Source organism: Pseudomonas sp. PKS, from assembly GCF_051913525.1.
GTDB classification, from domain to species: domain Bacteria; phylum Pseudomonadota; class Gammaproteobacteria; order Pseudomonadales; family Pseudomonadaceae; genus Aquipseudomonas; species Aquipseudomonas guariconensis_D.
The window spans coordinates 1-225,863 of the sequence record NZ_JBEGDO010000001.1 but is presented as its reverse complement, the minus strand read 5'-3'; the positions used below and the strand labels follow the sequence as shown (position 1 = coordinate 225,863).

211 protein-coding genes, 4 pseudogenes and 3 riboswitches (1 of these 218 running past the window's edge) are annotated in these 225,863 nt (G+C 63.1%); of the genes and pseudogenes, 111 read left to right on the top strand and 104 right to left on the bottom strand.

Annotated elements, in window-relative coordinates:
- From ABOA88_RS01075 to ABOA88_RS01060, 4 genes are all read left to right on the top strand, one after another.
- Positions 1–858, top strand: partial view of a helix-turn-helix transcriptional regulator gene (locus ABOA88_RS01075; protein ID WP_197852897.1) — the 3' portion only. Its footprint begins 126 nt before the window's first position; only the last 858 of its 984 coding nucleotides appear in the window; its start codon lies beyond the left edge, outside the window; it ends in the stop codon at positions 856–858.
- 96 nt (positions 859–954) lie between these two features.
- Positions 955–1,824, top strand: a complete 870-nt coding sequence (locus ABOA88_RS01070; RefSeq protein WP_367850782.1) for a transporter — start codon at positions 955–957, stop codon at positions 1,822–1,824.
- 10 nt (positions 1,825–1,834) lie between these two features.
- Positions 1,835–3,004, top strand: a complete 1,170-nt coding sequence (locus ABOA88_RS01065) for an MFS transporter (protein WP_196168317.1) — start codon at positions 1,835–1,837, stop codon at positions 3,002–3,004.
- Complete coding sequence (locus tag ABOA88_RS01060) at positions 3,001–4,110, top strand: class II histone deacetylase (protein WP_196168316.1); 1,110 nt, start codon at positions 3,001–3,003, stop codon at positions 4,108–4,110. The genes ABOA88_RS01065 and ABOA88_RS01060 overlap by 4 nt, the downstream gene beginning before the upstream one ends.
- Before the next feature lie 40 nt (positions 4,111–4,150).
- On the opposite strand, the gene feaR is transcribed toward ABOA88_RS01060, so the two are convergent.
- The 5 genes from feaR to ABOA88_RS01035 all read right to left on the bottom strand — a co-directional run bounded on the left by feaR (position 4,151) and on the right by ABOA88_RS01035 (position 9,772).
- Positions 4,151–5,116, bottom strand: a complete 966-nt coding sequence (feaR, locus tag ABOA88_RS01055; protein ID WP_196168315.1) for a transcriptional regulator FeaR — start codon at positions 5,114–5,116, stop codon at positions 4,151–4,153.
- 116 nt (positions 5,117–5,232) lie between these two features.
- On the bottom strand, positions 5,233–5,817 hold the full coding sequence (locus tag ABOA88_RS01050) for a DUF3156 family protein (protein ID WP_197852900.1): 585 nt from the start codon (positions 5,815–5,817) through the stop codon (positions 5,233–5,235).
- Positions 5,798–7,297 carry an APC family permease gene (locus ABOA88_RS01045; RefSeq protein WP_196168314.1) on the bottom strand — a complete coding sequence of 500 codons (1,500 nt, stop codon included), beginning with the start codon at positions 7,295–7,297 and terminating at the stop codon, positions 5,798–5,800. Before ABOA88_RS01045 ends, ABOA88_RS01050 begins: the two co-directional genes overlap by 20 nt.
- Positions 7,298–7,538: 241 nt before the next feature.
- Positions 7,539–8,465, bottom strand: a complete 927-nt coding sequence (locus ABOA88_RS01040) for a p-hydroxyphenylacetate 3-hydroxylase reductase component (RefSeq protein WP_196168313.1) — start codon at positions 8,463–8,465, stop codon at positions 7,539–7,541.
- Positions 8,466–8,602: 137 nt separating this feature from the next.
- Positions 8,603–9,772: a p-hydroxyphenylacetate 3-hydroxylase oxygenase component gene (locus ABOA88_RS01035; RefSeq protein ID WP_196168312.1), complete on the bottom strand. Its 1,170-nt coding sequence runs from the start codon at positions 9,770–9,772 to the stop codon at positions 8,603–8,605.
- 312 nt (positions 9,773–10,084) lie between these two features.
- Between ABOA88_RS01035 and ABOA88_RS01030 the strand changes: the two genes are divergently transcribed.
- From ABOA88_RS01030 to ABOA88_RS01005, 6 genes are all read left to right on the top strand, one after another.
- Complete coding sequence (locus tag ABOA88_RS01030) at positions 10,085–11,572, top strand: aldehyde dehydrogenase family protein (RefSeq protein ID WP_367850781.1); 1,488 nt, start codon at positions 10,085–10,087, stop codon at positions 11,570–11,572.
- 11 nt (positions 11,573–11,583) lie between these two features.
- On the top strand, positions 11,584–12,261 hold the full coding sequence (locus ABOA88_RS01025) for a helix-turn-helix transcriptional regulator (protein ID WP_196168310.1): 678 nt from the start codon (positions 11,584–11,586) through the stop codon (positions 12,259–12,261).
- Between the two features lie 75 nt (positions 12,262–12,336).
- On the top strand, positions 12,337–13,155 hold the full coding sequence (locus ABOA88_RS01020; protein ID WP_196168309.1) for a molybdenum cofactor biosynthesis F family protein: 819 nt from the start codon (positions 12,337–12,339) through the stop codon (positions 13,153–13,155).
- A complete protein-coding gene (locus tag ABOA88_RS01015; protein ID WP_367850780.1) occupies positions 13,152–13,943 on the top strand; it encodes an SDR family NAD(P)-dependent oxidoreductase in 792 nt (263 codons plus the stop codon). The genes ABOA88_RS01020 and ABOA88_RS01015 overlap by 4 nt, the downstream gene beginning before the upstream one ends.
- Entirely contained in the window at positions 13,940–14,707 is a 768-nt protein-coding gene (locus ABOA88_RS01010; RefSeq protein ID WP_196161853.1) for an SDR family oxidoreductase, read from the top strand. Before ABOA88_RS01015 ends, ABOA88_RS01010 begins: the two co-directional genes overlap by 4 nt.
- 136 nt (positions 14,708–14,843) lie before the next feature.
- Complete coding sequence (locus tag ABOA88_RS01005) at positions 14,844–16,166, top strand: hypothetical protein (protein ID WP_367850779.1); 1,323 nt, start codon at positions 14,844–14,846, stop codon at positions 16,164–16,166.
- Positions 16,167–16,256: 90 nt separating this feature from the next.
- On the opposite strand, the gene ABOA88_RS01000 is transcribed toward ABOA88_RS01005, so the two are convergent.
- Positions 16,257–17,138 carry a Dyp-type peroxidase gene (locus ABOA88_RS01000; protein ID WP_367850778.1) on the bottom strand — a complete coding sequence of 294 codons (882 nt, stop codon included), beginning with the start codon at positions 17,136–17,138 and terminating at the stop codon, positions 16,257–16,259.
- Between the two features lie 152 nt (positions 17,139–17,290).
- On the opposite strand from ABOA88_RS01000, the gene ABOA88_RS00995 reads away from it, so the two are divergent.
- The 14 genes from ABOA88_RS00995 (at position 17,291) to ABOA88_RS00930 (ending at position 33,552) form a co-directional block, all read left to right on the top strand.
- A complete protein-coding gene (locus ABOA88_RS00995) occupies positions 17,291–18,199 on the top strand; it encodes a bile acid:sodium symporter family protein (protein WP_196168306.1) in 909 nt (302 codons plus the stop codon).
- Between the two features lie 181 nt (positions 18,200–18,380).
- Complete coding sequence (locus ABOA88_RS00990) at positions 18,381–19,445, top strand: enoyl-CoA hydratase/isomerase family protein (protein WP_367850777.1); 1,065 nt, start codon at positions 18,381–18,383, stop codon at positions 19,443–19,445.
- Positions 19,446–19,461: 16 nt separating this feature from the next.
- Positions 19,462–20,613, top strand: coding sequence for an acyl-CoA dehydrogenase family protein (locus ABOA88_RS00985; RefSeq protein WP_367850776.1), 1,152 nt, complete (start codon positions 19,462–19,464; stop codon positions 20,611–20,613).
- Between the two features lie 676 nt (positions 20,614–21,289).
- Complete coding sequence (locus ABOA88_RS00980; protein WP_367850775.1) at positions 21,290–22,351, top strand: 3-deoxy-7-phosphoheptulonate synthase; 1,062 nt, start codon at positions 21,290–21,292, stop codon at positions 22,349–22,351.
- 79 nt (positions 22,352–22,430) lie between these two features.
- Complete coding sequence (locus ABOA88_RS00975) at positions 22,431–22,712, top strand: peptidylprolyl isomerase (protein WP_043214523.1); 282 nt, start codon at positions 22,431–22,433, stop codon at positions 22,710–22,712.
- A 16-nt stretch (positions 22,713–22,728) separates the two neighbouring features.
- A complete protein-coding gene (locus tag ABOA88_RS00970) occupies positions 22,729–24,651 on the top strand; it encodes an extracellular solute-binding protein (RefSeq protein ID WP_367850774.1) in 1,923 nt (640 codons plus the stop codon).
- Complete coding sequence (locus ABOA88_RS00965; protein ID WP_196168301.1) at positions 24,648–25,706, top strand: microcin C ABC transporter permease YejB; 1,059 nt, start codon at positions 24,648–24,650, stop codon at positions 25,704–25,706. The genes ABOA88_RS00970 and ABOA88_RS00965 overlap by 4 nt, the downstream gene beginning before the upstream one ends.
- Entirely contained in the window at positions 25,706–26,722 is a 1,017-nt protein-coding gene (locus ABOA88_RS00960; RefSeq protein ID WP_367850773.1) for an ABC transporter permease, read from the top strand. Before ABOA88_RS00965 ends, ABOA88_RS00960 begins: the two co-directional genes overlap by 1 nt.
- A 73-nt stretch (positions 26,723–26,795) precedes the next feature.
- Complete coding sequence (locus tag ABOA88_RS00955; protein WP_367850772.1) at positions 26,796–28,190, top strand: sigma-54 interaction domain-containing protein; 1,395 nt, start codon at positions 26,796–26,798, stop codon at positions 28,188–28,190.
- A gap of 276 nt (positions 28,191–28,466) precedes the next feature.
- The gene (locus tag ABOA88_RS00950; protein WP_367850771.1) at positions 28,467–29,858 is read left to right on the top strand and encodes a GntP family permease; all 1,392 of its coding nucleotides are present in this window, start codon (positions 28,467–28,469) and stop codon (positions 29,856–29,858) included.
- 10 nt (positions 29,859–29,868) lie between these two features.
- The gene (gene hbdH / locus ABOA88_RS00945; protein ID WP_070573451.1) at positions 29,869–30,639 is read left to right on the top strand and encodes a 3-hydroxybutyrate dehydrogenase; all 771 of its coding nucleotides are present in this window, start codon (positions 29,869–29,871) and stop codon (positions 30,637–30,639) included.
- Between the two features lie 56 nt (positions 30,640–30,695).
- Complete coding sequence (gene eco / locus ABOA88_RS00940; RefSeq protein ID WP_196168296.1) at positions 30,696–31,175, top strand: serine protease inhibitor ecotin; 480 nt, start codon at positions 30,696–30,698, stop codon at positions 31,173–31,175.
- A gap of 108 nt (positions 31,176–31,283) precedes the next feature.
- Positions 31,284–33,242: an acetoacetate--CoA ligase gene (locus tag ABOA88_RS00935; RefSeq protein ID WP_367850770.1), complete on the top strand. Its 1,959-nt coding sequence runs from the start codon at positions 31,284–31,286 to the stop codon at positions 33,240–33,242.
- 34 nt (positions 33,243–33,276) lie between these two features.
- Entirely contained in the window at positions 33,277–33,552 is a 276-nt protein-coding gene (locus ABOA88_RS00930; RefSeq protein WP_043211902.1) for a peptidylprolyl isomerase, read from the top strand.
- A 2-nt stretch (positions 33,553–33,554) separates the two neighbouring features.
- Here ABOA88_RS00930 and ABOA88_RS00925 read toward each other — a convergent pair whose 3' ends face one another.
- On the bottom strand, positions 33,555–34,178 hold the full coding sequence (locus ABOA88_RS00925) for a LysE family translocator (protein ID WP_196168295.1): 624 nt from the start codon (positions 34,176–34,178) through the stop codon (positions 33,555–33,557).
- A gap of 135 nt (positions 34,179–34,313) precedes the next feature.
- Between ABOA88_RS00925 and ABOA88_RS00920 the strand changes: the two genes are divergently transcribed.
- Together ABOA88_RS00920 and ABOA88_RS00915 are read left to right on the top strand one after the other, a co-directional pair.
- Positions 34,314–35,144, top strand: a complete 831-nt coding sequence (locus ABOA88_RS00920) for an AraC family transcriptional regulator (RefSeq protein ID WP_196168294.1) — start codon at positions 34,314–34,316, stop codon at positions 35,142–35,144.
- A gap of 109 nt (positions 35,145–35,253) precedes the next feature.
- Positions 35,254–35,865 (top strand): LysE family translocator, encoded by a 612-nt coding sequence (locus ABOA88_RS00915; protein WP_196168293.1) that lies wholly within the window; start codon positions 35,254–35,256, stop codon positions 35,863–35,865.
- On the opposite strand, the gene ABOA88_RS00910 is transcribed toward ABOA88_RS00915, so the two are convergent.
- Positions 35,843–36,538 carry a metallophosphoesterase gene (locus tag ABOA88_RS00910; RefSeq protein WP_196168292.1) on the bottom strand — a complete coding sequence of 232 codons (696 nt, stop codon included), beginning with the start codon at positions 36,536–36,538 and terminating at the stop codon, positions 35,843–35,845. The two genes, ABOA88_RS00915 and ABOA88_RS00910, sit on opposite strands and share 23 nt — an antisense overlap.
- 78 nt (positions 36,539–36,616) lie before the next feature.
- Between ABOA88_RS00910 and ABOA88_RS00905 the strand changes: the two genes are divergently transcribed.
- Complete coding sequence (locus ABOA88_RS00905) at positions 36,617–37,129, top strand: DUF3016 domain-containing protein (RefSeq protein WP_367850769.1); 513 nt, start codon at positions 36,617–36,619, stop codon at positions 37,127–37,129.
- 81 nt (positions 37,130–37,210) lie between these two features.
- Positions 37,211–37,954, top strand: coding sequence for a carbon-nitrogen hydrolase family protein (locus ABOA88_RS00900; protein WP_367850768.1), 744 nt, complete (start codon positions 37,211–37,213; stop codon positions 37,952–37,954).
- 71 nt (positions 37,955–38,025) lie between these two features.
- Here the strand turns inward: ABOA88_RS00900 and ABOA88_RS00895 are convergent, their stop codons facing one another.
- Positions 38,026–38,526, bottom strand: coding sequence for a methylated-DNA--[protein]-cysteine S-methyltransferase (locus tag ABOA88_RS00895; RefSeq protein WP_367850767.1), 501 nt, complete (start codon positions 38,524–38,526; stop codon positions 38,026–38,028).
- 287 nt (positions 38,527–38,813) lie between these two features.
- On the opposite strand from ABOA88_RS00895, the gene ABOA88_RS00890 reads away from it, so the two are divergent.
- Positions 38,814–39,119, top strand: coding sequence for a hypothetical protein (locus ABOA88_RS00890; RefSeq protein WP_367850766.1), 306 nt, complete (start codon positions 38,814–38,816; stop codon positions 39,117–39,119).
- A gap of 63 nt (positions 39,120–39,182) precedes the next feature.
- On the opposite strand, the gene ABOA88_RS00885 is transcribed toward ABOA88_RS00890, so the two are convergent.
- The 5 genes from ABOA88_RS00885 to ABOA88_RS00865 all read right to left on the bottom strand — a co-directional run bounded on the left by ABOA88_RS00885 (position 39,183) and on the right by ABOA88_RS00865 (position 41,719).
- Positions 39,183–39,509: a hypothetical protein gene (locus tag ABOA88_RS00885; protein WP_196168287.1), complete on the bottom strand. Its 327-nt coding sequence runs from the start codon at positions 39,507–39,509 to the stop codon at positions 39,183–39,185.
- Positions 39,510–39,636: 127 nt separating this feature from the next.
- Positions 39,637–39,852, bottom strand: a complete 216-nt coding sequence (locus tag ABOA88_RS00880) for a hypothetical protein (RefSeq protein ID WP_196168286.1) — start codon at positions 39,850–39,852, stop codon at positions 39,637–39,639.
- Between the two features lie 139 nt (positions 39,853–39,991).
- Positions 39,992–40,288, bottom strand: a complete 297-nt coding sequence (locus ABOA88_RS00875; RefSeq protein WP_367850912.1) for a hypothetical protein — start codon at positions 40,286–40,288, stop codon at positions 39,992–39,994.
- 8 nt (positions 40,289–40,296) lie between these two features.
- On the bottom strand, positions 40,297–40,830 hold the full coding sequence (locus tag ABOA88_RS00870) for a hypothetical protein (protein ID WP_367850765.1): 534 nt from the start codon (positions 40,828–40,830) through the stop codon (positions 40,297–40,299).
- A gap of 631 nt (positions 40,831–41,461) precedes the next feature.
- On the bottom strand, positions 41,462–41,719 hold the full coding sequence (locus ABOA88_RS00865) for a hypothetical protein (protein ID WP_196168283.1): 258 nt from the start codon (positions 41,717–41,719) through the stop codon (positions 41,462–41,464).
- A 1,356-nt stretch (positions 41,720–43,075) separates the two neighbouring features.
- Between ABOA88_RS00865 and ABOA88_RS00860 the strand changes: the two genes are divergently transcribed.
- The 6 genes and pseudogenes from ABOA88_RS00860 (at position 43,076) to ABOA88_RS00835 (ending at position 48,825) form a co-directional block, all read left to right on the top strand.
- A complete protein-coding gene (locus ABOA88_RS00860) occupies positions 43,076–43,846 on the top strand; it encodes an EAL domain-containing protein (protein WP_196168282.1) in 771 nt (256 codons plus the stop codon).
- A 210-nt stretch (positions 43,847–44,056) separates the two neighbouring features.
- Positions 44,057–44,827, top strand: a pseudogene (locus tag ABOA88_RS00855) (PAS domain-containing protein); the annotation flags it as partial.
- Between the two features lie 207 nt (positions 44,828–45,034).
- A pseudogene (locus ABOA88_RS00850) lies at positions 45,035–45,376 on the top strand (methyl-accepting chemotaxis protein); the annotation flags it as partial.
- A gap of 270 nt (positions 45,377–45,646) precedes the next feature.
- Positions 45,647–45,860: pseudogene (locus tag ABOA88_RS00845) on the top strand (site-specific integrase); the annotation flags it as partial.
- 20 nt (positions 45,861–45,880) lie between these two features.
- Positions 45,881–47,467 carry an ABC-F family ATPase gene (locus tag ABOA88_RS00840; RefSeq protein WP_196168280.1) on the top strand — a complete coding sequence of 529 codons (1,587 nt, stop codon included), beginning with the start codon at positions 45,881–45,883 and terminating at the stop codon, positions 47,465–47,467.
- A gap of 179 nt (positions 47,468–47,646) precedes the next feature.
- Complete coding sequence (locus tag ABOA88_RS00835; RefSeq protein WP_367850763.1) at positions 47,647–48,825, top strand: MFS transporter; 1,179 nt, start codon at positions 47,647–47,649, stop codon at positions 48,823–48,825.
- Here ABOA88_RS00835 and ABOA88_RS00830 read toward each other — a convergent pair.
- Together ABOA88_RS00830 and ABOA88_RS00825 are read right to left on the bottom strand one after the other, a co-directional pair.
- The gene (locus ABOA88_RS00830) at positions 48,775–49,833 is read right to left on the bottom strand and encodes an alpha/beta hydrolase family protein (protein WP_196168278.1); all 1,059 of its coding nucleotides are present in this window, start codon (positions 49,831–49,833) and stop codon (positions 48,775–48,777) included. The genes ABOA88_RS00835 and ABOA88_RS00830 overlap by 51 nt on opposite strands.
- Before the next feature lie 128 nt (positions 49,834–49,961).
- Positions 49,962–50,573, bottom strand: a complete 612-nt coding sequence (locus tag ABOA88_RS00825) for an FMN-dependent NADH-azoreductase (RefSeq protein WP_367850762.1) — start codon at positions 50,571–50,573, stop codon at positions 49,962–49,964.
- A 134-nt stretch (positions 50,574–50,707) separates the two neighbouring features.
- Here ABOA88_RS00825 and ABOA88_RS00820 point away from each other — a divergent pair, with 134 nt between their 5' ends.
- Together ABOA88_RS00820 and ABOA88_RS00815 are read left to right on the top strand one after the other, a co-directional pair.
- The gene (locus tag ABOA88_RS00820; RefSeq protein WP_196168276.1) at positions 50,708–51,610 is read left to right on the top strand and encodes a LysR substrate-binding domain-containing protein; all 903 of its coding nucleotides are present in this window, start codon (positions 50,708–50,710) and stop codon (positions 51,608–51,610) included.
- Positions 51,603–51,965, top strand: coding sequence for an MmcQ/YjbR family DNA-binding protein (locus tag ABOA88_RS00815; RefSeq protein ID WP_196168275.1), 363 nt, complete (start codon positions 51,603–51,605; stop codon positions 51,963–51,965). Before ABOA88_RS00820 ends, ABOA88_RS00815 begins: the two co-directional genes overlap by 8 nt.
- A gap of 34 nt (positions 51,966–51,999) precedes the next feature.
- Here ABOA88_RS00815 and ABOA88_RS00810 read toward each other — a convergent pair whose 3' ends face one another.
- Complete coding sequence (locus ABOA88_RS00810) at positions 52,000–52,452, bottom strand: DUF1294 domain-containing protein (RefSeq protein WP_367850761.1); 453 nt, start codon at positions 52,450–52,452, stop codon at positions 52,000–52,002.
- Position 52,453: 1 nt separating this feature from the next.
- Entirely contained in the window at positions 52,454–53,284 is an 831-nt protein-coding gene (locus tag ABOA88_RS00805; protein ID WP_367850760.1) for an undecaprenyl-diphosphate phosphatase, read from the bottom strand.
- A gap of 299 nt (positions 53,285–53,583) precedes the next feature.
- On the opposite strand from ABOA88_RS00805, the gene ABOA88_RS00800 reads away from it, so the two are divergent.
- The 10 genes from ABOA88_RS00800 to ABOA88_RS00755 all read left to right on the top strand — a co-directional run bounded on the left by ABOA88_RS00800 (position 53,584) and on the right by ABOA88_RS00755 (position 64,518).
- On the top strand, positions 53,584–55,218 hold the full coding sequence (locus tag ABOA88_RS00800; RefSeq protein WP_367850759.1) for a methyl-accepting chemotaxis protein: 1,635 nt from the start codon (positions 53,584–53,586) through the stop codon (positions 55,216–55,218).
- A gap of 159 nt (positions 55,219–55,377) precedes the next feature.
- Positions 55,378–55,944, top strand: a complete 567-nt coding sequence (gene pnuC, locus ABOA88_RS00795; RefSeq protein WP_196168271.1) for a nicotinamide riboside transporter PnuC — start codon at positions 55,378–55,380, stop codon at positions 55,942–55,944.
- Positions 55,941–56,492, top strand: a complete 552-nt coding sequence (locus ABOA88_RS00790) for an AAA family ATPase (RefSeq protein ID WP_196168270.1) — start codon at positions 55,941–55,943, stop codon at positions 56,490–56,492. Before pnuC ends, ABOA88_RS00790 begins: the two co-directional genes overlap by 4 nt.
- A gap of 298 nt (positions 56,493–56,790) precedes the next feature.
- Positions 56,791–57,228 (top strand): hypothetical protein, encoded by a 438-nt coding sequence (locus ABOA88_RS00785; protein WP_196168269.1) that lies wholly within the window; start codon positions 56,791–56,793, stop codon positions 57,226–57,228.
- A 1-nt stretch (position 57,229) separates the two neighbouring features.
- On the top strand, positions 57,230–57,802 hold the full coding sequence (locus ABOA88_RS00780) for an adhesin (protein WP_367850758.1): 573 nt from the start codon (positions 57,230–57,232) through the stop codon (positions 57,800–57,802).
- 48 nt (positions 57,803–57,850) lie between these two features.
- A complete protein-coding gene (locus tag ABOA88_RS00775; protein ID WP_196168267.1) occupies positions 57,851–59,338 on the top strand; it encodes a heme utilization protein in 1,488 nt (495 codons plus the stop codon).
- A 65-nt stretch (positions 59,339–59,403) separates the two neighbouring features.
- A complete protein-coding gene (locus ABOA88_RS00770) occupies positions 59,404–60,084 on the top strand; it encodes a C39 family peptidase (RefSeq protein WP_196168266.1) in 681 nt (226 codons plus the stop codon).
- A 33-nt stretch (positions 60,085–60,117) separates the two neighbouring features.
- Entirely contained in the window at positions 60,118–60,864 is a 747-nt protein-coding gene (locus ABOA88_RS00765) for a hypothetical protein (protein ID WP_367850757.1), read from the top strand.
- A 46-nt stretch (positions 60,865–60,910) separates the two neighbouring features.
- Positions 60,911–62,191, top strand: coding sequence for a hypothetical protein (locus tag ABOA88_RS00760; RefSeq protein ID WP_196168264.1), 1,281 nt, complete (start codon positions 60,911–60,913; stop codon positions 62,189–62,191).
- A gap of 170 nt (positions 62,192–62,361) precedes the next feature.
- Positions 62,362–64,518, top strand: coding sequence for an LTA synthase family protein (locus ABOA88_RS00755; RefSeq protein ID WP_367850756.1), 2,157 nt, complete (start codon positions 62,362–62,364; stop codon positions 64,516–64,518).
- 80 nt (positions 64,519–64,598) lie between these two features.
- Here the strand turns inward: ABOA88_RS00755 and pgm are convergent, their stop codons facing one another.
- The 7 genes from pgm to ABOA88_RS00720 form a co-directional block, all read right to left on the bottom strand.
- Entirely contained in the window at positions 64,599–66,236 is a 1,638-nt protein-coding gene (pgm, locus tag ABOA88_RS00750; protein ID WP_367850755.1) for a phosphoglucomutase (alpha-D-glucose-1,6-bisphosphate-dependent), read from the bottom strand.
- A gap of 88 nt (positions 66,237–66,324) precedes the next feature.
- On the bottom strand, positions 66,325–68,586 hold the full coding sequence (locus ABOA88_RS00745; RefSeq protein ID WP_367850754.1) for an ATP-dependent DNA helicase: 2,262 nt from the start codon (positions 68,584–68,586) through the stop codon (positions 66,325–66,327).
- Complete coding sequence (locus ABOA88_RS00740) at positions 68,583–70,235, bottom strand: VRR-NUC domain-containing protein (protein ID WP_367850753.1); 1,653 nt, start codon at positions 70,233–70,235, stop codon at positions 68,583–68,585. Before ABOA88_RS00740 ends, ABOA88_RS00745 begins: the two co-directional genes overlap by 4 nt.
- A gap of 116 nt (positions 70,236–70,351) precedes the next feature.
- Complete coding sequence (locus ABOA88_RS00735; RefSeq protein WP_196168259.1) at positions 70,352–70,918, bottom strand: GNAT family N-acetyltransferase; 567 nt, start codon at positions 70,916–70,918, stop codon at positions 70,352–70,354.
- 225 nt (positions 70,919–71,143) lie between these two features.
- Positions 71,144–72,130 (bottom strand): GntR family transcriptional regulator, encoded by a 987-nt coding sequence (locus tag ABOA88_RS00730; RefSeq protein ID WP_367850752.1) that lies wholly within the window; start codon positions 72,128–72,130, stop codon positions 71,144–71,146.
- Complete coding sequence (locus tag ABOA88_RS00725; protein ID WP_367850751.1) at positions 72,130–73,527, bottom strand: hypothetical protein; 1,398 nt, start codon at positions 73,525–73,527, stop codon at positions 72,130–72,132. The genes ABOA88_RS00730 and ABOA88_RS00725 overlap by 1 nt, the downstream gene beginning before the upstream one ends.
- A gap of 457 nt (positions 73,528–73,984) precedes the next feature.
- The gene (locus tag ABOA88_RS00720) at positions 73,985–75,001 is read right to left on the bottom strand and encodes a zinc-dependent alcohol dehydrogenase family protein (RefSeq protein ID WP_196168256.1); all 1,017 of its coding nucleotides are present in this window, start codon (positions 74,999–75,001) and stop codon (positions 73,985–73,987) included.
- Between the two features lie 208 nt (positions 75,002–75,209).
- Here ABOA88_RS00720 and ABOA88_RS00715 point away from each other — a divergent pair, with 208 nt between their 5' ends.
- Positions 75,210–76,124: a LysR family transcriptional regulator gene (locus tag ABOA88_RS00715; RefSeq protein ID WP_043211831.1), complete on the top strand. Its 915-nt coding sequence runs from the start codon at positions 75,210–75,212 to the stop codon at positions 76,122–76,124.
- Here ABOA88_RS00715 and ABOA88_RS00710 read toward each other — a convergent pair.
- Positions 76,121–76,635: pseudogene (locus ABOA88_RS00710) on the bottom strand (2-isopropylmalate synthase); the annotation flags it as partial. The gene ABOA88_RS00715 and the pseudogene ABOA88_RS00710 sit on opposite strands and share 4 nt — an antisense overlap.
- 81 nt (positions 76,636–76,716) lie before the next feature.
- On the opposite strand from ABOA88_RS00710, the gene ABOA88_RS00705 reads away from it, so the two are divergent.
- Both ABOA88_RS00705 and ABOA88_RS00700 read left to right on the top strand, forming a co-directional pair.
- Entirely contained in the window at positions 76,717–77,313 is a 597-nt protein-coding gene (locus tag ABOA88_RS00705) for an NAD(P)H-dependent oxidoreductase (protein ID WP_196168255.1), read from the top strand.
- A gap of 23 nt (positions 77,314–77,336) precedes the next feature.
- Positions 77,337–77,936 carry a TetR/AcrR family transcriptional regulator gene (locus tag ABOA88_RS00700; protein WP_043211827.1) on the top strand — a complete coding sequence of 200 codons (600 nt, stop codon included), beginning with the start codon at positions 77,337–77,339 and terminating at the stop codon, positions 77,934–77,936.
- 23 nt (positions 77,937–77,959) lie between these two features.
- Here ABOA88_RS00700 and ABOA88_RS00695 read toward each other — a convergent pair whose 3' ends face one another.
- From ABOA88_RS00695 to ABOA88_RS00685, 3 genes are all read right to left on the bottom strand, one after another.
- The gene (locus tag ABOA88_RS00695; protein WP_437437075.1) at positions 77,960–79,942 is read right to left on the bottom strand and encodes a heavy metal translocating P-type ATPase; all 1,983 of its coding nucleotides are present in this window, start codon (positions 79,940–79,942) and stop codon (positions 77,960–77,962) included.
- Positions 79,939–80,703 carry a COG4705 family protein gene (locus ABOA88_RS00690; protein ID WP_367850749.1) on the bottom strand — a complete coding sequence of 255 codons (765 nt, stop codon included), beginning with the start codon at positions 80,701–80,703 and terminating at the stop codon, positions 79,939–79,941. The genes ABOA88_RS00695 and ABOA88_RS00690 overlap by 4 nt, the downstream gene beginning before the upstream one ends.
- A 328-nt stretch (positions 80,704–81,031) precedes the next feature.
- Positions 81,032–81,484, bottom strand: coding sequence for a PACE efflux transporter (locus ABOA88_RS00685; RefSeq protein WP_367850748.1), 453 nt, complete (start codon positions 81,482–81,484; stop codon positions 81,032–81,034).
- A gap of 112 nt (positions 81,485–81,596) precedes the next feature.
- On the opposite strand from ABOA88_RS00685, the gene ABOA88_RS00680 reads away from it, so the two are divergent.
- A complete protein-coding gene (locus tag ABOA88_RS00680; RefSeq protein ID WP_367850747.1) occupies positions 81,597–82,490 on the top strand; it encodes a LysR substrate-binding domain-containing protein in 894 nt (297 codons plus the stop codon).
- Positions 82,491–82,539: 49 nt separating this feature from the next.
- On the opposite strand, the gene ABOA88_RS00675 is transcribed toward ABOA88_RS00680, so the two are convergent.
- From ABOA88_RS00675 to ABOA88_RS00635, 9 genes are all read right to left on the bottom strand, one after another.
- Positions 82,540–82,830 carry a hypothetical protein gene (locus tag ABOA88_RS00675; RefSeq protein ID WP_070574542.1) on the bottom strand — a complete coding sequence of 97 codons (291 nt, stop codon included), beginning with the start codon at positions 82,828–82,830 and terminating at the stop codon, positions 82,540–82,542.
- A gap of 131 nt (positions 82,831–82,961) precedes the next feature.
- The gene (locus ABOA88_RS00670) at positions 82,962–83,747 is read right to left on the bottom strand and encodes an HvfC family RiPP maturation protein (RefSeq protein ID WP_196168239.1); all 786 of its coding nucleotides are present in this window, start codon (positions 83,745–83,747) and stop codon (positions 82,962–82,964) included.
- Positions 83,740–84,585, bottom strand: coding sequence for an HvfB family MNIO-type RiPP peptide maturase (locus tag ABOA88_RS00665; RefSeq protein WP_367850746.1), 846 nt, complete (start codon positions 84,583–84,585; stop codon positions 83,740–83,742). The genes ABOA88_RS00670 and ABOA88_RS00665 overlap by 8 nt, the downstream gene beginning before the upstream one ends.
- Before the next feature lie 64 nt (positions 84,586–84,649).
- Positions 84,650–85,177 (bottom strand): HvfA family oxazolone/thioamide-modified RiPP metallophore, encoded by a 528-nt coding sequence (locus ABOA88_RS00660; protein ID WP_367850745.1) that lies wholly within the window; start codon positions 85,175–85,177, stop codon positions 84,650–84,652.
- Positions 85,178–85,391: 214 nt separating this feature from the next.
- A complete protein-coding gene (locus ABOA88_RS00655) occupies positions 85,392–86,315 on the bottom strand; it encodes a LysR family transcriptional regulator (RefSeq protein ID WP_196168236.1) in 924 nt (307 codons plus the stop codon).
- A gap of 115 nt (positions 86,316–86,430) precedes the next feature.
- On the bottom strand, positions 86,431–87,141 hold the full coding sequence (locus tag ABOA88_RS00650) for an SDR family NAD(P)-dependent oxidoreductase (protein WP_367850744.1): 711 nt from the start codon (positions 87,139–87,141) through the stop codon (positions 86,431–86,433).
- Positions 87,142–87,194: 53 nt separating this feature from the next.
- A complete protein-coding gene (locus ABOA88_RS00645) occupies positions 87,195–87,401 on the bottom strand; it encodes a tautomerase family protein (RefSeq protein WP_070574555.1) in 207 nt (68 codons plus the stop codon).
- A gap of 199 nt (positions 87,402–87,600) precedes the next feature.
- On the bottom strand, positions 87,601–90,450 hold the full coding sequence (locus tag ABOA88_RS00640) for an HD domain-containing phosphohydrolase (RefSeq protein ID WP_367850743.1): 2,850 nt from the start codon (positions 90,448–90,450) through the stop codon (positions 87,601–87,603).
- Positions 90,451–90,724: 274 nt separating this feature from the next.
- Entirely contained in the window at positions 90,725–91,663 is a 939-nt protein-coding gene (locus ABOA88_RS00635) for a Dyp-type peroxidase (RefSeq protein WP_196168482.1), read from the bottom strand.
- A 358-nt stretch (positions 91,664–92,021) separates the two neighbouring features.
- Between ABOA88_RS00635 and ABOA88_RS00630 the strand changes: the two genes are divergently transcribed.
- The gene (locus ABOA88_RS00630; RefSeq protein ID WP_196168233.1) at positions 92,022–92,819 is read left to right on the top strand and encodes a formate/nitrite transporter family protein; all 798 of its coding nucleotides are present in this window, start codon (positions 92,022–92,024) and stop codon (positions 92,817–92,819) included.
- A gap of 108 nt (positions 92,820–92,927) precedes the next feature.
- On the opposite strand, the gene cydB is transcribed toward ABOA88_RS00630, so the two are convergent.
- From cydB to moaB, 4 genes are all read right to left on the bottom strand, one after another.
- Positions 92,928–93,944 carry a cytochrome d ubiquinol oxidase subunit II gene (gene cydB / locus ABOA88_RS00625; protein ID WP_367850742.1) on the bottom strand — a complete coding sequence of 339 codons (1,017 nt, stop codon included), beginning with the start codon at positions 93,942–93,944 and terminating at the stop codon, positions 92,928–92,930.
- Positions 93,945–93,959: 15 nt separating this feature from the next.
- On the bottom strand, positions 93,960–95,351 hold the full coding sequence (locus tag ABOA88_RS00620; protein ID WP_196168231.1) for a cytochrome ubiquinol oxidase subunit I: 1,392 nt from the start codon (positions 95,349–95,351) through the stop codon (positions 93,960–93,962).
- A 64-nt stretch (positions 95,352–95,415) separates the two neighbouring features.
- A complete protein-coding gene (locus ABOA88_RS00615) occupies positions 95,416–97,740 on the bottom strand; it encodes an FdhF/YdeP family oxidoreductase (RefSeq protein WP_196168230.1) in 2,325 nt (774 codons plus the stop codon).
- A 427-nt stretch (positions 97,741–98,167) separates the two neighbouring features.
- A complete protein-coding gene (gene moaB / locus ABOA88_RS00610; RefSeq protein ID WP_196168229.1) occupies positions 98,168–98,707 on the bottom strand; it encodes a molybdenum cofactor biosynthesis protein B in 540 nt (179 codons plus the stop codon).
- A gap of 297 nt (positions 98,708–99,004) precedes the next feature.
- Between moaB and ABOA88_RS00605 the strand changes: the two genes are divergently transcribed.
- The 3 genes from ABOA88_RS00605 to ABOA88_RS00595 all read left to right on the top strand — a co-directional run bounded on the left by ABOA88_RS00605 (position 99,005) and on the right by ABOA88_RS00595 (position 100,736).
- Positions 99,005–99,919 carry a LysR family transcriptional regulator gene (locus ABOA88_RS00605; protein WP_196168228.1) on the top strand — a complete coding sequence of 305 codons (915 nt, stop codon included), beginning with the start codon at positions 99,005–99,007 and terminating at the stop codon, positions 99,917–99,919.
- A 65-nt stretch (positions 99,920–99,984) separates the two neighbouring features.
- Positions 99,985–100,488 (top strand): cyclic pyranopterin monophosphate synthase MoaC, encoded by a 504-nt coding sequence (moaC, locus tag ABOA88_RS00600; protein ID WP_367850741.1) that lies wholly within the window; start codon positions 99,985–99,987, stop codon positions 100,486–100,488.
- A complete protein-coding gene (locus ABOA88_RS00595) occupies positions 100,485–100,736 on the top strand; it encodes a MoaD/ThiS family protein (RefSeq protein ID WP_367850740.1) in 252 nt (83 codons plus the stop codon). Before moaC ends, ABOA88_RS00595 begins: the two co-directional genes overlap by 4 nt.
- 41 nt (positions 100,737–100,777) lie before the next feature.
- Here the strand turns inward: ABOA88_RS00595 and ABOA88_RS00590 are convergent, their stop codons facing one another.
- The 3 genes from ABOA88_RS00590 to ABOA88_RS00580 all read right to left on the bottom strand — a co-directional run bounded on the left by ABOA88_RS00590 (position 100,778) and on the right by ABOA88_RS00580 (position 103,201).
- Complete coding sequence (locus tag ABOA88_RS00590) at positions 100,778–102,004, bottom strand: NADH:flavin oxidoreductase/NADH oxidase family protein (protein WP_367850739.1); 1,227 nt, start codon at positions 102,002–102,004, stop codon at positions 100,778–100,780.
- A gap of 84 nt (positions 102,005–102,088) precedes the next feature.
- Entirely contained in the window at positions 102,089–102,523 is a 435-nt protein-coding gene (locus ABOA88_RS00585) for a MerR family transcriptional regulator (RefSeq protein WP_367850738.1), read from the bottom strand.
- Between the two features lie 204 nt (positions 102,524–102,727).
- The gene (locus tag ABOA88_RS00580) at positions 102,728–103,201 is read right to left on the bottom strand and encodes a cysteine hydrolase family protein (RefSeq protein ID WP_196168223.1); all 474 of its coding nucleotides are present in this window, start codon (positions 103,199–103,201) and stop codon (positions 102,728–102,730) included.
- Between the two features lie 343 nt (positions 103,202–103,544).
- Between ABOA88_RS00580 and mrdA the strand changes: the two genes are divergently transcribed.
- On the top strand, positions 103,545–105,437 hold the full coding sequence (mrdA, locus tag ABOA88_RS00575) for a penicillin-binding protein 2 (protein ID WP_367850737.1): 1,893 nt from the start codon (positions 103,545–103,547) through the stop codon (positions 105,435–105,437).
- Positions 105,438–105,441: 4 nt separating this feature from the next.
- On the opposite strand, the gene ABOA88_RS00570 is transcribed toward mrdA, so the two are convergent.
- A complete protein-coding gene (locus ABOA88_RS00570; RefSeq protein ID WP_196168221.1) occupies positions 105,442–106,767 on the bottom strand; it encodes a sigma-54 dependent transcriptional regulator in 1,326 nt (441 codons plus the stop codon).
- Positions 106,768–107,101: 334 nt separating this feature from the next.
- Here ABOA88_RS00570 and ABOA88_RS00565 point away from each other — a divergent pair, with 334 nt between their 5' ends.
- Entirely contained in the window at positions 107,102–107,368 is a 267-nt protein-coding gene (locus ABOA88_RS00565; protein ID WP_043212394.1) for a hypothetical protein, read from the top strand.
- 114 nt (positions 107,369–107,482) lie between these two features.
- Here the strand turns inward: ABOA88_RS00565 and ABOA88_RS00560 are convergent, their stop codons facing one another.
- The 4 genes from ABOA88_RS00560 to cobW form a co-directional block, all read right to left on the bottom strand.
- Complete coding sequence (locus tag ABOA88_RS00560; RefSeq protein WP_328326199.1) at positions 107,483–108,049, bottom strand: vWA domain-containing protein; 567 nt, start codon at positions 108,047–108,049, stop codon at positions 107,483–107,485.
- Between the two features lie 101 nt (positions 108,050–108,150).
- A complete protein-coding gene (locus ABOA88_RS00555) occupies positions 108,151–109,167 on the bottom strand; it encodes an ATP-binding protein (RefSeq protein ID WP_367850736.1) in 1,017 nt (338 codons plus the stop codon).
- 1 nt (position 109,168) lies between these two features.
- The gene (gene cobN / locus ABOA88_RS00550) at positions 109,169–112,930 is read right to left on the bottom strand and encodes a cobaltochelatase subunit CobN (RefSeq protein ID WP_196168220.1); all 3,762 of its coding nucleotides are present in this window, start codon (positions 112,928–112,930) and stop codon (positions 109,169–109,171) included.
- 3 nt (positions 112,931–112,933) lie between these two features.
- Positions 112,934–114,001, bottom strand: a complete 1,068-nt coding sequence (gene cobW, locus ABOA88_RS00545) for a cobalamin biosynthesis protein CobW (protein ID WP_367850735.1) — start codon at positions 113,999–114,001, stop codon at positions 112,934–112,936.
- A 100-nt stretch (positions 114,002–114,101) separates the two neighbouring features.
- A riboswitch (cobalamin riboswitch) is annotated at positions 114,102–114,299 on the bottom strand.
- Positions 114,300–114,506: 207 nt separating this feature from the next.
- Positions 114,507–114,704: riboswitch (cobalamin riboswitch) on the top strand.
- Positions 114,705–114,797: 93 nt separating this feature from the next.
- Here cobW and ABOA88_RS00540 point away from each other — a divergent pair.
- From ABOA88_RS00540 to ABOA88_RS00510, 7 genes are all read left to right on the top strand, one after another.
- A complete protein-coding gene (locus ABOA88_RS00540; protein ID WP_196168218.1) occupies positions 114,798–114,983 on the top strand; it encodes a CbtB domain-containing protein in 186 nt (61 codons plus the stop codon).
- A gap of 10 nt (positions 114,984–114,993) precedes the next feature.
- Complete coding sequence (locus tag ABOA88_RS00535; RefSeq protein ID WP_196168217.1) at positions 114,994–115,677, top strand: CbtA family protein; 684 nt, start codon at positions 114,994–114,996, stop codon at positions 115,675–115,677.
- Positions 115,677–116,087, top strand: a complete 411-nt coding sequence (locus ABOA88_RS00530; RefSeq protein WP_196168216.1) for a cobalamin biosynthesis protein — start codon at positions 115,677–115,679, stop codon at positions 116,085–116,087. The genes ABOA88_RS00535 and ABOA88_RS00530 overlap by 1 nt, the downstream gene beginning before the upstream one ends.
- 36 nt (positions 116,088–116,123) lie before the next feature.
- Positions 116,124–116,876, top strand: a complete 753-nt coding sequence (cobM, locus tag ABOA88_RS00525) for a precorrin-4 C(11)-methyltransferase (protein ID WP_196168215.1) — start codon at positions 116,124–116,126, stop codon at positions 116,874–116,876.
- Positions 116,877–116,912: 36 nt separating this feature from the next.
- Complete coding sequence (locus ABOA88_RS00520) at positions 116,913–117,155, top strand: DUF1272 domain-containing protein (RefSeq protein WP_367850734.1); 243 nt, start codon at positions 116,913–116,915, stop codon at positions 117,153–117,155.
- Between the two features lie 224 nt (positions 117,156–117,379).
- The gene (locus tag ABOA88_RS00515) at positions 117,380–117,994 is read left to right on the top strand and encodes a response regulator (RefSeq protein WP_367850733.1); all 615 of its coding nucleotides are present in this window, start codon (positions 117,380–117,382) and stop codon (positions 117,992–117,994) included.
- Positions 117,995–118,007: 13 nt separating this feature from the next.
- On the top strand, positions 118,008–121,295 hold the full coding sequence (locus ABOA88_RS00510) for a transporter substrate-binding domain-containing protein (protein ID WP_196168212.1): 3,288 nt from the start codon (positions 118,008–118,010) through the stop codon (positions 121,293–121,295).
- A gap of 26 nt (positions 121,296–121,321) precedes the next feature.
- On the opposite strand, the gene ABOA88_RS00505 is transcribed toward ABOA88_RS00510, so the two are convergent.
- Positions 121,322–122,341, bottom strand: a complete 1,020-nt coding sequence (locus tag ABOA88_RS00505) for a LacI family DNA-binding transcriptional regulator (protein WP_196168211.1) — start codon at positions 122,339–122,341, stop codon at positions 121,322–121,324.
- Positions 122,342–122,550: 209 nt separating this feature from the next.
- Here ABOA88_RS00505 and ABOA88_RS00500 point away from each other — a divergent pair, with 209 nt between their 5' ends.
- The 3 genes from ABOA88_RS00500 to ABOA88_RS00490 all read left to right on the top strand — a co-directional run bounded on the left by ABOA88_RS00500 (position 122,551) and on the right by ABOA88_RS00490 (position 124,939).
- Positions 122,551–123,090: a gluconokinase gene (locus tag ABOA88_RS00500; RefSeq protein ID WP_367850732.1), complete on the top strand. Its 540-nt coding sequence runs from the start codon at positions 122,551–122,553 to the stop codon at positions 123,088–123,090.
- A gap of 99 nt (positions 123,091–123,189) precedes the next feature.
- Entirely contained in the window at positions 123,190–124,542 is a 1,353-nt protein-coding gene (locus tag ABOA88_RS00495; RefSeq protein WP_196161949.1) for a GntP family permease, read from the top strand.
- Between the two features lie 88 nt (positions 124,543–124,630).
- Positions 124,631–124,939 (top strand): hypothetical protein, encoded by a 309-nt coding sequence (locus tag ABOA88_RS00490; protein ID WP_367850731.1) that lies wholly within the window; start codon positions 124,631–124,633, stop codon positions 124,937–124,939.
- Positions 124,940–125,053: 114 nt separating this feature from the next.
- Here the strand turns inward: ABOA88_RS00490 and ABOA88_RS00485 are convergent, their stop codons facing one another.
- The 4 genes from ABOA88_RS00485 to ABOA88_RS00470 all read right to left on the bottom strand — a co-directional run bounded on the left by ABOA88_RS00485 (position 125,054) and on the right by ABOA88_RS00470 (position 130,385).
- Positions 125,054–126,478: a sigma-54-dependent transcriptional regulator gene (locus ABOA88_RS00485; protein ID WP_367850730.1), complete on the bottom strand. Its 1,425-nt coding sequence runs from the start codon at positions 126,476–126,478 to the stop codon at positions 125,054–125,056.
- On the bottom strand, positions 126,447–127,940 hold the full coding sequence (locus tag ABOA88_RS00480; RefSeq protein ID WP_367850729.1) for a sensor histidine kinase: 1,494 nt from the start codon (positions 127,938–127,940) through the stop codon (positions 126,447–126,449). Before ABOA88_RS00480 ends, ABOA88_RS00485 begins: the two co-directional genes overlap by 32 nt.
- Positions 127,941–128,233: 293 nt before the next feature.
- A complete protein-coding gene (locus ABOA88_RS00475; protein WP_196168206.1) occupies positions 128,234–129,688 on the bottom strand; it encodes an ATP-binding protein in 1,455 nt (484 codons plus the stop codon).
- 100 nt (positions 129,689–129,788) lie between these two features.
- Positions 129,789–130,385, bottom strand: coding sequence for a lytic transglycosylase domain-containing protein (locus tag ABOA88_RS00470; protein WP_196168205.1), 597 nt, complete (start codon positions 130,383–130,385; stop codon positions 129,789–129,791).
- A 182-nt stretch (positions 130,386–130,567) separates the two neighbouring features.
- Between ABOA88_RS00470 and gspG the strand changes: the two genes are divergently transcribed.
- Positions 130,568–130,993 carry a type II secretion system major pseudopilin GspG gene (gspG, locus tag ABOA88_RS00465; RefSeq protein WP_043212360.1) on the top strand — a complete coding sequence of 142 codons (426 nt, stop codon included), beginning with the start codon at positions 130,568–130,570 and terminating at the stop codon, positions 130,991–130,993.
- An 11-nt stretch (positions 130,994–131,004) separates the two neighbouring features.
- The gene (locus ABOA88_RS00460; RefSeq protein ID WP_367850728.1) at positions 131,005–132,195 is read left to right on the top strand and encodes a type II secretion system F family protein; all 1,191 of its coding nucleotides are present in this window, start codon (positions 131,005–131,007) and stop codon (positions 132,193–132,195) included.
- A 25-nt stretch (positions 132,196–132,220) separates the two neighbouring features.
- Here the strand turns inward: ABOA88_RS00460 and ABOA88_RS00455 are convergent, their stop codons facing one another.
- The gene (locus ABOA88_RS00455) at positions 132,221–133,135 is read right to left on the bottom strand and encodes a site-specific integrase (protein ID WP_196168203.1); all 915 of its coding nucleotides are present in this window, start codon (positions 133,133–133,135) and stop codon (positions 132,221–132,223) included.
- Between the two features lie 256 nt (positions 133,136–133,391).
- On the opposite strand from ABOA88_RS00455, the gene ABOA88_RS00450 reads away from it, so the two are divergent.
- Both ABOA88_RS00450 and ABOA88_RS00445 read left to right on the top strand, forming a co-directional pair.
- Positions 133,392–134,039, top strand: a complete 648-nt coding sequence (locus ABOA88_RS00450) for a DUF1345 domain-containing protein (RefSeq protein ID WP_196168202.1) — start codon at positions 133,392–133,394, stop codon at positions 134,037–134,039.
- Between the two features lie 264 nt (positions 134,040–134,303).
- Positions 134,304–134,564 (top strand): DUF1652 domain-containing protein, encoded by a 261-nt coding sequence (locus ABOA88_RS00445; RefSeq protein ID WP_196168201.1) that lies wholly within the window; start codon positions 134,304–134,306, stop codon positions 134,562–134,564.
- Here the strand turns inward: ABOA88_RS00445 and ABOA88_RS00440 are convergent, their stop codons facing one another.
- The 10 genes from ABOA88_RS00440 to ABOA88_RS00395 form a co-directional block, all read right to left on the bottom strand.
- The gene (locus ABOA88_RS00440; RefSeq protein ID WP_367850727.1) at positions 134,565–136,646 is read right to left on the bottom strand and encodes a putative bifunctional diguanylate cyclase/phosphodiesterase; all 2,082 of its coding nucleotides are present in this window, start codon (positions 136,644–136,646) and stop codon (positions 134,565–134,567) included. It lies immediately after the preceding gene.
- 147 nt (positions 136,647–136,793) lie between these two features.
- The gene (locus tag ABOA88_RS00435) at positions 136,794–141,140 is read right to left on the bottom strand and encodes a SpvB/TcaC N-terminal domain-containing protein (RefSeq protein ID WP_367850726.1); all 4,347 of its coding nucleotides are present in this window, start codon (positions 141,138–141,140) and stop codon (positions 136,794–136,796) included.
- 256 nt (positions 141,141–141,396) lie between these two features.
- Entirely contained in the window at positions 141,397–142,890 is a 1,494-nt protein-coding gene (locus tag ABOA88_RS00430; RefSeq protein WP_196168198.1) for an efflux transporter outer membrane subunit, read from the bottom strand.
- Complete coding sequence (locus ABOA88_RS00425; RefSeq protein WP_367850725.1) at positions 142,887–145,994, bottom strand: efflux RND transporter permease subunit; 3,108 nt, start codon at positions 145,992–145,994, stop codon at positions 142,887–142,889. The genes ABOA88_RS00430 and ABOA88_RS00425 overlap by 4 nt, the downstream gene beginning before the upstream one ends.
- Positions 145,995–146,055: 61 nt before the next feature.
- Positions 146,056–149,151: an MdtB/MuxB family multidrug efflux RND transporter permease subunit gene (locus ABOA88_RS00420; protein ID WP_367850724.1), complete on the bottom strand. Its 3,096-nt coding sequence runs from the start codon at positions 149,149–149,151 to the stop codon at positions 146,056–146,058.
- Positions 149,148–150,440 carry an MdtA/MuxA family multidrug efflux RND transporter periplasmic adaptor subunit gene (locus tag ABOA88_RS00415; protein ID WP_196168195.1) on the bottom strand — a complete coding sequence of 431 codons (1,293 nt, stop codon included), beginning with the start codon at positions 150,438–150,440 and terminating at the stop codon, positions 149,148–149,150. The genes ABOA88_RS00420 and ABOA88_RS00415 overlap by 4 nt, the downstream gene beginning before the upstream one ends.
- A 199-nt stretch (positions 150,441–150,639) precedes the next feature.
- On the bottom strand, positions 150,640–151,140 hold the full coding sequence (gene tpx / locus ABOA88_RS00410) for a thiol peroxidase (RefSeq protein WP_043214248.1): 501 nt from the start codon (positions 151,138–151,140) through the stop codon (positions 150,640–150,642).
- A gap of 172 nt (positions 151,141–151,312) precedes the next feature.
- Entirely contained in the window at positions 151,313–152,605 is a 1,293-nt protein-coding gene (locus tag ABOA88_RS00405) for a serine/threonine transporter (protein ID WP_367850723.1), read from the bottom strand.
- 340 nt (positions 152,606–152,945) lie between these two features.
- Positions 152,946–154,145, bottom strand: coding sequence for an amino acid aminotransferase (locus ABOA88_RS00400; protein WP_070571370.1), 1,200 nt, complete (start codon positions 154,143–154,145; stop codon positions 152,946–152,948).
- Between the two features lie 240 nt (positions 154,146–154,385).
- Positions 154,386–155,411: an Ldh family oxidoreductase gene (locus ABOA88_RS00395; RefSeq protein ID WP_043214238.1), complete on the bottom strand. Its 1,026-nt coding sequence runs from the start codon at positions 155,409–155,411 to the stop codon at positions 154,386–154,388.
- Positions 155,412–155,569: 158 nt separating this feature from the next.
- On the opposite strand from ABOA88_RS00395, the gene ABOA88_RS00390 reads away from it, so the two are divergent.
- The 7 genes from ABOA88_RS00390 (at position 155,570) to ABOA88_RS00360 (ending at position 162,161) form a co-directional block, all read left to right on the top strand.
- Complete coding sequence (locus ABOA88_RS00390; RefSeq protein ID WP_043214236.1) at positions 155,570–156,442, top strand: MurR/RpiR family transcriptional regulator; 873 nt, start codon at positions 155,570–155,572, stop codon at positions 156,440–156,442.
- A gap of 26 nt (positions 156,443–156,468) precedes the next feature.
- Entirely contained in the window at positions 156,469–157,221 is a 753-nt protein-coding gene (locus tag ABOA88_RS00385) for a transporter substrate-binding domain-containing protein (RefSeq protein ID WP_196168192.1), read from the top strand.
- Positions 157,222–157,349: 128 nt separating this feature from the next.
- Positions 157,350–158,069, top strand: a complete 720-nt coding sequence (locus tag ABOA88_RS00380; RefSeq protein ID WP_043214234.1) for an ABC transporter permease — start codon at positions 157,350–157,352, stop codon at positions 158,067–158,069.
- Positions 158,066–158,776 carry an ABC transporter permease gene (locus tag ABOA88_RS00375; protein WP_070571366.1) on the top strand — a complete coding sequence of 237 codons (711 nt, stop codon included), beginning with the start codon at positions 158,066–158,068 and terminating at the stop codon, positions 158,774–158,776. The genes ABOA88_RS00380 and ABOA88_RS00375 overlap by 4 nt, the downstream gene beginning before the upstream one ends.
- A gap of 16 nt (positions 158,777–158,792) precedes the next feature.
- Positions 158,793–160,037 (top strand): NAD(P)/FAD-dependent oxidoreductase, encoded by a 1,245-nt coding sequence (locus tag ABOA88_RS00370; protein WP_196168191.1) that lies wholly within the window; start codon positions 158,793–158,795, stop codon positions 160,035–160,037.
- 24 nt (positions 160,038–160,061) lie between these two features.
- The gene (locus ABOA88_RS00365) at positions 160,062–160,847 is read left to right on the top strand and encodes an amino acid ABC transporter ATP-binding protein (protein WP_196168190.1); all 786 of its coding nucleotides are present in this window, start codon (positions 160,062–160,064) and stop codon (positions 160,845–160,847) included.
- Positions 160,848–161,351: 504 nt separating this feature from the next.
- On the top strand, positions 161,352–162,161 hold the full coding sequence (locus tag ABOA88_RS00360) for a gamma-glutamyl-gamma-aminobutyrate hydrolase family protein (RefSeq protein ID WP_070571363.1): 810 nt from the start codon (positions 161,352–161,354) through the stop codon (positions 162,159–162,161).
- Positions 162,162–162,297: 136 nt separating this feature from the next.
- Here the strand turns inward: ABOA88_RS00360 and ABOA88_RS00355 are convergent, their stop codons facing one another.
- On the bottom strand, positions 162,298–163,068 hold the full coding sequence (locus ABOA88_RS00355; protein ID WP_196168189.1) for an AraC family transcriptional regulator: 771 nt from the start codon (positions 163,066–163,068) through the stop codon (positions 162,298–162,300).
- Positions 163,069–163,174: 106 nt separating this feature from the next.
- Here ABOA88_RS00355 and ABOA88_RS00350 point away from each other — a divergent pair, with 106 nt between their 5' ends.
- Both ABOA88_RS00350 and ABOA88_RS00345 read left to right on the top strand, forming a co-directional pair.
- The gene (locus ABOA88_RS00350) at positions 163,175–163,990 is read left to right on the top strand and encodes a sulfite exporter TauE/SafE family protein (RefSeq protein ID WP_367850722.1); all 816 of its coding nucleotides are present in this window, start codon (positions 163,175–163,177) and stop codon (positions 163,988–163,990) included.
- Positions 163,991–164,064: 74 nt separating this feature from the next.
- Entirely contained in the window at positions 164,065–164,394 is a 330-nt protein-coding gene (locus ABOA88_RS00345) for a hypothetical protein (RefSeq protein WP_043214223.1), read from the top strand.
- Between the two features lie 100 nt (positions 164,395–164,494).
- Here the strand turns inward: ABOA88_RS00345 and ABOA88_RS00340 are convergent, their stop codons facing one another.
- Complete coding sequence (locus ABOA88_RS00340) at positions 164,495–165,655, bottom strand: MFS transporter (protein WP_367850721.1); 1,161 nt, start codon at positions 165,653–165,655, stop codon at positions 164,495–164,497.
- A gap of 389 nt (positions 165,656–166,044) precedes the next feature.
- Between ABOA88_RS00340 and ABOA88_RS00335 the strand changes: the two genes are divergently transcribed.
- A complete protein-coding gene (locus ABOA88_RS00335; RefSeq protein WP_367850720.1) occupies positions 166,045–167,262 on the top strand; it encodes an amidohydrolase family protein in 1,218 nt (405 codons plus the stop codon).
- 99 nt (positions 167,263–167,361) lie between these two features.
- Here the strand turns inward: ABOA88_RS00335 and ABOA88_RS00330 are convergent, their stop codons facing one another.
- Positions 167,362–168,249 carry a LysR substrate-binding domain-containing protein gene (locus ABOA88_RS00330; RefSeq protein WP_196168185.1) on the bottom strand — a complete coding sequence of 296 codons (888 nt, stop codon included), beginning with the start codon at positions 168,247–168,249 and terminating at the stop codon, positions 167,362–167,364.
- Positions 168,250–168,365: 116 nt separating this feature from the next.
- On the opposite strand from ABOA88_RS00330, the gene ABOA88_RS00325 reads away from it, so the two are divergent.
- Both ABOA88_RS00325 and ABOA88_RS00320 read left to right on the top strand, forming a co-directional pair.
- Complete coding sequence (locus ABOA88_RS00325) at positions 168,366–169,040, top strand: class I SAM-dependent methyltransferase (protein ID WP_367850719.1); 675 nt, start codon at positions 168,366–168,368, stop codon at positions 169,038–169,040.
- Positions 169,041–169,262: 222 nt separating this feature from the next.
- A complete protein-coding gene (locus tag ABOA88_RS00320) occupies positions 169,263–170,147 on the top strand; it encodes a DMT family transporter (protein ID WP_196168183.1) in 885 nt (294 codons plus the stop codon).
- Here the strand turns inward: ABOA88_RS00320 and ABOA88_RS00315 are convergent, their stop codons facing one another.
- A complete protein-coding gene (locus ABOA88_RS00315; RefSeq protein ID WP_367850718.1) occupies positions 170,148–171,059 on the bottom strand; it encodes a hypothetical protein in 912 nt (303 codons plus the stop codon). It lies immediately after the preceding gene.
- A gap of 207 nt (positions 171,060–171,266) precedes the next feature.
- Between ABOA88_RS00315 and ABOA88_RS00310 the strand changes: the two genes are divergently transcribed.
- The 6 genes from ABOA88_RS00310 (at position 171,267) to ABOA88_RS00285 (ending at position 176,503) form a co-directional block, all read left to right on the top strand.
- Positions 171,267–172,247, top strand: coding sequence for an aliphatic sulfonate ABC transporter substrate-binding protein (locus ABOA88_RS00310; protein WP_196168181.1), 981 nt, complete (start codon positions 171,267–171,269; stop codon positions 172,245–172,247).
- A 16-nt stretch (positions 172,248–172,263) separates the two neighbouring features.
- On the top strand, positions 172,264–173,628 hold the full coding sequence (locus ABOA88_RS00305; RefSeq protein WP_367850717.1) for an LLM class flavin-dependent oxidoreductase: 1,365 nt from the start codon (positions 172,264–172,266) through the stop codon (positions 173,626–173,628).
- A 134-nt stretch (positions 173,629–173,762) separates the two neighbouring features.
- Entirely contained in the window at positions 173,763–174,599 is an 837-nt protein-coding gene (locus tag ABOA88_RS00300) for a bifunctional allantoicase/(S)-ureidoglycine aminohydrolase (RefSeq protein ID WP_043211653.1), read from the top strand.
- Positions 174,600–174,699: 100 nt separating this feature from the next.
- Positions 174,700–175,299, top strand: coding sequence for an START domain-containing protein (locus ABOA88_RS00295; protein WP_419183373.1), 600 nt, complete (start codon positions 174,700–174,702; stop codon positions 175,297–175,299).
- A 213-nt stretch (positions 175,300–175,512) separates the two neighbouring features.
- A complete protein-coding gene (locus ABOA88_RS00290; RefSeq protein WP_367850716.1) occupies positions 175,513–175,800 on the top strand; it encodes a hypothetical protein in 288 nt (95 codons plus the stop codon).
- Positions 175,801–175,888: 88 nt separating this feature from the next.
- Positions 175,889–176,503: a Yip1 family protein gene (locus ABOA88_RS00285; RefSeq protein ID WP_367850715.1), complete on the top strand. Its 615-nt coding sequence runs from the start codon at positions 175,889–175,891 to the stop codon at positions 176,501–176,503.
- 17 nt (positions 176,504–176,520) lie between these two features.
- Here ABOA88_RS00285 and ABOA88_RS00280 read toward each other — a convergent pair whose 3' ends face one another.
- Positions 176,521–176,784, bottom strand: a complete 264-nt coding sequence (locus ABOA88_RS00280; protein WP_367850714.1) for a DUF1652 domain-containing protein — start codon at positions 176,782–176,784, stop codon at positions 176,521–176,523.
- A gap of 332 nt (positions 176,785–177,116) precedes the next feature.
- On the opposite strand from ABOA88_RS00280, the gene ABOA88_RS00275 reads away from it, so the two are divergent.
- Positions 177,117–177,344 (top strand): DUF6555 family protein, encoded by a 228-nt coding sequence (locus ABOA88_RS00275; RefSeq protein WP_367850713.1) that lies wholly within the window; start codon positions 177,117–177,119, stop codon positions 177,342–177,344.
- A 27-nt stretch (positions 177,345–177,371) separates the two neighbouring features.
- Here ABOA88_RS00275 and ABOA88_RS00270 read toward each other — a convergent pair whose 3' ends face one another.
- Positions 177,372–178,256 (bottom strand): pirin family protein, encoded by an 885-nt coding sequence (locus ABOA88_RS00270; protein WP_367850712.1) that lies wholly within the window; start codon positions 178,254–178,256, stop codon positions 177,372–177,374.
- Positions 178,257–178,427: 171 nt separating this feature from the next.
- Complete coding sequence (locus ABOA88_RS00265) at positions 178,428–179,315, bottom strand: EamA family transporter (RefSeq protein ID WP_196168173.1); 888 nt, start codon at positions 179,313–179,315, stop codon at positions 178,428–178,430.
- Positions 179,316–179,573: 258 nt separating this feature from the next.
- Between ABOA88_RS00265 and ABOA88_RS00260 the strand changes: the two genes are divergently transcribed.
- Positions 179,574–180,971, top strand: a complete 1,398-nt coding sequence (locus ABOA88_RS00260) for a purine-cytosine permease family protein (RefSeq protein ID WP_196168172.1) — start codon at positions 179,574–179,576, stop codon at positions 180,969–180,971.
- Positions 180,972–181,066: 95 nt separating this feature from the next.
- On the opposite strand, the gene ABOA88_RS00255 is transcribed toward ABOA88_RS00260, so the two are convergent.
- Entirely contained in the window at positions 181,067–181,885 is an 819-nt protein-coding gene (locus ABOA88_RS00255) for a class II aldolase/adducin family protein (protein ID WP_367850711.1), read from the bottom strand.
- A 36-nt stretch (positions 181,886–181,921) separates the two neighbouring features.
- Positions 181,922–182,965: an ABC transporter substrate-binding protein gene (locus tag ABOA88_RS00250; protein WP_367850710.1), complete on the bottom strand. Its 1,044-nt coding sequence runs from the start codon at positions 182,963–182,965 to the stop codon at positions 181,922–181,924.
- A 189-nt stretch (positions 182,966–183,154) separates the two neighbouring features.
- Here ABOA88_RS00250 and ABOA88_RS00245 point away from each other — a divergent pair, with 189 nt between their 5' ends.
- The 4 genes from ABOA88_RS00245 (at position 183,155) to ABOA88_RS00230 (ending at position 188,415) form a co-directional block, all read left to right on the top strand.
- A complete protein-coding gene (locus ABOA88_RS00245; protein ID WP_196168169.1) occupies positions 183,155–185,107 on the top strand; it encodes an oxidoreductase in 1,953 nt (650 codons plus the stop codon).
- A 40-nt stretch (positions 185,108–185,147) separates the two neighbouring features.
- The gene (locus tag ABOA88_RS00240; RefSeq protein WP_196168168.1) at positions 185,148–185,753 is read left to right on the top strand and encodes a helix-turn-helix domain-containing protein; all 606 of its coding nucleotides are present in this window, start codon (positions 185,148–185,150) and stop codon (positions 185,751–185,753) included.
- 132 nt (positions 185,754–185,885) lie between these two features.
- Complete coding sequence (locus tag ABOA88_RS00235; protein WP_367850709.1) at positions 185,886–187,193, top strand: substrate-binding domain-containing protein; 1,308 nt, start codon at positions 185,886–185,888, stop codon at positions 187,191–187,193.
- Between the two features lie 166 nt (positions 187,194–187,359).
- The gene (locus ABOA88_RS00230) at positions 187,360–188,415 is read left to right on the top strand and encodes a TerC family protein (protein WP_196168166.1); all 1,056 of its coding nucleotides are present in this window, start codon (positions 187,360–187,362) and stop codon (positions 188,413–188,415) included.
- A gap of 45 nt (positions 188,416–188,460) precedes the next feature.
- Here the strand turns inward: ABOA88_RS00230 and ABOA88_RS00225 are convergent, their stop codons facing one another.
- Entirely contained in the window at positions 188,461–189,690 is a 1,230-nt protein-coding gene (locus ABOA88_RS00225) for an acyl-CoA dehydrogenase (protein ID WP_043211633.1), read from the bottom strand.
- 139 nt (positions 189,691–189,829) lie between these two features.
- On the opposite strand from ABOA88_RS00225, the gene ABOA88_RS00220 reads away from it, so the two are divergent.
- Positions 189,830–190,756: a LysR family transcriptional regulator gene (locus tag ABOA88_RS00220; RefSeq protein ID WP_367850708.1), complete on the top strand. Its 927-nt coding sequence runs from the start codon at positions 189,830–189,832 to the stop codon at positions 190,754–190,756.
- A gap of 185 nt (positions 190,757–190,941) precedes the next feature.
- Positions 190,942–192,096, top strand: coding sequence for a cysteine desulfurase family protein (locus ABOA88_RS00215; RefSeq protein WP_196168164.1), 1,155 nt, complete (start codon positions 190,942–190,944; stop codon positions 192,094–192,096).
- 225 nt (positions 192,097–192,321) lie between these two features.
- Here ABOA88_RS00215 and nfsB read toward each other — a convergent pair whose 3' ends face one another.
- On the bottom strand, positions 192,322–192,975 hold the full coding sequence (gene nfsB / locus ABOA88_RS00210) for an oxygen-insensitive NAD(P)H nitroreductase (protein ID WP_367850707.1): 654 nt from the start codon (positions 192,973–192,975) through the stop codon (positions 192,322–192,324).
- A gap of 102 nt (positions 192,976–193,077) precedes the next feature.
- On the opposite strand from nfsB, the gene ABOA88_RS00205 reads away from it, so the two are divergent.
- Positions 193,078–193,974 (top strand): LysR family transcriptional regulator, encoded by an 897-nt coding sequence (locus ABOA88_RS00205; protein ID WP_196168162.1) that lies wholly within the window; start codon positions 193,078–193,080, stop codon positions 193,972–193,974.
- A gap of 164 nt (positions 193,975–194,138) precedes the next feature.
- Here the strand turns inward: ABOA88_RS00205 and ABOA88_RS00200 are convergent, their stop codons facing one another.
- Positions 194,139–195,338: a sugar transporter gene (locus tag ABOA88_RS00200; protein WP_070571403.1), complete on the bottom strand. Its 1,200-nt coding sequence runs from the start codon at positions 195,336–195,338 to the stop codon at positions 194,139–194,141.
- A 148-nt stretch (positions 195,339–195,486) separates the two neighbouring features.
- Positions 195,487–196,032: an RNA 2',3'-cyclic phosphodiesterase gene (thpR, locus tag ABOA88_RS00195; RefSeq protein ID WP_367850706.1), complete on the bottom strand. Its 546-nt coding sequence runs from the start codon at positions 196,030–196,032 to the stop codon at positions 195,487–195,489.
- A gap of 170 nt (positions 196,033–196,202) precedes the next feature.
- Between thpR and lpxO the strand changes: the two genes are divergently transcribed.
- The 5 genes from lpxO (at position 196,203) to ABOA88_RS00170 (ending at position 201,994) form a co-directional block, all read left to right on the top strand.
- Positions 196,203–197,102 (top strand): lipid A hydroxylase LpxO, encoded by a 900-nt coding sequence (lpxO, locus tag ABOA88_RS00190; RefSeq protein WP_196168160.1) that lies wholly within the window; start codon positions 196,203–196,205, stop codon positions 197,100–197,102.
- 107 nt (positions 197,103–197,209) lie between these two features.
- Positions 197,210–197,554 carry a carboxymuconolactone decarboxylase family protein gene (locus ABOA88_RS00185; protein WP_070571340.1) on the top strand — a complete coding sequence of 115 codons (345 nt, stop codon included), beginning with the start codon at positions 197,210–197,212 and terminating at the stop codon, positions 197,552–197,554.
- Between the two features lie 76 nt (positions 197,555–197,630).
- Entirely contained in the window at positions 197,631–198,200 is a 570-nt protein-coding gene (locus ABOA88_RS00180) for a GNAT family N-acetyltransferase (RefSeq protein ID WP_196168159.1), read from the top strand.
- A 45-nt stretch (positions 198,201–198,245) separates the two neighbouring features.
- Positions 198,246–198,450: riboswitch (cobalamin riboswitch) on the top strand.
- A gap of 115 nt (positions 198,451–198,565) precedes the next feature.
- Positions 198,566–200,692, top strand: coding sequence for a TonB-dependent receptor (locus ABOA88_RS00175; RefSeq protein ID WP_367850705.1), 2,127 nt, complete (start codon positions 198,566–198,568; stop codon positions 200,690–200,692).
- 81 nt (positions 200,693–200,773) lie between these two features.
- Positions 200,774–201,994: a glycosyltransferase gene (locus ABOA88_RS00170; protein WP_196168157.1), complete on the top strand. Its 1,221-nt coding sequence runs from the start codon at positions 200,774–200,776 to the stop codon at positions 201,992–201,994.
- A gap of 44 nt (positions 201,995–202,038) precedes the next feature.
- Here ABOA88_RS00170 and cobF read toward each other — a convergent pair whose 3' ends face one another.
- Complete coding sequence (cobF, locus tag ABOA88_RS00165; RefSeq protein ID WP_196168156.1) at positions 202,039–202,788, bottom strand: precorrin-6A synthase (deacetylating); 750 nt, start codon at positions 202,786–202,788, stop codon at positions 202,039–202,041.
- A gap of 61 nt (positions 202,789–202,849) precedes the next feature.
- The gene (locus ABOA88_RS00160; protein ID WP_196168155.1) at positions 202,850–204,139 is read right to left on the bottom strand and encodes an OprD family porin; all 1,290 of its coding nucleotides are present in this window, start codon (positions 204,137–204,139) and stop codon (positions 202,850–202,852) included.
- 360 nt (positions 204,140–204,499) lie between these two features.
- On the opposite strand from ABOA88_RS00160, the gene ABOA88_RS00155 reads away from it, so the two are divergent.
- The 3 genes from ABOA88_RS00155 (at position 204,500) to ABOA88_RS00145 (ending at position 205,957) form a co-directional block, all read left to right on the top strand.
- Positions 204,500–204,862 carry a histone-like nucleoid-structuring protein, MvaT/MvaU family gene (locus tag ABOA88_RS00155; RefSeq protein WP_196168154.1) on the top strand — a complete coding sequence of 121 codons (363 nt, stop codon included), beginning with the start codon at positions 204,500–204,502 and terminating at the stop codon, positions 204,860–204,862.
- Positions 204,863–205,086: 224 nt separating this feature from the next.
- Positions 205,087–205,608, top strand: a complete 522-nt coding sequence (gene gloA, locus ABOA88_RS00150) for a lactoylglutathione lyase (RefSeq protein WP_196168153.1) — start codon at positions 205,087–205,089, stop codon at positions 205,606–205,608.
- Between the two features lie 100 nt (positions 205,609–205,708).
- Entirely contained in the window at positions 205,709–205,957 is a 249-nt protein-coding gene (locus ABOA88_RS00145) for a hypothetical protein (protein ID WP_196168152.1), read from the top strand.
- A 108-nt stretch (positions 205,958–206,065) separates the two neighbouring features.
- On the opposite strand, the gene ABOA88_RS00140 is transcribed toward ABOA88_RS00145, so the two are convergent.
- Positions 206,066–206,887: a shikimate 5-dehydrogenase gene (locus ABOA88_RS00140; protein ID WP_367850704.1), complete on the bottom strand. Its 822-nt coding sequence runs from the start codon at positions 206,885–206,887 to the stop codon at positions 206,066–206,068.
- 150 nt (positions 206,888–207,037) lie between these two features.
- Here ABOA88_RS00140 and ABOA88_RS00135 point away from each other — a divergent pair, with 150 nt between their 5' ends.
- Positions 207,038–207,220, top strand: a complete 183-nt coding sequence (locus tag ABOA88_RS00135; RefSeq protein ID WP_196168150.1) for a hypothetical protein — start codon at positions 207,038–207,040, stop codon at positions 207,218–207,220.
- A gap of 139 nt (positions 207,221–207,359) precedes the next feature.
- Here the strand turns inward: ABOA88_RS00135 and ABOA88_RS00130 are convergent, their stop codons facing one another.
- A complete protein-coding gene (locus ABOA88_RS00130) occupies positions 207,360–207,719 on the bottom strand; it encodes a DUF6713 family protein (protein WP_196168149.1) in 360 nt (119 codons plus the stop codon).
- Between the two features lie 228 nt (positions 207,720–207,947).
- Here ABOA88_RS00130 and ABOA88_RS00125 point away from each other — a divergent pair, with 228 nt between their 5' ends.
- From ABOA88_RS00125 to ABOA88_RS00110, 4 genes are all read left to right on the top strand, one after another.
- Positions 207,948–208,613, top strand: coding sequence for an SOS response-associated peptidase (locus ABOA88_RS00125; RefSeq protein ID WP_367850703.1), 666 nt, complete (start codon positions 207,948–207,950; stop codon positions 208,611–208,613).
- 159 nt (positions 208,614–208,772) lie between these two features.
- Complete coding sequence (locus ABOA88_RS00120; RefSeq protein ID WP_367850702.1) at positions 208,773–209,351, top strand: AAA family ATPase; 579 nt, start codon at positions 208,773–208,775, stop codon at positions 209,349–209,351.
- A 320-nt stretch (positions 209,352–209,671) separates the two neighbouring features.
- Positions 209,672–210,004, top strand: a complete 333-nt coding sequence (locus tag ABOA88_RS00115; RefSeq protein WP_196168146.1) for a hypothetical protein — start codon at positions 209,672–209,674, stop codon at positions 210,002–210,004.
- A gap of 42 nt (positions 210,005–210,046) precedes the next feature.
- Complete coding sequence (locus ABOA88_RS00110) at positions 210,047–210,712, top strand: SOS response-associated peptidase (protein ID WP_367850701.1); 666 nt, start codon at positions 210,047–210,049, stop codon at positions 210,710–210,712.
- Here the strand turns inward: ABOA88_RS00110 and ABOA88_RS00105 are convergent.
- The 21 genes from ABOA88_RS00105 to ABOA88_RS00005 all read right to left on the bottom strand — a co-directional run bounded on the left by ABOA88_RS00105 (position 210,706) and on the right by ABOA88_RS00005 (position 225,768).
- On the bottom strand, positions 210,706–210,915 hold the full coding sequence (locus ABOA88_RS00105; RefSeq protein ID WP_196168717.1) for a hypothetical protein: 210 nt from the start codon (positions 210,913–210,915) through the stop codon (positions 210,706–210,708). The genes ABOA88_RS00110 and ABOA88_RS00105 overlap by 7 nt on opposite strands.
- On the bottom strand, positions 210,887–211,426 hold the full coding sequence (locus ABOA88_RS00100; protein WP_367850700.1) for a DUF2514 domain-containing protein: 540 nt from the start codon (positions 211,424–211,426) through the stop codon (positions 210,887–210,889). The genes ABOA88_RS00105 and ABOA88_RS00100 overlap by 29 nt, the downstream gene beginning before the upstream one ends.
- The gene (locus ABOA88_RS00095) at positions 211,423–211,911 is read right to left on the bottom strand and encodes a glycoside hydrolase family 24 protein (RefSeq protein ID WP_367850699.1); all 489 of its coding nucleotides are present in this window, start codon (positions 211,909–211,911) and stop codon (positions 211,423–211,425) included. The genes ABOA88_RS00100 and ABOA88_RS00095 overlap by 4 nt, the downstream gene beginning before the upstream one ends.
- A 56-nt stretch (positions 211,912–211,967) precedes the next feature.
- Positions 211,968–212,174: a hypothetical protein gene (locus tag ABOA88_RS00090; RefSeq protein ID WP_367850698.1), complete on the bottom strand. Its 207-nt coding sequence runs from the start codon at positions 212,172–212,174 to the stop codon at positions 211,968–211,970.
- Positions 212,175–212,814: 640 nt separating this feature from the next.
- The gene (locus ABOA88_RS00085; protein WP_367850697.1) at positions 212,815–213,195 is read right to left on the bottom strand and encodes a phage tail assembly chaperone; all 381 of its coding nucleotides are present in this window, start codon (positions 213,193–213,195) and stop codon (positions 212,815–212,817) included.
- Positions 213,192–214,649, bottom strand: a complete 1,458-nt coding sequence (locus ABOA88_RS00080) for a phage tail protein (protein WP_367850696.1) — start codon at positions 214,647–214,649, stop codon at positions 213,192–213,194. Before ABOA88_RS00080 ends, ABOA88_RS00085 begins: the two co-directional genes overlap by 4 nt.
- Positions 214,650–214,659: 10 nt before the next feature.
- On the bottom strand, positions 214,660–215,259 hold the full coding sequence (locus tag ABOA88_RS00075; RefSeq protein WP_367850695.1) for a YmfQ family protein: 600 nt from the start codon (positions 215,257–215,259) through the stop codon (positions 214,660–214,662).
- Positions 215,247–216,287 carry a baseplate J/gp47 family protein gene (locus ABOA88_RS00070; RefSeq protein WP_367850694.1) on the bottom strand — a complete coding sequence of 347 codons (1,041 nt, stop codon included), beginning with the start codon at positions 216,285–216,287 and terminating at the stop codon, positions 215,247–215,249. The genes ABOA88_RS00075 and ABOA88_RS00070 overlap by 13 nt, the downstream gene beginning before the upstream one ends.
- Positions 216,277–216,672, bottom strand: coding sequence for a phage GP46 family protein (locus tag ABOA88_RS00065; protein WP_367850693.1), 396 nt, complete (start codon positions 216,670–216,672; stop codon positions 216,277–216,279). Before ABOA88_RS00065 ends, ABOA88_RS00070 begins: the two co-directional genes overlap by 11 nt.
- Entirely contained in the window at positions 216,669–217,181 is a 513-nt protein-coding gene (locus ABOA88_RS00060; protein ID WP_367850692.1) for a phage baseplate assembly protein V, read from the bottom strand. The genes ABOA88_RS00065 and ABOA88_RS00060 overlap by 4 nt, the downstream gene beginning before the upstream one ends.
- Complete coding sequence (locus tag ABOA88_RS00055) at positions 217,178–218,287, bottom strand: phage baseplate assembly protein (protein WP_367850691.1); 1,110 nt, start codon at positions 218,285–218,287, stop codon at positions 217,178–217,180. Before ABOA88_RS00055 ends, ABOA88_RS00060 begins: the two co-directional genes overlap by 4 nt.
- A 3-nt stretch (positions 218,288–218,290) precedes the next feature.
- Positions 218,291–219,589, bottom strand: a complete 1,299-nt coding sequence (locus ABOA88_RS00050; RefSeq protein ID WP_367850690.1) for a DNA circularization protein — start codon at positions 219,587–219,589, stop codon at positions 218,291–218,293.
- Positions 219,586–221,475 carry a phage tail tape measure protein gene (locus ABOA88_RS00045; RefSeq protein WP_367850689.1) on the bottom strand — a complete coding sequence of 630 codons (1,890 nt, stop codon included), beginning with the start codon at positions 221,473–221,475 and terminating at the stop codon, positions 219,586–219,588. Before ABOA88_RS00045 ends, ABOA88_RS00050 begins: the two co-directional genes overlap by 4 nt.
- 130 nt (positions 221,476–221,605) lie before the next feature.
- The gene (locus ABOA88_RS00040) at positions 221,606–221,902 is read right to left on the bottom strand and encodes a phage tail assembly protein (protein ID WP_196168729.1); all 297 of its coding nucleotides are present in this window, start codon (positions 221,900–221,902) and stop codon (positions 221,606–221,608) included.
- Positions 221,899–222,246, bottom strand: coding sequence for a phage tail tube protein (locus ABOA88_RS00035; RefSeq protein ID WP_196168730.1), 348 nt, complete (start codon positions 222,244–222,246; stop codon positions 221,899–221,901). Before ABOA88_RS00035 ends, ABOA88_RS00040 begins: the two co-directional genes overlap by 4 nt.
- A gap of 60 nt (positions 222,247–222,306) precedes the next feature.
- Positions 222,307–223,803, bottom strand: a complete 1,497-nt coding sequence (locus ABOA88_RS00030) for a phage tail sheath subtilisin-like domain-containing protein (protein WP_367850688.1) — start codon at positions 223,801–223,803, stop codon at positions 222,307–222,309.
- Positions 223,803–223,985: a DUF2635 domain-containing protein gene (locus ABOA88_RS00025; RefSeq protein ID WP_196168732.1), complete on the bottom strand. Its 183-nt coding sequence runs from the start codon at positions 223,983–223,985 to the stop codon at positions 223,803–223,805. Before ABOA88_RS00025 ends, ABOA88_RS00030 begins: the two co-directional genes overlap by 1 nt.
- Positions 223,982–224,572 carry a phage tail terminator protein gene (locus ABOA88_RS00020; protein WP_367850687.1) on the bottom strand — a complete coding sequence of 197 codons (591 nt, stop codon included), beginning with the start codon at positions 224,570–224,572 and terminating at the stop codon, positions 223,982–223,984. The genes ABOA88_RS00025 and ABOA88_RS00020 overlap by 4 nt, the downstream gene beginning before the upstream one ends.
- A 30-nt stretch (positions 224,573–224,602) precedes the next feature.
- Complete coding sequence (locus ABOA88_RS00015) at positions 224,603–225,106, bottom strand: hypothetical protein (protein ID WP_172959797.1); 504 nt, start codon at positions 225,104–225,106, stop codon at positions 224,603–224,605.
- The gene (locus ABOA88_RS00010; protein WP_367850686.1) at positions 225,099–225,467 is read right to left on the bottom strand and encodes a head-tail adaptor protein; all 369 of its coding nucleotides are present in this window, start codon (positions 225,465–225,467) and stop codon (positions 225,099–225,101) included. The genes ABOA88_RS00015 and ABOA88_RS00010 overlap by 8 nt, the downstream gene beginning before the upstream one ends.
- On the bottom strand, positions 225,448–225,768 hold the full coding sequence (locus tag ABOA88_RS00005; RefSeq protein WP_367850685.1) for a head-tail connector protein: 321 nt from the start codon (positions 225,766–225,768) through the stop codon (positions 225,448–225,450). The genes ABOA88_RS00010 and ABOA88_RS00005 overlap by 20 nt, the downstream gene beginning before the upstream one ends.
- Positions 225,769–225,863: the final 95 nt, after the last annotated feature.

Sequence of the window (225,863 nt, the reverse complement as noted above, 5' to 3'; positions counted from 1 at the left end):
CGGGTCCGGGCGTTGATCCCGTTCGACCAGGCCTGGTGGGGGCGTGCCGCGCTGATCGACGGGCTGCCCGATGAGCACAGCAGTCATGTCTTCGGCCTGCCGCCTGAATACCTGCAAGACTGGCAGTCGATCCGCGATCAGGACCCTACGGTCGGCCTGGTCCATGCCTGCCCCGGACGCGCGGTCATCGTCGACAGCCAAGCCAGGGAAACGCCTTGCGGCCTGCGCTGGCTGGGCGTCAAGCACGGGTTCGGCGAGTTCTTGTGCATCATCCATATCGACCCGCAGACCCAGCTCAGCGTGCACCTGACACTCTATCGGGCGATCGGCGCCACCCGCTTTACCGCTCATGAGTGTTTTCTGCTGGACCACCTGATGCCGCACCTGGTGGCCGCTGAGGGCGCCAACCAGATTCGTGCCCTGGTCGCATTGCGCGAAGCACTCGACGGCGCCAACACCCTGGCCTTGGCCGTGTGCGACCGCCAAGGCACGCTGCACTACGCCGAGCGCGGCTTCGTCGAACGCCTGCTGCTGGAGTGGCCGGATTGGACCGGCCCGCACCTGCCTGAGCAAGTCAGCCCAGACAGCTACCGTGGCCGCCAGTTGCAACTGGACTCCACCGCCGTGGGCGATCTGTTCCTGCTGACGGCCCGCCCACGTTCGGCCTTGAGCCTGCTCAGCGCCCGCGAAGCCGATGTGGCCGAGCGCTTCGGCGCGGGCGATACCTACAAAGAAATCGCTCGCCAGCTCGGCGTCGCCCCCAACACCGTGCGCCACCACATCCGCAGCATCTACACCAAGCTGGGCGTCAACAGCAAAGCCGGTATCACCCAGCGGCTGCACCACCCACCCAGCTGACCTTGCCCTGACCCACCTCGCCCCGCCGTGTCCCATGGCGGGTTTGGGGATGCTTTGCCTGCCGTTCACCTATCACAACAACAAAGGAACAGCCCCATGCACCACCGCCGTACCTGCGCGTTACTCCTCCCCCTGGCCCTGGCCTGGCCAGATGCCCAGGCCGCCGACCTCAACGCCCGTGACTTCGTCACGGCTCCGGTGGGGACCAGCCTGGGGGTAGCCTACCTGCCACTGACCCGCTCCGGGGACTATCACGGGGCAGGCGACGACAATGGCAAGGCGGACCTCTCGGTCAACGCCTTCGCCTACCGCCAGCTGTGGTTCAGCGACATCTGCGGCACCCTCTGCACGCCCCAGTTCATCGTGCCCTACGTGGACACCGAAGCGCGCCTGCCCGGTGCCAACGAGCATCGCCGCGAGCGTGGCGTGGGCGACCCGCAGGTCGGCGGCACGCTGTTTTTCATCAACGACCCGCAGAGCCGCACCTACAGCGGGCTGCTGGGCTTGCTCAGCGTGCCGGTGGGCGAGTACCACAGCCAGAACCCGGACGTGTCGCCCGGCGCCAACCGTTGGGCACTGCACCTGAACTACAACTACACCCAAGGTGTGGGTGAGCGCTGGCTGCTCGAAGCCAACCTTGAAGCCCAGCTGTACGGCAAGAACGACGATTATTACGGCGCCGATCTGCAGCAAAAGCCGCTGTACCGCCTGCAGGCGTTCGCCTCCTACGATCTGACCCCCACCACCTACGGCGCCTTGCGCCTGATCCATGCCGATGGCGGCGAACTGGAGCTCGACGGTCGGCGTCTGGACGATACCCACCAACGCTACACCCAGGCCGGATTCGAACTCGGCCACTGGCTCGACTCACGCAACCAAGTGCTGCTGGGCCTGACCCGCAACGTATCGACCGACAACGCCTACGCGCAGGACAACCTGCTGCTGCGTTTCGTCCACGTCTTCTGAGGAAAGCGCCATGACCCTGTTTCCTGCAATCGGCCTGGCGCCCCTGCGCCTGCTGGCCATCGTGCTGTTCGCCGCCGTGGTGCCCTGCGTGCTGATGACCGCACCGGCCGTCGCGACCCAATACGCCCTGCAACTGGGCCTGGGCCCGGCGCGAATAGGCCAGTTGTTTTCCGTTGAACTGGCCGCCATGAGCCTGGCCACCCTACCCGCCTACTACTGGCAATCACGTTGGGACTGGCGCCAGGTAGCCCGGGGCGCAGCCTTGCTGTTCATCGGCGCCAACCTGGCGAGCGCCTTCAGCGACCAGTACGTCACACTGATGGCCTTGCGCGCCCTGAGTGCCCTGGCCGGCGGCAGCCTGATGGTGGTGTGCATCGCCAGCGCGGCGCAGAGCCCGCAGGCAGACCGCGTCTATGGCCTGTGGGTCAGCGGGCAATTGATCCTCGGTGCGGTCGGGCTGTGGGTGCTGCCACCGCTGTTCGCCAATTATGGGCTCAAGGCCCTTTACCTCGGTCTGGCCATGCTGATGGTGCTGTGCCTGCCGCTGGCCGGCGCGTTCAGTGCCGGCAAGGCCAGCAACGGCCGGCATGCGGTGAGCCCACCGACCGGCCAAGGCTGGCTGCCCGGCTTGTGCGGTCTGTTCGCGGTCCTGGTGTTCTATGCCGGGCTCAGTGCGGTATGGACATTCATCGGCAGCGTCGCCGCCGACTCGGCCATCGAACCTGCCGACAGTGGTCGGATCCTGTCGATCGCCACCCTGCTAGGTATCGCCGGCTCCCTGTGCGCCACCCTGATTGGGCCACGCTGGCCTCGCAACCGGCTCCTGGGCCTGGGCCTCGGGCTGATGACCGCTGCCATCTGCCTGCTGCTGGACGCCCCGAGCCTGTTGCGCTTCGCCGGCGCCGCCCTGCTGTTCAAGTTCTGCTGGACCTTCGTGCTGCCCTTCATCCTGGCCTGCCTGGCCGACTTGGACCGCCATGGCCGGCTGATGAACAGCGCCAACTTGGTCATTGGCGGTGGCCTTGCCCTGGGCCCGGCCATCGCAGGCCCTGTGCTGGAGACGGGTCTGGGCATGCGCAGCGTCCTGATCGGCAGCGCCTGCTGCCTGTTGCTGGCCTTTACCGCGCTGATGATCACCCGCCGTTGCCGTTTTCTCGTCACCACTGGAGTACACCCATGACCCGTCGTACCGCCTTCTTCTTCGATGAGCTGTGTTTCTGGCACAGCGCCGGCATGCATGCCTTGACCCTACCGGTTGGCGGCTGGGTGCAGCCCCCTGCCGCGGCCGGCTTTGCCGAATCGCCGGAAACCAAGCGCCGCCTGAAAAACCTGCTGGATGTCTCCGGCCTGAGCCAGGCCCTGCGGCAACACAGTGCGCCGTCGGCCGACGAAGCAGACCTGCTGCGGGTGCATTCGCCGGACTACCTGCAACGCTTCAAGGCACTGAGCGATGCCGGGGGTGGCGAGCTGGGGCCACAGGCACCAGTCGGTCCCGGCAGCTATGAAATCGCCAAGCGTTCGGCAGGCCTTGCCATTGCCGCGGTGGACGCCGTGCTGCGCGGTGAAGCCGACAATGCCTACTCGCTGTCACGCCCGCCTGGGCACCACTGCCTGGCCGATCAGGCCATGGGCTTTTGTTTCCTGGCCAACATCCCCATCGCCATCGAAGCGGCCAAGGCACGTCATGGCTTGAACAAGGTGGCGGTGATCGACTGGGACGTGCATCACGGCAACGGCACCCAGTCGATCTACGAATCACGCAGTGATGTGCTGACCATTTCGCTGCATCAGGAGCACTGCTATCCGCCAGGCTACAGTGGCGCCGAAGACCGCGGCCAGGGCGCGGGCGAAGGCTTCAACCTGAACATCCCGCTACCGGCCGGCAGTGGCCACGACGCCTACCTGCACGCGATGCGACAGATCGTGCTGCCGGCGCTGGAGCGTTTCGCCCCCGAGCTGATCGTGGTCGCCTGCGGTTACGACGCCAACGCGGTGGACCCGCTCGCACGCATGCTGCTGCACAGCGATTCGTTCCGTGCGATGACCGCGCTGCTGCGTGAGGCCGCCGAGCAGCATTGCGCCGGGCGCCTGGTGCTGGTGCATGAAGGGGGCTACTCGGAAGCCTATGTGCCGTTCTGCGGATTGGCGGCGATCGAGGAACTGGTAGGCGTGCGCACGGCGGTGCAAGACCCCATGCTGCCGTTCATCCAGGCGCAGCAACCGGGGGCGGCCCATGGAAGATTCCTGGCCGAGTATGTGCAGAACTTGGCTACACGGTTGCTATGAAAGCTCAGGGGCTGCGTTGCAGCCCCTTTTTTTTGTAGGTCTAGCGCCCGGCAAACAGGGCCATGGCCCGGTAGTCCTTGGGCGACTGCTCGAACTGTTTCTTGAACGAACGGCTGAAATGCGCCGAGTCGGTGAACCCCCACTTGTAGGCGATCGAGGTGATCGATTCGCCCCTGAGGAACGGGTTGGACAAGTCATCGGCACTGCGCCGCAGGCGTGAGCGCTGGATGTAACGACAGACGCTGTCGCCCTCTTCTTCGAACAATCGGTACAGGTGACGCACCGAGATGCTCAGCCGACTGGCAAGGCTCGCCGGCGTCAGCCCAGGCTCGCCAAGGGACTCATCAATGACCTTTTGCACGTAGCTGCGCAGGTTCGCGCCGTTCAGGCCGGCCAGGTTGCAGGCGCTGTCCTCGCTGCGTTCGAAGCCCGGCTCGAGCAGGGCAATGAATGCCGCTTGCAAGGCATCACCCTGAGTGCTGGGGACGGCTCCCTCATCGCCTTCGCGGCACAGCTGGTCCATCAACAGGTGCAGCATGCGCCCACAGGCGTTGGTCGAGGAAATCTTGCCGAACAATGTGTCCTGGCCTTGCAGGTGGCGACGCACCTGTTCCCGGGACAACGACAGGGACGTGTGCTCGATCAACCCGAACGGTGTGATTTCACAGGGGCCGACCGAATCCATCAGCAGCAGCTCGCCTGGCGCGAGTTGTATGCTGACGCCATCCTGGGTCACTTGGGAGTACCCGGTGCGCTGGCTGACCAGAAAGCAGTGTTGGTCGTCATCGCAGTCGGCGTTATCGCCCAGGCGGCGGATATTGCCGGCGTTGGTGCGCAGGTTGGCCAAGGGTAGACCTGCGCGGGAACAGGTCGAGATCTCGCCGATGAACAGCGAGCGATTGAACGCAAGCTCCGTTTCGAAACGGCCACAGACTTGTTGCATGGCCGAGGTCCAGCGGTCCAGACCGTCGCTGTTGAGTCCAGGGGTGGGTTGAGCATTGGGCATGGAGGCCTCCACACGCGAAGCATTTGTAGTTATGCGCCAATTGTTAACATGTTATCAATGAGCGCACAACTGTCATCGTTCACGTGTAGAGGAAAGCCGGGCGACCGGGCGGGCCTTCAGCTGTCGCGCAAAGCCTGCTCCAGTGCGTCGAAGGCTCGCCAGAGATGGCTGCGCTGATCAGTGCCAAGGGGGATGTAGCGCCGGAACGCTGGCATGCGGTTGACCACTTCACTGCCACCCATATGCTCCAGGGTGACGTGCCACTGGCCGCTGTGGCACTCCAGCGCCAGGCGCTTGAAGTCCAGCGGCATCAGCGCCGAGCGCAGTGTGGCGTCAGTGCTGAGGCGGTACTCGAAGTCCTCAAAGCGCGCCCGATCCCCGTCACGCAGCCGACACACCAGGCCCGCGCGCCGCACCAGGCCGCTGTGCCGCACCTCCAGACGCAACGCACCCGTCTGCCTAGTTGGCACCCGCAGGCTGAACTGGCACATCACCAGGTGCATCAGCAGGTGGCTTTCTGTGCGCTCGCTCACCTCCAGCACCGGACCATCCTTGCGGTAGGTAAAGCGGGCAAGACCACGCTCCAGGCACGTGAAATCGCCCAGGCCTAGGTTGCGCTGCAGATGCCCAAGGGTCACCCCAGGTCGGTAGCCGGCCGGCGTACGCGGGCCGGTGAGACGCTCAAGCCAGCTCGCTGACATGCTGCACCTGCTGGGAGTGGGCGTGGCCGGGCTCGGCGTTGAACTCTTTCTCCAGCACCTCCTCGACCCGTGCCGGCTTGAATGGGTTGACCTTCTGCACGCACAGCGTCCAGAACAGCGCGTAGGCCGCGGTGCCGCCCAGCATCACCGCGAAGGGTACGTACACATCGGCCGGGTCCATGCCTGGCGGGGTGATGAACCACATGCCCAGCACGATGCCGATGCTCGAGACGATCTGCGGCAGCGGGAACAGTGGCGAGCGATAGGCCCGCGGCAGGTCGGGCCTGCGGATACGCAGGATCACCACCGACAGGGTCACCAGCAGGTAGGCCGTGCTCCAGGCGCAAACAGCGGCCAGCACCAGGTGCAGGATGTTGTCGGTATTGCCGCCCAGGTACCAGGCGTGCAGGCACGGGATGAGCGCTACCACCAGGATGCACACCAATGGTGTCTTGAAGCGCGGGTGCAGGTAGGTGAAGACCTTGGGCAGCGCACCATCGACCGCCATGCCGTAGAGGATGCGCGGCACCCCGGCCATCAGGGTGTTGATGGTGGCAGCACCAGCGAACAGGAAGCCGATACCCAGCCAGATCGGCCCGATATCGCCCATCACCTGCTCAGCGAAGCGCGGAATCGCCATGGGCGTATCCAGCAGGTGCAGCCCGGTGGCGGCGTCGAGCACCACGTTCTCCACCTGGCGCTTCATGGCCGCGCCATAGATGAACATGCAGCTGGCCACACCGAACAGGCCCAGGGCCATGGCCTTTGGCATCACCCAGGCCGAACGGCGCAACTCTGGTGCCAGGGGCGTGACGAACTCGCAGCCCACGAACATGAACATCGCCATGCCCACCAGCGAGAGCACCGTGACCAGGTCGGTTCCGACCATCGACACACCGAACGGCCCGTCCAGCTCCACCGCCGGCGCGGCCAGCAGGCCGAGCACGCCAAACACCATCAGGGTGGTCCACATGCCGAAGGTCAGCACCACCTCGGCACGGCCGAAGGCACTGACGCCGAACGCGTTCAGCACGCCGAACACCAGCACGAAGCCGACGCCCAGCAGCCAGGAGCCACCCGCCGATTCGGCCAGGGTGTTCAGGTGCTCGAAGTTCACCAAGGCCATCACCCCCGAGAGGATGGTCTCGGCGGTACCGGCGAAGACATGCACGATCAGGTAAGCCGAGAGGGTGCCGGTGATGGCGAAGAAACGCCCCAGGCCGCAGTTGATGTAGTCATAGACGGAGCCGGTGGTCGGCAGGATCGCCGCCGCCTCGGCAAAGGTGGTGGACTGCGCCAGCATCATCAGCGCGGCGATCACCATGGCCACGGCGAAGGCGCTGCCGCCAATGCCGAAGCCCATGGTCGCGGTGAGGATGACCGGACTGGCCATGATCAGGCCGACGGTACTGGCCAGCGCGGTGGGGAAACCGACGCTGCCACGGTTCAGGTGCTCAGTGAGCTTATTGTTGATTGTCATGGGAAGTGCCCTGGCTAGACGAGGGAGAAAATGCCCGCAAGCCAGGCGTATCGCAAGTGCTCGCGATCGCCCAGCCTGCCCTGGCACTGTGCGCCAGTGGCCGGCGCCGGTCTTGACGCTGGCTGCCGTGGGGCTTGTTGCTGGCTGCCAGACGCCCAGGCTTCGCGCTCCAACGCCCTTGCCACGCATAGGTGCGGCACAGATGAACGCGCGAAGACCGTTCATCCGCAGGGTCGGGCAGTCAGCCCTGTATCACTGCCTTGAGCACCGTCTTGAAGGTCTCCAGCTGTTGATCGCTGAATTGCCCGAACACCCGGTCTTGCTGGGCTTGGGCGAGGCTCCATAGCCCTTCGGTCTCGTCACGGCCCTTGTCGGTGAGGCACACCCGACCGTTGTCATCGCTGACCAATCCCTTGCGCGAGAGGTTGGCGACGGCCTCGACGATTTCCCGCTCAGGCATCGCCACCTCGCGCAACAATTCAGGCAGTGCCAGGCCTGCGTCGTGCTCCAGCACCATGAGCATGCGTGCTTCGCTGGTGCGCAGGCCTGTGGCCAGTTGCTGCGGCTGATAGCTGGCCTGGTAGGCGCGTAGCGCCTGGGTCATCAGGTAGTACAGGTTGTGCTGCAAGCGCCCTTGGAAATGACTGCTGGGCGGCTGCCCCTCGCTGCGGCGAGTCATGCGGGTATGGGGCAATACCATGGAGTAGGCACCCTGGTGATACAGCAACGGCGAGCGCCCCAGGTCGTCGAAGGCCAGCACCTTGCCGATCAGAATCCAGTGATCGCCCCCGTCAAGCTGCTGGTACTTCTGGCAACGCAGGCGCGCCGCACAATCCGGCAACAAGGGCGCACCGCCCTCGCCCTCCTCATGCTCGATACCGGCAAAACGGTCTTCGCTGGGGCGGGCGAAGGTGTTGGACAGGTCGATCTGATCGGCGGCCAGCACGTTCACGGCAAAGTGCTCGGCGGCCTCGAACACGGCATGGCTGCTGGAGCGTTTGTCCAGGCTCCAAAGGATCAACGGCGGGTCGAGGGATACCGAATTGAAGCTGTTGGCGGTGACGCCAACCTTGCGACCGCTGGCATCGGCAGCGGTGATCACGGTAACGCCAGTGGCGAAGTTGCCCAACGCGCGACGAAAGGCGCGGGCATCGAAGGAAGTGGACATGCAAGGCTCCTGTTCTTGTTTTGAGATTGGCGTCGGCCCATGCACGGATAAACCCGCTTCCACAGGGGCCTGTGGTGAGTCGTGGGAGCGGGTTTACCCGCGAATGGTCACATCCGTCACTGCGTGGGCATGGCCCCTCAGGTCATCGCCGGATCCGGCTCCAGGCCCATCAACTCGCGCCCGAGAATCTGCGCGCACACGTCGTAGTCGGTGTAGGCGTGGGCGCCGGTCAGGTGCGCATCGCGGAACAGCCGCTGCATCTCGTTGCTTTCAAACCAGGCGCCGCCACCGGCGGCTTCCATCAGGCGATCCACCGCCTGGATGCACATCTTGGTGGCGTAGCCCTGATTGGTGCGCCAGAACGCCAGTTGCGTGCGCGTCGGGTACTGGTGGCGGGCGCTGAATTCAGCGATCTCCTCCCAGCTCTTTTCCAGCAAGGCGCGCGCCGCCGCCACTTGATGGGTGGACTCGGCCAGGCGCATCAGCGCCGGCGTCGCCGCACCGACCGCGGCCCCGGTGTAGGCACGCACGCGGTTGCGGGTCTTGTCGCGGAACACCTCGAGCATGCGCTCTGCGATCCCCAGGCTGACCGTGGAGAAGCCGCTGGCGAAGTACGGACGATAAGGGTTGAAGTAGATCTGGCTGTCCGGGTAAAGGCCAAAGCCTGCGGACTTGCCTTCCATCATGTCCTTGGCTTTCTGGATCCGGTATTCGGGCACGAAGGCGCGCTCGACAACCAAGGTACGACTGCCACTGGCGCGCATGCCCACGGCATACCAGTCGTCGCGGATCTGGTAGTCGCTGCGCGGCAGTACCGCGAAGCAATAGTCCTGCCCGCCTTCGTCGTTGGCGCGGCGAAAGCCCATGATCGCCCATTCGGCATGGTCGCAGCCGCTGCTCCAGCCCATCTCGCCACTGAACAGCACGCCGCCGTCGACCTCCTCGGTGCGGCCGAACGGCGCGATGCTGCTGCTGGCGGTCGCATCCGGGTCCGTGCCCCAGATTTCCTCCTGTAACCGGGCCGGGAACATTGCCAGTTGATGGCTGTGGGTGCACAGCAGGCTCATCGCCCAGGCGGTACTGGCGCAAGCGCCGGCCAAGGTGGCGATGCATTCGGCGAATGCCGGCAAGCTGATCTCCAGGCCACCGTAAGGCTTGGGCAAAAAGGCCCTGTGCAAGCCGATGCCCTTGAGCAGCGCGATGTTTTCAGCGGGCACGGTGCGCTCACGCTCGGCCTGGGCAGCATTGGCGGCGATGGCGGGCAGCAGCGGCTTGAGGTCTTCCAGCAGGGAATTTGGCTTTTTCATGGTCTGGCTCATTGTTATTGGACCTTGGCGAGCGGTGGCGTCTCGCTGATGAATGCCGGGCCAGTATGGGAGCCATCCGGCGGCGCTGGAAATGCACCTTCCGCAGCTCGAATTGTACTTTTCATGGGCTCGCTCAGGCTGGCAGCCTGGGTCATGGGCATTGGCACAGGCAGACAAGAACCACGGCAGGGCCAGCTTTAAGCTCGGCCTGACGCATGTATCCCAGGGGCTCGCGCCTCCTCGCCCTGACGGCCGCCTCCACAGGCATGCAAGGGGCGTGCCACCCCCATCGACCCTACCCGGAGCCCGCCCATGAGCGACATCTCTTTGCTGCCCTCGGTCACTGCCTTCCTCGCGCGTGACCATGGCCTGTATATCCATGGTGAAACCGTCGCCAGCCAATCCGCGACGCGGATCGCCGTGGTCAACCCAGCCAATGGCGAAACCCTCGCCCAGGTGGCCGACGCCAGCCAGGCCGATGTCGAGCGCGCCGTGGCGTCGTCGCGCGAGGGCTTCCAGGCCTGGTCACGAACCAGCCCCGCAGCGCGTGCCTCGGTCCTGTTGCGCCTGGCCGATCTGCTGGAAGCCAACCGCGAGGAACTGGCGCAGCTGGAGACCTTGCAGTCCGGCAAACTGATCGGCATCGCGCGTGCCTTCGAGGTGGAGCAGGCCGCGCACTTCTTGCGCTATTACGCCGGCTGGGCAACCAAGATCACCGGCCAGACCATCACCCCGTCCCTGCCCTCCTTCGCAGGTGAACGTTACAGTGCGTACACCCTGCGCGAGCCGATCGGTGTGGTGGTGGGCATCGTGCCGTGGAACTTCGCCACCATGATCGCCATCTGGAAACTGGCCTCCGCCCTGACCACCGGTTGCAGCATCATCCTCAAGCCCAGCGAGTTCACGCCCTTGACCCTCCTGCGGATCGCCGAGCTCGCCAGCGAAGCCGGGTTGCCCGCGGGCGCCCTGAACGTGCTGACCGGCGCAGGCACAGTGGGCAAGGCATTGGTGGAGCACCCTGGTACTGACAAGGTGTCGTTCACAGGTTCCGTGCCCACCGGCATTGCCGTGGGCCAGACGGCCATGGGCGCCAAGCTGACCCGGGCGACCCTGGAGCTGGGCGGCAAGAACGCCGTGGCGTTCCTGCCCGATGTACCGCTCGACAAGGCGGTGGAAGGGGTGATCGAGGCCGGCTTCCTGCATTCGGGGCAGATCTGCGCCGCTGGCGAGCGCTTCTATGTGCACCGCACGCGCATCGAGCCCTTGCTTGAAGCCCTGTCCGAGCGCCTGGGCCAATTGAAAATCGGCTCGCCACTGGACGAGAGCACCCAGTTCGGTCCCGTGGCCAACAAGCCGCATCAGCGCAAGTTGGGTGAGCTGTTCGCCACCGCCCGCGCCGAAGGCAGCCAGATCATTCATGGCGGCCGGATCGGCGACGGTCCGGGCTGCTTCGTCGACCCCACGGTGATCCTTGCCCGTTCCCCCAATGACACCCTGCTCAACCAGGAAACCTTCGGCCCAGTGGCAACCTTCCTGCCCTACGACACCGAGGACGAACTCCTGCACCTGATGAACGCCACGCCCTACGGACTCAGTGCCAGCCTGTGGACCAACGACCTGGCCAAGGCCATGCGCCTGATCCCCGAGATCCAGGCCGGCACCCTGTGGGTGAACATGCACACCCTGCTCGACCCTGCCGTGCCGTTCGGCGGCATCAAGGCCTCGGGCATTGGCCGGGAGTTCGGTTCGGCATTCATCGACGACTTCACCGAACTCAAATCGGTGATGATCCGCTACTGAGGGCTGCCACCATGAACGCATCGGCTGTGGTATCCGACGATGCACTGGGCCGCTATTGCCTGCAGGCGTTCAGCCAGCAGGTGCCGGCGTCCCTGGCTGCGTTCTACCGCATCGACAGCCAGCAGCAGGCCTGCGACTTTCTACTGCAGGACATGCAACTGCCGATGCACCGGCGCTACCTGGAACACTACCGTGAGTACGACCCCCTGCAACCTGGGCGCTGCCTGGCGCTGGGGCGTCCGGTGGTGTCCTTGCGCCAAGGGCTTGCGCATTTGCCGCCGGCCCAGGGCCAGGCCTACCGGGGTTTTCTTCAGCGCCATCAGGTCGTGGACGTGGTGGAGATCATTGCCCAGGTCGGCGGTCGCCCCCTAGCCGGGGTGTCGTTGCTGCGCGGCGCAAACCTGGGCGAGTTCCGTGGCGAGGAACTCGACCGCCTGCTCCCGCTGCACGGCCTGATGCAAATGGCCGTGGCCAACCAACCGTCGACGACGGCCAAGCCGATCGCCACCCAGGCACTGACGCCCCGCGAATGGCAGATCGCCGAACTGCTGCGCGACGGCGCCAGCAACAAGGACATCGCCCGCGCCCTGGCCATCGGCCTGCCGACGATCAAGACGCACCTGATCAACCTGTTCCGCAAGCTGGGCGTGAGCAACCGCACCGAGCTGGTCAGCACCTTGTACCTGTGACTCAACCATCCGGTTGATACCGCGCCCCGGCGCATCCCGGCACCCTGTGGGCTCCACTTTCACAGGAGTACCGACATGCCGAACCCAACCGACTGGATCACCGTGGGCGCCCTTGCCGAAGGCTTCGCCCCCGAGGCGTTCATCCTGCCGCAGCTGGCGGACCTGGCCGGGCGTACCTTGACCCTGCATTTCGCCAATGGCTGGATCATCGAGCACCGTTTCGACGCCCAAGCCCTGCACTGGCACGCCGCCGACGGACACAGCGCCGGCAGTGCGCCGTACCGGGCGACCTCGGTGCGTCCTGGCATCTACCTGGTCGACTTCATCAAGCACGAAGCCGGCAAGGCCTGGTCGATTTCCCTGGTGCTGGACACCCTCAGCCAGTCCTTCACCGCCGTGCTCGGTCGCCTGCCCGAGGCCTCCCAGGTCGAGCGGGGGTTGTATGCCCGCGCCCTGGCCGGCGAGCCATTGACCGATGTGCAGGCGCACTTCCATCACGGCAGCCTGGACCACCCCTGGCAGGATGGCGCCTGCCCTCATGCACCGACCCAGGAGCTGGTGGGCTTGCGCAATCGCTACCGCTACAGCCCCACGGAAGAGTACGAGCACATCTACCTCAACGACCGCTACTACAGCTGGCAGTGCCTCAAGGGGGTCGAACAAGGCTTGTGCGACACCGACCGCGCGCACTATTACAAGATCGCCGAACAGCTGTACCTGTTCGTCTGGCGCGAAAAGATCGTGCCGACCCTGGGCCTGGTGATGATCGACCTGCAACAGCACCGCAGCGACGGCAAGATCTTTGGCTACCAAGGCGCTGACTTCGACGCCTTGTCGAACTTCCCGGTGTCCTCCCATTGCAGCGTCCTCAACCGCACGGAGTACGGCCTGTGAGCGGCAGTGTGCTCATCACCGGTGCCGGCAGCGGCATCGGTGAGGCCTGCGCCCGGCTGCTGGCGGCCCAAGGCTGGCGCACTGTGCTGGTAGGCCGTCGCCAGGCTGCGCTGGAGCGTGTGGCTGAGGACACCGGCGGGCTGGTGCTGGCTGCCGATGTCGCCAACAGTGCCACCTGGCCGGGCCTTATCGAACAGATCCGGGCCCATTGCGGTGGCCTCGACGGCGTGATCGCTAGCGCCGGCGGCCACGGCCTGGGCACCGCCTGCCAGACCTCCGATGAAGACTGGCAGGCCGCCCTGCGCAGCAACCTGGACAGCGCCTTCCACACCGCACGAGCCTGCGTGCCGCTGCTGCGCGAGCGCCGTGGCAGCCTGGTATTGCTCGGCTCCATCGCGGCCCTGGCGGCAGGGCCGGCCGTGTGCGGCTACACCACCGCCAAGCATGCCTTGATCGGCCTGACGCGCTCCCTGGCCCGCGACTACGGGCCAGAGGGTGTGCGGGTGAACTGTGTGTGCCCAGGCTGGGTGCGCACGCCCATGGCCGACCAGGAGATGCAGGTGCTGATGGACCATCACGCTGAGGACCTGGACGCCGCCTATCGCCGGGTGACCGCCGACGTACCGCTGCGCCGCCCGGCCAGCGCCGAGGAAATCGCAGCGGTGTGCAGGTTCCTGCTCAGCAACGAGGCCAGCATCATTACCGGCGCGGTGATCGCCGCTGACGGTGGCTCGACCATCGTCGATGTGCCGACCCTGGCCTATGCCCAGCTGGGAGGTCAGCCATGACGGCCCACCATGACTTCAGTGGGCAGCGCGTGCTGGTGACCGGCGGTGCCCAAGGTATTGGCCGGGCCATCGTCGAGGCCTTCGCGCGCTGTGGTGCCCAGGTCCTGATCCTCGACCAGACCCCGGCCGACGCGCTGGTCGACAGCCTGCGCGCCCGGGGCTGCGAGGTGGGGGCCGTGGCCATCGACCTGGCCGATGCGCAGGCGATCCAGACCCTGCTGGCCGGGCTGGATCGCCTGGACGTACTGGTGCACAACGCGGCGTTCTTCCCGCTCACCGCCTTCGCCGACATCGACCCTGCACTGCTGCAACGCACATTGGCAGTCAACCTGGAGGCGCTGTTCTGGCTGACCCAGGGTGCGTTGCCGCTGTTTCGCCGCCAGGGTCGGGGCTGCGTGCTGGCGACCTCATCGGTCACCGGCCCGCGGGTGGCGTACCCGGGGCTGTGCCACTACGCGGCATCGAAAGCCGGGGTCAACGGCTTCATTCGCAATGCTGCGCTCGAGCTTGCGCCCTTGGGTGTGCGGGTCAATGGGGTCGAGCCGGGCATGATTCGCACCCCGGCCATGGACAACCTCGGCGACCCCGCCCACAACCAGCGAATCGCCCGGGGCGTGCCCTTGGGCCGGCTAGGCGAGCCGGGTGATATCGCAGCAGCGATGGTGTTTCTGGCCAGCGATGCGGCCAGCTACATCACCGGCCAGACCTTGGTCGTGGACGGCGGTGCGACGCTGCCCGAAACCCAGGCGACCCTGGCGCCCTGAACTGGCTGCCAGGTGCAAGCGCCCTGGCAGCCATGGTCAAGACCCGCGCCGTGCATCCACGCACTAATACCGCGTTGTCGGCTCACACCGACCGCTTTGCCTCCACAACACCAAAAAAAAGAAACGAGGAACGCCAATGCTTGTCACTGCACATCGCTCCGCCCTCGCCGGGGCGCTGGTTCTAGCCCTGCTGGGCGCCAGCCAGACGGCTGTCGCCTACGAGCTGTACGCCGACGAAGACTCTCATCTGAACGCCGACCTGCTGGCGGTGTGGGGCATGTTCAACAGCCGCAAGAACTACGACGGCACGCCCGGAGGCTCCACCTGGCGTGAAGGGTTCATCAAGTATGGAGTCAGTGGTGACCAGGGCCTGGCCGGCAACGGCAGCCTGTACGGCGCGCTGAACTGGGTCAGCTCCGGGGCCTGGGGCGATGGGGATGCGGGCGGCAACCAGGACGGTTCCGAACGCACCACCAAGATCGAAGATGCCTACCTGGGCTGGCGCTCAGGCGACATGTTCCCGCTGTTGGGTAAAGATGGCGTGGATATTTCCGGCGGACGACAGGTGATCCACCTGGGCAGTGGCTTTCTGATCAACGATGACGGCCCCAACCTGGGCAAAGGACCGGCCGACGGTGCGCTCAATCGCGGCGGCGGTTTCTACCTCGGCGCCCGCCATGCCTTCGACCGCACCGCCATGTTGCGCCTGGGCGGCCAGGACGGCCTGCATGGCAGCGTGCTGTGGCTCAAGTCGGACAACCGCGCCCAAGCCGAGACCGAACTTGCCGCCGGCATCCTGGACTACACCCATGCCCTGGGCACCCTGGGCCTGACCTGGATACACGGCATCGACGTCACCGACCAATGGGCCAGCGAATCCCAGAAAGCCCGTGAGGGCATGGACGTCTACAGCGTGCGAGGTGAAGGCGATGCCGGGGTAAAGAATGCCAGCTTCGCCTTCGAGTACGCCTGGCAGGATAAACGCGGTGGACCGGAACAGGCCTGGTACCTGGAAGCCGGCTATACCTTCGCCGACATCACCTGGGCGCCAAAGCTGACCTACCGCTACACCCGCTACTCCGACAACTGGGACCCGCTGTTCACTGGGTTCTCCAGCGGTTACGGCACCTGGGTGATGGGCGAGGTGGCCGGCAACTATGCCGGGCCGTTCAACAGCAACACCGGCGTGCATCACGTCGGCCTCAAGGCCACGCCCCGTGAGGACATCACCGTCGGCGCGCTGTTCTTCGACTTCGATACCGTGCGCACCCGCGACACCCTGAACCTGGATGCCCAGGAGCTGGACCTTTACCTGGAATGGGCGGTCAACGACCACCTGACCATCAGCCCGCTGCTAGGGCTGTACAAGCCACGCAAGGATGAAAGCAACGGCGGCAACCAGGTGGGCGGCAACGGTACCAACGTGTACAGCCAACTGACGATCGCAGTGCCGTTCTGAACCTTCGGGGGTGAACCCACCCCCGCCGGTGCAGTGCAGTTACTGAAGGCATCGCAGAACCTGCGAAAGGGCCGCCCGGCGGCCCCAGCATCAGGCCTGCAGCAACAGGCTCAGATCCAGCCCCGACTCGCCCATCGGCGGGCACCAGTAGTAGCCACCGGTCAGCGGACGGCTGAAGCGGTACAGGCCATCGATGATGCCATCCTCCAGTCCGCTCATGCGTCGCAGTTGCACTTCGAAAGCATCCAGCGAATGGCCCAGGGCCACGAAGGCAAGGCCGGCACCACGCTCGTCCGCCCAGGCCACCGAGCGACGCACGACAAAGGCTTCGGGGGCGAAGCTTTCTTGGGCGGTGCGCTTGACGTGGGCCGATGCGGGGGCGTCGTCCAGCTCTTCGTTGTCGCTTAGGCGACGGCCAATGATGTTGTCCTGCTCTTGCTGGGGCAGCGACTTGAAGTAGTTCAGGTCGTGCTTCCACAGCTGGAACGCAGCAAAGCTGGAGCCGGCAAGACCCGGCTGCTCGCTGGCGACGATGGCAGCCTCGACGGCGTCGTCATCCACCGGGTTCTCGGTGCCGTCTTCATAGCCGCTCAGGTCATGGCCACCTCGGTGCAGGAAGCCGTCGACGCTATCGACCAGGCATAGCGCCGGGGCCAACATCTGCTCCAACGCCTGGGCCTGCAGGAACAGCTCGCCACGCTCCGCGCCACGCAACCACAGCCACAGGGCGTGCTGGGTGCTGGGGTTCTCGACCACGGCATCCAACTGCGGGAAGGCGCGCAGGCCCTGCACGTCGCGGCCCAGCGCCTTGACCAAGGGGGTACCCACACCAAGGATCAGGCTCTGGCCATCGACTTGCGGCAGCAAGGCGTCCAGCACGGCGGGCAGCGCCTCGACCGAGTGCAGGGAGAAGAACAGGTGACGGGCGTGGGCCGGCACGGGTTTGGCGAGCAGACCTTGCTGGAACGGCATAGGGGGCTAATCCTCGGTAAAAACGGGCATGCTAGAGGGGCAGCAGGCAAGCTTCAAGCGGCAAATCGCCTCGGTGATCGACGTTTGGCCTGCAATCGGGCTGTCGCCAACTTGCGGCTAGACTCCTTTGAACTTGCCAAAGGAATGCCACCATGACCGCCTCGCCACTGCTCACCGCTGTCCTGCCCATCGCCCTGGGGATCATCATGCTGGGCCTGGGGTTATCGTTGACCCTGGCCGATTTCACCCGGGTGGTGAAATACCCAAGACCGGTGATCATCGGCCTGGCCTGCCAGATCGTGCTGCTGCCACTGGTGTGTTTTCTGATCGCCAATGGTTTTGGCCTCGAGTCGGCCCTGGCGGTAGGCCTGATGCTGCTGGCCGCCTCCCCGGGCGGGACCACGGCCAACCTGTTCAGCCACCTGGCCCATGGCGATGTGGCGCTTAACATCACCCTCACGGCGGTCAATTCGCTGATCGCCATCCTGACCATGCCGCTGCTGGTGAACCTGTCGCTGGCCTGGTTCATGGCCTCGGACCAGGCCATTCCCCTGCAATTTGCCAAAGTCATGCAGGTGTTCGCCATCGTCCTGCTGCCGGTCGCCCTGGGCATGCTGATCCGCCGCGCCGCGCCCGCATTCGCCGCCCGCATGGAAAAACCCATGAAACTGCTGGCAGCGCTGTTTCTGGCCTTCACCATCGCGCTGGCCTTGGCCAAGGACTGGCAGACCGTCGTTCAGTACGCACCGGTGGTCGGCGGCGCGGCGCTGCTGTTCAACCTGCTGAGCCTCGGCGTGGGCTACTGGGTCCCGCGTCTGCTGAACATTCCCCGACGTCAGGCGATCGCGATCGGAATGGAAATCGGCATCCATAACGGTACCCTGGCCATCGCGCTGGCCTTGAGCCCGTCGCTGCTCAACAACCCGACCATGGCCGTGCCTGCAGCGCTCTATAGCCTGATCATGTTCTTCACCGCCGCCCTGTTCGGCTGGTGGGTCAGCCGCGCACGGCCGCAAACCGAGGCCGCAGGCAGCACCTCGGAGCAGGCAACCGGCGACTGAGACTGCCTTGCTCGCTGGGGAGAAACGGCTTTGGAAGCTGCACCTCAGGTAAAAATGCAGAAACCCACTGCAGATTTACCAATTGTGCATGGCATATTCGCATGACAGGATCCTGCGATCCTCCAGCACAACTTCCAGACTTCACTTGGAAAATCAATAACAAAGCAGGGAGACCGCGATCATGACCGCGCACGCTCATTCCGAGGCCCATGTTCTGGCCGAAATCCGCAATCACATCGGCCACCTGACGCTCAACCGCCCTGCCGGCCTCAACGCCCTCACCCTCGACATGGTGCGCAGCCTGCAGCATCACCTGGACCAATGGGCGGCCGATCCCCAGGTCCATGCCGTGGTGCTGCGCGGCGAAGGGCCCAAAGGTTTCTGCGCCGGCGGCGACATTCGCTCGCTGCACGACAGCTACAAGGCCGGCAGCAGCCTGTATCAAGACTTCTTCGTCGAGGAATATGCCCTCGACCTGTGCATCCACCACTACCGCAAACCGGTGCTGGTTCTGATGGACGGCTTCACCCTCGGCGGAGGCATGGGCCTGGCCCAGGGCGCCGACATGCGCGTCGTCACCGAACGCAGCCGCCTGGGCATGCCGGAAGTGGCCATCGGTTACTTCCCCGATGTCGGCGGCAGTTACTTCCTTTCGCGCGTTCCCGGCGAGCTGGGCACCTACCTGGGCGTAAGCGGCGTACAGATCCAGGCCGCCGACGCGCTGTACTGTGGCCTGGCCGACTGGTTCCTGGAGAGCGACAAGATCGCCGCCCTGGATGCTGGCCTGGACAAACTGACATTCGGCGACCATCCCCTCAAGGACCTCCAGGGCCTGCTGGCCAAGCTCGGTACCCAGACACTCGACGATGCCCCGCTGGCCCATCTGCGCCCGGTAATCGACCATTTCTTCGCCCTGCCCGACGTGCCCAGCCTGCTTGAGCAACTGCGCACCGTGAGCATCGGCGACAGCCACCAATGGGCCTTGGCCACCGCCGATCAGCTGGCAAGCCGCTCGCCCCTGGCCATGGCCGTTACATTGGAGATGCTGCGTCGCGGCCGCCACCTGAGCCTGGAGGACTGCTTTGCAATGGAGCTGCACCTGGACCGTCAGTGGTTCGAGTACGGCGACATCATCGAGGGCGTGCGCGCCCTGATCATCGACAAGGACAAGCAGCCACGCTGGAACCCGCCGACCCTTGCCGGGCTCGATCCCAAGCGGGTCAACCAATTCTTCGAAGGCCTGTGAGCCGGGGAGTACACAGATGCAAGACCTGGAACTGAGCGAAGAGCAGATCATGATCCGCGACATGGCCCGGGATTTTGCCCGTGGCGAAATCGCGCCTAATGCCCAGGCCTGGGAAAAGGCCGCCTGGATCGATGATGCCGTGGTACGCAAGATGGGCGAGCTGGGCCTGCTCGGGATGGTGGTGCCGGAAGACTTCGGCGGTAGCTATACCGACTACGTGGCCTATGCCCTGGCCGTGGAAGAGATCGCCGCTGGTGACGGCGCCACCGGCGCGATGATGAGCATTCACAACTCGGTTGGCTGTGGCCCGCTGCTGGCCTATGGCACGCCCGAACAGCAGCAGGCCTGGCTGCCGCGCCTGGCCAGCGGCGAGGTGATCGGTTGCTTCTGCCTCACCGAACCCCAGGCCGGTTCCGAAGCCCACAACCTGCGCACCCGCGCGGAACTGGTCGACGGCCATTGGGTCATCAACGGCGCCAAGCAGTTCGTCAGCAATGCCCGCCGCGCAGGGCTGGCCATCGTCTTTGCCGTGACCGACCCTGAAGCCGGCAAGAAAGGCCTGTCGGCCTTCCTGGTGCCGACCGACAACCCGGGTTTCAAGGTCGACCGCAGCGAGCACAAGATGGGGATCCGCGCCTCCGACACCTGCGCGGTGACCCTCGACAATTGCCGTATCCCCGCCGCCAACATCCTGGGCGAACGGGGCAAGGGCCTGGCCATCGCCCTGTCCAACCTCGAAGGCGGACGCATCGGCATCGCAGCGCAGGCCCTGGGTATCGCCCGGGCGGCATTCGAAGCGGCCCTGGTCTATTCGCGCGACCGCATACAGTTCGGCAAGCCGATCAACGAACACCAGAGTATCGCCAACCTGCTGGCGGACATGCAGGTGCAGATCAACGCCACGCGCCTGTTGATCCTGCATGCCGCACGCCTGCGCAGTGCCGGCAAGCCGTGCCTGTCCGAAGCCTCCCAGGCCAAGCTGTTCGCCTCGGAAATGGCCGAGCGCGTGTGCTCGATGGCCATCCAGGTGCATGGCGGCTACGGCTATCTGGAGGACTATCCGGTTGAGCGTTACTACCGTGATGCGCGGATCACGCAGATCTACGAGGGGTCGAGCGAGATCCAGCGGATGCTGATCGCGCGGGAGCTCAAGCACTATCCCCTTTGACTCTTGGGCCCATTCGCGGACAAACCCCTCCCACTCGTTCTGCGGCGCTCTCGACGACCGCCGCTTTAGCTGTGGGCGCGGGTTTCCCCGCGAGCAGAGTCCTGCAAGGCTCAGGTCTCGCTCGCCCGTGATTGCAGAAGTGATCGAAGCCATAGCATTTAGTCATTGAACATCGCGTTTAAGGTGCAGTAAGCTCGGGCTCATTCACTGGAGAGCAACATGACCCACAGCATCCGCAACCACGCCAACCACACCGGTCGCACCGCGCGCCCTGTGCTGGCCGTTGCTGGCTGCCAGGCCGTTGCCAGCTTTTATTTTGGGTATTGGTTTAGCCACTAGGCGCCGCTGATACCCACACGGCGCCCACCTTCGAGGGGCCGCCGAACACGAGAATACTCAAACCCCCGGTCGGCCCCCCGACCGGGGGTTTTGCTTTTCAGGCTTCTAGAAAACACCGATTCACATTGAGGAAACAGACATGAACACCATCGCTTATTACTACGCCGACACCTACGCCTGGCGATTTAGCCAATCCCGTTCGGGCCAGCCTGCCGCCTCCGTTCGGTCGTCCACTGGTGGCAATGCTGCACGCAGTCATAAACCGAATATCTGTCGAACACCTCGATAGGGCCGACCACGCGGGCCTGAACCCGCCGTCCGCCCAGGGAAAAACGCCATGCAATCGTCGAACCTCGCCCTGCCCCTGACCCAACCCCAGGCTGCCAACACCGCCGTCAGCCAACGTCTGCCCAGCCCGCACCTGCTCAAGCAACAGATGCCGCTCAGCACTGCCCTCGCCCAGCAAGTCCAGCAACATCGCCAAGCCGTGCGCGCCATCCTCGAAGGCCTCGACCCGCGCCTGCTGGTGATCGTCGGCCCATGCTCGATCCATGATCCACGTTCGGCCCTGGAATATGCCGACCGCCTGGCTGCCCTGAGCCGCGAAGTCGATGACAAGCTGCTGCTGGTGATGCGCGCCTACGTCGAAAAACCTCGTACCACGGTCGGCTGGAAAGGCCTGGCCTACGATCCGCACTTGGACGGCAGCGATGACATGCACGGCGGCATCGCGCTGTCCCGTGGGCTGATGCTGAACATGATCGAGCGCGGCCTGCCGATCGCCACCGAGTTGCTGCAACCGATGGCCGCCGGCTACTTCGACGACCTGCTGAGCTGGGCCGCCATCGGCGCACGTACCACCGAATCGCAGATCCACCGCGAAATGGTCAGTGGCCTGGCGCTGCCCGTGGGCTTCAAGAATGGCACCGACGGGGGCGTCGGCATCGCCTGCGACGCCATGCGCAGCGCCGCCCACCCGCACCGCCACTTCGGCATGGATGCTCAGGGCTACCCGGCAATCATCGAAACCTTGGGCAACCCCGACACCCACCTGGTGCTGCGCGGCGGCCACCAGGGCCCGAACTACGATGCCACGAGCATTGCCCAGGCACGCCAGAGCCTGTCCAAGGCCGGCCTGACCGGGCGTGTCCTGGTCGATTGCAGCCACGCCAACAGCAGCAAGGACCCGGCCCGCCAGCCTGCGGTATTCGAGGATGTGCTGGAGCAGCGCCTGCAGGGTGACCGGGCGATCATCGGCATGATGCTCGAAGGCCACCTGTTCGATGGCTGTCAGGCCCTGGGCAAGGGCCCGCTCAAGTACGGCGTGTCGATCACCGACGGCTGCCTGGGTTGGGACGCCACTGAGGCGCTGCTGCGCCGGGCGGCCGAGCGTTTGTGACAGGAACACCAAGCCTGGCGAGACATTTGCCAAACAAGTGCGCTAGGCTTGTTTTTTTCACCCAAGGAGTAGTCCCCCCATGGCCCGTGCCACCGCCCGCCACATCCTGGTCAGCAGCCTCGAGAAGTGCAACGAACTCAAAGCACAGATTGAAGCTGGTGCCGACTTCGCCGAAGTCGCCAAGGCCAACTCCACCTGCCCATCCAGCCGCCAAGGTGGCGACCTGGGTTCCTTCGGCCCAGGCCAGATGGTCAAGGAATTCGACACCGTCGTCTTCAGCGCCCCGGTCAACACCGTTCAAGGCCCGGTCAAGACCCAGTTCGGCTACCACCTGCTTGAAGTGACCAGCCGTCAGGACTGAGCCTGCGGTCCCGGTGATGTCCTCTGTGGGTGCGGGTTTACCCGCGAGCGCTGTCCCGTCGGCAACCGGGTTGCCACCACGGACGCCCTCGCGGGCAAGCCTGCTCCCACAGTGCGTATGGGGCTTGCTCTTGCTGTGCCTGACCCTCACCGCCCACGCCGCCCCCACCCACGCACTCACTGCCTACGGTGAGGCCCCGCGTTATCCCGAATCCTTCCGCCACTTCGACTACGTCAACCCCGATGCCCCCAAGGGTGGCAGCCTGAGGCGTTCAGCCCTGGAGATCGGGCAGTTCGACCATGTCCTGCCGTACATCGACAAAGGCATCGGCGTCAGCGAAGTCGATGGCTGGCTGTATGCGCCCCTGGCGGAGCGATCATTCGATGAGCCCTACACCGTCTATGGTTTGATTGCCCGGCGGATGGAGCGTGGTCCAGAGGACGCCTGGCTGCGCGTTGAGATCGACCCGCGTGCCACGTTCGCCGATGGCAAGCCGGTGCGCGCCGAGGACGTGCGCTTTACCTTCGACCTACTGATGAAAAAAGGCAGCCTGCGCTATCGCACCCAGTTCGCCGAGGTCACCCAGGTCACGATCGAGGGCCCGCGGCAGGTGCGTTTCGACTTCAAACAACCCCATGGCCGCACCCTGCCCCTGGACCTCGCCACCCTGCCCGTGCTGCCCGAGCACGACTGGCAACACCGCGATTTCACCAACGGCGCCGGCTTCGACAGACCCGTCGGCAGCGGGCCCTACCGCATCGGCCGGATCGACAACGGCCGCAGCATCACGTTCGAGCGCGACCCCACCTGGTGGGCCGCCAACCTGCCGGCCAGTCGAGGCCGCTACAATTTCCAAAGCATCCGCATCGAGTACTTCGGCGACACCGAGGTCGCCCGCCAGGTCTTGCGCGGCGGCGGGTTCGACTACAACCGCGAGTTCTCCGCCACGGCCTTCACCCTGGGCTACAAGGGCGACGCGCTGGACGATGGGCGCCTGCAACGCGCCCACCTCGGCCCGTCCAAGCCTCAGACGGCCCAGGGCTTCGTGTTCAACCTGAAGCAGCCGATGTTCCAGGATCGGCGCGTGCGCCAGGCACTGGCCATGCTCTGGGACTTCGAATGGAGCAACCGGCAGATGATGCGCAACCTGTACATCCGTCAGCAAAGCGTGTTCTCCAATACCCCGCTGGCCGCCCGCGCCTTGCCCGACGCCCAGGAACTGAGACTGCTCGAACCCTTGCGCGGCCAAATTCCCGATGAAGTCTTCAGCCAGGTCTACATGGCGCCGGTCACCGACGGCTCGGGCATCATCCGCCCCCAGCAGTTACAGGCCCTGGCCCTGCTCGAATCCGCCGGCTGGCGTCCCGAAGGCGATCGGTTGGTGAACGCCAAGGGCGAACCGCTGAGCTTCACCTTCCTCAATGGCCAGTCGGGGCTCGAACGCCTGCTGCTGCCCTGGAAGCGCAACCTGGCGCAGATCGGCATCACCCTGAACATCCGCAATGTCGACTCCGCCCAGTACGTCAACCGCCTGATGGCCCGCGACTACGACATGATCGTCACCGGCTATCCGGTCACCCTTTCCCCCGGCAGCGAGTTGTACAACTACTTCGGCTCGGCCTCGGCCGAGGACCCTGGTTCGAGCAATTTCATGGTGCTGCGCGATCAGGCCGTGGACACCCTGCTCAATGGCCTGGTGCGCGCCGACACCCAGCCCGACATGCTGCGCCACGCCCATGCCCTGGACCGAGTACTGCAATGGAACTACTACTGGATTCCCAACTACTACCCTCCGGGCAGTTCGACCGTCTGGTGGAATCGCTTCGGCCTGCCCAAGATCCAGGCAGCCTATGACGAAGGCCTGGACACCTGGTGGGAGATCAGCCCGACGCCGCTGACCAACGCACAGATGGCCGAGCGCCAGAAGGCCAGCCCATGACGGCCTATGTCCTGCGTCGCCTGTTGCTGATCATCCCGACTTTGCTGGCGATCCTGCTGGTCAACTTCGCGATCGTCCAGGCTGCCCCTGGCGGGCCGGTGGAACAGGCCGTGGCGCGCCTGCAAGGGATTGGCGGCGGCGCGCCGGGGGCGCGGGTCGAGACTGTGCATGGCGAGTCCCGCGCAAGCCGTGGCCTGGACCCGAAACTCATCGAAGAGATCAAGCGCCAGTACGGCTTCGACAAGTCGGCCCCCGAGCGCCTGTGGCTGATGCTGGGCCAATACGCCCGGTTGGACTTCGGCCAAAGCTTCTTCCGCGGCGCCAAGGTCACTGACCTGATTCTCGACAAACTGCCAGTGACGATCTCGCTAGGCCTGTGGGCCACCTTGATCACTTACCTGGTGTCGATACCGCTGGGTATCCGCAAGGCCGTGCGCCACGGTAGCCGCTTCGATGCCTGGAGCAGCGCGTTGATCGTCATCGGCTATGCCCTGCCCTCGTTCCTGTTCGCCTTGCTGTTGATCGTGCTGTTCGCCGGGGGCACCTCGCTGAACTGGTTCCCGGTGCGCGGGCTGGTCTCGGAGAACTTCGACCAGCTCAGCCTGCTGGGCAAGGTCGCCGACTATTTCTGGCACCTGGTGCTGCCGGTCGGGGCGTTGGTGATCGGCGGCTTCGCCACCCTCACCTTGCTGACCAAGAATGCCTTTCTCGACGAGATCTCCCGCCAGTACGTGATCACCGCCCGGGCCAAGGGCCTGAGCGAGCGCCGGGTGCTGTACGGGCATGTGCTGCGCAACGCCATGCTGCTGGTGCTGGCCGGGCTGCCCCAGGCGTTGATCACGGTGTTCTTCGCCGGCTCCTTGCTGATCGAGGTGATCTTCTCCCTCGATGGTCTAGGGCGGCTGAGCTATGAGGCTGCGGTCTCGCGGGATTATCCGGTGGTGTTCGGGACCCTGTTCATCTTCACCCTGGCAGGCTTGTTGATTCGCTTGATCGGCGACCTGAGCTATACCGTGCTCGACCCGCGTATCGACTTCGATGCGAGGGGCCGCTGATGTTTTCGCCCGTCGCGCTTCGCCGTTGGCACTGTTTCCGGCGCAATCGCCTGGGTTGGTGCTCGCTATGGCTGTTCGCCGCAATTCTGGTGCTGAGCCTCGGCGCGGAACTGGTGGCCAACGACAAACCGCTGCTGCTCGTCTACAAAGGTGAGCTGTACACACCGGCGCTCAAGCGTTACACCGAGCAGCAGTTCGGCGGCCAGTTGCCCTTCCAGCCCGATTACCGCAGCGCTTACGTACGCCAGTTGATCGCAGGCCAGGGCGGCTGGATGCTGTTCGCGCCGATCCCTTTCAGTGCCGACACGCCCAACTACGATCTGCAGGTACCCACCCCCAGCCCGCCCAGTACCAGCAACTGGCTCGGCACCGACGATCAGGGGCGCGATGTGCTCGCCAGGGTGCTGTACGGCACACGGGTATCGCTGTTGTTCGCCTTCGCCTTGACCGTGCTCAGCGTGCTGATCGGCATTGCCGCAGGGGCCGTGCAGGGGTACTACGGCGGCTGGGTGGACCTTTTGGGCCAGCGTTTGCTGGAGGTCTGGTCGGGTTTGCCGGTGCTGTACCTGTTGATCATCCTCAGTGGCTTTGTCGAGCCGGACTTCTGGTGGCTCCTGGGGATCATGGCGCTGTTTTCCTGGCTGACCTTGGTGGATGTGGTACGCGCCGAATTCCTGCGCGGGCGCAACCTGGAGTACGTCAAGGCCGCGCGTGCCCTGGGCCTGTCGGACAGGCAAGTGATGCTCAGGCATATCCTGCCCAACGCGATGACGGCCACGCTCACCTACGTGCCGTTCATGCTCACCGGGGCTATCACCACCCTCACCGCCCTGGATTTTCTTGGCTTCGGCATGCCGGCGGGCAGCGCTTCGCTAGGGGAACTGGTGACCCAGGGCAAGCAGCATTTGGAGGCGCCGTGGCTAGGCTTTACCGCGTTCTTCGCCCTGGCGTTGATCCTGTCGTTGCTGGTGTTCATTGGCGATGCGCTGCGCGAGGCGTTCGATCCACGGGCCTAGCGGTCGATCGGCCTTCGCCAGGCAGGCTGACAGCCGTCATAATCCCCGCCACTGCATTTCAAAGGCCCAGCCCATGCACGAAAGCGACAGTCTCAAGGACTATCCCCAGGTCCGGCAACTGGCGATCCGCTCGCTGTTCGAGATCATCGAACAGTCCAGCGAAGGGACGGTGATCGTCGATCGCCAGGCACGGATCGTCTGGATGAACGAGCGCTACGCCCGGCGTTTCGGCCTGGCCGATGCGGCCAGCGCCATCGGCCAGCCCTGCGAGGCGGTGATCCCGGGTAGCCTGATGCGCGATGTGGTGAGCAATGGTCGGCCGATCCTGCTGGACATGCTCGACACACCCAACGAGCCGCTGGTGGTGATGCGCCTGCCCATCCATGACGATCGCGACGAGCTGATCGGCGCCATCGGCTTTGCCCTGTTCGATGAACTGCGCAGCCTCTCCCCGCTGCTCAAGCGCTACGCGAGCATGCAGCAGGAACTGGCCTCGACCCGCTCGCAACTGCGCGCCCGCCAGGCCAAGTACAGCTTCGCCCAGTTCGTCGGCACCAGCGCCGCGAGCCTGGAGGCCAAGCGCAGGGCACGCCGTGGTGCCGGCAGCGAGTCCCCGGTATTGCTACTGGGCGAGACCGGCACCGGCAAGGAGCTTTTGGCCCACGCCATTCATGCTGCCTCGGCCCGGGCGCACAAAGCGTTCGTCAGCATCAACAGCGCGGCCATTCCCGAAACGTTGCTCGAGGCCGAATTCTTCGGCACCGCTCCCGGCGCCTTCACCGGCGCCGACCGCAAGGGGCGCAGCGGCAAGCTGCAACTGGCCGAGGGCGGCACGCTGTTTCTCGACGAGATCGGCGACATGCCGCTGGCCCTGCAAAGCAAGCTGCTGCGGGTGCTGCAGGAGAAGGAGTACGAGCCGGTCGGCTCAAACCAGATGCTGCGCAGCGACGTGCGCATCATCGCCGCCACCTCCATCGATCTGCAGGCGGCCATGGCCAGCGGCGCATTTCGCGCCGACTTGTATTACCGGCTCAACGTGCTGCCCATCGAAGTGCCGCCCCTGCGCGAACGCCTGGACGATCTGCCAGCGCTGTGCGAGGCAATCCTGGCCGAGCTTGGCAGTCAGTACGAGCTCGAACCCGACGCCCAGGCGTTGCTGGCACGCCACGCCTGGCCCGGCAATATCCGTGAACTGCGCAATGTGCTGGAGCGTGCGACGCTGCTGGCGGATCAACCGCGCCTGGGGGTGGCCGATGTGCGCTCGGCGCTGGGGCCGTTGAGCCCTGTCGCACCGGTGGGTGCAGCACCTCAGGGGTATCGGGAGGCGTGCGAGGCATTCGAGCGCAAATTGATCGCCTATGCCCTGGCCAGTTGCGCCGGGAATGTGCCGCAGGCCGCGAAGGCGCTGGGGTTGGGGCGGTCGACGCTGTACAAGAAGATGATTGCCCTGGGGGTTCAGTCTCAATAAAGAGACTTGGATCTCCGTACAGAGATACTGTTTTAGGAGCGCTTTGCGGCCCATCGTAGGCTTCGCCAGCGCCTATAGAGATAGGCGCAGCGCCACCTTTTGTGGGAGTTGGCAAAGCCTGCAATGGGCTGCGCAGCAGCCCCAACCGTCTCAATAGCGAGACACCTGCAGGCGACAATTCTATAAAGTCTATACAAATCAATACGTTACAAAACTGGCACGAATCCCGCTATCTCCTTGTTCAACCATAAAAACAACGACCTGGAGACACCCTCGATGACTGTGCTCATCGCCCTCGCTGCCCTGGCCCTATTGATGTTGGCCGCCTATCGCGGCTACAGCGTCATCCTCTTCGCCCCCATCGCCGCCCTCGGCGCCGTCCTGCTCACCGACCCTGCCGCCGTGGCACCGACCTTCACGGGCGTGTTCATGGAGAAGATGGTCGGCTTCATCAAGTTGTACTTCCCGGTGTTCCTGCTCGGCGCCGTATTCGGCAAGCTGATCGAGCTCTCCGGCTTCTCGCGCTCGATCGTCGCAGCCGCCATTCGCTTGCTGGGCACTCGCCAGGCCATGTTGGTGATCGTTCTGGTGTGCGCGCTGCTCACCTACGGCGGCGTGTCGTTGTTCGTCGTGGTGTTCGCGGTGTACCCGTTCGCGGCCGAAATGTTCCGCCAGAGCGACATCCCCAAACGCCTGATTCCGGCAACCATCGCCTTGGGCGCGTTCTCCTTCACCATGGACGCCCTGCCCGGCACCCCGCAGATCCAGAACATCATTCCCAGCACGTTCTTCAACACCACGGCCTGGGCCGCGCCCTGGCTGGGACTGATCGGCACGCTGTTCGTGTTCAGCGTCGGGATGCTTTACCTGCGCCGCCAGCGCAACAAGGCCCAGCGCGCCGGCGAAGGCTACGGCAATGACCTGCGCAACGAACCGGAGACCGCCGACGACCTGGCCCTGCCCAACCCCTGGCTGGCGCTGTCGCCGTTGGTGCTGGTGGGAGTGATGAACCTCGTATTCACCCACTGGATTCCTCACTGGTATGGCGCCACGCATACCTTGCAACTGCCGGGCATGAGCGCACCGGTGCAAAGCGATGTGGCCAAGCTCACCGCGATCTGGGCAGTGCAGGCGGCCTTGCTGGTGGGCATCCTGATGGTGCTGGTGTGCGCCTTCGGCGCCATCCGCCAGCGCTTGGCCGAGGGCACCAAGAGCGCGGTCAGCGGTGCGCTGCTGGCGGCCATGAACACCGCCTCGGAGTATGGCTTCGGCGCGGTGATCGCCTCGCTACCGGGTTTTCTGGTGCTGGCCGATGCCCTGCGTGCCATCCCCAATCCGCTGGTCAATGAGGCCGTGACCGTCACCTTGCTCGCCGGTATCACCGGCTCCGCCTCCGGTGGCATGAGCATCGCCCTGGCGGCCATGAGCGAAAGTTTCATCGCCGCAGCCCACGCCGCGAACATCCCGCTGGAGGTACTGCACCGTGTGGCCGCCATGGCCAGTGGCGGCATGGATACCCTGCCGCACAACGGCGCGGTGATCACCTTGCTGGCGGTCACCGGGCTGACCCACCGCGAGGCCTACAAGGACATTTTCGGTATTACCCTGATCAAGACCCTGGCGGTTTTCGTGGTCATCGCCACCTTCTACGCCACCGGCATCGTCTAAGGAGAACTGCATGACGCTCAAAGGCAAGACAGCACTGGTCACCGGCTCCACCAGCGGCATTGGCCTGGGTATCGCCCAGGTGCTGGCCGGCGCTGGGGCGAACATCCTGCTCAATGGCTTCGGCGACCCGGCCCCGGCACTCGCCGAAATCGCCCGCCACGGGGTCAAGGTGATCCACCACCCTGCGGACCTGTCCGACGTGGCCCAGATCGAGGCGCTGTTCGCCCTGGCCGAGCGCGAGTTCGGTGGCGTGGACATCCTGGTCAACAACGCGGGCATCCAGCACGTGGCGCCGGTGGAGCAGTTCCCCGTGCAGACCTGGGACAAGATCATCGCGCTGAACCTTTCGGCTGTCTTCCACGGCACCCGCCTGGCCTTGCCGGGCATGCGTGCGCGGGGCTGGGGGCGGATCGTCAACATCGCCTCGGTGCACGGCCTGGTGGGGTCCATCGGCAAGGCCGCCTATGTGGCTGCCAAGCACGGTGTGGTTGGCCTGACCAAAGTCGTGGGCCTGGAAACGGCCACCAGTAACGTGACCTGCAACGCCATCTGCCCCGGCTGGGTACTGACCCCACTGGTGCAGAAGCAGATCGACGACCGCGCCGCAGCCGGTGTTGACCCTCAGCAAGCGCAACACGATCTTTTGGCCGAAAAGCAGCCTTCCGTGGCATTTGTAACACCCCAGCATTTGGGAGAGCTGGTATTGTTCCTGTGCAGCGAGGCCGGTAGCCAGGTCCGTGGCGCCGCCTGGAACGTCGATGGCGGTTGGCTGGCCCAGTGAGGGGCAGCCGGGATCTGGCGCGGTCTTGCATTCGTTTTCAATTGCAAGGAGGCCCTATGCGCCCATTCCCACTGACCGCGATTCTTTCCCTGACCCTGGCCGCCGCCGCGCCTGTGATGGCTGCCGGACTCAAGGACGTCGCACCCTACCCTGAGGCGGAAAAAGGCTTCACCCGGCAGGTCATCCACCTGCCGGCCCAGGCCGACGAGTCGGCCTATCAACTGGAAATCCTCGCCGGCAAGACCCTCACCGTCGACTGCAACCGCCAGCGCCTGGCCGGCAGCCTTGAGGAACACAACCTCGAAGGCTGGGGCTACAGCTACTACCGGCTGGAAAAGGTCGGCGGCCCCGCCAGCACCCTGATGGCCTGCCCGGACGGCAAGAAGACCGAGGCCTTCGTGCCGGTGGTCGGTGAAGGTTTCATGCTGCGTTACAACAGCAAGCTGCCGGTCGTGCTGTACGTGCCCAAGGACATCGAAGTGCGTTATCGCGTCTGGTCGGCATCGCCGGACGTACAAAAGGCTAAAGTGGAGTAAAAGCCACCTGGGCTGCGCATCAGCACTTTAGCTAGCGCAGCCCCTGTAGGAGCAGGTTCGCCCGCTCCTACAGGGTTCTGGATTCCATCGAAAGTGGGAGGTTTCGGCATGAACGATGTGCTCTGGCGCCCCTCCACAGCGCAGATCCAGGCCAGCCGGATGGACGCCTTCCGCCGCCAGGTAAACCTGCGCTACAACCTTCAGATCAATGACTACGCCGCGCTGCACCGCTGGAGCATCGAACAACGCCCAGCCTTCTGGCAGACCCTTGCCGACTATTTCCATGTCCAGTGGCACACCCCACCCGCCCAGGCCCTCAGCGAAGGTCCACAGATGCCTGATGGGCACTGGTTCCCCGGTGGCACCTTGAACTACGCCGAGCACCTGCTGATGCGGCGCGACGACCGCCCCGCCGTGGTCGCCGTGCGCGAGGACGGCCAACGCCAAGTGCTGACCCACGCGCAATTGGCGGCCCATGTGGCCGGCATGCAGAAAGCCCTGCAGGCCCTGGGCATCCAGGCCGGCGACCGGGTCGCTTCGGTGATGCCCAACACCTGGGAAACCCTGGTCGCCATGCTCGCCTGCACCAGCCTCGGCGCCATCTGGTCCAGTTCGTCACCTGAGTTCGGCCTGCACGGCATCATCGACCGCTTCGGTCAGATCGCCCCCAAGCTGCTGATCGCCTGCGCCGGCTACCAGTACGCCGGCAAGACCATCGACCAGGTCGAAAAGATCAACCAGGTCACCGCCCAACTGCCCCAGCTCGAACACCTGCTGGTGGTGCCCTACACCCGCTCGCACACCCGTTGCGAAGAGTTCGTTGCCCCGCGCGTGAGCCTGTGGAGCGACTTCTACCAACCCGGTGGTGAACCGCGCTTTACCGCCCTGCCGTTCGACCACCCGCTGTACATCCTCTATTCCAGCGGTACCACCGGTGTGCCCAAGTGCATCGTCCACCGCGCCGGCGGCGTATTGCTGCAACACTTGAAGGAACACGGCCTGCACAACGACCTCAAGGCCGACGACGTATTGTTCTACTACACCACTTGCGGGTGGATGATGTGGAACTGGCTGGCCAGCGGCCTGGCGGTCGGCGCCACCCTGGTGCTGTACGATGGCTCGCCCTTCCACCCAGGCCCACAGCGTCTGCTCGACCTGATCGACGCCGAACATATCCACGCCTTCGGCACCAGCGCCAAATACCTGGCCGCTCTGGAGCAAGAAGGCATCGAGCCAGCCAAAAGCCATCGCCTGAGCAGCCTGCGCCTGATCATGTCCACCGGCTCACCGCTCTCGCCCCACAGCTACGACTACGTCTACCGCAAGATCAAACCCGACCTGTGCCTGGCCTCGATGTCCGGCGGCACTGACATCGTCTCGTGTTTCGTGCTCGGCAACCCCGTGCTGCCGGTACGCCGTGGCGAGATACAGTGCAAGGGCCTGGGCATGGCTGTGGAGGTGAGGAACCAGCACGGCCAGCCCGTGATCGGCAAGAAAGGTGAGCTGGTCTGCACCCGTAACTTCCCGTCCATGCCAGTGGGCTTCTGGGGTGACAACGACGGCAGCCGTTACCACGATGCCTATTTCAGTCAGTACCCCGGCGTCTGGGCCCAGGGCGATTACGCCGAAGAGAATGCCGAGGGCGGCATGATCATCCATGGCCGTTCGGACGCGGTGCTCAACCCCGGCGGTGTGCGCATCGGCACGGCGGAAATCTACCGCCAGGTGGAAAAAGTCGAGGAAGTGGTCGAAAGCGTCGCCATTGGCCAGGACTGGCACAACGACGTGCGCGTAGTCCTGTTCGTGCGCCTGCGCGAGGGGCTGCAACTGGACGATGCCCTACGCCAGCACATTCGCCAGGTGATCCGCCAGTACACCACGCCTCGCCATGTCCCAGCCGTGATCGTCCAGGTCACCGACATCCCGCGCACCATCAGCGGCAAGCTGGTGGAGCTGGCGATCCGCAACGTCGTCCACGGCCTGCCGGTGAAGAACACCGACGCCCTGGCCAACCCCGAGGCCCTGGCGCAATTCCGAGACCGCGCAGAGCTGCGCGATCAGGCATAATGGCGCCCTTTTTTGCCCGAAGCACAGGTGTCCCATGAAAGCCCAAGCCCGCCACATCCTGGTCAAGACCGCTGCCGAAGCCGAACAGCTCAAGCAACGGATCGCCAAGGGCGAAGCCTTCGACGTGCTGGCCAAGAAATTCTCCACCTGCCCCTCGGGCAAACGCGGCGGTGACCTGGGCGAAGTCCGCCCAGGCCAACTGGTAGGTGCCATCGACCAGGTGATCTTCAAGAAAGCCCTGCGTGTGGTGCATGGGCCGATCAAGACCAAGTTTGGATACCACCTGGTGCAGACGTTCTATCGCGACTGACCTCAGCGCCGCGCAGCCAAAAGCCCCAACCCCGCACATCCCAACAACGATGCACTGACCCGGTTGAACACCCGGCGCGGCCCTGGCTGGCTGAACCAACGCTGCATGTACGCCCCCAGGCCCGCATAGATCGCGATGGCCGCCCATTCCAGCAGCAGGAACATCACGCCCAACCAGAGAAACTGCTCGGCGACTGGCATGGCGCTGCCCACCGAGACGAACTGCGGCAGGAATGCGGTGAAGATCAGGATGGCTTTCGGGTTGCCCGCTGCCACCCAGAACTCCTGACGGGCCAGGCGCCAGGTACCGCGAGGATGGTCACTCGCCACGACCGCCTCAGCCACCGGCGCCCGCCACAGCTGCCAGGCGATGTAGAACAGGTACGCTGCGCCCAGCACCTTGATGATCAGGAACAGGTATTCGCTGGTGTGCAACACCACCGCCAGGCCCATGGCAGCCAGGGCGATCATGCCGCTGAAGGCAAGCAACCGGCCGATGCCGGCCATGCAGGCGGTGCGCAGGCCATAGCGGCTGGCGTTGTGCAGCGACAAGAGGTTGTTGGGGCCCGGCGCCATGTTCAGGGCGAAGCAGGCGGGGATGAACAGCAGCAAACTCGACAGGTCCATTTTTCTTCTCCTTCAGGACCTCGGCAGCCTCGCGCCGGGCGTGCATTGCGTCAAGTACAGTGACGCAGTGAATGGCCGGAACAGTGGCCCGCAGTTTAGACTGCGCGCTCCGGCACTCGGCGAAGCAGGCCCTGCATGACCCTCTCGAACAGCGAAATCTGGCGCGACCCGGCCCTGCCTTTCGTGGAAAGCCGGCGCGCCTGCCATAGCCGGGCCTGCTACAAGGCCCATAGCCATCCAACGTTCTCCATCGGTGCGGTAGATGCCGGCCTCAGCTGGTTCACCGGCGCGGGTGACGGTCAGACGCGCCTGACGCCCGGCACCTTGGTGCTGGTCCCGGCGCAGCGGGTGCATGCCTGCAATCCCGAGCCGGGCCAGGCCTGGAGCTATCAGATGGTGCATGTGGATGCGCAGTGGCTGGGCCGCCTGCGACTGGAGTCAGGCGTTGGCGCTGCCGAGCCCGGAGCGCCTGCGCGTATCACGCATTCGGCCGAGGTGTATCGGCAGTTCTGCCAGCTCAATGCATTGTTGTTTTCCGACGCGGCCCCCTCGCAGAAGGAAGCCGCGTTGGTGGCCTTCATCGGTGACCACGACTTTGCTGCGCATGCGACGCTGGAGGCTGCCCCGCCCCCTGCCTTGAGCGCCCCCGCCCTGCGCGAGCTGATTGCCATGCTGCAGACGTGCGAGCTGGCCGACATCAGCCTGGAGCATCTGGCCAGGTACGTCGGGTTGGGTCGTTACCAACTGATCCGGGCGTTCCGGGCCGCCACGGGCCTCACACCACACGCTTACCTGCTCAATGAGCGGGTCAACCGTGCGCGAGGGTTGCTTGGCCAAGGCCAGGACCTTGCGCAGGTGGCTTATCGCCTGGGCTTTGCCGACCAGAGCCATTTCCAGCGGGTGTTCAAGGCGCACGCGGGTATGACCCCTGGACAATATCGACACGGTGCCGGGGCGCGCGGGTAAACCCGCCCACCCGCTCCGCGCTCTGGAGCACACGCCGCGCAATTATCTTCAATACCGCCCAAGGCTTGAGACGACAGACTGCGGCTTTCCTTGCCACAGAAGCCTACCCATGGAGCAATTTCTCGTCGTCGCCGCTGCCCATTTCCTGGCCCTGCTCTCCCCGGGTCCCGATTTCTTCCTCGTCGCTCGCGCCTCGGCCACCGCCGGCTGGCGTACCGCGAGCGGTGCTTGCCTGGGGATCGCCCTGGCCAATGGCGTGTTCATCGCCACAGCCTTTACCGGCGTCTCCGTTCTGCAGGAGGACAGCGCGCTGTTCATCGCCTTGCAACTGGCCGGATGTGCCTACTTGCTTTACATCGGCGGGCTGTTCCTGCGCCATGCCGGACGCAGCAACCTGCAATCGGCCGAGGTCGGTGTTGGCCATGGTTGGGTACAAAACCTGGGAATGGGCTTCACCTCGGGCATCCTCAACCCGAAGAACGCCCTGTTCTATGCAAGCCTGGCAAGCATGCTCGCCGCCAGCAGCGCGGGCTGGAAGCTCGCCTATGGTATGTGGATGTTCACGATCGTGCTGGGCTGGGACCTGCTGGTGGCGGTGGCCATCGGCAATCGCCGGGTGCTGCGGCGCTTCGCCCAAGTCTTGCCGTGGCTGGAGCGTGCCTCGGGTGTGCTGTTGATTCTGCTGGCCAGCGCGGTGCTCATGCGCCTGGCCTGGGGTTGATCACGCTCAGCGTCCTGAGGTCCACCACACTGAAAAAGCCGCTGGCCCAGCCGCCGGTGTCCAGGTGCCAGACGTTGCCCAACTGCTTGACCCGCAGCACTGGGGTATGGCCGACCAGCAAGGCGCGTAACCCACCGACCGGCTCGGTATCGCCTTCACGCAGGCGTCGCCGTGACCATTGGCAGACTTCCCGGACTTCGGGATCGTCCATGGCCTCGAGAAAGGCCTTGAGCGTCGACCATTCGGGAAATGGACTATCGGCATGCAAAAGGCCGATCAGCCCAAGCGACGTTGGCACCTCGATCGCCAATGGCATCTGCGCGAAGCCTTCGACATAGCGATGTTGTTCGGCACGAGAAAGGTCGAGAAACCAGCCCCCCCCTGCAGAGCGGTACATCTCCAGATCGACCCTGCCGCCGCGCAGGTGGGCGATGGCGAGCGCCTCGTGGTTGCCCTGCACCGCGTGGAACCAGGGTTGCGCCAGCCAGTCCAGCGCCTGCTCGCTGGCCGGCCCCCGGTCCACCAGATCGCCCACGCTGAACAGTCGGTCCACCTCAGGATCGAAACCCACCTCGTCCAGGCATCGCTGCAACCGGTCGAAATGGCCATGGATGTCGCCCACGGCCAGATCGCGGCCACGGGTATTGGCAGTCACCCGCCGAAAACGGCTCATTGCATCCACCCTCTGCTGCTGTGCCAGCGGCAGGCGTAAAATGGAGGGGCGATCCGTCCGTGCCCGTGGAGGTGCATCATGCGTACCACCCTCCCCTGTGTCTTGATGCTGCTGGCCTCCATCAGCATGGCACAAGGCGCACCAACCGCGCAGGTCGACGTGCATTTCAATCATCCCGAGCAGTTTCGCGATGCGAGCCTCGATAGCCACGGCTACGAACGGGGCGCAGATGCGTATGTCATGAAGGCCCTTACCGAGCATCTGCACAAGCTCGGCCAGCGCTATCTGCAACCTGGGCAGCAACTGCGCATCGATGTGCGCGACATCGACCTGGCCGGGCGCTTCGAGCCTTGGCACAGCAGTGCCTATGATGTGCGCTTCATGCGCGAGATCACCTGGCCTAGCATCGACCTGAGCTACACCCTCGTCCAGCCCGGGCAACCGGAACAGCACGCCCAGGAGCGCGTCAGCGACAAGATGTACCTCAGCCGCCCCGGCCGCCAGGCCAGTAGCAGCGATCGCCTGTATGCGGAAAAAGCCATGCTCACCGACTGGTTCCGTCAGCGCTTCGCCCCGCACCCGGCCTCCTGAAGCCCTTCAGCCCAGGGTGGCCTGGGCGGGTTGACCGATAGTATTCTCACCCCTCCCGCTCTTTCCATGGATGGACTCGCCATGAAACTGTGTGCTGTACAACTGGCCTCCGGCAAGGGCGACCTGCCGGGCAACCTGGAACGCCACCGCTACTGCGTCGAACAGGCCGTTGCACGAGGTGCGGAGCTGGTGGTATTCCCCGAGCTGTCCTTGAGCGGCTATGAACCCACCCTGGCCCAACAATTGGCGCAACCATCGGACACCTCCCTGCTCGATCCGCTGCAAGCGCTCTGTGACCGCCATGGCATCGCGGTGGCCGTCGGTCTACCGTTGCTGGCCCCCACCGGGATTTGCATTGGCATGCCCATCCTGCGCCCTGGCGCCCCGCCCCACTTCTATGCCAAACAGCGCCTGCACGATGATGAGCTGCCGTTCTTCATCGCAGGCGAGCATCCCTTGGTGTTCAGTGTGGGTAACCAGCGCATCGCCCCGGCCATCTGCTACGAATCGATGTTCATCGAGCATGCCGAACAGGCTCGTTCGGCAGGGGCAGATATCTATATGGCCAGCGTGGCCAAGACAACCAAGGGCATCGACGAAGGTTTCCGGCATTACCCGGACGTTGCCCGGCGGCTGGGCATGCCGGTGTTGCTCGCCAACTGCGTGGGGCCAGCCGACACCTTCGTCGGCGCCGGCCATTCCGCGGCCTGGGACCCTCAAGGGAATCTGCTGGCAGCATTGGATGAGCATGCCCAGGGGCTGGTGCTGCTGGATACCACGTCAATGACTGCTCAAGCCATACCGTTGGACGCGCTGGCGACATGAAGTACCTGGTGGTCGGCACGGCGGCGGCGGTGCTTGGTTGGCGGATCGTGCTCTGGGTGAGTTGAACGGGCTCAAAGCTCCAGCGCGAGGCTCTCTCGTCCTTCCAGGGCCAACAGGTACTGTTTGGCCTGCAGCCCGCCGGCAAAGCCGGTCAGGCTACCGGATGCGCCGATCACCCGGTGGCACGGGGCGATGATCGAAATCGGGTTGCGCCCATTGGCCGCCCCCACCGCCCGCACTGCGCTGGGGTTGCCGATCTGCCGGGCAATATCGCTGTAACTGCGGGTCTGCCCGAAGGGGATGGTCAGCAGCGCGGTCCAGACCTGGCGCTGGAAGTCCGTGCCGACAAAATCAAGCGGCAGCTCAAAACCCTGGCGGCTGCCGGCAAAGTACTCGCCCAACTGGCGAGCCGTCTCCCGCAGCGTCGGATGCCCATCGTCCCGGTGCAGCACGCCCAGGCGCACACGGTTTTCCCGCTCCTGCTCCCACAACACCGCAGCCAGGCGATCGCCTCGGGCGACCAGCGTGAGGGTCCCAAGGGGAGACTGCATGAAGGTAAAGGCGCAGGACATCGGAGCTGCTCGCTTGAAAAAACCGGTGCAAGGCACTCTACCTTTCGAGGCTATCCGGTGCATCCGCTTTCTTGCCCTGGGAAGTTTCCGCTGGGCTAATTACGCAGGTATCTGCAATGACATCAGGTAATTACAAGCACTGATAACCGCCGCCTGAAAACTGGCATATACCAAAGCAATAGCTATTCTGGGTTAAACATCATGTTTGCTCTTGCTGGGTCATCGAAAGAAGGCGCCCTGGCCCAAGGCAAACCACAACCATCCGTATGCCGACGAACGTGGCCGCCATGGCTGAGTTTCTGCGTCAATGCTGGTTCCTGCTGCTAAGCCTCTACCAGACCATTCAAAGCCACGGCCTGACCGGTTGCGGGGTCGCGTTCATCCTGGCGTTTCTGATGAGCAAGATCGGTAGCAGGCTTACGGGGCGCGCCGAGCGCGTCACCAGGTCCCTACCAAGCGGCGAACATAATCCGGCCATTGAAGGGACACTCAGTGGCTGGGTCGGTCGCGTAGTGGGGACACTGCTACAAATAGCGGCGGGCGTGCTGTTTCTGGTTACCGTGATTGCCACGGTGAATGTGCTGTTGTACTGAAATTCGTGGCAGGACGTCACCGTCTGCCCTAAGACGGTGACGGTCCTATTGCTTCTGGAACACTCAACGCCCCCCGCAGACCGCTACGACTGCCGGCTTGGCGCCGCGCCCTCCGGACTGCAATGCCGGCTCGCTTGCCACCCTCCTGGCGCGCCCGACACCCCAGGCCAGTGCCCGGGTCATCGATTCGCCTGGACGCGAATCAAACGCCTCCTCATGCAAGGCCATGCCGGACGGCGCGTAGAGGCCGATGAACATCTGCGTCGCACCGGTTCGTGACAATCGAACCTGCACGTCAATACACGAGCCGCTGTCGAGCGTTTCGTCATGCGTTCGATGATGAAGCGTGGGGTCTGCCCAAGCCCAGAACACGTCACCGCGAATTCTCATGCCGCCTCCTACGACTTTAGTCTTATGTGTTGGTAGTGGCACCATAGCGGATGGTTGCCATCACGCAACCGCGTTCGACAGGCAAAGAGGGAGAATCGGACAACCGGCGCAGCACCTGCCGTGAAGGTCAGGAGGAGTCCGGGGATTTCTCGCTGCCCGGTTCGAGCAACGATTCGGCGAACGCCATCCAATCCTCGAACGCTTTGCGGTGCGCCTGGCACATCCCTTTCCATTCGGTGCCTCCCACACGACCGTAGGCGATCTGGTTCATGGTCGAGGAGGTCAACGAATCGAGTTCTCTCAAGAGGTGGTAGGCACGATAGCGCTTTTCTCTTTCAGGCATGGCTTTGTCTTCCAGCGTTGCACGACAGGGCAATACGAAGCCTTATTTAATGGATTTGGGGGCTTCCTGGGTCTGGACCTCCAACGGCTCGAAAAGGTTCGCGCCGTATGGTGAACCCCAGTATCGCACTGGTCACGGCTCACGTCCGGGTGCGAATCACGCCACTGATGGCCCAGCCGGCGAACACGAAGAAGGCATCGAGGTAGAACAGTCCTTCATAGTTGGGCAGCAATGCTCCGTCAGTAGCTGCAGCCGTGGGCGCAGCGACGGCATATATGCCGTTGGGGACCACTGCCAGGAGCACCAGGGCTGCATAAGTGGCGAGCCGAAGTACCTTCATTCGCTCGGTGGAAGCCTCGGCCATTTTCAATCCGAAATAGGCCATAACACCCGCCACGGGCAGAACCCAGATATGCGTTGGCAGGCTGAAGAACACTTCGGCCATCAAGCTTTTCGTTTCCACGGATACAACACCTTGTCGTTGAACGGCCGGATTATCCCTGGCCTGCCTGGGTCGTGGCTAGCCAGGGAGGCCTTGGCATCTCCCACTGCGCCATATCTATCTAAATCACCGAATCGGCTTTCGACGACCTCGACGCGCAAAGCCTTGCACAGCACTTCCCACAGCCGGACCACAAGGCATTTGGCCAGACCTATGAAATGGCCAAGCATCTGGTAATTGATCGACTTGAGCGTCGGAGGATTTTTCACCAAAGGTGCATTGAAGCCGTGAGGGCTCGCCAAGCCTGTGTCATGACGCCGCCCCTTCGGGGACCACATGTTTGGTTTTTCCCCGAACCTGGGTAATGAGAAACTCAGGCTCAGAACAGCAACAACCCTTACGGCCTGCTCTTGAAATAGACGTAGAGGGCCATCAGGTCGATGATCAGTACGATCGAGACCATCAAAACAGTGAAATAGATCTCCTCCCGAAGCATCGCGCAGCCCCCACGGCAAGGTGTGTTCGAGAAGGAGCAATTCGCATTCCAAGTCCGCCATACGGTCGCTTGAAAAATCATGGTCCGCTCAGGCTATGGCTTGGGATGCTCACTGGACACCGCATTGTTAGCGTCTACATCCTTCATCTCCTGCTCTACCGAGGCATCATCGTCCGCCGCCAGCGGCACCGAATCGCGGCTACTCGGTACGGCGCCGCCCTGCTTTTCGTCGACGTTCGCCGGGCCGTCATCCTGCGTAGCCCCAACACCTTGACCAGCCCCAGGGTCGCCAGGGGGAGGATTCCAATCTTCAGGCCGGTTATCGGACCATGCTTCGCCCACCCCTTGCTTGGGCTCAGGCTTGGCCTTCTCCGGACCAGAGCCATGGCCTCCTCCCGAGCCGGTAGCGTTATCGGGAACAGCTGGATGTGCCGCGCCTGGATCGTTGCGTACGACTGCCATGGTCATTCTCCCATCGGTGGCACAGGAAGGCTGTGCCTAGAACTGGGAATGATCGGCGCACATAGAGTGCCCGGCTTTCGACGAGCGGCTTCAACCAAGGTCGGTCCCGCGGCTGGCTGTTGCAGCCGCCTACACTTGTCGTAGAACCAACCTGCCGTATCTGGAGGCACACCGTATTAGGTTGCTTGGCTACCCGGTCAATGGCCGCGTTACCCTCGGATCACCTGCAGGCGATCTCGACCAGCCTCTGTGATCGCATGCTCTCCTTCATCGCTGATGCGATAACGGCCGGACACCATCTTCGTAATTGAGAACCTGACCAGCCCGCTCTTGGAGAGAGCTTCGCCCGCGTCGAAGCTCATCGCCTGCTCCAGATCGAAGATCTTTATCTCTCCGATCTTGTAGCGGGCAAACGCTATCAGGGCAGCATCCAATTCTTCTTGATTGATCTTTCGAGCGATTTCCATTCGACCCTCCAGGTCATGAGAGCCCCGGTCCTTGGGCGTGAATGCAACGAACCGGGTGGTTTGTTGAAGGCGGACCGTACTACGGCCCGGAGGAGGTCGCTACTGGCTTTCCATCCATGCTGGATGGGCGGGCAGGTTGCCAGTCAAACCGAACTTTCCTCGAAGAGCGCCCTGCCCCATGAGCTGAGGGAAACAATGCATGGGGCAGCTCTTAGGTGTTGGAGAATTCTGCCGCCAAACAGCACGGTTTCTAACCACGAGATGGGCAGGAATGCGCAACGATCAACGGCGGGACCGGCGCCGCCCAGCTGGGCCACGTCCACTGGTCGGCCTTGTGGCTAGTGTCGTGCAAACAGGCGTCTACTGGTGGTCAAGCCCTCTGGCCCAACTCATAAAACGCCTATAGAGGTATGCCCTTCATGAGACCTCTGAACAAACTGGCGCAGCAGCGGCGCCACCAACTGCACGTTCACATGCCGCCCAGTGGATTGAGGGAAGACTCTCATGGCAATGGACCAGACGCCCCATCACCGCCCACAACGCGAGAAGTCAGCCAAGTTGCAGGAGGAAAACCCGTATGGCTGGCGAGACCAAAACATTGATGCTTGAGGGGTCGCGATTCCAATAGTTTGAGCGGCAGTTTGGCTATGTCAAGTTGGCGAATGCCTGCCCTAGAGTGAGTCAGGCACCGTGCCCTTACGCCAAACCACCAGAGGCCCGACTACCTCAACGTGCTCTGCTTGTGAATCTCCAAGCGTTGCGCATCCCTGGCAAACCAAATCCCTACTGCAATCACCATCAGGCAGATAAACACAACGTCCCACGCTCTGTGCTCAATCGCCGCAAGAATTGCGAAAAATTGCAGGGCTCCAGCCCACCATAGAAAAGGCCTGATTTTCGAGTAGCGCATAACCCACCTCACACCCCCAACTCTCAAAATTCTAGTCGAGTCTCGACGAGGTATCCCAGGCGCCTGGAAAACCTTTATGCAGAGCGCCCCAGGACACGCAGGCATCTGACCTACGGCGTATTAATGATTTCATGGGGGGATCCGCCTCCCCTTGCAGCTGGACCCGCTAGTCCGAGAACTGGTCCGGTGGGCTGTTCAAATTGGGGCAATCAGTGGGATCTAGTTGTACAAACACAGGCTAAAGTACAACGCAAAAAGCCAACCATGTCGCTTTTGACATCCATTTTGGCAATTCCGCCGCCACAAATGACAAATAAATCTATACATGCAGCTTCCTTTTGTATAGGTATGAGGCAATACTGCCTGCACTGAGAAGCGCTTTTGACCTCCCCAAATACCGGCACGGAGCCCTGCCACACCGCTCCCCTACCTGTGAGGCTCCAAATATGTCTATACCACTTAAATCTGTTGAACCTCAAAGGCCCCATGGCTGCCGCAGTTGCAGGGACAAATCACCCATCAGCTTCGACTTCACGATGGCATTCCAGCCCATTGTTGATACGAGTAACAACAGCGTTTTTGCTTATGAATCACTGGTGCGTGGCAAGAATGGAGCAGGCGCAAACGCCGTTATGCAACAGGTAAATCACTCAAATCGATATAAATTTGATCAGGCGTGTCGCGTTAAAGCTGTCGAGCTTGCAGCCAAAACACGCCTATCAGAACACTTGAGTATCAATTTCTTGCCCAATGCAGTTTATCAGCCAGAGGCCTGTATACGGACAACACTCCGCGCTGCGGAAAAATATAATTTCCCCATAGAAAAAATAATATTTGAAGTCACGGAGAATGAAAACATAACAGACAAAACCCACATTAAAAAAATCTTGGAATCTTATAAAAAACAAGGTTTCAAAACTGCTATTGATGACTTTGGCGCTGGGTATTCAGGCCTAAACCTGCTCGCCGACTTCCAACCAGACATTATCAAAATCGATATGGAGCTAATTCGAAATATCCACAAGAACAGGGCAAAGCAAGTGATAAGCAGAAGCATAGTAGCCCTATGCAAAGACCTCAACATACAGGTTATCGCTGAAGGAATCGAGTGCATTGAAGAGCTACAGGCACTACAAGAAACCGGAATAAATCTATTTCAAGGCTACCTGTTTGCGAAGCCTGAACTCGAAGCACTCCCCCACATAGTATGGCCTTAGCATCGAACTGCACATGAAGTGGGAATATGGATGGCATTGTAGTCTTCAGTGCAGCAATCAAGCTGATATTAGGTCACTTGAAGTGCCACCCCCATACGCGCAATAGAAAAAACCGTGACCAGCGTGACTCGATGATTGAGCGCATTTCACAAAGCCACTTTACACTCGACCACCCAGCAACCTGATTTAGCTATCACACAATGGTGCGCCATGTTTAACACACGTCTAAAACGCGAACTTGAAGAAACATTATCAAAATTACACACACACGATGCAAGAGCATCAGCTATAAACCTTGCCACTGCAATAATTGAGTTCACCCCCGATGGACTCATTACCACCGCCAACCAAAATTTATTGCACGCACTGGGTTACAACCTAGAAGAAATCATCGGAAAGCACCATAGTATATTCTGTCTAAAAAGCCACACGACAACCTCTGAGTACAGGAACTTTTGGAGAAGGCTTGCCGAAGGAGAGTCTATCCGCGACCGCTTCGTCAGACAAAATAAGCAAGGGGAAGAGGTCTGGTTGGAGGCAAGCTACAACCCAATCAGAGACTGCAACGGACGCATAATAAGCATATTAAAATGTGCAACCATCATCACAGACCAAGTAAAAAACGAGCAGGAACAGCGCAGCACAATCGAAGCCATAAGCCGATCGATGGCAATGGTTTCGTTCACCCCGGATGGGCATGTACTGGACGCCAATGATAACTTTCTACGCACATTAGGCTATAGCCTGCATGAAATCCGAGGTCAACACCACCGACTATTTTGCACCCCGCAAGAGGTCGCGTCGACCGAGTACAAGGAATTTTGGAAAAACCTCAATAAAGGAGCGTTTTTCTCCGGCCGTTTCCAGAGAGTCAACCGATCCGGCAATACGGTATGGTTGAGTGCCACTTACAACCCCGTGTTTGATGCCAGCAACAAACTTTACAAGGTTGTAAAATTTGCTCGCGACATCACTGAACAGGTTAAGCATCAAAAAGTCGAATCCGACGCAGCTAAACTTGCCTATGAAATATCTTTAAAAACCGACCAAAGCGCACAGCAGGGTGCATTAATCATCAATGAAACAGTTGCGGTGGTACGCGGCATCGCTGATGAAATCACAAAAGCAGCAGATAACATATCTGCGGTGAGCAAGCAGTCCGAAATGATCACTGGAATTATCCAAACCATACGCGAAATCGCAGACCAAACAAATCTTTTGGCTTTAAATGCAGCCATTGAAGCAGCTAGAGCCGGAGAGCAAGGTAGAGGGTTTGCTGTCGTAGCGGACGAAGTTCGCCATCTAGCAGTACGCACCGCCCAGGCCACCGTAGAAATCAGGGACGTTGTAAAGCGCAACCATGAATTATCGCAAGAAGCCGTTAAAGGCATGCAAACCAGTCAGTATAAGGTTGATGCCGGCGTAGGTTTGGTAGGTGAAGCGGGAGAGATAATTGAGAGAATTCAAAGCGGTGCACGTCAAGTCGTAGAGACAGTTAAGCAGCTTAGCGACGCTGTGAAGAAAACCTGAAGATACATTGCGAGCTGTGGAGCGGGCTTCCATGCTGCCAGCCAAGCCCGGATAAATCTGTGCATTGACTAAAGCAGTTGCGAATGCTCGTAACTCACTAGCACTCAGGTAGCCGTGCTACGGATGGATGACGCAAGCCCGCGCGCGGGGCCGGTTAGCGCCGCACAGGGTGGCAGATGGTCTGTGCACCTTGACTGGCCAGAGCAGCGGCGGCGAGCACCACCACCAGGCGGTTGTCTTCGTTGGCAGGCTGTCGTTCAGACACGGTAAAGGGGGACGGCCCCGTATAACTGCTGTCACACCTATGCGACAATAGGCGCAATGTCTGGTCTCAACCCCGCATTCATCGCCCAACAGCTCGGGCATCGTGTGCAGATGCTCTCATCGACATGCACGCTGGATTAATTCGGCCAACGCCTGGCAGGGGCTCGAAAAGCTCCAGATTGATCCGAAATTGGTCCGTAGCTGCGACGAAGCCACGTAAGTTATTGATAGGTAAGCTCCTTGATCTCCACCGCTAATATCACCATGCAATTCGGCGCCAAGCCGCTCTTCGAAAACGTCTCGGTCAAATTCAACAACGGCAACCGCTACGGCCTGATTGGCGCCAACGGCTGCGGCAAGTCGACCTTCATGAAAATCCTCGGCGGTGACCTGGAGCCGTCCGCTGGCCAGGTGATGCTCGAGCAGAACACCCGCCTGGGTAAACTGCGCCAGGACCAGTTCGCCTACGAGGCCTTCAGCGTGATCGACACCGTGATCATGGGCCACGAGCAGCTGTGGAAGGTCAAGGCCGAGCGTGACCGCATCTATTCCCTGCCGGAAATGACCGAAGAAGACGGCATGGCCGTCGCTGAACTGGAAACCGAATTCGCCGAGATGGACGGCTATACCGCTGAGTCGCGCGCCGGCGAACTGCTGCTGGGCCTGGGCATTCCGCTGGAGCAGCACTTCGGACCGATGAGCGAAGTGGCACCAGGCTGGAAGCTGCGTGTGCTGCTGGCCCAGGCGCTGTTCTCGGATCCGGACGTGCTGTTGCTGGACGAACCGACCAACCACCTGGACATCAACACCATCCGCTGGCTGGAAAACATTCTGACCGCGCGTAACAGCACCATGGTCATCATTTCCCACGACCGCCACTTCCTCAACAGCGTCTGCACCCACATGGCTGACCTGGACTACGGTGAGCTGCGCCTGTTCCCAGGCAACTACGACGAGTACATGACCGCCGCCACCCAGGCGCGCGAGCAGTTGCTGGCCGACAACGCCAAGAAGAAAGCGCAGATCGCCGAACTGCAGACCTTCGTCAGCCGCTTCTCGGCCAACGCCTCCAAGGCCAAGCAAGCGACCTCCCGTGCCAAGCAGATCGACAAGATCCAGCTGGCCGAGGTCAAGCCGTCGAGCCGGGTCAGCCCGTTCATTCGTTTCGAGCAGACCAAGAAGCTGCACCGCCAGGCGGTGACCGTGGAAAAGGTCTCCAAGGGCTTCGAGGGCAAGACCCTGTTCAAGGACTTCAGCTTCGTGGTCGAGGCTGGCGAGCGCGTAGCGATCATCGGCCCCAACGGTATCGGCAAGACCACCCTGCTGCGTACCCTGGTCGGCGAGATGGCGCCGGATGCCGGTTCCGTGAAATGGACCGACAGCGCCGAGGTGGGCTATTACGCCCAGGACCACGCCCACGACTTCGAAGACGACCTGAGCCTGTTCGACTGGATGGGCCAGTGGACTCAAGGCGAACAACTGATCCGCGGTACCCTGGGCCGCATGCTGTTCTCCAACGACGAGATCCTCAAGTCGGTGAAGGTGATCTCCGGTGGTGAGCAAGGTCGCATGCTGTTCGGCAAGCTGATCCTGCAAAAGCCCAACGTACTGGTGATGGATGAACCGACCAACCACCTGGACATGGAGTCGATCGAGGCGCTGAACCTGGCGCTGGAGAACTACCCGGGAACGCTGGTGTTCGTCAGCCATGACCGCGAGTTCGTGTCGTCGCTGGCAACGCGCATCATCGAACTGACGCCGGAAGGCGTGGTGGACTTCAGCGGCACCTACGACGACTACCTGCGCAGCCAGGGTGTGGTGGTCTGACAGCCCCCGCCTCGAGCGCTTGGTCTGATTCGCGGGTAACGCCGCTCCTACAGGTACTGCGCCGTTCTAAAGGACGGCGCGGTATCTGCACCTAACGAACAACTCGTTAGCCTGCTTTCTTTTATCCCGCGCAGACGCCATGATGGGCGACGCCCCACCGCCTGCCCGCGAACGTGCCCATGACCGCGCAACAACCCGCCTCCAGCGTCACCCTGCAGATCCTCTCGATCGTTTTCTATACCTTCATCGCCTTTCTGTGCATCGGTCTGCCGATCGCGGTACTGCCCAGCTATGTCCATGACCAGCTTGGCTTTGGCGCGGTGATCGCTGGCCTGACCATTGGCCTTCAGTACCTGTCCACGCTCCTCAGCCGGCCGTTTGCCGGACGGGTGGCCGATGGCCTGGGTGGCAAGCGAGCGATTCGCTATGGGCTTTACGGCATCGCCGGCTGCGGCGTGCTGACCTTGTTTTCGGCCTGGACCCTCGCCCTACCTTGGCTGAGCCTGCTCCTGCTACTCGCAGGCCGGGTGCTGCTGGGCATCGCCCAAGGGTTGATCGGGGTCGCCACCTTGAGCTGGGGTATCGGTCAAGTCGGCAGCGAGCACACCGCAAAGGTGATTTCCTGGAACGGCATCGCCTCCTATGGCGCCATCGCCATTGGCGCGCCGGCCGGCGTACTGCTGGTGGACGGGATCGATTTCAGCGTGCTCGGCCCAGCCTTGCTGGTGCTGGCGCTGCTAGCCCTGATGGCATTGCGCACACGCCCGGATGCCGTGGTGGTGCGAGGTGAACGCCTGCCATTCTGGTCCGCCTTCGGGCGGGTGGCGCCGTTTGGCCTGGGACTGACCCTGGCTTCGATCGGCTACGGCACCCTCACCACCTTCATCACCCTCTATTACCTGGAGCGCGGCTGGATCGGTGCGGCCTGGTGCCTGAGCGCCTTCGGCCTGTGCTTCATCGTGTCCCGGCTGCTGTTCGTCAATGCGGTCAACCGCTTTGGCGGCTACAACGTGGCGATCGCATGCATGGCCACCGAGGTGCTGGGGCTGACCCTGCTCTGGCTAGCGCCCTCGCCTGCCTGGGCCTTGGTCGGCGCGGGCCTGACGGGGTTCGGATTGTCTCTGGTGTATCCGGCGCTTGGGGTGGAGGCGATCCAGCAGGTACCGAGCAGCAGTCGTGGCGCGGGCCTGGGTGCCTATGCGGTGTTCTTCGACTTGGCCTTGGCCATCGCTGGGCCTGTGATGGGTACGGTGGCTGCGCACCAGGGCTATGCGTCGATCTTCTGCGTGGCCGCCTTGCTGGCACTCTCAGGGGTGGGCCTTGTGCTGCTGCTCGCCCGCCGCGCCCATCGCGGCTGAGCGCTCGGCCGGCTGCGGCGCCCCTAGGGCTTGGCTGAAAAACAGCGCGGCCTCGCGCTGCAACGAATGGTGAATATGGCGACGGTCGACGCCGTCAGCGTCCTTGCACAGCGCAGGCATACGGGCATGTTGCTCATCGTCGCAGGGCGCCATGAACACGAAATGGCCGGCACCGGCCAGTAGCCGATAGTCAGGCGTTACCGGCAGCTTACGCGCCAAGGCTTCGGCGTTGCGGTCCACGGCCAGCAACTGGTCGCGGTCGCCGCTGTAGATCAATGCGGGGACACTCACCCCGGCCAAGGCATGACGGCCGAACATCAGGCTCAGGGGCGCCATCAACATCACCGCACCCACACGGGTGTCGGCCTGAGGCGTGAGTTCGGCGCGGTCGGCGATCAGCACCCCATGGGTCTTGCAGGCATCCGCGTCGCCAGGACGCTCCAGACAATACCGGTGCAAGCGGTCCAGGTCCGGTTGCGCACCGGAGAGGATCAACGCAGTCTCACCACCCGCCGAGTACCCGATCACCCCAACCTTGCCCTCGTTCAGGTAAGGGCCAAGCAGGCTGTCGTCACGGGCTGCGCTGATCGCCGCGCTCACTTGCAACGGCCGCCCGTAGAGGTTGCTCAGGGTGCCCAGTCGGCTGTGGTCACGGTTGTTGTCGCCAGGATGGATCACGGCCACGACGATGAAGCCGCGGCGCGCCAAAGCGGTGGCCAGGTCGTGTAGTGCCAGTGGGCTGCCGGTATTGCCGTGGGACAACACCAGCAAGGGGAACTGCCCCATGGCGACCGGCGCCTCCTCTGCCACGGTCAGTGGATAGCCCTCCAGACGCAAGGAGTGCGTCGGGCCATTGGCCGGGTAGAACGCCAGCGCCTGCATGGGCCGGGCATCCAGCGGATCGGCCAGTTGCATCCGGTGCAGGCCACTGACCCAAGGCGCTGCCTCGGCGCGGGCGATCAAGCCGCCTAGCAACACCAAGGCCAACAGTGCACAGGTTCGCTTCATGGGCGGGTAGCTCCGCGCAAGGCCGAAGGACAGTGCCAGCATAAAGCCAGCCAAACGGCCGGCAGATGAAACCTGAATGAAAAAAACCGGCTGGCGCTTAGGGCGTCAGCCGGTTTTTTTGGCACCGATCAGGCGGCAGCGAATAGCTCGTTGGCGATCTGGGCCTGAGCAGCGTCGATAGCCTTGCTGCGGTGTTCCGGGCCGTAGGCCAGGCCGTGGGCGCGGACGATCTCAAGGTCGGTGATCCCGATGAAGCCCAGGAACACCTTGAGGAAGTCCTCATGGCCGACGCCGGTCGGCTGGCCGTGGTGCAGACCACCGGCGGTGGACACCAGAATCACTTTCTTGTCACCGCACAGGCCTTCAGGGCCGGCTTCGGTGTAGCGGAAAGTCTTGCCGGCGACGGCGACGCGATCGATCCAGGCCTTGAGCTGGGTCGGCACGGTGAAGTTGTACATCGGCGCACCGATCACCACTGCATCGGCAGCCAGGAACTCTTCCAGGGTCTCGGCGCTGAGCTTGGCTTCGTGGGCCTGGGCGGCGTCGCGCATTTCATCCGGGGTGCCGGCGGCAACCAGGGTCGCGGCGGAGAAGTGACTGATCGCATCGGCGGCCAGGTCGCGGTACACCACCTCGATGCTTGGATCTGCCGCTCTCCAGGCTTCGACGACTTCGCGGCTCAGTTGGCGGGAGGCGGAATTGTCGCCCAGGATGCTCGAATCGATATGCAACAGTTTCATGGGACTCTCCTGTGAGTGAAGACCGCATCAAGGGGCGATCGCGATGGAGAGAATCCTATAGAACCATCGAATGGCTGATAAGCGTGTGAAAATGCGTTAGTTTGTCCCACAGATGGAACAATGAGACGTTACCCATGCAAGACCTCAATGACCTCTTCTATTTCGCCCGCGTCGTCGAAGCCGGCGGTTTCGCTGCCGCGGGTCGCCAATTGGGCATCCCCAAGTCGCGCCTGTCACGGCGCATTGCCGAGCTGGAAGAACGCCTGGGCACACGTCTTCTGCAGCGCACCACCCGACAACTGAAGCTCACCGCCGTGGGCGAGCGCTACCTGCAGCATTGCCAGGCCATGCTGCTGGAGGCCGAGGCCGCGGACGAAGCGGTGGCGAGCATGAGCAGCGAACCCCGTGGGCGTTTGCGGGTGTCGTGCCCGGTGGCTCTGGCCCATGCGTTCCTGCCGGATGTAGTCAGCCGGTTTCTTGAGCAGTATCCGTTGGTGCAATTGGACCTGGTCCTGCTCAATCGGCGGGTCGATCTGATTTCCGAAGGGGTTGATGTGGCCCTGCGCGTGCGTGACTTGGGTGACGAGGACCCGGCGCTCGTCACTCGCCGCCTGCGCCCGGCGCAAACTCACCTGGTGGCAGCGCCGGGCTTTGCCGACCACTTGCGCGAGCCGTCGGAACTGGCCGGTTTGCCGGTGCTGGGTGCGGCGGAAGCGGATCGGTTGGTGCACCTGCGCCTAATCGGCCCGGGCGGAAAACAACAGGAGCTCGCCCTGGAACCGCGCCTGGCGGTGGACGATTTCTTGGTGCGCAAGGCAGCCGTCCGGGCAGGCCTGGGGTTCACGGCCCTGCCGAGCATGTTCTGTGAAGAGGAACTCGAACGCGGCGAACTGGTGCGGCTGTTGCCGGATTGGTCGCTGCCTGGCGGCTGGCTGCAGGCGGTCTACCCTCATCGCCGGGGTCTGCTGCCGGCGGTGCGGGTGTGGATCGATCATCTGGCGGCTTCGTTCGAAGCCTGTGGAGAGCGGTATGTCTGAGCGGCGGATGACACCGGAGCAGGTGGCAGCGTTCTGCCTGAGCTTGCCCGGTGCCCGGGAGGACTACAAATGGGGCGGCGTACGGGTGTTCTCGGTCGCGGACAACAAGATGTTCGCGGTGCTAGACCTCGCAGGCGCGGGGTTGTCGTTCAAGGTGGCCGATGAGCTGTTCCTGGGCTATTGCGACCGCCCCGGCATCCGTCCGGCGCCTTATCTTGCACGGGCGCGCTGGATCAGCATGGTCCCACCCTATCCTATGGGGCGCGAGGAGTTGTGCGACCTGCTGCAGCGCTCACACCAATTGGTGGTAAAGCGGTTGCCCAAGCGGCTGCAGGTTGGGCTGTTGCAAGGGTGACAGATACGTCGGGGCGGCCATTGCCACCTCGACATCAATTGCCGGTCAGGAAGTCGAGTGCGCCGCCCAGCCAGCGGCCACCGAGCAGCAAATGGTCGACCCAGAACGCCTGGTGCAGCATCACGATGCCCCAGAACGTCGCCTGGTAGGACACCTTGCGGGTCTTGTGTCGAAACAACTGCTGGGCCACCAGCGCGCCGGGCCAGCCACCGCATAGCTCGCTGGCGTGCAGGACCTTCTCGGGCGTCCGCCAGGCCTGGGTGCGGGCTTGCTGTTTGTCCTGCCAGTAGAGCAACAGGCTGACCAGGCTCGCCAGCGGATACACCACCAATGGCACCCAGGACTGCCCGCTGAAGGCCATCTGCGCGGCACCCAGTGCCGGCAGCAGGCACAGCCCGGCCAGCGCCAGCAACTTCAGGCGCACATTGCGTACGCCCTCCTGGGCGCGGCTGCCGCCACGCCGAGGTACAGTGTGCGAACGGGCCATCTCAGCCGTGCGCCGTGGCCCAGTTGACCCAGCCAAACTGCCAGGTCGCCAGGATCAGCAAGCCGAAAACAATGCGATACCAGGCAAATGCCGCATAACTGTGGTTGGCGATGAACTTCAGCAGGCCCCTTACGGCGATCATGGCGAAGATGAACGAGACCACGAAGCCGATGGCGAACACCGGCAGATCGCCAGGCTGGAACAGGTCACGGTACTTATAGCCCGAATAGACTGCGGCCCCGACCATGGTCGGCATGGCCAGGAAGAACGAGAACTCGGTCGCGGCTTTGCGCGACAGGCCGAACAACAGGCCGCCGATGATGGTCGAGCCCGAGCGCGAAGTCCCAGGAATCATTGCCAGGCACTGGACAAGGCCGATCCTCAAGGCGTGACTCCAGCGCATGTCATCGACATGGTCGACCTCGATGCGGTGGTCGCGCCGCTCCGCCCAGAGCATGATCACCCCGCCAACCACCAGGGCTGCTGCCACGGTGATCGGGTTGAACAGGTATTCATGGATCAGGTCGGCGAACAGCACGCCCAGCACCACCGCTGGGAAGAAGGCGATCAGCAGGTTGGCAGTAAAACGACGCGCCTGGGGCTGGCTCTGCAACCCAAGGACCACATCGAAGATCTTGCGGCGAAACTCCCAGACCACGGCCAGGATCGCGCCAAGCTGGATGATGATGTTGAACGCCATGGCGCGCTCGCCGCCGAAGTCGATCAGATCGGCGACGATGATCTGGTGCCCCGTGCTGGAGATCGGCAGGAACTCCGTCAACCCTTCGACCACGCCTAAGATGATTGCCTGCAAGGCACTCCAAAAATCCATCATTCCCCCGATGGAGCGCAGCTCCTGGCTGGCCCCTTGTACTTGATTTGCTTAATGATTACCGCGAAAGGCCCGGCCGTTTTACAGCGACTACAGCCCGCATTGCCAGTGGAAAAACGCCGATACCTAAAGGTTTCATCTTGCGCGGCCGAAATCCTATCAGAGGCGCTTGTCAATCGCTCGCGCGGCATGCGACACGAAACGCCTCTTCCGGCACTTAGCCCTTGGTCGAGTGTGTCGCGATGCGCAAAGCATGCTTGGATGCGCCTGATAACAAGAACAATGCGGGAGTACCTTTCATGAAGACCTTGAGGTCGATGTCGATCAGCCGGCGCCTGTCGCTGATCTTGCTGGTAGCGGTGGCCATGCTGGTGATCCTGGGGCTGCTGATGCTGCGCCAGCTCCACGGCGACCTGTATCAGGCCAAGGCCCAGAAGACCCAGCACGTGGTACAGACCGCGGCCGGAGTGCTGGCCTACTACCAAGGCCTGGAAGCCGCCGGCACGCTCAGCCGTGAGGCAGCCCAACAACAAGCGCTACAGGTGGTACGCGGCCTGCGCTACGACAAGGATGACTACTTCTGGATCAACGACCTGGGGCCGAAGATGATCATGCATCCGACCAACCCCAAGCTCGACGGCCAAGACCTCTCCGCCATCCGCGACCCCGACGGCTTTGCCGTCTTCAACGAAATGGTCGCCCTCGCCCGCAGCCAGGACGCAGGCTCGGTCAACTACCGCTGGCCCAAACCCGGCGCCAGCGAACCGGTGGCCAAGACCTCCTACATCCAGTTGTTCAAACCCTGGGGCTGGATCATCGGCTCGGGTGTCTATATCGACGACGTTCAAGCCGAGTTCGCCCGCCAAGTACGCGATGCCTCCCTGCTGGGCCTGGGCATCGCCATGCTGATGGCCCTGCTGGTGCTGTTGATCGCCCGCAGCATTGCCCGTCCGTTGCAGGATGCTGTGCAAGCCATGGGCAACATCGCCAGCGGTGAAAGCGACCTGACTCGGCGCCTGGATACCCACGGTCGAGACGAACTCACGCACCTGGGCGAACACTTCAACCGCTTCAACGGCAAGCTGCAGGGTGTGGTCGGCCAGTTGCAAGGCGCGGCCCATGCCCTGGCCCAGTCCGCCAGCCACGTCGGTGACAATGCGGGCCAGGCCCAGGCGCACAGCGTCCAGCAATCGTTGCAGATGGACCAGGTGGCCACCGCCGTCAACGAAGTCACTTATGCGGTCCAAGACGTCGCCAAGACCGCCGAACAAGCGGCCAACGAGATGCACGCGGCCCAAGTGCAGGTCGATCATGGCCAGCAGGCCATCCACGGTAGCCTGCAGCAGATCGACCGACTGTCGAGCACCATCGACCAGGCGGTGCAGGTGATCCGCGAACTGGCCGGGCACAGCACCCGGATCGGCGGCGTACTGGAAGTGATCCGCTCCATCGCCGAGCAGACCAACCTGCTAGCCCTCAATGCCGCCATCGAGGCGGCCCGGGCGGGTGAACAGGGCCGAGGTTTTGCCGTGGTCGCCGACGAAGTGCGACTGCTGGCTCAGCGCACCGCCCAGTCGACCGCCGAGATCCATACCATGATCGAGCACCTGCAAAGCCAGTCGGAAGCAGCCGTCAAGGCCATCGACACCAGCAGCGAGGCCTCGCGCCAGACCGTCCAGCAGGCCCGCGAGGCCGGCACCAGCCTGGATGCGATCAGCCAGGCGTTGAACAACCTCACCGCGCTCAACGCCTCGATCGCCAGTGCGACCTTGCAGCAGGCCCACGTGGTCGAAGAAATCAACCGCAACGTGCTCGATACCGCCGGGTTGTCCCAGCAGACCGCCGAGGCGGCGCGTCAGTCCAGCGACGCGGGGGCCTCGCTGGCACGCTTGAGCGAGGACCTGGAACAGCTGTTGCGCCAGTTCAAGGTCTGACAGGCCTCCCATGAGTTTGCGGGGGAACCCGCTCCCACAGCCAAACCGGTGCATTCAGGACACCGCAGAGCCAGTGGAGCGGTTTACCCGCGAATGGGCCTACAGCTTCCCTATCCCACAGGCTACAATCGCGCCCTTCCCACTCCCAAAGGATCGCCGATGTCCGGCCTCGAACTCTTCGCCGCCGTGCTCGGCGTCATCGCCGTGTGGCTCACGGTCAAGCAGAACCCGTGGTGCTGGCCGATCGGCTTGGTGATGGTGCTGCTCTACAGCTGGATCTTCTATGAGGTGAAGCTGTATTCCGACATGCTCCTGCAACTGGTCTATGCCGTACTGCAGTTGTACGGCTGGTGGCAATGGACGCGCCCGGAGCGCGTCGAGGACGCCCGCCAGGTGTCCAGCCTGGCCGCTGGGCCGATGTTCACAGACCTTGGAATCGGCCTGCTGGCAAGTCTGGGTCTTGGGGCGGCGATGGCGCACTGGACTGACGCCGCCCAGCCCTGGCTGGATGCCGCACTGACGGGTTTCAGCCTGGTGGCGCAGTGGTGGATGGCGCAAAAGCGCCTGCAATGCTGGGCATTGTGGGTGGTGCTGGACGTGATCTTCGTTGGCCTGTTCCTCTACAAAGGCCTGTACCTGACCGCCGCACTCTATGCGCTGTTCACCCTGATCGCCCTACGTGGCTGGCAGGAATGGCGGCGCGATCCGGCGCTGGTGGCGGCATGAAGGTCGTGGTGCTGTGTGGCCCGGAGTCCAGCGGCAAGAGCTGGCTCAGTGGGGAAATCCAGGCGCATTTCGGTGGCGTGGTCGTCAGCGAGTACGTACGCCATTTCATCGACCAGGAGCAGCGTGACACCTGTTACGCCGACATCCCCACCATCGCCCAGGGGCAACTGGCCTGGGAAGACCAGGCCCGTCAGCTGGCGCCGGAGCTCTTGATCCTCGACACCCATCTGCTCAGCAACATGCTGTGGAGTCATGCCCTGTTCGATGACTGCCCGCCCTGGCTGGAACAGACTTTGCTTGCACGTCACTATGACCTGCACCTGTTGCTCAGTCCCCAAGGCGTCGGCTGGGTAGACGATGGCCAGCGCAGCCAGCCCGATCTCAATGACCGCCAGCGGTTCTTCGACGACAGTCTGGCCTGGCTGGAACGTCATCGTCAGCCGGTGCAGATCATCGGCGGAGTATGGCCGCAAAGAAGCGCGGCAGCCCTGAACGCGGTGCAACGCCTGCTGGAGGGAAAATCCCCCAACTGCCCCACCGAGTGTTAAGGACCTGACACACACCTCGGGGCGGTAGTCCCCGAATTCTAGGGCTTTCCACCAGTTTTGGGGGTGGTGTCAAGCGCATGAAACACTTGTGAAAAAAGCCTCCTCAAGCAACGCCGATGCAGGGTCAGGCCGCGCACTAATGAAAATCCGTCTCACGGCTGATACAACAAAATCCAAACACCCGTAGCTAGATTCTCCAACGCGTTGATTTAACGAGAAAATCAAAAAACGGCACACCTTCTGCTCTCTTCAGGGCAATGCTGACCAGGGCCAGCGCTCAAAAGAAGGAATTGCCATCGTGAGGACATTCGATAAAGGCCTGATTCACCACCTGCTGGTCGGTTGCGTACTCGGCTCATGCCTCAGCCTGCCCGCCCAGGCCGACAACGGCATCATTGTGATCACGCGCGATGTCCAGCCCCGCATGGCCATCCGTACCCCTGTCGCCCCAGACCCTAATCCCACCACTGCCAATGCCAACCCGTCTGCGCAGATTCTGAGGCAGAGCAACGAACTCAGTGATGGTGACTTCGCCAGTATCACCAGCGGTACGGGCATTTCTTCGCTGGTCAGCCAGCAGACCACGAACCTGGGCGGTGCTATCAGCAACCAGAACCAACTTCCCAACATGGCCGCTGGCCGTGGCACAGGCTCGGGCAACGGCATTTCCAACATGGTCAACTCGAGCGTCCAACGCGGCCTGGCGCCGCTGCAGACACTGACCGGAGGCAAATGAGATGAGGCAGACGCTGTTAATCCTTACCGCGTTTTGCAGTGCATCGGCCTTGGCCCAACCTCCTGTGATCAACGACGCCACCATCGACAGTTCCGGCGCGCAGTACCAGGGCAACTTCAGCCTCAACCAGGCGGCGGGCGACCTGCAGCAGCAAGCCAACGCACGGGCTTTCGCCTATGGCCACGAAGCCAGCGCGAACACGCAGATCCACCAACGTCTGCAGACAGTGGTCGATCCCAACATGGGTGCCCGCGCCAGCATCCAGGGTAGCGCCTTCAGCCATGGCAGCGGCGCCCTCGGCGTAAACCAAAGCGCTGGCGCCGGCACCCAGCAAGCTAACGCACTGAACATCAGCATCAGTGCGCGTCCACAAAGCATCGACGACAGCGTCCTGCTACAGCAGAACGTTGCGTTGATCAACAGCTCCGATCCAACTGATGCAACTCCCGGCTATCGCCAGGTCACCACCGGTAACCAGGCTTTCACCGGTAGTCGTGGGGTCATCCAGTTGAATCAGAGCGCCGGGGTGGGAAACCAAACGGCAAACACCCTGAGCGTCCGGGTCGCTAATTGACCCAAACAGGTGGAACAACACTTAACCTAAAAAAGATGGAGAAACACCATGAAACCCTCGATGGCACTTAAGCCTCTGGTTTTCGCAATTGCTGCGGTCATGGCTGTTGCTGCACAAGCGGATCAGAACGATCGGCGTGGACATGGCCACAATGGCCACCACAATCCTCCACCAAAACCTGTCTACACCAGCGCCACTGCCAAAGCTGACGATACTCAACGAAGTACCGACAACTTCATCCTCAATGAAGGCACCATCAACGACGCCGAAATGAGCAACTCCGGTGGCGGCGCGAGCGGCAACGTCGGGATCAACGTGGCGGCCGGTAACGGCAACCAACAAGACAACGCAGCGGCCATTGCCAACACCGCGTCCGACAATTCTGCCCTCGACAACACTTTCGTCTTTGGCGAATCCAAGGCAACCGCAAGCGTCGACCAGTACAGCAACCACAACACGGTCAAGAACTGGTCGACCCAAAACTCTGCTGTCATGAGCGGCTCGGGTGAAACCACCAGCGGCAACGTGGGGATCAACGTCGCTGGTGGCGACCTGAACCAGCAGAAAAACACCATGGCCATTGCCAACAACAGAGCGCCGATGGGTAACTCCGTTGCCACCGCCACTGCCAAGCAATCTGGCCCAGGCCTGACCGTCATCAACCAGGCAGACCGTACTTATCGGGTGGATACGCTGACCTACACCACCTCCAAGAGCGGTTCATCCTCCAGTAGCGGCACGTTCGACTCCTCCATCGACAAGAGCTCCAGCTCAAGCTTCAGCGAATCTGGATCCAACAGCAGCAGTGCGAGCGGCTCCCACAGCAGCAGCGCCAGCGGCTCAAGCAGCATGAGCGCCAGTGGTTCGAACAGCAGCAGCGCCAGCGGTTCGAACAACATGGCTGCCAACGGCTCGAACAGCTGGAATGCCAGTGGATCGCACAACTCGAGCTCCAGCTCCTCGTCGAGTGCTTCGCTGAACGCCTCGCTGGATGCTTCGGCCAGTGCCGACGCCACCAGCACCAGCACGTTCGGTCCGTTCGTACGGACTCGCAGCGAAAGCTTCGACGGTTCGCTCAACGCCAACCTCGACGTGAACGTCGACACCTCGCACGACCGGTCGCATGAGTCGTCGTTCGACAAGTCCTTCGATTCGTCGTTCGACAAGTCGTTCAGCTCCTCGTATGACCGCGCCCATGACTCTTCGTACGACAAGTCTCGCGACTCTTCGTATGACAAGTCGCGCGAATCGGCATGGGAAAAAGCAAGTGCTTCGGCCTACGAAAAAGCCGGCGAGAAAGCCTCGCAATCTTCGGACACCATCTCGAAGAGCTACAGCGAGTCTAGCGAGTACGCGCTGAGCAACACCGTGTCGTTCCAAGTGCTGACCCCGACCGGCTGGGCCAACCCTGTGACCAACACCGCAACCCTCAGTGGTTCGGTCAATGGTGGCAGCGGCAACCTGGGCGTCAACGTGGCAGCCGGTGTGGGCAACCAGCAAAGCAACTCGCTGGCCATCTCCAACACCTCGATGTAACTGCAGCCTGGAGGCCCCCTGCGGGGGGCCTCTTCCTAACCAGAAATGCAAAGGGGGCGTGGGACATGCGTATTTTCGCCTTGGCATTGTTGCTGTGCGTGACCAGCGTGGGTGAAGCTGCCCAGATGCCGCTGTCGGTCCTGCCAGGCGGCGCGGTGATCTACAAACCCATCCAGAGCATTCGCGAACGCAAGTTCGCCGACCTGGTCCAGCAGAAAACCGACTTCAGTTGCGGCGCCGCGGCGCTGGCGACCATCCTGCGTCAGGCCTACTGGCTGGACGTCGATGAACAACAGATCATCGAAGGCATGCTCGCCCACTCCGACCCGGATCTGGTCCGGGTGCAGGGCTTCTCGATGCTCGACATGAAACGCTACGTGGAAAGTCTCGGCATGCGCGCCCGCGGCTACCGAGTGGCCCCCGATACCCTGCACAGCATCCGCATTCCCGTGGTCGTGCTGATGGACATCCGGGGCTACAAACACTTCGTGGTCATGCAGAAGGTCGACAGAGGCTGGGTCTACATCGGCGACCCGGTGCTGGGCCACAAACGCTTCAAGGTCGAAGATTTCCTCAAAGGCTGGAACGGCATCATCTTCGCTGTCATCGGCCAAGGGTACGACAAGAACAACATACTGCTCGACCCACCTTTACCGCTAAGCGCCAAGAACCGCATCAGCAACTTCACCCCCGTGCAGGACGCCGAGTTGATGGACTTTGGTTTCATCCAAAGCGACTTCTTCTAAATAAGAGTGGGCATGACGCTCCGGGAGTCCCCCATGAAGACTTCAATCTGGCTGGCCACCCTATGCCTGGCCGCCACCCTGCCGAGCCAGGCAGAGACGTTCAAACCTATCGAGCTGAAAGACCAAGAGCTGGCCAACCTGCGCGGCCGCTACGTGATGCCAGGTCGAATCGTCAGTTTCGGCATCGTCATGACCAGCACCTGGCAGAACGCCAATGGTGAAGTGATTGGTGCGACCTCCACGATGCAGATCCAGCAATCGACCATCAAGCCGCAGTTCTACGTCTCGCTGATCAATGAAAAAGGAACCGGCACCTCCCAGCCCAAGAGCAATGGCACCGGCACAGTCACAGGCGGCAGCGGCCTTAACACCACCCAAGGCGTGACCCAGGTGGTGCGGGCCGCCGGTGACTTCAACACCGCCTACAACAATGTCGCCATCAACGTGACCAAGGGTGACAAAGCCCCGACCGGCACCCCCCTAGGACAAGCCTTGGCCAACGGCGCCACGTTGGTCGGCAGCAATGACGCGGGGTCGCTGAAGGTGTCCTCCTCCGGCACCGGCCTGCAAATGAACATCATCGCCAACAATAACCAAGGCGACACGTTCCAACGTATTGGCCAAGGCGGCCTGATGCAGAACACCACCTTGCTCGGTTCCAGCAACCGAGTCAGCAACCTGACTTCGTTCAACGTCGTACTGCGTGACAGCGTACCGGCGGCCGGTTCGATGAATGCCAATCTGGACCAGCTTAAAGGCCTCCGTGGTCTTGGATACTGATCTACGCTCAGTCTCATCGAAAGCAGTCAAAAGGGACGGCTAACCCATGCACCGTTTGTTGACGCTCAGAGCTATCGTTTGTTTGAGTACCCTGACCCCGGCCACCCTGCTACAAGCAGCAACCGATCCCCAGGTCGAAGCACTGAAACAGGAGTTGATCGCGCTGAAACAGCGCTACGAAGCACAACAGAATGCGTTGATGGTGCTTGAACAACGGCTGCGTCAGGTCGAGGAGGCGCCCGCGGCCCCACCCCCCAGACGCCTGACCAAATCACCCGCCGAGGGCGTCAAAGGCAGCCAAACCGTAGCCTCCGGCGCGCCGGGCACCACCGGCAGTTCCTATGGTCAGTCGCTGCAGGACAATTCGGAGCCGGCACAGAGTGTGTCCAACCTCTATGACGAAGCCAGCGGCTTCTTTGGTGGGGGCAAATTCAGCTTTGAAACCGGCATCACCTATACCCACTACGATACACGTGCCCTGACGCTCAACGGGTTCCTGGCGCTGGACGCGATTTTCCTCGGCAATATCAACATCGACCGCATCAAGGCAGACAACTGGACCCTGGACCTCACCGGCCGCTACAACCTTGACCAACGCTGGCAGTTCGACATAAACGTCCCCATTGTTTACCGCGAGTCGAGCTATTCCTCTGGTGGCGCGGGCGGTGCCGCCGGGGTCACCTCCGAGGATACGGTGACCCGTGACCCGACCATCGGCGACGTCAACTTCGGGATCGCCTACAAGTTCCTCGACGAGTCGGAAACTTGGCCTGACGCGGTGGCAACCCTGCGGGTCAAGGCCCCGACCGGCAAGGATCCGTACGGCATCAAGCTGATCCAGAGCCCCGGCAACGACAACCTGGCGGTCCCCGAGGACCTGCCGACCGGCAACGGGGTCTGGTCGATCTCGCCTGGCCTCTCGCTGGTCAAGACCTTTGACCCGGCGGTGCTGTTCGCCAGCTTGCAATACACCTACAACATGCAGGACTCGTTCAGTGACATCAGCCCGCAGGTGGGGACCAAGGTCAAAGGTGATGTGAAACTCGGTGATTCGTGGCAGATCGGCGGTGGTATCGCGTTTGCCCTGAACGAAAAGATGAGCATGTCGTTCTCGTTCACCGATCAGTTCTCCAGCAAAAGCAAGATCAAGCCCGATGGTGGCGATTGGCAGTCGATTTCCAACAGCGATTACAACGCGGCGAACTTCAACATCGGCATGACTTTCGCGGCCACCAACAACCTGACCATTGTCCCGAACCTGTCCATCGGACTGACCGACGATGCACCGGACTTCTCGTTCAGCCTCAAGTTTCCCTATTACTTCTGATGACAACCGGGGTGCCCAGCACCCCAATGCTGTCCTTTATGCAATCTTTTGTAATGAGTATGCGGGCCGCGCCACATCTTGCCCTCTGTCCGCAAGCCCTGCCCAGCGCCGAACGCCTGTTATCATGGAGCACACTTGAGTGACTGTTTCATGACAAGAAGGAAGTCTTTGTGAAGAACATACTCGGTCATCCCCGTGCCCGACTGCTCGCCTTGGCGGTCCTGGTGCTGGTGATCCCACTGGGTACAAGGGCCTTGCTCGGCTGGTCCAACCCCTTCGGCTACCTGTCCGATATCGCGGTCGCAAGCCTGTTGGTGCTGCTTCTGCATCGTCGCGCCTGGTGGCTGGCGCTGCCCATACTGCTGATCTGGGGCGCATTGCTGGTGGCTTCGGCAGAGCTGGTGAGCGCAGTCGGTCGACTGCCCAACAGCACCGACCTCACCTACCTGTTCGATCCGCAGTTCATGGAGAACTCAACCGGCGGCGCGCTGGCACACGCCTGGCTGCCCTGGCTGTTGGTCGCCGGGCTGCTGGCCTGGTTGGTCAGCGTCTGGCGCAGCCGTGGCCAACGGGATACGCCCCTGCCGCGCAAGGCCTGGGCCATCCCTGTGGTGTTGCTGGGGGTGCATTGGGCCAGCCAGCATCTGATCCCCTCCGACGCCGATCAATGGCGTCAGTACAACCTGCCCCACCAGCTGCTTGCCGCCGCAGTGGGCAATGTGCAACGCGCCGCCTCCAGCGCCTTGGGCAACGAGCAACCCGTGCCCGTGTTGCCCATCGCCGGCCTGACCCAGTCGGACCTCAACGGCCGCAAGCTGCTCGATGCGCCGGGCAAGGCCCGCAACGTGCTGGTGATTGCCCTGGAAGGCATCCCTGGCGCCTATGTACGCGCCAACCGTCAAGCCCTGCACAGCCATTTTGACGAAGAGCTCATGCCCAACCTCAGCCGCTGGGCGGAGCGAGGCATGAACACACCCGATTATGTACTGCATACCCACCAGACGATCCGCGGCCTGTACGCCCTGCTCTGCGGCGACTACGACAAGCTCGCCAACGGCACGCCCAAAGGCATGGAGCTGCTGACCCAGGACCTGCGCAACCAAGCATGCCTGCCAGCGCAGCTTCGCCAGGCCGGCTTCAGCACCCATTACCTGCAAGGTGCTGGCCTACGCTTCATGGCCAAGGACCGGATCATGCCGCACATCGGCTTCGCGTCAGTGCATGGCCAGGAGTGGTTCACCAACAAGAACTACCTGCATTTCCCTTGGGGCAAGGATGATCGTGCCTTCTTCGAAGGTGCCCAGAAGTACGTGGCCAATCTGCGCAAGCAAAAGCAGCCCTGGATGCTCACCCTGCTGACCGTCGGCACCCATCAGCCCTATTCAGCGCCAGAGCGCTACCTGCAGCGCTACGACACTGCCAAGCAGGCGGCAGTGGCCTACCTGGATGATGCCCTGGGCGCCTTCCTCGACAACCTCGAGCGCCAAGGCGTGCTCAAGGACACCCTGGTGGTCATCACCTCCGATGAGTCCCACGGTATCGATGGCGTGCGCCTGGCCTCCTCATGGGGGTTCAACCTGACCTTGGCACCGGAGCAGGCTCAACTGCCGCGCCTCAAGCAAGGCACTTATGGCCATGTGGACCTCGCCACGTCCCTACTCGACTACTTCGCCTTGCCCATCCCGGCTGCGTTGAGCGGACGCTCGCTGTTCCGCGACTACGACACGGGGCGTGAAATGATCTCCTACACCAACGGCATACTGCGCTATCACGACGGTCACGGCACCCTGACCGAGTGCGACTTCCAAGAGCGCTGCCGCCGCTACGCAAGCCAAGGCTTCATTGCCGACCATGCCCAGTATCTGGGCCGAGGCAACGAGATCATAGGCCAGCAGCTCACTGCCCTGGCCAGCACGTTGGACCAGTCGCTGCTGCAAACCCCGCTCAATCTGCGCTACCAGTTCGGTGGCCCGGCAGCCATCACCCTGCACAAACGCATCCGCGATGACTGGGCCGACAACCTCATCGGTGCCCAATACCTGGAAATGCCCCAAGGCACCCATACCCGTGTACGCGTGAAGGTGCGCTCCCTCGACCCGAAACACGACGCCTACATTCAGCTCAAGGCCAAGGAATTCGAGCAGGATGTACCGTTGGGTTTGCCGGAGGAAATCATCGTTACAGCCGATCAGCCGCTGGAGCTGGAATTCGGTTTCGACAACCCGTCGGTGCGCAAGGCGTTTTCATTCCACCTGTTGGGGTATGGCGGGGGCAAGGTCGAGGTCAGTGACTTCAGTGTGATCACCGGCTTTGCCGGAGGCGGCTGAATCACCCAGGGGACGCTCCCACCGTGTCAGTGGGAGCAGTCTCATGCCGTGACGGGGCTGCTGGACAACCCCGCTCTCTATCAGGCGATTGCCGAATCCACCAACACCTGCGCCTCCTGCACCAGGCGCTGAAGGTGCGCTTCATCGATGAAGCTCTCGGCGTAGATCTTGTAGATGTCTTCAGTGCCGGACGGGCGCGCTGCAAACCAACCGTTGGCCGTCATCACCTTCAAACCGCCAATGGCCTGGCCATTGCCTGGCGCATGGCTGAGGATCTGTTCGATCGGCTCGCCGGCAAGCTCGGTGGAGGTCACCTGCTCGGGCGCCAGCTTGCTCAACAGCGCCTTCTGCCGGGCATCTGCCTTGGCTTCCACACGCGTCGCGTACGGCTTGCCCAAGGACTCGGTCAAGTCGGCATAGGCCTGGCTTGGATTTCGGCCGGTGCGGGCGGTCATTTCCGCAGCCAGCAACGCCGGAATCAAACCATCCTTGTCAGTGGCCCAGACCGTGCCGTCCTTGCGCAGGAACGAAGCACCGGCACTCTCCTCGCCACCAAAGCCGAGCGAACCGTCGAACAGCCCCTGGGCAAAGAACTTGAAGCCCACCGGCACTTCGTACAACTCACGGCCCAAGCGAGCGGTCACGCGGTCGATCAGGCCGCTGCTGACGACGGTCTTGCCCACCGCTGCATCGCTGCGCCACTGCGGGCGATGCCGGAACAGGTAATCGATGGCCACGGCCAGGTAGTTGTTCGGTTGCAGCAAGCCATCGGGAGTGACGATGCCATGGCGGTCGTGGTCCGGGTCGCAGGCGAAGGCCACGTCGAAGCGCTCGCGCAGGCCAATCAGGCCCTGCATGGCATGGGGCGAAGAGGGGTCCATGCGGATCTGGCCATCCCAGTCGACGGTCATGAACCGGAATGTCGGGTCGACCTCGGTGTTGACCACTTCCAGATCCAGGCGGTAGTGCTCGGCGATCGCCTGCCAGTAGCGCACCCCTGCCCCGCCCAGCGGGTCGACGCCCAGGCGCAGCTTGGCAGCGCGGATGACGTCGAAGTCGATGACGTTCTCGAGATCTGCCACATAGCGGCCGACATAGTCGTAACGCTGGGTGGTGGCGGCCTGCAGGGCCTGGGCATGGTCCATGCGCTTGACGCCAGCAAGACCTGCGGCCAACAGTTCGTTGGCCTTGGCTTCGATCCACTTGGTCACATCGCTGTCGGCCGGGCCGCCATTAGGCGGGTTGTACTTGAAGCCGCCGCTTTGCGGCGGATTGTGCGACGGCGTGATGACCACGCCATCGGCAAGCCCCTGCTGACGGCCACGGTTATGGCAGAGAATGGCATGGGACACGGCCGGGGTGGGCGTGTACTCATCGTCCTTGGACAGCATCACCTGCACTCCGTTGGCGGCGAGTACTTCCAGGGCACTGGCTGCGGCCGGTGCCGACAGCGCATGGGTATCGGCGCCGACGAACAGCGGGCCATCGATGCCTTTTTCCTGGCGATACAGGCAGATGGCCTGTGTGATCGCCAGTACGTGATCTTCGTTGAAACTCAGTTCCAGCGACGTCCCACGATGCCCTGAGGTGCCGAAGGCCACACGCTGAGCCGCCACCGCGGCATCGGGACGTCCGGTGTAGTAGGCGGTGAGCAGGCGGGGGATATCGACCAGCACGCTGGCCGGAGCCGGCTTGCCTGCCAAAGGACTGAGCGTCATGCAAGAACCTCGAGATCAACAGGAATGTTGGTGTTGGAACACGCAGTGTACTGGGAGTTGCAACGCCGTGCGATGGGGCCTGCGCGGATTATTCGCGACCGGTCTGCCACCAGGCCGGGAACATCTGCTGCACCCGTGGTTCGGCGAAGCGCTCGTCGATCAAAAGCAGCACGCCACGGTCCTGATCGCCTCGAATGACCCTGCCTGCGGCCTGGATCACCTTGCGCACGCCAGGGTAGAGATAGGCGTAGTCGAAGCCCGCGCCAAACTGGCGCCCCAGGCGCTGCTTGAACTGCTCGTTGACCGGGTTGACCTGGGGAAGCCCCAGGGTGGCGACGAACGCGCCGATCAAACGACTGCCAGGCAGGTCAACACCTTCGCCGAAGGCGCCGCCCAGCACCGCAAAGCCGACGCCTTTGCCATCGGGCACGAAACGGTCCAGAAACGCCTCGCGCGCGCCTTCGTCCATGCCTGGTGCCTGCTCCCATCGTGGGATTGCCGGATAGCGCTCGGCGAGCAAGGTGGCCACCTGCCCTAGGTATTCGAAGCTGCTGAAGAACGCCAGGTAATTGCCCGGCCGGTCTCGATACTGCTCGGCGATCAGTTCGACGATCGGCTCCAGGGACGCCTGGCGTTCCCGGTAGCGGGTGGACACCTCGCTGACGATGCGCACCGCCAGTTGTTCGGCGCGAAACGGCGCCGCCACCTCCAGCCAGGCCGTGTCGGTCGGCATGCCCAACAGGTCGGCGTAGTAATGCCGTGGGCTCAGGGTGGCGGAGAACAGCGTGACACTACGCGCGGCCTGCATGCGCGGCCCCAGCAACCGCGCTGGCACCACGTTGCGCAGGCACAAGGTCGCCAGGCGACGCTTGCGCGGGCCCGCGCGCAAGGTCACGTCGAAGATGAAGTGATCGTCGAACAGCTCAGCGACCCGGGTGAACTGCAGGGCCTGGAAGAAGAACTGCAACAGCGCCGGGTCGACCTCGCCAGGCGCCTGCTCCAAGCGCTCCTGGATCAGGCCGATGCACTGCGCAAGCGCCCGCAGGAAGTCCTCAGGCAGCCGATCGAGCGTCTGATAAGGGGCTTGTTGCGCCTTGTACAGGGCGTTCCACTGCCGGTTCAAACGCTCGAGGGTACTGCCCACGCCAAGGGGTTTGCTCTGGCGCAGGCTGGCCAACTGGCCTTGGTCCAAGCTTGCGCTGTACATCCCCCGCCCCCGCTCGACCAGGTTGTGCGCCTCGTCCACCAGCACTGCCACACGCCACTGGTTGGCTTGGGTAAGGGCATGCAGCAAGGCGTGGGCGTCGAAATAATAGTTGTAGTCGGCCACCAGTACATCGGCCCAACGCGCCATTTCCTGACCCAGGTAGTAAGGACAGACCTGGTGCGCCAACGCCACCTCGCGAAGCCCCGCCTTGTCGAGCAGTGGTCGGCGCGCCGCCTCCTCGCGCGCGGCATGCAGCCGGTCGTAGAAGCCCCGGGCCAACGGACAGGACTCGCCGTGACAGGCGCTGCCGGGGTGTTCGCAGGCTTTGTCCCGCGCGATCAGCTCCAGGGTGCGCAAAGCCGGCTGCGGCGTGGCATCGGTGATCTGACGCAAGGCGTCCAGCGCCAGGGCCCGGCCTGGGGTCTTGGCGGTCAGGAAGAACACTTTGTCCAGTTGCTGGGGTGCCATGGCCTTGAGCAATGGGAACAAAGTTCCTAGGGTCTTGCCGATGCCGGTGCTGGCCTGGGCCATCAGGCAGCGGCCAGTGCTCACTGCCTTGTACAGTGTCTCGGCCAACTGGCGCTGGCCCTGGCGAAACTGCGGGTAGGGAAACCCCAAAGCCTTGAGGTCCCTGTCACGCTCGACCAGGCGCTGCTGCTGGACCTGGGCCCAGGCCAGAAATCGCTGGCACTGGCCCTCGAAAAAGCGCTGCAAGTCCGAGGCGGTGTGCAGCTCGCTAATCAGTGTCTGGCGGTCGCTGTCCACGTCCAGGTAGACCAGCGCGACTTCGATCGTCTCCAGCTCCCGGGCCTGGCACAGCAGCCAGGCATAGACCTTGGCCTGCGCCCAGTGCAACTGACGATGGTTGTCCGGCTGACGGGCGAGGTCGCCGCGATGGGTCTTGATCTCTTCCAGGCGATTGCGCACCGGGTCATATCCATCGGCTCGGCCACGCACGTACAAGCTCTGGTATTGCCCTTGCAGCGCTACCTCCGCTTCGTAGTCCACGCCGCGCCGCGCCACAACCCGACGATGACCGGCGACCCCTTCCTGGGCCGTGGGCGATGGCGTGAAGCGCAGGTCCAGGTCGCCTACCTTGGCGCTGAACTCGCACAACGCCCGGACTGCCACGGTGTAGGTCATGCCGGCGCCTCGGTCCAACGTACATGGCACACCGCCACCGGCAAGTCGTGCTCGCGGCAGAAATCGAGCCAACGCAACTGGTTGTCCTGCAGTCGATCCCCAGGCCCCTTGACCTCGACCATGCGGTAACGCCCTTCGGCCGGCCAGAACTGGATCAGGTCAGGCATGCCCGCGCGATGGCTGCGAATGTCCTGCAAGAGGCGGATGAAACAGTGTTTGAGGTGGGCTGCGGGTATGCACGCCAGGGCTTGCTCGAGCAGTTCGGGGGTGAGCATCGGCCAGAACACGAACGGTGATTGCAGCCCATGCTTGGCGGCGAAACAGTCGCGCATGGCCTGACGGTAGCTGCCATCGTCGAGCCGGCTCAGGCAAGCCTGGAACAGCGCTGCACGCCGTTGCTGGAAGTCGCTGTCGTGCAGGTCCTGAGGGCCGGCCTGGAATGGATGGAAGAAGGCGCCTGGTACCGGGGCGAAGATCGCATCCCAGCACAACAGGCCGAACAGGCTGTTGAACAGGGTGTTTTCGACGTAATGACAGGTGCTTGCACCCTCGGTCAGGTGCAGTCGTACCGCTTCTTCGACACCGAAGGCAGAGCGTTCGACCGGTAGCTGTAATTCGATCAACGCCAGGTCCGCCGGGCGGCGGCGTGCTTGCGGCGGTCCACCGAGCTTGCGCGCCAGGCGTGGCAGCATGCGCGCCAGGGCTTGTTGCTCCTGGGCATTGGCAGGCGAGGCGGCCAATTCCAGCGCCAGTGCCTGCGCCCGCTCCCACTGCTCACTGCGCTCCAGCACCCGCACCTGGCGTACACGCGCCTCGGGATGATCACTGCGGGCATAGACCGCCAAAGCCTGGTCCCAGTCCCCCCGTCGCTCGCACTGCTGGCCGATGCTGTACATCAGTCGCCCGCGTCGCCGTGCCAACCATGGGTTGTCGCTGTCCAGGCCCTCCAGGGCAGCCAGCAGCGAGTCGGCGTCCTCCCCTTGCTCCAGCCGGTCGGCACACTGGTGCAGCGCCATGGCCAGGTCGATCTCCGTGCGCTGGCGCAAGGCGCGTGAATCAGCGCACAACGGCACTTGCTCATAACGCAGCAACCCCAGATCGGCCAGCACAAACTCCGACCAGTCCTGATAAAGATTGCCGAAAAACAACAAGCGCAAGCGGTCACATAATGGCTGCAGGCGCCAATGGAGGATACGTATCGGAGATTGCGCAAACCACTCAACCAGCGTGCGGGGCGCCAGCGCTAAGGGCTGCAACTGCGCAAGCAGTTCACCCTTGGCAGCCCGTGGCCTGCTCAGGTGGGCGGCAAAGCACTGGGCCAGCTCCTGTTTGCGCAGCACATCGAACAATTGCTCCAGGGTCAGGACGGCGTCATCGCTGACCCATCCCAACGCCAGCAGCGGCTGCAGCGCCGACGTGCAATCACCGATTTCGGCGTAGTCGAGCCTGTCACTGCGAAACAGTTCGCCCTTGCGCATGACCATCCGAACCAGCAAGGCTTGGGCAGGCTGGGGCAACTGCTCGAATGCCTGTAGAAAGCCCTGCTCGGCATCATCAAGCAGATCGGCGTAGCGCTGCTCGACCCAGGCCAGGACCTGCCGGAAGTTATGCAGGTAATAAAGAGGGTCGTCGACGGAATGGGCAATCACGGTGCGCGTTCAGGTATGGGAACAGGGTACTGGTTATACATACAGACCCTGAGCGCTGGCAAGTGCTACAGGTCGCCTCGCTGGCGAGCTTAGTGATACTTACCGCCCAAGCGCCGTCAAGGCCGGTGCATCAGATACGCTTCCCCGCTCACTCGAACCATCGGGTGGGGCACGATAGTGCAGGTTTTGACGATCTTGAAACCGTGCCGCTCGTAAAAGCGCCGGGCACCAGTGTTCGCTGCATAGTCGATTAAACTCAGGCCCTTGAGACCCAATAGATCAGCACGTTGCTGAGCCTGTTCAAGGAACCGTGCACCCAAGCCCTGATTACGCCAGCCATCGTGAAGAGCCAAGCTCGAAATGTAGAGGGTATCGGGAACTTCCATATCGGCATAAGGCGCCAATACAGGGTCAGTCACCGGGGCGGGGTCTGGATCGTGATACATCGCGTAGCTATGCATCATGCCGATGACCTGCCCATCGGCTTCTGCAATTAAACAGTTCTGGTAGGAGAAATCCACGTTATCACGGGCATAACGGGCAGTGCCGACATCCAGCAAATCCTGGCCCGGCTCTGCCAACTGGCTCCAAATATAATCGGCTACCCCTTCGGAAGTTATTTGAAACAACCGAGCAATGTCACGCGCATCCGAGCTGCGACCCGGACGAAATTCGACGGCCATGTAGACGACTCCAGACAAAGTGACGCCCCTTATAGCGTGTAGGAAAGCGTGTTTCAACACGCTTATTAAAAGACATGCTGATGTTATTAACCGGCTTGAAAGCGCGTCGTACAAAGCTATTTAAATGTCGCACCCAGGCAATAATAAAAACTCAACTTACGATGACCGCTTTAAATTTGAAAGCACGCATGATCCCTAGCGAAAACACTCAAAGGACGAACGCTCTCAACGACTGACAAGCACTCTTCCCAACCGGCGTAACACGTGTTCCAGGCCATCCCACGACTCGGCGCACCAGGCCAACAGCACATGCTGCGGGAAACTGCCCTTGAGCCCGAACAGCTCACCGGGAATGACGGACAAAGGGCTACCCGCCGCCGCGGCCAGAATGGCGTCCATATCGATCGGCCGGTTCAGCCGTGCCCAGATCCCCCACCCTCCATCAGGCCTGGCAAATGCCAGGTGCGCGCCCAGGCGCAGCTCGATTCGACTGCAGAGGTATTCCATTCGGGTCTGCAGATCAAAGCGCAAGGCAGGCAGGCTATCGTCGACCTCCCCTTTTGTGAACGTATGCGCGACCGCTTGCTGGCGCAGCGGGGGTAGCAAAAAGCCGCGTCGGGCGATGGCTTCGTCGACGCCCGGTTGGCGACACAGCAAGTAGGCATAAGGCGCTTCGGCGCCCAGCGTAGCCCCTTGAAGACGCAGGGCAAGCAACAGCGTTTCAAGCAAGGCCTGCACATCCGTGGCCAAGTGCACGTGCCGAGCATTCCAGCAATGGCCAGAAGCACGGGTGTAGCGGGCGGCCAGAACGCTACGCAACAACGCGCCGCTGCCTAAGCGCCACGTTGCCTGCCCACCCTGGCGCGAGAGGCGCCGTTCATGGGCGAGCAAGGTGCGCTCCAGCGTCCGAGGTGATGGCATTGCCGGGATGGATACCGGAGGGGCCAGAGGCGCATGCGCCCCTGTCGAAGCGATCTCCCGCTCGGCAAAATTCACGAAGTACCCAGATTTGGGCACAGAGCGAACCCGGCCTTGGCGCTCCAACAGGCTGTATGCGCACTGTACAGTCGCCAGCGAAACCCGAAGACGCTGGGCCAGGACGCGCAAGGAGGGCAAACGCCCTTGTTCTGCGTAATCGGCCTGGGCAATCAGGGCATCCAGATAGCGATACACGCACTGGTAGGCGAACTCCCCACGTGCCGAACGTCCCATCAGAATGCCGCCTGGCGTACGATCACCGGCACAGAGTCCAGGGGTGGCAGCCACCGCAGCGCTGCATCCCGCCGCGTCAGATTGACCAGCAGACGCCAAGCGGATGGCTCGAGGCAGCCAGCGTAGATCGCCTGCAACTGCATCAGGCTCAACCCACTGACGTCCACCAACCAGTGCTTGATGGTTTCAGGGCAAGGTTTGCCTTGCAGTGCCTTGTGCAGATACGGCAAGGCCACTCGCATGCGCGGATGGCAGGCGTGCACGAAGTCCGCAAGCTTTTTACCTCGCCCGCTGAAGGGGCTGAACAGCAGGCACGCCAGTTGGGCCTCATCGAGCCCCAGAGCCTGCAGGAATGACGCCCTGCCCTGCTGCTGCACACGCAGCCACCAGCTCGCGCGCGCATCTTTCAGGGACAGGTGACCCTCTCGCCATCGGGCCTGTCGCACCAGCAGATGTGCATGCAACCCCGCCAGGTTTTCCACCACGCCGGACGCTGTCCAGGCGCCCAGTGACGTATCGGCTACACCAAGCTCTTTTTGCGGGCCCAGCATCGCGTCCAGGTGATGCGCCTCGCTCGAGGGACAAAGCAAGTCGTCCACCGCCAACATCTGGAGCGGCAATTCACGGTGCATTGCCATCGGCATGTCCAGACACCGTCCCAACGGTGCCCCGACTCGCATATGCAAGCGACTCAACCCTTCGGCCAACGCCGCAGCACATCGAGCCACGTCGCCAAGCCCCTCGAGCTCCCCGGCCAGACGCAGGACACGCCGCCCCCAGGCCATGACACGTCTGCGCTCGCGGTCTGGCAGGGCCGTGACCAAGGCGGTGGCAGCGCCGCTGTGGTCGAGCGCCCCTTGCAAGGCGCCGGCCAGTTGCAGGTGCAGCCGACAGCCCAGCAGGGCCTTGGGGGTCGCCTCGGTGAGGTGCCCGAACATCAGCAAGGCCTGCCGCGAACCCGCCCAGGGCTGCACGGTTTGTGCGTTGCAGGTGCTGAACGACACGACCTTGTCGTCCTCCAGCATGAGCAGCTCTACCCGAGGGTCGTCCTGCATGAACAGCGCGTTGAACAGGCGCTCATGACCCAGCAGCATGTGTGGATCGGATGTGGGTAGGCAGCTCACGATCACCCTCAAGCGGAAGGTCCGGCCGCCACGCATGGCCAGACGCAACTGGGCAGCGCGCAGATTCGCCAGCAGGTGCGCACTGCGACGGTCGCTACCCAGCACCACCAGCAACCGGAGCTCACCAATGTACTGCTCCCCGCCAGCAGCGACCGTCAACCGCTGGATCAACAATTGCAGCGAGGTGTGCTGCCCACGGGGCATTTGATTGCATACGCGGTCCAGTACCTGTTGGTAGATGGACTGCATGGCCTGGTCATGAAGACTGCTCATCCGAACGCTCCCTGTTCTTCATTACGGTGTTCGAACGTAAAGTGCGAAATAAACAGCGGGATTATTCCAACTTTACAGATCTTTCCTACAAAACTTTGGGAGGTACAGAAGTGCACCACCCAAGCAAACTCACTCCGCGTACCGGCGCACACGCGCCAAAGCCTTCCCAAGCCCATCCAACGCTCCTATCAATCGTCCGTACAGGGCCATTATCGAAGGTTGCATTACGAATAAAAGATACAGATCTGGGTAAAAAAACCATTCACCCATGTCCGCTTTAATCGTTAAAAGTTAAGACGCAGTGGCATGACCGCGGGCCAATACCTCACTTACTAATTGTCAACTTTTATCTGTAAGATAACATTCAATGCTGCGTAGGATTTATCTCTAGCTAGACCCAAATAAAAAGCCCGGACCAAAGGCCCGGGCTTTTTATTTGCATGATGACAAGGTTGGATTAACCCATCGTCAAGACGATCCGCCCTCCACAGGGGCATTCATCCATATCGCGATGGGCTTCGACCACATCGGTGAAGGGATAAACCTTGCTGATCTGAGGGGTCAGCAACTGATCGGCGGTGAACTGGTTGATGTCACGCAGGGCGCGTTGCAAGGCAACCTGGTCCTGGGCAATGCCCAGCTCCGGCTTGCCGGTGAAATTGCCGATGCAGTGCACATAGAACTGAATGTTCTTCTGAAACGCCGCACAGGCCGGGAATGGCGTCTGGTTTCCGCCCTGCAGGCCGTACAGCACCAGGCTGCCGCGCGGTGCCAGGACATCTCCAAGCAGCGACATCTGCGGCCCGCCCATGCCGTCCAGGACCATGTCGACGCCGCGGCCATCGGTGTATTTGGCCACCTGCATCAGCAGGTCCTGCTCTTCGGTGACGATCACTTTTTCGGCGCCAAGGCTCAGCAGGTAGTCGCGTTGCTCAGGTTCCTTGGTGGCGGCGAACACCTTCAAACCCAGTGCCTTGCCCAGTTGTACGAAAGCCGGTCCCGCGCAATGGCTGGCGTCAGTGACTAAAGCGGTCTGCCCAGCTTTCGCACGTGCCAGATCGACGTAGGCAAAGTAGGCGATCAGAAGCGGTGTGTAATGCACGCTGGCTTCGATCGGCGTCAGGATGTCGGGGTAACGGGTGATGGCGGTGCGCGGCAGAACGATGACATCGCCATAGACCGGGTGTTCGTTGGCGCTGGTGGCCGGGAAGCTGGCGACCCGATCGCCCACGGCGATGTCCTCGACGCCCTCGCCGACCGCTGTCACTACCCCGGCCATTTCATGGCCGATGCCCGCCGGCAGGCGTGCCTGGGAGGGTGCCAGGTTCTGCCGCCAGAGCACGTCGTACCAACTGACGCCAATGGCCTGGACGCGGATCTGCACCTCGCCCGTCGCAGGGGACGGCTCGGTCTGCTCTTCGCAGCGCAGAACGTCGGCGGCGCCGAACTTGTGGAAACGAATCATGCGGGACATCACATACCTCGCCTTCGTGAATCTCGTATTACCACGGACTTTATCCGGGCTTTTGCCGCAAGACCATCAGTGGCTATTAATAGTTGACATGCCTGTCATCGATTGGGCTCCTGGCAAATCCGTGCATTGGTCCCCGGAAATCGGTGCAGGGTACCAGCCTTTGGCCTTAAGATTCATCCCTGACCTACTTTAGGCCGAGCACTCTTCGATGAACCGTAACGACCTGCGCCGCGTAGACCTGAACCTGCTGATCGTGTTCGAGACACTCATGCACGAGCGCAGCGTGACCCGTGCCGCCGAGAAGCTGTTCCTCGGCCAGCCGGCGATCAGTGCCGCCCTGTCGCGCCTGCGTACCCTCTTCGATGACCCGCTGTTCGTGCGGACCGGGCGCAGCATGGAGCCCTCGGCCAGGGCTCATGAGATCTTCGCCCTGCTCTCGCCGGCGCTGGACTCGATCTCCACGGCCGTCAGCCGCGCCGCCGACTTCGACCCGGCCACCAGCACCTCGGTGTTTCGCATCGGCCTCTCCGACGACGCCGAATTCGCCCTGCTGCCGCTGTTGCTCAAGCGGATCCGCGCCGAAGCGCCGGGCATCGTGTTGGTGGTGCGTCGAGTCAACTACCTGCTGATGCCCACATTGCTCGCCTCCGGCGAAATCTCGGTGGGCGTGAGCTACACCAACGAACTGCCAGCCAACGCAAAGCGCAAGATCCTGCGCCGTAGCCAGCCCAAGCTGCTACGCGCCGACAGCATGCCCGGCAGCCTGAGCCTCGATGATTTCTGCGCACGGCCCCATGCCCTGGTGTCGTTCGCAGGCGATCTGTCCGGCTTCATCGACGAAGCCCTCGAACAGATCGGACGCAAGCGCCATGTGGTCCTGGCCGTGCCGCAGTTCAACGGCCTGGGCAGCCTGCTGGCCGGCACCGACATCGTAGCCACGGTGCCTGACTACACCGCCGACGCACTGACCGCTGCCGGCGGCCTGCGCGCCGAAGACCTGCCCTTGGACGTGCGCACCTTCGAGCTGCACATGGCCTGGCGCGGCGCACAGGACAACGACCCGGCCGAGCGGTGGTTGAGGTCGCGGATACAGATGTTCTTCGGGGATCCTGACAGCCTCTGATCGCCAAGCACGTTAGCGGTGGAGACTTCCACGGTGATGGGCAGGTTCAGGATCATCTTGTTGGTTGGTGACGGTTCGAATACATCGATCACCGCTTCACAGATTTCCAGACCAAAATCGAGCTCGGTGAAGCAAAAGGTTTCAGGCGAATATTGGTAAGTCCAGTGCGTCTGCGGGTTGGCCTGCATCAGCGCCTTGATCTCACCGGGTGCCTGGGTGGCAATCTCGATGCAGCCAGCCCGATCCACGCCGAACACCACATCCCGAAATACGGGAGCAGTGGCGTTATAAACATGCACGATGGCCCGTGGTAGTCGTAGTCGTAGTCGGTTTGTGAAGCGGCCGGGAAACCCACTTCAATCTGTTTGAAACCGACGTTCACCAGCAAGTCGAAGAAACGCCGCTTGCGCTCAGCATTCGTCGGCTCGATCAGTGCCTGGTTACCGTCACGCATATCGACAAAGCGATACCGTCGTCTGGCACCTGCGCAAGATATTCGACAAGTTACCAATGGTAGGTTACTTTCAGTAGCTAACAGCCAGCGGTCACCTATGGTCTCGACAGCCGCTCGCCAATCTGCCGGAGTATCGCCATGCACAGCCTGATCGTCGTCGCCCACCCCAATCCCGATTCCTTGACCCATGCCATTGCCCGGCACGTCGCCCTGGGCATAGCCGCTTCAGACGCGCAGCACACTACTGAATTTGCAGATCTCGCTGCCGAAGGTTTCGATCCGCGTTTCAACCGGGAGGATCAAGCACTCTTCATGAAACAAGCCGCAGCGCCTGCTGACGTGGCCTGTGAGCAAGAGCGACTGGATCGTGCCGATGCCGTGGTCATTGTTTACCCGATCTATTGGTGGTCATTCCCTGCCTTGCTCAAAGGCTGGATTGATCGGGTGTTTTCTATGGGCTGGGCCTACGAGGACAGTGGCAATGGCAAAGTCGTGAAAAAGCTGCAGCGTCTGCAGGTCCACCTGGTTGCCGTTGGCGGCGCCGATGAAGGGACCTTCATTCGACACGGCTACGGGCCTGCGATGAAGACCCAGATCGACCACGGTATTTTCGATTACTGCGGAGCCCGCGTGCACAGCTCCACCTTGCTTCTGGCATCGGATGAGGGTTATCCGCAGGTTCATCTGGAGACTGCGTACAAGATGGGCGCCGGTATGGCAGCTTCCCAGCACTGAACAAGAGTGGGACAATCCGCAGCATGACCTCACCAACTTCCGTGCCTTCGCGCCGACGCCTGCCCCGAGAAGCCCGCACCCGCCAGTTACTGGAGGCCTCCTGGGCGTTGATCGGCGATGAGGGTACGGATGCCCTCACGCTGGGTCGCCTGGCCGATGTGGCAGGCATCACCAAACCTGTGGTTTACGATCACTTCGGAACCCGCAATGGTCTGCTCGCCGCCCTGTACGAAGACTACGACATTCGACAGACAGCCCTTTTCGATGCCGCCGTCGCAACCGCCGAGCCCACTTTGACGGACAAAGCGCGTATCTTCGCCGCTGCCTATGTCGATTGCGTGCTGACACAAGGGCGTGAGATCCAAGGGGTCCTAGCGGCGCTCAGTGGCTCTCCGGAGCTTGCGGCCGTCAAACGCCGATATCAGAAAGCGTTCATCCAAAAATGTGCGGACGTGTTTGCGCCCTTCGCGGGCTCTGCCGGCCTATCGAGCGCCAGTCTGTGGGCGATGCTTGGCGCCGCCGACGCCCTGTCCGATGCTGCGGTAGTGGGAGACATCACTGCAGAGCAGGCAAAGGAAGAGCTGCGCCAGACCATACTGGGCATGGTCAAACGCAGCGGCTGAACTGCGATACACCGTAATCACGCTTACACAGCACCTGACAACTGATGTTCTGCCAACATACCGCTTCCCGCCATGATCCTCTCGTCATAACGTAATAGGCGCCCAGAGTTCATGAGCACCAGTAATGTACTGAGATTATGCAAAAGCGCCGCGATCATTGCCCCTGCCGCGCCCAACCAACCAAAAGCTGCCGCCCCAACGATGACCAAGGTCCAGCCCAGGCCAATCAGCACATTCATCTGGAGTGTACGGCGGCACCGGCGACTAAGACGGATGCAGGTGCCTAGGCGCCGCAGGTCACCGTTTATAAGCACGATATCCGACGCCGCCAGCGCGATATCAGCAGCGCCTGCGCCCATTGCCACCCCCACGACACCTGCTTTGAGAGCCAGCGAGTCATTGATTCCATCCCCGACCACCAAGGGGCGGAAGCCAAGCTGAAGTTCACGGTTGACCTGGCGCATTTTCTCTTCGGGTAGCGCCTGGGCCACTACACGAGTAATGCCTACCTGCGCAGCAATGGATTCGGCCACACGGCTGCGGTCTCCGGTCAGCAACAACTGACGCTCCAGTCCCAGTTCACGCAATTGCTGCATGGCCTCGGCAGACTCTGCCCGCACGTTGTCGGCCAGCAACAGCCAGCCCAGGAATTGTCCATTCTGTGCCAAGCCGACGATGGGACCATCATGTTCAGGGACAGTGGACACCGCTATGCCCAATTCCCTGAACAGCTCCGGTCGCCCCAACGCAGCTTCGCCCTCTGCCGTGCGCGCCAATACCCCAAAGCCTTGGCGTTCATGGACATCCATTAAGGGCAAATGGTGGGCGTGCGGCACCAGCGTCGCCAGAGCCCGGCTGACCGGATGGCTACTGGCCACGCCGAGACTTGCGGCAAGATCGACGACATCGTCTTGCGACACTGCACTCGATGTGACGACGACGCTGCGCAGGCGCAGGTCGCCGTAGGTCAGGGTGCCTGTCTTGTCGATGACCAGCGAAGACAAGTCGGCGAGCTCCTCAAGGAAGGCGGACCCTCGAATCAGGATGCCATGTCGGGCGGCAACGGCAATGCCTGCCACCGCTGTCGCCGGCGCCGACAGGACCAATGCGCACGGGCAGGCAGCCACCAGCACGGCCAACATGGCCTGTGAATCGCTGGTTATGAACCAAGTCGCGGCAGCGATCAGCAGCACCAGTACCATGTAACGTCCAGCATGCCGCTCCAGTAGCCGCGTGATAGGCGGCTTGGCCTGTTCGGCGCGCTGCATCAGGGCGATGACCTTGCCCAAGGTAGAGTCATCGCCGACGCGGGTAATTTCCATCCGCAGCAGACCATCCAGATTGATCGAGCCACCATGGACGTTCATACCGGTCGTCACCTCCTGCGGGATGGATTCACCAGTGATGGGAGCGGTATCGAGGCTCGCTTGCCCCTCAAGGATGCGCCCATCAGCCGGTACTCGGTCACCGGCACGGACCTCGACCAGGTCTCCAGGCTTGAGGCTCGCGTTATCGACCTCATGCACCTGGCCAGCGGCGTCGATCAGGCGCGCATTGCTGCGGGTCAGCTGTCCAAGTGCCGCAATGGCCTCTTGAGAGCCGAGCACGCTGCGCTCTTCGAGGATATGGCCGAAGATCATGATGATCGGCAACAGTGCCGCTGTAGCGAGATCACCGGTCGCCCAGGCACACAACATGGCCAAGCCGATGAGCTGATCGGTGATGCCGTGAAGACTAGGGTGCAGCAGGCTGTACCAAGCCGAACGCAACACCGGAATGGCGACGAGCAGCGAAGCGCCGCCCAGCAGCAACTGACTGACACCCTCTTGGGCCGGAGCTAGCCAGCGCCAGACCAGCCCCAGCCCTAACAGCCCCAACGCCACCATTGCGAGGATCAGCTGACGAGCAGCAGTACGCCGCTCAGCCTGGGACAGCAAGCCCGACGTGAGGTGCGAATGGGCATGGTGATGGTGGCCATGGCAGTGATGAGTACACCTCTTTTTCAGGGAGCAAGTCGCTTGGACTGAACGGCGCCAATCTGGGCAACGCCAACCAGCATGAAAATGACGCAAAGGAAAATCGCGCTGGTCCAGGTGGCTCCCATGCCAAGGCCACCGTATTCGCGTGATTGAGTAAGCAAATCACCTAGCGAGGCACCGAGCGGGCGGGTCAGGACGTAAGCGACCCAAAAGACCAAGACCGTGTTGATGCCCGACCGCCACGCTATCAGGCATCCTGCGATCAGTGCGCCGAAGATCAACGTCCCAACACCAAAACCTAGGCCCAACGCCTCAGTGGCTAAGTCACCACCTGCGGTACCCAGAGCAAAGGTACAAAGTACGGTGCTCCAGTAGAACAACTCGCGTCGCGGGGTAACGATCTGGCGGATAGACAAATTGCGCTCCAGCGCATACCAGACCGCAAAATTGATAACCAGCAGTAACGAGAAGACTGCTGTGCTGGTGTAGAGACTGACATCCAATACGTCGGTCAAGATATCAGTGATCTGGGTACCCAAGATGCTCACCAGGACCACGCTCAACCAATAGATCCAAGGTTCGTAGGCATGCTTGCGCATTTGCAAGACGAGGGCCCCGATCAGCAGCAGCGCCATCACCGCACTGGTGATACCAAGTCCCCAACCTACGTCGACAGCGAGAAAGTCAGCGAAAGTCTCACCGACGGTGGTGGACATGACCTTGATAATCCAGAAGGCAAGTGTCACCTCCGGTACCTTGTTGAGCCAGCGTGTGCTGAGTGTATTCATCGCGTTTGCCTCCTGTTGTCGCGGTGACAGGAAGAGAGGCTACGGATGAAAACTTAGACGGGCCTGAGTACTGAAATGGAAATGTTCCCTGAACGGGATCACTCGATCGCTGCGTCCAACTATTCGTTGCGCGAGCTTGATCAGCCAAGCAAAGGCTGCCACCCACGACGCATTCGCCCCCTAGGGTCTAAATATGTTCGCGCAAAGGCCAGACAAGACGAAACAGGGCGAGCACGCGCAGTGTACTGGGTACATGAGCATTCCGAGCCCGTTTCAACGCAGTATGGGCGAGCGCAGATACATCTGGTACGGAGCCTAGTCAACGCGGTCAGGGCCCGGAGCACGCATCGGCCGGCGCCCTACCCTGCGCCGACAGAGGCACATCGAACACGCGATCGAAGCCCCACTGGAACACCAGCGCATAAAACAAGAAAAACACGAACAACCCCAGATCGGTCACCAATGCGGCCCACCAAGAGATCTGCAGCCACCAGGCGACCAAGGGCACCAACAGCACCACCAGCCCGCCCTCGAACCCCACGGAGTGAAGCAGGCGCCTTCCGACAGTACGCGCCCGGTTCGCCCGGCGGCTCTCCCAGCACTCGAACAGGTAGTTGTACACCACGTTCCAGAGCAAGGCGCTGGCGGACAGCATCAATGACAGCGCACCGGCATGCGCCAAGCCATTCTTGTAGACAAGGGCGATGGCGGGTGACAGAACGGCGACGGCGATGGCTTCATAAAGCACAGCCTGTACGACTTTTCGAAGAGGGCCTTGCATGACGATGCGCCTATGATTGAGCAAGTGCCGGTCACGTTAGCGCCCCATGAAGGCCAGGAAAAATGAGATAAATTGAGCCGGTCCCAATCCAATTCATCCAGGGAGGTGGTGGGTGTTCTCCACGCTTGCGCTCAACGCACTGCGCAGCTTCGAGGCTGCGGCACGCCTAGGCAGTTTCAAGACCGCCGCCGAGGAACTGTCTGTCACCCCGGCGGCCATTTCCCACCAGGTCAAGGCGCTGGAGGCCCGGCTTGGCGCGTTGCTGTTCGAGCGCTCCGGGCAAGGCGTGGCGCTGACCGAGCAGGGCGAGCTGCTGTATCGCCAGGTCCACCAAGCGTTCCTGGATATCAGCCGGAGCCTGGAACACTTCCTGCCGAAAACCAATTCGCTGACCCTCACCCTCACCACGACGCCCGGCCTGGCCGCGAGCTGGCTGATTCCAAGGCTCGGCGCTTTCTATCGTGCTTTCCCGCAGTTGGACATACGGGTCGACACCCGTAACGATCTGGTGGACCTGTTGCGTGACTCCAGCGTCGACGTGGCCATCCGAGCCGTCAGCCGCCCAGATCCAAGGCTGTTCAGCCAGCCGCTGATGAACGAGCGCTTCTCGGTCTATGCCGCGCCGACCGTGCTGGCCCGCCTGGATGAGGATCAGCTCCAACTGATAGACCTGCGCTGGCAGATCCCGCAAGGCGACACGATCAATTGGCAAAGCTGGTGTGCCGCAGCCGGCTGTCCAGACTGGCTGGAACGGGCACGCATGCGTGAGTTCGATGACGAGCACTATGCGCTGGCTGCCGCCATCGCAGGCCATGGTTTGGTGCTGGCAAGCAACGTACTGGTGGCCGACAGCCTCAAGCGAGGTGAACTGATGATCTTCAGGCCCGAAATCAGCCTGCCAGGGCCGCGTTACATGGCGGTATGCGTGCCGGGCCGAGAGCGACAGGTTGAAATGAAAGCCTTGCTGACGTGGTTGGAGGAAGCGGCGGCCGCCACAATGGCGTGAACCCGGTGCACCGGGGTGGTTTATCCACCCCAGTGCAGTTCAAAGGCAATCAGCGGTCTTTGTCCCACTTTTCAGTGTCGCCTTGCGACTGTTGCCCACCCATGCGGTCTTTCTGCGCGGGGTTCTGTTGGTCGGTCGTGTTCTGACCCGACTGCCCGCCCTGGCTGCCCGAATCCCTGGAGCGATCCCAGTCCTTGTTCATCTTGTCCTCAGGCTTGCGGCCGGATTCCTGCCCGCCTTTTTGCTGATTGGGCATCCCTCCTGCCCCCTGGCCACCTTGTTGACCGGCACCGGTCGTTTTGCCGCCTTGGTCGCCACGGTTGTCTTGATTGTTAGCCATGATTGCTTACCTCAAGTCGAACACAGGAAGATCTGTGTTCATTTATGAGTGGCAGGCATCGGCACGGTATGCATTTTTTGCCGCAATTTCGGACCAAACGCCTTAACAACCGCAGGCCCGGCATTTGTGGCTCAAAACGCCACGACCCTCCCAGCCGGCAGCCGGAGGTCGCTACCTGCTGGGTCTCTCGCAGTGCCGATTACGACGCCTTGGGCTTTGAGGCTGTGGAGCAACGCGCTGCCTTGGGATTCGATAACCCCTCGTTCGACACCCGCCCAACCAGCCACCACGGCGAGGTGTTCACGACCGGTGACGGGCTGCTGTTGCAGCGACACCAGCAGCGCGTGGGCCAAGGGCGCAAGCCGCGCGAAGTGGATTTTCTGATCTGCACCGCGTCGCGCCAGCAGCAACGTGGGTTCGACTGGCGCTTCTAGCGGAATGTGGTCGGGGCCGATATGGCTGACCGGCCAGGCATAGGCCAAGGGCATGGCAAGGCTCGATAGCAGCGGCACGCCATCGAGCAGGTCGCCCTCTGGATCATGGGACGGGTCGGCGGCGTCGCTGAGTAACAACACGGTCTCGACCCATTCATAGTGGGCCAGTTCGGCGACCCAGCCCGGCAGGTCGGCGCGGGTTTCCAGGTAATTGACCCACTCCCCTGCCACTTCGGTGAACAACGGCGTCTTGCAGCGGTGGCCGGCATAGAACTCCGCAGTCAGCGACTGCCATTGCGCCTGGGCCAACGTGGCGCTCAGCACAGGGAAGCTGCCAGACAGCAGCGACTGCATATTGCCCAGAAACAGTTGTCGGTAAACCGCCAGACGCCGCGCCTCGATGCCGGGCGGTGCAGGGTTGGCGTGCGGATCGCGAATGAAACGGCTCATGCACAGTTGCTGTTCGCGCAAAGTCTCAGCCATGACGCACCTCCGGCACTTGCGCGGCGGCCTGCAGCGCCCGGATGGCATCCACCTCGCCGAGCAGTTCGCCAAGTGGCGGGAAATTGAAATCGCGCTCCAGCAAGGTCGGCACCACCCCCAGGTACTGGTAGGCGCTGTGCAACAGCTGCCAGACGTCATGCTGCACCGCAGCACCATGGGTATCGATCTTCAGGTCAGGCGCCTCATCGTAATGACCGGCCACATGCAGACAAGCCACCCGCCCGGCCGGTACACGGGCAAGGAAGGCGTCAGCGTCGTAGCCGTGGTTGCAGGCGTTGACGACCAGATTATTGACGTCCAGCAACAGGTCGCAGTCGGCCTCATCCAACACCGCGCACAAGAAATCGATCTCGCTCATCGCCTGGTAAGGCGCCGCGTAGTAGGAAATGTTCTCGACAGCGATGCGTCGGCCGAGGGCATCCTGGACCTCACGGATACGCCCGGCGGTATGGCGCACCGCTTCGTCGGTGAAAGGCATGGGAATCAGGTCGTACAAGTGGCCGTCATCGCTGCAGTAGCTCAGGTGTTCGCTGAACAGCGGGACATCATGCCGATCGAAAAAGGCGCGGATGCGCCGCAGGAACTCATGATCCAGCGGTTCGGGGCCACCAAGGGACAACGAAAGGCCGTGACAGGACAGCGGGAAGCGCTCGGCCAGACGGGCCAGGCTCTCACCGTAGGCGCCGCCGACGCCGATCCAGTTGTCCGGCGCACATTCGAGAAAATCCACCGCACCAACATCCATGTTCAGCAGCTCAGGCAAAAGCGACCGACGCAGGCCGAGCCCGGCACCGTGCAAGGCAAACGAAGTACTCATGGGTGATCTCCTGGGAGTGCTGTTCCCTCCCCGGCCAAGGGCTCGGGGAGGCGATCAGTGAAGGTCAGTTCCTGGCCTGGCTCAACTTGCTGTACAGATCGGAAGGGAATGGCTTGCCGTTGGCGTCGAACTGGTTCTTGCGGAACTGGTACACCTCACCCTCGGAGAGGAAACCATCGTGATTGGCGTCGATGGCATCGAACTCGGCATTGGCCTTGGGCGCTACCGCCAGCAGTTCGGCACGCGAGACACGGCCATCATGGTCGGCGTCGGTACGGGCGAAGGAGGCATCGCCACACTTGCCCTCTCCGCACTTACCTTCGGCCTGGGTTGCCTTGGCCTGGGCGCCATCGGCACCGCACTTGCCCTCGCCGCACTTGCCTTCAGCCTGGGTCGCCTTGGCCTTGGCACCACTGGCACCGCACTTGCCCTCGCCACACTTGCCCTCCCCGGCTTTTTGCGCGGAAGCAAGCTGATAGCCCTGGGGCATTGCGTCCACGGCGAAGGCGGCGGATGTCATGTTGATGCCTCCGACCAGGGCAATGGTGAGCAGGCCGAGGCGGGTCTTGCTAGGGAACTGGGAACGGGACATGGTGATTCTCCGAAATATCTATGCGATTGGCCGCTAGGGCGAACGTGCCTGGGAACGTGGCCTAGGGCCGTTTCGTTCAGGCAGGTTCATTTGGCCTCACGCTTGTATCGCGCACGTATCCGCAGGCAGCGGCATTTGTAAGCGAAGCCGTGCAAGCGGGCGCTTAGATACACAGAGATACATTCAGCCCCGGAGGAAGGCGACCACCCTGGGATTACAGCGCTGCCCACTGCTCGCGGTACTCCAGCAGAAAGTCCACGAAGACCCTGACCCGCTGAGGAATGGAGCGCCCATGGGGATACAGCAAGGTGTAGGGCCGGGAGCGCCCGCCAAAAGCATCGAGAACCTCGACCAGACGACCATCGGCCAGCTGTTGCTCGACAATGAACTTGTAGGTCTGGAACAGCCCCGCACCATGTTGAGCGAGCGTGACGCCGCCCAGGACATCGTCGGAGCAGGCATAGCCACCGTCGGTGAAGATCTCTCGGTCTCGGCCTTGCTCCTGGAACAGCCACGAAATCCGCCGCCCACTGCTGGGCAGCTCGAATTGAATGCACTCGTGCGTGTCCAGATCCTCCAGTACCTGCGGTGTGCCGGCCTTGGCCAGATACGCAGGCGAGGCCACCACGACCAGCTTGGCGTCTTCGAGCAAGCGCGCGACCAGGGTCGAATCCGGCTGGGCCCTGACCCGGATCGCCAGGTCGTACCCCTCCGCCACGAAGTCGATGTTCCGGTTGCCCAGGTGAATCTCCACGGTGACCTGCGGATAGCGCTCGCGAAATAGCGGCAGCAACGGAAGGATGCGGTGATGCCCATAGGTGGTCGGCAAGCTGATACGCAAACGCCCGGACGGCGTCGCCTGAGCGCCCATGACGGTTTGCTGCGCTTCCACCAGTTGACTGAGAGCCTGGCTGCACTGCTCGAAGAAGGTTCGCCCAGCCTCGGTCAGGCGGATACTGCGGGTGGTTCTGGCAAAGAGCCGCGACCCCAGTCGTTTCTCCAGTCGAAGAATCGAGCGGCTGACTGCCGCGGGGGTAACGCCGGCAAGCTGGGCCGCGGCGGTGAAACTACCGGCTTCGGCAGCCAGACAGAACAGTTCGATGCTGCCCAACTGCAAATCGTCGAAATGGCGTTTCATCACAGGTACCGGGTCGGAAGATCCTGAGGCAGATCTTTACCACACCCGGCAACAGAAAAGCATCGTGGCCCCAACGGCTTTACCACCCGTGCGAGCCGGTAAAGCCGCCTTCGGATCAATGGCCTGCGCTCTGGCCACCGTCGACATGCAGGATCTCGCCGGTGACGAAGCCTGCGCCTTCCAGGTACAGGATCGCCTGCACGATATCGTCAATCCCGCCCATGTGACCGACCGGGTGCAGCTTGCCCAGCGCCTCGTGGGTTTCGGCAGCATGCATGGGCGTTCTGATGATGCCTGGAGAGACCGCGTTGACCCGAATGCCGCGCTTGGCATATTCGATCGCCAGGGACCGGGTCGCCGCATTGATCCCGCCCTTGGTCAGGGACGCCAATACCGAAGGCACGCCATCGATCGCATGATCGACCAGGCTGGTGGTGATGCTGACGACATGCCCGCGCCCTTGCTTTTCCATTTCCACCATCGCCTGCTGGGTGATGTAGAAGAAACCGCTCATGTTGGTCGCCACGACCTGCGCGTAATCGGCATGGGTGTAGTGGGTGAACGGCTTGGCGACAAAGATGCCGGCGTTGTTGACCAGGGTGTCTATCCGCCCGAAGCGGGCGATCGCCTCGCCAACGACGCGCTCGGCGGTCTGCGGGTCGGCGATGTCGCCAGCGACAGTCAGGATGCCCGGGTCGCTCGATGGCTGGATAGAGCGGGAGGTGGCGACCACTTGCCAGCCGCGTTCGCGGAAACCTTTGACGACGCCAGCGCCAATGCCTTGGGAGGCGCCGGTGACGATGACGACCTTGCTTGAAGTGCTCATGATGATTCCTCGGTCAAAGCGATAAGTTCGGGAAAAGCGCTTGCGCGAACAGCTCACTGCGCCTGCTGCTTGCGATAGGCCGTCGTGGTCATGCCCGCGTACCCCCAGTTATCCGTGTCGATCTCTTCGATCACGATATGGGTGAGCGCTGGGTCCTTGTTCAGGACACGCTCCATGGTTTGGGTGATCTCTTGGATCACCTGGGCCTTTTGCTGGGGGGTGACGCCGTCGCGAGTGATACGTACGCTGATGAAAGGCATGGTGTGCTCTCCGTTCGCTGCGGTGTCGGAATGACGGGGCAGCGGGTGGAGAAGACTGTAGAAAGTTGCCTTGGATGGATAAATACAGGCCCGAGCACTTCATTTGTGATGCGGTGTATCAAATAGCGCGGGCAAGCAATCGCCCCTTCACGCGCCTTGCCAGGGGTAGCTGATCGGACCGATACCGCCCAGCTCCACGCTAAAGTTGCCCCACCCAATACGACACATCCACCGCGTCGATCTGCTCGGGCCGCAAGAACCGCTGCGCGTATTCCTGGTACACCCCGCTAGTGAGGAACAACCGCAACAGTTGCCCATCGATGTGGTTGTCGCGGGCCATCGTGACCAGGATCTTTACCGACTCGGACAGGGTCTTGGCCGGTTTATACGGCCGATCGGCAGCGGTCAGGGCCTCGAAGACATCGGCAATGGCCATGACCCGCTCAGGAATCCCCAAGTCATCCCTGCCCTGCCGGCGCGGATACCCCGCACCGTCCATCCGCTCATGGTGGCTGCCGGCGATGGCCGACACGCGCTTGAGGTGGCGCGGGAACGGCAGCGAGTCGAGCATGATGATGGTCTGTACGATGTGCTCGTTGATCTTGAAGCGCTCTTCCTCGTTGAGCGTACCGCGCTGGACCGACAGGTTGTACAGCTCACCGGCGTTGCTGGCATGCGTCGGCAGGCGCATGTCGAACCCCCAGATGTTGCGCGGGTCATCCTTGGCCACAGGCGGCTTGCGCGCGCCCCAGGGCATCCGATGATCGTCGCGGTCAGCCAACAGCAGCTCATCGGCCGGCAACGGCACGGGGGGGACACCTGCCAAACGCTCTTCCTCGTCGCGCGAGAGCCCCAGGCGGTTGTCGAAGTGCCGCTGCCAACGCCGCTGGCCGATACGCTGCAGCCGCTCGATGTCCTGCTCCTGCATGAACTCCCCACCGATGTTGGCCTTGGCAACGAAGGCAAACGCTTCCTGCAATTCGGCCTGGGCACGCTCGAGCGTGCGCTGCAGTGGCGGTTGATCCGCGCCACTGGCAAGCCCACGCCAGTAATCGAGCTCGGCATCGCGCCAGAGCACTTCGAAGCGCATGCGTACTTCATGGATGCGGTTGTAGAGGGTTTCCAGCTTGGTCGCCTTGTCCACCACGTATTCGGGGCTGGTGACCTTGCCGCAGTCGTGCAGCCAGGCAGCGACATGAAACTCATAACGCTCGGCGTCGCTCATGGTGAAGTCGGCATAGGGGCCGCTGTCGGCCTGCACGGCTTTGTCCAGCAGCATCTGGGCCAATTGCGGCACCCGCTCGCAATGACCGCCCGTGTAGGGGCTCTTGGCGTCGATGGCATCGGCCAACAACTTGATCATGGCATCGAGCAGGCGTTGCTGGGCCTCGACCAGCTGGCGCGTCTCGATGGCCACGGCCGCGGCGCCGGACAACTCCTCGACAAAGCGTCGAAAGGGCTGCCCCACCCCTTCGCCCGCCTGACCAGCCTCCAGTTGCAGCACCAGGATGCCGAGCAGCGCCTGGCTGCGGTCGTTGAGCACCACCGCCAGGCTGCGCCCGCTCAGGTCGAGGGCATGGGTGACGACTGACGCCAAGTCCTGGTGATCGCCCGGTTGAATCTGCAGCTGCGCTGGATAGGCCTCGCTGCCGCAGCAGGTGGCCAGGCGCAACTGCGCGTGCTCCGCATCGAACAGGTAGACCGCTCCAGCGTGCACGCCAGCGGCATCGACCAGGTGCGCCAACACGCCTTCGAGCATGCGCTCCAGTTGGCTCTCACGGCTGAGCGTGAGGGTGATCGCCTGGAAGCTGCGGATCGTGCCGGACATGCGGCTGAGCACCTGGCTCAGCTCACGCACCTCCGACACCCGTGACCTGACCCCCACCTCGCGGCTGAAATCGAAACCTGCCAGGCCGCGCACCTGCTCGGCCAGCAGGCGCAACGGGCGACCGATACGCTGGCCGAGCAAGCCGCCCAGCACCAGCAGCACGGCCATCAACGCCGCGGTCCAGAGCAACTGCTCGAACAACACCTTGCGCGCCCCCGCCAGCAGCTCATGGGCAGGGACGGCGATCAGCACCTGCAAGTCCTGCCCGGCCAAGGTGGTGAGCGGCACACGCATGCCGTACCAGGCTTCCCCGCCCACCTGGTAACGCTTGGGGCTGTCGCCTTGGGGTAGGTCGGCATACAGCTGCGCAAGGCTGGGAATACCAAGCTCGGTGATGCGCGACAGGCGCACCGTCTCGCCCTCGTGCACGATGACCCGCTTGAGGTCCGGATAGGCCACCACGCTGCCTTGATCGTCGATCACCGCAAGCTCGGTCCCTGCGGTCATGCGCAGGTCCCGGCTTTCACTGGCCAGGTCGTCGACCGAGACATCCATGCCGATCACCGCCTCGCCCTTGATGCTGCGCTGGGCCAGGGTCATGCCGACCTCGCGGGTGGTGAAGAACACATAAGGGCGGGTCAGCACGGTGGTGCTCTGTCCTGAAGCCTCGACGAACCAAGGTCGCGCGCGCGGATCGAACTGGTAGTCCGGCTTGACCTGGGCCTGGAGCAGGTTGAGTTGGCGGTCATAGAAGCGCCATTGGCCTGACATCGCCCCGCCCGCCTGCTGGCTGACGCTCTGCACCAGGAAGGCCGTGCCAGGTGGCGCCGCGAAACGCTCGAGCAACTGTGGGTCCCTAAGCCTGCGCACGAGCAGGAACTCGCCATTGGCGTACCCCACGTAGGCGGCGCTGAGCATCTTGTTGGCGTTCAGGCTCTCTACCAGTTGCGGGAGCCGCTCCAGGCGTTGGGCCAGGTCGCCGGCGAGCGGATCAGCGGCCAGCAACCGCAGACTGCTCTGTACCGGATCGACCAGCCGGCGGGCACGCTCGTCGATCGTCTTGCCCACCTGCTGGGCAGTATCCCCAGCGGCAGCCAGCAGGGTCTGTCGGACTCCGCTGTAGCCCTGCCAGGCCAGGCCTGCGCCCAGCAGCAACATGCCCAGCATGATTGCCAGCGCCACCAGAAGCTGCAAAGAGATGCCACGTCCGGGGGTGTTCATCGCGGCAGACTCCCTGAGCACCTGGCCGCACATACACCGAACACAAGGTCCGCCGACTGGCGAGCGACAACGATCAGCACACAGCCCATCCCAGGTACTCCATGTGTGGCGCTTCCAACAGTGTAATCAGCCAACGCAATCGTGCCGGGGAGATGTGAACACTTGCAGCAGCGACCAGGGCGCTGCGCGCAATACCACCGTCGGCTTGAAGTCCGATTCCAAGCCGCCCGGAAACGACAGCGCCCACGTCGTCACGTGGGCGCTGTCGCCTCGGTTAGTCCTCGCAGGCGGCCAGGAAGGTTGCCGACGGCACGAAGAACAGCCCGCCCGTCACCGCCCGGCTGTAGTCCAGCAGCCGGTCATAGTTGCCTGCCGGCTTGCCGACGAACATGTTCTCGAGCATTTCCTCGATCGGCGCCGGCGAGCGGGCATAGCCGATGAAATAGGTGCCGAACTCCCCTGCGCCGGGACGCCCGAAGGGCATGTTGTCGCGCAGGATCTTCACCTCTTGGCCATTTTTCTCCAAGGTGGTCAGCGAGCTGTGCGAACAGCTGGGTTTTACCGACGCGTCCAGCTCGATGTCCGACAGTTTGGTCCGCCCGATGATGTTTTCCTGCTCCGCCGTGGACAGCCCGTTCCAGCCGGTCATGTCGTGCAGGTACTTCTGCACCAGCACGTAGCTTCCCCCCGCGAACGAGGGGTCTTCGTCGCCGACGAGGGTGAACTTGCCGACCTCGCGGCCAGTGGGGTTCTCGGTGCCGTCGACGAAACCGATGATGCTGCGCATGTCGAAGTACCGGAAACCCTGGACCTCGTCGACCACCGTCACGGCGCCCTCCAGGCGCTTCATGACCTGCGCGGCCAATTCAAAGCACAGGTCCATCTGTTCGGCGCGGATGTGCAGCAGAATGTCCCCTGCAGTGGCTAGCGCAACGCGATCGCCACTGCCGAATTCGCGGAACGGATGCAACGACGCCGGGCGCGGTGCCCCGAACAGCGTCTCCCACACGCCAGCGCCGAAGCCGACCACGCAGGAAAGATTGCCTGATGGCACACGCTTGCCGACTGACCGAACCAGGCCGGCGAGGTCGCCACAGAGCGCACGGACGCTGTCACGGCTGCCATCTGCGGGCTTGAGCGTAGCCACGATGAAGATGGCGCTGCGGGTAATCGGGGTATCGACAGCTTGGGGCTCGATCTCGGAAATGTTCATGTTCACGGGTTTCGCCTTGTTGACAGTCAGAAATCATGAGCCCTTGCCGGTGCACCAGGCAGCCGACGCTAGGCTCGGTTAAAGGGTATAGCACACTGCAAACCCACGAACGGGCCGTCTACCCCACTCCTTCCAGGTCATCGACAACGCTTATCAAGTGATCCACTTAAATAATTGGACTGCTTCAATTTGTCTCAGCTAATTTCCGTCGCCCTGATGCCGCGCCGGATGCCCCGCGTTCTCGCCATTGTTCAAATCCACCTCTTGCACCTGCCAGATCGGACCGACCTCCATCGCCGGCGAAGGCGCGTGACCGCAAGAGTGTGCCCGGTCGCATATCGTTAACTGAGCCACTGAGATGCCTGTGAATACCCCCGCGCAAATTGCCGGACTCGTCATCGAGACCGGTTACAAAAAAGCCCATCTGCCAACCCTCTCAACTTTGATTCTGGGCTTTCTGGCCGGAGCATTCATTTCGCTGGGGTTCCTGCTGGCGATCCATGTCAGCACCCTGATCCCGGTTCAATGGGCTTCGCTGGGCAACCTGCTCGGCGCTGCGGTGTTTCCCATAGGCCTGATCCTGGTGATCCTCGCCGGAGGCGAACTCCTGACCGGCAACATGATGACCCTGCCCATGGCCCTGTTCGCCAAGCGGATTCAACTGGCCGCGGTGGCGCGCAACTGGTTGCTGGTCACCCTGGCCAATCTGCTGGGTGCACTGTTTGTCGCCTACTGCTTCGGCCACCTGCTGGGTCTGTCACAGGGCGCGTATCTGGCAAAGACCTTGGCGGCGGCAAACGCCAAGGTGAATGCTGATTTTCTCCATGGGTTCATTTCAGGCATCGGCTGCAACTGGCTGGTGTGCCTGGCGGTGTGGTTGTCCTACGCCAGCAAGGATGTCAGCGGCAAGATCCTGGGGATCTGGTTCCCGATCATGGCTTTTGTCGCCATCGGCTTTCAGCATGTGGTTGCCAACATGTTCCTGATTCCCGCAGCCATTTTCGCGGGCTACCTGAGCTGGGCTCAGTTTGCGCAGAACATCGGCGCCGTTTTCCTGGGCAACGCAGTGGGGGGTGCATTCTTTGTGGGCCTGGCGTACTACCTCTCGTACGGGCCCGTCCTCGCAGAAACCGCCGACCAGCAGCCGGCGCCCTGAATCTGCTTTACCCTCCCGCCAGATCGCCAAGGGCACGCGCCTGCTCCACTGGAGAGGCGCAGTAATTTGGCTCTAAGGCGGGAGGCGTCCAGCCCGTCCCGGGGGAACTCAGTGATAGGCATCCCCCGCTTTGACCTTGCCGCGGAACACGTGGTAGCTCCAGAACGTGTAGGCCAGGATGATCGGAATGATGAACAGCGCGCCCATCAAGGCAAACAGCTGGCTTGTCAACGGCGCGGCGGCCTGCCAGAGGTTGATCGACGGCGGCACGATGTTCGGCCAGATGCTGATCGCAAGCCCCAGGTAGCCGAGGAACACCAAGGCCACCACGCCCATGAACGGCAAGTGCGAATGGCGCTTGCGCAGGGTCTTCTGGATCACCACCACCGCCACCACGGCCAATCCGGCAATCAGTGCAGAGCGGATCCAGTGGCTGCCGGCGAACCAGCGCTGGGCAATGTCGGCGTGCAGCCAGGCCGTCCAGGCACAGATCACCACGATCACCATCGCCAGCAGGTACAGCAGCGGACGGCTGTAATGACGCATGCGCGACTCCAGCATGCCGTCGGTCTTGATCAGCAGCCAGGTGCTACCCAGCAACGCGTAGGCCAGGATCAAACCCACGCCGCAGAACAGCGGGAACGGCGCCAGCCAGTCCAGCGCGCTGCCGGCGAACTGGCGGTTCTCCACGGGGATACCCGAAATATAGGTGCCGATGGCAACGCCCTGGAAGAACGTGGCCAGCACCGAGCCGCCGATGAACGCCTTGTCCCAGAGGTGGCGCTTACGCGGGTGCGCCTTGAAGCGGAACTCGAACGCGACGCCGCGGAAGATCAGCCCGGCCAGTACCAGCACCAGCGGCAGGTACAGCGCCTCGAGAATCACCGAGTACGCCAGCGGGAATGCGCCATACAGCGCCGCGGCCCCCAGCACCGCCCAGGTTTCATTGCCATCCCAGACCGGCGCGACGGTGTTCATCATCACATCGCGCTCGCTGGAGTCGCTGATCAGGGGAAACAGGATCCCCAGGCCTAGGTCGAAGCCGTCCATGATCACGTACATCATCAGGCCGAAGGCGATGATCACGCCCCAGATGACGGACAAGTCGATACCTTGAATTGCCATGCTTGCGCTCCCCTATCAATCCGCTACCGACAGCGGACGACGCGCTGTCGCAAGTTGGCCCGGTTGCTCAGGCGATACGTGCCCCTCATGTGCTTTCGGCCCTTTGCGTACCAGACGCATCATGTAGCCGATACCCACCGTGAACACCGAGAAGTAGATCAGGACGAACAGCGCCAGGGTGATGCTCATCTGGGTAGCGCTGTGATTGGACGCCGCCTGCGTGGTGCGCAACATGCCGTAGACCACCCACGGCTGACGGCCGACCTCGGTGGTGAACCACCCGGCGAGCAAGGCGATCAGGCCGGAAGGCCCCATGAGCAAGGCGAACCACAGGAAGAGTCGGTTGCGGTACAGGGCGCCGCCTCGGCGCAACACCAGTGCCAGCAGCGCACAGGCCAGCATCAACATGCCCAGTCCAGCCATGACCCGAAAGCTCCAGAAGATGATCGTGGAGTTGGGTCGGTCCTCTTTGGCAAAGCTCTTGAGCGCCGGAATCTGCTTGTCCAGGCTGTGGGTCAGGATCAGGCTGCCCAGGTAAGGCACCTCCAGGCTGTAGCGGGTCCTTTCGGCGTCCATGTCCGGCAGGCCGAACAACACCAGTGGCGAGGCCTCGCCCGGGATGTTTTCCCAGTGACCTTCGATGGCTGCGATCTTGGCCGGCTGATGTTCCAAGGTATTGAGCCCGTGGGCATCGCCCACCACGACCTGCACAGGCGTGGCCACCAGGATCATCCACATGGCCATCGACAGCATCTTGCGCACCTGTGGCGTATCGCGGCCACGCAGCAGGTGCCAGGCGGCCGAGGCACCCACGAACAGCGCAGTCGAGAGGAATGCGGCCAACGCCATGTGCGCCAGGCGGTACGGGAACGACGGGTTGAAGACGATCTTGAACCAGTCCATCGGCACGACACGGCCATCGATGATCTCGATACCTTGCGGTGTCTGCATCCAGCTGTTGGACGAGAGAATCCAGAACATCGAGATGAGCGTGCCGATGGCCACCATGATGGTGGCGAAGAAGTGCAGCTTGCGCCCTACCCGGTCCCAGCCGAACAACATCACACCCAGGAAGCCCGCTTCCAGGAAGAACGCCGTCAGCACCTCGTAGGTGAGCAACGGCCCGGTCACACTGCCGGCGAAGTCGGAAAAGCGCGCCCAGTTGGTGCCGAACTCGTAGGCCATGACCAGGCCCGAGACCACGCCCATGCCGAAGTTGACGGCGAAGATCTTCGACCAGAAGTGATAAAGGTCCTTGTAGACCGCGTTGCTGGTCTTCAGCCAGCAGCCTTCGAGCACCGCCAGAAAGCTTGCCAGGCCAATGGTGATGGCGGGAAAGATGATGTGAAACGAGACCGTGAAGGCGAACTGAATCCGCGCCAGGTCCAACGCACCTAGATTCGACATGACAATATCCTTGCAGGCCGCCGACCGTTACCGACCAGGGCCTGTGCACAGGGGAACGTGAGGGTTATTCGGCAACGGTGTGGATCAGGTTGTCCGGCCGTGCCTTTTCCAGCCTGATGGCGACGAATTTCGACGTCGGCGTGTAGGTCCGGTCGCCGTAGCTTTCCAGGGGCACCAGCGGGTTGGTTTCCGGGTAGTACGCTGCGGCCTGGCCTTCAGGCAGGTCGTAGGGCACCAACTGAAAGCCCGATACACGCCGCTCACGGCCGTCTTCCCAGAGCGACACCATGTCCACATGCTCGCCGGGCTCAAAGCCCAGGCGGCGAATGTCAGCCTCGTTGACGAACACCACCTCGCGCAGGCCGAACACGCCCCGGTAGCGGTCGTCCAGGCCGTACAGGGTGGTGTTGTACTGATCGTGCGAACGCAGGGTCTGCAGAATCAGATCGGGCCGCTCGCCGCGTTCGAGCACGGTCTCGTTGACCAGGTGCACCGGCAGCTCGCTGGGCGTGAACTGGGCCTTGCCGGTGGCGGTGTTCCATTCGCGCTCGGCCGCCGCGTTGCCCAGATGGAAACCGCCCGGTTGCTGCAGCCGGGCATTGAAATCTTGGAAGCCCGCAATGGTGTCGGCGATCAGGTCGCGGATGCGGGCATAGTCACCAATCACCCATTCCCAATCGATCGGATGATTGCCCAGGGTCGCCTTGGCCATGCCGGCAATGATTGCCGGCTCCGAGCGCAGGTGCGGCGAGCGGGGTTTGAGCTGGCCGTGGGAGATGTGCACCATGCTGAAGGTGTCCTCGACCGTGATGCCTTGCGGGCCTTCGGCCTGCAGGTCGATCTCGGTGCGGCCCAGGCACGGCAGGATCAGTGCATCGCGGCCAGTCACCAGGTGCGAGCGGTTGAGCTTGGTGGCGATGTGCACCGTCAGTTCGCAATTGCGCAGCGCCGCGTGGGTACGCGGAGTGTCTGGCGTGGCTTGGGCGAAGTTACCGCCCAAGGCGATGAACACCTTGGCACGTTTCTCTTCCATGGCCTTGATGGCGAGTACCGCGTTGTGCCCATGCTCACGCGGCACCTCGAACTGGAAGCGCCACTGCAGCGCATCGAGCAGTCGCGCCGGCGGCTGTTCGTCGATACCCATGGTGCGGTCACCCTGCACGTTGCTGTGACCGCGCACCGGCGAGAGGCCCGCGCCGGGCTTGCCGACGTTGCCGCGCAGCAGTTGCAGGTTGATGATCTCCTGCACGGTCGGGACCGAGTGGCGGTGCTGGGTCACGCCCATGGCCCAGCACATGATCACCCGCTCGGCCTTGCGGTACATGCGCGCGGCCAGCTCGATCTCGGCCAGGCTCAGGCCGGACTGCTCGACGATATGTTCCCAGGACGTGGCATCCAGGACTGCCAGGTAGGCGTCCACACCCGAGGTGTGCGCCTTGATGAAGGCGTGGTCGAACACCGCCGGCTCGCCTTTGCCCTGGGCCTCGCGTTCCCACTGCAGCAGGAACTTGGCGATGCCACGCATGGCCGCCATGTCGCCGCCCAACGCCGGGCGGAAGTACGCGGTATTGGTCGGCTCCGAGCCGTTGCTGAGCATTTCGAACGGATGCTGCGGATGCTGGAAACGCTCCAGGCCACGCTCCTTGAGGGGATTGAAGCAGATCACCTGGGCACCACGCTTGACCGCCTCGCGCAGTGGTTCGAGCATGCGCGGGTGGTTGGTGCCGGGGTTCTGCCCGATGACGAAGATCGCGTCAGCTTCTTCCAAGTCGTTGAATACCACGGTGCCCTTGCCCACACCGAGGGATTCGCCCATGCCCACGCCACTGGCTTCGTGGCACATGTTCGAGCAATCCGGGAAGTTGTTGGTACCGAAGGCCCGCACGAACAGCTGGTACAGGTACGCCGCCTCGTTGCTGGCCCGCCCTGAGGTATAGAACTCGGCCTGATTGGGCGACTCGAGCGCCTGCAGGTGCTGTGCGATGAGCGCGAAGGCGTCGTCCCAGGAGGTTTCCACGTAATGGTCGGTGGCCGCGTCGTAACGCATGGGGTGGGTCAGTCGGCCCTGGTACTCAAGCCAATAGTCGCTCTGCTCGGCCAGGGCGCTGACGCTGTACTTGGCGAAGAACGCCGGATCCACCGAACGCCCGGTGGCTTCCCAGTTGACCGCCTTGGCGCCGTTCTCACAGAACTTGACCATGTCGCTTTCCGGCGACTCGCCCCAGGCACAACCGGGGCAGTCGAAACCGCTGTTCTGGTTGGTCTTGAGCATCATGCGCAGGTTCTTGAAGGCATTCTCGCTGCCCAGCCAGGCTTTGGTCACGCTCTTGAGCGCGCCCCACCCGGCGGCCGGGCCGTTGTAACTTCTGATATGTTCTTCTTCGCTCATCGGGGTACCCTTTGATTGATACTCGGCGGGAGATCGAATTGAAGCGCTCACGTTCAACTTACGTACAGAAGTTGAACAACACACTTCAAACTTTGACAGCGGCAGACTATTTTTGCCGCCACCCTCCGTCAAATCAAAAGTAATGACGACATGATCAGGTTTATCTATCACTGCCGCCAGGTCTTTATCCCCGCGAACGTTCAGGGCGTGATCGACGCTATTGATCAAGTATTAATAAAAAACAATCACACACCCGAAATAGTTACCCCAGTTGAGGAGCCCCATTAATTCAGGTGTAATTGCGGGCCCATTCGCCACCTGTGCAAGCGGGTTTATCGAGGCGTTGAACCGCCGCGAACACCGGCGCAGCCGGTGCCATACACCGAATTGCCCGTTTCGCGGGTAATCCGCCCCTGCAGGCTCGAGTTCACTGCCGCGAGCCGCAGCGCTCGATGGCCTTGAGGTGCGGCACGAAATTGCACGGCCGATGCCGCGAATCCAGCTGCTCCACCAAAATGCCCTCCCAGGCCGTGCGGCAGGCCCCGGTGGAGCCCGGCAGGCAACATACCAGCGTGCCGTTGGCCAGCCCTGCCAACGCGCGGCTCTGCACCGTCGAGGTGCCGATATCCAGGATCGACAGGGCCCTGAACAGCTCGCCAAAGCCTTCGATGTGCTTGTCCAGCAGGCAGGCCACCGCCTCCGGGGTGCTGTCACGCCCGGTGAAGCCGGTGCCGCCGGTGATCAATACCACCTGCACCTGATCGTCAGCGATCCAGCCCGCGACCTGGGCTCGTATCCGATAGAGATCGTCCTTGAGCAAGGCTCGAGCCACCAGACGATGCCCCATTTCCACCGCGCGGGTGGCCAACAACTCGCCCGAGGTGTCGGTTTCGAAAGTCCGGGTATCGCTGACCGTCAACACGGCAACGTTCAGGGGAATGAATTGCGCAATGGGTTTTGAACTCATCGTGAACACTCTAAATAAACAGGGGGCCGTCATTCGCGAGAAACTAGAGCGCCCTGCCCTGTTCGTCCAATCAATAATTCATACCGCATTATCGATATCACCTATCATCGTCCGTTGATCAGCAGGATCTATCAGGTGTTCGTAAATTCCCATTGGACACTCTAGTTCTTTCACTTTACTTTTCGCCGCCACAGGGTTTCGACCCGTTTCAATACACTGACTGCCAGCGTCAACATGTAAACGATCGGTTCAAGGCAATACACCTCCGATACGACTCATGTGTTTGCAGGGCGAGCGATGGATATCAAACAACTTAAATTTCTGATTGCGCTGGACCAGACCCGGCACTTTGGCCAGGCCGCCGCGCTGTGCCATATTACCCAGCCGACCCTCTCGATGCGCCTGCGCAACCTGGAGGACGAGTTGGGCTTGGTGCTGGTGACCCGTAGCCAGCGATTCGAAGGGTTTACCGAGGCCGGCGAACGGATTCTGGCCTGGACGCGCACCCTGTTAGCCGCCTATGACGGCCTGCAGACCGAAGCCGCCAATTGCCGTGGGCAGATCGTCGGCAGCCTGCGCATTGGCATGGTGCCGCTGTCGAGCTTCAATGCCATGCAGTTGCTCAAGCCACTGCTCGCGCAGTACACCGAACTCACCGTACAGCTGTCCTCGCTCAGCTCCGAACAGGTCATCGATGGCCTGAGCCGTAACCAGCTTGACCTGGGCATCTGCTACCTCGATCGGGTCAACAGCAGCTATTTCGAGATCATCGAACTAGGCGCCACCCGCATGGGCTTGCTGTACGACACCCGGCACTTTCGCTTCGACGGGCCCGAACTGCCTTGGGAAACGCTCGCCGGGCTGCCGCTGGGCTTGCTCTCCCAAGGCATGCACTACCGCCAATCGCTGGATTTGAGCTTGCGCAGCCGCGGCCTACATCCCACCCCCGTGCTTGAAAGCGATTCGACCTACCAGTTGATACAGGCCGTCTGCGCCGGGCTGTGCTGCGCCATCATGCCGCTCGACGATGGGCTGGAGGAGCTGAGTGAACATATCCGCATCATCCCCATCGCCAGCGCCAACATCCATGCACCGGTTGGCCTGCTGCTGCGCCGCAACGAGCCACGCTCGGCGCTGGCGGAAAAATGCTTCGCCCACGCCCGGGCCTTGCTCACGCCGAGCCCGCCACCGGCCATTGGCCAGAAAGCCTGACCACCCGACAGACAGCGCCCTCGAGCCTGCCCTCAGCCGGCATGACACGATGCCCCGGAGCCCCAATGACACCCACCGTCGACTCGCCTTCCTCGTTGACCCACCTGGACACGCGCGGCAACGCCCAGATGGTCGATGTCACCGACAAGTCCGAAACGCACCGACAGGCCACTGCCGAAGCCTGGGTGCGGATGAAGCCTGAAACCCTCAACCTGATCGTCACCGCAGGTCACCCCAAGGGCGATGTGTTCGCAGTGTCGCGCATCGCCGGCATCATGGCAGCCAAGCGTACCCATGAGCTGATCCCGCTGTGCCATCCGTTGCTGTTGACGGCGGTCAGCGTGGAGATCAAGGCGGTCAACCCGGACTCGGTGCGCATCATCGCCACCTGCAGCCTCAAGGGTGTAACCGGCGTGGAGATGGAGGCCCTGACCGCGGCGAGTGTCGCGGCGCTGACCCTTTATGACATGTGCAAGGCCGTCGATCGCAGCATGCAGATCGATTGGGTGCGCCTGCCCAGGAAATCCGGCGGACGTTCCGGTACCTATCGTCTGGAGGAACTGCCGTGATCCAGCTTCAGTACTTCGCACGCTTCCGGGAGCAGTTGGGCATTGACAGCGAATCGCTGCATTGGACACCTGCGCTGACCAGCCTGCGCGATCTGCGGGACCTGCTGTCCGAGCGCGGTGAACCCTGGGCGACGACGCTGGGCCATGCAGGCCTGATGTGCGCACGCAACGAGGAGCTCTGTGACCTGGATGAGCCGTTGCACGATGGCGACGATGTGGCGTTCTTCCCGCCGGTCACCGGGGGCTAGTGCGGGGACGCCCATGCCGCCATGCAGCCGGCTGCGCACACTCACCGGCTCGCCATCCTGCGCCGGTATTGGCGAGCGCGCAGGGCATTGGCCAGTTGCTGCACGATCAACGCCCAACCTGGCGCCACCGCAGGATCAGGCGCCTTGCCCCGGGCAAGCTTGTTCAACTGGTACTTGACCACCGCCATGTTGGCCAGCGAGGCGAGCGCTTTGTTCTTCCAGGTGATCGCCGGCAGTTGCGGGGCGCTGAGCTGCCCCGCCTGCCAATCACGCGCCAAGGCAGGATCGATCGCCAGCGCCGTGCCGATGCCGACCAGGTCGACGCCACTGTCGATCACCTGTTCTACAACCGGCAATCGGCGGATACCGCCGGTCACCATGACCGGCACGGTCGCCACTTCGCGAATCTCGCGGGCGAACTCCAAAAAATAGGCCTCCCGCGCCAATGTGCTGCCATCCCGCGCCTGGCCTTGCATGGCTGGCGCTTCATAGCTGCCGCCGGAAAGCTCGACAAGATCGATGCCCAGTGGGTTGAGCAGGCCCACGACCGCCTTGGCATCGTCGGCACTGAAGCCGCCGCGCTGGAAGTCAGCCGAGTTGAGCTTTACCGCGACGGCAAAGCCTGGCGACACCGCCGCCCGCACAGCCTTGACGATCTCCAGCAACAGGCGCGCGCGGTTCTTGAGGGCGCCGCCCCATTGGTCAGTGCGCTGGTTGGTCAACGGCGAAAGGAACTGGCTGAGCAGGTAGCCATGGGCGGCATGGATCTGCACGCCGGTAAAGCCCGCCTGCTCTGCCAACTGCGCGCTTCGGGCAAAACGCCGGATGATGTCCTCGATGACCTGCGTCGTCATGGCCTGGGGCTTGCTGAAATGCCGGGACATCGTGCCCAGCTCCAGCGCCACGGCCGAAGGCGCCCAGGTCGCCTGACCGAGGTTGGCCGGCATCTGCCGACCGGGGTGGTTGATCTGCAGCCAGAACTGCGCGCCCTGCGCCTGTCCGATGCGCGCCCACTCCCGGAACCGCTCCAGGTGCAGGTCATCTTCCAGAACGACTCCCCCCGGACCTGTCATGGCGCGGGAGTCGACCATCACGTTGCCGCTGATGAGCAGGCCTGCGCCACCCTCCGCCCACGCCTGGTAAAGGCGCATCAATCGAGCAGATGGCGCGTGGTCGGCGTCGGCCATGTTTTCTTCCATGGCCGCCTTGGCAATGCGGTTTGCGAGGGTGGAGCCGTTAGGCAGTACGAGGGGGGTGAAAGCGTTCATGGCGGCACCTCATTGGACGGTGCCAGCGACGATATCCTTAAAGCCAACTTTAAGGTCAATACCCAGATCGATTACGGTAGTCGATTACCTGTCGATGCCAGTTTTGCTGGCGGCCATGTCTTCACGCAATTGGTTGAGTACGCGCTGTGTGTTGTCCGCGCATGCCATGCCTTCGGGCTTGCCCTGGATGCCATCGATCACCAGCAGCAGTTGCGCCTTGTTGCGCGCCAACTGTTGCTGCAGCACCTCGATCTCCTCGACCTTGCGCTTGAGCCCATCGAGCAGTTCATCATGGCGCCAGACGTTGGCGTTGACGGGCATCAGATGGCGGATCTGCTCCAAGGTAAAACCCGCTGCCTGGGCGCTGGTGATCATCTCCAGCACCCAGACGGCGTCAGCGTCGTAGTCACGGTAACCGTTGGCCTTGCGCTCAACGGCATGGATCAATCCGCTCGCCTCGTAGAAACGAATGCGCGATGGTGCCAGGCCGGTGAGCTTCGCCAATTCGCCAATTTTCATGCAGCACCTTGTAGTGAATTGACCTTGAAGCTCACTTTAACCCTGAGGCGGCTCATGGGCCAGGCGGACCTTAGGGTCTGTATGAAATGTGTTCCCGCGAAGGCCAGACAAGGCGAAACGGGGCGAGCAAGCGCAGTGTACTGGCGTGCATGAGCATGCCTTTCAACGCAGTATGGGCGGGTGCGGATACATTTCGTACAGAGCCTAGAGACCTGCAATGACCTCAGCTGCGGTAGTCACCTGGCCGAAGTGGTGCTTCCACAGGTCGATGCCCAGTTGGCCGGACCGGTCCAGGGTCGAGCCTACGGTCAAGTCGGTGATCAGCGTCGGGGCCAGCCCTGCGTCGAACAGCGCGAAGCCCGCAGCCAGCACGCAGGTTTCCGTCTGCAGGCCACAGACCAGGACCCGGTCGACGCCCAGGCGCTTGAGGTATTCGATCGTTGCGGGCGTTTGCCCATAACCATGCTTGATGAAGACTTCATCGGCCTCGATCAGGTTCTCGTCTTCGGCCGCCGGGTGCCAGCCGAGCTGGCGGTGAAACGGCGTGACCTGCTCGTCATGCAGCTCAATGGACGCGACAGTGGGAATCTTCGCTGACAAATGTCGGATGCGGTCGATGAGCCATTCCGGCGGGTTGAAGGTGGACTGGACGTCGACGATGAGCAGCACCTGCTCCATGGGCATTTCCTAGCGCGATGTGAAAAGCGCCGAGTATATCGCCCGATAGCGCTCGGGGGCTGCCTTGCAGTCCATCGCCAACTTCCTCGCCCCCCCTTCAGCTCAGGTTTACCGACGAGGGTAACGACTTCTTCCAGTCGCCGCTGTGCAGGGGCCAAACGCCTTCGCAGGGGCCGCCACTGGTCATGTGAACGAATCTTCATGTTCCGCGCAGGCGCCTGGCACCGGGCAGATCAGCGGTTTCGCAGCGGCTCGCTGCCCGAGGGCGCCTTGAGCGTGCTTCCCCCCTTGCGTAGCATCGCCGGCCCTCGGCGCAACCCTCTCCTGATCACCAGAGCTTCCGATGCCCCAACCGATTCCCTTGAAGGACCACGAAAAGGAAAAACACCTGGTCAATCGCAGGCTGCTGGCCTGTGCGGCGCTGGTGATGAGCCTGGTGGTGGTGCTGGTGGGCCGGCTCTATGTGTTGCAGGTGCTGCAACACGACCAGCAGACTGCAGTGTCTGAAAACAACCGCGTGCACGTGCTGCCCATCCCGCCTGAGCGCGGGTTGATCTACGACCGCAACGGCGTGGTGCTGGCCGACAACAAACCCAGCTTCAACCTCACCATGACCCGCGAGCGCGCAGGCGACAGCACCCAGGTGCTCGATACCCTGGCCCAGGTGCTGGGCCTGGGCGAGGACGAGCGCAAGCAATTCGACAAGGACCTGCGGCGGGGCCGCAAGCCGTTCGAGCCGGTGACGCTGATGTTCGGCCTGTCCGAAGAGCAGATCGCGCTGATCGCGGTCAATCAGTTCCGCCTGCCGGGCCTGGACGTGGAGGCGCAGTTCATCCGTGAGTACCCGCTGGGCGAGCACTTCGCCCATTCGGTGGGTTATGTCGGGCGTATCAACGAAAAAGAAGCCAAGACCCTCGACAACACCGAGTACCGAGGCACCCAGTCAATCGGCAAGACCGGCATTGAGCGCTTCTACGAAGACCAGCTCCATGGCCATGTGGGCTATGAAGAAGTCGAGACCAACGCCCAGGGCCGGGTCATGCGGGTGCTGCGCCACCAGGATCCGATACCGGGCAAGGACCTGGTCCTGACCCTGGACGCCCATCTGCAGCAAGCTGCCGAAAAAGCGCTGGGCGAGCGTCGGGGCGCAGTGGTGGCGCTGGACCCGGCCACGGGCGATGTCCTGGCGATGGTGAGCAATCCGGCGTTCGACCCCAACCTGTTCGTCAAGGGCATCAGCTTCAAGCAGTACGCCGCCCTGCGCGACTCGATCGACCGGCCATTGTTCAACCGTGTGCTGCGCGGTCTGTACGCGCCTGGCTCGACGGTCAAGCCCGAAGTGGCCATCGCCGGCCTGGACAGTGGCGTGATCACCCCCGCCAGCCGCGTCTTCGACCCGGGTTACTACACGCTGCCCAACTACGACCACAAGTACCGCAACTGGAACCACAGCGGCGATGGCTGGGTGGACATGTACAGCGCGATCATGCGTTCCAACGACACTTACTTTTACGACCTAGCACACAAGCTGGGCATCGAGCGTCTGCATGACTACATGGCCGAATTCGGGCTGGGCCAGAAGGTCTCCCTGGACATGTTCGAGGAGGCACCGGGCCTGATGCCCTCCCCGGCCTGGAAGCGCGCCACACGCCGCCAGGCCTGGTTCCCTGGCGAGACCTTGATTCTCGGGATCGGCCAGGGCTACATGCAGGTCACCCCACTGCAACTGGCACAGGCCACCAGCCTGCTGGCCAGCAAAGGCGTGTGGCATCGTCCGCACCTGGCGCTGAGCGTGGGAGGCCAGGCGCCCGTGGACCCGCACCCGATGGCGGACATCGTGCTGCATGACAAGCACGCCTGGGATCAGGTCAATATCGGCATGCAGATGGTCATGCACGATCCACGCGGCATCGCCCGCGCCGCAGCGGCCGGGGCCCAGTACCGCATCGCGGGCAAGAGCGGCACTGCGCAGGTGGTGGCGATCCGTCAGGGCGAGCGTTACAACCGCGACAAGACCCTCGAACGGCACCGGGACAATGCCCTGTTCGTCGGTTTCGCGCCGGCCGAGCACCCCAGTATCGTGGTGGCGGTGATGATCGAGAACGGCGAAGCCGGTGGCCGGGTGGCAGGGCCTGTGGTACGCGAAGTCATGGACGCCTGGCTGCTCGACGACCAAGGACATCTGAAGGCGCAATACGCTGGGAGTACGGGCCAGCCCGTGGTGCCCCACGCCTGAGGCGTCAGCGGATCTGATGCTTGTGCAGCAAGCGGTAGAACGTAGGCCTGGAAATCCCCAGTACCTTGGCCGCGACACTCATATTGTCGCTGTGCCGATCGAGCACATCCGAAAGCGCCTGGCGCTCGGCCCGGTGCTTGTAGTCTTCCAAGGTGCCCAGTAGCTGCTCGTCCTGCTCGATCATCTGCAGCCCTAGGTCCTGCGCCTCGATCTGCCGGCCCTCGGCCAGCACCAGGCCGCGACGCACCCGGTTGGCCAGCTCCCGCACATTCCCCGGCCAGTCGTGCCGGCCCATGGCCGCCAGGGCGCGGTCGCTGAACGAGCGGGGCCGGCGTCCGGTCTCCAAACTGTAGAAATGCGCAAAATGGCTGGCGAGCATCGACAAGTCGCCGTGGCGGTCACGCAGGGGGGCGGTGATCACTTGCAGGACGTTGAGCCGGTAATAGAGGTCCTCGCGAAAGCGCCCCTGCACGATGGCCTTTTCCAAATCCACGTGGGTAGCAGCCAGGACGCGCACATCCACCGGGATCGGTTGGTCGCCGCCGACCCGCTCGATGTGTTTTTCCTGCAGAAAGCGCAACAGGTTGGCCTGCAATTCCAAGGGCAGATCGCCAATTTCGTCGAGGAACAACGTCCCGCCGTTGGCGGCCTCGATACGCCCCACCTTGCGCTGATGGGCGCCGGTGAACGCACCCTTTTCATGGCCGAACAGCTCGGACTGGATCAGGTGCTCGGGGATCGCGCCGCAGTTGATGGCGACGAACGGTTTGTCGCAGCGCTGGGACTGCCGGTGCAGAGTACGCGCCACCAACTCCTTACCGGTGCCGCTCTCGCCGCGGATCAGCACCGGCGACTCGGTGGGTGCCAGCTTGCCCAGCAACTTGCGCAGTTCGCGGATCGGCCGGCTTTCGCCCAACAGTTCGTGGGCCGGTTCATCCACTCGGACGGGGCCCTTGCCGCGCAAACGGGCCATGCCGAAGGCGCGCCCGAGCGTGACCTGAACGCGCGACACGTCGAACGGCAACGTGTGGAAATCGAAGAACCACTCGCAGACGAAGTCACCGACGTTCTGCATGCGTAGCTGCTCGGGGCTGAGCACGGCGATCCATTCGGTATTGCTGCGGGCGATCAGGTCCTTGACGGCCTCGGGATGACGCAGATGCGTGGCCTGCAAGCGCAGCAAGCCAACATCGCACGGATGCTCCAGCGCCGAGGTAAGCGAACAGCTATGCACTGCCCAGCCAACGCTGCGCAAGCCCGGTAGTAGACGGTGGCAATCGTCGCAGGGGTCGACGATCAGCAGACGGCGTTGGGTGGTCGGTTCGAGCATGACTGTTCCTTGACGCCAAGAGTTGGTTTTTCATGTAGAAACAGTAAGTTGCAACGTCCGAATTAACAGTAGCAATGAACCTGAGTTGGCCCAGTACCGTTTGTCCGCCAATTGCGTTCGGCGATGGGGCATGCGGGAATCTTTCAAAGTTTCCAGCGTCACAGCCGGCACAGGTTGCGGTAATACTTTTGCCGACTTGAAAAAAAAATTTGCCCTCCGTGTGACTTCACCCCTGACTGGAAGCATCAGTACGAATAACCCCGCGCTGCGCCTCCTTGAACATGAAGCAACGCGGACATCTTTTCGCTGTTTGGGACCATAGAGAGACCGAACCATGAACGCCCCGCTCCGTGTCAACGAAGCACTGCTGATCGCCGACCACGCCTTCGAACCTTTCCAGTGCGTAGCCTGGGATGCACCCAACGGTACTGGTGAGCTGAGCCTGGCAGTGATCGACCGGACCAACACGCGTATCGGCAGCAAGCAAGTATCCTCGCGTATCTATTCCGACCCTGCGCAATGGGCCAGCTTGATCGAGGAAGTGCGTGCCGAACTTTGCGAAAAAGGTTACGACCTGCAACCCTGGTCGATGCCGAAATAATATCGGCGCCCTGCAAGTGCGTGCCAAGTCACGCACTTGTGCAACTTTCCTTTTGCCCTTCCGGCAACTTTTGTCATTGCGACATATCGTCGCAATTGCGACTTTCAACGTTTATCAATTCAACTCCCTGAACTGCTGGATATGCCGATATTCGGCTTGCAGCTGTTCGGCCAGTTGCCGCGCACGCCCCAGGCGCACCGCTGCCAGCTCCATGTCCACCAACACCGTCGCGCACGGCATGGGTCGCAGTGCATTCCAGCGTTGCAGACGACCATCGGTCAGCACCAGGCAGCGCTGTGTTTCATGGGGGTAACGCTTGGCCCGCGCCTGCAACCAGTGCCGCGCCTCTTCAAGGGCCGCGATCAACGGCGTACCGCCCCCCGCCCCGAGCGCCTGCAACCAGGGTTGCAGGGCGGCCGATGCCTTGAGCCCATGGCGCTGCCAACGCGGCGCGCCGCCACTGGCGGTGAGCAGGGCCAGGCGGGCCCGTAGGCGATAGGCCTGATCGAACAGCTCGGCCAGCAGCCCCTTGGCGTGTGCCAGCGCCTGCTGGCGCCGGGTCGAAGCCGAAGCGTCAACGATCACCAGCCACAACTCCGGCGCTTGGGCCTGGCGCTGCTGCCAGCACAGGTCATGGCGATGCCGTGGCCGCCCTTTGAGCAATGTCGCAAGCCAGGCCACGCGCGCAGCACCACCCGCGCGTGCACGACCACGAGGCGTACCGCTCAAGGTGCCCGGCTGGGGCTTGGCATCCGCCGCCAGGGCGGCGGGCTTGCGGATGCTCAGGGCTTTTTTGCCCAGTTCGGCACCTCGCGCCGCGCCCCGGTGGCGACGGTTTGTGGGGGCAATGCGCCCCAATCACCCTGCCCGCCTTGGGCGTCGGAATGTGCTTGGGTTTGAGGCGGTGGTGGGGTGGAGGATGCGCTGGTCGGGGGTGTCTCTCGGCGTCGATGGCGCAGGGCGAACTCCGCCACAGCCTGTACGTCAGCTTCTTCTATCGCATCGCCGCCACGCCAGGCGGCATGGGCACGGGCGGCCCGCAACCAGACCAGGTCGGCGCGCATGCCATCGACTCCAGCGCTGAAACAGCCCTCGGTGATCCAGGCCAGGGCGCGATCGTCCAGCGGGATGCTGTCCAGGCGCTGGCGTGCGGCCTGGCAGCGTTCGCGCAAGTCTGCCTGGGCCTGCGCCCATTGGGCGTAGAACGCCTGAGGATCGCTGTCGAAGGCCAGTCGCCGACGAATGATCTGCTGCCGCGCCTGCGGTGGCGGGAGACCTTCGAGCAGCACATTGAGGCCGAAACGGTCGAGCAATTGCGGGCGCAGTTCGCCTTCTTCCGGATTCATGGTGCCGATCAGGACGAATCGGGCATCGTGGCGATGGGAAATACCGTCGCGCTCGATGCGATTGGTGCCACTGGCGGCCACATCCAGCAGCAGGTCCACCAGCGGATCGGGCAGCAGGTTGACTTCATCCACATAAAGCACGCCACCATGGGCCTGGGCCAGTACGCCGGGCGAAAACTGCGCCTTGCCCTGCCCCAGCGCGGCATCCAGATCGAGGGTGCCGACCAGGCGCTCCTCGGTGGCGCCCAGTGGCAGGGTCACGAAGGGTGGCGTCTGCCCAGGCGTACCCAGCAGGTCGGCCAAGCCGCGCGCCAAGGTGCTTTTGGCCATGCCGCGCGGGCCTTCGATCAACACACCACCGATTTTGGGGTCGATGGCGGTCAGGCACAGGGCCAGCTTGAGGTCGTCGGCGCCGACCACGGCCGCCAGGGGGAATTGCACGGGTTCGCTCATTTCAGGCCTGTTCCTCGCCATCGAGCAATTGCTCTTCAAGGGCTTCCCGATAGGCCCCTGGCGACGCCCAGAGGCCGCGCTGCTGGGCTTCCAGCAGGCGTTCGGTCAGGTCGCGCAGGGCTTCGGGGTTGTGCTGTTGCAGGAAGTCTCGGGTCGCTGGGTCGAGCACATAAGCATCGGCCAGCGACTGGTAATGGTGATCGTCGATCAGGTGCGTGGTGGCGTCGAAGGCGAACAGGTTGTCGACCGTTGCCGCCAGCTCGAAGGCACCTTTATAGCCATGGCGCTTGGCCCCCTCGATCCACTTAGGGTTCAGGGCGCGGGCGCGGATCACCCGGTTGAGCTCTTCCTTGAGGGTGCGGATGCGTGGCCGGTCGGTCTGGCTGTGATCGCCGTGATAACTGGCCCGGGCGGTGCCGGCCAGGGTTTCGGCCGCTGCCAGCATGCCACCTTGGAACTGGTAGTAGTCGTTGGAATCGAGCAGGTCATGCTCGTGATTGTCCTGATTTTGCAGCACCGCCTGGACCTGGCCCAAACGCCGGGCGAACGCGGCGCGGGCCGGTGTGCCTTCGTCGCTGCCGCCATAGGCGTAGCCGCCATGGTTGAGGTAGACCTCGGCCAGGTCGCCGCGTGTCTGCCATAAACGTCCGTCGATCGCATTCTGCACCCCGGCCCCGTAGCTGCCGGGCTTGGCGCCGAAGACACGCCAGCCGGCCTGGCGCGCCGCCTGCTCGGCGTCCACGCCGTCGGCCAGCATGGCCTCGCGTTCGGCTCGCACCCGCGCGGCCAGGGGGTTGAGGTCGTCAGGCTCGTCCAGCGCCGCCACGGCCTGCACCGCCGCGTCGAACAGCCGAATGAGGTTGCCGAAGGCGTCGCGGAAGAAACCTGAGACGCGCAAGGTGACGTCTACCCGCGGGCGATCGAGCAGGCTCAGTGGCAGGATCTCGAAATCGTCGACCCGCTGACTGCCGGTGGCCCACACCGGCCGCACCCCCATCAGTGCCATGGCCTGGGCGATGTCATCACCGCCAGTGCGCATGGTCGCCGTGCCCCAGACCGACAGTCCCAGCTGACGCAGGTGGTCGCCATGGTCCTGCAAGTGACGCTCAAGGATCAGGTTCGCCGAGGCGAACCCCAGGCGCCAGGCTGTGGTGGTGGGCAGGTTGCGCACATCCACCGTATAGAAATTGCGCCCGGTGGGCAGCACGTCCAGACGCCCCCGGCTGGGCGCACCGCTGGGCCCGGCCGGGACGAAACGCCCGGCCAGTGCGGCCAGCAGGCCGTCGGTTTCTGCCGCCCCGCAAGCGTCCAGGCTCGGGGCGATGGTGTCGACCAGCGCCTGCATCACCGTGACAACGGGTTGCCAGGCGGCATCCTCAGGCAATGCCAGGCGGCCTGCCAGCGCCCGCTCGATCAAATCCAGCGCCAAGTGTTCCAGGCGCTCGCGGGTATCGCCCTGGTTGCGCCATGGCGTGGTATCGAGCGCCTGCAACACGGCTGGGCGCGGCCCTTGCCAAGGCTGGCCGAATTCGCAATCCAGCGGGTCGAATCCCAGTGCCAGAGCCTTGGCCAGCGCACGGATCAGGCTGGCATTGGCACCTTTGCCGTCACCGCGCTCCACACGCAACAACGCCAGCAACGTATCGCTGCGCAGGCGCCCTTCGGGAGATTGGCCGAACACATGCAGGCCGTCGCGGATCTGCGATTCCTTGAGGTCGCACAGGTAGGTGTCCAGGCGCGGCAACCAGATGGCCGCGTCTTCGAGCTGGCCTTCAAGCTGCAATTCCCGGTCGATGTGGTTGGCCTTGACCAGTTCGAGAATGTCGCGCTGCAGCTCGCGTGCCCGGCGCGGGTCGAGCAGTTGCGCTTCGTAGTACTCGTCGGCCAGACGCTCCAGGTGACGCAGCGGGCCGTAGGTCTCGGCGCGGGTCAATGGCGGCATCAGGTGGTCGATGATCACCGCCTGCGTGCGCCGCTTGGCCTGGGCGCCCTCGCCCGGGTCGTTGACGATGAAGGGGTAGATGTTGGGGAGTGGCCCGAGCAACGCATCTGGCCAGCATTGCGCAGACAATCCGACACCTTTGCCGGGCAGCCACTCGAGGTTGCCGTGCTTGCCCACGTGGATCACCGCATCGGCGGCAAAGCCGTTGCGCAGCCAGAAGTGGAACGCAAGATACCCATGAGGCGGCACCAGGTCCGGGTCGTGATACACCGCGCTGGGGTCCACCTGGTAACCCCGGGCCGGCTGGATGCCGACGAAGGTCAGGCCATAGCGCAGGCCGGCGATCATCATCCGACCGCTGCGGAACATGGGGTCCTGCTCAGGCGCCCCCCATCGCTCCAGCACCGCACGCTGGTTGGCCTCAGGCAGCGCGGCGAAGGCCTGATGGTAATCAGCAAGGCTCAGGCTTTGGGCACAGGGGCGCTGGTCGAGATGATCCAGGTCGTTGGTCACCCCACCCAACAGCTGATGGATCAACGCGGTACCGCTGTCAGGCAGGCCTTGCACCGGGTACCCCTGCCCTTGCAGCGCCCGGAGGATGTTCAGCGCTGCGCCGGGTGTGTCCAGGCCCACGCCGTTGCCGATGCGCCCGTCGCGGGTCGGGTAGTTGGCCAGCACCAACGCCACGCGTTTCTGGGCGTTGGGCAGACGCGCCAGCTCCACCCAGCGACGCGCCAGCTCGGCGACAAAATCCATGCGTTCGGGGTGGGCGCGATAGCAGACCACGTCGGACTGGCTGCGCTCGCTGCGCCAGGCCAGGTCCTTGAAGCTCACGGGGCGCGTGATGATGCGCCCGTCCAACTCCGGCAAGACAATGTGCATGGCAAGATCCCGCGCGCCCAGGCCCTGCTCGTTGGATTCCCAGGCCGGCTGGTTGTCTTGGGCGCAGATTGCCTGCAACACCGGGATGTCTCGGCGCAGCGGGCGCAGGTTAGGTTGCTCCGGACTGGACAAGGCAAAACCGGTGGTGTTGACCACCACCTCAGCCTCGACTTCATCCAGCCAGGTCTCGACCTGAGCCAGGCAGGCCGCCTCCTTTAGGCTGGCCACAGCGATAGGCAGCGGATTGAGCCCCGCCGCCTGCAAGCGCTGGCAGAAGGTATCGATAAACGCCGTGTTGGCCGCTTGCAAGTGCGAGCGATAGAACAAGATGGGGGCCACAGGCCAGTCGGGCTGCCATTCGCGGTACCAGTCCTGCAACACGGCGCTGGGCTTGGCGGGGTGGTACACCGTAGTACGCGGCAAGGGCTGTGGCTCTTCCCAGGCGTACTCGCGCCCGAGCCACAGGCTGGCCAGGCAATTGAAAAGGTTCGCGGCATTGGCCTTGCCCCCCTGGCGCAGGTAATGCCAGAGGCGCTCGGCCTGGTCACCGGTCACGGTGCCCAACTGGGTCAATTCCGGGTCCGGGCGGTCGTCGCCGGGCACCAGGATCAACTGCACGCCCCGGGCGCTCAGTTCGACCAGTTGCTCGACACCATAGCGCCAGTACCCGACACCCCCATGCAAGGACAACAGGATCACCTTGGCATGGCGCAACACCTGATCGATGTACAGATCGACCGAAGCGTGGTTCTGCACCTGCATGGGGTTGGCCAGTCGCAGGCTGGGGAAATCCTCCGGCAACTGCTCGGCGGTTTCGGCGAGCAGCGCCAGGTGCGAATCACCGCTGCAGAGGATCACCAGTTCGGCCGGGGTCTGGCCGAGGTCGGCAATGCTGTCGTCCGGCACGAAGCCGCCGGGCTGGGTCCGCAGCAGGTGCATGGGTCAGGCGTCCAGGGCCTGGCGCAGGCGCGCTTCGAGCGCGGCGGCGTCCAGTGCCTGGCCGATCAGTACCAGGCGGGTGATGCGCGGCTCGTCGGCGCGCCAGGCGCGGTCGAAGTGCTTGTCGAAACGGGTGCCCACCCCCTGAATCAGCAGGCGCATCGGCTTGCCGGGGATGGCAGCGAAGCCCTTGGCGCGCAGGATGCCGAATTCGACCACCAGTTGGGTCAGGGCATCAAGCAGCAGGCTTTCGTCCGCCTCTGGCAGGTCGATGGAAATGGAGTCGAAGGCATCGTGGTCATGATCGTCATGATCATCGCCGTCGTGGTGCGCGTCATGGTGGGTACGGCGACCATCGATGTGCGCCTCAGCCTCGGCGCCCACGCCCAGCAGCACTTCCAGTGGCAGACGGCCGCTGCTGGCCTCGATCACCTTGACCGCCGGCGGCAGCTCTTCGGTGACTTCGGCGCGCACCTTGGCCAGGCCTTGGGCATCGATCAGATCAGCCTTGTTCAGCACCACCAGGTCGGCGCTGGCCAGTTGGTCGGCGAACAGTTCATGCAGGGGCGATTCGTGGTCAAGGTTGGGATCGAGCTTGCGTTGAGCGTCCACCTGATCCGGGTACGCGGCGAAGGTACCAGCGGCCACGGCCGGGCTATCGACCACGGTGATGACCGCATCGACGGTGCAGGCATTGCGGATTTCCGGCCACTGGAAGGCCTGCACCAACGGCTTGGGCAGGGCCAGGCCGCTGGTTTCGATGAGGATGTGGTCCAGATCGCCGCGGCGGGCGACCAACTCGCGCATCACCGGGAAGAACTCTTCCTGCACGGTGCAGCACAGGCAGCCGTTGGCCAGTTCGTAGACCCGGCCGCTGGCTTCTTCCTCGGTACAGCCAATGCTGCACTGCTTGAGGATCTCGCCATCGATGCCCAGCTCACCGAATTCGTTGACGATCACCGCGATGCGGCGGCCCTGGGCGTTGTCCAGCATGTGGCGCAGCAAGGTGGTCTTGCCCGAACCGAGGAAGCCGGTGACGATGGTGACGGGGAGCTTGGCCAGTGTTTTCATGTCGCGATGCCCTTGGCAGGATGGCGCGGGCATGCAGGACGAGTGCCGCGAGCCTTGCCGGCCGGGCCTGTTCGCCACCGGATCACCCCGCCCGGTTGAAAGTCGAAATCGTCTCGAGGCAGGTCTCCTGGCTTGCACCTTACCGGCCGTGCCGGTGGAGCGACGCCTTCCCGCGCCTGGGCGCAGTGGCTGTGTCGATCCGGGTGGGTGCCTACAGTTGCGGGGGCAGCCGCGGCTTGTACCGCGTTCCCGTCTTAGCTCCGGCCAACGCCGGAGAACCTCGAATCGGCAAGGCTACGCAGTGGCCGGCAGGCGGTCAACCACGGCGCGTCAGTTTGGAGGCAGGCCGCTTGGAACAGTCGCCCTGCCCCCTGTGGGAGCGGGTTCACCCGCGAAGCGCACTATTCGGTAGGATTCCAAGCGAGCTCGATCTTTTACCGCCTAGCCTCTGAAGGATCGGCGCACCGCAACCTTGCAGATTGACGCCACGTCGCCCCCATGCTTTGCTTGCACCTTGCGTTCAGGTGCCCCGTCAAGGGGTGAAACGGGAAATCGGTAACCAAGCCGATGCTGCCCCCGCAACGGTAAGCGAGCGAAGCGTCTTGACCACTGTGCCGCGTCGTATGGCATGGGAAGGTGATGCTTTCCAGGAGCCCTGCTCCTCCTCGCAAGCCCGGAGACCGGCCTGGCGTCAATAGAACACCCCGCGGTGGGCGGGCGCTGTCACCTCTTCTGGGTCAATCGTGCCCGGGATGACGCGCGTGTCCGCCGCCTATAAAAAGCAGAGGAACGCCCCATGTCGATTACCAGCACCAAACACAGCATCGCCACTCCCGTCAGCCTCAGCCAACGTGTCGTCGTTGCCGTCGGCGCCAGCCTGCTGGGCTTGTGCCTGGTCTATTTCGCCGGTTTCTCGCACATCGAGGCCGTGCACAATGCCGCCCACGATACCCGCCACAGCGCCGCCTTCCCTTGCCATTGAGTACACCTGCATGATCAAGCGCATCGCCCGTACAGCAGGTTTCAGCGGGCTGCTCGCCGCCCTATTGCTGACCTTGCTGCAAAGTCTGTGGGTCAGCCCGTTGATCCTTCAGGCAGAAACCTTCGAGAGCGCCGTCCCCGAGCATCATGAGCATGACAGCCCCGTCGCTGCGCATTCCCATGACACAGAGGCCTGGGCACCGGAGGATGGCTGGCAGCGTCTGCTCGCCACCACCGGTGGCAACCTCGTGGTGGCGGTCGGTTTCGCGCTGATCCTCGCCGCGCTGTACAGCCTGCGCGAGCCGAACCGAGTGATGACCGGGGCACTGTGGGGGCTGGCGGGCTTTGCCGTGTTCTGCCTGGCACCCACACTGGGGTTGCCGCCGGAGCTGCCAGGCACAGCGGCCGCCGACCTGGGGCAACGCCAGAGCTGGTGGATCGGCACTGCGGCCGCCACGGCCACGGGCCTGGCCCTAGTGGTATTTGCCCAGCACTGGCTGCTCAAAGTGCTAGGCGTTGCCTTGCTGGTGGTGCCACACGTGATCGGCGCACCACAACCACCGGTGCATGAAAGCCTGGCACCGGAAGCACTGGTGGCCCAGTTCAAGCTCGCCTCCTGGCTGACCAACGCCGCGTTCTGGCTCGCCCTTGGCCTGCTCAGCGCTTGGCTTTATCGCCGAGCCAACCAGGCCTGATGCGCGACGTGTCGTCCGAGCCGGTATTCTATGCCGGCTTCGGCTGCTGCAAGGGCTGCCCGGTCGAAACCCTGGAGCAGCTGTTGCGCACGACCCTGGCCACACACCGCCTGTCCGCCGACCACTTGGTCGGCCTCGCCAGTATCGATCTCAAATTCGATGAGCCTGGGTTGCAGGCCCTAGCCGAACGGCTGGGCATCCCCCTGATGGTATTCCCGGCCACAGACCTACAGCCCTTCGAGCCGCAGCTCAGCCATCGCTCGCCTGTTGCCTATGCACACAGCGGCTGCTGGGGCGTCGCCGAAAGCGCGGCCCTGGCACTGGCCGCACGCGCACTTGGCACCTCGCGCTTGCTGGTGACACGCCAGGTGCTCGGCCAGGCTACCCTTGCCCTGGCCCGTGGCCGATAATCGCGTCCAATTACTGCCTATCTGCAAGGATTTCCCATGACGGTCTATTTCATCGGTGCCGGGCCCGGCGATCCGGAGCTGATCACGGTCAAGGGGCAACGCCTGATCCGCCAGTGCCCGGTGATCATCTATGCCGGCTCCCTCGTCCCACCAGCCGTGCTGGAGGGAAACAACGCCGATACGGTGATCAACAGCGCCGAACTGAACCTCGAGCAGATTATCGAAGCCCTGCGCCGCGCCCACGAAAACGGCCAGGATGTGGCCCGTGTCCACAGTGGCGATCCCAGTCTGTATGGCGCCATCGGCGAGCAGATACGTCACCTGCGCGAGTTGGGCATCGACTATCAGATCATTCCGGGTGTCACTGCCACCGCCGCCAGCGCCGCCCTGCTCGGCTGCGAACTGACCTTGCCGGAGCTCGCCCAGACGGTGATCCTCACCCGCTATGGCGACAGCTCGCCCATGCCGGCTGGCGAACAGTTGGCTGACTTGGCCCGCCACCGCAGCACCTTGGCGATCCACCTAGGCGTGAAGCACCTCGAGCGTATCGTCACCGAACTGTTGCCATACTATGGGCCAGACTGCCCGGTCGCCGTCATTCATCGCGCCACCTGGCCGGACCAAGACTGGGTACGCGGCACCTTGCAGGACATCGTCGTGCTCGCGGCGGCCAAGGATTTCCGGCGAACCGCATTGATCCTGGTGGGCCATGTGCTGGGCGATGCACCTTTCGCCGAGTCAGCCCTTTACCGGGCCGGGCACGCCCACCTCTATCGTCCCGCCGGCTGAGCGGGCATTTTCTGACAGGAACGAGGAACTCACTCCATGCTCGAACTACGCCCCAACTGCGAATGCTGCGACCGCGACCTGCCAGGCGACAGCGAGGATGCGTTGATCTGTTCGTTCGAGTGCACCTTTTGTCGTACGTGCAATGAACGTCAGTTCCAGGGGCGCTGCCCGAATTGTGGCGGCCAGTTATTGCCTCGCCCAACAAGGATCGGGACGGCATTGAGCCGCAATCCGGTCTCATCCCTGCGCGTCCTCAAACCTCACCCAGGGTGTTCCTGACCTATTCTATGCGTGGCCCGTCCTTGGCGCCCTGGGCGGGCTTCATTAGAGATGTATATTTTGTAGGCCTTTTCAACAATAATCTTCGCTTTTTCAACAAACCTACACATCCCACTACCAAGCGAGAGGAATCTACGTAATCTTGCGCGCTGCCGCGCAGGCACCCTTTCACGTATTCCTGCGGGACTTCAGGAAACGGACCAAATTCCTACAGGAGTTATCCAATGACAACCGTTTTAATGGTTGACGATCATCCCACCGTTCGACTAGCTGTGCGCATGCTGCTCGAACGTGAACGCTTTCAGGTCATCGGTGAAGCCGGTGACGGCATCGATGCCGTGCAGCAGGCTCGCCAGCTACGCCCGGATGTGGTTATCCTCGACATCGGCCTGCCTGGCCTGGATGGCATGGAGGTCATCAAACGCCTGCAACTGTTGGAGCCGGCACCGAAGATCATGGTGCTCACCGGTCAACCCGCCGACCTGTATGTCCGTCGCTGCCTAGATGCCGGTATCGCCGCCTTCGTCAACAAGGACGAAGACCTCGACGCCCTGGTGTTCGCTCTCAAAGCGCTGGTCAAGGGCTACTCCACCTTTCCGCAGATGTCGGTCAACAGCAACTCGCTCGAAAGCGAGTGCAGTCGTCTCGCAAGCCTCCCCAACCGTGAAATGGAAGTGTTACGCCGGCTCACCCGCGGCGAGAACAACAAGTTCATCGGTGAATGCATGAACCTCAGTGCCAAAACCATCAGCACCTACCGTGGACGCATCATGGACAAACTCAAGACCGAGTCTCTGGTCGAAATGGTCGACTTGGCCAAACGCAACAACGTCAGTTGAACACCCCACCGTCATGAGAGGCACGGTGTTCACTCTGCTGCTGGGCGCGCTCCTGGCCATCAGCGCTGTGGCGCATGGCGACAGCGAAGCCCGGCACCTGCTCGCCCGCTCACTGAGCGCCTCACCCCCCTTGTTGCTCCAACAGGATGACCGGCAATGGCTCGAGCGCCGCAAAGCCCTTGTGCTAGGCAGCTCGCGCCCTGACTACCCGCCATTCGAGATCAACACCAGCCCCGCCGACTTCGAAGGTCTGAGTGCCGACTACGCGGGCCTGATCGGCGAACAGCTCGCCATCCCGGTCGAGGTTCGCCGCTTCCCCACCCGTCAGGCGGCCATCGATGCGCTGCACGCTGGCAAGATCGACTTGCTTGGCAGCTCCAACGCCTTCGAGGCCGCCGATGCGCAGTTGGTCCTCAGCCATCCCTATGCCGACGACCTGCCGGTCGTCGTCAGCAAGCAGGATCGTATGCTCGGCCGTTATGGCACGGAGCTGGCCGAGCTACGCCTGGCCATGGTCGATCATTACTTGCCCGAAAAGCTGGTACGCAAACAGTATCCCAATGCCCAAGTGACCCTGTACCGATCAACACTGGCCGGGTTGTCGGCCGTGGCGATGGGTGAGGTGGACGCTTATCTGGGAGATGCCATCAGTACTGACTACGCGATCGGCAAGAGCTTCCAGGGCCTGGTGAAAATCGATCACTTCAGCCCCTTGCCCGCCGATGTCTTCGCCTTTGCCCTGGCCCGCGACAATCCGCGCATGCAGCGTCTGGTCAATGAGGCCCTGGCCAGGATCAGCGACAGTGAGCGCCTGAACATCCTGCGGCGCTGGAGCAGCGGCAATACCAGTTTGTTAATGAAAAATCCGGTCGGCGCCCTCACGTCTGAGGAGCGGGACTGGATAACGCACCACCCGAAGGTACGGGTCTTGGTCAATCCCTCCCTGGCGCCCCTGACCTTCAACGATGCCCAACAGCACCCGACCGGGATCACCCTGGATCTGCTCAAGCGCATCCGCCTGCAGACTGGCCTGCGCTTCGAGATCGTCGAAGTCGGCTCGATCCAAGACATGGTCGACCAGGTGGCCAAAGGGGAGGCGCAGATGATCGGCGCCCTGGGCTATGGCGCCGAACGTGCGAAGCGCCTTCGTTTTACCCGTCCCTACGTAGTAAGCCCTCGGGTCCTGGTCACCCGCAGCGACACCCCCTGGATCGACACGCCGATGACACTCGATGGGCTACGTGTCGCGTTGTTGCGCGGCTCCCCTCAACGTGAGGCGTTGCAACGGCAATATCCTGGCGCCCGCCTGGTCGAGGTCGAAACCCACCTGGAGTTGATGGAAGCTGTCGCCAGTGGCAAGGCCGACGTGGCCTTGAGCAGCCACATCAATGCCAGCTACTACATCAGCCATGTGTTCAACAATGGCTTGCGTATCGCCGGCCTGCAAAGCGACGACCCCGCCAGCGCCGCTTTTGCGATCGCGCCGGATCTACCGGTGCTGCAGTCGATTCTGGACAAAGCCCTGCTTAACATCCCGCCCGAGGAGCTGGACCAACTGGTCAACCGATGGCACACCAATACGCTGGTCAGCGACAGCCCCTGGCGCAACTACCGCACCCTGGCGCTGCAAGTGCTGGTGCTGGCCGCCGTGCTGTTGGCCGGCGTGGTGTTCTGGAACACTTACCTGCGCAAGCTCATCAATCAGCGCACCGAGGCCCAACGCGCCCTGCAGGCGCAACTGACGCTCAGCCGCGGTCTGCTGGAGCAGTTGCGCCAGGCCAAGGATGACGCTGAGCTGGCCAGCCAGGCCAAGAGCACCTTCCTGGCGATCATGAGCCATGAGATCCGGACACCCATGAACGCGGTGATCGGCCTGCTGGAGCTTGCCCTCGAGGACAGCCGCCGGGGCCGCAGCGACCCGCAGACTCTGCACACCGCCCATGACTCGGCCATCGGCTTGCTCGCGCTGATCGGCGACATCCTCGACATCTCCCGCATCGAATCCGGCCACATGTCCCTGCAACCGGTACCGATCGACCTGGTCGAGCTGGTGCGCGCGACCCTTCGCGTGTTCGACGGCAATGCCCGGATCAAGGGTTTGTATCTGAACGGTGATCTACCACAGACGCCGGCCTGGGTGCTCGCTGACCCTGTGCGCCTCAAGCAGGTCCTGTCCAACCTGATCAGCAACGCCCTCAAGTTCACCGACCGCGGTGGCGTGCAGGTGAAGCTGAAACTCGCCCCACCCAACGGCACCGGCGATATCCGGGTTTCGTTGTGCGTACAGGACAGCGGCATCGGCATCAGCCCCAGCGACCAGGCCCGACTCTTCAGCACCTTCGCCCAGGTAAACGGCCCCCAGGCCGGAAAAGGCGCTGGTCTCGGCCTGGTGATCAGCCGTACCCTGGCCGAGTTGATGGGCGGGTCGCTCGCACTGCAAAGCGTCGAGGGCATGGGCACCAAGGTGAGCGTGGACCTGACCCTGCCGGCCACCTCGGCGCCAGCACAGACCGAACAGACTGAGCCGGCTCAGGACGTGAGCAGCGGCCCACTGGAAATCCTGGTAGTCGATGACTACCCCGCCAACCTGCTGCTGCTGGATAAGCAACTGACCACCCTGGGGCATAAGGTGACCCTGGCCGAGCATGGCGAGGCAGCGCTGGCCCTATGGCAAGCAGGCCAGTTCAATGTAGTGATCACCGATTGCAGCATGCCAGTGATGGATGGCCACGAACTCACTCGGCGTATCCGCGCCCTGGAGCAGGAGCGGGGTCTGCCCGCCTGCCTGATCCTCGGGGTTACGGCCAATGCCCAAGCCGAGGAAAAAGCGCGCTGCCTGGCCAATGGCATGGATGAATGCCTGTTCAAACCGATCGGTCTGAAGGCCCTAAAATCCTATATTCCCAGCGCAGCCCTGGCGGAGGAGCAGTCACCTGCACCGGAACCTGCCAGAGCCAGTGGCTTCAACCTCAGTGAGTTGCGTCACCTGACCCAGGACGACGACCAGTTGATCCGACGCTTGCTCGAACAATTGGCACACAGCGCCAGCGAAGACCTCGAAGCCCTGCGCGCCCTCGGCGAGGCGCCTGAAAGCGACGCGGTGCATGCCTTGGCCCACCGCATCAAGGGGGGTGCGAAGATGCTGAAAGTCCGGGGCGTGGTGCGCGATTGCGAAGCAGTCGAACAAGCCGTCGCCCAAAAGCAGCCGACCGAGGCCTTGCTCGAACGCCTGGAAAGTAGCCTGGAGGCACTGCAACGCGAACTGCGCGAAGGGCTCGCGGCACTCGCCGCCTCCGACTAAGCCCTACCCCGCGCCGCACCGGCCAGTCAGGAACTCTCGCGCACCATCAGCTCGAACCCCAGGTCCTGCTGCTCGGTAGCTACGTGCTTGCCATCGAGCAGTGCCAATAGCGCCTGGGCAGCGCCACGGCCTACCGCGGCTCGGGGAGTACGGATCGAAGTCAAGCGCGGCACCATGTGCGCCGATGCAGGCAAGTCGTTGAAACCGACCATTGCCACTTGGCGCGGTACCTCGACCCCCTGGCGCAAAGCCTGCAATACCGCACCCTGGGCCAGGTCATCGTTGCAGAAGAACACCCCATCGACATCCGGCGCCTGCGCAAGCAACTGGCTGAACAGCTCGCTGCCCAGGCCGATGGATGACGGTTGTGGCGCCAGCAATTCCAGCTCCGGCGCCTGCAAACCGGCCTCGGCCAGCGCCTGGCGGAAGCCCTCGGCGCGCTGCATGACGCGCGGGTCGAGCTGCGCAGCGATGAATGCCAGGCGCCGACGCCCACGCTCGATCAGGTGCCGGGCCGCCGCGCGGCCGGCCTGTTGCTGGGAAAATCCGACCGACAACTGCCCCGCCTCGCCTCCGAGCTCCATCATGTGCACGCACGGCACGCCGCTGGCGGTCAGCATCTGCCGGGCGACCTCACTGCGCTCGAACCCGGTGAGCAGGATCCCGCAGGGCTGATAGGCCAGGTAGTTGCGGATGAGGTTTTCTTCTTCGGCCAGGTCGTAGTGATAGTTGCCGATCAGTACTTCCAACCCTCGCGGGCGCATCACTTCGTGGATGGCCTCCAGGGTGTCGATGAACAGCTGGTTGGACAACGAGGGGATCAACACCACCACCGACTCACTGCGTGCCGACGCCAATGCCCGAGCAGCCGGATTGGCGACGTAGCCCAGGCTCGCCGCAGCAGCCACGACTTTTTCCACCAGTTCCGGGGCCACGGTGCTTACACCGCGCAAAGCGCGGGAAGCGGTAATGGGGGAAACCCCCGAAAGTCTGGCGACTTCTGCCAGGGTGGGACGACCAGTGGTGCGCGAGCCTGTACGGGACATGGGTGTTGTAATTTTACTACTTGCCAGAAGTGGGAACGGCCACTAAGGTAGCGCTGTCTCAGGATACAGGCAATGTATCTTTGGTAGCGGCTGTGCGCCTAGCGTCCATACTGCGTAAAGACAAGACCAATAACACCCGGGAGGGTGGCGCTCGCTTCCGTTGTTCAGCGGCACCGAGACAGCGCTATCTCACCCCGCAGGAGGTACTGATGAACTCTCCCCTGACCGCAATCGTGGTAATGGGCGTGGCAGGCTGCGGCAAGAGCTGCGTGGGCGCTGCCATTGCCAGCACGAGCGGTGGCCGCCTCATTGAAGGCGATGCCTTTCACCCTGCCGAAAACATCCAGAAAATGAGCGCTGGCATTCCTTTGAACGATGACGACCGCGCCGGCTGGCTGGTCCGTCTTGGCCAGGAACTGCAAGCCGTCCTCAAGGGCGGCGAACGCCCCATCCTCACTTGCTCCGCACTCAAGCGCCGCTATCGCGAGACCCTGCGCGAGGCCGTGCCGGGCCTTGGCTTCGTGTTTCTCGAACTAAGCCCAGCCGAAGCGGAAAAGCGCGTACTCGCCCGCCCCGGTCATTTCATGCCGGCCAGCCTCATCGACAGCCAGTTCGCCGCGCTGGAGCCGCCCCATGGCGAGCCTCTGACCCTGGCGCTGGACGCCACGCAGCCGATCGAAGCGCTGGCCGTCGCGGTAGACACGTGGCTAAAGCCCCAAGGTGACCGAAGCCTGGCGCGTACCGCCTGAACCGGCGGTTTTCCCGGCTCACCAAAGACAGCGCTATCTCGGCATGGAAAGATGCCGATCGTTTCGCCAAAACAATGATAAGACAGAGGCACATGAACCATGTTCGGACTGGCTACTGATACCTACCTGCTGCTCGACGCTCTGGTCACCATCGTCGGACTTATCCTGCTGATCACCCATTTCAAGGTCCATCCCTTCGTCGCCCTGACCCTGGCAGCCGGCTTTCTCGGCCTGACCTCCGGCATGCCGGTGGCCAAAGTCATGAAGTCCTTCCAAGACGGCTTTGGCGGTGTGCTCGGCTTCGTCGGCATCGTCCTGGCCCTGGGGACCATGTTAGGCAAGCTGATGGCCGACTCCGGCGGCGCGGACCAGATCGCGCAAACGCTGATCCGGGCCTTCGGCAAACAGAAGGTGCACTGGGCCATGATGTTCGCCGCCTTCCTGGTGGGCATCCCATTGTTCTTCGAGATCGGCTTCGTGCTGTTGATTCCGTTGGTGTTCATCGTGGCCCGCCGCTCCGGGGTTTCGCTGATCAAGATCGGCATTCCGCTGCTGGCCGGTCTTTCCGTGGTCCACGGCCTGGTACCGCCGCATCCAGGCCCGCTGCTGGCGATCGGCATCTTCCATGCCGACATCGGCAAGACCATCTTCTATGGCCTGCTGGTGGCCCTGCCCACCGCAGTCATCGCAGGCCCGCTGTTCGGTAATTTCATCGCCCGCTACATTCCAGGCAATCCGTCCCAGGAGCTGATGGACCAGATCGCCCGGGAAACCAATCAGAACAACCTGCCAAGCTTTGGCATCACCCTGCTCACCGTGCTGCTGCCGGTCGTGCTGATGCTGCTCAAGACCTTCGCCGACGTGGTGCTGCCCGCCGAGCACATCGTGCGCCAGTGGATGGACCTGATCGGCCATCCCATCACCGCCCTGCTCGCCGCATTGCTGTTGGCGTTCTACACCTTCGGTTCGGCCCGGGGCTTCTCGCGTCAGCAAATCATGAAGATGCTCGACCAAAGCCTGGCCCCGACCGCCGCCATCGTGCTGATCGTCGGTGCCGGCGGTGGCTTCAAGCAGATGCTGGTGGACACCGGTGTGGGTAACGTCATCGGCCAGATGGCGGTGCAAGCCGAGATTTCGCCGATTCTGCTGGCTTGGCTGGTCGCTGCGGTGATCCGCATCGCAACCGGTTCGGCGACCGTGGCGACCATTACCGGTGCCGGCATCGTCGCGCCGGTGATCGATCTGGTCCCAGGCGTAAACCGCGAACTGCTGGTGCTGGCCACCGGCGCAGGTTCGTTGATTCTGTCCCACGTCAACGACGCCGGTTTCTGGCTGGTCAAGCAGTACTTCAACATGACCGTGGCCGAGACGTTCAAGACCTGGAGCATGATGGAAACCATCCTGTCGGTGGTAGGCATCATCTTCATCATGCTGTTGTCGCTGGTGGTCTAACCATTCGTCGCCGTGGTGGCACCTTGCATTTCGGGTTGCGGCCCAACCCAGGTATAGGCAACACGCCTTTACCCGCAAGGAGCCCCTGATGAATCAATCGCGCACTTGGCTGCTCGCCGCCCTGCTGGCCTCTCCCCTGGCCCTGGCGGTGGGCACCGGCCCGACCCACCCGGACGATCCGCACAACACCGCGCCCAAGCCGGGCGCCGACAGCACCCTCAATCCAATCGAGAAGCCCGTACCCCGCGCTACCGACCCGCGTATCCAGGGGAACGATCCGGACAGCCCGCCCGTCGACCAGAACGATGATCGCAACCTACCGGGAATGGACGCAGGGGGTTCCGAAGGGATGCGCGGGCATGGCGATGGAGGCACTCGCGGCCAGGGGCAGCCCTGACGATCCTGGGTCTGCTGTGCACCCCATCGCAGGCTACGCCGGCTCCCACAACGGATTGCCCGCTACGCGTGGGAGGCTGGTGTAGCAGGCGATGGGTGCACAGCGCCCCCAGGCTCACCACTGTCGCTTGTCGGGCCGGGTCAGCCCCAGTTTCTCGATGCGATAGCGCAACATGTCCCGCGAGAGGCCCAGTAGGCGCGCCGACTTGGTAACGTTCCAGTCCGTGCGGTCCAAGGTCCGGCACACCAGGTCGCGCTCCATCTCCGGCAGGCTGGTCCCAGGCTCCGGCTCATGCCGAGGCGGCTCGAAGGCCACCGGAGTGGGCAGGCTCATGGGCTCGTCGACCAGGGTCATGCACAGGTTCAGTTGGTGCGCGGCCACGACATCATTGGGCGCCAGCAGGACCGTCTGCTCGAGCATATTGCGCAGTTCCCGCACATTGCCTGGCCAGCTGTAGCCCAGCATCAGCGCCTCGGCTTCAGCGGAAAAGCGCAGGTGGGGCTTGCCATATCGGCGCCCATGGTGAGCCAGGAAGTGTTTGGCCAGCAGCAGGATGTCCTGGCCGCGCGCATAGAGCCGCGGCACCTTCAGCGCAATGATGCGCAGGCGGAAGAACAGATCACGTCGAAACTTGCCCTGCTGCACCATCTGCTCCAAGTTGCAGTTGGTGGCGCTGATGACCCGCAGGTCCACCTTGCGCTCCTTGACCGCCCCGATCCGGCGGATGCTGCGATCCTCCAGCAGCTTGAGCAGCTTGGCCTGCAGCACCAGGTCCATTTCGCCGATTTCATCAAGGAACAGCGTCCCGCCATCGGCGGCCTCGACCAGGCCCACACGACGCTCCTTGGCGTCGGTGAAGGCGCCCTTCTCATGACCGAACAGTTCGGCCTCCAGCAAGTTGGCCGGGATCGAGGCACAGTTGAACTCAATGAAAGGCCCCTTGCTGCGCGAGCCATCAAAATGCAGGGCGCGCGCCACCAGCTCCTTGCCGGTGCCCGTTTCCCCTTCGATCAGCACCGGCGGCAGGTCGTCGCTGGCCATGCGCTGCTCGGCATCGAGCAACTGGCGCAGGGTGTGCTTGAGATTCAGCATCGCCGAAGATTCACCGATCAGCGCCTGCAAGCCAGACTTCTGCGCCTCTCGCTCCTGATAGAACGACAAGGTGCGCTCCATGCGCTCGGCCGCCAGGGCTTTATCGAGCATCAGCTTGAGCTCGGCCAGCACCACCGGCTTGGTCAGGTAATGAAACGCGCCTTCCTTCATCGCCAGCACGGCGTCTTCGACGTTGCCGTATCCGGTCATCATGATCACCTTGAGCTCCGGCGCCTGGGTGATCAGTGCGCGCAACAGCTCATGGCCGTTCATGCCCGGCAGGGAGTTGTCGGTCAGCACGGCATCGGGCAAGCCTTGCTTGATCTGCTCCAATGCAAGCTCCGCGCTATGGCAGACCGTGACTTCGAACCCCTTCAACCCGAGGTAGGTACGTATGTTGTCCGCGAGGATCTCGTCATCCTCGACCACCAGAATGCTGGGCCCCATGGTCCCCTCCCGCTGCAATATTGAATACAAGACTCACGCGGGTTCCTTCCTCTTCGCGGCTGGTCAGGCTGACCGAGCCACCAAAGCGTTCCATGATGCGCTTGACCAGGGCCAGGCCCACACCGAGTCCGCCCTGTTTGGTGGTGAAGAACGGCTTGAACACCATCCGCTCCTGTTGCTGGCTCATGCCCTTGCCGGTATCGCTGAGCACCAGGCGCACCTGTTGCCCTTCCAGGCAACTGACCTCGGCGCACAGCAGGCCGCCCTTGGGCATGGCCTCCAAGGCATTGGCGAACAGGCTGTTGAGAATCTGGGTCAACTGCAGCGGTTGGCTGGCCACCCACTGCTGGGCCGGTCCCTCGAAGCTGAACTGCACGCCGTTGCGCTCGATCTGCTGCAGGAATGCCAGCCGGGTATCTTCGATAGCCACCACCAGATCCACCGCTTCGGCTTCGTCACTGGTCGGTCGCAACGACACCAGCAAGTCACGCACCCAGCGTGACATCCGGTCGACCTGGCTGATGATGTCGGCAATGTTCTTGCGCGCCGGATCGCTTGCGATCTCCTGGGCAAGCTCTGCGCTGGAGCGGATGTTGGCCAACGGGTTGCGCAGGCTGTGGGCCACGGCCGAGGACATCTCGCCCAGCGCCACGTAGGTCTCGCTGGCCACCAGGCGATCTTGCTGGTGATGCAGCAACCCTGCGGCCCGACGCACGATCCAGAACAGGCCGAAATAGATCAGCGCCCCACCCACCAGGGTCGAGCACCAGATGAGCACATAGCCGCGCTGGATGCGCCGCACCAGGTCCTGGGGCTCCTTGTAGATTTCGACCATCGACAGCACTTGCTCACCCTGGCTGTCGAACAGCGGAATGTAGTTCTCGATGAATAGGTAGCGCGGTTCGCGCTGGAATTTCTGCTCTTCCCGGTCATCCTCGGCCTTGTGGTAGCTCGCTGAGACCGGCTTGCGCGAGTGGAAGGCCTCGTCCAGGTCGTCATCTTCAGCAATGCGCTTGCCCAGCAATTGTGGATTGGTGGACCAGACAATCGTGCGGTCATGGGCGTAGACATTGGCCAGCAGGATGTCTGGAAGGTGCGCCACGTGATCGAGGAACTCGCCGCGGGTCGATTGCACCAGGGCCGGGGGGATCTGCAAATGCTGATTGTCCAGGCGCTGATCGAGGAGCTCGCCCATGGTGGTGCCCGGGGGCAGTTGCGAATGGCGAACCTCGGCCTGGGCCATGGCCTGGATGAACTGGGCGGTGAGCATTGCATCGCGCTCGACGCTGTCGCGCACCACGAAGCGGGTCGAGAAGTAACCCAGTGCGCCGGCCACCGCCGCAATGATCAGCAAGCTGATGACCGAGAACCAGCGCAGCAGGTTGAATTCGCGCAGGGGCGCAGCGAGCCCATTGGAGGGGCTGGCAGTCTTGTCCGGAAGATCGTGTTCCAGCATCTGCATCGCATCGTTCCCGTTCGAAGGCTTCGGGGGACGGAGTATCAGGACTGTGCTACTGCCTGTATCAACGTGATAGCACTTTGCCTGACCTTTTGCCGCTGCCATTGGTCGCTGTCATCGTGCTGCAAGAACCCAGCCATTTACACCAGAACAACAAATATTCATTAAATTCAATGCCTTATGAGCATATTCAAAGACAAATTCGAGATGCATTCCCCACTAATGGGTAACACTACCCACATTAGAAATATTTCCTTTAAAAACAGCTAGATAAGAAGCACTTGCAATGTAAAGCATCAAGATTTAACCAAGCGGAAATTCAGCGAAACGCTGGTGCCTTGGCCCTCCCGGCTGCTCAACCGAACCGAGCCTGCGAAACGCTCCATGATCCGCTTGACCAACACCAGGCCAACCCCCAAGCCGCCCTGCTTGGTAGTGAAGAACGGGCGAAAAGCCATGCGTTGCTGCTGATCGCTCATGCCCCGCCCGGTGTCCGACAGGCGCAATGTCAGGCTGCGTCGATCCCGACGTACCACTTCCACCCGCAACTGCCCACCCTGCTCCATGGACTCCAGCGCATTGGCGATCAAACTGTTGAAGATCTGCCCGAGCAACACCGGATGGCCCACCACCTGTACCGAGGGCAGCGGCTTGACGTCCAGGTTCACGCCGCTGCGCGCCAGCGGCACGGCAAACGCTTGCAGGCTCTCCTGCAGCACTTGGGACAGGTCCACCGGCACCGCGTCATCATTGAGCGGACGCAGTGACTGCAAGAGCTGGCGAACCCATTGGGACATGCGGTCCACCTGGCTGATGATGTCATTGATGTTTTTCTGCGCCGGCCCTTCATCGAATGCCTGGGCCAGCTCGGCACTGGAACGGATACTGGCCAAGGGGTTGCGCAGGCTGTGGGCGACCGCCGAGGACATCTCCCCCAGCGCCACATAGGTCTCGTTGCTGATCAGCCGCTTCTGTTGTACTGCCATCACCCGCGCCGCGCGTCGCATGATGCCGTACAGGCCGAAGTAGACCAGGCTCGCACCGATAGCGATGGCCAGCCAGATCAGTAGCAGGCCATGCTCGATGCGCACGATCAGGTCATGGGGCTCCTTGTAGATCTCCACCATGGCGGTGACCCGTTCGCCATCGGCGTCGAACAGGGGAATGTAGTTCTCGATAAAAAGCTGTCGGGGCGGGGTCACGAATTTCTGTTCGCTGCGCGCGTCCTCGAAGTCGTGATAGCTGGCCGACACCTGCATCTTGTATTCGAAGGCCTGCTCCAGATCCTCGTCGGACTCGATCGACTTCCCGGTCAGTGCCGGGTTGCTCGACCAGATCACCGTCCGGTCCGGCGCATAGATATTGGCCAGCAGTATGTCGGGCAGATGGGCGATATGGTCGAGGAACTCGCCTCGAGCCCGGCGCCGGGCATCGGGGTCAACGTCTGGCATGGCCTGGTCGGTGCGCGGATCGAGCAGCTCGCCCATGGTGCGCACATTGGGGATCGACACATGACGCACTTCGGCGTCGGCAATGGCCTGGATGAACTGCGCCGAGAGCAAGGCGTCGCGTTCGACGCTCTCGTTGATGATGAAGCGGCTGGAGATCAGCCCCAGCCCAACGGCGATCGAGACAATGATCGCCAAGCTTACCCAGGCATACCAGCGCAGCAGGTCGAACGGCTTGCGGGCCACGCTGCTATCGCCGCCAACGGGCACTTCGAGTGTGGCGGAACGCGGGGCGAGGTCCATGGTCGACTCCAACGGCTGGGCACCTTCAAAAGGTTATAGCCCAGAGTTGGGGAAGTGGGCACACCCTGCGCGACATTGATCTGCGACATCTCGGCGGCGACTACAACGGCGCATCGTCGGCCAGCCCCTGCAACTTGCGGTAGTCCCGCAGCACATTAGGTACGTAACGGCGCGTCTCGGCGAAGGGAGGGACCACGCCCCCGCGGCTGATCACCGCATCGGGCCCGGCGTTGTACGCTGCCACCGCCAAGGTGATGTCGTTGTCGAACAGCGTCAGCATGCGCTTGAGATAGCGCGCCCCCCCTTGCAGGTTGGACGCGGGGTCCAGCACGTCCTTGACCCCCATCTCCTTTGCCGTGTCAGGCATCAGTTGCATCAGGCCGGCCGCGCCCCGGGGCGAGCGCGCCTTGGGGTTGTAGCCGGACTCGGCTTTGATCAGCGCGTGCAGCAGCGCCTGGGGAACACCGTGGGCTTGGGCCGCCTTGGCCACCAGCTCGGCGTAGGGTCGGCCGGTGATCAACTGGGCATCTGTCGGCCCGGCATGGGCCACCGGCTCACTGATGACCCGTTCGTAATGCCGTCCTGGCCGGTGCACGTTGGACAGCACATAGCCGCCCTTGGCATCGATGGAGATGTACATGTCGGCCTCTGCGGCACCTGCCGCGAGCCAGATCAGTCCCAGGATGATTCCACGCATGTCGGCTGCCTCCCCGTCGTGGCCCCCGATGTGGGGGAAATGCCCCGGAAAACCCGAGGTCTTCAGCTACGACGCAAGCACTGTGCCGCTTGCAGCGCCCCATGGCGCAAGGCCCCGAGCCAGACGTGCACGGCTGTTGCATGGCAAGGCAAACCTGCCCGAACGCACTGGAGGATTTCACCATGCAACGCAGATCCATCACCCAGCGTGGCTTCACCCTGCTCGAACTGTTGGTGGTTCTGGTGGTGCTTGGCCTGTTGGCCGGCATCGTAGCGCCCAAGTACTTCAGCCAGCTCGGCCGCTCGGAGGCAAAAGTGGCGCGAGCGCAGATAGAGGGCCTGGGCAAGGCCCTTGACCTGTATCGCCTGGAGGTCGGTCATTACCCCAGCAGCGAGCAGGGCCTTCAAGCCTTGGTGGCGGCCCCCAGCGGTGAGCAGCGATGGTCCGGTCCGTACTTGCAAAAGGCCGTGCCACAGGACCCTTGGGGCCGCGCCTATATCTACCGCCAGCCCGGTGAGAATGGCGGCGAGTACGACCTGCTCTCGATGGGCAAGGACGGCCAGCCCGGCGGAGACGGGGAAAATGCCGAAATCACCAGCTGGCAATGAGGAGAACGGCCATGCGCTACAGCCTCAAGGCCCTGGGTCAGCAAGGCATCGTCCAGTTGCAGGTCGAGGCCGAGGATGTCGAGCACGCGCGGCGACAAGCCGAGAACCAGGGGCTGCGGGTCGTGAGCATTCGCGGCCAGGGCAGCGCCTTGCGCGTCCTGGCTTTGCGCCGCGCGCCGGTGTTCGACCTGGTGCTTTTCAGTCAGGAATTGGGCACGTTGCTCAGCGCGGGCCTACCCCTGATCGATGCCCTCGAGAGCCTGGCCGAAAAAGCGCCCAACGCCTCCTCGCGCAAGGTGCTGGAGGCGCTGGTGCGCCAACTCTACGAAGGCCGCTCGCTGTCCCAGGCCCTTGGCGAGCAGCCACGGGTGTTCCCGGCGCTTTACGTGGCCTTGGTGCAATCGAGCGAGCGTACCGGCGCCCTGGGGGATGCCTTGGGCCGTTATATCAGCTACCGACAACGCCTGGACGTGGTCCGACAGAAACTGGTCGGTGCCTCCGTCTACCCTCTGCTGCTGTTGCTGGTGGGGGGTGGCGTGGTGCTGTTCTTGTTGGGCTACGTGGTGCCGCGCTTCAGCCTGGTGTTCGAAGGCATGGGCAACGAGCTGCCGTGGCTTTCACAGGTATTGATGAAGATTGGCCTGTTCCTCCACGCGCAGCAGCTGCCCCTGGCATTGGCGGCACTGGGCAGCCTTTGCAGCTTGGCCTTGATGCGTCGCAACCCCGCCCTGCGCCGCTGGGCCAGTCGCCAGCTACGCCGCTGGCCCGCGCTGCATCAACGCCTGGTGATGTATGAGTTGGCGCGCTTTTACCGCTCGCTTGGCATCCTCTTGCAAGGCGGTATCCCCATCCTCACCGCGATGGGCATGGCCCGCGGCCTGCTGGGCAGCGCCTCGGCGCAAGGCCTGGAGCAGGCCAGCCGAAGGGTGGGGGAAGGTTTGCCGCTGTCCGATGCGCTGGAGTTGGGCCAGTTGGTGACACCGGTGTCCCTGCGCTTGCTGCGGGCCGGCGAGCAGTCGGGGAACCTGGGGGAAATGCTCGAGCGCTGTGCCGACTTTCACGACCAGGAAATCGGCCGTTGGGTGGAATGGTTCGTGCGCTTGTTCGAGCCGCTGCTGATGACCTTCATCGGCCTGTTGATCGGGCTGATCGTGATCCTCATGTACATGCCGATCTTCGAGCTGGCTTCGAGTATTCACTAGCGGTGGGGGCGCTGCGCGCACCTGGTCAGTAGTCGAACCGATCCACCGCCCGCCGCCGCTCGTTGTCGTCACGCCGGTCATAGTTGGCAGTGGTCTGGATGTTGGCATGGTGCGCGAGCTTCTGGGCGATGGACAGGTCATGCTCCTCGATCACCCGGGTGATGAACGCCCGGCGAAAATCATGGGGCATGATCTTGACCCCCACCTGAGCCCCACGCTGGCGGGCGATGTAGTAGATGGCGTGCTTGGTGATGCGCGCCCGTGTGATGTGGTTGCCACGGCGGATGCGGTTGAACAGGAATCCATCATCGGCCTCTCCTTCCGGCAAATGCTGGCGTCGAAGATCCAGCCAGGCCTGCAGTTTCTCGAAAGCCCAGACAGGGGCGTACTTGATCAACTGGCGATTGCCCTTGCCCACCACCTGCAAGCTACGGGCCTGGAAGTCCACTTGGTCCAGATCGATGTCCACCGACTCGGACTTGCGCATGCCGGTGCCGTACAGCAGTGCGATGATCGCCGCATCGCGCACGCCCTGAGGGCGCGGGTCGGCGGCGCAGACGTCCATCAACTCGCGAATCAGGCTGCGCCTTAAGTTGCGCCCTGCCGGCAACCTGCTGCCGCCTGCCGGCTTGACCTCGCGAATGTGCAACAACTTTTCATGGTCGATCAGCCCCTGGCGCCACGCCTCGTTCATCACCCCGCGTACGGCATTGACATACAGCGACGACGTGTTGGGGGCATAGCCATCGGTACGCAGCGCTGCCACCAAGGCAACCACATGGCCTGGCTCGAGCTTGTGCCAGGGCACGTCGGCGATGTCACAGTCGACAAACCCCAGGCGGTCGGCGGCGTCCTGGAGGATGTAGCGCATGGTCAGCTGGCTGGAAGGCGCCAGACGAGCCAGGTATTGCAACAGTGGGTTATGCAAGAAATCGGACAAAACATGAATCCTGAAGCGGGTCTTTCAGACTTGATGGCAAGTCATATCGACAACAAAACAAGGCGGTCATTGCGCCCCTAAACCGTGCCATCATCCTGATATATAAGGCGTTCGCCGCTGGCACGGGGGGGGGATGGTACCCCATTACCTCCGCCTGTTCGAACCCCGCAAGCCGCACTGTGCCGGCGCCTGGGTTGGATGGCAGGCCAGGCTGAACTAGAGTGTCAGCCATTGCTCCTATCACTGACGAAACCACATGGCTTTCCACCGCCTCACCCACACCCACCCTCGCCTTAGTATCGCCATCCTGGCAGGCCTGGCCGGCGCCTGGCTGATTCCCACCGACGATACCGTCCAACGCATCCTCGCCGGCTGGAACCTGGGCGTCTGGCTGTACCTGGTGCTGGTGTTCTGGCTGACCTGGCGCGCCAACGCCGACACCGTGCGCAAGGTAGCCCGCGTGGAGGACGAGAACGCAGGCCTGGTGCTGTTCGCCGTTTGTTTCGCGGCCATTGCCAGCCTCGCGGCAGTCACGTTGCAACTGGCCGCCAGCCGCGGCCTGCAGGGGAACGACCAGGCCCTGCATTACCTGTACACGGGTCTGACGGTGGCCGGCTCCTGGCTGCTGATCGGCTGCATCTTCAGCCTGCATTACGCCCGCCTGTTCTATACCAGTGATCCCCACGCGCTGCCGCTGCGCTTTCCCGACGGCGAGCGCGCACCGGACTACTGGGACTTTCTCTATTTCTCTTTCACCCTGAGCGTCGCCGTGCAGACCTCCGACATCAGCGTGGCCGGACGCGGCATGCGCCGAGTGGTGCTGGCCCATTCGCTGGTGTGCTTCATCTACAACACGGCAATCCTTGGCTTTACCATCAACATCGCCGCCGGCCTGTTGGGCTGATGCACTGCACCACTGGTCAGAAAAGCACCCTGCCCCGGCAGCCGCCCGGAACCATCCCGACCGGCCGCTATCGCCCAGGAAAAACGTTTGCCCTGGCCTTTGGCCGTGACTTGCCACCCGGACCATGGCTGTGATCCACATCAAGCAACCGCACATTTGTCATGCTTGGCGCGAGACACTCTCGTCACAGGTGCTATGGTTAGGTTCCTACCGGCCGAATGAGCGGCCGATCACCGCGTCCAGGATCAGGACAAGGAGGCTGGCATGAACAAGATGACGTTCCCCAACGCCTGCCAGGTGATGCGCTGGCATTTCCATCCATTGGGCTTCGAAGCCAGCATGGATGCGCCGCGCAGCATGGTCGCCCGGCTGTTCGACCGCGCCACCGGCGAAACATTGCTGGCGATCGCCGGCATCCCCTGCGCGGCCATCATGGCGGCCACGGATGTAGAGCGGATCATCGAGGCCGTGGAGGCCGAGATGGACGCGTTCGAACCCTCGTGTGCCCTGCGCGATGCGGTGTAGTCAGAGCGTCTCGGCCTGCTTCACCGCCTTGAGAGCCTCCATGAACTGATCGGCCGGCATGGGCTGGCCGAGCAGGTAGCCTTGCAGCGAATCACACCCCAGACGGGTCAAGAATTCCTGCTGGCGGCTGGTTTCCACCCCTTCTGCCACGATACGCAGCCCAAGGGCCTGGCCCAGGGCGACGATGGCCGAGACGATCGCCGCATCATCGCTGTCCTGCTCCAGGTCGCGGACAAAACCTCGGTCGATCTTCAGCTCGTTGGCCGGTAGGCGCTTCAAGTACATCAGGCTTGAATAACCGGTGCCGAAATCATCAATGGACAGGTCCACGCCCATATCGGAAAGCTTCTGCAGCACTGTCAGGCTCGCGTCGGCGTCGCGCATGGCCGTGGTCTCGGTGATCTCGAGCGTCAGGCGGTTGGCCGGCAGCCGGTTGCTCGCCAAAGCCCGGGCCACGCTGTCCACCAGGCCGGCATGACAGAACTGGATGGCCGACAGATTCACCGCGATACGCCAGCCGTCATGCCCCTGTTCAAGCCACTCGCGCATCTGCCGGCAGGCTTCGCCGAGCACCCATTCGCCGATAGGAATGATCAGGCCGGTCTTCTCGGCAAGGCCGATGAACCGGTCCGGCAACAGCAAACCGTGCTGCGGGTGCTCCCAACGCAGTAACGCCTCGGCACCGATCGGCTGGCGGGCGAGCGCATCGAACTTTGGCTGGTAATGCAGGCGGAACTGGCCATGCTCCAGCGCAGCACGCAGGTCCTGGAGCAGTTGCAGTTGCTGGCGTGCGTTGCTGTTCATCGACACGTCGAAGAAGCTGTAGCCGTTCTTGCCGGCACTTTTCGCGTGATACATGGCCGCGTCGGCGTTGCGCAGCAGTTCGTGCTGATCCAGCCCGTTGCCCGGATAGAGCACGATCCCCACGCTCGCCGAGAGCTGCAGGTCGTGATCGGCCACCCGGTAGGGCCGGGCCACCAGGTTGACCTGCTTGACAGCCACCTCCATGGCATCGGCCGGCTCCTGCAACTCCACCAGCAGGACGAACTCGTCACCCCCGATGCGCGCCAAGGTGTCTTGGCTGTGCAGGTGCCCCCGCAAACGGGCCGCCACCGCTTTGAGCAGCAGGTCGCCGACATGATGGCCGAAGGCATCGTTGACCGGCTTGAAACCATCCAGGTCGATGAACATCAGGGCAAAGCAGCCGCCCTGCTCCGCCACCTTGCTGATGGCCTGGTCGATGCGCTCGGCCAGCAGGGTGCGATTGGGCAGGCCTGTGAGGGTGTCATGCAAGGCCAGCTGGGTCAGTTCCTGATTGGCCAGGGTCAAGGAGCGTGCGAGGTCCGAGGTGCGCGCCTCCAGGCGCGCATCGAGTACCGACGTGACCAACGCCACGGCGAGGACCGCCAGGGAGGTGATCAACACGACCGAATCCAGGCCGTCGCCACGCAGGCCGTTGGCCAAAGCACCGCAGAAGCTGCCCTCCGGGAAGTTGGCCGCCGCCATGCCGGTGTAGTGCATGCCGACGATGGCTATCCCCATCACCACCGCCGCCGCCCCGCGGATATGACGCACATAGGGGGTGTGCCGACGCAGCCGGAACGCGATCCACAGGGCCGCCGCCGAAGCCCCTACCGCGATGGCCAGCGAGGCGCCGAACAGGGTCGGGTCATAATCGATGCCCGGCGTCATCTGCAGTGCAGCCATGCCGGTGTAGTGCATGCTGGCGATGCCACCGCCCATGATCAGCGCACCCAGCCCCAACTGCAGCATCGGCAGGCTCGGCTGGCTGACCAGCCACAGGGCGAAGCCCGACGACAAGACCGCGATCAGCAGCGACAGCGCGGTGAGCGTCCAGTCATACCCCAGCTCGATCGGCAGGCTGAAGGCAAGCATGCCGATGAAATGCATCGACCAGATACCGATGCCCAGGGCAAAGGCCCCGCCCCCCATCCACAGGTAAGCCGCACGCCCCTGGGCCGTGGCGATCCGGCCAGTGAGGTCCAGGGCGGTGTAGGAGGCAAGGATGGCGACGCACAGCGAGATCAACACCAGCGCGGAGGAGTAGCTACCGATCAGCATTTGGATTCCAGCAAAGGGGCTGAACAAGGGCCCGAAAAGTTGATTATTGTACTCAAGCGTTAGGGAAACGCACGGGCTTTTTGGGAATGGGAGCGGGCCCGCCAAGCCACCGCACAGACCCGCCCGGGGCCTGCGCGGCGGCTTCGATCATGCGGTATCGTTTTCGTCTTCCGAGACCGTGAACCAGGGGTAGTACTGCGTGCGTCGCTCGTAGCCCGCGGCAGTGATCACCCGGCAGACACGCCCTGTGGCATCGTACAGGTGAGTATCGGCGTAGAGCCCCTCGCCCGTGCGCGGGTCGCTCACCGGGCGCCAATCGTTCAGGTAGAACGGCAGCCAGGTTCGCACCGGTTGTCCCTTGTTGTCGTACTCGGTCTTTCCGCTCACGGCCCAACGTATGGCGGCATGGGCCGTGACAGCCTTGCCATGCTCATCCATCTCCAGCTCGCCCTTGGAGGTGCGGACCAGTGCATCTCCCGGCTCATGCAAGACCGCCGTTTGCAGTGCACGCCCGCCCCCGTCGCTGTAGGTCACGTTCAGGCGCACCTGCTGCTGCGGGTCACCGTCGTAGCGATCGGTCAACAGGCTGATGATGTGCGGCGGCTCGCGCCCTTCGTCCAGGTCGATCTCAAGCCCATGCGTCTGGGCAAAACGCCTGAGTGCCAGTTCGCCGACGCGCCCCGGTTGAAGCTTCCCTTGCTCGTCACGGCCCGGGAGCATCCAACTGTCGGTGACCAACAGGTGGGCCGTATGGACAGGCACTTCGCCGCCCTTGAGCGACAGCATGGCCTCCCTCGATGTCGGCACCTCGAATGCCCGCGTAGGGTGGTAGCCTGCCTTTTCGCCATTTTCCGTGCCGTGGAATCGGCTCTGGACCACCCGTCCCAACGCATCGAACACCACCGATTGCACATTCTCGTTCGGATCGATGACTGACATCGCCGCCATGAAACGCCAGTCATGGCTGAAGCGACTGCACAAACCGGCCGCGTCTGTCACCTGCTGCACGGCCAGTCCATGAGCCGTCCATTGCACAACCACCTCCCCCGTCACTTCACTGTCCTGCTCAGCGACCAGCCGGTAGAAACCTTCGGCGCCGCAATAGCGCGCCAGCCCATGGTGACCCACGTAGACGCACTTGCCGTCCTCCAGCAACTCACTGGCGTGATAACCGCCCTGATTCAACAGACGCTCCAGCTCCGCCTGGGGGATGTAGTCTTCGAAAGCGGCCAGCGATACCTGCTCCAACATGGCCGTTTCGGTGTACGCCACCAGCGCCTGACGCACCGGCACGTCGACCCGTTCACCCGAGGCGTCGCACCATTGCACACGTCGGTACTCACTCAACGTGGCATCGTCCAGGCGCGCAAGAGGCCCCCGCGCTGCCTGCAGACTTTCTACGGTGAAGCCCCCCTCGGGTACCTGTGCCGGCTCCAGTTGCAGCACGTCAGTACGCCCCCCTTCGCTCAGGCCGGTCAGATGAACGGGCCCCTCCCGCAGGTTGCACACTTGCTGACGCGATAACGTCAGCCATACCACGTCCTGTTGCGCATCGCGAGAAGCGGCCTCCAGCCCTTCGGGCAACGTGTCCGGGTAAGGCGATGGCGTGACCGCATCCGGTCGCGGGTAGCGGATGTCCACGCTTTGCAGGACGCTGCCATAAAGGTCCTGCTCCAAGATGACCACCTGCGAGACCACCGGGTCCTGAGCGATCCGCTCGGTAGCCAATGTCAAATGCTCCACCGGTGTTACCAGTGCCGCAGGCTTTTCGGGGTTGCCGGTCTCGTAGGCCCGTATCTGCCAGCGCGTGCGGGTGATGCTGTAGGGCACGGACGCCTGATCGCTGCCGTCCAGGCCATAGGTTTCCGTGCGCACGGGCATTCCCTTCAGTGCGCGCAACAGCCAACGCCGTACTTCGCCCTCCGGCGTGTAGGGCACCTCCTGGCGGTCGGCTTGCAGCCGGGTGATACGCAACGGGCTGACGGCAAAATCAGACTCTGCTGAGCCCGCCGCCGCAAATATGTCCTCCAAGGTCGCGTCATGAGCTTCGATTCCACTGAGGAACCAGGTGCGGACCTGTGCAGGTGGCGAACGCTCTGGCGCGGTGCCCTGGGCCTCGACCAGCGTGTCGGTCTGGATCAGGCGGGTAAACCCGCGAAACTCGCGCTCGATACCGTCCCAGATGCCGCGCAGGTAGGTCATGCCACTGACGGTGCGCAGCCCGCTGATGTCGTCGATCATGGTCACTCGGCTGAGCATGTGTACCGGAAACGGCAACAGGCTCACCGCCGACTTGCCTTGTGCGGTCAGGGCGGCTTTTTCATCCAGCCAGCCCTGGGCCGAGCTGCGGTAGTCGAACTGGGTACGGCTGCCGGTGTTGGTGCAGACCTGCGCCAGCAACCACGGGCGGCGGTCATTGAAGCGGTACGTCCAGGTCCGTGGCGCCATGTGCGGTACGGTCAGCACCAGCTCTGCCGTGCCCTGTCCGCGCAGGTCCGTCACCTGCAGCACGCACGTGTCATCCAACACCACCCCCTTCGGTGCCGGCACCGGCGCGGCCTCTACGAAGCGGTTGCCAGCCTGGCTGATGAACACCCGAACACGGTCGGCTTCGCGGTACAGGATGTCGGTGGTGCCGCTGCCATCGGTATCACCGAGAAACACCCGCGAAGCGCTGAAGCCCTCGACGGCGAAGCCGCCGATGTCGATCGGCTCACCGAAGCGGCCATGGCCGAGCGACGGCCAATAGGTGACGCCCTGCCCGGTGATTTCCATCAGATGCTGCTGGCCACTGCCGGCAGGATCAGCGAATGCCACCAGCCGATGCTCACCGCCTTCCAGGGGTAACGGCGTCGTCCCCAGGTAAGGCGTTTCGCTTGCCCGTTGCCAGCCTTCACCGGCAGCGTTGGCCCACAACCGGACGCTGCGCGGGCCGATCAACGCGACATCCAGCAAGCCGGCGCCCGTCAGATCGACGTGTTGGGCGCAGGGGTTCAACCATTCCGAGGGCAGCGCCTGGAGGGGAATGAACCGACTCCACTGGCCGTCCGGGCTAAGGGTGAAGCTGCCATGCATGCCCGGCTGGGCGATCAGCCACTCGGGCCGGCCATCACCGTTCAGGTCGGTCAAGACGCCTGCCGCCATGGTTGGAACCTGGGGTAGTACCTGTGGCCCGCCCCACGTCACGGCATCCGCTCCTTGCGTGGCATCGCGCTGCGGCGCGCGGTAGTGCCAGGCACCTTCGTGCTGGTAAAGCAGCCCTGGCACGCCTTCGCCATGCAGGTCGGCCATCTGCCAGCGAGGCGGGCTGAAGCCGTCCAGTTCAGGCAGCGCGTCCCAGGCCGGTGCCTTGCGCCCCGGCCGGCTCAGCTCAAACTCCGTCGGTGGCAAGGTCACCGGCGTACCGTCTGGTTCATAGGCCACCAGCTGGGCCGACATCAGCAGTGTCGCCACGGCCGAATGTTCGTGAACAAGGTGCAGGCGCGAGACCAGCACCGGGGTCGTATCCGCCTTTGCGGCCATCATTTCGGTACGGTGCCAGAGCAATACGTCCCGGCACAGACGCCGTACGCGCGTGTTGAAGCCCCAGCGCCAGAAGCTGTAGCGGTCCTGGCGAACCGGCCAGGGCGCGTTCGTCTCGAACGGCGGGGGGACATCCACGGGCGTATTGCGCTCGCCATAATCGAACAGCATCACGCTCATGAAGTCCTCGGCGTCGAAAGCGCCTTCAGGCACCAGCAACGCGTCCGACGGGGTCGCGTTCAGCGCATGCACGCCGACCAGATACAGGTTCGACACCTGCCGGTGGGCAGCCAGTTCCTGAGCGTCGCAGCCAGCGTCATCCTCGCAGCGATAGGTGTAGACCAGGTGCTCGCCCTTGGCGCTGACTGACTCTTCGGGGTACCAGCCGGCGACCCGCGAAGGGTTCTGTGGGTCGCTCAATCGGGCGCTGGCCGACCAGCCGAACAAGGTGATGCTACCGTCGGCATGGAAGTTGAGCCAAAAGCCCGGTGAATCAGGGCTCGCGTTGGAGCGCCAGTGCTCAAGACGCTCGCCGCGTCCGCCGCTGCGCGACACCCAAGGCGTGACCGTGTGCTCAGCGATGACAGTGGAGAATGGCAAGGTGGTCTCGGTACGCACACCGGCTTTGTCACGCAGGATTTCCTCGCCGTCTGGGCCGGCCAGGCGATCGTCATCGGTATACCGTGGGATGCCGAAACGGCTCATGCGCGACACCACAGGCAACGGGCAACTCCAGCCGGCTCCGAACGCATCGTTACCGCCACCGGAGCTGTAGTTCAGTGTCAACGACGGCGACAGCTCGCGCCCGGTGGGCAGGGGCAGCGGCAACGACCAGCCGGCCGCACCATCGGCGCTGCCGACGGACAGCATGCCGCCACCGATGGAGACGGTACCGCCGCCTTTGGGCAGCGACGGCGGAATAAACAAGGGGTCGCGGCGAGTGTCCACGGACGTAGAGGATGAATCAGGCATGTTGGGCTCCTGCGCGCCCTCCCGCATGTCGCGGGAACGGCGCAGACTACTGGATGGCATGGAAGGAGCGTGCCTGCATGCCCGCCCGCTGTTGGCGGGCGCTCTGACGCGCATGCAGGGCGAGATCGCTCAAGCTTCGAAAAAGCTTATCCATCGGCCCAACGGGGCAGAACTGCCCGAAACACTAGGTGACGCCCAGCAGGAAAAGATGCTTGCTTACGCTGCACCTGCCAGTCTGCGGGGCGTTGAGCGGCCGCTAGTGGGCGTTCGCCTCGGCAAACGCCTGCTGGGCATCCCAGCCGCCGCCCAACGCGGCGATCAGCTGCACGCTGGCGACCAGTCTGCCCTGAAGCAAGGTCAGGACACTGCGCTCGTTGCTGAGTGCGGTGGTCTGGACGTTGACCACATCCAGGTAGCCGATCAGCCCGGCACGGTACTGGTTTTCGGTCAGGCGTAGCGATTCACGGGCAGCATCCAGCGCTTCCTGGCGTACCACGGCCTCGTCCCCATACACCTTGAGCTGCACCAGATAGTTCTCGACCTCCTTGAAGCCATCGAGCACGGTTTGCCGGTACTGGGCCACCGTCTGGTCGTATACCGCCACGGTGCGATCCACCTCGGCACTGCGCCGACCGGCGTCGAACAGGGTCATGGCCAGTGACGGCCCCACCGACCAGTAGCGGTTGGGCAGCTCGATCCAGTTGCTGAAGCTGCTGCTGGAGTACCCACCGCTCATGCTCAGGCTCAAGTCCGGGAAGTACGCCGCGCGCGCCACACCGATGTTGGCGTTGGCGGCCATCACGTTGCGCTCGGCCGAGGCGATGTCGGGGCGGCGCTCCAGCAATTGCGAAGGCAGCGACACCGGGATCTGCGGCAAGGCCGGAATGCGCTTGCTGTCGGCCAGGGCGAAGTCCGCCGGCGCCTTGCCCAGCAGCACGGCAATGGCGTTCTCGTACTGGGCGCGCTGCCAGGCCAGGTCGATCAGGTCAGCCTCGGTGCTCTTGAGCTGGGTGCGCGCCTGAGCCACGGCATCGGGCCCCGCAACCCCTGCGCGGTACTGGTTTTCGTTCATTCGCAGCGAACGTGCATAGGCGGCCACGGTGGCCTCCAGCAGGCGCTTCTGCTCGTCGATCACACGCAGCTGCAGGTAGTTCTGCACCAGCTCCGACTGCAGGCTCAGGCGGATCGCCGCCAGGTCCGCGAGACTGGCCTGGGCACTGGCCTCATTGGCATTGAGCGTCTCGCGCAACTTGCCCCACAGGTCGACCTCCCAGCTCACCCCAAGCTGGGCGTTGTAGGTATTGCGGATGCCGCTGCTGTTGTTCGACAGGCTCGAACTGCTGCTGCCGGTGCCCTGGGCCGAGCGGGTCTTGCCCACCGAAAGGTCCAGGCTTGGGAACAACGCACCCCGGCTGCTACGCACCAAGGCCTGGGCCTGGCGGTACTGGGCGTCGTATTGGGCAACGGTCTGGTTGTTGCGGTTGAGTTCCTCGACCAGGGCATTGAGCCCTGCGTCGCCGTAAATCTCCCACCAGGCGCCGCGGGCGATGGCATCGGACGGGTTGGCCTGGGTCCAGCCCTCGGCCTGCTTGAACTGCGCTGGCGTGGCCAGTTCCGGGCGGTGGTAGTCCGGGCTCAGGGTACAGGCGCTGAGCAGCGCCACGCACAGCCCGGCGCCGACCAGGCGCGAACCGCGCCCACGGGTCAGCAGCTTCAGGGCGTGATGAAGTGGGGTCTGGGCAAAGTTCATAGCGGGGTATCCAGTGCGGCGTCGGTGCGCACGCCACGCCAGCGGTTGAACCGATGGCGCAGGCGGTCGAGGTACAGGTAGACCACAGGCGTGGTGTAGAGGGTCAGAACCTGGCTGAACACCAGGCCACCGATGATCGTCAGGCCCAGGGGCTGACGCATCTCGGCGCCCTCGGCACGGCTTAGCAGCAACGGCAATGCGCCGAGAATGGCGGCCAGCGTGGTCATCAGGATCGGGCGCAGGCGCAGCAGGCACGCACGGCGGATGGACTCCTCCGGGCCCAGGCCATCGTTGCGCTCCAGTTGCAGGGCCAGGTCGATCATCAAGATGGCGTTCTTCTTCACCACCCCGATCAGCAGGAACAGGCCCAACAGCGAGATCAGGCTGAACTCGCCCCCAGTGGCGTACAGCGCCAGCAAGGCACCGACCCCGGCCGACGGCAAGGTGGAAAGAATGGTCAGCGGATGGATGTAGCTTTCATAGAGGATACCCAGCACCAGGTACACCAGCACCAAGGCGCCGAGGATCATCAGCGGCTGGCCCTGGGTGGTCTTGGCGAAGGCATCGGCGGTGCCGCCAAGCTTGGCGATGACTTCCTCCGGCAGGCCGAGCTTGGCCACCGTGCGCTCCACCGCGGCCATGGCCTGGTCTGGGCTGTAGCCTTCGGCGACGTCGAAGGCGATGGCCTCGGAGGCGAACTGCCCTTCGTGGCTGACACGGTCATTGGCCAGGCTGTGCTCGTAGCGGGCAAAACTCGACAGCGGCACCCGTGCACCGTCGGCGGTGATCACCTGGACCTGTTCCAGCGTGCTCGGGTCCCAGGCGTACCTGGGGTTGATCTCCAGCACCACTTGGTACTGGTTGAGGCTGTCGTAGATGGTCGAGATCTGCCGCTGGCTGTAGGCGTTGTTCAGCACCGTGGTGACCATGTCCATGTCGATCCCCAGGCGCTTGGCCTGGTCGCGGTCCACCACCAGCGTCACCTGCTGGGTACCGGCACCGTCACGGGCATCGATGGCCGTCAGCTCAGGCAAGGCACGCAGGGCCGCGACCACCTTCGGGAACCACTCGCGCAAGGCGCTCAGGTCGCCACTTTGCAGGGTATAGAGGTACTGCGAGGTGGACTGGTCACGCCCGCCTCCGCCCAGCTGCAAGTCCTGGTCGGCCATCAGGAACAACCGGCCCCCGGGCACCTTGGGCATTTCCTTGCGCAGGCGTTCGATCACCTGCTGGGCCGACAGCTTGCGCTCGCCGATGGGCTTTAGGCGCACCAGCACGAAGGCATTGTTGGTACCGCTGTTGCCGCCAATGAAGCCTGCCACGCTCTCTACCGCCGGGTCGGCCAGCAACGCGCGGCGGTAGATTTCCATCTTCGGCTGCATCACGCTGAACGACAGGCCATCATCGCCACGGATGAAGCCCTGCAACTGCCCGGTGTCCTGCTGGGGCATGAGCGTCTTGGGCACCACCACGTACAGGGCGATGTTGACACCGATGGTCACCAGCAGGCTGATCAGCGTGAGCCGCTTGTGACGCAGCGCCCAACCCAGGCTGCGGTCGTAGGCCGCCACCATGCGTTGGTGCACCTGGTCACTCCAGCGCTGCAGGCGGTTCTGTTCCTGGGCGTGGGGTTTGAGCCAGCGCGAGCAGAGCATGGGGGTGAGGGTCAGCGACACCAGCAGCGACACCAGGATCGCCGCGGCCAGGGTGATGGAAAACTCCTGGAACAGCCCCTGCACGATGCCGCCCATGAACAGGATGGAAACGAACACCGCCACCAGCGAGACGTTCATCGACAGCAGGGTGAAGCCCACCTCCTTGGCGCCGAGGAAGGCCGCGCGCATCGGCGGCTGGCCATCCTCGATGTGGCGGGAGATGTTCTCCAGTACCACGATGGCATCGTCCACCACCAACCCCGTGGCAAGGATCAACGCCATCAACGACAGGTTGTTCAAAGAGAACCCGCACAGGTACATGATCGCGAAGGTGCCCACCAGCGACACCGGCACGGCCAGGCTGGGGATCAGCGACGCACGGACATTGCCCAAGAACAGGTACACCACCAGGATGACCAGCACCACGGCGATCAGCAGGGTGTGCTCGGCCTCCTTCAAGGTGGCCTTGATCACCGGCGAACGGTCCATGGCCACGTTCAGCCTGACGCTGGCCGGCAGCAGCGACTGCAAGGCCGGCAACTGCGCCTTGATCTCGTCGACGGTCTGGATGATGTTGGCGCCGGTCTGGCGGTTGACCACCAACAGCACCGCGGCCTGATCATTGAAGAAGCCACTGTTGTAGCGGTTCTCGACGCCGTCGGTGATGCTCGCCACATCGGACAGGCGCAGGATCGCGCCGTCCTGCTGGCGGATCACCAGCGGCTCGTAGTCCTTGGCTGTTTCCAGCTGGTCGTTGGCACGCACCTGCCAGTTGCGCTCGGCATCTTCGACGAAGCCCATGGGCCGGCGCTGGTTGGCATCGGCCACCGCGGTGCGCACTTCATCGAGGGACAAGCCGTACTGGTTGAGCAACTGGGGCTCCACCGAGATGCGCACCGCCGGCAGCGAGCTGCCGCCGATCTGCACTTCCCCTACCCCGCTGACCTGGGCCAGGCTCTGGGCCAGGATGGTGTCGGCCATGTCGTAGAGCTGGCCTTTGGACAGGACATCGGAGGTCAACGACAGCACCATGATCGGTGCCTGGGAGGGATTGATCTTCTTGTAGGTGGGCATGCTGCGCATACCGCTGGGCAGCAGGTTGCGGGTGGCGTTGATCGCGGCCTGCACCTCGCGCGCCGCACCGTCGATGTCGCGTCCCATGTCAAAACCGATGATCACCCGGGTCGAGCCCTGGTTGGAGCTGCTGGTCAGCGTGGTGACCCCGGCGATGCTGCCAAGCTTGCGCTCCAGCGGCGTGGCCACGGTGGCGGCCATCACCTCGGGGCTGGCCCCCGGCAGGTTGGCCTGGACCACGATCACGGGAAAATCCATCTGCGGCAATGGAGACACCGGCAGCAGGCCGAAGCTCACGCCCCCCAGGAGCATGATCGCCAGGCTCAGCAGCATGGTCGCCACAGGCCGGCGGATGAACGGGCCGGACAGGTTCATTGGATGCTCCAAGCCGCAAGCTGCACGCTAGGAGAAAGAGCATCGCCTGGCCTAACGCCGATCATGCTGCCTCCTGCGTCAAGCCCTGCTTGCCAAAGCGGCGGGCCAGACGGTCGAAATACAGGTAGATGACCGGCGTGGTGAACAGCGTCAGCACCTGGCTGACCAACAGCCCCCCCACCATCACCAGGCCCAGGGGCTGACGCAGCTCGGCGCCGGAACCGGTGGCGAGCATCAAGGGCACGGCACCGAACAGCGCCGCCAGGGTGGTCATCAGGATCGGCCGGAAACGCAGCAGCGCCGCCTGGTAGATGGCATCGCGCGGGGCCATGCCCTGGTTGCGCTCGGCCTCCAGGGCGAAGTCGATCATCATGATGGCGTTCTTCTTGACGATACCGATCAGCAGGATGATGCCGATGATGGCGATCATCCCCAGGTCGTTGCCGCTCAGGATCAAGGCCAGCAAGGCACCGACCGCCGCCGACGGCAGGGTCGAGAGAATCGTCACCGGATGGATGTAGCTCTCATACAGCACGCCCAGCACGATGTACATGGTGACCACCGCAGCGAGAATCAGCAGCAACGTGCTCGACAACGACGCCTGGAAGGCTTCGGCGGCGCCCTGGAAGCGAGTCTGAACGCCCAGGGGCATGCCGATTTCCTGCTGTACCTGTTCGATGACCTTGACTGCCTCGCCCAGGGATGCGCCATGGGCCAGGTTGAACGACATCATCACGGCCGGGAACTGACCGATATGGGAAATCGCCAGCTGCGCCTGGCGCTGCTCGATCCTTGCCAAGGTCGACAGGCGTACCTGGCCGCCGTCGGTCGCCTTGACGTGGATCGACTCCAATGCCTGCGGGCCGATGCTTGAGGCGGCCTGCGACTGCAACACGACGCGGTACTGGCTGGCCTGGGTATAGATGGTGGAAATCTGCCGCTGACCGAAGGCGTCGTACAACGCGTTGGTGATCTGCGCCACGCTGATGCCCAGGCGGCTGGCCATGTCGCGATCGATCACCAGGTACACCTGCAGGCCCTTGTCCTGCAGGTCGCTGGCCACATCCTGCAGCTCCGGGCGCTGCTGCAGGGCCTGGACCAACTTGCCACTCCACTCGGCGAGCAGGTCGGCGTCGGGCGATGAGAGGCTGAACTGGTACTGGGTGCGGCTGACCCGGTCTTCGATGCTCAAGTCCTGTACGGGCTGCATGAACAGGCGGATCCCCACCAGCTTGTCGACCTGCGGCTGCAGGCGCTCGATGACCTCGCTGGCAGTGACATCCCGCTCGCCGTGTGGCTTGAGGTTGATCAGCAAGCGACCGCTGTTGAGCGTGGCATTGTCACCGTCGACGCCGATGTAGGACGAAAGGCTCTGGACCGCCGGGTCCTTGAGGATCACCTGGCTCAGCGCCTGCTGGCGCTCGCTCATGGCGGCGAACGAGGTGGACTGGGGCGCTTCGGAGATCCCTTGGATCACGCCGGTATCCTGCGCCGGGAAAAACCCCTTGGGCACGATGACGTACAGCAACACCGTCAGCACCAGGCTCGCCACCGCCACCAGCAAGGTCAGCGGCTGGTGCCTGAGCACCCATTGCAGGCCTCGGCCATAGTGTTCGATCAGCCAGTCGATCCAGGCGCCGCTGGCACGGTAGAAGCGCCCCTGCTCTTCTTCCTTGGGCTCGCGCTTGAGCAGCCGCGCGCACATCATCGGGGTCAGGGTCAGGGACACCACCAGGGAAATCAGGATCGCCACCGCCAAGGTGATGGCGAACTCGCGGAACAGCCGGCCGACCACGTCGGCCATGAACAGCAGCGGGATCAACACCGCGATCAACGAGAACGTCAGCGAGACCAGGGTGAAACCGATCTGACGGGCGCCTTTGAGCGCCGCCTGCATTGGCGTCTCGCCCTCTTCGATATGTCGGGAGATGTTCTCCAGCATCACGATCGCATCGTCCACCACGAATCCCGTGGCAATGGTCAGGGCCATCAACGTGAGGTTGTTGACCGAAAAACCGGCCAGGTACATCACGCCGAAGGTGCCGATCAACGACAGCGGCACGGCAATCGATGGGATAAGGGTCGCGCTGAAACGGCGCAGGAACACGAACGTGACCATCACCACGAGTGCAATGGCAATCAACAGTTCGTGCTGCACGTCCTTGACGGCGGCACGAATGGTCTGGGTACGGTCGGTGAGAACGGTGACATCCAGTCCGGCCGGCAGGTTGTCGGTGATCGAGGGCAGCATTTCCTTGATCAGGTCGACCACTTCGATGACGTTGGCACCCGGCTGACGCTGGATGTTCAGCAGCACCGCCTGGTTCTCGTTGGCCCAGGCTGCGAGGCGTTCATTCTCGGCGCCGTCGACGATCTCGGCGACATCTTTCAGGCGCAAGGGCGCGCCGTTGTTGTAGGCCAGGATGAGGTTGGCGTATTCCTCGGGTGAGCGCAGTTGGTCGTTGGCGTCGAGCATCGACACCCGCGTCGGGCCGTCGAAGTTGCCCTTGGGCTGGTTGACGTTGGAGGCGCCGATCAGGGTGCGCACATCGTCCAGGTTCAGGCCGTTGGCCGCCAGGGCGTCGACATTGACCTTGATACGCACCGCCTGACGCTGGCCGCCGGCGATGCTGACCATGCCCACCCCGCTGATCTGGGCAATCTTCTGCGCCACGCGGGTATCGACCAGGTCGTTGAGCTTGGGCAGCGGCATGGTCTTGGAGGAAATGGCCAGGGTCAGCACCGGGGTATCGGCCGGGTTGACCTTGTTGTACACCGGTGGCGCCGGCAGATCGCTGGGCAATAGGTTGGTGGCCGCGTTGATCGCCGCCTGGACCTGTTGCTCGGCGACATCCATGTTCATGTCGAGGTTGAAGCGCAGGGTCAGCACCGAAGCGCCGCCGGAGCTGGTCGAGGCCATTTGGGTCAGGCCTGGCATCTGACCGAACTGACGCTCCAGGGGGGCGGTGACTGCGCTGGTCATCACCTGGGGGCTGGCGCCGGGGTACAGGGTCATGACCCGGATGGTCGGGTAATCGACCTGAGGCAAGGCCGAGACCGGTAACAGCTTGTAAGCGATCAAGCCGGCCAGGACGATGGCCAGCATGCTCAGCGTGGTGGCGACCGGGCGGAGGATGAACAGGCGCGAGAGGTTCATGCGCCCGCCTTGCCCGACTCACCAGCCTGGGCCGAGCCCTTGGCGTCCTGGCCTTGCAGATGCTGCCCGGGGGTGGTCGGGACCTGGGAGCTGTCCTCGACGACTTCCACCTTGCTGCCTTCGCGCAAGCGGTCGGTGCCCTCGAGCACCAGGCGATCACCGGCGGCCAGGCCTTCGAGCACCACGCTCTGTTCACCGTCGCTGGCGCCGACCTTGAGCTTGCGGATGTTGATCGTGCTCTGGGCGTTGACCACATAGGCGAAGGTGCCGTCATTGCCAAACTGGATGGCTGCGGATGGGGCCAGCAGCACCTGCTTGAGGGTGTCGGCCAGCAGGCGCACGTTGACGAACTGATTAGGGAACAGGGCCTGGTCCTTGTTATCGAAGCGGGCCTTGAACTTCAGGGTGCCCGTGGCGGTGTCGATCTGGTTGTCCAGACTGCCCAGCACACCGGTGGACTGCAGCTTGCTGTCGCTGCGGTCCCAGGCCTCGACCGGCAGGGTCGCGCCGCTGCGGTAGCGCTCGAGCACCGTGGAGAGCTCGGTCTCCGGCAAGGTAAAGGCCACGCTGATCGGCTCGGTCTGGGTGATCACCACCAGGGCGGTGGTGTCGTTGGCGGCCACCAGGTTACCCAAGTCCAGCTGGCGCAGGCCTACACGGCCACTGATGGGTGCGCGGATCTGGGTGAAGTCCAGGTTCAGGCGAGCATCGTTGACCTGCGCCTGGTTGGTCTTGACCAAACCCTGGAACTGCGCGACCTGGGCTTGGGCAGTGTCCAGGGTCTGCTTTGCGATGCTGTCTTCGGCATACAGGCCTTTATAACGGGCCAGATCGACCTGGGCGTTCTTCAGCTGGGCCTGGTTCTGCGCCAGGGTGCCTTCTGCCTGCTGCAGGGCGATGCGGTAAGGGCGCGGGTCGATTTCAGCGAGCAGATCGCCGGCCTTGACCTGCTGGCCTTCCTTGAAGTGGATCTTGACCAGTTCACCGGCCACCCGGCTGCGGACGTTGACGGTATTGGTTGCCGTCACAGTGCCCAAGGCCTTGTAGTACAGCGGGAAATCGCCGACATGCACGGGCTCCACGCGCACCGGTACCGGATCGGTGGAACCACCGAAGCCCGGACGCCCCATTCCCATCCCCATGCCCATGCCTTTGCCGGGTCGACCGCCAGGCTTCGCCGTATCAGGCGTGGCTGCAGGCCACAGCCACCAGGCCAGGAGGGCCACCAGCAGCAGGATCAGCAGGCCGACAAGCCAGCGACGCGGGGAACGAGAAACGGAAGATTGCATGGGTTGAACGAACCTTGTTCAGGAAATGACGACTGGGGAGGATGAACGATAAGCACTGACACTGTATTAGCAAAGGACCTTTACCAGGCATTTACCTTCGGCTTACGTTGCCAAGATGCTGAACTTTAAATGAAAACGGCCTGGAGATCGCTCCAGGCCGTTACAACGTGTGACCGATGGGGCGCAGCCCCCAGCCTCTTTACTTCAGCACGGCCAGCGCCGCGTCGTAGTTCGGCTCGTCAGCGATTTCGCCAACCAGCTCGCTGTGCAGGACCTTGTCGTTTTCATCCAGCACCACCACAGCACGGGCAGCCAGGCCGGCCAGCGGGCCGTCGGCAATGGCCACGCCGTAGTTTTCGAGGAACTCGCGACCACGCAGGGTCGACAGGTTCTTCACGTTCTCCAGGCCTTCGGCACCGCAGAAACGCGCCTGGGCGAACGGCAGGTCGGCCGAAATGCACAGCACCACGGTGTTGGCCACGTCGTTGGCCTGGGCATTGAACTTGCGCACGGAGGTGGCGCAGGTCGGGGTGTCGACGCTCGGGAAGATGTTCAGCACCTTGCGCTTGCCAGCGAAGTTCTGCAGCGAGGTGTCGGCCAGGCCTTCACCGACCAGGGAAAACGCCGGTGCCTGGGCGCCGACCTGCGGCAGATTGCCTTTGACCTGTACCGGGTTGCCTTTGAGAGTCACTTGAGCCATGACGAGATCCTTATGCGGGGTTTTGAAAAGGACACTGAGTTAAGCATGAAGGCGCGCAAGTGCCTATCGGAAAAGTTAAATTGTTCTAATTCCAGGATTTTTTTGTGGACAATAAAAAGGCCCGAATGGCGACAAACCATCCGGGCCTTTCTCTTTATACAACGTCGGCGGATCAGCCCAGCAGGCTATCGACCACCGAATAGACCACCGAGGACATGGCCACCAGGCCCAGCACCACGACGAAGACGTTGGACATCGCCCCACTGTACTTGCGCATCGCCGGTACACGGCGGATGGCGTACATCGGCATCAGGAACAGCAGCGCGGCGATGATCGGGCCGCCAAGGGACTCGATCATGCCCAGGATGCTTGGGTTGAGGGTCGCGACAACCCAGCACACTACCAGCATCAGCGCAGCGACCACACGATCCATGGCCTTGGCACCCGGGCGCAGGCCAGCCTTGCCGATGATGCCCTTGAGGCCCTCGCTGGCGCCGATGTAGTGGCCCAGGAAGGATTTGGCGATGGCGATGAAAGCGATCAACGGCGCGGCGAAGGCGATGGCCGGGTTACTGAAATGGTTGGCCAGGTACGACAGGATCGACAGGTTCTGCGCCTTGGCCTCGGCGAGCTGGGTACTGCTGAGGGTCAGCACGCAGCTGAAGACGAAGAACAGCACCATCGCCACCATCAGTAGGTGGGCGCGCGCCAGGATTTGCCCGCTGCGCTCGTCGGCGTGCTCGCCGTAGCGGCGCTTCTGGTCGACCGCAAAGGCCGAAATGATCGGCGAATGGTTGAAAGAGAACACCATCACCGGGATCGCCAGCCACATCGTATGCAGGAAGGCCGAACCCGACGGCAGTTGGCCTGCGCTGTCGAGGATGCCGCCATTCCAGTGCGGTACCAGGTACAGGGCCAGCAGCCCCAAGGCAACGATGAACGGATAGACCAGCAGGCTCATGACCTTGACCGTCGCCTGTTCGCCGCAGCGCACGATCAGCAGCAAGCCGAAGATCAGCAGGAACGACAGCAGCGCCCGCGGTGGCGGAGTCATGTGCAGCTGATGCTCCATGAAGCTGCTGACGGTGTTGGTCAGGGCGACGCTGTAGATGAGCAGGATCGGGAAGATGGCGAAGAAGTACAGAACGGTGATCAGCGCGCCGGCCTTGATGCCGAAGTGCTCTTCGACCACCTCGGTGATGTCGCCGCCGCTACGCCCGGAAAGAACGAATCGGGTCAGCCCGCGGTGAGCGTAATAGGTCATCGGGAAGGCCAGGACGGCCAGGATAAGCAGCGGCCAGAAGCCGCCAAGGCCGGCATTGATCGGCAGGAACAAGGTTCCGGCGCCGATTGCCGTGCCGAACAGGCCCAGCATCCAGGTGGTGTCTTGTCGCGACCAACTGCCGAGGGTGGCTGGGGTCGATTCTTCGAAGCGTTGTTCAACGCTTGGGGCCTGCTCATTCATTCCGGGTGCAACTCCACTCGCAAGACTGCAACAGGCTGAGAGCGGCGAAACAGAAGGCTTCGCACACCTCAACCGAAAAGAGGGGCGCGATTGTGCGCTGATTGGGTTGCACTTGCATAGCCCCGCCCTACGGACGGTTGCACCTAAAGCGTCAGAATTTTCTGTAAGCGGGCTGCACCCATCAAACCAAACGAGTTGCACCTGGAAAAATGGAACGACCGTACGACCCTTTCTACGACAAAAAAAAGCCGCTCCCACGACTCATGCACGCACCGAAGCGCAGCAGGATCGATGGAAGCGGCCTTGTGATGAGAAAGGGCCGCGCTGCGGCCCCGAGCGGTTACGCCGAATGCACAGCCGCAAACGCCTCGGCCACCCGACGCAGGTTAGCGGGACGCAGGCCTGACATGCACACCCGACCACTGTCGATCAGGTAGACGCCGAACTCGTCACGCAGGCGACGCACCTGGGCGACGCTGAAACCGGTGTAGCTGAACATGCCGCGCTGGCGCAGGAAGAACTGGAAGTCCTGGCCCGGCAGCAATTCGCCCAGTAGGTCGACCAGGCCCTGGCGCATGTCGAGGATACGCTTGCGCATCACCTCGACCTCAGCCACCCATTGGGCGTTGAGCTCGGCATCGCCCAGCACGCCGGCCACCAGTTGCGCGCCATGGCAGGGCGGGCTGGAGTAGTTGCGGCGCACGGTGGCCTTGAGCTGGCCCAGCACGCTTGCGGTGGTGGCTTCGTCATCGCAGACCACCGACAGGCCCCCTACCCGCTCGCCGTACAGCGAGAAGATCTTGGAGAACGAGTTGCTGACCAGGCACGGCACGCCAGCACGGGCCATTTCGCGGATCGCGTAGGCGTCCTCCACCAGGCCTTCGCCGAAGCCCTGGTAGGCGATGTCGAGGAACGGAATCAGCTGACGCGCCTTGACCACTTCCACCACTTGCTGCCACTGGTTCTGGTCCAGGTCGACGCCGGTGGGGTTGTGGCAGCACGGGTGCAGCAGGACGATGCTGTTGGGCGCCAGGCCTTGCAGGCATGCCAGCATGCCGGCGAAGTCCACGCCACGGGTGGTCGGGTCGAAGTACGGGTAGGTGTGGACCTTGAAGCCCGCGCCTTCGAAGATCGCGCGGTGGTTGTCCCAGGTCGGGTTGCTCACCCAGACCTCGGACTGCGGGAAGTAGCGCTTGAGGAAGTCGGCGCCGACTTTCAGGGCGCCGGAGCCGCCGACGGTCTGTACGGTGGCCACGCGCCCGCCGGTCACGGCCGGATGATCGGCACCGAACAGCAGCGCCTGAATCGCCTGGCGATAGCTGGCCAAGCCTTCCATCGGCAGGTACAGCGAGGCTTCGTGGGGCTGGTCGGCCAGGCGCTTTTCCACCTCGCCCACTGCCGCCAGTTGCGGCACCACGCCGGCTTCATCGTAGTACAGGCCGATACTCAGGTTGACCTTGTCCGCACGGGGGTCGGCCTTGAAGGTCTCCATCAGCGAGAGAATCGGGTCGCCGGCATAGGCATCGACATGTTTGAACACAGCGCACAGCTCCTTGGATCAGGACAGTTCGGGAAATGCTGCCCCGAGAATACCCTCAGTGAGGCGTGAGGAACATCACTGATGTGCAAGGTGTTCAATGCAGCCTTGCACGGAGCTCTGGACCGCACCTTTGACCCGGCATCAGCGCTGCCCGTTTCGCGGGTAGACCCGCTCCCACAGGGGCCTGCGCAAACCATGCGAAAGCGGCGGTTCTATCCGCGAAGGCAGGCCCGGGCGCGCTCAGTCCGCCAAAGCCTTGAGCCCCTGCAGCTCCTGCTCGGTCAGCGCCACCCCTTCACGCTGCGCCACCTCGCGCTCACGGTAGCGCCGCTCCCCTGGCATGCGCGTCAGCCCCGCTTCCTGCATGTGATCGACCAGCGCTCGGCTGCGCTGGGCAAAGCGTTGCCCTTCGGCCTTGGTCGGGTCGATGACAATGATCAGTTGCCCGGTCCAAGGCGTCTTCGCCCCCGGATGCCCGGACCAGTCGAACTCCCAGGAGAAATGCCCACCGGTCAACGCCGCTGCCAGCAACTCGACCATCATCGACAGCGCCGAGCCCTTGTGCCCGCCAAACGGTAGCAGCGCACCCCCTTCGAGAATCGCCTTGGGGTCGCATGTTGGCTGGCCCTGGGCATCCACACCCATCCCCGGCGGCAGTTGCTCGCCGGCCCGCGCTGCGATCTGTACATCGCCATGGGCCATGGCGCTGGTGGCCATGTCGAAGACGATCGGATCGTGCCCGGCGCAAGGCGCGGCAAAGGCGATCGGGTTGGTGCCAAACAGAGGCTTGCGTGCGCCATGGGGCACCACACAGGTCATGCTGTTGACCACGCTCAAGGCCACCAGGCCCTCATCGGCAAACGGTTCCACGTCCGGCCAGAGCGCTGCGAAGTGATGCGAATTGTGGATCGCCAGTACCGCGATGCCGGCCTTGCGCGCCTTTTCCACCAGCAAAGGCCGCGCTGCGGCCAGCGCCGGCTGGGCAAAGCCGCCACCGGCGTCGACCCGCACATAGCCAGGGGCCACATCGCTCACCTGCGGCTCGGCGCGCCCGTTGACCCAGCCACTGGCCAAGGTCGAGACATAACCGGGAATACGAAACACCCCGTGGCTGTGGGCGCCATCGCGCTGGGCGCTGGCGCAGTTGTAGGCCAGCGCCGCGGCGACCGGCTCGGCACAACCGTGACGCTGCAGGATGCGTTGCAACAACGCCTGCAGCTCGGCGAAAGGCACGCGCACGACGGGGCTTACGGAAGGTGCGGACATCTGGAGCTCCTGTTCTTGTACTTCTTGGACGTGGAATGGCTACAGCGCAAGCAATGGCAAAACTTATCCCGCGAATGACAGCTATCTGTCAATTGTTGACTTGATGACAGAAAACATCCATTTTCTATCGCAAGCCTCACCCCATCCCGGAGTCGACCATGAGCCAACCGATCAAGCAACGCCTGGAGAGCAGCCTGCAAAGCGCCGCAGCCTCGGGCCGCAAGATCGCCAGCTACATGCTCGCCAACCTGCACGAGTTGCCGTTCCAGACGTCGGCCAGCATCGCGACCAAGCTCGGCGTCAGCGAATCCAGTGTCGGGCGTTTCTGTCGCTCCCTGGGTTATGCCCACCTCAAGGCGCTCAAGCAAGACCTGCAGAACGACCTGGGGGATGGCCCCTGGCTGGTGGGAGATCGCCTGCAAGAGTACCGCCAAGGCGAGGACGACAGCGAGAGCTCCGGCAGCCTGGACCTTGAAATCGCTGCATTGGTGCGCGTGCATGAGTACCGCCGCAGCCAGGCCTGGCAACAGGTCGCCCAGCGCCTGGCGAGCAAGCGCCGCGTGTTCATCGCAGGTTTCCAGACCGAGCGCGGCGTGGCCATGTGCATGAGCCATTTGCTGCAATACCTGCGCGATGGCGTGCAACTGGTCGACGGCAGCGCCGGGCATTTCGGCGATGTGCTGCTGGGCCCTGCCCAAGACAGTGCCCTGGTGGTGTTCGAGGCGCGCCGTTACTCCCGCCATGCCCTGCTGCTGTGCAGCAAAGCACGCGAAGCGGGCATCCCGGTCACCCTGGTGACCGACACCTTCTGTGACTGGGCCGATGCCAACGCCGACGAGGTGTTCCGCATCCCCACCGAATTCAACCTCTTCTGGGAGTCCACCTCGGCAATGCTGTCGTGGGTGCACCTGATGGTCAACGAGGTCTGCAGGAAGCTGGGACCTGATGTTGAAAGACGCTTGGAAGCAACTGCCGCTCTACATAACGCATTCGTCGGCTACACCTCGTGGCCAACGGGAAAACAACAATAGCAAGAGTGAAAGTCCAGAGGTGTTAGATGAAAAAGACCCTGTCCGTGGTGGGTGTGTGCGCCCTGTTGCTGACTGGCGCGGCCAGCGCCGAGACCCTGCGCTTCGCGACCGAGGGCGCCTATCCGCCCTTCAACTATGTCGATGCCGATAACAAGCTGCATGGCTTCGACATCGACATCACCAACGCCCTGTGCGCGCAGATGAAAGTCGAATGCACCCTGGTGGCTCAAGACTGGGAAGGCATCATCCCGGCCCTGATGGCCCGCAAATACGACGCTGTGGTCGCCTCGATGATCGACACCGAGGAGCGACGCAAGAAGATCGCCTTCACCAACCACTACTACCGCACCCCGTTGACCGTCGCAGTGGCCAAGGACAGCCCGATCAAGGATGCCCAGGCCGACTTCAAGGGCTACACCGTCGGGGCCCAGTCGTCCTCCACCCAGGCCATCTACGCCGAAGACGTCTACGCCAAGGCCGGCGCCGACGTGAAGCTCTACCCGACCATGGACGAAGCCAACGCCGACTTGGCCGCCGGCCGCCTGGACGGGGTAATCGCCGACAAGTTCCCGCTGCACGAGTGGATGAACAAGAACGGCCAGGACTGCTGCAAGGTCCTGGGTGACGTCAACGGCACCAAGGCCGACGCTGCCATCGCCGTGCGAAAGGACGACGACGCCCTGCGCGAGCGCCTGAACAAGGCACTGGGCGAGATCGTCGCCAACGGCACCTACCAGAAGATCGCCAGCAAGTACTTCGCCTTCGACATCTACAACTGACCTGATGCCTGCGGGAACGGGTTTACCTGCGGATACGGCTGTGGACTCGCCGACCTATTCGCGGGCAAGCCCGCTCCCACAGGGTCACTGTTGCCTTTCGATATCGATGTCGCTGAGGAGTCTCCTCCATGCTCGATCAACTGTCTTTGCTGTCGTTCGCCAGCGGTGGCTGGGGCCAGGCGCTGCTCGCCGGCGCCCTGGTGACCCTGTCGCTGGCCCTGGCCTGCCTGCCCATCGGTCTGCCCCTGGGCCTGCTCGTGGCCCTCGCCGCGCGCTCGCGCAAGCGCGCCGCACGCGCCTGGGCCACCAGTTTCTCCACCGTGTTTCGCGGCCTACCGGAGCTGCTGACACTGCTGATCATCTATTACGGCTGCCAGATCGCCGCACAGAAGCTGCTGGCGGCGATGGGCTATGAAGGCGAGGTGCTGATCAACACCTTCCTCGCCGCGATGATCGCCTTCAGCCTGGTGTTCGCCGCGTTTTCCAGCGAAATCTGGCTGGCCGCCTTCAAGACGCTGCCCAAAGGCCAGCTGGAGGCCTGTTCGGCCCTGGGGCTGAGCAAACGCACCGGATTCTTCAAGGTGGTGCTGCCACAACTGACCCGCATCGCCCTGCCTGGGCTGTCGAACAACTGGCTGTCCCTGCTCAAGGACACCTCGCTGGTGTCGACCATCTCGCTGGTCGACCTGATGCGCCAGACCAACCTGGCGGTCAGCGTCACCAAGGAACCGATGTTCTTCTATGGCGTCGCCTGCCTGGGCTACCTGCTGTTCTCGGCACTGTCGGGGCGGGTCTTTGCCTTCATCGAACGACGCTGCAACCGTCACCTGCAAGGAGCCCGGGCATGAGCTTCGAACAACTGCTGGCCATGGTGCTCGACCCCGATCTGCTCGAACGCTACGGCGCGCGCTTCATCGACGGCCTGCTGGTGACCGCCAAGCTGGTGGCGATCTCCTTCAGCCTGGGCGCGGTGCTCGGGCTGCTGCTGGCCCTGGCGCGCATGTCCCAAAGCCGTGTGCTGCAGCGCCTTTCGGCGGGCTACGTGTACTTCTTCCGCGGCTCGCCCCTGCTCGCGCAGCTGTTCTTGCTGTACTACGGCCTGGGCTCGCTCAAGGGCTTCTGGCAGGACATGGGCCTGTGGTGGTTCTTCCGCGAAGCCTGGTACTGCACGCTGCTGGCCTTCACCTTGAACACCGCCGCCTATCAGGCGGAGATCTTCCGCGGCAGCCTGATGGCCGTGGCCCCCGGTCAATACGAAGCGGCGCGGGCCTTGAGCCTCAAGCGCTCGACCACCTTCTTCAAGGTGATCCTGCCGCAATCGCTGCTGGTGGCCATCGGCCCGTTGGGCAACGAACTGATCCTGATGATCAAGGCCAGCGCCATCGCCTCGCTGGTGACCATCTATGACTTGATGGGCGTGACCAAGCTGGCGTTCTCGCGCAGCTTCGACTTCCAGATCTACCTGTGGGCCGCAGTGCTCTACCTGGTGATCGTGGAGATCGTCCGCCGAGCCCTGAAACACCTGGAAGCCCGCCTGGGCCGCCACCTGAACTGACCGAAGGATACGCTCCATGCATTGCCAAACCATCGTTCTGGGCGCCGGTATCGTCGGCGTCAGTACCGCCCTGCACCTTCAGGCACGAGGCCGGCAGGTCATCCTGATCGACCGCGACGAGCCGGGCAGCGGCACCAGCCATGGCAACGCCGGGTTGATCGAGCGCTCCAGCGTCATCCCCTACGCGTTTCCACGCAACCTGAGCGCCTTGCTGCGCTACGGACTTAACCGCCAACCCGACGTGCGCTACAGCTTCCTGCACCTGCCCAAGGCCGCCCCCTGGCTGCTGCGCTATTGGCAGCAGTCCGCGCCTGGGCGCCTGGCCAGTGCCGCCGCCGATATGCTGCCGCTGGTGCAACGCTGCGTCGAAGAGCACGACGCCCTGATCGACGCCGCAGGCCTTGGCGCACTGGTGCAGGCCAAGGGCTGGATCGAGGTTTACCGCGACCCTGCCCTGTTCGCCCAGGCCAAGGCCGACCTGCACGGTCTTGCCCGCTACAACCTGAAGTACGAGATTCTCGAACGCGATCAACTGCAAGCCCGGGAGCAACAGCTCGAGGGTGATGTGATCGGCGGCATTCACTGGCTGGACCCGAAAACCGTCAACAACCCCGGCGGCCTGACGCGGGGCTATGCCGCCCTGTTCATCCAACGCGGCGGGCAGTTCATCCATGGCGATGCCCGCAGCCTGCGTCAGCTCGGCACCCAGTGGCAGGTGAACAGCCGCCGCGGCCCGGTCATTGCCGACGAGGTGGTGGCCTGCCTCGGCCCGCAGTCGGCCGAACTGTTCGAGCCCCTGGGCTATCACTTCCCGTTGGCGATCAAGCGTGGATATCACATGCACTACAGCACCCGGGACGGCGCCGAACTGACCCACGCGGTCTGCGACACCCAAGGTGGCTACGTTCTGGCCCCGATGGCGCGTGGCGTGCGCCTGACCACCGGGATCGAGTTCGCAGCCCACGATGCCCCCGGCAACGAGATCCAGCTGGGGCGCTGCGAAGCCCTGGCCCGTAAGCTGTTCCCGGCCCTGGGCGAGCGCCTGGACGACCGTCCGTGGCTCGGCCGGCGCCCCTGCCTGCCGGACATGCGTCCGGTGATTGGCCCGGCGCCACGGCACAAGAACCTGTGGTTCAACTTCGGCCATGCCCACCACGGCCTGACCCTGGGCCCGGTCACTGGCCGCCTGCTGGCTGAAATGGTCACAGGCCAGGCGCCGTTCACCGACCCGTCGCCCTACAGCGCCGCACGCTTCGACTAAACATCCACGCGGGAGAACAACAAGATGACCGCCGCCTCTCTGAGCCTTGCCAGCGTCACCCCCGAACCCGACCCGCGCCCGGTGCTGATCCGCATCGAGGGCCTGAACAAGCACTACGGCGCCTTCCATGTGCTGCACGACATCGACCTACAGGTCCGCGAAGGCGAGCGCATCGTACTCTGCGGCCCCTCAGGCTCAGGCAAGTCGACGTTGATTCGCTGCATCAACCGTCTGGAGATCGCCGAACAGGGCAGCATCCATGTAGCCGGCACGGACCTGGCCGCCACCAGCCGCCAGGCCGCCCAGGTGCGCAGCGAGATCGGCATGGTGTTCCAGCACTTCAATCTGTTCCCTCACATGAGCGTGCTGGACAACTGCCTGCTAGCCCCCACCACCGTGCGCGGCCTGTCGCGAAAGGACGCCGAGGAACGGGCGCGCATGTACCTGAGCAAGGTCGGCATCGAGAGCCAGGCGCATAAGTACCCCAGCCAGCTGTCCGGCGGCCAGCAGCAGCGGGTGGCCATCGCCCGGGCGCTGTGCATGAAGCCGCGCATCATGCTGTTCGACGAACCCACCTCGGCGCTGGACCCGGAAATGGTCGCCGAAGTGCTGGATGTGCTGGTGCAACTGGCCGGCACCGGCATGACCATGCTCTGCGTCACTCATGAAATGGGCTTCGCCCGCCAGGTGGCCGAACGCGTGCTGTTCCTGGAGGGCGGACAGATCATCGAGGACAGCCCTCCGGAGGTGTTCTTCAATCACCCGAAAACCCAACGGGCACAAGCGTTCCTCAAACAAATCCTGCACTAGAGCGGCGCAACGCCGCCTTTCTGGATAACGACCGCCCCTGTGGGAGCGGGCTTACCCGCGAATGCGATGGTGGATTCACCGTCGTATTCGCGGGTAAACCTGCTACCACCGCGTTTTGCCGCCCGGATGGAGCTGGCTGGCTTTGAGTGGGATGGGAGCGGGAAGGCCCCCTCGTACGGGTATTGGAATCCACCAAACCCCAGTTCCTGCCGGCACTTATTGCACCCACGCAAAGACCCAACTGCACCGTTAAATATTATTGACCTAACTCCCCGCCAAACCCTTGTCGCCGCAGGGTTCCAAGCCCTCAAGCCCCCGAAAAACGGCGCCTTCACCCCTCGTCACTCGTTTGACATATCGAACGGCTCTGGCAAGCTATGAACAAGCCCCGACCGGAATCGCCTGCCAGGCGAGCCGGCAGTGCTCGGGGTTTCAGGACGTACTCAAGGCCGAGCCCGTGCGCCTGCACAACAACGACAGGAAGAACCTGTCCCAAGGTGACATATGTCCAACAGCAACATTGGCAACAAGCAACCCTCCCTGCGCAAACCCGTCGTCCTGATGACCATGGGCAGCCAAGAGCGCAAAGGCCATGACTATCAGGTCATGACCCACAAATACATCACTCCGCTGGTCGAATTCGCCGGTTGCGTCCCGGTCCTCGTGCCCACCTGCTGTGGCGTCGAAGACCTCGAGACCTACCTGGACATGGCCGACGGCGTTTACCTGACCGGCGCGGGAAGCAACATCGACCCAGCCCTCTACGGCCAGGAAAACCAGACCCCGGGCAAGGCCCAGGACAAAGATCGCGACCTGTTCGACATCCCTCTGGTGAAAATGGCCATCGCCCGTGGCCTGCCGATCTTCGGTATCTGCCGTGGGATGCAGGAAATCAACGTGGCCCTGGGCGGTGACATCTACCAGAAGGTCTACGCCGAGCCAGGTTTCAACGATCACCGGGAGAACCCGGAAGATCCGGTCGAGGTCCAGTACCAGGCCGTGCACAGCGTCAAGGTCCAACCAGGCAGCTGGCTGCGCGAGAAGCTCGGCACCGACGAGATCCGCGTCAACTCCCTGCATGGCCAAGGACTGAACAAGCTGGGCAAAGGCATCGAGCCGATCGCCCATGCCGAAGACGGCCTGGTCGAAGCGATCCACGCCCCGAGCCTCTCGCCGTTCCTGTTCGCCGTGCAGTGGCACCCGGAATGGCAAGCCGCGAAGAACCCTGACTCGATCAAGATCTTCGAAGCCTTCGGCGACGCCTGCCGCACCCAGGTGCGCAAGTCCCAGGGCAAGCGCAACCAGGCTGCCTGATTCTTCTTCGTTAGTTTTGATCGCGGGGCGGCGCAATGTCGCCCCCGCTTCCCCGGTCACCCTCTGCTGGTCCCAGAACACTTCCCGTGGAAGCGGGCGGCTGGCTTGTGCCTGTCTCCGCGATCGTTTTTTTGCCTCACACCGCGCAGTGCCGTAGCGCCGACGGTGCCTCCCCCATCATCCGTTTATACATGCTGGAAAACGCACTGGGGCTTTCGTAGCCCAGATCCAGCGCCACCCGTGTCACCGACTCCCCCGCCGCCAGACGCGTCACCGCTGCCATCAGGCACGCCTGCTGCCGCCACTGAACGAACGACAACCCCGTGAGCGTTCGAAAGCGCCGGGTGAAGGTACGAAGGCTCCAGTTCAGCCGATGCGCCCAATCCTGGGGCGTGATGCGGATATCCGGCTGAGCCAGAAACGCCAGGCACAACTGCGCAACGCGTGGCTCCTGCGGAATCGGCGCAAACAGTGGCAATGGCCGGGCACGGCTCAGTTCTGCAAGCATCAAGGCGACCAGCAAGCCATCGCGCCCATGGGTGTCGTACAACGCCGGGACATCGGCACTGGCCAGCAGCAGTTCGTGGAGCAAGGGGCTGACCAGCAAGGCCTCGCACTGCTCACCCAACCTGGGCACCGCTTCGGGTTCGATGTAGAGGCTGCGCGTGCTGACACCCCGCATACGCACCTGATGGCGCTTGCCGGGCGGTATCCAGACGCCGTTGTAGGGCGGAACCACCCAGGCGCCGTCATCGGTCAGCACATCCATCAAACCGCTCATGCCGTAGAGAAACTGCGCCCGTCGATGGCTGTGCGCCGCCAGCAGCGTGCCAGGTGGGTAATCGGTGCCGATGGCGAGCACCGCTCGGGGCGTTGCGTCCACCGTATGCAAAGGGATATTGCGCATACCGATCGTCTTGGCCGAAAAACAACGATTATTGGCCAACACGCGAAAGCCGGCCATACCCGATGCCCATTATCGTGCAGCCTTCATCCGCTCTGGAGGGTGTTGCATGTTCTACGCGTTGCTCGTTGCGTTCGGCCTGTGCGCAGGCGTCACCACGTTGTTGTTCGGCTTTGGCGGCGGGTTCTTCGCGGTGCCCTTGCTCTATGCACTGCTGCTGGCCAGTCATGATGCCGGCTCGGTGATCAGCCAGCATGCGATGCAGATCGCCGTAGCCACTTCCGCCGCGGTGATGATCGTCAGCAGTGCCCTGGCCAGCTGGCGTCATCATCGCGCCCGGAGCCTGGACTGGGCACTGGTGCGCTTGCTGGTCCCAGGCATCGGTCTTGGCGCCCTGCTCGGCGCCATCGCCGCGCTCTGGCTGGACAGCGACTGGCTGCGCTGGCTGTTCGTCGTCTACTTGCTGGCAAGCCTGCTCGATGGCTGGTTTCGCCCAGGCTTCGTCGCGAAGACACGCTCGCAGCGCCACCCGTTGGGCACAGGGCGCTCGACCCTGATCGGCGTGCCGATTGGTGCGGTGGCGGCGTTGCTGGGCGTTGGTGGCAGCGTCATGACCGTGCCGCTGATGCGCCGGCGCGGCGCGAGCATGCTGACCGCCACAGCCATGGCCAATCCGCTGTCATTGCCTATGGCACTGGTGGCCACGCTGACCTACGCCCTGTTGCCTCAGGCGCAACTGACGCTGGGGGCGGGCTATCTGGGCCTGGTCAATCTGTATGCCGCGACGGCATTGGTGGTGGGCGCCTGGCTGGGGATGGCGCTGGCTGCACCGTTGGTCGGGCGCATCAACGATACGCTCCATGCCCGCGCCTACCTGATATTGCTGGGCAGCGTGCTGCTGACGATGCTTCTGGTACGCAGCTGACGGCAAATTGCTGGCCCCCAGCCCTGTGAAGCGAAGGCAAACTCCTTTTTCCTTCATAAGCTTAGGACAGCATCATGCGGGTATTTCTAGCAACGATCGCCGGCTGTGTAATGGCCACGGCCGCCTTCGCAGCCCAGGCCAAGGCCTTGAACCAGAACGATCGTCAGGTATGCCACTGGGGTTCGCAAATTGCCGCCGATGCACAGCAGGCCAAGCTTTCCGGCGTCACGCTGTATGCCACGCGCAAGAAGCTGCAGACGCGCAAATTCCCCAAGCCCTGGATGCGCATGACCGCCTTCGGCATCACCGAGCAGACCTACAACAGCCAGTCCCGACTCAAGCCCGCAGCGATCAGGCAGACATACTACGAGCAATGCGTACAGCATGCGATCGCCAAGCGTTAATCACTATAAATCAGTAAGTTATACAAACAATCTAATGCTTTTGTTTACATGCACAGGGACTGCGCAGACTTAAGATCGGCGCAGTCCCTGTGGGAGCGGCTCAAGCTGAAGCCGACAACCGCTCCCCAGCCCTTTTGGAGCGTCCACCCAGGCACGTCACCGCAAACGCGATCACCAGGGCGCTGGTGCCCAACAGGAAGATCAACTGCTGATTCGATCCCTCCACCAGCAAGGCGATCAGGGCTGGGGTCACCGCCGCCGCGCCCATCAGGGTGATGCTCACCAGGGCCGTGAGTTTTCCGCTCGGGTCATTGGTGGTGATCAACGCCATGTAGTACGACAACGACAATACCCACCCGAAGTTGATCAACAGTAGCGCCACGAACAGCTGCATCGGGGTGCGGGTGTGTCCCGTCAGCATGGCGATCGACACGAAGATCGCCACCAGGCCCACGGCGATCATCAGCTGACGGTTGACCCGCGCGCCCAACAAGCTAGGCAGCCCCGCCCCCGGCAAGCCGCCGATCGCCGAAAGGCCAAACGCCCAGCCGATATCGACGCCGTCGATGCCCTGGTCACGCGCCAGTTGGTCGATGAAGCCCCACACGCAATAGATGGCGATCTGCATGAACAGCATGCCCACCAGCGCACTGCGCCCCACACGCGACGAACCGCCCTGGGCGGACGTCCCTTCGCCGCTACCGATCAGCGCCGCGGGCTTGCGGGGCAACGCAAGGCTCGCGCCGCAAATCAGCAGGTACCACAGACCAAAGGAACACAGCGCCGTCACTGTGCCGCTCTGGGCCGCAAGCAGGGGCAAGGCGGCGGAAAACAACGAGTATTCCGGCGTCTGCAGCAACAGCATCAGACCGAACGAGCGGTCCTGGTTAGGCAAACGGCCCAGCGTGGACACCGCATAGGCATACACCAACCCGGCGCACGTCCCCGCTGCCAGGCGTACCAGCAGCAGCGTGCCGTTGCTCGGCGCAAAGGCCGTGGCCATGCTCAGCGCCACGCACAGCAACCCCACCCACAGGCAGAGGCTGCGCCCACCCTGGCGCTTCATCACGACCGGGCACAGCAAGGTGCCCAAGGTCATGCCGATCATCTCCACCGAGACGACCCAGCCCTGTTGATCGAGCGACAAGTGCAGTTGTTCGGTGACCAACCCCATGAAGATTGGTTGTACACCGCAGACGATGAAGGAAGTGCAGGCGATGAAGATGAGGGAAGCACGCAGTAGCTTGGAATCTTTGATCATGAATGGACCCTGGCACGCCGCGCAGCATCACCTGCCACATCAGGTAATCCTGCCCACAACGTTTGTTTTTATTGTTTGGGTGACTGGGCCCCATACGCTGCGATAGACGCCTCGCAGACCCAGGTGAGCGGTGGCTTGACCGCTCTGGGATGCAATCCTGGGCCTTGCCTGAAGCCTTTGAAAGTTAAATATCGGAATCGACTCCAGTGGGCTTTTTAATGCACGCCGATACCGCTTGCCTGTATCCAGAAACGCACTGCAATCGATGCCGATATTTAATTTGTGAGGCCCCTGGAGATTCCCTACCGTGTGGCGCTACATCCAACCCAGGGGCCATCGCCCGCCACCGTGCGCTTCGTCGACCCGGCCCCGATGAAAAAAGGCCAGCCATGAACGACCGTGAGTTCATCAATGCCATCGACGCAGATGGCCTGCCCCTGAACATCGCCGTGAAGAACGGACGCATCACCCACATCGGCCCTCAGCGCGCGGCTGTGGCCGCAGCCGAGACCATCGACCTCGAAGGCCTGCTGGCGCTGCCCGGCTTCGTCGATGGCCACATCCACCTGGACAAGAGCTTTGTTGGCGACCGCTGGCGACCACACCAGAACGTCGCCACCCTGCGCGAGCGCCTGGCGGTGGAAAAACGCGAACTGGCCAGCGCCCCGCCGATCCTCGACCGCGCCGACGCGCTGATCCGCCAAGCCGCCGCCTACGGCACGATCGCCATGCGCTGCCACGTGGACGTGGATGCCACGACTGGGCTGAGCCATCTGAACGCCATTCTCCAAGCGCGGGATAACTGGAAGGACCTGATCGACATCGAGCTGGTGGCCTTTCCCCAGGCGGGCGTGGTGTCCTGCCCCGGTACCGCCGAAATCCTCGAAGCCGCCGTGCGCGAAGGCGTGCAAGTGGTGGGCGGCATCGACCCGACGACGCTGGACGGCGATGCCGAAGCCCAGCTCGACATCGTCTTCGGCATCGCGGAGCGCCATGGCGTGAAGGCCGATATCCACCTCCATGAACCGGGCGAGATCTGCATTGCCCAGCTCGAACGCATCGCTGCACGCACCCGCGCCTTGGGCATGCAGGGCCTGGTCGCGGTCAGCCATGCTTATGGGTTGGGGGATGTGTCCGACCTTGTGGTCGACCGGACCGCGCAGGTACTGGCCCATGCAGGTGTCTCGATCATGACCAACGCGCCCGGCGAACATGCCTTCCCGCCGGTATTGCGCCTGCGCGCAGGGGGTGTGCGGGTGTTCACCGGCAACGACAACATCCAGGATGCCTGGTGGCCCTATGGCAACGGCGACATGCTGCAGCGCGCGATGCTGGTCAGCTATCGCTCAGGGTTCAATTCCGACGAGGAACTGCGGGTCGCGCTGGACATGGCCACCGAGGCCAGCGCAGCCGTGATGGGCAAGACGGACTATGGCCTGAAGGTGGGCAACGAGGCGAGCTTCGTGCTTTTCAAGGCACCGAACGCGGCAGCGGCAGTGGCGGCGGCCCTGCACGAGCGATTGATCGTGCGCCATGGGGCGTTCTGGGGCGGGCCCGCCATCTTGCAGCTCAAGGCTGCTCAGTTCAGTCGTGAGATGCGCCGCTGAGTCGGCCCTTGCTTGGGGGCGCCTTGCGCCCCATCGCAGGCTGTCGCCAGCGCCTACAGAACGCGTGTCGGAACTTAGCGCTAGGCAGCCCCAGGGGCATCAGGCCAGTTCGGGTGCTTCGTCGCGCAGGATACCGATCAGGATGTCCGCCAGCGCCTTGACCATCGGGTCGGCCGTGGGTCGGTAGAAGATCGCCGCCTCAAACACCTTGATCGGCTTGAAGCCCTCCTCGGCGCCCAACACCCGATGCCCTGGCGTGACCACCCGGGACGGCAGCAGGCTGACCCCCAGCCCATTGGCCACCGCCGCCTGGATACCCGCCAGGCTCGAACTGGTAAACCCGATGCGCCAGCTACGCCCCATGGCCTCGACCGCGCTGATCATGTCGTCTCGATATAGGCCGCGCGGCGGGAAGGTCACCAAGGGGATCGGGTCCTGGGCAAAGCACGGGTACTGCGCGCTGTCGATCCACTCGATGCGCTCCGGCTGGCAGGCATTGGCCTCACGGCTGTGACGGCGCTGCTTGACCAGCACCAGGTCCAGCTCGCCACGGTCGTAGCTGCCCATCAGGTCTCGGCTCAGGCCGCCGGTGATCTCGAGCTTCACCTTGGGATGCCTGCGATTGAACGCCGCCAGCGCCGCCATCGTCTTGCCGGCGACAAAATCGTCCGGCAAGCCGATACGCACGGTCACCGTCACCCCGCCGGATAGCGCCTCGCTCAACTGATTGCTCACCGCGAGCAAATGCCGCGCATAACCCAACAGCATCTCGCCGGCATCGGTCGGATGCACTTCCCGGTTGCTGCGATCGAGCAGTTGATGCCCGACCATCTCCTCCAACCGCCGCACCTTCTGGCTGACAGTGGACTGGGTGGAGTGAAGCCTGGCAGCGGCCGTGGTGAAACTGCCGCAATCGGCCACCATCACCACGGCCCGGAGCAGGTCCAGGTCATAGATCGATCTATTGGGTTTCGCACTGTCTGTCATGGGGCAGGATTTGACTTTCGAATACACGGAGACCGAGCATCATGCCAGAAGCCCTACGCCTTGGGTGGCCGATCAGGCCTATCCTTGTTCTTGCCCCCCCTCAGCGGACACGTCCGATGCCCACACCTGACGCTTCACTGTTGCAAAGCTGGCAGCACAACGCCCAAGCCTGGATAGCCGCCGTGCGCAGCGGTGCCATCGAAAGCCGGCGGCAAGTCACCGACCAGGCGATCCTGCTCGCGGTGCTGGGCCGCCAGCCTGAGCACGTGCTGGACTTGGGCTGTGGCGAGGGCTGGTTGTTGCGCGCCTTGGCCGAGCGCGGGATCGAGGTGACGGGCGTGGACGGTGATGCAGAGTTGGTGCAGGCCGCGCAAACGGCTGGGTCGCCTCATGTGCTCCAGGCAACCTACGAACAGTTGGCCCAAAGGCAAGTAGAGGTGGGCCATGAATACGACGTGGTGTGTGCCAACTTCGCCTTGCTGCACCAAGACATCATCCCGCTGCTCGACGCCATGCGCGCCCTGCTCGCCCCAGGCGGCGCACTGGTGATCCAGACCCTGCACCCCTGGACGATGGCCAATGGTGACTACCAGGATGGCTGGCGCGAAGAGACGTTCGCCGGCTTCGCCGGGCAATGGGCCCCGATGCCCTGGTATTTCCGCACCCTCTCCAGCTGGTTGAATGCCCTGGACATGGCCGGGCTGCGTCTGGTCAGCCTGCAGGAGCCACAGCACCCGCAAAGCCCGGTGCCGCAGTCGCTGTTGCTGGTCGCGCAGCGCCAAGTGTTGTAGTGCCCGCTTCGCGGGTAAACCCGCTCCCACCGGGATTGCCCAAGTCTTGAGGGCAGTGCAATCACGCGGGAACTGGCGAAGCTGCAAAGCAGCCCCTCAATCCCTGAACACGCCCTTGGTTGCGACAGGATCCACACCAGACACGCCACCACGCCCCACAGCCCTTGCTCCGCTGCGCGCCCACCCGCTAGCCTGCCTTCCTCTCCCGGACGGACCCTGCCCATGCAACCGCGCGACCTTGCCGCCTACTCGTTCCTGGCCATCACCTGGGGGCTTTCCTTTCTGGTGGTGCTCAAGGTGGTGCATGCCTTCGGTTGGGTCGGCGCGGTCAGCCTGCGCTCGTTGATCGCCGGCGGCACGCTGGCCGTGCTGGCTGCGCTGCTGGGGCGCGCGCTGCGCCTGCGGCCCTTGCTCAAGCCGCTGCTGGTGGTCGGCGCGACCACCGTAGCCGGACAACTGATCGGTCTGTCCTACGCCACACCGCGGATCGGCACGGCCATGTCGGCGATCCTGGTGGCAACCATTCCACTGTTCTCGATGATCATCGGCCGCGCCTGGGGCCTGGAGAAAATCACCCCGCAGGGCCTGTTCGGCCTGATTCTAGGCGTGCTCGGCATCGTCATGTTGGTGGGGTTTCCGGCTCAGGCGGTCACCGAAGACTTCATCCACGGCTGCATCGCCTCGGTATTCGGATGCCTGTGTGCAGCGTTTGGCAGCAACTATGCGAGCCTGCGCCTAAGGGGCCAGGACCCTTGGACAGTCACCGGCGGCGCCTTCCTTGCCGGCGGCCTGCTGACCTTGCCCTTGCTGCTGGTGGTGCCGGTACCGACAGTGCCCCAGGCCAGCGACTGGCTGCTGCTGGCCATCAGCGGCGCAGTGATGAGCGCCACCACCTACGTGCTGTACTTCGGCCTGGTCGCGCGGATCGGTGCTACCCGCACGATCAGCGTTGAGTTCGTGGTGACCTTGGTGGCCGTGCTGATCGGCGCACTGTTCCTCGGCGAAGCCCTGAGCCTTCTGCAGATGGTAGGCGGCGGTGTGATCCTGCTGGGCTGCATGCTGGTGCTCGGCTTGCTGCCGGGGCACGGCAAGCGTCTGCCCAGCTGATCAGGCCCCTGGCACGTCCTCGGTCACATCCTGCGCCTGGGCGGTACTGGTGTCGACCGGTGGGGTCAGGCGCAGCACCCGGTTGCGCCCACCTTCGGCAAGCAGATAGCCCCCCTTGCCGTCGGGGACAATGGCCTGGGGGGCCTTGAGGAAGGTCAGCACGGTGTGGCGCTCGCCATTGGCGTCGATACGCAACAGCCGTGCGCGGTGGGTGGAATCCTCGCTGATCCAAAGGCCGCGCTGATCGCACATCAGGAAGGTCGGATTGCGCAGGCCGCTGACCACCACCGGATCCTGGCCATCGTCACTCAGCGCACGGATCTGCCCGGCGCTCTTTTCGGTATAGAGCAGCCGGCCATCGCTGCAGCGGGTCAGCCCCTCGGTCTCGGTCAGCCCCGAACGCAGGATGTCGAGCTGGCCAGTGTGCCAGTCGTAGCGCATCAAGCGGCCATTGCCCTTGCGGTCTTCGATGGCATAGAGGGAATCCCCGTCGTTCCACAGGCCCTGCACGCTTTCGCCGTCGAACAGGCGGGTCACCTGGCCATCCCGGGCCAGGCTGACCGGCGCCTTGCCGCCTTCCTGGCTGAACACCCAACCGCCCTGGGCGGCCACCATGCCATCAGGCTTGGACAAACCCTCGATCATGACCACCCGATCACCTTCGGCAGTGATCTTGAGGATGCTGCCCCGGCCATTGTTCAGCTCGCGGCTCACCAGCAGGCTGCCATCGGCCAGGGGCAGCAGCGAGGCGGCCTTGTCCACCGAGCGGTGAAGTACCTGAACATCCCAGCCGTCGGCGGCCTGGACGGGGTAAAAACTCTGCCAGGCAAAGAACCCCAGCGCGCTGGCAAGCACGCCGGCGGTGCCGGCCACCAACACTTTTACAGCGCGTGCGCGTAGGGCTCGTGCCATTGATCGTCTCCTTGGAAGAGGCGAAATCCTAGCAAGAGGATGTGAAAAAAATGTTGTCGGCCCTACTCGGTCAAACCGTCTATAAAAAACAAAACGATATATAAAGAACAAAACAATCTAACTAAATGGAATTAAAAAATTGAAAGCCCTCACGCGCCTCCTTAGGCTGGAGATCACCCAACCCAAGCCTTTCAAGGAGATCCTCCCGTGCCCGCCCGTGCCTTCTCTCCCCTTCGCCGCCTGCTGCTTGGCGGCTTGCTGGCCAGCGTCGCCAGCGCCTTGCTGCCATGGTCCAACGCCTTGGCTGAAGACGCCAAGACCTTGCGCATTGGCTACCAGAAGTTCAACAGCATCAACATCCTCAAAGGCAGCGGCGCCCTGGAAAAGGCGCTGGCGCCCCAAGGCGTGAAAGTGACCTGGCACGAATTCGCCGCCGGACCACAGTTGCTCGAAGCCCTGAGCACAGGCGCCATCGACCTGGGCCATGCCGCCGATGCACCGTCCGTATTTGCCCAGGCGGCCGGCAAACCGGTGGTGTATCTGGCGGCCGAACAACCCTACCCCCGCGGCATCGGGCTGGTGGTGCGCGAGCAAGACCACATTGCCCGTGTCGAAGACCTCAAAGGCAAGCGCGTGGCCACCGGCCGTGGCTGGAACGCCCAGTACCTGCTGGCCGTGGCCTTGGAGCAGGCAGGCCTGAGCTACAAGGACATCACCCCCGCCTATGTCAACAACGCCGCCGACGCCGTGGCCGCCCTGCAGTCGGGCAGCGTGCAGGCTGTCACCCTGTGGGACCCGTTCCTGGCCGCGGCCGAACGGCAACCGGGTCTGAAGAACCTGCGCGATGGCAGTGGGCTTTCCAACAACCGCACCTTCTACCTCTCCACCGCCGCCTTCGCCGACCAGCACCGCGACCTGCTCAAGACCTTCTTCAGCGAACTGGCCAAGGTCAGCCAGTGGGCCAATGCCAAGCCCGCCGAGGTCGCCAACCTGCTGGCACCGCAGCTAGGCATCGGCGCCGACGTACTGGAGGTGGCCAGTGAACGGCGCAACTACAACGCCGTGGCCATCACCCCACAGATTGTCGCCGAGCAGCAGAAACTGGCCGACACCTTCCAGGGCCTGGGCCTGATTCCGCGCAAGCTGCAGGTGGCCGACGCGGTCTACCCAGCTTCCGTGCTGCCCTGATGTCAAGGAGCAGCTCATGCCGCGCCCGATTCGCTTCAACGCCTTCAGCATGAACGCCGCCAGCCACCAGTCACCGGGCCTCTGGCGTCATCCGCGCAACACCAGCGTGGATTTCAACCGCCTGGACTACTGGACCGACCTGGCTCGCCTGCTCGAACGCGGGTTGTTCGATGCCCTGTTCATCGCCGATGTGCTGGGCATCTACGATGTCTACCAAGGCGGGCCGGACGCGGCCCTGCGTGGCGGCGTGCAGGTCCCGGTCAACGACCCCTTGCTGCTGGTGCCAGCCATGGCCGGGGTGACCGAACACCTGGGATTCGGCGTAACGTTCTCGCTGACCTACGAACACCCCTACCCCTTCGCCCGACGCATGTCGACGCTCGATCACCTGAGCAACGGCCGAGTCGGCTGGAACATCGTCACCGGCTACCTGGACAGCGCCGCACGCAACCTGGGCCTGGCCCGGCAACTGGGTCATGACCAGCGCTACGACCTGGCCGAGGAATACCTCGAAGTGCTCTACAAACTCTGGGAAAAGAGCTGGGACGACGATGCCGTGGTGCTCGAGCGTGAGACCGGTCGCTACATCGACCCGTCGCGCGTACACCCCATCGGCCACGCCGGCGAGCACTTCCAGGTGCCCGGCATGCACCTGTGCCAGCCCTCGCCCCAGCGTACCCCGGTGCTGTTCCAGGCCGGTGCGTCGGCGCGCGGGCAGCAGTTCGCCGCGCGGCACGCCGAATGCGTATTCATCAGTGGCCCGACACCTACCGTGCTGCGCCGCTATGCCGACGGCATCCGCCAGGCCAGCGAGGTCGCCGGACGTGGACGCGATGAGGTGCTCATCTATGCACAGGCCTTGCTGATCGTCGGCCAGACGCACGAACAAGCCCAGGCACGCTTTGCCGACTACCGCCGCCATGTCGACCTGGAGGCGGCCCTGGCCCTGCTGTCAGGCTGGACGGGTATCGACTTCGCAGGCCTGGAACCCGACGCGCCCATCGAATATGTGGAGAACGATGCCGGCCGCGCGGCCCTGGCCGCCTTCACCGCCGCCGACCCCAACCGGCGCTGGACAGTCCGCGAGGCGGCGCAGTTCGTGGGGCTTGGCGGTCGGGGACCGGTGCTGGTGGGCTCGGCGCAAGAAGTCGCCGACCAGCTGGAAACCTGGCTCGACCAGACTGGCATCGACGGTTTCAACCTCACCTACGCGGTACAACCGGACGATCTGGCCAATGTGGTCGAGCTCTTGATACCCGAGCTGCAACGCCGTGGTCGCTACCCCCTGGCCTATGAAAATGGGACCCTGCGCCACAAGCTGTTCGGCCAGGGCGATCGTCTGCCAGAGGCCCATGCCGGGCGCCGGGTAGACATTCACTGAATAAATACCGGGCATTTCAACATTTAATTTGTGGATGCCACGGAAAGGCTCATATCCTGTCCGTGCATCCCCTGCGGCGCACCGGCCGGTGCGGTTCAACGGCACGGGGAAAGAACAACAAGTCGAGACTCTCCATGTCGAATCATTCGTACTTCGCCCCTCACGGTGGGCACCCAGGCCAAACCGAGCTGCTGACTGACCGTGCCATGTTCACCGAAGCCTATGCCGTCATCCCCAAGGGCGTGATGCGTGACATCGTCACCAGCCACCTGCCGTTCTGGGACAAGATGCGCATGTGGGTCATCGCCCGTCCGCTGACCGGCTTTGCCGAAACCTTCTCCCAGTACATCGTCGAAGTTGCCCCGGAAGGCGGCAGCGAGCGTCCTGAGCTGGACCCGAATGCCGAAGCGGTCCTGTTCGTGGTCGAAGGCGAGATCGACATCACCGTCGAAGGCAAGCACCACACCCTGGTCCCTGGCGGCTACGCCTTCCTGGCCCCGGGCGCCGACTGGAGCCTGCGCAACAACAGCAAGTCCAACGTCACCTTCCACTGGCTGCGCAAGCACTACCAGAAGGTCGAAGGCCTGGCTGTTCCGGAATCCTTCGTCACCCACCGCAAGGACGCCACCGTCATCGAGATGCCGGGTACCGAAGGCCGCTGGGTCACCACCCGCTTCGTCGACATGGCCGACATGCGCCACGACATGCACGTCAACATCGTGACCTTCCAGCCGGGCGGCGTGATTCCGTTCGCTGAAACCCACGTCATGGAGCACGGCCTGTACGTGCTGGAAGGCAAGGCGGTGTATCGCCTGAACCAGGACTGGGTCGAAGTCGAAGCCGGTGACTTCATGTGGCTGCGCGCCTTCTGCCCGCAAGCCTGCTACGCCGGCGGCCCAGGCCCGTTCAGCTACCTGCTGTACAAGGACGTCAACCGCCACGTGCACCTGACGCTCAACCCACAGCGTTGAGTCCAGGCTGATGTCTACAAGCCCGCCTTCATGGCGGGCTTGTCGTTTGTGTCCATACTTTTTGGACCCCACTGCTTGCGGACCTGCGTCCATGCCTCTGCTGTATCGTCTGTTGCTCACCCTGCTGCTCCTGTTGCCATCCCCCCGGCTGGTGGCCGACGACTGGCACCTGGCGCATCAGGAGGATGGCGTCGACGTCTATCTGAGCGCTGTGGAAGGCTCGCCCTACCAGGCGTTTCGCGGCGTGACCCGCATCAAGGCAAGCGTGCGTACCCTCACCGACCTGCAGGAGAACCTGCGGGTGGCCTGCAAGTGGCTATACGCCTGCGCCGAGATGCGCTTGCTGGAGGTCGAGGGTGACAGCACCTGGGTCTACCTGGTCACCGACCTGCCCTGGCCGGCCCGTCCCAGGGACATCGTGCTGCGGGTGCGCACCGAGCGTCTGGACGACGGCACCCTGGTACGCTATCTGAGCGCCGAACCTGGCAGAGTGCCCGCAACCCCAGGGTTGATCCGCGTACGCCGGCTACAAGGGGAATGGACCATGCGCCCGCTGGGGGAAAAGGAAACCGAAGTGACCTACCAACTGCAGGCCGATCCGGCGGGCGACGTGCCAGGATGGCTGGCCAATCAGTTCGTGGTGGATGCACCGCTGATCACCTTGCGCACATTGAAGGCCGTGGCCGAGCGTCAGCCCTGAGAGCATTCGTGGGTAAACCCGCTTCCACAAGGATCACCGTCAACCCCACGGGAGCAGGTTCACCCCCGAAACCGGCCCGCCCTGCAGCGCCAACATTAACGCTCAATGAAATAGAAATAATTTGAACAACACCCCGGGACAGGTTTCGAATGATAAATACCTTCGCGATTCTTCCCAGGAGCCCGTCATGTCCCTACCTGCGCTGTGTCAGCCATGAAAGCCCACTACCGCGCGCCATGCGCCAACCTGGAGCTGGACTTCGTCCGCGATACGCTGTTCGGCCCTGTGGCTCACCGCGTGGAATGCCAGGTCCAGCTTGCTGCTCTCAACTTGCAAGGCTGCCCGGCGCTGCGCCTGCACATCGACCCGCCGCTGCCGGAAAAACTCGACCGCGCCCACAGTGTGGCGTTCGTCTGGGACGGGCGCAGCTACCACGGCGTGGTACGTGACCATGCCAAATGCGGCGATGGCGGCATGAAGCTGGTGCTCGAGCTGCAATGAAGCGATCAACGGGCCACAGATAACCTGAACCCTGGACGCTCAGGTTTCTCCATAAAAAGAGGACACGCTTGCCCTCGAGGAGAATGCCATGAACAGCCCCTTGCTCAAGCTCTTCACCCAACCGGGTGCCGCCTGGCTGGACATCCGCCGTGCCGAGGAAGCCCATCCGCAACAATACCTGCCGCGCCTGCTGGCACTGGCGCTGATTCCGGCCGTGTGCCTGTTCATCGGCACCACCACGTTCGGCTGGAGCCTGGCCACGGAGGATCGCGTGCGCCTGAGCATGGTCAGCGCTGCGCAGCTGGCGGGTCTTCTATACGCCACGACCGTGGTCGGCGTCATGTCGATGGGCGTGATGATCCGCTGGATGTCACGAGGCTTCGACACCCAGCCCACCCTCAACCAATGCATCGGGTTTGCCGCCTATTGCGCCACCCCCTGGTTTGTCGCGGGCGTGGTCGGCCTGGTGCCGATGCGCTGGCTGGCGGTAGTGGCCCTGCTGGCAGCCTCAGCCTACGCCACGGTGTTGCTCTATGGCGGCTTGCAGGCGTTTCTGCGGCTTCGCAAGGAACAGGCCCTGCTGTTCGCGACCTGTGTCTGGGGTGTGGGACTGCTGTTGCTGGTGACCATCCTGGTGGCGATGATCCTGTTCTGGTTCAACGGCCTGATGCCCGAGTACGTGCGCCCGGCCAGCCTTGGCTGACCGGGTCGCCGAGCCTTTCAGGCGATGGCCCTGGTCACGTGCGGGTGACCCAGGCGCTGCTCCTTGCGCAGCTGGTTCACCAGCTCATGCACATCGCGACAGCTATTAAGGCTGTCCAGCGCAATGCCGGAGACCGTCAGGCAATCGTCCAGCCCCTGTTCGTTGCCCAGACGGATGGTCAGACTGACGCCGTCCGGGCAACTGACCTCGCAGCGGTCGGGCAGACAGGCCTGCTCGATCAGCTGGCGCATTTCCAATAGCGAAACACCTATCAACGACATGGTTCGACCCTCTCTATACTGGATGGCCTGTTGTGTGTGAGTACGCCCTGAATTGACGCAGTGCCAATTGATATTGCGCATGTTCAAGCGGTCACTCATTTGCTGGAGCAATAGGTGCCCGGCAAATCCTCTAGCACCTTAGAAGAAGAACCCGGCCTGACGCTGGCTGTTCGCTCCAATGCAGCACGCTTGCGACGAGCGGTCCTGCCTCTGCCACTGGTCGGCCGAGGGCGAATTTTTTCAAACTTTTGCTTAGATCGCGGTTTCCCACGGATAGGCCATGGAACGTTGCACCAGGCCAGCCTGCGCTGCTGCGCAAGGGATGGGGACCGATGATCGACGCCAAACTCTTCGTGATCGACTACGAACTGCACGGGCAGCACAAGTCGTTCGTGATCCGCGCCGAGCGGATGGACAATGCCGATGCCTGGCACTGGGCCAGTTGCGATGCGGGAGTGGCCCGCATCGGACGCTACGGGCGCGAGAAGATCAAGAAAGTCAGCAAGCCGGTGGCCGAGCGTTACGGAATCAGTGACGTGCATTGGCGGCAGACCGGTTGAACGGCTGCCGCTGACCGGCCCATTGTCTCAATGCTGGGGGCCTTGCTCCCCCGCCATCTGCCCGAACCGCCCGGCCTGGAAGTCGTCGAACGACTCGGCGATCTCTGCCTGGCTGTTCATCACAAACGGGCCATAGCCGACGATAGGCTCGTCGATCGGCTCGCCGCTGAGCAGCAGCAGGCTCACGTCCTCCAAGGCCTGCACCTGCACATGCTCACCGTCGCGCTCAAGCAGCACCAGGCTGGCCGGCCCTGCCTCACGTTCGCCGTTGACCCGCACATTGCCCCGCAAGACCACCAGCGCAGCGTTGCGGCCCTGGGCGATGGGCAGTTGCAGGCTGGCACCGGCCGCAAGGCGCAGGTCCCAGACATCCATGGGCGTGAAGGTCCGAGCCGGGCCCTTGTGGCCTTGGTAGTCACCGGCAATCACGCGCAGGGTGCCGGCATCGTCTTGCAGCTTCACCACCGGGATCTCACTGGCGAGCAGCGTCTGGTAGCCCGCTGCAGCGCGCTTGTCCCGGGCAGGGAGGTTCACCCACAGCTGCACCATTTCCAAGGTGCCGCCACTGCGGGCGAAGGCCGGCGAGTGAAACTCCTCGTGCAGGATGCCGTTGGCAGCGGTCATCCACTGCACGTCCCCCGGGCCGATCAGGCCGCCGGCGCCGGTGGAGTCGCGGTGCTCCAGCTCGCCCTGGTAGACAATGGTCACCGTCTCGAAGCCGCGGTGCGGATGCTGGCCGACACCACGACGGGCGGTGGTCGGGGTGAAGTCGTGCGGACCGGCGTAGTCCAGCAGCAGGAACGGGCTGATGTGACGAGCCAGGTTGTCATAGGTGAACAGGCTGCGAACCGGGAAGCCATCCCCGACCCAATGGCCGTGGGGGCTGCGGTGGATACCCAGAATCTTTTTCATGAGAAGTCTCCTCTCTCAGATGGCTGGGTATAACACTACCCATGACAACAATACTTCGGTAGATAGCAAAAACGGCCCTGATCGTCCCGATAGTAGAACAGTTGCAACAGGGTTGGCGGTCATCGTTGTGGGAGCGGGCTTACCCGCGAACACACCACCGCCGATCCCAACTCATTGCGCCGTGGCCGCCCGCAACCGCTGCCCCAGCCGCGGGCCGAACACATTGATCAGCAGCCCCGCCATCACCAGCAACGCGCCCCAACCTTGCACCGCGCTCAAGCGCTCATCCAGCAGCCAGGCCGACGAACTCAGGCCAATCACCGGCACCAGCAACGAGAACGGCGCCACCTTGCCCGCCGGATGGCGCGACAACAGCGTGCTCCAGAGGCTATAGCCCAACATGGTGGCGACGAAGGCCAAGTACGCCAGCGCCAGCACCGAATTCAAGCCGAGGTTGGTCAATGCATGGCCAATGCGCTCAGGACCTTCGAGCCACCAGGACAACGCCAGAAACGGCAGCGGCGGGATCAGTCCGCCCCAGATCACCAAGGCCACCAGGTCCACCGAGCCAAAGCGCCGGGTGATGATATTGCCCATCCCCCACATGGCCCCGGCGCACAGGGTCAACAGCAGCGCCAGCAACGGCACGTGGCTGCCATCTTCGCTGCCGATCAGCACCAATCCGCCCGCCGCCACCAGCAACCCCAACACACTGGCCAAGCGTAGGCGCTCACCCAAAAACAGCGCCGCAAAACCCAGGGTGAAGAACGCCTGGGACTGCAGCACCAACGAGGCCAGCCCCGGTGGCATGCCGCTGTACATGGCCTGGAACAGGAACGCGAACTGCCCCAGGGAAATGGTTGCGCCATAAGCGATCAACCAGCGCCAGGGAAGCTTCGGGCGCTTGACCAGCAAGATCGCCGGAAACGCCACCAGGGCGAAGCGCAACGCACCCAGCAACATGGGCGGCAAGCCATCAAGGCCGACCTTGATGACAACGAAGTTGACTCCCCAGGCGATGATCACCACCAGGGCGATCAGCAGGTCCTTGAGCGGCATTGCGGCTTCCTTCTTCAGGCGTTCTAGACATATTTCGTTACAGCATAAGGCCATTCTTTTTTCACCGACCAGCACAGTTGGGCACCGACCTTGCGCAACAGTCGATCAAGCGAAGCGTCTGGTAAGCGTGTGAGCGCCCACTCGTTACCTGTCAAGCTTCACTTGACCGAACTTGTCTATACATGCTCATATCTCATGACCGCCATCCCTTGCCGATGGCTCGCCCGCCCCTCACAAAAACAAACACGCGGAGTGCCCATGTCCAACAAACCCGTGATCGAACGGCGCTCGATCGACTACATCCCAGAAGCTGAACGCCATGGACGCGTGTACAGCCAGTTCACCCTCTGGCTGGGAGCCAACCTGCAGATTACCGCCATCGTGACCGGCGCCCTGGCCGTGGTGCTCGGCGGTGATGTGTTCTGGTCACTGATCGGCCTGTTGATCGGGCAATTGGTCGGTGGCACGGTGATGGCGCTGCACGCCGCCCAAGGCCCGCGCCTGGGCCTGCCGCAGATGATTTCCAGTCGTGTGCAGTTCGGGGTCTATGGCGCGGCCATCCCCATGGTGCTGGTGTGCCTGATGTACCTGGGCTTCACCGCCACCGGCACGGTACTCTCCGGCCAGGCCATCGGCCAATTGATGAGCGTCAGCGACAGCACCGGCATCCTGATCTTCGCCAGCGTGATCGTGCTGGCCACCCTCGCCGGCTATCGGGTGATCCACTGGATCGGGCGCGTGGCCAGCGTGCTGGGGATCATCGCCTTCATCTACCTGTTCAGCCGCATCCTGATGCTGGCCGACATCGGCCAGTTGCTGGACAACCGCCACTTCTCCTGGGCGTCGTTCCTGCTGGCCGTTTCGCTCGCCGCCTCCTGGCAGATCGCCTTCGGCCCTTATGTCGCGGATTACTCACGCTACCTGCCCAGCAGCACTTCGCCGGTCAAGACCTTCCTCGCCGCCGGCCTGGGCTCGGTGATTGGCGCCCAGGCCTCGATGATCCTCGGTGTGTTCGCCGCCGCCATCGCCGGCGGCCAGTTCACCGGACACGAAGTGGCCTATATCGTCGGCCTGGGCGGCGCAGGCACCACCGCGGCGCTGCTGTACTTCAGCATCGCCTTCGGCAAGGTGACCATCTCGACGCTCAACTCCTATGGCAGCTTCATGTGCATCGCCACCATCATCAGCGGCTTCCGTGGTCATCTGCAGATCAGCCGAGCGCAGCGCCTGGTGTTCGTCCTGGCAATTGTCGGCGCTGCGACCCTGGTCGCCCTGCTCGGCCAGCATTCGTTCCTGAGCGCGTTCAAGTCGTTCATCCTGTTCCTGCTGACCTTCTTCGTGCCCTGGAGCGCGGTGAACCTGGTGGACTACTACTTCATCACCAAAGAGCGCTACGACATCCCCGCCCTGGCCGACCCTGAAGGGCGCTATGGCCGCTGGAACTGGCCTGGAATCATCGTCTACACCGTCGGTGTGCTGGTGCAGATGCCGTTCATCGACACCAAGCTGTACACCGGCCCCATGGTCGCCCACCTGGGCGGCGTGGATGTGTCCTGGCTGATCGGCCTGGTCGTGCCGAGCGTGCTGTATTACTGGGTCGCCCGTGGCCGCGCGACGCAAGCACCGGCCCACATCATCGTGCCGGACGCTCGCTGACACCGGCGCCTTCGTCCCTTGGGCTGCTTTGCAGCCCATTACACACTTCGCCGGCTCCTACAACGACGCGCTACCCGGGAGCCGGCGCTGGCGTCTCAGTCGCGATAATCCGGCGCCACCCGCTCCAGCAACCGCAGCAAGGCCTGCCAGGCCAGCGCATTGCCATCTGGGTCCGACAACTCCCCTGCTTTCAGCGGCCGCGCCGGGGCATTGAACTGGCGCTCGGTATGCGCGCACACCTCGTGCGGCGGCACGATCACCTGCCCGGCCTGCAAAGCGGCCAACTGGATCTCGCAGGCTTTCTCCAGGTAGTACATGCGCATGAAGGCCTCAGCCACGCTGCTGCCGACGGTCAACAAACCATGGTTGCGCAGGATCATCACCGCATGCTCGCCCAGGTCCGCCACCAGGCGCTGCTGCTCGTCCATGTCCAGGGCGATGCCTTCATAGGCGTGGTAGCCAACCCGGCCGTAGAACTCCATGGAAATCTGGTTGAGCGGCAGCAAGCCACATTCGAGCGCCGCCACCGCGCAGCCTGCCCGGGTGTGGGTGTGCAGCACGCACTGAGCGTCTTCGCGGGCGCCGTGAATGGCACTGTGGATGACAAAACCGGCCGGGTTCACAGGGTATGGCGTCGGCTCCACCGGATTGCCCTGCAAATCGATCTTCACCAGTTTCGAGGCCGTGATCTCATCGAACAGCAAGCCGTAGGGGTTGATCAGAAAATGATGCTCAGGGCCCGGCAAGCGCACGGAGATGTGGGTGAAGATCAGATCGGTCATGCGAAAGTGCGCGATCAGCCGGTAGCAGGCGGCCAGTTCCTGGCGCAGGGTCCGTTCGGTGGGGGTCATTGTTGTTGTCCTGGTTCGAGAATGTGGGAGGCCGAAGTCTGTTCGGCGCTCCGATTTACCCACGAAGGCCGCGAAGCGGCCTTGGGGAATGAATCTACCTCACTTGCTGGCCCACGCGTTGAAGCGCTGCTCCAGCTCCTCGCCATGGTCAACCCAGAACTCGACATTCATCGCCAGCGCGCCCTTGAGGTTTTCCGGCGAAGTCGGCACCCAGCTGGCCAACGCGGGATCGAGCTTGGCCGCGGCCTGGGTGTTGGTCGGGCCATAGGGGATCTGCTGCACATACCGCACCTGGGTGTCAGGCTGGTTGGCATAGGCAATCAGGCGCCGTGCCTGGTCGACATGCTGGGAGCCCTTGATGATCGCCCAGTAATCCATGCCATACAGACTACCCGGCCATACCACCGCCAGCGGGCTGCCCTGCTGGGCAGCGACGGCGATGCGGCCGCTGTAGGTGGAGGTCATCACCACATCGCCTGCGGTCAACCACTGGGCGGGCTGGGCGCCGGCGTCCCACCATTGGATATGAGGCTTGAGTTCGGTGAGCTTGGCAAAGGCGCGCTCGACACCTGCCGGGGTGGACAGCACCTTGTAGACGTCTTCGACCTTCACGCCGTCGGCCAACAGCGCGAATTCCAGGTTGTACACCGCACGTTTGCGCAGCCCGCGCTTGCCGGGAAACGTCTTCACATCCCAGAAATCCGCCCAGGACGTGGGCGCCTTGGCCAGCTTGTCGCGGTCATAGGCAATCGCCACGCTCCACACCAGCGCCGCTGAACCACACGCCTGGGCCGCGTCCGGAATCAGCTCGGCGGCATGGCCCATCTGCTGCCAGTCCAGGTGCTCATAGATGCCTTCGTCACAGCCGCGCATGAGGTCCGGGCCTTCGATCTGCACCACGTCCCAATCGACATTCCCGGTATCGGCCATCACTTGGATCCGGGCCATCTCGCCGTTGTACTCGCTCTGGATCAGCTTGCTGCCATCCTGGGCGCTGAAAGGCTGGAAGATCGCTACGTCCTGGGCTTTCTGGCCCGCGCCACCATAGCCGACCACGACCATCTGCGGCGCCGCCTGCGCGCTGCCCAGGCCCAAGGTCAGAAGTACTGCGCACAATCCGGTCCTGCGGGGAAATGCTTGCATCGCTGGTTCCTCCTGCCGGTGCCTGGCCGGTGCAGCGCAGGCCCCGCTTTCTTGTTGTTGTGAGGGATGCCCCTGAGCTAGGGGTCGAGGGAACGCTAGACGTCAGCCAGTAAAAAAACAAGTTGATTTTTTACTGGCGCTACACTTTCATTGAAAAAACAAGAACGACAACCGACCGGAGCTGCGCGCATGTCGACCGCCTTCCCCCACCTGTTCGAACCGCTGCAGATCCGTGGCAAACGCCTGAAGAACCGCATCATGTCCACCGGACATGACACCTGCCTGCCCACCGACAACCTGGTCAACGACAAGCTCATTGCCTACCAGCGCGCCCGCGCCGAAGGCGGCGCCGGCCTGATCGTGCTGCAGGTGGCGGGGGTTCACGACAGCGCCCGCTACACCTCCCATGTGCTGATGGCCACCGACGATGCCTGCATCGACGGCTATCGCCGCCTGGCCGAGGCCTGCCACGCCCACGGCACCGTGGTGCTGTCGCAGTTGTTCCACCCCGGGCGCGAGATCATGGAGACCGCCGATGGCCTGCTGGCAGTGGCCTACTCGGCCTCGGCGGTGCCCAACGAGCGTTTTCGGGTGATGCCTCGGGCGCTGGACCAGGCGATGATCGACGAGATCATCCTGGGCTACGCCAGTGCCGCCCGCCGCCTGCATCAGGCCGGACTCGACGGCGTGGAAGTGGTGGCCAGTCACGGCTACCTGCCGGCGCAGTTCCTCAATCCGCGGGTCAATCGCCGCACCGACGGCTACAACGGCGGCCTTGAGCAACGCCTGCGCTTTGTGCGTGAAGTGCTGAGCGCCGTGCGCGCGGCCACCGACGAGCAATTCATCGTAGGCCTGCGCATCAGCGCCGACGAGCGCGACCCCGAAGGCTTGACCGAAGACGAATCCCTGGTGGCAGCCCAGGCCCTGCAGGGCGAAATCGACTACCTGCACATCGTCGCCGGCACCTCCGCCTCCCAAGGTGGCGCAGTGCATATCGTTCCGCCCATGGCCATCGAGCCTGCGTACCTTGCCCGCGAAGCCGGCACGTTCAAGGCGCGCCTTAACATCCCACTGTTCGTCACCGGACGCATCAACCAGCCCCAGGAGGCCGAGCTGATCCTGGCCCGCGGCCAGGCTGACGTCTGCGGCATGACCCGCGCGCTGATCTGCGACCCGCAGATGCCATCGAAGACCGAACGTGGTCAGGTCGAGGACGTGCGCGCCTGCATCGCCTGCAACCAGGCCTGTATCGGCCACTTCCATCGCGGCCTGCCGATCTCCTGCATCCAGCGCCCGGAAACCGGCCGCGAACTGCAATACGGCACGCTCACCCCCACCCAGGCGCCCAAGCGCGTGATGATCGCAGGGGGCGGCCCGGCCGGCATGAAAGCCGCAGCAGTCGCAGCGGCGCGCGGTCATGACGTGACCTTGTACGAGGCCGGCCCGCAGTTGGGCGGCCAGGTGCAATTGGCCCAGTTGCTGCCGCGTCGCAGCGAGTTCGGCGGCGCCAGCACCAACCTGCAACGGGAGATGGAACTGGCCGGCGTGCGCGTGGTGCGAAACACCCGCGTCGACCGGGCCCTGGTCGAACGCGAACGCCCCGATGTGGTGATCGCCGCCACCGGCGCCCGCCCGTACTGGCCCGAATTCGAACGCAGTGGCGACCTGCAGGTGGTCGATGCCTGGCAGGTGCTGCGTAACCAGGCCACCCTGGGGCGCTCGGTGCTGGTGGTGGACTGGCGCAGCGACTGGATCGGCCCCGGCATCGCCGAGCGCCTGGTGCGCGAAGGCCATCAGGTGCAGCTGGCAGTCAACGGCACCCACTGTGGCGAGAGCCTGCCGCTGTACGTGCGCGACCAGATGGCCGGCGAGCTGCACCGCCTGGGCATCCCCATCACCCCCTATGCCCGGCTGTACGGCTGCGACGACAACACCGTCTACCTGCTGCACACCGCCAGTGGCGAACCGATGATCTTCGAGGAGATCGACACCCTGGTCCTGTGCCTGGGCCATCAACCGGTGGACACGTTGGCCGAGGAACTGGCCGGCCTGGTCGAGGTGCGGCGCATCGGCGACTGCCTGGCGCCGCGCACCGTCGAAGAAGCGATCCACGACGGCCTGACGGTTGCCTGGGCACTCTGAGGCTGGTCATACTTCTGGCTTTCCCGATGGACCGACGCGCATGAGCCAGCAACCCCAGACGCCGCCGCCCGCCGCCGAAGACGGCGGCGCGGCACCGCACTTTCTCGGCACCCGCATCCGCGGCCTGCGCAAGCGCCGCGGCATGACCCTCGCCGAGCTGGCCAAGCAAAGCGAACTGACCGCCGGCTACATCAGCCAGCTGGAACGTAACCTCTCCTACCCCTCGATCCCGGCGCTGTTCAACATTGCCCGCAGCCTGGGTGTGACCATCCAGTGGTTCTTCGCCAGCGAGGCCAGCACCGCCCCTGAGGACCAAGGTTATGTGGTGCGGCGCAACAGCCGCCTGAGCGTGCATTACGAGGACGGTATCGTCGATCAGTTGCTCACCCCCCAGCCCAACCGGCAGTTGGAAATCCTTCATTCGCGCTTTCCCCCGGGCACCTACAGCCAGCAGAGCTATAGCCACGAGGGTGAAGAAGCCGGCTATTTGCTCTCCGGCAGCTTCGAGCTGTGGGTCGGGGACCGGTATTTCCAGCTCAACGAAGGGGACAGCTTCAGTTTCTCCAGCCAGGAGCCGCACCGCTATGGCAACCCCGGGGAGGTGGATGCCGTGGTGATCTGGGTGATCACGCCGCCGACGTTCTGATCGCGGGTAAACCCGCTCCCCCGGTACGCCGGTGCTCTCAGGACACCTCGGTCATCAGCCCCGCGCACTGTCATTTCCCGGTCACGCCACTGTCGTAATCTGCAGCGCATCTTTATGCCACAGGTCCCCGGCATGCCTCGCCTGTTCGCCTTGCTGTGCTGTCTGTTCCCCTTATGGGCCCTCGCAGGGCCCGCGCAATTGCGCATCCAGGGCTCCAACACCATCGGCGCCGCCCTGACACCGGCGCTGGTCCAAGGCCTGCTGGCGACCCAAGGCGCCACTGCGCTCACCCAGACCCCAGGCCGCCAAGCCAACGAAACCGAAATCAACGCGCGCAATGCCCAGGGCCAGCCTCTTCACATCACCATCGCCGCCCATGGCTCGAGCACCGGCTTCACCGCCTTGGGCGATGGCCAGGCGGACCTGGCGGCCGCGTCCCGCCCCATCACCGATGACGAAGCCCAACGCCTTCAAGCCCTGGGCGATCTGCGCGGCAAAGGCGCCGAACAGGTCATCGGCCTGGACGGAGTGGCGGTGATCGTCCACCCGGACAATCCGCTGGCCCAACTGACCACCGCGCAACTGGCCCAAGTGTTCTGCGGCCAGGTACGGCGCTGGGAACAGCTCGGTGTACCCGGCGGGGAAATCCGTCTGTATGCCCGTGACGATCGCTCAGGCACCTTCGAGACCTTCAAGGCATTGGTGCTGGAGCCACGCCAGCAGACGCTGGCCGCTCAGGCGCAACGTTTCGAATCCAGCGAAGCGCTGGCCGAACGGGTCAAGGCCGACCGCCAGGCCATCGGTTTCAGCAGCCTGGCCGCGGTGCATGGCGCCAAGGTACTGGCCATTGCCGAAGGCGACGCGCCAGCCATGCTGCCCACCCCTGCCCTGGTCGCCAGCGAGGATTATCCGCTGTCGCGCCGCCTGTTTTTCTACCTGCCTGCCCGCGCCGCCCCCCTGGCGGTCGCCCTGGCCGAGTTCACCCAAAGCCCCGCCGGGCAGGCCATCGTCGCCCGCCAAGGTTTCGTGGCCCAGCAGGTCAAGGCCCTTCCCGTACCCGCCCAGGCCGACATGCCGCCACGCTATCGAGCCCTGGCCGATGAGGCCCGGCGCCTGACCGTGAACTTTCGCTTCCAGCCTGGCAGCGCCAACCTCGACAACAAGGCGCTGCGCGACGTGCGCCGGGTCGCAGACTACCTGCGCCAGGCCGGCAAGCTGCAACACAAGGCGGTACTGGTGGGGTTTGGCGACCCCAAGGAAACCCCGGGCCGCGCCGCCCTGCTCTCGCGCCTGCGGGCCATGGCGGTGCGCCGCGAGCTCGCCCGCGATGGCGTGGAAATCAAGGAAGTGACCGGCATGGGCGACGAACTGCCAGTGGCCGACAACGACCAGGAACAAGGGCGGCTGCGCAATCGACGGGTGGAAGTGTGGGTGTACTGAAGGACTGGGCAGCCTCGCAAAGAAATGTAACAGCGCGCCATTCGGCAGGCTCACCGATCGGGACTACGCTCAAGCCTATGTGATACCGGGCCCCTCTGACGGCTACCCAGCCGCCATGTCGGATCACTGTTGCCATGCAACGTCGACATTCAAGGAGGGGCTCACGATGGCTCTGCACACATTCCTCACCACCCCGTTCCTCGGCACCAGCGCTTGGCTGTGGCTGGTCTTCATCGCGATCGTCATCGGCCTGCTGGTCCTGGACCTTGGCGTGCTCCACCGGGATAACCGCGAGATCGAAATGCGCGAAAGCCTGCTGCTGTACGCCGGCTATTTCAGCGTCGGCGTGTTGTTCGGCGCATGGGTCTGGTACGAGCTGGGCGCGCAGTCGGCGCTGGAGTTCTACACGGGTTTCCTGGTCGAGCAATCGCTGTCGATGGACAACGTGTTCGTCATGGCCATGATCTTCGGTTTCTTCGCCATCCCGCGCCGTTACCAGCACCGGGTGCTGTTCTGGGGCATTCTCGGCGTGGTGTTCCTGAGGGCGATCATGATCGGCGTGGGTGCGGCGCTGGTGCAGCACTTTGCCTGGGTGCTCTACCTGTTCGGCGCCTTCCTGCTGTTCACCGGGGTGAAGATGGCTTTGGCTCGGCAGGAGAGCCACCCAGACCTTGCCAACAACCCGGTGCTGCGCTTCGTGCGTCGGCACATGCGGGTCACCGACCAGATCCACGGCGCACACTTTTTCGTGCGCCTCACCCCACCCGGGCAGCACACCGCCCTGCGCCATGCGACGCCGCTGTTCCTGGCCCTGGTACTGATCGAGTTGGCCGACCTGGTGTTCGCCGTCGACAGCGTCCCGGCGATCTTCGCCATCACCCAGGACCCGTTCATCGTCTATACCTCGAACATCTTCGCCATCCTCGGCCTGCGCTCGCTGTACTTCGCCCTGGCGGCGCTGATGCACCGCTTCATCTACCTCAAGTACGCCCTGGCGCTGGTGCTGGTGTTCATCGGCTGCAAGATCTTCTACCACGGCCTGGTGGGCAAGGTGCCAGCCTTGCTGTCGCTGGGCGTGACGTTCGGCTTGCTGCTCGGCGGGGTACTGTTGTCACTGTTCAAAACCCGGGTCCAGCACGACGCAACGCCGCAAGACCACCCCGATCAGGCGCACCTTGCAGAGAAAACCGAGCGCGTCAGCTCACCCCGATCTCGTCCATGATCCCGCCTCGGGGGCGCCTGCGATGGGCTGCAAGGCGGCCCCAGTTCAGTGCCCGCTACGCAGCAGCTCCTTGGGCACATGCTTGCCGATCTCGTACTTGCCCACCGCTGCCCGATGCACTTCATCCGGCCCGTCGGCTAGGCGCAGGGTGCGCTGCATGGCGTACATGTAGGCCAGCGGGAAGTCGCCACTGACCCCGGCACCGCCATGGATCTGGATAGCCCGGTCGATCACCTTCAACGCCACGTTCGGCGCCACTACCTTGATCTGCGCGATCTCGCTGCGCGCGACCTTGTTGCCGACGGTGTCCATCATGTAGGCGGCCTTGAGGGTCAGCAGACGCGCCATGTCGATCTCCATGCGCGAATCGGCGATCTTGTCTACGTTGCCACCCAGGCGAGCCAGGGGTCGGCCAAATGCGGTGCGCTCGACCGCGCGCTTGCACATCAGCTCCAGGGCCCGCTCGGCCATGCCGATCGAGCGCATGCAGTGGTGGATGCGCCCAGGGCCCAGGCGCCCCTGGGCGATCTCGAAGCCACGGCCCTCGCCCAGGATCACGTTTTCATACGGCACCCGTACGTTCTCGAACAGCACCTCGGCATGGCCATGGGGCGCATCGTCGTAACCGAACACCGGCAACGGGCGGACGATCTTCACACCCGGCGTGTCGGTAGGCACCAGGATCATCGAGTGCTGCTGATGACGCGGCCCTTGCGGGTCGGACAAGCCCATGAAGATCATCACTTTGCAGCGCGGGTCACAGGCACCGGAGGTCCACCACTTGCGCCCGTTGATCACCCACTGGTCACCCTCGCGCACGGCCGTGGCGGCCATGTTGGTGGCGTCGGAGGACGCGACGTCCGGCTCGGTCATGGCGAACGCCGAGCGGATCTCGCCGCGCAGCAACGGCTCCAGCCATTGGCGCTTCTGCGCCTCGCTGCCATAACGCACCAGCACTTCCATGTTGCCGGTATCGGGCGCCGAGCAGTTGAACGGTTCCGGCCCCAGCAGCGAGCGCCCCATGATCTCGGCCAGGGGGGCGTATTCAAGGTTGGACAGCCCTGCGCCGTACTCCGACTCGGGTAAGAAGAGGTTCCACAGGCCCTCGGCGCGGGCCTTGGCCTTCAGTTCTTCCATGATTGCGGTGGGCTGCCAGCGATCGCCCTCGGCGACCTGGCGTTCGAACACCGGCTCGGCTGGGTAGACATAGGCGTCCATGAATGCCGTGACACGCTCACGCAATGCCTGGACCTTGGGCGAATAGGCGAAATCCATCAGGGCTACCTTCACAGGCTTGAGAACATGAGCCAGAGCCTAGAGCACCGAGTCGCTATCCACCTAGTCTATTTTCAGCGTGTATTAACATTCATAAGCAATATATGATCGGCCGATAACTCCTATAAAGAGCAGCGCCATGAACCTCAGCAAGGTCGACCTCAACCTGTTCATCGTCTTCGATGCCATCTACACCGAAGCCAACCTGACCCGTGCCGGGCAGATCGTCGGCATTACCCAGCCTGCCGTGTCCAACGCCCTTTCGCGCCTGCGCGAAACCTTCAACGACCCGCTGTTCGTGCGCACGGCCCAAGGCATGGTGCCCACACCAATGGCGCAAAACATCATCGGCCCGGTGCGCAATGCCCTGGCCTTGCTGCGCACTTCGGTGCAGGAAAGCCGTACCTTCAACCCGCAGCAGGCCAACAAGACCTTCCGCATCAGCATGACCGACCTCACCGAGGCGGTGATCCTGCCGCCGTTGTTCCAGCGCCTGCGACGCCTGGCGCCGGCGCTGGTGATCGAAAGCTTCCTGTGCAAACGGCGCGAGACCACCAAGGAACTGGCCGCCGGCCACCTGGATTTCGCCGTGGACGCCCCGCTGAACACCGACCCGCAGGTGCGCCACGTCAAGCTCATGCAAGACCGCTTCGTCTGTGCGCTGCGCCCCGGGCACCCGCTGGCCGAAGGCAAGCTCACGCTCGACAGCTACCTTGCCCTGACCCACATCCATATCTCCAGCCGCCGCAACGGCCTGGGCTATGTGGACCTGACCCTGGGCAAGATGGGCGTGCAGCGCAAGATCGCCTTGCGCTCGCAACATTACCTGATGGCCTCCCAGGTGTTGCAGCAGACCGACATGGTGATGACCGTCCCCGAGCGTTTCGCCCGCCGCCATCAATTGCGCCACTTGCCGCTGCCGGTCGAAGTGCCGCCGCTGGAAACCCACTTGTACTGGCACGAAAGCACCGACCAGGACCCGGCCAACCGCTGGATGCGCGAGCAGATCATCGACCTGTGCGAACGGGTGACAGCGGAAGAAGAAAAACAGCCTCTCTCGGCCTGAAGCCCAGCCCTCAAGGCTAACAGCCCGCTAATTTGAGAATTTTTTCCTACACGAAACGACTCAAGAGAAAAATTCATCTTCAAGTCACAACACAATCGGCCAACAAGGCAAAAAGCATCTCCGCCCGCTGGGTACGATGGGACATCGATCGCCACTTCACGGCAACTTGCACGGACCCGCCCATCATGCCCAGCGCCCCCCTCTACTTCGACTACGCCGCCACCACCCCTGTCGATGCTCGCGTCATCGAGACCATGATCACCTGCCTTGGCCACGAAGCGCATTTCGGCAACCCGGCATCCAGCGGCCATGCCTATGGCCAGGTCGCCCGTGAGCTCGTCGAGCAGGCCCGCCGCCAGGTGGCCGAGTGCGTAGGCGCAGACCCGAGCGACCTGGTCTGGACCTCCGGCGCCACCGAATCCAATAACCTGGCGCTCAAGGGCATCGCCCAAGGCATCGGCCACCCAGGCCACGTGATCACCAGCCAACTAGAGCACAAGGCGGTGCTGGATACCGTGGCCGAGCTCGAACGCCTCGGTTGGGCGGTCACGCGCCTGGCCCCCGATACGCACGGGCTGATCCAACCCCAGGCAGTACAGGCAGCGCTTCGCGAAGACACCCGCCTGGTGTCGCTGATGGCGGTGAACAACGAACTGGGCACCCTCACCGATTTCGCCACCATCGGCGAACACGTACGCGCCCACGGGGCCCTGTTGCACGTGGATGCCGCCCAGGCAGTGGGCAAGGTCGCCCTCGACCTCGCACGTCAGGCGGTCGACCTGATGTCGTTCTCGGCGCATAAGGTATACGGACCCAAGGGTATCGGCGCACTGTATGTCGGCCCGCGCGCACGCCCGGTGCTGCGCGCCCAGATGCACGGCGGCGGCCATGAGCGCGGCCTGCGCTCGGGCACCCTGGCGACCCACCAGATCGTCGGCATGGGCAGCGCCTTCGCCCTTGCCGGCGGGCCCGGCGACAGCGAGCACCAACGCATCGTCCAGCTCAGCGAACGCCTGCGCCGTGGCCTGCTCGCCCTGCCCGGAGTGAGCCTCAATGGCTGCCCGCAACAACGCATTCCCCATACCTTGAACCTGTGCATCGACGCCAAGGGGTTCAACAGCGCGGCATTGGCCAGCGAGCTGGCCCTGTCCTCGACTTCGGCGTGCAACTCGGCGAGCAACGCCGCCTCCCACGTGCTGTTGGGCCTGGGCCTGGACGAAGCCCAGGCACGCAACAGTGTGCGGATCAGCCTGGGGCGCTTCACCCGCGAGGCCGAGGTGGACAAGGCCATCGAGGTGTTCGGGCGGGTGGTGAACGCTGCATCTGTCGCCTTGTGGTGACTGTCCCGACCTGTTCGCGGGTAAACCCGCTCCCACAGGCACAGCGGATCAGGTGGGAGCGGGTTTACCACACTGACATTCCCGCCCGCCTCGACCGCCTGCCCGGCCTGACCTTGCTCAGTGCTCCCCTGGAGATCCGTGCCTTGGCGATCGCCATGTTCTATGCCTTCGCTGGAGCCAGTCGTCAGGCCCCTGCACAGGAGCCTGACGACTGGCCCGTTCGGCTCAGAGGAAGGTGAACACCGTCGAAGCCGGCAGCCGCGACTTGTTGAGCCCTGCATTGAAGTCCTGCTCGCTGCGATAGCCCAGGGCGAGCACCACCACGCTGGTGAAACCCTGCTCGCGCAGGCCCAGTTCTGCGTCCAGCACCTTGCTGTCGAACCCCTCGATAGGCGTTGCGTCCAGGTCATGGGCAGCGGCGCCGAGCAGCGCGGTGCCCAGGGCCAGGTAAGTCTGCTTCTCCATCCAGTGCTGCAGGTCCTTCTGGTCGAAGCGGTGCAGATTCACATAGCCACGACGGCTGGCGTCCTGCCCGGCACGGGCCTGCTCGTCGCGGAAGCGGCCATCGGCCTGTTCTTGCTCGAGCAAGGCGTTCAGGTGCGCTTCGGTCATGTCGGTGCGGGTGCAGAACACGATCACATGGGAGGCGTCGAGGATTTTTGGCGAGTTGTAGGCAAAACGCCCATCAGCGGCCTTCGCTAGGCGCGCCTTGCCCTCGGGGCTGTCGGCGACGACAAAGTGCCAAGGCTGCGAGTTGACCGACGACGGGCTGTGGCGCAGTTGTTCGAGCAGCGCGTCGACAGTGGCCTGTGGAATGCGGCGGGCAGCATCGTAGGCTTTGGTGGTGTAGCGGCGCTTGGCCAGGGCAACGGTATCCATCAAGACAACTCCTCAAAAGAACGGATGTGTCGCGCATCTTATCTTTCCCGTTAAAAAGAAAAACCCGCACAATGCAGCAACACTTTCATTGCTGGAGTGAAAATGCTGCGTCTTACCGATCTCGAACTGTTCGTGCGCAGCAGCGCCTTGGGCAGCTTCACCGCCGCCGCCCATGAAGCGGGTCTGCTGCCGGGGCAGGTGGCGGCAGCGATCAAGCGCCTGGAGCGCGAGCTGGATGTGCGCCTGTTCGCCCGAACCACCCGCAGCCTGCGCCTGACCGCCGAGGGCGAGCTGTACCTGCCCACCGCCCAGAGCGTACTGGACACCCTGCGCCAAGGGCGTGACAACCTACACGGCGCCCACAGCACCCTGCGTGGGGTGCTGCAGGTGTCGGCGCCTTCGGACCTTGGCCGCAACATCCTGCTGCCCTGGCTCAGTGCGTTTCGCCGCGAACACCCGGATCTAAGCCTGCGGTTCTTTCTCTCCGACCAGGTTGCCGACTTTTCCCGCGATCCGGTGGACGTGGCCATCCGCTATGGCCTGAACACCGAAGCGAACTACATCGCCCTGCCCCTGGCACCCTGGAACCGTCGGGTACTGGTGGCCTCCCCCGACTACCTGGCCCGCCACGGCCGTCCGCGCACGCCCGAGGAGCTCCAGCAGCATGCCTGCCTGCTCTACCTGCAACTGGGACGGGTCTATGACAAATGGCGCCTGGGCAGCCACACCGTGCAGGTGCGCGGGCCACTGTTCAGCGATGATGCCGACGTGGTGCGGCGCTGGGCTCTGGAGGGTGAAGGGATCGTCTACAAGTCATGGCTGGACGTGAGTGCCAACGTGGCGGCGGGCGAGCTGGAAATCCTGATGCCCGACCACCCCGGCGAGCTCACACCCGTGACCCTGGTGTGTCCTCACCGCAAGCAGTTGTCGCCTGCGGTGTCGCAGTTGCATCTGTGGCTACGCGAGCGGTTTGCGGCGTTGCAGCCTGACGGTAATTGATTCAATCAGCCTGCTCAGCGCCGTCTTTTCCACGGGTAACCCCGCGCCTACTCTGCGCCGAACACTTGTAAGCGGGTTGCCCTCCACGACAGGGCCTGCGCCGCTCCCTGTGGGAGCGGGTTTACCCGCGAAGCAATCACCGCCGGTGTCAGGAACGGCTGCGCCTACTTGCCCAACGCCTGACGAAACCGCGCCGTACTCGCCGCCGCCAGCACCAGGCCTACCACCGCGACGCTGCCACCGACCACGCCGATATACGCCACATCCAGCTGGCTGCTGACGATGCTGCCCAGCAGGGCACCACCGCCGATGCCGATGTTGTAGATCCCCGAGAACAGCGCCATGGCCACATCGGTAGCGTCCGAGGCCAGCTTCAAGGTCTTCGATTGCAACGACAGGCTGAAGCTCAGGATCGCCACGCCCCAGACCATGCTCAAGGCCGCGAACACATAGAAATTGCCCGACAGCGGCAGCAATAGCAGCAGGCACGCAGCCAGGGATGCGATGGCCGCCACCAAGAACCCATGGGGGAAGCGGTCGCTGTAGCGGCTGAACAGCAGCGAGCCGAACACCCCGGCCCCGCCGAACAGCAACAGCAACAGCGTCGTGCGCTCGCCGCCGATCTGCGCCACGTGCAAGGCAAACGGTTCGATGTAGCTGTAGGCGGTGAACTGCGCGGTGATCACCAGCGTCACCAGCAGGTAGGTGATCACCAGTGCCGGGCGCTTGAACAGGATCGGCAGGCTGCGCAGGGAGCCGGAGTTCTGGCTCGGCAGCAGCGGCAGCGACTTCACCAGGCACAGCAAGGTGGCCAATGCCACACCGGCGATGCTGAGGAAGGTCACCCGCCAGCCCAAAGCCTCGCCCACCACGCGTCCCAGCGGAATGCCCATGACCATGGCCAAGGTGGTACCGGTGGCCAACAGGCCCAGGGCCTTGGCCTGCTGGCCTGGGGGCGCCACGCGCACCGCCAGCGACGCGGTGATGGCCCAGAACACCGCATGGGACAGGGCAATACCGATACGGCTGACCAGCAGCATGGCAAAGCTCTGGGACAGCCACGACAACAGGTGGCTGACGATGAACACCAAAAAGACGAACAACAACAGGCGCCGACGCTCGATGTTGCGGGTGATCAGCATCATGGGCAACGAGGCCAGCGCCACTACCCAGGCATAGATGGTCAGCATCAGGCCGACCTGGGCGGTGCTCATGTCAAAGCTGTGGCCAATGTCGCTGAGCAGCGCCACCGGTACGAACTCGGTGGTATTGAAGATGAAGGCCGCCAGCGCCAGGGCGATGACACTGAGCCAGCTGCCGCTTTGCGCGGTGGTGGGCAAGACGCTTGGAGTAGGTCCGTTCATGGATGGGTTGTTGATCTCCGCAGGCAAGACGAAAAGCCACACGCCACGAGCCGATGCTGGCCAGTGCCGTGCGGTTTGTTATTGAAAGGAATGCTCGGCATGGTACGCGTCAAGCCCCTGTCCCACAACCACGAAGCACGTGCTGGTTTCAGCCTTCCAAAGACCACTTGGCCAGCGGCCAATAGGCGCCCTTGCGCGACTCGTAGAGCACGAACGAGCGCGCAGCAAGGAAAAACTCCGGCGCCATAACAGCCTCCGGCACCTGGGCGCGAAAGTCGCGGGACAACGTCAGGTGCGGCCGGTACTCGCGGGCCTGCTCGGCGACGCCCAGCGGCAAGGCTGCCTGTTGCAGGGCGTAGACCAGCTGGCGCAAGGCCGGGGGCGTTTGCTGGGGCTCCAGGACCAAGACACTGGCGCGCTGCCACACCTGCAGACGATCCAGCACCAGACGTATCGGCCCCTCCGGGCGCCTGAGCTGGTCGACGGTGGCGCACAGGGCGGGCACCTGGGCCACATCCACATCGCCTAGAAACAACAACGTCAGGTGGAAGTTCTGCGCGGGCACCGGCTTGCCACTGCGCAGCGCCAGCACTCGCCGCCACTGGGCAATGGCCCGGCGCTGGGCATCGCTGACCGACAGGGCGAAGAACAGGCGCTTGAAGGTCTGGCCCTTGTCGCGCTCATCGAATGCCATCCGTCATTCCCTCCTTGAAAAGGTCTAGGCCGGGGCACACGGCACGAATGGGAGGTATCGTACGAATGTCTGCCTGGCAATATGAGATTAATCCTATAAAGCCAACGCATGATTGTTTATGCTGGCGGGCTCAAGCCACGAAGCATGGCCATCTTGACAAGCAGCCGTCCATGAAAATTGCATTAGTACTTCTATTCGTCCTCTCGATCGCCTATGTCCACCTGCGCGGTCGGGTTCGCCACAAGTTGACCCGCCAGCTGGGCGATCACTCCAGTTTCCTGGCGCCGGTCAACGCCTTCCTGTACCTGTTCTCCAAGCACCCGGCCAAGCCCTACTTGCCGGTGGAGGCCTTCCCCGAGCTGCAACCGCTCAAGGACCACTGGCAGGAAATCCGCGAAGAAGCCCAGCAGTTGCTGCACGTTGGCGAGATCAAGAAATCCGACAACTATGACGATGTCGGTTTCAACTCGTTCTTCAAGACCGGCTGGAAGCGCTTCTACCTGAAGTGGTACGGCGAGAGCCATCCTTCGGCGATGAAGCTGTGCCCCCGCACCACCGAGCTGCTGCAAGGGATCGGCACGGTCAAGGCCGCGATGTTCGCCACCCTGCCGCCAGGCGCCAAGCTCGTGCGTCACCGCGATCCCTATGCCGGCTCCTATCGCTACCACCTGGGCCTGGACACGCCGAACGACGACGGCTGCTACATCGATGTGGATGGCGAGAAGTATGCTTGGCGCGACGGCGAGGCGGTGATGTTCGACGAGACGTACATCCACTACGCCGCCAACACCACCGAGCACAACCGCATCATCCTGTTCTGCGACGTCGAGCGCCCGCTCAAGTACCGCTGGGCGACCGCCTTCAACCGCTGGTTCAGCCGCAACGTCATGGCCGCCGCCGCCGCGCCCAACGACGCCAATGACAAGACCGGCGGCATCAACCGCCTGTTCACCCGCATCTACAAGATCCGCGAGCGCGGCAAAGCGCTGAAAAAGCGCAACCGTACCCGCTACTACCTGGAAAAGTGGGCGGTGGTCGCGGCCTTGGTGCTGTTCTTCATCTACATCTGAATCGCCAATGGGCCGCTGCGCGGCCCCTCGCGACACAAGCCCGTCCCTACCAGAAAACTTCGACTAGCCTGAAAGCTCCACTCCGCAACCTTCCCAAGGTGAAGACGATGAGCATGATGGACTGGGACGCCTACCGTAAGCAGTTGATGGCCGGCATCGGCGATCTCAAGCAGTTGTCTCCGGATACCGTGGCCGGCTACATGACCGCCAGCGGCGCCGGTGCCAAGACCAACCACCTCGATGCCAAGACCCGCGAGCTGATCTCGCTCGCCGTCGCCGTAACCACCCGTTGCGACGGCTGCATCGCCGTGCACTCCCAACAGGCGGTCAAGCACGGCGCCACCCGTGAAGAGATCGCCGAGGCACTCGGCGTGGCCGTGGCGATGAACGCCGGCGCCGCGCTGGTCTATTCGGCCCGCGCCATGGACGCCGTGGGCAAAGCCGGCAGTTGAACCCGACCGGCGTCGTCGCCCTTGCGCGGCGGCGCCAAGCCACCCAGACTTGGCGGTCCAGCCCGCAGGAGCCGCCATGATCCAGATCCGCCCCATGACCCCGGAAGACTTCGAACGCTTCTGGCCGACCTTCCAGGCCATCGTCCAGGCCCGCCAGACCTACGCCTTCGACCCCGCATTGACCTTCGAGCAGGCCCGCCAGCTGTGGCTGGAACTGCCCCTGCGCACCCTGGTGGCCGAGCAGGACGACGAGTTGCTGGGGTCCTACTACCTCAAGGCCAACGCCGCCGGCCCTGGCAGCCATGTGGGCAACTGCGGCTACATGGTCAGCGAGGCCGCTCGTGGCCGTGGCGTGGCCCGATTGATGTGCGAACACTCACAGAAGCTGGCCCGCCAGGAAGGTTTCCTGGCGCTGCAGTTCAACTCGGTGGTGGCCACCAACGAAGTGGCGGTGGCGCTGTGGCACAAGCTCGGCTTCGAGACCGTCGGCCGGCTGCCCAAGGCGTACCGCCATGCCCAACTGGGGTTGGTGGACTGCCTGGTGATGTACAAATGGCTGGCGGACGAGCCGGTGGTGGAAAAGCCCGCGCTGCTGATCGGACGCAAGAATATCGAGGCGCGGGTCTCGCGCCGACGCGGTCGCTGAGCCCTCGCCTTCCCCGCACATTGACTCCCCACCCGATCGATGGTCAGATGCGCGCCAGTTTCAGGTGTCCTGCGCCGCCGCGCGCAGGGTGAAACGGGAAGCCGGTGAGTCGTCCCTACGACAAGTCCGGCGCTGCCCCCGCAACGGTAAGCGAGCGAATCCTTCGACAGACCACTGTGCACCTGCATGGGAAGGTGAAGGCTTCATGACCCTCGCAAGCCCGGAGACCGGCCTGGAATTTCACGTTGGCAAACCCGCGGTGGGCGGGCGCAGGCCGGTCTTCGCGCACACCCCTTGCGTGCGCGTTCGCTTGTCTTTGCGTTGTTTCCACCGGGATCCATTCATTCCTGCAGCAGTGGAACGACATGTCCCGTACCTACACGCTTCATACCTTGGCGGCCTGCCTGGCCGTTGCCCTCCCGGCAGTGGCCGATGAACAGCACACCCCCGTGCTGGCCCTGCCCTCGACGACCATCACCGACACCCACGACGCAACGAGCGTCGATCTGGCCACCCCGACCGATGCCGGATCGCGCCTGAACCTGAGCGCCCTGCAAACCCCGGCCAGCACCAGCACCCTAAGCGCCGAGCAGATCGAGCGGCGCAACAACCTCACCGTCCAGGACGCCGTGACCCGCTCGCCAGGCATCAGCTTCACCGGCAGCCCCGGCGACGGCGGCACCGGCCTCTCGGCCCGCGGCTTCGAAGGCCACAGCTCGGTGATGACCCTGTTCGACGGCTCGCGCCTGTACAGCGGCGCCGGTACGCTGACCTTCCCGGTCGATCCGTGGATGGTCGAGCGCATCGACATCATCCGCGGGCCGGCCTCTGTCCTGTACGGAGAAGGCGCCACCGGGGCGGTGGTGAACGTGATTCCGAAAAAACCTTTCGCCGGCGACGTCCACAACCGGCTGCGCTTGGGCTACGGCTCCTGGGACCGTCAACAGCTCGGCCTGGACAGCGGCGGCAGCCTGAGCGAGCGTCTGAGCTACCGAATGACGGTCAACCAGCAGTCCGGCAACGGCTGGGTCGACCGTACCGACTCGCGCAGCCTGGCCTTGAGCGCCGCGCTGCGTTTCGACGCCACCGATGACCTGAGCTTCACCCTGGCCCACGAGCGCGGCGATGCAGAACCTGCCAACTACTACGGCACGCCGCTGATCGACGGGCATTACCGCAGCAGCCTGCGCAAGAAGAACTACAACATCCAAAACGACGTGCAGCGCTACCACGACGAATGGACCCGGCTGAACACCGACTGGACCCTCAGCGACAGCGTGTCGGCCAGCAACCAGCTGTACTACATCAAAAGCCGCCGACATTGGCGCAATGCCGAAACCTATGCCTGGAATGGTGATCAAGACCGGCTGGAGCGCGGCAGTTTCCTGGAGATCAAGCACAATCAGGAGCAGATCGGCGATCGCCAGCGCTTTACCTTCGACCATGATCTGTTTGGCCTGGCCAGCAAGACACTGGTCGGCGCCGAATACAACAAGATCCGCTTCAACGTCGACAGCAACGCGCCCTACGACGATGGCATCACGGACCCGCTCGACCCTTGGCATCCCACCCCTGGCGGGTTCCATAGCCTGTCGCCGACACGCCCCCAGACGTTGTCCACCACTCACACCTTCGCCCTGTTCGCCGAGAACCGCACCGAACTGACCGAGCGCCTGTCGTTGGTGACCGGTATCCGCCGCGACCAGAATCACATCGAGCGTAACGATCTGGTCAACGACACCCGCAGCGAGCGCAGCCTGCCAGGCGGCAACTGGCGCGCCGGGCTGGTGTTCGCCGTCAACGACGACTTGTCGCTGTACGGGCAATACTCGACCAGCGAGGATGGCATAGGCGATTTGTTGACCCTGCGCCCGGAGCAACGCTACGACCTGACCGAAGCCCAGCAGACCGAACTGGGCCTCAAGCAACGGTTCTGGGAGGGCCGTGGCGAGTGGACGCTGGCGGCCTACCACATCGTCAAGAAGAAACTGCTGGTTGCCGACCCCGTTAATCACGGCGTACAGCAAGCGGGCCAACAGACCTCCGATGGCCTGGAGGCGACGGTGGAACTGGCCTTGGCCAACCAGTGGCAGGTCTCGGCCAATGCTGCGCTGGTGCGCGCCAAGTTCGATGACTACCTCGAGAACACCGGCAGCGGCGTGATGGATCGCGCCGGCAACAGACCGGGCAACGTGCCACGGCGCACGGCCAACCTGTGGCTGAGCAAGGGGTTTGGCCAACAGGTAGATGCCGGCCTCGGAGTGCGTTACGTGGACCAGCGCTACGACAGCGCGGCCAATGAGAACAGCGTACCTGGCTATACGGTGGTCGATGCCAATCTGGGCTGGCAGGTGTTGCCGGATGTGCGCCTGGGCTTGCAAGTGAACAACCTGTTCGACCGTGAGTACGCGGCGTCCTACGTCTATACCAGCGACCAGTGGCTGTTGGGGGCACCGCGCTCGTACTTTGCGACGGTGGATTACACCTTCTGAAGGCTGGCATGGGGCTGCGCTGCGGCCCCCTGCACCCGGACATGGTTAAATAGCGCCTTTTCCAGCCCAAGGCCCTCCTCCATGCTCCACGTCCTGGTCATCGGCCAAGCCTGGCCCGAACCGCGCTCCTGCGCCGTCGGCGGTCACATGATGCAGATCCTCGAGAGTTTTCTCGCCCGCAGCTGGCGCATCACCTTTGCCAGCACCACCGAGCCTGCCGAGCACAAGGCCGACCTCAGCGCCCTGAACATCACCGAACTGGCCCTCGCCGACGACGACGCAAGCGTTGCCCACCTCCTCACTGAACAGGCGCCCGACCTGGTGCTGTTCGACCGATTCGAAATGGAAGAACAATTCGGCGCCATCGTTGCCCGGCACTGCCCCAACGCCCTGCGCGTGCTGGAAACCTCAGGCCTGCAAAGCCTGCGCGAGGCCCGCCACCAATTGCTGCGCCGGCGACTGATCGAAGGCTTGGACCCCAACGACTTCCGCGCCCTGTTCAACACCAGCGGCCCCGAGCTGTTCCGCCAGATGGCGCCGAGCGCGCTGGCCCAGCGTGAGCTGGCCGCGATCTACCGCTGCGACCTGTCGCTGATCATCTCGGACGTGGAAACAGACCTGCTGGTCAACGGCTTTGGTGTGCCGGACTACCTGCTGCACTGGTGTCCGCTGATGCTCGACCCTGCGGCCCAGACGTTGCGCCCCTTCGCCGAGCGCGAGCACATCGTGACCATCGGCAACTTCCGCCATGCGCCCAACTGGGACGCGGTGCTGTGGATGAAGCACAACCTCTGGCCGATGATCCGCCGCCACTTGCCCGAGGCCCAGTTGCACATCTACGGCGCCTACGCCTCGCCCAAGGCCCTGGCGTTGCACAACCCAGACGAAGGCTTCCACCTGCTCGGCCGGGCCGAGGATGCCTTGCAGGTGATGAGCAACGCGCGCCTGTGTTTGGCGCCGCTGCGCTTTGGTGCCGGGATCAAGGGCAAGCTGGCCGACGCCATGCTCAGTGGCACCCCCAGCGTCACCACGCCCATCGGCGCCGAGGCCATGCACGGCGCCCTGCCCTGGCCTGGCGCCGTCGCCGGGACCGCCGAAGCACTGGCCAAGGCCTGCGTTCGGTTGTACAGCGACCAGGCGGCCTGGCAACAAGCCCAGGCGGCCTGCGCCCCCCTGCTCAAGACCCGCTACGACCGCAACCGCCACGCCTGGGCCCTGACCGAGCGGATCGAGCACAGCCTGGCGCATCTGGATGAACAGCGTCTGTACAACTTCACTGGGGCCATGTTGCGTCGGCGTTGAAACCGGGGACGCAAAGCGGCCCCCGATTCCCGATCTGCCCCACGTCAGCATTCGCGCCGCAGCAAGTAGGTGTCCATGATCCATCCCTTGCGTCGCCGCAACTGTTCCCGCAGCGCGAGAATCTGCGCCTTGACCCCCTGCAGCGGCCCTGCGACCAGCACCTCATCCTCGGTCCCAAGGTAGGCGCCCCAATAGATCGTCAGTTGCGGATCGTCCAACCCGGCGAAGGCGCACTGCCCATCGAGCATCACCACCACGTTGTCGATCCGTGTCTGCTCGGCCAGGCGCCGCCCCGGCAGCACAGTCAGAGGCTCGCCGATACGATTGAGGGGGATCTGATGGCGCGCGGCCAGGGCCTGCACGCTGCTGATGCCGGGGATGACCTCCAGCGTCAAAGCCATGCCCTGTTGGCGAACAAGGTCGAGCACACGCAACGTGCTGTCGTACAACCCAGGCTCGCCCCAGAGCAGGAAGGCGCCGACATCGTCGGGGCCGAGCTCGTCCTGCAGCCACTGGCCATACAAGGCCGCGCGCTGGCGATGCCAGTCCTGCACAGCACCGAGGTAATCCAGTGCCTGGCTATCGCGCCGCGGGTCGCTCAGCTGTACCAGGCGATAACGGCCCTGCGGCACGTAGCGCGCCAGGATGTCTCTGCGCAACTGCACCAGTTCATCCTTGTCGTCGCCTTTGTCCAGGACGAAGAACACCGTGGCACGCCGTAGCGCATCCACCGCCTCATAGGTGATCTGGCGTGGGTCACCCGGACCGATGCCAATCAGCAGCACGCGTTTCATCGCCCAGTCCTCCTGCCAACCAGCCGCCATTGTCGAGCGGCCGGCGGCATTTGGCAAAACGCTAGAGGATCGAGAAGTTGTAGCTCACGATCACCCGCGTCTCGTCCATGTCCCGCGCCCATTTTTCGTAGTTGCTGCGGTAGGTGGAGTTACGCAGGCGCACGCTCACGTCCTTGAAAGTGCCGCTCTGCACTTGGTACTTGAGCTCGGTATCGCGCTCCCACTCTTTGCCTTCGGCGCTGCTGCCGGGGACCTTGATATGGTCGCCATTGATGTAGCGGGTGAAGAATGTCAGGCCCGGCACGCCAAGGGCCTTGAAGTCATAGTCGTAGCGCAGCTGCCAGGAGCGCTCTTGGGCGGCAGCAAAGTCATTGACCTGGGCGTAGTTGACCAAATAAGGGTTACTGCCATCGAGGTACGGCATGGCGCTCTGGCCATACATACGCTGCCAGCCTGCGCTGATCTTGTGCCCACCCAGGCTGTAACCGAGCATCCCGCTGAACGCACGGTGGTCGATTTCGCCCGCGCGGGCGTTGCCGATATCGTCGCTCTTGATCAGGCGCAGGTCGGCCGACAGGCTGCCCATCGCCAGGGGCTGGCTGGCCACCAGGCCCAGGAATTGCTGGCGATAGATGTTCTCCAGGCGCGACACCTGGTACTGGCCACTGAGGCGATCATTGAAACGGTAGTCAAGGCCCGCCAGGTCGAAGTGGTCGGCCTCAATGTTGCAGGCATAGCGCTTGTTCTTGCAGTGAACGCGGATGTCCTGGCGGTCGGTGGAGTCCCGAGCGGTGTACTGGTTCAGGCGAGCCAAGGTGAACTTCAGGTCACGCACTTCTTCGGAGGTAAGCATCGCGCCATGGAACATCGTTGGCAGCAGACGGCCATCGTTGTACTTGAGCAGCGGCATATCCGGCATCATCGATCCGTAGCGCAGCACGGTGTCAGACACCTTGACCTTGCCGGCCAGGCCAAGCTTGGCGTACTGATCGGCCGAACCGCGCGGGTCATGTCCCGACGAAGGTAGCAGGCCGCTGTTGCTGTCGGCGGGGCTGGAGTCGAGCTTGAAGCCGACCATTCCCAGTGCATCCACACCAAACCCCACCGGCCCCTGGGTATAACCGGACTGCACATTCAGGATGAAACCCTGGGCCGCTTCTTCGCGTTTGGATGCGCCTTGACTTGAACTGCTATGGCCATCACGGAAATCCCGGTTGAAGTAGACAGTGCGCGCTTCGACCTTGGCGCTGCTGTCTTCAAGAAAACCGGCGGCCTGGGCATGGGCACCGACACACAGGAACAACAGGCCGGTAAAACGGCGCCCAGGGGCTGGGAAAAACGGGGGAAACATGCGAAAGAAACATCCAGGAAGAAGGCGAAAAACGATCCGGGACAGCGTTGCACCCCGGCACTACGGAACAGCCGACAAACACGACGGCCATCATCTTGAATGATCGCGCAGCCCCTCTAGCGCGAGCCATTGGACGATGGTCTAAGCGCCACTGAAAAGCTGTTTGCAACGTGCTGCGAATAAGGCGCGAAAAACTAACAAAGTTCCGTGATTACTTATAAAAAGTTTGCGGTTTACCCAGTAGAGGTCGACGACTACAATCGATATCAGCGAACAGCTGTACCCATCCCCGTGGCCGGCGTTTATTGCTTCTTGTATGTTCGTCACGCCCTGCCACGATACTTAACAGGAGTGATGACAGTGTCCAGACTTGCAGAGTTTCGTGCTGCCGAAAAAGCTCTCCAGGAACAATTGGCGCAACTGGAGGCGATGAAAAAGGACGCCGGCCTAAAACGCGAAATCGAATTCGAGCAGAAACTAGTCGGCCTGATGAAAAGCTATGACAAGAGCCTGCGCGACATCATCGCCATCCTCGACCCGAAGGCAGTGGCCAAGGCACCGGCCACGGCGCCCAAGCAGCAGCGCCGCCCCCGCGTGGTGAAGGTGTACGAGAACCCGCACACCGGCGAGCTGATCGAGACCAAAGGTGGCAACCACCGCGGGTTGAAGGCCTGGAAAGAGCAGTACGGCGCCAAGACAGTGGAAAGCTGGGTACGCCCATGAAACGTCAACACCCACTTCACACTTTTTTCACATCGACACGCGCAGTATCGAACCAGCTAAAGGATTAGCGACCCCATCACGCGCCCGCACATGCGGGCCTCTAATTCCGGCGCCCTGCACTCGTGCAGGGCGCTTTCGTTTGCGCTCACGCCTCACTGCCGTATCATGGCCCACCTGTCTTTCCCGCTAGGGCCCTGTGCCCCGGCCTCTCTTCTGGAGTACCCATGAGCCTGCACGATCTGCACGCCCTGCCAGGCGTCACCGCCACACCGGATGCCGCCACCGCCAACTTCGTGTTCAACCACACCATGCTGCGGGTCAAGGACATCGAAAAGTCGCTGGACTTCTACACCCGCGTCCTGGGCTTCAGCCTGGTGGACAAGCGCGACTTCCCTGAAGCCGCCTTCAGCCTGTACTTCCTGGCCCTGGTTGATCCGGCACAGATCCCGGCCGATGACGCCGAGCGTCACCAGTGGATGAAGTCGATCCCCGGCATTCTGGAGCTGACCCACAACCACGGCACCGAGAACGATCCCGAGTTCGCCTATCACGATGGCAATACCGACCCGCGCGGTTTCGGCCACATCTGCATCTCGGTGCCGGATGTACGCGCCGCCTGCGAGCGTTTCGAAGCGCTGCAAGTGCCCTTCCAGAAGCGCCTGTCGGACGGCCGCATGAAGCACCTGGCCTTCATCAAGGACCCGGACGGCTACTGGGTCGAAGTGATCCAGCCGACCACGTTCTAAGCCTCGCCCGCCAGGGCGCGCTCGTCGGGCCGGGAACTCCCGGCCCCTCGCTGTGGTATATGGAATAGACCGTTTCCAAGCCACAGCGAGGTAAAGGACGATGCAAACCCTTCACTGTGAATACCGCGACCACACCATCACCGCGAGCGTCATGACCCACCCGGGGTCGCCACTGCCGTTCGCTGCCGGCTGCCTGATCACCGATCCGCAAGGGCACACCAGCCGCCGCCTGTCGCTGCCGATGAAAATGGCCTTCCTGTCCGACCTGGAGAACGCCCAGCACGCCGCGCTGGCCCATGGCCGCTGGCTGGTCGATCAACAGCTCGACAGTGACCGCCAGGTATTCTGACGACTCAACGACTGCAGCACCTGTGGGAGCGGGCTTACCCGCCAGAACGTCGACGGACCCAGCACCGCTTTCGCGGGCAAATCCACTCCCGCAGAACCTGTACCGCCGCTAAACCTGCCGCGCATATTCCACCGCCGCCGCCACCTGCGCATCCGTCGGCCGTACGCCGGTGTACAGCACGAACTGCTCCAGCGCCTGCAACGCGATCACCTCCAACCCGGTAATCACGGGCTTGCCCAACGCCTCGGCATGGCGGATCAACGGCGTGCGCGCCGGCATCGCAACCACATCGAATACCTGCTGCGCTGCGGCGATGGCGTCCGGGGTAAAGGCCAACGCCTCTGCCTCGGGCCCACCGGCCATGCCGATCGGCGTCACGTTCACCAGCATCGGCGGGCACAGGTCGCCCAGCTCCGGCAGCCAGCGATAGCCGCACACATCCGCCAGTTGCCGCCCGGCCTGCTCGTTGCGCGCCACGATGATCCCTTCCCTGAAACCGGCATCGCGCAAGGCACTGGCCACCGCCTTGGCCATGCCGCCACTGCCGCGCAGGGCGAACGCAGTGGTTGGGTCGACCTGATGGCGTGCCAGCAACTGACGCACTGCAAGGTAATCGGTGTTGTAGGCCTTCAAGTACCCACCCTCGTTGACCAAGGTATTGACCGACTCGATAGCCGCCGCCGACGGATCGATCTCATCGACCAAGGCCATGCACGCCTCCTTGTAGGGCATCGACACGCCACAGCCACGAATACCCAGTGCGCGGATTCCGGCTACCGCCGCCGGTAGGTCCAGGGTGGTCATGGCCTTGTAGTAGTAGTCCAGACCCAGCTGCTGGTAGAGGTGATTGTGAAACCGCACCCCGAATGTGCCGGGGCGTCCGGCCAGGGAAATGCACAACACGGTGTCTCTGCTCGGCGCAATCGCCATTGCCTACTCCTGCTTGCGGCTGAATCGTTTGTTCAGCGTACCAGACGATGCCTGCAACGTTGATAGAACTGATTAGCACTATTGAGGAAGTTGATTTCAAGCCGCGCCAGAGGCTCGATAAGGTAGCCCCATGTCACACAGGAGGTCCCCATGGCCACTATCCAGATCATGTCCGTCATCGGCAGCGCCGTCCCGGCCACCTTGCGTGAACAAGGATTGCTGGCGTGCTGGTACCTGACCCGCAATGGCGAGACCGTCAGCGGCCCGCTGACCTCCCGTGCCACCGCCCAGGCCCTGGCCGAGCGTCTGCAGGCTGCGAGCCTGCTGGCCTGACCGAATTTGTTGTGCGTTGCTCCCCAAGCCTCTGTTGCCCGCCTCCTTGGCGGGTTTTTTTTGCCTGTTCGAGCCACACCCTGTGTGGGGGCTTACCCGCACTTACCCGCGAAAGCGTCAGAGAGGCCAGCCCCGGCCTTCATTGCAATGCGGATCGTATTCTGGCCATCAGCCATATAGCGCTGGCCAAGCACAGAATGAGAATGCAGATCGAAGCAGGCAGGTGAAACTGATGAAAACCAGCCAAGCCGAAACCGGTATGGATAAGGACCGTAAGCAGGCCCAGGCCGGCGCACACTTTGGCGAAGACCACGGCGTTGGCCGTACCCAGCAAGACATGTCGATAGCCAACCAGCAACACGGGGATTGCCAAGCTGTTGAACAGCAAAAAGCCCTGCACCCCACCCGGCAGGAAGAACATCTCCCATTCCTGCCAGTACGCGGCATCTATCTGATGAAGGATCAGCGCAAGCATCGTGACAAAATAGCTTCTTTCCATGTAAGCAATCCCTTCAAGCCAGTGAGGATCATCCCTGCGTAAAGCGTTGGCGATGATAGGAGCTGCGATGACGAAACGCTAATTCACCCACCGCGGTGCCGGTAAGGCATAGACCTAACCTGGACGGCTGAAATCTTGACCCGCGCAAGCACCTCAAAGACAGGGAGGCGAGAGATCGGGCAGGTTGAGCAGGAGGCTATGCTTATCGGCTAACGGGAGGGAAGTCAGATGTGCGCAAGGCTCAGCCAGTACCGTGGCATACACGACTTCGTCGATACGCTGAGTATGCCTGGGGTTTGGCGCAACACGATTGGCGACCAGGCCATGGACTGCTACAACGTGGCGCCCAGCACGCAGGTAGCCGTGCTGCGAATGGATGACACAGGCCCGCGGGCGGACCTGGTGAGGTGGGGATGGCGACCGCACTGGGCGACCGATCGAGCGCCGCCGATCAACGCCAGAATCGAGAAGGTGGCCCACGGACCATTCTTTCGGGCAATCTGGCCGCATCGTGCAATCACGCCGGTGGACGGGTGGTATGAGTGGGTCGATGAAGGCGGGCCGAAAAAGCAGCCCTACTACATCCGGCGGCGGGACGGGCAACCCGCCCTATGTGCCAGCATCGGCCAGTTCACCGGCAGTGAGCACGACGGCTTCGTCATCATCACCGCCGACGCCCAGGGCGGCATGGTCAATGTGCATGATCGGCGACCGGTGGTTCTGGCCCCAGGGCCAGCGAGAGCCTGGGTAGACCCTGCGTTCCAGCCAGAGCATGCCGAGCAGATGGCCCTGAACCTGGGCGAGCCCGCTGAGGAATTCGAGTGGTTCCGGGTGAGCGCGGCCGTGGGCAACGTCAGAAACCAGGGCCCGGAGCTGATCAAGCCGATTCAGTGATGGCTGTCGCGCATCCCTCAGCCGGCCGGGACGACCTCGCCGAATATCCCCAAGGCCACACGTTTCAGGCGTGCCCTGCTTGTTGATGAGCGCAATCTAGTATCGCTTATGCAAAACTGCGTAGCTCAGTCAAAAGAAAGGCTTTCGGACCGAGTACACATGAACCACTTCGTCGTTATTTCCGGCTGCTCAGGCGCAGGTAAATCAACCCTCTTGTCCGAGCTTCAGCGGCGCGGCTACGCAGTGGTCGAAGAGCCCGGGCGGCGTGTCGTCCAGGAAGAGGAACGCGCAGGCGGGAAGGCATTGCCTTGGCTCGATATGGAAGCCTTCTTGCGTCGGGCCATCGACGTCGCGCTGGAGGACTATGCCAATGCGCCATGCGGTAGCTCTCAATGGGTGTTCTTCGACCGTGGCCTGATCGACGCGGCGGCTGCGCTTCAGACCCTGACCGGCGACCTCATACTGGAAAAGCTCAGCCAGCAGCATCCCTATAACCCTCATGTTTTCCTGGCACCGCCATGGGCAGAGATTTATGTGCAGGACGCAGAGCGCCGCCATGACATGACTGCCGCTCGATGTGAGTTCGAGCAGCTTCAGAGGACTTATCCAGCGCTAGGCTATGCAGTATCGCTGCTGCCCAAGATCAGCGTGGCTGAGCGTGCCGACTTCGTACTGACCACGTTGGGCATCGCTGAACACCGCCGTACTGGCAGTGTCGCTGAATGGGTACAGGATTAAATTTCCTTCACCTTGCGCCCTTTAGGTATAAGGCATTCGACAGCCGATCGGCCATACTCCAAAGATGTTTTTTGCGTTTCCGTGAGTTTTCGTGAGTGGCGAAACCCAGCAAATACGGGGGTTTCGCCACACCGGCTCACGCTCTGTCACCCACCAAAACATAGCCATTGGTACAAAAATTGGTACAAGCGTGGCTATCCATCTCCGGCGTCCTGCCAACCAAAAACCCTTCCCTATAGCAACACCTCGTCGCCGGGTTCTGGCCGAATCCAGCGAATCCAAATACTGTATATGCAAACAGTATCTCTACAGGTACCCAAATGGACATCGACACAACCGGGTTCGAGATGGGCATGCCCACCCGAGAGGAAATGCTCGAGCATCAATCCCACATGCTTTCCAATGAGAACGACCAGCTCAGGCGGGAGCTGGCCAAGGCCAAGCGCAACATTGAGAAGCTGGTAGAAATCAACCAGAGCCTGCAGGAGCAGATCGCCGTCGAGTTCCGTCGCGCGAACGGCGCCTACGTCGAGTACGTGCACCTCATGAATATGGCGCGGTGCCGATACGGCATCGACCTGACCAGGGACGGCTACGACATTGATCCCCGGAAGCACCTCAAAAACGTGGAGGCGAAAGAGCGAGAAGACTGAGCAAAAGGCTATGCTTTTTCAGCGAACCGGGAGGGAAGGAAGATGTGCGGAAGGCTCAGCCAATACCGTGGCATACACGACTTCGTCGATACGCTGAGCATGCCTGGGGTATGGCGCAACAACATCGGCGACCAGGCCCTGGAGCGCTACAACGTGGCGCCCAGCACGCAGGTGGCTGTGCTGCGAATGGATGACGCAGGCCCGCGGGCGGACCTGGTGAGGTGGGGATGGAGGCCGCATTGGGCGACCGATCGTGCGGCGCCGATCAATGCCAGAGTCGAGAAGGTGGCACATGGGCCGTTCTTCCGGGCCATCTGGCCGCATCGCGCGATCACGCCCGTGGACGGGTGGTATGAGTGGGTTGATGAAGGCGGGCCGAAGAAGCAGCCCTACTACATCCGCCGGCGGGACGGGCAGCCGGCCCTATGTGCCAGCATCGGACAGTTTACCGGCAGCGAGCACGACGGTTTCGTCATCATCACCGCCGACGCCCAGGGCGGCATGGTCGATGTACACGACCGGCGTCCAGTGGTCCTGGCTCCAGGGCCAGCAAGAGCCTGGATAGATCCAGCATTCCAGCCAGAGCATGCCGAGCAGATGGCTCTGAACCGTATCGAGCCAGCCGAGGAGTTCGTGTGGTTCCGGGTGAGCACAGCCGTGGGCAACGTCCGGAACCAAGGCCCAGATCTGATCAAGCCGATTCAGTGATGGGTATCGCCAGCTTCGCCGCGGGACTTCAGCTGAAACTCGGTGACAGCCTGGTACAGCGAATCAGCCAGCAGCTTCAGGCGCTCCACCTCGGCAGGCGGCGCACCCATGTCCTTGGCTTCGTGGTACTTCCTGGTTGCATCGATGGCCTGCTGAATCAGCTGATCGCCAGCCTCAGCCAGGCCTTGAATGGTCCTTTTCACCGCCCTGCTCCGGTTTTCTGATCAGGGCATCATACTCCGCCTCGCACTGCTGGCCAGCTATTCGGGCTCGGTCATACGCTTTCGCCAGCTCTCCCGCTCGAGCATCAGCCCGTGTGAGCAGGTCGGAGAGCACCAGGGCGGCGCGGGTGGCTGCCTGGCCTCGGGCGATAGCGGCGGTATCCGTGGCGGGGCAACGGACGGTGGCGGCGAGACTGGCTGCGTCGTGCTGCAGCCGCTGGCCAGCAGCATCGGCGCCAGCATCACCAGCATCAGCCACCTGGCGTTCTTCTCTTGCATGGGCTCTCGCCTCCTCCTGCGCTTTGGCGCGACGTTGTTCTTCCACCCGGGCGCTGCGCTCGCCCAATACCTCGGCCAGGCGGTCGCCACTGTCACGCTGAGCCGATGCAGTGGCTGCCTCAGCACGCTCGACAGATCGACCGTGCTGGTAGGTGCCCCAATAGGACGCCACCACCAGCAGGAGTGCCAGCGCCCGCAGCCCCCAGCCGTTCACGCCAGCACCCCGCCTAGCTTCACCCACTGCGCCAGCAGCTTGTCCAAGCGGTGCGGGTTCTGCCCATAATTGTTCCCTGGCATCGATGCCCAGATGTTCGAGCACTTGGCGATCGCATCGGCAATACGTCCTGCCTTGATGTCGTCCAGCGCGCGACGCTCGCGGATCTGCTGCAGCGCAATGCGGTCTTGGTTCTCCGGCGTGAAGCCACCCTGCAAGCGCAGGCTCACGCGGTAGGCGTCCCAGTAGCGCGCCAGGAGCTGGTACCGGCCCGCTGCCGTGCTGGTCACCGGTTTGCCGTTGATGGGGAAGGTAAGTTTCTGGCGTGGGTGATCCTGGTAGCCGGTGAACAGGCCACGCCCGTACAGGACGTTGTAGCCGTCATCGCTACCCTTGACGGTCGAGGTACCTTCCGAGAAGGCGATCAGATCTAGGAACCGGAGCACATTGGCGCCACCGACCTGGGCTTCATTTAGTCGAGCCATGGTTTTCTCCAGGCAAAAAAAAGCCCGCTCAAGGCGGGCTCCAAACGAGGCGCTCGTCAGTTTGGCTGAATGCCTTTAATCAACTGAAGGCGCATTGGGTAGCCTTGGGCAGGCTGTACGACTGTCTCGGTTTCAACGGTCTGCACGATCTTCCCGTCTGCATCTTTGGTCACAGAAACTGTTTTGCTGTATGAGCTTTGAACAACGCAACCGCTCAAAGCGGCACAGGCAACAAAGATTGACGTAAGAATCAGATGTTTCATATGGACCTCTATCCTTGGGTGTGTTTTCCGGCGCAGAATGTAGCAATACGCCATCACCCTAGAAAAGAGATTTCACCTACGGTCTATGTTGGTGGTACCCCGGTGGCCTTATGTAAGCACGCACCGAATTTGGCACCGTGACGAGTGAAGTTGGCACCGCCCGCTGTCATTCGTGAGCGCCTATCTAGGCGGGATATTTGGCACAACGACGCGAGGTCAAATATTTTTCAAGAAAGCGCCAGAAATGGAGCAGTCGGTGAGCACTATTAGGTATGGACACCTAACGTCCTGCCATCTGAGTAATCACCCAATGTTTATCAGCGATCCCAGCCTTTTCGACGTCATCTACAACGTCGGCCTCCTACTGGCATGGACTGGCTCCCTCCGCTTCCAGCTAGCCGTGTATGCCGTATTGGCAGTGTCGGTATTCCTATAACCTGATGTAGCCAGCCTGGAAATCCAGGCTGGTCCTTTACTTGGCGTATCGCCAATGCCCACCTAGGCGCACACCGGCCCACATCAGTCAGGCCCTCCAGCGCGCTACACCGCTGGAACAGCCACTGCAGGGCCGCCAAAGACAAATGCTTGCGCATGTAGACCTCGAATTACAGGCAAGAAAAAGCCCCGACGGTGCGAGGCTCTATTGGGATTGATCAGCAATCCAGGGCGGCGCCACAGGTCGCTGCTCGCTGTCTGGGAAGGCCTCTGACTGGGGCCAATCACGCAGGGACTGCATGAACACCAGCAGTTCACTGAATTGCTCGGGCGTCAGCGTGGTGGCCACACCAATCTCCAGCTGGTCACGATGGCGATCACGCAGCCAGACCAGCGCCATCAACTCGGCGTCCCGCCACTGACGCTCAAGGTCCGCCGCCGTGGGCGCCGGGCTTGTGGCGCTGGCGATGTACTGCTGCACCTCGATTTCTGTCATGGGCTCCAAGTCGCCCGTGATGAAATGCGACGGGGCATCATCATCGAAGGCGTGAACCTTCCCTGTCAGGGTATTTCTGAAGTACTTCATGCGCGCAGCTCCGACCACACGGTATTCGATGAGGCTGTAAACGTTACAGAGTACGTCGCTCCAGCAGGCACCACGAATGCTATATGGAAGCCGTAGGTTGACAACGTCGCACCACCACAGGTGGCCGAGATTGAACCACTCTGGATAGCCACCTGAACCTGAATTGAGCGCCCGGTGGTGTTCGTATAGATCGTTCCAGAGACTCGGCTAGCCGTTACGTTCTGCCAGCTTTGGCCATCACCCAGCGCCTTTTGCCTGTTCTCAAGGGCCGAAACCTGAACGGCCAACGCACCAATATCGATGCTTCCCTGATTCACTGGCGCGTTCCAGGCCTTGATGCACCACATCACCGCCAGGTTTCGCGGACGAACATACATTGCAGTTGTTTCGCCTGGGATTGAAGCACCACCGGTGACAGTTGCAGTCAGGATGCCCGGCATACTTGCAGGCACACCATCACCGTTGAGCTTCGCCCGGAACCCCTCGATGCTATCGTCCGCATTGTTGTAGAGGTTGGCGACTGTAACCGAGGACTTGGTTGGATCGCCCATGCCGACGATTGTTGCGCTCTGGGACGACCCCAGAGCCCGCCCAGCATCTACGCCTCGCCCATGGTCCCAGCCACGCAGGAACTCGCCACGGGTATCCGGCAAGCGGAAGTAACCGGCTGGCTCGTCGCCCTTGTTGTAGGTCGTGCCCAGGTAGGCCGCCAGATCGGGATAAGTCGCGATGCTCTGCGTGCTGCCATCCAGCTCCAGAAAGCCCGCCGGCACCGTGGCCTTGGGCATGGGCAGAATCGACCCCACCGGCATGGCGTTGACGTTTTTCAGCAGGTCATCCACCTGCGCCTGGCTGTAGGTCTGATCCTTTCGGTATGCGTCAGTGATACCGTAGTCGGCCAGCGTGCTGGCCTTCTTACCCAGCACGATGCGAAACGTCAGCGCCGTGGCCCCCACAGTCGGCACTTCGGTGTTGGTCAGCTGCCACACTGTCAGGCCGTTTACCGCACCCGCCTGCACCGGCACCAAATGGCCCGGCGTACATTCGGTGCTTTCATCCGCGTCCTGTGCGCGCACCCAAGCGCCGGCGGACACGACATAGATCCAGTTCTGTGACGCAGCGGCCTGATCTTTGACCAGCACCCGGTCGCCCACGGCCAGGTCCACGCCATCAATGGTCTGCACGCCACTCAGCGCGATAGGGCCGGTTGTTGCGCAGCGCACCGATTTTTTGTAGTCCGACGAGGCCATCGACTGGATGGCTCGCACCAGTTGCGTATGGTCGGCTTCGTCAGGCGAAAGGCCGGCAGCGCTGATGATGCCCAGCAATTCATCCATCAACGCGTTGGCCCAATCAGCCGGAATCAACGATCCCGGTGTGCCTGCAACCGGGTCCTCATCAACAAATTTGCCACTGACAAGCCCAGCGTTGGGCAAGCTCTTTGGATAGTCCACTCTCTACTCCTCAGGTGAAATCAATATTGACTATCGTGTGGGCGGGCGCCGCACGGCGGATGACGCACTCAAGAGCGTTGCCAGGATTCATGCCGAATCGCTCGCCCCAATAGCTGGCACCGAAGCGCCGCCCAACCCGCTGACGATCGCCTGTGTGCAGCGTCCACAGAAACTGTGCTTTCCAGGTCCCGAAGCGCGAAGGCCCGAACCGGGCGCGCCCAAAACGTGGCGTTCGATACTCGGTAATTGTTGCGTTGGGGTAGCCCTGCTCAACAGCGAGACTGATCAGGTACGCAATATCTTGGCCACCAATGGCGGTTAGCCTTTGTTGGACCGAGAGGCGGCGATCCTCAAAAGACGGGTTATTGCCGAGGCAGGGATCGGGAAGCCCCATCACAGCCTCCCAATCCGGCACAAGCTCACTCACCCCGCTTGCATCCATTTCGTTGAGCGCAGCAACGACCCGCGCTTCGATACGGGCAAATTCCTGAGAGACTCCTTCCAGCGCCAGATCTACCTCAGGCACCAGTTCCGGATCCCAGGCCGGCCCGAGCGGCAGCAGCGCTCGCAGCTGCTGCCTGTACTGTGCCGCCGATCTCATGCCAGCCATACGCAGCCTCCATAGGTAAGCAATTCGTTGTTGGCCGGAACAAGATCCGATGCAGGAGAGACCAATTCATGGTCCCACTCGCCCCTTGATCCGCTAATGGCCTCGCGCATGTGGCTGACCAGCAGCTTTTCACCAAGACCAGCCTCGCGGCTATGCAAATCGAGCAACTGGGCCTCAACGGCAGCTCGAACGGCAGACGTGTCCGGATCCAGCCTGATCTGGTAAACCACCGGGACTACTTGCGGGGCCAGTACATACACTTCGGCGGTTACAGGGCGGCGCTCCTCGATGTAGGCCTTTACCTCGTCCAGCTCTCCAGCATCTGGCACTGGGTTGTCGTCCTCGTCGCGCATAAAGAACACGCCGATTGTGCCGGGGCCCAGGTAGTTGCGAACGCACCAGGCGCGTGTAACGCCGGCACATTCGAGCGCCCAGGTTTCATAGTCGTCCTTGCTACCGCCATGCGGGATCACCCGATAAGAACGGATCACCCTGTCCCGAAGCGACTCGACGCTTTCCTGCGGCGTCCCGCCAGTTAAGCCAGGCTCCAGAATGGTGAAGGTTCCACCGATGCCCTGCACGGGCTGAACCAGGGACAAGGTCAGGCCCGGCTCTGCATTGCCTAGCGCACCGGCATCCACTGCTTCGACGGTGGTCTGGTTGATACCAGCGCTGGTCGTCACGCCACTGGTGACTTTGTAGGATCGGCCATCCTGCGCCTGCAACACGGTGTCGATATCCAGAACCGCGCCGGCGGCGGCCTCGAAGCTGGCAGGGCCGGCGGCAGCCTCTGCTTTCTTGCGCGGCTGCTGCAGGCGAAGAGCGGCAATGCGCTCAAGTGTTTCCTCGTCGGCGGTGTCAGGCAGGATCTGCTCAACGATCCAGTCGAGGTAGCCGTAGAGACCAAACGCGGTGCCAGCCTGCGCCCGCGCAAGCACCTGGGCGTCGGAATGGCACAGCGCATTCATGCCCAGGTCAGCCTGGGCCCGGCTCAGCAGAACCGGCAGTGTTGGAATTTCAAACGGCATAGTTCACCTGCCACAGTTGGTGGGGTTCTATCGCAAGAGGTGAGCCGTCAGGCAGGGTCAGCACCACCCGGAGGTTCAGGCGACTGCTATCGGCTCGCTCACTGGTGATGTCCACGGCAAGTACCTGGTCGTCGTCGATCAGCCACCGCAGAGCCTCAGCCGCGTAATACTCCGCGTCACGCTGGGTGCGCTCGGTCAGCTTGACTCGGCGCAGCAACCACAAGCGAGAACCGATCCGGTCATCTGCTACCCGCGGGAAGCTGTCCCCCCACCAGCCGTACCGCTCTTCGTCATCGACGGGGTCATCTGGCCCGGCCCGCCGCCAGGTGAATAGACTGATCACCACTGTCCTGACCAGGTTCTTTTCAGCGTCGTTGAGGTTCATGGGGCGCTCGCCACAGGCTTGTTGGATTGAGCATTGCCGCGGGTAATGCCGTCGTGGACGTGGTTGATCTGACTGATCCCTCCGGCCACCTGATCACCGTCGGACTCGATGCGGCCCGTGGTCTTGATCAGGGGTGTCTCGAACTGGACCGAATCGCCCGCCTTCACTTTCAGCGTCATGGTGTCGAGTTCGACGACGCGCCCCCGCTTGAACACGAAGGTGTCGCCCTCATCGGTGTACAGGGCCACCTCGCCCGGCTTCAGTTCCTTCAGGCGGAAGCGGCGATCCGCCACGCACACCACTACGCCGTGGGAGCGGTCACCGCCCAGGAACAGCGCCAGACCTTCTGCCCCGGGCTTGGGGCAGCTGGTGTAGCCGTAGGGTTCGAAGTGCTCCAAGTCGTCCTTGATCTCGCCGGCAGTGAGGCGCATTTGCAGCGTTTGCAGCATCCTGCCGGCCGTGGCCAGGGCCACCGTCCCACGAGCCATCATGCGCGTCAGGGTCGTCATTTCTTCTCCCAGTCTTCCGGTAGCAGGTATTCGAAGCTGTCGCCTTTCTTGCCCTTCTTGAGCTTGCGGCCCTTGAGCGGGTCGGCGGGCTCAGGCTCGTAGCCTTCAGGCGGGCCAACCACCAGGATGGTGATCATTCCCGAGTCGCTGAGGGAGTACGTCACTTCGGCAATGACCATGTCGCGGTCAAAGCCGATCAGTGGGTCGATTACCCGCGCCACCGTGTTATGGCGCCACAGCGCGCCATTTGATTGCCGCCAGCCTTGCACGGTGTAGGTGGTCTGCAGGGCCTTGCCCATGCGGTTGCCGCGCTCCCAATTGGCTCGGCTCTGGGCAAGCTCGTCGGTCATCTGCCCGGTTTGGTGGATGATGTGCGCGCGGCGGCGAGTGGTTCGGGTGTCCGTGACGGTCGCAGAGACCTCCGCCGCCTTCTCCCCGAAGGCCTTGTCGTTGCCGCTGCGCTGCCCGAGCACCTGGTACTCCGAAAACACCCCGGAGAAGTCCAGGCCGGCACTGCCGGTCAGCACGTTCTTGCCGACCTCTATTGCGTCGAAGGTCCTGCCCTGGCTACCGACGCTGGCCAGGACCACCTGGCCTCGGGCGTCATCCGTGGAAAACACCCGGAACAAGGTGAGTAGGCGATCGATGGATTCGAATGCCGTCTCGCCTGGCTCGATGGTGTGGTCTGACACTTTCGAGGTCGCCGGGATTTCGCTGCTTACCTGCAGGCCATAGGGCGCCGCTAGGTCGCGAACGATGGTCAGCACGCCCTGGTTCTTCCATTGACCGGGTTTGTTGACCGCGGCACAGTCCACTAAGTCAGCGGCCAATGACCGGCCAGAGACTGACAGGCTGATCTGGTTGGCGTCATGATTGATCGGCGTCGCGAACACCCAGCCGGTCAGCACCAGATCATTGCCAATACGCACCTCGCACTGGGCGCCCTGGCGGATCGGCCGCACCACCTCCTGGCCAGGCCAGCGCCAGGTGATACCCAAGCGGAAGTCACGCGCCTGCCGCTCAAGCCCCGCCGAAATCTCGACTTCCTTCCAGCCGCCGTACTCCAGGCCGTCCACCGATAGGGTGACGGCGTTTTGCTCGTCCATGGCTTACTCCTTGGCCAGTTTCAGCGGCAGCGGCGGGACGAACCCGGGGTGCCGGATGCGGTTGCGCTGCACCACCTCACCCTGTCGGGTCGCATCGCCAAAGCGCCGGTAGGCCAGCACCAGGGCAGGCAGGGTTTGCTCGGGGGTGATATCCACCAGCCGCACGCCGGATTCGGCGACGGCGGTTAGATGCGCCACCACGGCGTGTCTGACCTCTGTCAGCGCCTGGTAATGCGAGTGTTCGGCCTTGAGCGAAGCCTCCCAGATCGCGTCGGACAGCTCGTCGCGCAGCTGGAGCACATCATCTGCCACCGGTACATCCGGGCGTTCCGTAGGCTGGACAGCCTGCTGATCCAGCGAAGGCACCGAAGACACAGGTTCAGCCTTCGGTGCGATCGGCAAGTCAGCAACCAGAGTAGTCACCTGGACCAGTAAAGCGTCTTGCACCAGGTTGGTGGCGGCCTTGGCCGCGGCCGTGGTATCCGCACCGCCGGCAGGCGCAACGGTGTTGATAGCTTTCGCCGACTCCAAGTGCTGACTGGCCAGGCTAAGCGATCCCCGGTAGCTGGATCGTCTGGAGCCGCCCCCAGAAGAACCGCTATCGGAAGAAAACAGACTGAATAGCCCGCCACCGAAGCTGGTGAAATTGCCGAAGTAGCTGCTGAACATCGAGCGCAAGCTGTCCGGTGCGTTGACGATTGCGTGCGCAAACCGGCTCACATCACTGATAGCCGTTGTCAGCGGCGCGAAGTGTTGCTGCACCGCTGAGAAGGCCTTGGTCACGCTGTTTCGCAGGCTCATCAAGTTGACCCGGGCGGCGTTGACCTTGTCCATGGCGGCCGAGTACCGGCCAAGCGCCGAGCCAAGCAATCCACCGGAAGCCTTAAGTGCCTTCTGCTTGGTATTGACCTTGGCGCTCGGAAATTTACGCGGCTGATCCGGGTACATCTCCAGGTCAAAACGCACCATGCCGCCTTCGCGGCGGTCGTGGCTGACCTCGCAGGCACCGGCCTTGACCAGCATGCGTCCCAGCCAGGGGTGCACCAGCTCACCAGCGCCTGGCGTTTCCAGTGCCTCCAGCAGCTTGTCCCGCCGCTCGAAGCAGTCAGGGCCGATGATGAAAGCAGTCAGCTTGTGGACCTGGGCCCGCTTGCCCAGCTGCTCGAAAAACGGCTCGTCACGCTGGACGAATTCGTGCAGCTGGCCGCGCTGCCCCGTCGGCACCGACGTTTGCTCGATGACAAACGAGATGCCCCGGAACGAGGCCGGCAGCAGACTGTCCCGCCATGTCGTTGTGCTCATGCCGGCGCTGCCCCCATGGTTCGATAGCCAACCTTCGATTTGACCTGAAGTCCGGGCTGGCTGGTTGTCGCCTGCTCCACCCGCGTGCCCGGCGGTGCGCCGTTGATGTTGATGTTCAGCTCGCCATCAACGCGGGCCTTGCTGTTGGCAGCGCCCGCCGTAACGAGGCTGCCCGGTGCCGGCACCTTCAGCAGCTCACCCGTGGCAGGAATGCCCAGCGAGGCCGACATGGCTTGCTGCCGGGAGCCGGCATTGGCGGCCAACATGGCGCCGTCGCCGGCGCCCATACCGGCGTTGTTGCGCTGATTCTGTGCTTCCGCCGCCCGTTGGATAGTCGCCGTGAGCCCATCACCACCCTCCCCCAGGCCCAGGAATTCCAGGTAAGGACGAACCTTTTCCCAAAGCCCCTTGAAGAAGCCGACGATGGGTTCCCAGTTCTTGATGATCATGCCCAGCGGCGTAAACGCAGCGATGGTCTTGAAGATCTCCCAGGCTGGCTCGGCGTAGGCCTTGATCAGCTCCCACATGGCGGAGAAGAACGGGCCCACGGTTTCCCAGTTGGCGATGATCAGTCCTGCCGCGCCCGCAATCGCCACCGCGATGAGGCCAATCGGGTTGGCGGCAAGGGCAACGCTCATCAGGCGGGTGGCCACCGTCGCAGCAACGATGGCCGCACGGATGCCGGTGAATGCGATGGCTGCACCGACGAGGCCGCGCACCAGGTTAGGATTAGCCTGGATCATTGCCGCGGTATAACTGATCAAAGGACGGATCGAGTCGACTGCACTGTTGAGGCCTGGCAGCAGAGCTTCGCCCAGGGCCCGGCCCACTCCATCGATCGTATTGCGCAGCAACTGCAGGTTGTTCGCCGTTGTCGCCGCACGCGACGCGTACTCCTTATCCATAGATCCGGAGTAGCCCTTCTCGTCTGCCACCTTCTGCAGGTTGCCCTTGAGCAGATCAAGGTTAGTGAGCAAAGGCGCAATGGCCGTGATCGACTCACTGCCGAACAGGGTGGCCATGACTCCGGCCTGCTTCGATTTATCCACATCCTTGAGGCGATCAAGAATGTCCAGCACGGCGCCCTGGGCGTCCGTCTGCATGGCCTTGGCCACTTGCTTGGAGTCGAGGCGAAGCGCCTTGAAGGCTTCGGCCTGGCCCTTAGTCGCCGCCGCCCCCTTGGTCATCGCCAGCATGAAGTTCTTGATGCCGGTGGCTGCGACTTCTTCCTCGACACCAACGCCGGCCATGGTCGCACCCAGAGCAGCAATCTGCCCGGAGGCAAGACCGGCGATTTCACCAAGAGGACCAATCCGCGTCACGATCCCGGAGATCTGCTTGGTGTTTGCAGGCCCTGTGTTGCCTAGGTAGTTGATCTTGTCAGCCAGAGCAACCACTTCGTCCTGGCCCATTTTGAACGAGGTGCGCCACTTGGCCATCATCTCACCAGACTGATCAGCGGTCTGATCGAAAGCAACGCCCATCTTCACTGCGGCTTCGGCGAAGCCAAGCAATTCATTCTTCGCGATGCCGGACTGGCCGCCCGCAGCGACGATCTTGGCAATATCACCGGCGGCCATGGGTAGCCGCTCGGACATGCGCCCGATGTCGTCGCCCATCTCCTTGAACTGCTGCGGCGTATCGAAATCGACGACCTTCTTCACGTCGGCCATCTGCGACTCGAACTCGATCGCCTTGCTGATACCGGCCACGAACGGCGCCGCGATGGCACCGCCCGCGATCAGGTCGCGAAAGCCAATCTTGCCGAGGCCTGTTTTCTCCAGCCCCTTCTGGAAGCTGGAGACGTTTTTGCGAATCCCCGCCAGGGTCGGCGAGAGCTTGTCGACGCCAGTGATCAGCGCCTTGAGCTGAAACTTGTCGGCCATCAGGGCACCTGCTGTAGAGCGTTGATGCGCTGGGCGTGCATCAGGGACTCAAGGAAGAGATCCAGCGGCTTGGCCAGGATCTGGTCAGGATCGACCTTCCAGAACCAGGCAAGGTCGTAGGCAAGCGCAATCAGGCTTTCGATTTCGGCGATTCCGCCTTCATGAAAAAACGGGCGACGGCCCAGCTGGCCGAATGCAGATCGGCAAGATCCAGCTGATTCACCGAACTTGCGGGGATGCCGGCGCACACCGCGATGTATTTGGCGCAGGTATCCATGTCCAGGCTGATTTCATCGTCCTGGTTGATCCTGTACGGAAGCGACTTGATCGCCCGAACTTCCTGCACCGTCGGACGGCGCAGGGTCAGCTCCGTCCGCTCTTCATCGTGCGCCTTGATCGGAGCGGAAAGCTTGATGACGTCGCTCATTGCCATACCCCCTTGCTGCCATCGAACTGCAGCTCGATGGTGCCGTCATCGCCGCTCGATACCGGCTCATCGACCAGGTAAGCGTCGGACAGCACGTACACCTTGCCGTTGTTGAACTCACCGGTGATGGTCATGGCTGTGCCATTGACCAGCTTTTCCAACGGGAAGTCCGGGGTATGCACCGCCGTCACCTTGAGGTAAGGCGCCAGCAGCTCTTCCTTGTAGAAGCCGGGCGTCACCGTCTCTCGTTTGACGTTCATCAGCGGGGCTTCAAGGCCCCCGGTGATGGTCAACTGAGCACCGTCAACCTTGATGTAGCACGTGCCCGCGACTCTTTGACCCATGGTCTTGTCTCCAGAAATGAAAAAGCCCGCTTCGGCGGGCTTGTGGTGGTGCTGGCCGAGTTAGGCCGCGGCGTCGTACTGCAAACGGAACTGGTTGAGCAGCGCGAAGATGCGCAGACCGTTGATGTAGTCCGGCGGGAACAGCACGTTGACCCGGCTCGGGTCATTGCTGTCTCGCTCAACGACCAGGTACTTGGCAAACAGGTCGGCGTTCTCGACGTGGCCATCGCTCTCCAGCTTGCCGTACAGCGCGATCAGCTCGCCGCGAATGGTGCTGGGCGTGACGATGGGCTGGCCAGCGCCGAAACGGGTGCCATCGGCGGCCAGCTTGTGGCGACCATACTTGCTGGTGATAACGGTCTTAAGGCTGCGGATGATGTACGCCGACTGGTGCATCGTCTCGCTGTCCAAGTACGAGTTGTCCGGCTGGCCATAGGCATTCTTCTGATAGGTGGTGATCGAACGCTGGATGCGCATCGAACCACCCTCGAAGTAGGCCGTGGCGATGCCATAGCTCAGCAGGGACTGGCGTTCGGTCAGCGTGAACCGATCGCTGGATGGTGCTGCGTCGATACCCGGCATCGCCCCGCTCTGCGTTGGACGGCTCGCATCGGCCGAGATGAACGAGGCCGTGCGCGCCGCCAGGGATGCAGCCACCAACCAAACCGGCTGTGGCACGCCTTGCTCCACGCCCTGGACCGTGACGTGCTGATCGTTACGCGCCTGGCCGGCGGCCACCAAGGTGCCGACAGTGCCGCGCTTGGCGCTGTAGACATGGCCGAACAACTGCTTGGTCCAGGACCAACGGCCGGCGTTGTCATCCATCGCCAGCTTCCACGCGTCCAGGCTGGTAGTGTCGGCCCACGGCATGCAGATGAACTCGAAGGGCTCGTCGCCCAGGGCGGCCAGCGCATCGACCTGATCGGGGGTTCCGGCACCGGTAGCCATGGCTGTGATGGTCGCCGTCAATCCCGCCGGCGTCGCCTCGCCATTGGTCTTGCCCAGGCGGTTCATCTGTAGTGCGATGTCATTGCCGCTCTCGCCCTTCCATTTGCAGGTCAGCGTGATATCGCCACCGGTGGACTCAGCCTTAACCGGCAGATCGACAGCGGCGTTGACTTGCACCGCCAGGGCGGCGGCAGCCTGGGCCGCCGTGGCGCCGCTCACGATGGTAGCCTGGACGCGGGCTCCACCTACATAAAGACTCAGCAGGCCGGACTCCGTCGAGGTTCCAGCGATGGTCACCTTGCCGGCAGCCGCCACGCCTGTGGTGGCCTTCAGCGGCAGGCACCACACCTCGCCAACCGGATCGGCTTTGCGCCAGATTTCGTACATGCCTGCCAGCATCGAGCCCTGGCCTCCGATGGACTTGGCCAAGGCCACGCTCGGCACCAGGACCAGCTTGCCGATTTCCTCGGCGGTGGCGTCATCGTTGACCTGGGCAACGATCAGTCGGCGCAGCACCGATTGGGCAGTGTTGGCCGCAGAGTTGTCCATTTCCGCGTAAAACAGGGGCACACGGATGTCGCCCGGGATGTTGTTGAATCCGATGGCCATTACTTGGCTACCTCTTTCTTGGTGCCCTTGGGCTCTTTGACGGTGATGTCACCGTCCGCCAGACGACGGCGCCACCAGACGCTGTCGGTTACTTCGCGGCCATCGGCCGGAAGCAGGTCGCCCGCCTGCGGGTCGGGCACGGCGCGGCCAGCGGCCGGCACCACGGTGATGCGCTGGGTCATGGTTGGGGATCTCCAGAGAATTTCACTTCGATGCGCCCGTCTGGGCCGGGGCGCTGCAGGTTGGGGTCTGCCGGGTCGATGCAATCCATGTTGATGGTCGCCCCGGTAAACGGCGGCAAGCCGTCGAGCTCATGCTCGTGCCAAGTTTCAGCAGGGTCCGTCGGCCGGTTGCGGCCAAGCTGGAACCCTGCCGAGAAGCTGAAGCGATAGACCACCCGTGCCCGGTTGATTAGCACCAGGCCGCCACCGTCATAGACGACCGGATCGTACTCAGCATCCGGCTTCCAGCCGACTAGGGCCCGCCACAGCTCTTTGCGGAAGTCATGCAGCAGGTCCGAGGCCTGCTGGCCGCGCTCGTCCTTGGTGTCCATGGCCAGGACGACTTCGAAGCGATCTTCGATGTCCTGCAACACCGCGTTTTGCGCTCGGTTGTCACCCGCCTTGTCGTCTGCCGCAATGACGTAGGCCGATGGGTTCTTCAGCAGCACCGACTGGCTCACGGCCTCCAGGTCAATGCCGCCCGATACCCGATCAGCCAGGCTCGGGCAGTACTCGCGCAGGTGCGCGATGATGGGAGAAATTTTCATTGCTGAGGGTCCGGGCCTGGCGGCCCATGGTTATGGAAGAGCAGCCGCGAATGCAGCCCGGAGAATCGACTGAACCTGGTCCTTTTCGTCCTGCAGAGCATCTTCCATGTAGTTTGCGCGCGGCTCGATGCGCCAAGCGCCGTTGGCCCGCTGAGCCACAGCGGCGGCACGCTCGCCCTTTTTGCGGCGCTTGCCCGATTCAAGCCCTCGAACCCGGGCTCCCTGCTTCACGCCGTAGTGCAGGTAAGCTGGGTAGTACTCAGGCATATCAGGCGTCTTGCGCGGGGCGATCTTCACCAGGAACCCGGAGCGGGACACCTTGAAGGTGATGGACTCGACGGTCCGCCCCGTCCTGTTGACCGGGTAGTTGTTCTGCCCGCGCGCCAGGGCAAGGTTGAGTTGCGCGCGGCGCGTAACCACGCGGCCCGCCCTGCGCATGCCCTTGCGGATTTCCTTCTTGTCGAAGATTTCCCGCCCGAACTGGTCGAAGCCTTCGATGTGCATATAGCCATCGAGCGTTGCCGAGTTAGCCATAAATCCCACCTCCTACTGCTGCCTGGCCAAGTTCCTCGACCTCCAGCAGTGTGAAGCGCTTCCCTGCACCCCATGGGGCGCTGCGCTTGACGCGATAGACCACACCACCAGTTACCACTTCGTGGGAAGTCGTCACCCCTTGAAGGAGGCGCACCCACACGCGATGGGTGATCTTGTCGTCAGTCTGCACGCTGTCGGTGTACACAGCGGTACCCACCGCACGGACTTTTGCCCAGCGATGACGAGGCTCAGTGAACACCGACTCGAGACCTGCCGCATCCAGTGGTAGATCCTCGCGAAGGCGAATGGTGATGCGGCGATCGAGCTCGCCGGCTGCTGGCTCAAGAATCGACTGGGCCATAAAAGTCCCTCGATGACCAAAGAAGCGAAGCAACCCCAAGCGGCATTTCTTCACAGCTTGTGCCGATCGCAACAGCTTCACGGTTCGCGTAAGAGTGAGCGATCAGAAGTAGCATTGCGGTTTTGAAACTGGCCTTGAAGTCGCCCACTTGGACCAACTTCGGGTTGTCGCAGTACCACAATGCCCAAGACAAGGCCGACTCGGCATAGAGCCCAATCAGATCATCCTCATCTTCATGATCGACACGGAGATGCTGACGAATCGTGCCGATCGGCAGCAGTTCCAGTGCCGTGACGGTCATTTTTTCTTGCCTGCCTTGGCTTCAGCGGCGGGCGTTTCGACCTGCTGGTCCTGCTGGTCCTGCTGGTCCTGCTGGTCCTGCTGGTCCTGCTGGTC

What these genes read in the sequence shown, in the direction of transcription:
- ABOA88_RS01070 (WP_367850782.1), top strand. Translation starts at nt 955, where the DNA reads ATGCACCACCGCCGTACCTGCGCGTTACTCCTCCCCCTGGCCCTGGCC.
- ABOA88_RS01065 (WP_196168317.1), top strand. Translation starts at nt 1,835, where the DNA reads ATGACCCTGTTTCCTGCAATCGGCCTGGCGCCCCTGCGCCTGCTGGCC.
- ABOA88_RS01060 (WP_196168316.1), top strand. Translation starts at nt 3,001, where the DNA reads ATGACCCGTCGTACCGCCTTCTTCTTCGATGAGCTGTGTTTCTGGCAC.
- feaR (WP_196168315.1), bottom strand. Translation starts at nt 5,116, where the DNA reads ATGCCCAATGCTCAACCCACCCCTGGACTCAACAGCGACGGTCTGGAC.
- ABOA88_RS01050 (WP_197852900.1), bottom strand. Translation starts at nt 5,817, where the DNA reads ATGTCAGCGAGCTGGCTTGAGCGTCTCACCGGCCCGCGTACGCCGGCC.
- ABOA88_RS01045 (WP_196168314.1), bottom strand. Translation starts at nt 7,297, where the DNA reads ATGACAATCAACAATAAGCTCACTGAGCACCTGAACCGTGGCAGCGTC.
- ABOA88_RS01040 (WP_196168313.1), bottom strand. Translation starts at nt 8,465, where the DNA reads ATGTCCACTTCCTTCGATGCCCGCGCCTTTCGTCGCGCGTTGGGCAAC.
- ABOA88_RS01035 (WP_196168312.1), bottom strand. Translation starts at nt 9,772, where the DNA reads ATGAAAAAGCCAAATTCCCTGCTGGAAGACCTCAAGCCGCTGCTGCCC.
- ABOA88_RS01030 (WP_367850781.1), top strand. Translation starts at nt 10,085, where the DNA reads ATGAGCGACATCTCTTTGCTGCCCTCGGTCACTGCCTTCCTCGCGCGT.
- ABOA88_RS01025 (WP_196168310.1), top strand. Translation starts at nt 11,584, where the DNA reads ATGAACGCATCGGCTGTGGTATCCGACGATGCACTGGGCCGCTATTGC.
- ABOA88_RS01020 (WP_196168309.1), top strand. Translation starts at nt 12,337, where the DNA reads ATGCCGAACCCAACCGACTGGATCACCGTGGGCGCCCTTGCCGAAGGC.
- ABOA88_RS01010 (WP_196161853.1), top strand. Translation starts at nt 13,940, where the DNA reads ATGACGGCCCACCATGACTTCAGTGGGCAGCGCGTGCTGGTGACCGGC.
- ABOA88_RS01005 (WP_367850779.1), top strand. Translation starts at nt 14,844, where the DNA reads ATGCTTGTCACTGCACATCGCTCCGCCCTCGCCGGGGCGCTGGTTCTA.
- ABOA88_RS01000 (WP_367850778.1), bottom strand. Translation starts at nt 17,138, where the DNA reads ATGCCGTTCCAGCAAGGTCTGCTCGCCAAACCCGTGCCGGCCCACGCC.
- ABOA88_RS00995 (WP_196168306.1), top strand. Translation starts at nt 17,291, where the DNA reads ATGACCGCCTCGCCACTGCTCACCGCTGTCCTGCCCATCGCCCTGGGG.
- ABOA88_RS00990 (WP_367850777.1), top strand. Translation starts at nt 18,381, where the DNA reads ATGACCGCGCACGCTCATTCCGAGGCCCATGTTCTGGCCGAAATCCGC.
- ABOA88_RS00985 (WP_367850776.1), top strand. Translation starts at nt 19,462, where the DNA reads ATGCAAGACCTGGAACTGAGCGAAGAGCAGATCATGATCCGCGACATG.
- ABOA88_RS00980 (WP_367850775.1), top strand. Translation starts at nt 21,290, where the DNA reads ATGCAATCGTCGAACCTCGCCCTGCCCCTGACCCAACCCCAGGCTGCC.
- ABOA88_RS00975 (WP_043214523.1), top strand. Translation starts at nt 22,431, where the DNA reads ATGGCCCGTGCCACCGCCCGCCACATCCTGGTCAGCAGCCTCGAGAAG.
- ABOA88_RS00970 (WP_367850774.1), top strand. Translation starts at nt 22,729, where the DNA reads ATGTCCTCTGTGGGTGCGGGTTTACCCGCGAGCGCTGTCCCGTCGGCA.
- ABOA88_RS00965 (WP_196168301.1), top strand. Translation starts at nt 24,648, where the DNA reads ATGACGGCCTATGTCCTGCGTCGCCTGTTGCTGATCATCCCGACTTTG.
- ABOA88_RS00960 (WP_367850773.1), top strand. Translation starts at nt 25,706, where the DNA reads ATGTTTTCGCCCGTCGCGCTTCGCCGTTGGCACTGTTTCCGGCGCAAT.
- ABOA88_RS00955 (WP_367850772.1), top strand. Translation starts at nt 26,796, where the DNA reads ATGCACGAAAGCGACAGTCTCAAGGACTATCCCCAGGTCCGGCAACTG.
- ABOA88_RS00950 (WP_367850771.1), top strand. Translation starts at nt 28,467, where the DNA reads ATGACTGTGCTCATCGCCCTCGCTGCCCTGGCCCTATTGATGTTGGCC.
- hbdH (WP_070573451.1), top strand. Translation starts at nt 29,869, where the DNA reads ATGACGCTCAAAGGCAAGACAGCACTGGTCACCGGCTCCACCAGCGGC.
- eco (WP_196168296.1), top strand. Translation starts at nt 30,696, where the DNA reads ATGCGCCCATTCCCACTGACCGCGATTCTTTCCCTGACCCTGGCCGCC.
- ABOA88_RS00935 (WP_367850770.1), top strand. Translation starts at nt 31,284, where the DNA reads ATGAACGATGTGCTCTGGCGCCCCTCCACAGCGCAGATCCAGGCCAGC.
- ABOA88_RS00930 (WP_043211902.1), top strand. Translation starts at nt 33,277, where the DNA reads ATGAAAGCCCAAGCCCGCCACATCCTGGTCAAGACCGCTGCCGAAGCC.
- ABOA88_RS00925 (WP_196168295.1), bottom strand. Translation starts at nt 34,178, where the DNA reads ATGGACCTGTCGAGTTTGCTGCTGTTCATCCCCGCCTGCTTCGCCCTG.
- ABOA88_RS00920 (WP_196168294.1), top strand. Translation starts at nt 34,314, where the DNA reads ATGACCCTCTCGAACAGCGAAATCTGGCGCGACCCGGCCCTGCCTTTC.
- ABOA88_RS00915 (WP_196168293.1), top strand. Translation starts at nt 35,254, where the DNA reads ATGGAGCAATTTCTCGTCGTCGCCGCTGCCCATTTCCTGGCCCTGCTC.
- ABOA88_RS00910 (WP_196168292.1), bottom strand. Translation starts at nt 36,538, where the DNA reads ATGAGCCGTTTTCGGCGGGTGACTGCCAATACCCGTGGCCGCGATCTG.
- ABOA88_RS00905 (WP_367850769.1), top strand. Translation starts at nt 36,617, where the DNA reads ATGCGTACCACCCTCCCCTGTGTCTTGATGCTGCTGGCCTCCATCAGC.
- ABOA88_RS00900 (WP_367850768.1), top strand. Translation starts at nt 37,211, where the DNA reads ATGAAACTGTGTGCTGTACAACTGGCCTCCGGCAAGGGCGACCTGCCG.
- ABOA88_RS00895 (WP_367850767.1), bottom strand. Translation starts at nt 38,526, where the DNA reads ATGTCCTGCGCCTTTACCTTCATGCAGTCTCCCCTTGGGACCCTCACG.
- ABOA88_RS00890 (WP_367850766.1), top strand. Translation starts at nt 38,814, where the DNA reads ATGGCTGAGTTTCTGCGTCAATGCTGGTTCCTGCTGCTAAGCCTCTAC.
- ABOA88_RS00885 (WP_196168287.1), bottom strand. Translation starts at nt 39,509, where the DNA reads ATGAGAATTCGCGGTGACGTGTTCTGGGCTTGGGCAGACCCCACGCTT.
- ABOA88_RS00880 (WP_196168286.1), bottom strand. Translation starts at nt 39,852, where the DNA reads ATGCCTGAAAGAGAAAAGCGCTATCGTGCCTACCACCTCTTGAGAGAA.
- ABOA88_RS00865 (WP_196168283.1), bottom strand. Translation starts at nt 41,719, where the DNA reads ATGGAAATCGCTCGAAAGATCAATCAAGAAGAATTGGATGCTGCCCTG.
- ABOA88_RS00860 (WP_196168282.1), top strand. Translation starts at nt 43,076, where the DNA reads ATGTCTATACCACTTAAATCTGTTGAACCTCAAAGGCCCCATGGCTGC.
- ABOA88_RS00835 (WP_367850763.1), top strand. Translation starts at nt 47,647, where the DNA reads ATGACCGCGCAACAACCCGCCTCCAGCGTCACCCTGCAGATCCTCTCG.
- ABOA88_RS00830 (WP_196168278.1), bottom strand. Translation starts at nt 49,833, where the DNA reads ATGAAGCGAACCTGTGCACTGTTGGCCTTGGTGTTGCTAGGCGGCTTG.
- ABOA88_RS00825 (WP_367850762.1), bottom strand. Translation starts at nt 50,573, where the DNA reads ATGAAACTGTTGCATATCGATTCGAGCATCCTGGGCGACAATTCCGCC.
- ABOA88_RS00820 (WP_196168276.1), top strand. Translation starts at nt 50,708, where the DNA reads ATGCAAGACCTCAATGACCTCTTCTATTTCGCCCGCGTCGTCGAAGCC.
- ABOA88_RS00815 (WP_196168275.1), top strand. Translation starts at nt 51,603, where the DNA reads ATGTCTGAGCGGCGGATGACACCGGAGCAGGTGGCAGCGTTCTGCCTG.
- ABOA88_RS00810 (WP_367850761.1), bottom strand. Translation starts at nt 52,452, where the DNA reads ATGGCCCGTTCGCACACTGTACCTCGGCGTGGCGGCAGCCGCGCCCAG.
- ABOA88_RS00805 (WP_367850760.1), bottom strand. Translation starts at nt 53,284, where the DNA reads ATGGATTTTTGGAGTGCCTTGCAGGCAATCATCTTAGGCGTGGTCGAA.
- ABOA88_RS00800 (WP_367850759.1), top strand. Translation starts at nt 53,584, where the DNA reads ATGAAGACCTTGAGGTCGATGTCGATCAGCCGGCGCCTGTCGCTGATC.
- pnuC (WP_196168271.1), top strand. Translation starts at nt 55,378, where the DNA reads ATGTCCGGCCTCGAACTCTTCGCCGCCGTGCTCGGCGTCATCGCCGTG.
- ABOA88_RS00790 (WP_196168270.1), top strand. Translation starts at nt 55,941, where the DNA reads ATGAAGGTCGTGGTGCTGTGTGGCCCGGAGTCCAGCGGCAAGAGCTGG.
- ABOA88_RS00780 (WP_367850758.1), top strand. Translation starts at nt 57,230, where the DNA reads ATGAGGCAGACGCTGTTAATCCTTACCGCGTTTTGCAGTGCATCGGCC.
- ABOA88_RS00775 (WP_196168267.1), top strand. Translation starts at nt 57,851, where the DNA reads ATGAAACCCTCGATGGCACTTAAGCCTCTGGTTTTCGCAATTGCTGCG.
- ABOA88_RS00770 (WP_196168266.1), top strand. Translation starts at nt 59,404, where the DNA reads ATGCGTATTTTCGCCTTGGCATTGTTGCTGTGCGTGACCAGCGTGGGT.
- ABOA88_RS00765 (WP_367850757.1), top strand. Translation starts at nt 60,118, where the DNA reads ATGAAGACTTCAATCTGGCTGGCCACCCTATGCCTGGCCGCCACCCTG.
- ABOA88_RS00760 (WP_196168264.1), top strand. Translation starts at nt 60,911, where the DNA reads ATGCACCGTTTGTTGACGCTCAGAGCTATCGTTTGTTTGAGTACCCTG.
- pgm (WP_367850755.1), bottom strand. Translation starts at nt 66,236, where the DNA reads ATGACGCTCAGTCCTTTGGCAGGCAAGCCGGCTCCGGCCAGCGTGCTG.
- ABOA88_RS00745 (WP_367850754.1), bottom strand. Translation starts at nt 68,586, where the DNA reads ATGACCTACACCGTGGCAGTCCGGGCGTTGTGCGAGTTCAGCGCCAAG.
- ABOA88_RS00735 (WP_196168259.1), bottom strand. Translation starts at nt 70,918, where the DNA reads ATGGCCGTCGAATTTCGTCCGGGTCGCAGCTCGGATGCGCGTGACATT.
- ABOA88_RS00730 (WP_367850752.1), bottom strand. Translation starts at nt 72,130, where the DNA reads ATGGGACGTTCGGCACGTGGGGAGTTCGCCTACCAGTGCGTGTATCGC.
- ABOA88_RS00725 (WP_367850751.1), bottom strand. Translation starts at nt 73,527, where the DNA reads ATGAGCAGTCTTCATGACCAGGCCATGCAGTCCATCTACCAACAGGTA.
- ABOA88_RS00720 (WP_196168256.1), bottom strand. Translation starts at nt 75,001, where the DNA reads ATGTCCCGCATGATTCGTTTCCACAAGTTCGGCGCCGCCGACGTTCTG.
- ABOA88_RS00715 (WP_043211831.1), top strand. Translation starts at nt 75,210, where the DNA reads ATGAACCGTAACGACCTGCGCCGCGTAGACCTGAACCTGCTGATCGTG.
- ABOA88_RS00705 (WP_196168255.1), top strand. Translation starts at nt 76,717, where the DNA reads ATGCACAGCCTGATCGTCGTCGCCCACCCCAATCCCGATTCCTTGACC.
- ABOA88_RS00700 (WP_043211827.1), top strand. Translation starts at nt 77,337, where the DNA reads ATGACCTCACCAACTTCCGTGCCTTCGCGCCGACGCCTGCCCCGAGAA.
- ABOA88_RS00690 (WP_367850749.1), bottom strand. Translation starts at nt 80,703, where the DNA reads ATGAATACACTCAGCACACGCTGGCTCAACAAGGTACCGGAGGTGACA.
- ABOA88_RS00685 (WP_367850748.1), bottom strand. Translation starts at nt 81,484, where the DNA reads ATGCAAGGCCCTCTTCGAAAAGTCGTACAGGCTGTGCTTTATGAAGCC.
- ABOA88_RS00675 (WP_070574542.1), bottom strand. Translation starts at nt 82,830, where the DNA reads ATGGCTAACAATCAAGACAACCGTGGCGACCAAGGCGGCAAAACGACC.
- ABOA88_RS00670 (WP_196168239.1), bottom strand. Translation starts at nt 83,747, where the DNA reads ATGGCTGAGACTTTGCGCGAACAGCAACTGTGCATGAGCCGTTTCATT.
- ABOA88_RS00665 (WP_367850746.1), bottom strand. Translation starts at nt 84,585, where the DNA reads ATGAGTACTTCGTTTGCCTTGCACGGTGCCGGGCTCGGCCTGCGTCGG.
- ABOA88_RS00660 (WP_367850745.1), bottom strand. Translation starts at nt 85,177, where the DNA reads ATGTCCCGTTCCCAGTTCCCTAGCAAGACCCGCCTCGGCCTGCTCACC.
- ABOA88_RS00655 (WP_196168236.1), bottom strand. Translation starts at nt 86,315, where the DNA reads ATGAAACGCCATTTCGACGATTTGCAGTTGGGCAGCATCGAACTGTTC.
- ABOA88_RS00650 (WP_367850744.1), bottom strand. Translation starts at nt 87,141, where the DNA reads ATGAGCACTTCAAGCAAGGTCGTCATCGTCACCGGCGCCTCCCAAGGC.
- ABOA88_RS00645 (WP_070574555.1), bottom strand. Translation starts at nt 87,401, where the DNA reads ATGCCTTTCATCAGCGTACGTATCACTCGCGACGGCGTCACCCCCCAG.
- ABOA88_RS00640 (WP_367850743.1), bottom strand. Translation starts at nt 90,450, where the DNA reads ATGAACACCCCCGGACGTGGCATCTCTTTGCAGCTTCTGGTGGCGCTG.
- ABOA88_RS00635 (WP_196168482.1), bottom strand. Translation starts at nt 91,663, where the DNA reads ATGAACATTTCCGAGATCGAGCCCCAAGCTGTCGATACCCCGATTACC.
- ABOA88_RS00630 (WP_196168233.1), top strand. Translation starts at nt 92,022, where the DNA reads ATGCCTGTGAATACCCCCGCGCAAATTGCCGGACTCGTCATCGAGACC.
- cydB (WP_367850742.1), bottom strand. Translation starts at nt 93,944, where the DNA reads ATGGCAATTCAAGGTATCGACTTGTCCGTCATCTGGGGCGTGATCATC.
- ABOA88_RS00620 (WP_196168231.1), bottom strand. Translation starts at nt 95,351, where the DNA reads ATGTCGAATCTAGGTGCGTTGGACCTGGCGCGGATTCAGTTCGCCTTC.
- ABOA88_RS00615 (WP_196168230.1), bottom strand. Translation starts at nt 97,740, where the DNA reads ATGAGCGAAGAAGAACATATCAGAAGTTACAACGGCCCGGCCGCCGGG.
- moaB (WP_196168229.1), bottom strand. Translation starts at nt 98,707, where the DNA reads ATGAGTTCAAAACCCATTGCGCAATTCATTCCCCTGAACGTTGCCGTG.
- ABOA88_RS00605 (WP_196168228.1), top strand. Translation starts at nt 99,005, where the DNA reads ATGGATATCAAACAACTTAAATTTCTGATTGCGCTGGACCAGACCCGG.
- moaC (WP_367850741.1), top strand. Translation starts at nt 99,985, where the DNA reads ATGACACCCACCGTCGACTCGCCTTCCTCGTTGACCCACCTGGACACG.
- ABOA88_RS00590 (WP_367850739.1), bottom strand. Translation starts at nt 102,004, where the DNA reads ATGAACGCTTTCACCCCCCTCGTACTGCCTAACGGCTCCACCCTCGCA.
- ABOA88_RS00585 (WP_367850738.1), bottom strand. Translation starts at nt 102,523, where the DNA reads ATGAAAATTGGCGAATTGGCGAAGCTCACCGGCCTGGCACCATCGCGC.
- ABOA88_RS00580 (WP_196168223.1), bottom strand. Translation starts at nt 103,201, where the DNA reads ATGGAGCAGGTGCTGCTCATCGTCGACGTCCAGTCCACCTTCAACCCG.
- mrdA (WP_367850737.1), top strand. Translation starts at nt 103,545, where the DNA reads ATGCCCCAACCGATTCCCTTGAAGGACCACGAAAAGGAAAAACACCTG.
- ABOA88_RS00570 (WP_196168221.1), bottom strand. Translation starts at nt 106,767, where the DNA reads ATGCTCGAACCGACCACCCAACGCCGTCTGCTGATCGTCGACCCCTGC.
- ABOA88_RS00565 (WP_043212394.1), top strand. Translation starts at nt 107,102, where the DNA reads ATGAACGCCCCGCTCCGTGTCAACGAAGCACTGCTGATCGCCGACCAC.
- ABOA88_RS00555 (WP_367850736.1), bottom strand. Translation starts at nt 109,167, where the DNA reads ATGAGCGAACCCGTGCAATTCCCCCTGGCGGCCGTGGTCGGCGCCGAC.
- cobN (WP_196168220.1), bottom strand. Translation starts at nt 112,930, where the DNA reads ATGCACCTGCTGCGGACCCAGCCCGGCGGCTTCGTGCCGGACGACAGC.
- cobW (WP_367850735.1), bottom strand. Translation starts at nt 114,001, where the DNA reads ATGAAAACACTGGCCAAGCTCCCCGTCACCATCGTCACCGGCTTCCTC.
- ABOA88_RS00540 (WP_196168218.1), top strand. Translation starts at nt 114,798, where the DNA reads ATGTCGATTACCAGCACCAAACACAGCATCGCCACTCCCGTCAGCCTC.
- ABOA88_RS00535 (WP_196168217.1), top strand. Translation starts at nt 114,994, where the DNA reads ATGATCAAGCGCATCGCCCGTACAGCAGGTTTCAGCGGGCTGCTCGCC.
- ABOA88_RS00530 (WP_196168216.1), top strand. Translation starts at nt 115,677, where the DNA reads ATGCGCGACGTGTCGTCCGAGCCGGTATTCTATGCCGGCTTCGGCTGC.
- cobM (WP_196168215.1), top strand. Translation starts at nt 116,124, where the DNA reads ATGACGGTCTATTTCATCGGTGCCGGGCCCGGCGATCCGGAGCTGATC.
- ABOA88_RS00520 (WP_367850734.1), top strand. Translation starts at nt 116,913, where the DNA reads ATGCTCGAACTACGCCCCAACTGCGAATGCTGCGACCGCGACCTGCCA.
- ABOA88_RS00515 (WP_367850733.1), top strand. Translation starts at nt 117,380, where the DNA reads ATGACAACCGTTTTAATGGTTGACGATCATCCCACCGTTCGACTAGCT.
- ABOA88_RS00510 (WP_196168212.1), top strand. Translation starts at nt 118,008, where the DNA reads ATGAGAGGCACGGTGTTCACTCTGCTGCTGGGCGCGCTCCTGGCCATC.
- ABOA88_RS00505 (WP_196168211.1), bottom strand. Translation starts at nt 122,341, where the DNA reads ATGTCCCGTACAGGCTCGCGCACCACTGGTCGTCCCACCCTGGCAGAA.
- ABOA88_RS00500 (WP_367850732.1), top strand. Translation starts at nt 122,551, where the DNA reads ATGAACTCTCCCCTGACCGCAATCGTGGTAATGGGCGTGGCAGGCTGC.
- ABOA88_RS00495 (WP_196161949.1), top strand. Translation starts at nt 123,190, where the DNA reads ATGTTCGGACTGGCTACTGATACCTACCTGCTGCTCGACGCTCTGGTC.
- ABOA88_RS00490 (WP_367850731.1), top strand. Translation starts at nt 124,631, where the DNA reads ATGAATCAATCGCGCACTTGGCTGCTCGCCGCCCTGCTGGCCTCTCCC.
- ABOA88_RS00485 (WP_367850730.1), bottom strand. Translation starts at nt 126,478, where the DNA reads ATGGGGCCCAGCATTCTGGTGGTCGAGGATGACGAGATCCTCGCGGAC.
- ABOA88_RS00480 (WP_367850729.1), bottom strand. Translation starts at nt 127,940, where the DNA reads ATGCAGATGCTGGAACACGATCTTCCGGACAAGACTGCCAGCCCCTCC.
- ABOA88_RS00475 (WP_196168206.1), bottom strand. Translation starts at nt 129,688, where the DNA reads ATGGACCTCGCCCCGCGTTCCGCCACACTCGAAGTGCCCGTTGGCGGC.
- ABOA88_RS00470 (WP_196168205.1), bottom strand. Translation starts at nt 130,385, where the DNA reads ATGCGTGGAATCATCCTGGGACTGATCTGGCTCGCGGCAGGTGCCGCA.
- gspG (WP_043212360.1), top strand. Translation starts at nt 130,568, where the DNA reads ATGCAACGCAGATCCATCACCCAGCGTGGCTTCACCCTGCTCGAACTG.
- ABOA88_RS00460 (WP_367850728.1), top strand. Translation starts at nt 131,005, where the DNA reads ATGCGCTACAGCCTCAAGGCCCTGGGTCAGCAAGGCATCGTCCAGTTG.
- ABOA88_RS00450 (WP_196168202.1), top strand. Translation starts at nt 133,392, where the DNA reads ATGGCTTTCCACCGCCTCACCCACACCCACCCTCGCCTTAGTATCGCC.
- ABOA88_RS00445 (WP_196168201.1), top strand. Translation starts at nt 134,304, where the DNA reads ATGAACAAGATGACGTTCCCCAACGCCTGCCAGGTGATGCGCTGGCAT.
- ABOA88_RS00440 (WP_367850727.1), bottom strand. Translation starts at nt 136,646, where the DNA reads ATGCTGATCGGTAGCTACTCCTCCGCGCTGGTGTTGATCTCGCTGTGC.
- ABOA88_RS00435 (WP_367850726.1), bottom strand. Translation starts at nt 141,140, where the DNA reads ATGCCTGATTCATCCTCTACGTCCGTGGACACTCGCCGCGACCCCTTG.
- ABOA88_RS00430 (WP_196168198.1), bottom strand. Translation starts at nt 142,890, where the DNA reads ATGAACTTTGCCCAGACCCCACTTCATCACGCCCTGAAGCTGCTGACC.
- ABOA88_RS00425 (WP_367850725.1), bottom strand. Translation starts at nt 145,994, where the DNA reads ATGAACCTGTCCGGCCCGTTCATCCGCCGGCCTGTGGCGACCATGCTG.
- ABOA88_RS00420 (WP_367850724.1), bottom strand. Translation starts at nt 149,151, where the DNA reads ATGAACCTCTCGCGCCTGTTCATCCTCCGCCCGGTCGCCACCACGCTG.
- ABOA88_RS00415 (WP_196168195.1), bottom strand. Translation starts at nt 150,440, where the DNA reads ATGCAATCTTCCGTTTCTCGTTCCCCGCGTCGCTGGCTTGTCGGCCTG.
- tpx (WP_043214248.1), bottom strand. Translation starts at nt 151,140, where the DNA reads ATGGCTCAAGTGACTCTCAAAGGCAACCCGGTACAGGTCAAAGGCAAT.
- ABOA88_RS00405 (WP_367850723.1), bottom strand. Translation starts at nt 152,605, where the DNA reads ATGAATGAGCAGGCCCCAAGCGTTGAACAACGCTTCGAAGAATCGACC.
- ABOA88_RS00395 (WP_043214238.1), bottom strand. Translation starts at nt 155,411, where the DNA reads ATGTCCGCACCTTCCGTAAGCCCCGTCGTGCGCGTGCCTTTCGCCGAG.
- ABOA88_RS00390 (WP_043214236.1), top strand. Translation starts at nt 155,570, where the DNA reads ATGAGCCAACCGATCAAGCAACGCCTGGAGAGCAGCCTGCAAAGCGCC.
- ABOA88_RS00385 (WP_196168192.1), top strand. Translation starts at nt 156,469, where the DNA reads ATGAAAAAGACCCTGTCCGTGGTGGGTGTGTGCGCCCTGTTGCTGACT.
- ABOA88_RS00380 (WP_043214234.1), top strand. Translation starts at nt 157,350, where the DNA reads ATGCTCGATCAACTGTCTTTGCTGTCGTTCGCCAGCGGTGGCTGGGGC.
- ABOA88_RS00375 (WP_070571366.1), top strand. Translation starts at nt 158,066, where the DNA reads ATGAGCTTCGAACAACTGCTGGCCATGGTGCTCGACCCCGATCTGCTC.
- ABOA88_RS00370 (WP_196168191.1), top strand. Translation starts at nt 158,793, where the DNA reads ATGCATTGCCAAACCATCGTTCTGGGCGCCGGTATCGTCGGCGTCAGT.
- ABOA88_RS00365 (WP_196168190.1), top strand. Translation starts at nt 160,062, where the DNA reads ATGACCGCCGCCTCTCTGAGCCTTGCCAGCGTCACCCCCGAACCCGAC.
- ABOA88_RS00360 (WP_070571363.1), top strand. Translation starts at nt 161,352, where the DNA reads ATGTCCAACAGCAACATTGGCAACAAGCAACCCTCCCTGCGCAAACCC.
- ABOA88_RS00355 (WP_196168189.1), bottom strand. Translation starts at nt 163,068, where the DNA reads ATGCGCAATATCCCTTTGCATACGGTGGACGCAACGCCCCGAGCGGTG.
- ABOA88_RS00350 (WP_367850722.1), top strand. Translation starts at nt 163,175, where the DNA reads ATGTTCTACGCGTTGCTCGTTGCGTTCGGCCTGTGCGCAGGCGTCACC.
- ABOA88_RS00345 (WP_043214223.1), top strand. Translation starts at nt 164,065, where the DNA reads ATGCGGGTATTTCTAGCAACGATCGCCGGCTGTGTAATGGCCACGGCC.
- ABOA88_RS00340 (WP_367850721.1), bottom strand. Translation starts at nt 165,655, where the DNA reads ATGATCAAAGATTCCAAGCTACTGCGTGCTTCCCTCATCTTCATCGCC.
- ABOA88_RS00335 (WP_367850720.1), top strand. Translation starts at nt 166,045, where the DNA reads ATGAACGACCGTGAGTTCATCAATGCCATCGACGCAGATGGCCTGCCC.
- ABOA88_RS00330 (WP_196168185.1), bottom strand. Translation starts at nt 168,249, where the DNA reads ATGACAGACAGTGCGAAACCCAATAGATCGATCTATGACCTGGACCTG.
- ABOA88_RS00325 (WP_367850719.1), top strand. Translation starts at nt 168,366, where the DNA reads ATGCCCACACCTGACGCTTCACTGTTGCAAAGCTGGCAGCACAACGCC.
- ABOA88_RS00320 (WP_196168183.1), top strand. Translation starts at nt 169,263, where the DNA reads ATGCAACCGCGCGACCTTGCCGCCTACTCGTTCCTGGCCATCACCTGG.
- ABOA88_RS00315 (WP_367850718.1), bottom strand. Translation starts at nt 171,059, where the DNA reads ATGGCACGAGCCCTACGCGCACGCGCTGTAAAAGTGTTGGTGGCCGGC.
- ABOA88_RS00305 (WP_367850717.1), top strand. Translation starts at nt 172,264, where the DNA reads ATGCCGCGCCCGATTCGCTTCAACGCCTTCAGCATGAACGCCGCCAGC.
- ABOA88_RS00300 (WP_043211653.1), top strand. Translation starts at nt 173,763, where the DNA reads ATGTCGAATCATTCGTACTTCGCCCCTCACGGTGGGCACCCAGGCCAA.
- ABOA88_RS00290 (WP_367850716.1), top strand. Translation starts at nt 175,513, where the DNA reads ATGAAAGCCCACTACCGCGCGCCATGCGCCAACCTGGAGCTGGACTTC.
- ABOA88_RS00285 (WP_367850715.1), top strand. Translation starts at nt 175,889, where the DNA reads ATGAACAGCCCCTTGCTCAAGCTCTTCACCCAACCGGGTGCCGCCTGG.
- ABOA88_RS00280 (WP_367850714.1), bottom strand. Translation starts at nt 176,784, where the DNA reads ATGTCGTTGATAGGTGTTTCGCTATTGGAAATGCGCCAGCTGATCGAG.
- ABOA88_RS00275 (WP_367850713.1), top strand. Translation starts at nt 177,117, where the DNA reads ATGATCGACGCCAAACTCTTCGTGATCGACTACGAACTGCACGGGCAG.
- ABOA88_RS00270 (WP_367850712.1), bottom strand. Translation starts at nt 178,256, where the DNA reads ATGAAAAAGATTCTGGGTATCCACCGCAGCCCCCACGGCCATTGGGTC.
- ABOA88_RS00265 (WP_196168173.1), bottom strand. Translation starts at nt 179,315, where the DNA reads ATGCCGCTCAAGGACCTGCTGATCGCCCTGGTGGTGATCATCGCCTGG.
- ABOA88_RS00260 (WP_196168172.1), top strand. Translation starts at nt 179,574, where the DNA reads ATGTCCAACAAACCCGTGATCGAACGGCGCTCGATCGACTACATCCCA.
- ABOA88_RS00250 (WP_367850710.1), bottom strand. Translation starts at nt 182,965, where the DNA reads ATGCAAGCATTTCCCCGCAGGACCGGATTGTGCGCAGTACTTCTGACC.
- ABOA88_RS00245 (WP_196168169.1), top strand. Translation starts at nt 183,155, where the DNA reads ATGTCGACCGCCTTCCCCCACCTGTTCGAACCGCTGCAGATCCGTGGC.
- ABOA88_RS00240 (WP_196168168.1), top strand. Translation starts at nt 185,148, where the DNA reads ATGAGCCAGCAACCCCAGACGCCGCCGCCCGCCGCCGAAGACGGCGGC.
- ABOA88_RS00235 (WP_367850709.1), top strand. Translation starts at nt 185,886, where the DNA reads ATGCCTCGCCTGTTCGCCTTGCTGTGCTGTCTGTTCCCCTTATGGGCC.
- ABOA88_RS00230 (WP_196168166.1), top strand. Translation starts at nt 187,360, where the DNA reads ATGGCTCTGCACACATTCCTCACCACCCCGTTCCTCGGCACCAGCGCT.
- ABOA88_RS00225 (WP_043211633.1), bottom strand. Translation starts at nt 189,690, where the DNA reads ATGGATTTCGCCTATTCGCCCAAGGTCCAGGCATTGCGTGAGCGTGTC.
- ABOA88_RS00220 (WP_367850708.1), top strand. Translation starts at nt 189,830, where the DNA reads ATGAACCTCAGCAAGGTCGACCTCAACCTGTTCATCGTCTTCGATGCC.
- ABOA88_RS00215 (WP_196168164.1), top strand. Translation starts at nt 190,942, where the DNA reads ATGCCCAGCGCCCCCCTCTACTTCGACTACGCCGCCACCACCCCTGTC.
- nfsB (WP_367850707.1), bottom strand. Translation starts at nt 192,975, where the DNA reads ATGGATACCGTTGCCCTGGCCAAGCGCCGCTACACCACCAAAGCCTAC.
- ABOA88_RS00205 (WP_196168162.1), top strand. Translation starts at nt 193,078, where the DNA reads ATGCTGCGTCTTACCGATCTCGAACTGTTCGTGCGCAGCAGCGCCTTG.
- ABOA88_RS00200 (WP_070571403.1), bottom strand. Translation starts at nt 195,338, where the DNA reads ATGAACGGACCTACTCCAAGCGTCTTGCCCACCACCGCGCAAAGCGGC.
- thpR (WP_367850706.1), bottom strand. Translation starts at nt 196,032, where the DNA reads ATGGCATTCGATGAGCGCGACAAGGGCCAGACCTTCAAGCGCCTGTTC.
- lpxO (WP_196168160.1), top strand. Translation starts at nt 196,203, where the DNA reads ATGAAAATTGCATTAGTACTTCTATTCGTCCTCTCGATCGCCTATGTC.
- ABOA88_RS00185 (WP_070571340.1), top strand. Translation starts at nt 197,210, where the DNA reads ATGAGCATGATGGACTGGGACGCCTACCGTAAGCAGTTGATGGCCGGC.
- ABOA88_RS00180 (WP_196168159.1), top strand. Translation starts at nt 197,631, where the DNA reads ATGATCCAGATCCGCCCCATGACCCCGGAAGACTTCGAACGCTTCTGG.
- ABOA88_RS00175 (WP_367850705.1), top strand. Translation starts at nt 198,566, where the DNA reads ATGTCCCGTACCTACACGCTTCATACCTTGGCGGCCTGCCTGGCCGTT.
- ABOA88_RS00170 (WP_196168157.1), top strand. Translation starts at nt 200,774, where the DNA reads ATGCTCCACGTCCTGGTCATCGGCCAAGCCTGGCCCGAACCGCGCTCC.
- cobF (WP_196168156.1), bottom strand. Translation starts at nt 202,788, where the DNA reads ATGAAACGCGTGCTGCTGATTGGCATCGGTCCGGGTGACCCACGCCAG.
- ABOA88_RS00160 (WP_196168155.1), bottom strand. Translation starts at nt 204,139, where the DNA reads ATGTTTCCCCCGTTTTTCCCAGCCCCTGGGCGCCGTTTTACCGGCCTG.
- gloA (WP_196168153.1), top strand. Translation starts at nt 205,087, where the DNA reads ATGAGCCTGCACGATCTGCACGCCCTGCCAGGCGTCACCGCCACACCG.
- ABOA88_RS00145 (WP_196168152.1), top strand. Translation starts at nt 205,709, where the DNA reads ATGCAAACCCTTCACTGTGAATACCGCGACCACACCATCACCGCGAGC.
- ABOA88_RS00140 (WP_367850704.1), bottom strand. Translation starts at nt 206,887, where the DNA reads ATGGCGATTGCGCCGAGCAGAGACACCGTGTTGTGCATTTCCCTGGCC.
- ABOA88_RS00135 (WP_196168150.1), top strand. Translation starts at nt 207,038, where the DNA reads ATGGCCACTATCCAGATCATGTCCGTCATCGGCAGCGCCGTCCCGGCC.
- ABOA88_RS00130 (WP_196168149.1), bottom strand. Translation starts at nt 207,719, where the DNA reads ATGGAAAGAAGCTATTTTGTCACGATGCTTGCGCTGATCCTTCATCAG.
- ABOA88_RS00125 (WP_367850703.1), top strand. Translation starts at nt 207,948, where the DNA reads ATGTGCGCAAGGCTCAGCCAGTACCGTGGCATACACGACTTCGTCGAT.
- ABOA88_RS00120 (WP_367850702.1), top strand. Translation starts at nt 208,773, where the DNA reads ATGAACCACTTCGTCGTTATTTCCGGCTGCTCAGGCGCAGGTAAATCA.
- ABOA88_RS00115 (WP_196168146.1), top strand. Translation starts at nt 209,672, where the DNA reads ATGGACATCGACACAACCGGGTTCGAGATGGGCATGCCCACCCGAGAG.
- ABOA88_RS00110 (WP_367850701.1), top strand. Translation starts at nt 210,047, where the DNA reads ATGTGCGGAAGGCTCAGCCAATACCGTGGCATACACGACTTCGTCGAT.
- ABOA88_RS00095 (WP_367850699.1), bottom strand. Translation starts at nt 211,911, where the DNA reads ATGGCTCGACTAAATGAAGCCCAGGTCGGTGGCGCCAATGTGCTCCGG.
- ABOA88_RS00090 (WP_367850698.1), bottom strand. Translation starts at nt 212,174, where the DNA reads ATGAAACATCTGATTCTTACGTCAATCTTTGTTGCCTGTGCCGCTTTG.
- ABOA88_RS00085 (WP_367850697.1), bottom strand. Translation starts at nt 213,195, where the DNA reads ATGAAGTACTTCAGAAATACCCTGACAGGGAAGGTTCACGCCTTCGAT.
- ABOA88_RS00075 (WP_367850695.1), bottom strand. Translation starts at nt 215,259, where the DNA reads ATGGCTGGCATGAGATCGGCGGCACAGTACAGGCAGCAGCTGCGAGCG.
- ABOA88_RS00070 (WP_367850694.1), bottom strand. Translation starts at nt 216,287, where the DNA reads ATGCCGTTTGAAATTCCAACACTGCCGGTTCTGCTGAGCCGGGCCCAG.
- ABOA88_RS00065 (WP_367850693.1), bottom strand. Translation starts at nt 216,672, where the DNA reads ATGAACCTCAACGACGCTGAAAAGAACCTGGTCAGGACAGTGGTGATC.
- ABOA88_RS00060 (WP_367850692.1), bottom strand. Translation starts at nt 217,181, where the DNA reads ATGACGACCCTGACGCGCATGATGGCTCGTGGGACGGTGGCCCTGGCC.
- ABOA88_RS00055 (WP_367850691.1), bottom strand. Translation starts at nt 218,287, where the DNA reads ATGGACGAGCAAAACGCCGTCACCCTATCGGTGGACGGCCTGGAGTAC.
- ABOA88_RS00050 (WP_367850690.1), bottom strand. Translation starts at nt 219,589, where the DNA reads ATGAGCACAACGACATGGCGGGACAGTCTGCTGCCGGCCTCGTTCCGG.
- ABOA88_RS00045 (WP_367850689.1), bottom strand. Translation starts at nt 221,475, where the DNA reads ATGGCCGACAAGTTTCAGCTCAAGGCGCTGATCACTGGCGTCGACAAG.
- ABOA88_RS00040 (WP_196168729.1), bottom strand. Translation starts at nt 221,902, where the DNA reads ATGAGCGACGTCATCAAGCTTTCCGCTCCGATCAAGGCGCACGATGAA.
- ABOA88_RS00035 (WP_196168730.1), bottom strand. Translation starts at nt 222,246, where the DNA reads ATGGGTCAAAGAGTCGCGGGCACGTGCTACATCAAGGTTGACGGTGCT.
- ABOA88_RS00030 (WP_367850688.1), bottom strand. Translation starts at nt 223,803, where the DNA reads ATGGCCATCGGATTCAACAACATCCCGGGCGACATCCGTGTGCCCCTG.
- ABOA88_RS00025 (WP_196168732.1), bottom strand. Translation starts at nt 223,985, where the DNA reads ATGACCCAGCGCATCACCGTGGTGCCGGCCGCTGGCCGCGCCGTGCCC.
- ABOA88_RS00020 (WP_367850687.1), bottom strand. Translation starts at nt 224,572, where the DNA reads ATGAAAATTTCTCCCATCATCGCGCACCTGCGCGAGTACTGCCCGAGC.
- ABOA88_RS00015 (WP_172959797.1), bottom strand. Translation starts at nt 225,106, where the DNA reads ATGGCTAACTCGGCAACGCTCGATGGCTATATGCACATCGAAGGCTTC.
- ABOA88_RS00010 (WP_367850686.1), bottom strand. Translation starts at nt 225,467, where the DNA reads ATGGCCCAGTCGATTCTTGAGCCAGCAGCCGGCGAGCTCGATCGCCGC.
- ABOA88_RS00005 (WP_367850685.1), bottom strand. Translation starts at nt 225,768, where the DNA reads ATGACCGTCACGGCACTGGAACTGCTGCCGATCGGCACGATTCGTCAG.